General features: G+C 59.9%; 204 protein-coding genes, 4 tRNA genes and 5 pseudogenes (1 of these 213 running past the window's edge). 81 read left to right on the top strand and 132 right to left on the bottom strand.

What is annotated here, in order from left to right; all coding sequences use genetic code 11:
* Positions 1–167: 167 nt before the first annotated feature.
* The 14 genes from FPT15_RS20345 to FPT15_RS20280 all read right to left on the bottom strand — a co-directional run bounded on the left by FPT15_RS20345 (position 168) and on the right by FPT15_RS20280 (position 9758).
* The gene (locus FPT15_RS20345; RefSeq protein ID WP_145164102.1) at positions 168–581 is read right to left on the bottom strand and encodes an ester cyclase; all 414 of its coding nucleotides are present in this window, start codon (positions 579–581) and stop codon (positions 168–170) included.
* Between the two features lie 150 nt (positions 582–731).
* A complete protein-coding gene (locus tag FPT15_RS20340; protein WP_145164099.1) occupies positions 732–1778 on the bottom strand; it encodes an EscU/YscU/HrcU family type III secretion system export apparatus switch protein in 1047 nt (348 codons plus the stop codon).
* Between the two features lie 3 nt (positions 1779–1781).
* A complete protein-coding gene (sctT, locus tag FPT15_RS20335; protein WP_106578746.1) occupies positions 1782–2594 on the bottom strand; it encodes a type III secretion system export apparatus subunit SctT in 813 nt (270 codons plus the stop codon).
* Positions 2595–2600: 6 nt separating this feature from the next.
* Positions 2601–2870: a type III secretion system export apparatus subunit SctS gene (sctS, locus tag FPT15_RS20330; protein ID WP_003208314.1), complete on the bottom strand. Its 270-nt coding sequence runs from the start codon at positions 2868–2870 to the stop codon at positions 2601–2603.
* A gap of 10 nt (positions 2871–2880) precedes the next feature.
* Positions 2881–3534, bottom strand: a complete 654-nt coding sequence (sctR, locus tag FPT15_RS20325; protein WP_017137580.1) for a type III secretion system export apparatus subunit SctR — start codon at positions 3532–3534, stop codon at positions 2881–2883.
* Positions 3531–4532, bottom strand: coding sequence for a type III secretion system cytoplasmic ring protein SctQ (gene sctQ / locus FPT15_RS20320; protein WP_145164097.1), 1002 nt, complete (start codon positions 4530–4532; stop codon positions 3531–3533). Before sctQ ends, sctR begins: the two co-directional genes overlap by 4 nt.
* Positions 4529–4975, bottom strand: coding sequence for a hypothetical protein (locus FPT15_RS20315; protein ID WP_145164095.1), 447 nt, complete (start codon positions 4973–4975; stop codon positions 4529–4531). The genes sctQ and FPT15_RS20315 overlap by 4 nt, the downstream gene beginning before the upstream one ends.
* A gap of 232 nt (positions 4976–5207) precedes the next feature.
* On the bottom strand, positions 5208–6530 hold the full coding sequence (locus tag FPT15_RS20310) for a FliI/YscN family ATPase (protein WP_145164093.1): 1323 nt from the start codon (positions 6528–6530) through the stop codon (positions 5208–5210).
* Complete coding sequence (locus FPT15_RS20305; RefSeq protein ID WP_145164091.1) at positions 6527–7111, bottom strand: FliH/SctL family protein; 585 nt, start codon at positions 7109–7111, stop codon at positions 6527–6529. Before FPT15_RS20305 ends, FPT15_RS20310 begins: the two co-directional genes overlap by 4 nt.
* A complete protein-coding gene (locus tag FPT15_RS20300; protein WP_145164088.1) occupies positions 7104–7721 on the bottom strand; it encodes a type III secretion protein in 618 nt (205 codons plus the stop codon). The genes FPT15_RS20305 and FPT15_RS20300 overlap by 8 nt, the downstream gene beginning before the upstream one ends.
* Positions 7718–8500, bottom strand: coding sequence for a type III secretion system inner membrane ring lipoprotein SctJ (gene sctJ, locus FPT15_RS20295; RefSeq protein ID WP_106578752.1), 783 nt, complete (start codon positions 8498–8500; stop codon positions 7718–7720). Before sctJ ends, FPT15_RS20300 begins: the two co-directional genes overlap by 4 nt.
* A 4-nt stretch (positions 8501–8504) precedes the next feature.
* On the bottom strand, positions 8505–8939 hold the full coding sequence (locus tag FPT15_RS20290; protein WP_145164086.1) for a hypothetical protein: 435 nt from the start codon (positions 8937–8939) through the stop codon (positions 8505–8507).
* Between the two features lie 9 nt (positions 8940–8948).
* Positions 8949–9182 carry a hypothetical protein gene (locus tag FPT15_RS20285; protein WP_119739909.1) on the bottom strand — a complete coding sequence of 78 codons (234 nt, stop codon included), beginning with the start codon at positions 9180–9182 and terminating at the stop codon, positions 8949–8951.
* A gap of 12 nt (positions 9183–9194) precedes the next feature.
* Positions 9195–9758 (bottom strand): type III secretion protein, encoded by a 564-nt coding sequence (locus FPT15_RS20280; RefSeq protein ID WP_145164084.1) that lies wholly within the window; start codon positions 9756–9758, stop codon positions 9195–9197.
* Positions 9759–9806: 48 nt separating this feature from the next.
* Between FPT15_RS20280 and FPT15_RS20275 the strand changes: the two genes are divergently transcribed.
* Complete coding sequence (locus FPT15_RS20275) at positions 9807–10571, top strand: tetratricopeptide repeat protein (protein WP_145164082.1); 765 nt, start codon at positions 9807–9809, stop codon at positions 10569–10571.
* 230 nt (positions 10572–10801) lie between these two features.
* Here the strand turns inward: FPT15_RS20275 and FPT15_RS20270 are convergent, their stop codons facing one another.
* The 9 genes from FPT15_RS20270 to FPT15_RS30145 form a co-directional block, all read right to left on the bottom strand.
* Positions 10802–11182 carry a hypothetical protein gene (locus FPT15_RS20270; protein ID WP_106578757.1) on the bottom strand — a complete coding sequence of 127 codons (381 nt, stop codon included), beginning with the start codon at positions 11180–11182 and terminating at the stop codon, positions 10802–10804.
* Between the two features lie 14 nt (positions 11183–11196).
* Entirely contained in the window at positions 11197–12477 is a 1281-nt protein-coding gene (locus FPT15_RS20265; RefSeq protein WP_145164080.1) for a type II and III secretion system protein family protein, read from the bottom strand.
* The gene (gene sctV / locus FPT15_RS20260; protein WP_145164078.1) at positions 12474–14612 is read right to left on the bottom strand and encodes a type III secretion system export apparatus subunit SctV; all 2139 of its coding nucleotides are present in this window, start codon (positions 14610–14612) and stop codon (positions 12474–12476) included. Before sctV ends, FPT15_RS20265 begins: the two co-directional genes overlap by 4 nt.
* Positions 14609–14944 (bottom strand): lipopolysaccharide assembly protein LapB, encoded by a 336-nt coding sequence (locus FPT15_RS20255; protein WP_145164076.1) that lies wholly within the window; start codon positions 14942–14944, stop codon positions 14609–14611. The genes sctV and FPT15_RS20255 overlap by 4 nt, the downstream gene beginning before the upstream one ends.
* Positions 14944–15300 (bottom strand): hypothetical protein, encoded by a 357-nt coding sequence (locus tag FPT15_RS20250; protein ID WP_145164074.1) that lies wholly within the window; start codon positions 15298–15300, stop codon positions 14944–14946. Before FPT15_RS20250 ends, FPT15_RS20255 begins: the two co-directional genes overlap by 1 nt.
* 199 nt (positions 15301–15499) lie before the next feature.
* The gene (locus FPT15_RS20245; RefSeq protein WP_145164072.1) at positions 15500–16384 is read right to left on the bottom strand and encodes an FHA domain-containing protein; all 885 of its coding nucleotides are present in this window, start codon (positions 16382–16384) and stop codon (positions 15500–15502) included.
* Positions 16385–16487: 103 nt separating this feature from the next.
* Entirely contained in the window at positions 16488–16649 is a 162-nt protein-coding gene (locus FPT15_RS29850; protein WP_016969018.1) for a hypothetical protein, read from the bottom strand.
* 1451 nt (positions 16650–18100) lie between these two features.
* On the bottom strand, positions 18101–18976 hold the full coding sequence (locus tag FPT15_RS20235) for a Dyp-type peroxidase (protein ID WP_145164068.1): 876 nt from the start codon (positions 18974–18976) through the stop codon (positions 18101–18103).
* Between the two features lie 68 nt (positions 18977–19044).
* Entirely contained in the window at positions 19045–19170 is a 126-nt protein-coding gene (locus FPT15_RS30145; RefSeq protein WP_256676500.1) for a hypothetical protein, read from the bottom strand.
* A gap of 17 nt (positions 19171–19187) precedes the next feature.
* Between FPT15_RS30145 and FPT15_RS29845 the strand changes: the two genes are divergently transcribed.
* The 3 genes from FPT15_RS29845 (at position 19188) to FPT15_RS20225 (ending at position 22279) form a co-directional block, all read left to right on the top strand.
* The gene (locus tag FPT15_RS29845; protein WP_178119721.1) at positions 19188–19364 is read left to right on the top strand and encodes a hypothetical protein; all 177 of its coding nucleotides are present in this window, start codon (positions 19188–19190) and stop codon (positions 19362–19364) included.
* A 78-nt stretch (positions 19365–19442) separates the two neighbouring features.
* Positions 19443–21059 (top strand): NADP-dependent glyceraldehyde-3-phosphate dehydrogenase, encoded by a 1617-nt coding sequence (locus FPT15_RS20230; RefSeq protein WP_145164065.1) that lies wholly within the window; start codon positions 19443–19445, stop codon positions 21057–21059.
* 158 nt (positions 21060–21217) lie between these two features.
* On the top strand, positions 21218–22279 hold the full coding sequence (locus FPT15_RS20225) for an FUSC family protein (protein WP_145164124.1): 1062 nt from the start codon (positions 21218–21220) through the stop codon (positions 22277–22279).
* Positions 22280–22349: 70 nt separating this feature from the next.
* On the opposite strand, the gene FPT15_RS20220 is transcribed toward FPT15_RS20225, so the two are convergent.
* The 3 genes from FPT15_RS20220 to FPT15_RS20210 form a co-directional block, all read right to left on the bottom strand.
* Complete coding sequence (locus tag FPT15_RS20220; protein WP_145164063.1) at positions 22350–24614, bottom strand: hypothetical protein; 2265 nt, start codon at positions 24612–24614, stop codon at positions 22350–22352.
* Positions 24615–24863: 249 nt separating this feature from the next.
* Positions 24864–27224: a YncE family protein gene (locus tag FPT15_RS20215; RefSeq protein ID WP_145164061.1), complete on the bottom strand. Its 2361-nt coding sequence runs from the start codon at positions 27222–27224 to the stop codon at positions 24864–24866.
* 295 nt (positions 27225–27519) lie between these two features.
* A complete protein-coding gene (locus tag FPT15_RS20210; protein ID WP_145164059.1) occupies positions 27520–28272 on the bottom strand; it encodes a TetR/AcrR family transcriptional regulator in 753 nt (250 codons plus the stop codon).
* A 357-nt stretch (positions 28273–28629) separates the two neighbouring features.
* Here FPT15_RS20210 and FPT15_RS20205 point away from each other — a divergent pair, with 357 nt between their 5' ends.
* From FPT15_RS20205 to FPT15_RS20190, 4 genes are read left to right on the top strand one after another with little or no spacing between them, the layout of a single operon-like run.
* Entirely contained in the window at positions 28630–29337 is a 708-nt protein-coding gene (locus tag FPT15_RS20205; RefSeq protein WP_145164057.1) for an ABC transporter ATP-binding protein, read from the top strand.
* Positions 29334–30533, top strand: coding sequence for an ABC transporter permease (locus FPT15_RS20200; RefSeq protein WP_145164055.1), 1200 nt, complete (start codon positions 29334–29336; stop codon positions 30531–30533). Before FPT15_RS20205 ends, FPT15_RS20200 begins: the two co-directional genes overlap by 4 nt.
* Positions 30526–32031, top strand: coding sequence for a TolC family protein (locus FPT15_RS20195; RefSeq protein WP_145164053.1), 1506 nt, complete (start codon positions 30526–30528; stop codon positions 32029–32031). The genes FPT15_RS20200 and FPT15_RS20195 overlap by 8 nt, the downstream gene beginning before the upstream one ends.
* A complete protein-coding gene (locus FPT15_RS20190; protein ID WP_145164051.1) occupies positions 32021–33277 on the top strand; it encodes an efflux RND transporter periplasmic adaptor subunit in 1257 nt (418 codons plus the stop codon). Before FPT15_RS20195 ends, FPT15_RS20190 begins: the two co-directional genes overlap by 11 nt.
* A gap of 159 nt (positions 33278–33436) precedes the next feature.
* Here the strand turns inward: FPT15_RS20190 and FPT15_RS20185 are convergent, their stop codons facing one another.
* The 11 genes from FPT15_RS20185 to FPT15_RS20135 all read right to left on the bottom strand — a co-directional run bounded on the left by FPT15_RS20185 (position 33437) and on the right by FPT15_RS20135 (position 44397).
* The gene (locus tag FPT15_RS20185; RefSeq protein WP_145164049.1) at positions 33437–34831 is read right to left on the bottom strand and encodes an FAD/NAD(P)-binding protein; all 1395 of its coding nucleotides are present in this window, start codon (positions 34829–34831) and stop codon (positions 33437–33439) included.
* Between the two features lie 11 nt (positions 34832–34842).
* Complete coding sequence (locus tag FPT15_RS20180; RefSeq protein WP_145164047.1) at positions 34843–35610, bottom strand: ABC transporter ATP-binding protein; 768 nt, start codon at positions 35608–35610, stop codon at positions 34843–34845.
* 3 nt (positions 35611–35613) lie between these two features.
* Positions 35614–36954, bottom strand: a complete 1341-nt coding sequence (locus tag FPT15_RS20175; protein WP_145164045.1) for an ABC transporter substrate-binding protein — start codon at positions 36952–36954, stop codon at positions 35614–35616.
* A gap of 21 nt (positions 36955–36975) precedes the next feature.
* Positions 36976–38025 (bottom strand): branched-chain amino acid ABC transporter permease, encoded by a 1050-nt coding sequence (locus FPT15_RS20170; RefSeq protein WP_145164043.1) that lies wholly within the window; start codon positions 38023–38025, stop codon positions 36976–36978.
* Between the two features lie 4 nt (positions 38026–38029).
* Positions 38030–38911: a branched-chain amino acid ABC transporter permease gene (locus FPT15_RS20165; protein ID WP_145164041.1), complete on the bottom strand. Its 882-nt coding sequence runs from the start codon at positions 38909–38911 to the stop codon at positions 38030–38032.
* Complete coding sequence (locus tag FPT15_RS20160; protein WP_145164039.1) at positions 38911–39681, bottom strand: ABC transporter ATP-binding protein; 771 nt, start codon at positions 39679–39681, stop codon at positions 38911–38913. Before FPT15_RS20160 ends, FPT15_RS20165 begins: the two co-directional genes overlap by 1 nt.
* Positions 39678–40580, bottom strand: a complete 903-nt coding sequence (locus FPT15_RS20155; RefSeq protein WP_145164038.1) for an AMP-binding protein — start codon at positions 40578–40580, stop codon at positions 39678–39680. The genes FPT15_RS20160 and FPT15_RS20155 overlap by 4 nt, the downstream gene beginning before the upstream one ends.
* A 183-nt stretch (positions 40581–40763) precedes the next feature.
* Positions 40764–42143 carry an LLM class flavin-dependent oxidoreductase gene (locus tag FPT15_RS20150; RefSeq protein ID WP_145164036.1) on the bottom strand — a complete coding sequence of 460 codons (1380 nt, stop codon included), beginning with the start codon at positions 42141–42143 and terminating at the stop codon, positions 40764–40766.
* Complete coding sequence (locus FPT15_RS20145) at positions 42143–42469, bottom strand: acyl-CoA dehydrogenase (protein ID WP_145164034.1); 327 nt, start codon at positions 42467–42469, stop codon at positions 42143–42145. The genes FPT15_RS20150 and FPT15_RS20145 overlap by 1 nt, the downstream gene beginning before the upstream one ends.
* 12 nt (positions 42470–42481) lie before the next feature.
* Entirely contained in the window at positions 42482–43678 is a 1197-nt protein-coding gene (locus tag FPT15_RS20140; protein ID WP_145164032.1) for an SfnB family sulfur acquisition oxidoreductase, read from the bottom strand.
* A 155-nt stretch (positions 43679–43833) separates the two neighbouring features.
* Positions 43834–44397, bottom strand: a complete 564-nt coding sequence (locus FPT15_RS20135) for a helix-turn-helix domain-containing protein (RefSeq protein ID WP_106578787.1) — start codon at positions 44395–44397, stop codon at positions 43834–43836.
* A gap of 92 nt (positions 44398–44489) precedes the next feature.
* Between FPT15_RS20135 and FPT15_RS20130 the strand changes: the two genes are divergently transcribed.
* From FPT15_RS20130 to FPT15_RS20100, 7 genes are all read left to right on the top strand, one after another.
* A complete protein-coding gene (locus FPT15_RS20130; RefSeq protein ID WP_145164030.1) occupies positions 44490–45419 on the top strand; it encodes a DMT family transporter in 930 nt (309 codons plus the stop codon).
* A gap of 211 nt (positions 45420–45630) precedes the next feature.
* Positions 45631–48555, top strand: a complete 2925-nt coding sequence (locus tag FPT15_RS20125; protein WP_145164028.1) for a monovalent cation/H+ antiporter subunit A — start codon at positions 45631–45633, stop codon at positions 48553–48555.
* Positions 48555–48899, top strand: a complete 345-nt coding sequence (locus tag FPT15_RS20120; protein WP_007986256.1) for a Na+/H+ antiporter subunit C — start codon at positions 48555–48557, stop codon at positions 48897–48899. Before FPT15_RS20125 ends, FPT15_RS20120 begins: the two co-directional genes overlap by 1 nt.
* Positions 48896–50578: a monovalent cation/H+ antiporter subunit D gene (locus FPT15_RS20115; protein WP_145164026.1), complete on the top strand. Its 1683-nt coding sequence runs from the start codon at positions 48896–48898 to the stop codon at positions 50576–50578. The genes FPT15_RS20120 and FPT15_RS20115 overlap by 4 nt, the downstream gene beginning before the upstream one ends.
* Complete coding sequence (locus FPT15_RS20110; RefSeq protein WP_145164024.1) at positions 50575–51063, top strand: Na+/H+ antiporter subunit E; 489 nt, start codon at positions 50575–50577, stop codon at positions 51061–51063. The genes FPT15_RS20115 and FPT15_RS20110 overlap by 4 nt, the downstream gene beginning before the upstream one ends.
* A complete protein-coding gene (locus FPT15_RS20105; RefSeq protein ID WP_106578792.1) occupies positions 51060–51338 on the top strand; it encodes a K+/H+ antiporter subunit F in 279 nt (92 codons plus the stop codon). The genes FPT15_RS20110 and FPT15_RS20105 overlap by 4 nt, the downstream gene beginning before the upstream one ends.
* Positions 51335–51673: a Na+/H+ antiporter subunit G gene (locus tag FPT15_RS20100; RefSeq protein WP_145164022.1), complete on the top strand. Its 339-nt coding sequence runs from the start codon at positions 51335–51337 to the stop codon at positions 51671–51673. The genes FPT15_RS20105 and FPT15_RS20100 overlap by 4 nt, the downstream gene beginning before the upstream one ends.
* 124 nt (positions 51674–51797) lie before the next feature.
* Here FPT15_RS20100 and FPT15_RS20095 read toward each other — a convergent pair whose 3' ends face one another.
* The 4 genes from FPT15_RS20095 to FPT15_RS20075 form a co-directional block, all read right to left on the bottom strand.
* Positions 51798–52256: an HIT family protein gene (locus tag FPT15_RS20095; protein ID WP_145164020.1), complete on the bottom strand. Its 459-nt coding sequence runs from the start codon at positions 52254–52256 to the stop codon at positions 51798–51800.
* A gap of 317 nt (positions 52257–52573) precedes the next feature.
* Positions 52574–53665, bottom strand: a complete 1092-nt coding sequence (locus FPT15_RS20090) for a hypothetical protein (protein WP_256676499.1) — start codon at positions 53663–53665, stop codon at positions 52574–52576.
* A gap of 452 nt (positions 53666–54117) precedes the next feature.
* Positions 54118–55506, bottom strand: a complete 1389-nt coding sequence (gene cysS, locus FPT15_RS20080; protein ID WP_145164016.1) for a cysteine--tRNA ligase — start codon at positions 55504–55506, stop codon at positions 54118–54120.
* Between the two features lie 15 nt (positions 55507–55521).
* Positions 55522–57222 carry a glutamine--tRNA ligase/YqeY domain fusion protein gene (locus FPT15_RS20075; RefSeq protein ID WP_145164014.1) on the bottom strand — a complete coding sequence of 567 codons (1701 nt, stop codon included), beginning with the start codon at positions 57220–57222 and terminating at the stop codon, positions 55522–55524.
* A gap of 251 nt (positions 57223–57473) precedes the next feature.
* Here FPT15_RS20075 and FPT15_RS20070 point away from each other — a divergent pair, with 251 nt between their 5' ends.
* Both FPT15_RS20070 and lpxH read left to right on the top strand, forming a co-directional pair.
* A complete protein-coding gene (locus tag FPT15_RS20070) occupies positions 57474–57977 on the top strand; it encodes a peptidylprolyl isomerase (protein ID WP_106578797.1) in 504 nt (167 codons plus the stop codon).
* Positions 57974–58723 carry a UDP-2,3-diacylglucosamine diphosphatase gene (gene lpxH, locus FPT15_RS20065; protein WP_145164012.1) on the top strand — a complete coding sequence of 250 codons (750 nt, stop codon included), beginning with the start codon at positions 57974–57976 and terminating at the stop codon, positions 58721–58723. Before FPT15_RS20070 ends, lpxH begins: the two co-directional genes overlap by 4 nt.
* Before the next feature lie 133 nt (positions 58724–58856).
* On the opposite strand, the gene FPT15_RS20060 is transcribed toward lpxH, so the two are convergent.
* The 7 genes from FPT15_RS20060 to FPT15_RS20030 form a co-directional block, all read right to left on the bottom strand.
* Positions 58857–60386, bottom strand: a complete 1530-nt coding sequence (locus FPT15_RS20060; protein ID WP_145164010.1) for a DHA2 family efflux MFS transporter permease subunit — start codon at positions 60384–60386, stop codon at positions 58857–58859.
* A complete protein-coding gene (locus tag FPT15_RS20055; RefSeq protein ID WP_145164008.1) occupies positions 60386–61609 on the bottom strand; it encodes an efflux RND transporter periplasmic adaptor subunit in 1224 nt (407 codons plus the stop codon). Before FPT15_RS20055 ends, FPT15_RS20060 begins: the two co-directional genes overlap by 1 nt.
* Positions 61610–61624: 15 nt before the next feature.
* Positions 61625–63076: an efflux transporter outer membrane subunit gene (locus FPT15_RS20050; RefSeq protein ID WP_145164006.1), complete on the bottom strand. Its 1452-nt coding sequence runs from the start codon at positions 63074–63076 to the stop codon at positions 61625–61627.
* A complete protein-coding gene (locus FPT15_RS20045) occupies positions 63073–63546 on the bottom strand; it encodes a MarR family winged helix-turn-helix transcriptional regulator (protein ID WP_145164004.1) in 474 nt (157 codons plus the stop codon). The genes FPT15_RS20050 and FPT15_RS20045 overlap by 4 nt, the downstream gene beginning before the upstream one ends.
* A gap of 236 nt (positions 63547–63782) precedes the next feature.
* Complete coding sequence (locus tag FPT15_RS20040) at positions 63783–67469, bottom strand: translocation/assembly module TamB domain-containing protein (protein WP_145164002.1); 3687 nt, start codon at positions 67467–67469, stop codon at positions 63783–63785.
* Positions 67469–69196 carry an autotransporter assembly complex family protein gene (locus FPT15_RS20035; protein ID WP_145164000.1) on the bottom strand — a complete coding sequence of 576 codons (1728 nt, stop codon included), beginning with the start codon at positions 69194–69196 and terminating at the stop codon, positions 67469–67471. The genes FPT15_RS20040 and FPT15_RS20035 overlap by 1 nt, the downstream gene beginning before the upstream one ends.
* A 64-nt stretch (positions 69197–69260) precedes the next feature.
* Entirely contained in the window at positions 69261–69911 is a 651-nt protein-coding gene (locus tag FPT15_RS20030; protein WP_145163998.1) for an N-acetyltransferase, read from the bottom strand.
* Between the two features lie 168 nt (positions 69912–70079).
* Between FPT15_RS20030 and xthA the strand changes: the two genes are divergently transcribed.
* Both xthA and FPT15_RS20020 read left to right on the top strand, forming a co-directional pair.
* Entirely contained in the window at positions 70080–70892 is an 813-nt protein-coding gene (gene xthA / locus FPT15_RS20025; protein ID WP_145163996.1) for an exodeoxyribonuclease III, read from the top strand.
* Positions 70893–71091: 199 nt separating this feature from the next.
* On the top strand, positions 71092–72417 hold the full coding sequence (locus FPT15_RS20020; protein ID WP_145163994.1) for a substrate-binding domain-containing protein: 1326 nt from the start codon (positions 71092–71094) through the stop codon (positions 72415–72417).
* Between the two features lie 52 nt (positions 72418–72469).
* On the opposite strand, the gene FPT15_RS20015 is transcribed toward FPT15_RS20020, so the two are convergent.
* Positions 72470–73699 carry an acyl-CoA dehydrogenase gene (locus FPT15_RS20015; RefSeq protein ID WP_145163992.1) on the bottom strand — a complete coding sequence of 410 codons (1230 nt, stop codon included), beginning with the start codon at positions 73697–73699 and terminating at the stop codon, positions 72470–72472.
* A gap of 166 nt (positions 73700–73865) precedes the next feature.
* Here FPT15_RS20015 and FPT15_RS20010 point away from each other — a divergent pair, with 166 nt between their 5' ends.
* The 3 genes from FPT15_RS20010 (at position 73866) to FPT15_RS20000 (ending at position 76281) form a co-directional block, all read left to right on the top strand.
* Positions 73866–74801: a LysR family transcriptional regulator gene (locus FPT15_RS20010; protein ID WP_145163990.1), complete on the top strand. Its 936-nt coding sequence runs from the start codon at positions 73866–73868 to the stop codon at positions 74799–74801.
* A 171-nt stretch (positions 74802–74972) separates the two neighbouring features.
* On the top strand, positions 74973–75365 hold the full coding sequence (locus FPT15_RS20005; RefSeq protein ID WP_106578810.1) for a MerR family DNA-binding transcriptional regulator: 393 nt from the start codon (positions 74973–74975) through the stop codon (positions 75363–75365).
* 16 nt (positions 75366–75381) lie between these two features.
* Entirely contained in the window at positions 75382–76281 is a 900-nt protein-coding gene (locus tag FPT15_RS20000) for a hydroxymethylglutaryl-CoA lyase (protein WP_145163988.1), read from the top strand.
* A 663-nt stretch (positions 76282–76944) separates the two neighbouring features.
* Here FPT15_RS20000 and FPT15_RS19995 read toward each other — a convergent pair.
* Entirely contained in the window at positions 76945–78582 is a 1638-nt protein-coding gene (locus FPT15_RS19995; protein ID WP_145163986.1) for an AMP-binding protein, read from the bottom strand.
* A gap of 163 nt (positions 78583–78745) precedes the next feature.
* Between FPT15_RS19995 and FPT15_RS19990 the strand changes: the two genes are divergently transcribed.
* Genes FPT15_RS19990 through FPT15_RS19975 form a run of 4 tightly spaced genes read left to right on the top strand, consistent with a single transcriptional unit; the run spans position 78746 to position 84271 of the window.
* Complete coding sequence (locus FPT15_RS19990; protein WP_145163984.1) at positions 78746–79909, top strand: isovaleryl-CoA dehydrogenase; 1164 nt, start codon at positions 78746–78748, stop codon at positions 79907–79909.
* A gap of 10 nt (positions 79910–79919) precedes the next feature.
* The gene (locus tag FPT15_RS19985) at positions 79920–81527 is read left to right on the top strand and encodes a carboxyl transferase domain-containing protein (RefSeq protein WP_145163982.1); all 1608 of its coding nucleotides are present in this window, start codon (positions 79920–79922) and stop codon (positions 81525–81527) included.
* Positions 81528–81542: 15 nt separating this feature from the next.
* Positions 81543–82349 (top strand): gamma-carboxygeranoyl-CoA hydratase, encoded by an 807-nt coding sequence (locus tag FPT15_RS19980; RefSeq protein ID WP_145163980.1) that lies wholly within the window; start codon positions 81543–81545, stop codon positions 82347–82349.
* Entirely contained in the window at positions 82346–84271 is a 1926-nt protein-coding gene (locus tag FPT15_RS19975) for an acetyl/propionyl/methylcrotonyl-CoA carboxylase subunit alpha (protein WP_145163977.1), read from the top strand. Before FPT15_RS19980 ends, FPT15_RS19975 begins: the two co-directional genes overlap by 4 nt.
* Here the strand turns inward: FPT15_RS19975 and FPT15_RS19970 are convergent.
* Positions 84268–84903, bottom strand: coding sequence for a LexA family transcriptional regulator (locus FPT15_RS19970; protein ID WP_145163976.1), 636 nt, complete (start codon positions 84901–84903; stop codon positions 84268–84270). The two genes, FPT15_RS19975 and FPT15_RS19970, sit on opposite strands and share 4 nt — an antisense overlap.
* Positions 84904–85033: 130 nt before the next feature.
* On the opposite strand from FPT15_RS19970, the gene FPT15_RS19965 reads away from it, so the two are divergent.
* The gene (locus FPT15_RS19965; protein ID WP_145163974.1) at positions 85034–85384 is read left to right on the top strand and encodes a DUF6124 family protein; all 351 of its coding nucleotides are present in this window, start codon (positions 85034–85036) and stop codon (positions 85382–85384) included.
* 466 nt (positions 85385–85850) lie between these two features.
* A complete protein-coding gene (locus tag FPT15_RS19960) occupies positions 85851–87002 on the top strand; it encodes a carboxypeptidase family protein (RefSeq protein WP_145163972.1) in 1152 nt (383 codons plus the stop codon).
* 18 nt (positions 87003–87020) lie between these two features.
* Here the strand turns inward: FPT15_RS19960 and FPT15_RS19955 are convergent, their stop codons facing one another.
* Both FPT15_RS19955 and FPT15_RS19950 read right to left on the bottom strand, forming a co-directional pair.
* Positions 87021–87560, bottom strand: coding sequence for a cytochrome b (locus FPT15_RS19955; protein ID WP_106578819.1), 540 nt, complete (start codon positions 87558–87560; stop codon positions 87021–87023).
* Complete coding sequence (locus FPT15_RS19950; RefSeq protein WP_145163970.1) at positions 87557–88639, bottom strand: catalase family peroxidase; 1083 nt, start codon at positions 88637–88639, stop codon at positions 87557–87559. The genes FPT15_RS19955 and FPT15_RS19950 overlap by 4 nt, the downstream gene beginning before the upstream one ends.
* Before the next feature lie 168 nt (positions 88640–88807).
* Between FPT15_RS19950 and FPT15_RS19945 the strand changes: the two genes are divergently transcribed.
* Together FPT15_RS19945 and FPT15_RS19940 are read left to right on the top strand one after the other, a co-directional pair.
* Positions 88808–89314, top strand: coding sequence for a sigma-70 family RNA polymerase sigma factor (locus tag FPT15_RS19945; protein WP_106578821.1), 507 nt, complete (start codon positions 88808–88810; stop codon positions 89312–89314).
* Positions 89311–90048, top strand: coding sequence for an anti-sigma factor (locus tag FPT15_RS19940; RefSeq protein WP_145163968.1), 738 nt, complete (start codon positions 89311–89313; stop codon positions 90046–90048). Before FPT15_RS19945 ends, FPT15_RS19940 begins: the two co-directional genes overlap by 4 nt.
* Here FPT15_RS19940 and FPT15_RS19935 read toward each other — a convergent pair.
* The 7 genes from FPT15_RS19935 to FPT15_RS19905 are packed head-to-tail and all read right to left on the bottom strand — an operon-like array spanning position 90045 to position 96393.
* Positions 90045–91034, bottom strand: coding sequence for a spore coat U domain-containing protein (locus FPT15_RS19935; protein WP_178119729.1), 990 nt, complete (start codon positions 91032–91034; stop codon positions 90045–90047). The genes FPT15_RS19940 and FPT15_RS19935 overlap by 4 nt on opposite strands.
* 16 nt (positions 91035–91050) lie before the next feature.
* Entirely contained in the window at positions 91051–93444 is a 2394-nt protein-coding gene (locus FPT15_RS19930; RefSeq protein ID WP_145163966.1) for a fimbria/pilus outer membrane usher protein, read from the bottom strand.
* A gap of 41 nt (positions 93445–93485) precedes the next feature.
* The gene (locus FPT15_RS19925) at positions 93486–94271 is read right to left on the bottom strand and encodes a molecular chaperone (RefSeq protein ID WP_145163964.1); all 786 of its coding nucleotides are present in this window, start codon (positions 94269–94271) and stop codon (positions 93486–93488) included.
* A 27-nt stretch (positions 94272–94298) separates the two neighbouring features.
* Complete coding sequence (locus tag FPT15_RS19920) at positions 94299–94799, bottom strand: spore coat U domain-containing protein (RefSeq protein WP_370003162.1); 501 nt, start codon at positions 94797–94799, stop codon at positions 94299–94301.
* A 5-nt stretch (positions 94800–94804) separates the two neighbouring features.
* A complete protein-coding gene (locus tag FPT15_RS19915; RefSeq protein ID WP_145163963.1) occupies positions 94805–95338 on the bottom strand; it encodes a spore coat U domain-containing protein in 534 nt (177 codons plus the stop codon).
* Between the two features lie 18 nt (positions 95339–95356).
* A complete protein-coding gene (locus FPT15_RS19910; protein ID WP_145163960.1) occupies positions 95357–95899 on the bottom strand; it encodes a spore coat U domain-containing protein in 543 nt (180 codons plus the stop codon).
* On the bottom strand, positions 95893–96393 hold the full coding sequence (locus FPT15_RS19905; RefSeq protein WP_164487989.1) for a spore coat U domain-containing protein: 501 nt from the start codon (positions 96391–96393) through the stop codon (positions 95893–95895). The genes FPT15_RS19910 and FPT15_RS19905 overlap by 7 nt, the downstream gene beginning before the upstream one ends.
* A 215-nt stretch (positions 96394–96608) precedes the next feature.
* Here FPT15_RS19905 and zapE point away from each other — a divergent pair, with 215 nt between their 5' ends.
* Both zapE and FPT15_RS19895 read left to right on the top strand, forming a co-directional pair.
* On the top strand, positions 96609–97703 hold the full coding sequence (zapE, locus tag FPT15_RS19900) for a cell division protein ZapE (RefSeq protein WP_145163958.1): 1095 nt from the start codon (positions 96609–96611) through the stop codon (positions 97701–97703).
* A gap of 40 nt (positions 97704–97743) precedes the next feature.
* Entirely contained in the window at positions 97744–99048 is a 1305-nt protein-coding gene (locus FPT15_RS19895; protein ID WP_145163956.1) for a protein kinase, read from the top strand.
* Positions 99049–99171: 123 nt separating this feature from the next.
* Here the strand turns inward: FPT15_RS19895 and FPT15_RS19890 are convergent, their stop codons facing one another.
* Together FPT15_RS19890 and FPT15_RS19885 are read right to left on the bottom strand one after the other, a co-directional pair.
* Positions 99172–99879, bottom strand: a complete 708-nt coding sequence (locus FPT15_RS19890; RefSeq protein ID WP_090402660.1) for a YebC/PmpR family DNA-binding transcriptional regulator — start codon at positions 99877–99879, stop codon at positions 99172–99174.
* Positions 99880–99978: 99 nt separating this feature from the next.
* On the bottom strand, positions 99979–100836 hold the full coding sequence (locus FPT15_RS19885) for a LysR substrate-binding domain-containing protein (protein ID WP_145163954.1): 858 nt from the start codon (positions 100834–100836) through the stop codon (positions 99979–99981).
* 112 nt (positions 100837–100948) lie between these two features.
* Here FPT15_RS19885 and FPT15_RS19880 point away from each other — a divergent pair, with 112 nt between their 5' ends.
* The 3 genes from FPT15_RS19880 (at position 100949) to FPT15_RS19870 (ending at position 103588) form a co-directional block, all read left to right on the top strand.
* Complete coding sequence (locus FPT15_RS19880) at positions 100949–102058, top strand: 2-aminoethylphosphonate--pyruvate transaminase (protein WP_145163952.1); 1110 nt, start codon at positions 100949–100951, stop codon at positions 102056–102058.
* A 28-nt stretch (positions 102059–102086) separates the two neighbouring features.
* Positions 102087–102914 carry a phosphonoacetaldehyde hydrolase gene (gene phnX / locus FPT15_RS19875; protein WP_145163950.1) on the top strand — a complete coding sequence of 276 codons (828 nt, stop codon included), beginning with the start codon at positions 102087–102089 and terminating at the stop codon, positions 102912–102914.
* 113 nt (positions 102915–103027) lie between these two features.
* Positions 103028–103588 carry a cytochrome b gene (locus FPT15_RS19870; protein ID WP_145163949.1) on the top strand — a complete coding sequence of 187 codons (561 nt, stop codon included), beginning with the start codon at positions 103028–103030 and terminating at the stop codon, positions 103586–103588.
* Positions 103589–103592: 4 nt separating this feature from the next.
* Here FPT15_RS19870 and FPT15_RS19865 read toward each other — a convergent pair whose 3' ends face one another.
* Both FPT15_RS19865 and FPT15_RS19860 read right to left on the bottom strand, forming a co-directional pair.
* Positions 103593–104480 carry a 1-aminocyclopropane-1-carboxylate deaminase/D-cysteine desulfhydrase gene (locus FPT15_RS19865; protein WP_145163947.1) on the bottom strand — a complete coding sequence of 296 codons (888 nt, stop codon included), beginning with the start codon at positions 104478–104480 and terminating at the stop codon, positions 103593–103595.
* 57 nt (positions 104481–104537) lie between these two features.
* Complete coding sequence (locus FPT15_RS19860) at positions 104538–106577, bottom strand: NADPH-dependent 2,4-dienoyl-CoA reductase (protein ID WP_145163945.1); 2040 nt, start codon at positions 106575–106577, stop codon at positions 104538–104540.
* A 212-nt stretch (positions 106578–106789) separates the two neighbouring features.
* On the opposite strand from FPT15_RS19860, the gene FPT15_RS19855 reads away from it, so the two are divergent.
* The 3 genes and pseudogenes from FPT15_RS19855 to FPT15_RS19845 all read left to right on the top strand — a co-directional run bounded on the left by FPT15_RS19855 (position 106790) and on the right by FPT15_RS19845 (position 110286).
* A complete protein-coding gene (locus FPT15_RS19855; protein WP_145163943.1) occupies positions 106790–107920 on the top strand; it encodes a carbon-nitrogen hydrolase family protein in 1131 nt (376 codons plus the stop codon).
* A 4-nt stretch (positions 107921–107924) separates the two neighbouring features.
* Complete coding sequence (locus tag FPT15_RS19850; protein WP_145163941.1) at positions 107925–108959, top strand: AraC family transcriptional regulator; 1035 nt, start codon at positions 107925–107927, stop codon at positions 108957–108959.
* Positions 108960–109285: 326 nt separating this feature from the next.
* Positions 109286–110286 (top strand): annotated as a pseudogene (locus FPT15_RS19845) (pyruvate dehydrogenase).
* A gap of 65 nt (positions 110287–110351) precedes the next feature.
* Here the strand turns inward: FPT15_RS19845 and FPT15_RS19840 are convergent.
* Positions 110352–110822, bottom strand: coding sequence for a MarR family winged helix-turn-helix transcriptional regulator (locus FPT15_RS19840; RefSeq protein WP_145163939.1), 471 nt, complete (start codon positions 110820–110822; stop codon positions 110352–110354).
* 145 nt (positions 110823–110967) lie between these two features.
* On the opposite strand from FPT15_RS19840, the gene aceE reads away from it, so the two are divergent.
* Positions 110968–113628 carry a pyruvate dehydrogenase (acetyl-transferring), homodimeric type gene (aceE, locus tag FPT15_RS19835; protein ID WP_145163937.1) on the top strand — a complete coding sequence of 887 codons (2661 nt, stop codon included), beginning with the start codon at positions 110968–110970 and terminating at the stop codon, positions 113626–113628.
* A gap of 1 nt (position 113629) precedes the next feature.
* On the opposite strand, the gene FPT15_RS19830 is transcribed toward aceE, so the two are convergent.
* Together FPT15_RS19830 and FPT15_RS19825 are read right to left on the bottom strand one after the other, a co-directional pair.
* Positions 113630–114436, bottom strand: coding sequence for a DUF2242 domain-containing protein (locus tag FPT15_RS19830; protein ID WP_145163935.1), 807 nt, complete (start codon positions 114434–114436; stop codon positions 113630–113632).
* A gap of 89 nt (positions 114437–114525) precedes the next feature.
* Positions 114526–115425: a LysR family transcriptional regulator gene (locus tag FPT15_RS19825; protein ID WP_145163933.1), complete on the bottom strand. Its 900-nt coding sequence runs from the start codon at positions 115423–115425 to the stop codon at positions 114526–114528.
* A 118-nt stretch (positions 115426–115543) separates the two neighbouring features.
* Here FPT15_RS19825 and FPT15_RS19820 point away from each other — a divergent pair, with 118 nt between their 5' ends.
* On the top strand, positions 115544–116722 hold the full coding sequence (locus FPT15_RS19820) for an MFS transporter (protein WP_145163931.1): 1179 nt from the start codon (positions 115544–115546) through the stop codon (positions 116720–116722).
* A 48-nt stretch (positions 116723–116770) separates the two neighbouring features.
* Here FPT15_RS19820 and FPT15_RS19815 read toward each other — a convergent pair whose 3' ends face one another.
* The 10 genes from FPT15_RS19815 to FPT15_RS19770 form a co-directional block, all read right to left on the bottom strand.
* Positions 116771–118645 (bottom strand): SurA N-terminal domain-containing protein, encoded by a 1875-nt coding sequence (locus tag FPT15_RS19815; protein ID WP_145163929.1) that lies wholly within the window; start codon positions 118643–118645, stop codon positions 116771–116773.
* 232 nt (positions 118646–118877) lie between these two features.
* Positions 118878–119150: an HU family DNA-binding protein gene (locus FPT15_RS19810; protein WP_003174819.1), complete on the bottom strand. Its 273-nt coding sequence runs from the start codon at positions 119148–119150 to the stop codon at positions 118878–118880.
* Positions 119151–119298: 148 nt separating this feature from the next.
* Entirely contained in the window at positions 119299–121695 is a 2397-nt protein-coding gene (gene lon, locus FPT15_RS19805; protein ID WP_119739770.1) for an endopeptidase La, read from the bottom strand.
* 189 nt (positions 121696–121884) lie between these two features.
* Positions 121885–123168 carry an ATP-dependent Clp protease ATP-binding subunit ClpX gene (gene clpX, locus FPT15_RS19800; protein ID WP_017136464.1) on the bottom strand — a complete coding sequence of 428 codons (1284 nt, stop codon included), beginning with the start codon at positions 123166–123168 and terminating at the stop codon, positions 121885–121887.
* A gap of 112 nt (positions 123169–123280) precedes the next feature.
* Positions 123281–123916: an ATP-dependent Clp endopeptidase proteolytic subunit ClpP gene (gene clpP, locus FPT15_RS19795; protein WP_083357884.1), complete on the bottom strand. Its 636-nt coding sequence runs from the start codon at positions 123914–123916 to the stop codon at positions 123281–123283.
* A gap of 91 nt (positions 123917–124007) precedes the next feature.
* Complete coding sequence (gene tig, locus FPT15_RS19790) at positions 124008–125318, bottom strand: trigger factor (protein ID WP_106578847.1); 1311 nt, start codon at positions 125316–125318, stop codon at positions 124008–124010.
* Between the two features lie 568 nt (positions 125319–125886).
* A tRNA-OTHER gene (locus FPT15_RS29840) sits at positions 125887–126008 on the bottom strand.
* A 77-nt stretch (positions 126009–126085) separates the two neighbouring features.
* Positions 126086–126170, bottom strand: a tRNA-Leu gene (locus tag FPT15_RS19780).
* A 56-nt stretch (positions 126171–126226) separates the two neighbouring features.
* A tRNA-His gene (locus tag FPT15_RS19775) sits at positions 126227–126302 on the bottom strand.
* Positions 126303–126334: 32 nt separating this feature from the next.
* Positions 126335–126411: transfer RNA gene (locus tag FPT15_RS19770), tRNA-Arg, on the bottom strand.
* A 275-nt stretch (positions 126412–126686) separates the two neighbouring features.
* On the opposite strand from FPT15_RS19770, the gene folD reads away from it, so the two are divergent.
* Positions 126687–127541: a bifunctional methylenetetrahydrofolate dehydrogenase/methenyltetrahydrofolate cyclohydrolase FolD gene (folD, locus tag FPT15_RS19765; RefSeq protein WP_106578848.1), complete on the top strand. Its 855-nt coding sequence runs from the start codon at positions 126687–126689 to the stop codon at positions 127539–127541.
* A 1040-nt stretch (positions 127542–128581) separates the two neighbouring features.
* Here folD and FPT15_RS30140 read toward each other — a convergent pair.
* Positions 128582–129088, bottom strand: a complete 507-nt coding sequence (locus FPT15_RS30140) for a hypothetical protein (protein ID WP_256676498.1) — start codon at positions 129086–129088, stop codon at positions 128582–128584.
* A gap of 485 nt (positions 129089–129573) precedes the next feature.
* A pseudogene (locus tag FPT15_RS19755) lies at positions 129574–130421 on the bottom strand (IS5 family transposase); the annotation flags it as partial.
* 478 nt (positions 130422–130899) lie between these two features.
* Between FPT15_RS19755 and FPT15_RS29915 the strand changes: the two are divergent.
* Both FPT15_RS29915 and FPT15_RS19750 read left to right on the top strand, forming a co-directional pair.
* The gene (locus FPT15_RS29915; RefSeq protein ID WP_218570666.1) at positions 130900–131061 is read left to right on the top strand and encodes an L-serine ammonia-lyase, iron-sulfur-dependent, subunit alpha; all 162 of its coding nucleotides are present in this window, start codon (positions 130900–130902) and stop codon (positions 131059–131061) included.
* A gap of 88 nt (positions 131062–131149) precedes the next feature.
* Positions 131150–131359 carry a hypothetical protein gene (locus FPT15_RS19750; protein WP_145163928.1) on the top strand — a complete coding sequence of 70 codons (210 nt, stop codon included), beginning with the start codon at positions 131150–131152 and terminating at the stop codon, positions 131357–131359.
* Between the two features lie 25 nt (positions 131360–131384).
* On the opposite strand, the gene umuC is transcribed toward FPT15_RS19750, so the two are convergent.
* The 3 genes from umuC to FPT15_RS19735 form a co-directional block, all read right to left on the bottom strand.
* Positions 131385–132662, bottom strand: coding sequence for a translesion error-prone DNA polymerase V subunit UmuC (gene umuC / locus FPT15_RS19745; protein ID WP_145163926.1), 1278 nt, complete (start codon positions 132660–132662; stop codon positions 131385–131387).
* A complete protein-coding gene (locus FPT15_RS19740; protein ID WP_145163924.1) occupies positions 132655–133080 on the bottom strand; it encodes a LexA family transcriptional regulator in 426 nt (141 codons plus the stop codon). The genes umuC and FPT15_RS19740 overlap by 8 nt, the downstream gene beginning before the upstream one ends.
* Positions 133081–133176: 96 nt before the next feature.
* The gene (locus FPT15_RS19735) at positions 133177–133386 is read right to left on the bottom strand and encodes a hypothetical protein (protein ID WP_145163922.1); all 210 of its coding nucleotides are present in this window, start codon (positions 133384–133386) and stop codon (positions 133177–133179) included.
* Positions 133387–133469: 83 nt separating this feature from the next.
* On the opposite strand from FPT15_RS19735, the pseudogene FPT15_RS19730 reads away from it, so the two are divergent.
* Positions 133470–133775 (top strand): annotated as a pseudogene (locus tag FPT15_RS19730) (SOS response-associated peptidase family protein); the annotation flags it as partial.
* A gap of 484 nt (positions 133776–134259) precedes the next feature.
* Here the strand turns inward: FPT15_RS19730 and FPT15_RS19725 are convergent.
* The 3 genes from FPT15_RS19725 to FPT15_RS19715 form a co-directional block, all read right to left on the bottom strand.
* Entirely contained in the window at positions 134260–134505 is a 246-nt protein-coding gene (locus tag FPT15_RS19725) for a hypothetical protein (RefSeq protein WP_145163920.1), read from the bottom strand.
* 244 nt (positions 134506–134749) lie between these two features.
* Complete coding sequence (locus FPT15_RS19720) at positions 134750–135034, bottom strand: hypothetical protein (RefSeq protein ID WP_145163918.1); 285 nt, start codon at positions 135032–135034, stop codon at positions 134750–134752.
* Positions 135035–135209: 175 nt separating this feature from the next.
* Entirely contained in the window at positions 135210–135749 is a 540-nt protein-coding gene (locus tag FPT15_RS19715) for a hypothetical protein (protein WP_145163916.1), read from the bottom strand.
* Positions 135750–136495: 746 nt separating this feature from the next.
* On the opposite strand from FPT15_RS19715, the gene FPT15_RS19710 reads away from it, so the two are divergent.
* On the top strand, positions 136496–138121 hold the full coding sequence (locus FPT15_RS19710) for a methyl-accepting chemotaxis protein (protein ID WP_145163914.1): 1626 nt from the start codon (positions 136496–136498) through the stop codon (positions 138119–138121).
* A 33-nt stretch (positions 138122–138154) separates the two neighbouring features.
* Here the strand turns inward: FPT15_RS19710 and FPT15_RS19705 are convergent, their stop codons facing one another.
* The 23 genes and pseudogenes from FPT15_RS19705 to FPT15_RS19600 form a co-directional block, all read right to left on the bottom strand.
* Complete coding sequence (locus FPT15_RS19705) at positions 138155–138670, bottom strand: lysis system i-spanin subunit Rz (protein ID WP_145163912.1); 516 nt, start codon at positions 138668–138670, stop codon at positions 138155–138157.
* On the bottom strand, positions 138667–139200 hold the full coding sequence (locus tag FPT15_RS19700; RefSeq protein ID WP_145163910.1) for a glycoside hydrolase family 19 protein: 534 nt from the start codon (positions 139198–139200) through the stop codon (positions 138667–138669). Before FPT15_RS19700 ends, FPT15_RS19705 begins: the two co-directional genes overlap by 4 nt.
* Before the next feature lie 56 nt (positions 139201–139256).
* The gene (locus tag FPT15_RS19695) at positions 139257–139814 is read right to left on the bottom strand and encodes a tail fiber assembly protein (protein WP_145163908.1); all 558 of its coding nucleotides are present in this window, start codon (positions 139812–139814) and stop codon (positions 139257–139259) included.
* Positions 139815–140564 carry a hypothetical protein gene (locus FPT15_RS29835; protein ID WP_178119728.1) on the bottom strand — a complete coding sequence of 250 codons (750 nt, stop codon included), beginning with the start codon at positions 140562–140564 and terminating at the stop codon, positions 139815–139817. It abuts the gene before it with no gap.
* A gap of 56 nt (positions 140565–140620) precedes the next feature.
* A complete protein-coding gene (locus FPT15_RS19685) occupies positions 140621–141301 on the bottom strand; it encodes a hypothetical protein (protein WP_145163906.1) in 681 nt (226 codons plus the stop codon).
* Positions 141302–141638: 337 nt separating this feature from the next.
* Positions 141639–145505, bottom strand: coding sequence for a phage tail protein (locus tag FPT15_RS19680; protein WP_145163904.1), 3867 nt, complete (start codon positions 145503–145505; stop codon positions 141639–141641).
* A 59-nt stretch (positions 145506–145564) separates the two neighbouring features.
* Positions 145565–146176: a tail assembly protein gene (locus tag FPT15_RS19675; RefSeq protein ID WP_145164116.1), complete on the bottom strand. Its 612-nt coding sequence runs from the start codon at positions 146174–146176 to the stop codon at positions 145565–145567.
* Between the two features lie 228 nt (positions 146177–146404).
* Positions 146405–146839, bottom strand: a pseudogene (locus FPT15_RS30415) (methyl-accepting chemotaxis protein); the annotation flags it as partial.
* A gap of 102 nt (positions 146840–146941) precedes the next feature.
* Positions 146942–147628 (bottom strand): annotated as a pseudogene (locus tag FPT15_RS30410) (PAS domain-containing protein); the annotation flags it as partial.
* A gap of 250 nt (positions 147629–147878) precedes the next feature.
* Positions 147879–148646, bottom strand: coding sequence for a C40 family peptidase (locus FPT15_RS19665; RefSeq protein WP_145163900.1), 768 nt, complete (start codon positions 148644–148646; stop codon positions 147879–147881).
* 2 nt (positions 148647–148648) lie between these two features.
* On the bottom strand, positions 148649–149401 hold the full coding sequence (locus FPT15_RS19660) for a phage minor tail protein L (RefSeq protein WP_145163898.1): 753 nt from the start codon (positions 149399–149401) through the stop codon (positions 148649–148651).
* Between the two features lie 11 nt (positions 149402–149412).
* On the bottom strand, positions 149413–149751 hold the full coding sequence (locus FPT15_RS19655) for a phage tail protein (protein WP_145163896.1): 339 nt from the start codon (positions 149749–149751) through the stop codon (positions 149413–149415).
* Positions 149751–152810: a phage tail tape measure protein gene (locus tag FPT15_RS19650; RefSeq protein ID WP_145163894.1), complete on the bottom strand. Its 3060-nt coding sequence runs from the start codon at positions 152808–152810 to the stop codon at positions 149751–149753. The genes FPT15_RS19655 and FPT15_RS19650 overlap by 1 nt, the downstream gene beginning before the upstream one ends.
* A gap of 27 nt (positions 152811–152837) precedes the next feature.
* Positions 152838–153143, bottom strand: coding sequence for a DUF1799 domain-containing protein (locus FPT15_RS19645; RefSeq protein WP_256676497.1), 306 nt, complete (start codon positions 153141–153143; stop codon positions 152838–152840).
* 17 nt (positions 153144–153160) lie between these two features.
* The gene (locus FPT15_RS19640; protein WP_145163892.1) at positions 153161–153541 is read right to left on the bottom strand and encodes a phage tail assembly chaperone; all 381 of its coding nucleotides are present in this window, start codon (positions 153539–153541) and stop codon (positions 153161–153163) included.
* A 9-nt stretch (positions 153542–153550) separates the two neighbouring features.
* On the bottom strand, positions 153551–154210 hold the full coding sequence (locus FPT15_RS19635) for a phage tail protein (RefSeq protein ID WP_145163890.1): 660 nt from the start codon (positions 154208–154210) through the stop codon (positions 153551–153553).
* A 39-nt stretch (positions 154211–154249) separates the two neighbouring features.
* Positions 154250–154678 (bottom strand): phage tail terminator-like protein, encoded by a 429-nt coding sequence (locus FPT15_RS19630; RefSeq protein WP_145163889.1) that lies wholly within the window; start codon positions 154676–154678, stop codon positions 154250–154252.
* Positions 154675–155331: a hypothetical protein gene (locus tag FPT15_RS19625; protein ID WP_145163887.1), complete on the bottom strand. Its 657-nt coding sequence runs from the start codon at positions 155329–155331 to the stop codon at positions 154675–154677. The genes FPT15_RS19630 and FPT15_RS19625 overlap by 4 nt, the downstream gene beginning before the upstream one ends.
* Positions 155328–155699: a hypothetical protein gene (locus tag FPT15_RS19620; RefSeq protein ID WP_145163885.1), complete on the bottom strand. Its 372-nt coding sequence runs from the start codon at positions 155697–155699 to the stop codon at positions 155328–155330. The genes FPT15_RS19625 and FPT15_RS19620 overlap by 4 nt, the downstream gene beginning before the upstream one ends.
* Positions 155700–155716: 17 nt before the next feature.
* Complete coding sequence (locus tag FPT15_RS19615; RefSeq protein WP_145163883.1) at positions 155717–156220, bottom strand: DnaT-like ssDNA-binding protein; 504 nt, start codon at positions 156218–156220, stop codon at positions 155717–155719.
* A gap of 59 nt (positions 156221–156279) precedes the next feature.
* Positions 156280–156864, bottom strand: coding sequence for a hypothetical protein (locus tag FPT15_RS19610; RefSeq protein WP_178119727.1), 585 nt, complete (start codon positions 156862–156864; stop codon positions 156280–156282).
* A gap of 47 nt (positions 156865–156911) precedes the next feature.
* Positions 156912–157877 carry a major capsid protein gene (locus FPT15_RS19605; protein WP_145163879.1) on the bottom strand — a complete coding sequence of 322 codons (966 nt, stop codon included), beginning with the start codon at positions 157875–157877 and terminating at the stop codon, positions 156912–156914.
* Between the two features lie 13 nt (positions 157878–157890).
* Positions 157891–158619, bottom strand: a complete 729-nt coding sequence (locus tag FPT15_RS19600) for a hypothetical protein (RefSeq protein ID WP_145163877.1) — start codon at positions 158617–158619, stop codon at positions 157891–157893.
* Positions 158620–158697: 78 nt separating this feature from the next.
* Here FPT15_RS19600 and FPT15_RS19595 point away from each other — a divergent pair, with 78 nt between their 5' ends.
* Entirely contained in the window at positions 158698–159165 is a 468-nt protein-coding gene (locus FPT15_RS19595; protein ID WP_256670891.1) for a hypothetical protein, read from the top strand.
* On the opposite strand, the gene FPT15_RS19590 is transcribed toward FPT15_RS19595, so the two are convergent.
* The 5 genes from FPT15_RS19590 to FPT15_RS19570 are packed head-to-tail and all read right to left on the bottom strand — an operon-like array spanning position 159130 to position 164017.
* Positions 159130–160224 (bottom strand): minor capsid protein, encoded by a 1095-nt coding sequence (locus FPT15_RS19590; RefSeq protein ID WP_145163875.1) that lies wholly within the window; start codon positions 160222–160224, stop codon positions 159130–159132. The genes FPT15_RS19595 and FPT15_RS19590 overlap by 36 nt on opposite strands.
* On the bottom strand, positions 160199–161617 hold the full coding sequence (locus FPT15_RS19585; RefSeq protein WP_145163873.1) for a DUF4055 domain-containing protein: 1419 nt from the start codon (positions 161615–161617) through the stop codon (positions 160199–160201). The genes FPT15_RS19590 and FPT15_RS19585 overlap by 26 nt, the downstream gene beginning before the upstream one ends.
* Complete coding sequence (locus FPT15_RS19580; protein WP_145163871.1) at positions 161614–162915, bottom strand: terminase large subunit domain-containing protein; 1302 nt, start codon at positions 162913–162915, stop codon at positions 161614–161616. The genes FPT15_RS19585 and FPT15_RS19580 overlap by 4 nt, the downstream gene beginning before the upstream one ends.
* Positions 162902–163363, bottom strand: a complete 462-nt coding sequence (locus tag FPT15_RS19575) for a DUF2280 domain-containing protein (protein WP_145163868.1) — start codon at positions 163361–163363, stop codon at positions 162902–162904. The genes FPT15_RS19580 and FPT15_RS19575 overlap by 14 nt, the downstream gene beginning before the upstream one ends.
* 30 nt (positions 163364–163393) lie before the next feature.
* A complete protein-coding gene (locus tag FPT15_RS19570; protein ID WP_145164111.1) occupies positions 163394–164017 on the bottom strand; it encodes a putative metallopeptidase in 624 nt (207 codons plus the stop codon).
* Between the two features lie 710 nt (positions 164018–164727).
* Here FPT15_RS19570 and FPT15_RS19565 point away from each other — a divergent pair.
* Complete coding sequence (locus FPT15_RS19565) at positions 164728–164976, top strand: hypothetical protein (protein ID WP_145163866.1); 249 nt, start codon at positions 164728–164730, stop codon at positions 164974–164976.
* 125 nt (positions 164977–165101) lie between these two features.
* Here FPT15_RS19565 and FPT15_RS19560 read toward each other — a convergent pair whose 3' ends face one another.
* Together FPT15_RS19560 and FPT15_RS19555 are read right to left on the bottom strand one after the other, a co-directional pair.
* On the bottom strand, positions 165102–165419 hold the full coding sequence (locus FPT15_RS19560) for a hypothetical protein (protein WP_145163864.1): 318 nt from the start codon (positions 165417–165419) through the stop codon (positions 165102–165104).
* Entirely contained in the window at positions 165419–165790 is a 372-nt protein-coding gene (locus tag FPT15_RS19555) for a chemotaxis protein (RefSeq protein WP_025856073.1), read from the bottom strand. Before FPT15_RS19555 ends, FPT15_RS19560 begins: the two co-directional genes overlap by 1 nt.
* 159 nt (positions 165791–165949) lie before the next feature.
* Between FPT15_RS19555 and FPT15_RS30405 the strand changes: the two genes are divergently transcribed.
* The 3 genes from FPT15_RS30405 to FPT15_RS19540 all read left to right on the top strand — a co-directional run bounded on the left by FPT15_RS30405 (position 165950) and on the right by FPT15_RS19540 (position 169518).
* Positions 165950–166165 (top strand): carbon storage regulator, encoded by a 216-nt coding sequence (locus FPT15_RS30405; RefSeq protein WP_145163863.1) that lies wholly within the window; start codon positions 165950–165952, stop codon positions 166163–166165.
* Positions 166166–167329: 1164 nt separating this feature from the next.
* On the top strand, positions 167330–169108 hold the full coding sequence (locus FPT15_RS19545) for a GGDEF and EAL domain-containing protein (protein WP_145163861.1): 1779 nt from the start codon (positions 167330–167332) through the stop codon (positions 169106–169108).
* Between the two features lie 173 nt (positions 169109–169281).
* Positions 169282–169518 carry a hypothetical protein gene (locus FPT15_RS19540; protein ID WP_145163859.1) on the top strand — a complete coding sequence of 79 codons (237 nt, stop codon included), beginning with the start codon at positions 169282–169284 and terminating at the stop codon, positions 169516–169518.
* A 67-nt stretch (positions 169519–169585) separates the two neighbouring features.
* Here the strand turns inward: FPT15_RS19540 and FPT15_RS19535 are convergent, their stop codons facing one another.
* From FPT15_RS19535 to FPT15_RS19500, 9 genes are all read right to left on the bottom strand, one after another.
* Complete coding sequence (locus FPT15_RS19535; protein WP_145163857.1) at positions 169586–170131, bottom strand: hypothetical protein; 546 nt, start codon at positions 170129–170131, stop codon at positions 169586–169588.
* Complete coding sequence (locus tag FPT15_RS19530) at positions 170128–170772, bottom strand: recombination protein NinG (RefSeq protein WP_145163855.1); 645 nt, start codon at positions 170770–170772, stop codon at positions 170128–170130. Before FPT15_RS19530 ends, FPT15_RS19535 begins: the two co-directional genes overlap by 4 nt.
* The gene (locus FPT15_RS19525; protein WP_145163853.1) at positions 170769–171284 is read right to left on the bottom strand and encodes a hypothetical protein; all 516 of its coding nucleotides are present in this window, start codon (positions 171282–171284) and stop codon (positions 170769–170771) included. Before FPT15_RS19525 ends, FPT15_RS19530 begins: the two co-directional genes overlap by 4 nt.
* Positions 171281–171448: a hypothetical protein gene (locus FPT15_RS29830; RefSeq protein ID WP_178119725.1), complete on the bottom strand. Its 168-nt coding sequence runs from the start codon at positions 171446–171448 to the stop codon at positions 171281–171283. Before FPT15_RS29830 ends, FPT15_RS19525 begins: the two co-directional genes overlap by 4 nt.
* Entirely contained in the window at positions 171445–171888 is a 444-nt protein-coding gene (locus FPT15_RS19520) for a hypothetical protein (protein ID WP_145163851.1), read from the bottom strand. The genes FPT15_RS29830 and FPT15_RS19520 overlap by 4 nt, the downstream gene beginning before the upstream one ends.
* Positions 171885–172673: a hypothetical protein gene (locus tag FPT15_RS19515; RefSeq protein ID WP_145163849.1), complete on the bottom strand. Its 789-nt coding sequence runs from the start codon at positions 172671–172673 to the stop codon at positions 171885–171887. Before FPT15_RS19515 ends, FPT15_RS19520 begins: the two co-directional genes overlap by 4 nt.
* A complete protein-coding gene (locus FPT15_RS19510) occupies positions 172660–173589 on the bottom strand; it encodes a helix-turn-helix domain-containing protein (RefSeq protein ID WP_145163847.1) in 930 nt (309 codons plus the stop codon). Before FPT15_RS19510 ends, FPT15_RS19515 begins: the two co-directional genes overlap by 14 nt.
* The gene (locus FPT15_RS19505; RefSeq protein ID WP_256676496.1) at positions 173586–174377 is read right to left on the bottom strand and encodes a Rha family transcriptional regulator; all 792 of its coding nucleotides are present in this window, start codon (positions 174375–174377) and stop codon (positions 173586–173588) included. The genes FPT15_RS19510 and FPT15_RS19505 overlap by 4 nt, the downstream gene beginning before the upstream one ends.
* A gap of 211 nt (positions 174378–174588) precedes the next feature.
* On the bottom strand, positions 174589–174768 hold the full coding sequence (locus FPT15_RS19500) for a Cro/CI family transcriptional regulator (protein WP_145163843.1): 180 nt from the start codon (positions 174766–174768) through the stop codon (positions 174589–174591).
* A gap of 109 nt (positions 174769–174877) precedes the next feature.
* Between FPT15_RS19500 and FPT15_RS19495 the strand changes: the two genes are divergently transcribed.
* Both FPT15_RS19495 and FPT15_RS30125 read left to right on the top strand, forming a co-directional pair.
* A complete protein-coding gene (locus FPT15_RS19495; RefSeq protein WP_145163841.1) occupies positions 174878–175534 on the top strand; it encodes a LexA family transcriptional regulator in 657 nt (218 codons plus the stop codon).
* Positions 175535–175958: 424 nt separating this feature from the next.
* The gene (locus tag FPT15_RS30125; RefSeq protein WP_145164109.1) at positions 175959–176180 is read left to right on the top strand and encodes a hypothetical protein; all 222 of its coding nucleotides are present in this window, start codon (positions 175959–175961) and stop codon (positions 176178–176180) included.
* 87 nt (positions 176181–176267) lie between these two features.
* Here FPT15_RS30125 and rhuM read toward each other — a convergent pair whose 3' ends face one another.
* The gene (gene rhuM, locus FPT15_RS19480; RefSeq protein WP_145163837.1) at positions 176268–177305 is read right to left on the bottom strand and encodes a RhuM family protein; all 1038 of its coding nucleotides are present in this window, start codon (positions 177303–177305) and stop codon (positions 176268–176270) included.
* A gap of 324 nt (positions 177306–177629) precedes the next feature.
* On the opposite strand from rhuM, the gene FPT15_RS19475 reads away from it, so the two are divergent.
* The 3 genes from FPT15_RS19475 to FPT15_RS19465 all read left to right on the top strand — a co-directional run bounded on the left by FPT15_RS19475 (position 177630) and on the right by FPT15_RS19465 (position 180130).
* Positions 177630–178040, top strand: coding sequence for a VOC family protein (locus tag FPT15_RS19475; RefSeq protein WP_145163834.1), 411 nt, complete (start codon positions 177630–177632; stop codon positions 178038–178040).
* 782 nt (positions 178041–178822) lie between these two features.
* On the top strand, positions 178823–179074 hold the full coding sequence (locus tag FPT15_RS19470; protein ID WP_145163832.1) for a DUF1654 domain-containing protein: 252 nt from the start codon (positions 178823–178825) through the stop codon (positions 179072–179074).
* A 672-nt stretch (positions 179075–179746) separates the two neighbouring features.
* Entirely contained in the window at positions 179747–180130 is a 384-nt protein-coding gene (locus FPT15_RS19465; RefSeq protein ID WP_145163830.1) for a response regulator transcription factor, read from the top strand.
* Positions 180131–180137: 7 nt separating this feature from the next.
* On the opposite strand, the gene FPT15_RS19460 is transcribed toward FPT15_RS19465, so the two are convergent.
* Positions 180138–180551 (bottom strand): hypothetical protein, encoded by a 414-nt coding sequence (locus FPT15_RS19460; RefSeq protein WP_145163828.1) that lies wholly within the window; start codon positions 180549–180551, stop codon positions 180138–180140.
* Between the two features lie 207 nt (positions 180552–180758).
* Between FPT15_RS19460 and FPT15_RS19455 the strand changes: the two genes are divergently transcribed.
* From FPT15_RS19455 to FPT15_RS19410, 10 genes are all read left to right on the top strand, one after another.
* Complete coding sequence (locus FPT15_RS19455; RefSeq protein ID WP_145163826.1) at positions 180759–181196, top strand: hypothetical protein; 438 nt, start codon at positions 180759–180761, stop codon at positions 181194–181196.
* Positions 181193–181384 carry a hypothetical protein gene (locus FPT15_RS19450; RefSeq protein WP_145163824.1) on the top strand — a complete coding sequence of 64 codons (192 nt, stop codon included), beginning with the start codon at positions 181193–181195 and terminating at the stop codon, positions 181382–181384. The genes FPT15_RS19455 and FPT15_RS19450 overlap by 4 nt, the downstream gene beginning before the upstream one ends.
* Positions 181381–181575 carry a hypothetical protein gene (locus FPT15_RS19445; protein WP_145163822.1) on the top strand — a complete coding sequence of 65 codons (195 nt, stop codon included), beginning with the start codon at positions 181381–181383 and terminating at the stop codon, positions 181573–181575. Before FPT15_RS19450 ends, FPT15_RS19445 begins: the two co-directional genes overlap by 4 nt.
* 153 nt (positions 181576–181728) lie before the next feature.
* A complete protein-coding gene (locus FPT15_RS19440) occupies positions 181729–182466 on the top strand; it encodes a hypothetical protein (RefSeq protein ID WP_145163820.1) in 738 nt (245 codons plus the stop codon).
* On the top strand, positions 182463–183026 hold the full coding sequence (locus FPT15_RS19435; RefSeq protein WP_145163819.1) for a siphovirus Gp157 family protein: 564 nt from the start codon (positions 182463–182465) through the stop codon (positions 183024–183026). Before FPT15_RS19440 ends, FPT15_RS19435 begins: the two co-directional genes overlap by 4 nt.
* 7 nt (positions 183027–183033) lie before the next feature.
* The gene (locus tag FPT15_RS19430) at positions 183034–183279 is read left to right on the top strand and encodes a hypothetical protein (RefSeq protein WP_145163817.1); all 246 of its coding nucleotides are present in this window, start codon (positions 183034–183036) and stop codon (positions 183277–183279) included.
* Positions 183276–183746, top strand: a complete 471-nt coding sequence (locus FPT15_RS19425) for a hypothetical protein (RefSeq protein ID WP_145163815.1) — start codon at positions 183276–183278, stop codon at positions 183744–183746. Before FPT15_RS19430 ends, FPT15_RS19425 begins: the two co-directional genes overlap by 4 nt.
* Positions 183734–184225 (top strand): hypothetical protein, encoded by a 492-nt coding sequence (locus FPT15_RS19420; RefSeq protein WP_145163813.1) that lies wholly within the window; start codon positions 183734–183736, stop codon positions 184223–184225. The genes FPT15_RS19425 and FPT15_RS19420 overlap by 13 nt, the downstream gene beginning before the upstream one ends.
* A gap of 60 nt (positions 184226–184285) precedes the next feature.
* Complete coding sequence (gene yejK, locus FPT15_RS19415; RefSeq protein WP_145163811.1) at positions 184286–185293, top strand: nucleoid-associated protein YejK; 1008 nt, start codon at positions 184286–184288, stop codon at positions 185291–185293.
* A gap of 465 nt (positions 185294–185758) precedes the next feature.
* Positions 185759–186388, top strand: coding sequence for a hypothetical protein (locus FPT15_RS19410; RefSeq protein WP_145163809.1), 630 nt, complete (start codon positions 185759–185761; stop codon positions 186386–186388).
* Between the two features lie 80 nt (positions 186389–186468).
* On the opposite strand, the gene FPT15_RS19405 is transcribed toward FPT15_RS19410, so the two are convergent.
* Entirely contained in the window at positions 186469–187275 is an 807-nt protein-coding gene (locus FPT15_RS19405) for a hypothetical protein (RefSeq protein WP_145163807.1), read from the bottom strand.
* A 61-nt stretch (positions 187276–187336) separates the two neighbouring features.
* Between FPT15_RS19405 and FPT15_RS19400 the strand changes: the two genes are divergently transcribed.
* Positions 187337–189394 (top strand): DNA cytosine methyltransferase, encoded by a 2058-nt coding sequence (locus tag FPT15_RS19400; RefSeq protein ID WP_145163805.1) that lies wholly within the window; start codon positions 187337–187339, stop codon positions 189392–189394.
* A gap of 56 nt (positions 189395–189450) precedes the next feature.
* Here FPT15_RS19400 and FPT15_RS19395 read toward each other — a convergent pair whose 3' ends face one another.
* Complete coding sequence (locus tag FPT15_RS19395) at positions 189451–189648, bottom strand: hypothetical protein (protein WP_145163803.1); 198 nt, start codon at positions 189646–189648, stop codon at positions 189451–189453.
* Between the two features lie 591 nt (positions 189649–190239).
* On the opposite strand from FPT15_RS19395, the gene FPT15_RS19385 reads away from it, so the two are divergent.
* From FPT15_RS19385 to pbpG, 7 genes are all read left to right on the top strand, one after another.
* Positions 190240–190974 carry a morphogenetic protein gene (locus FPT15_RS19385; protein ID WP_145163798.1) on the top strand — a complete coding sequence of 245 codons (735 nt, stop codon included), beginning with the start codon at positions 190240–190242 and terminating at the stop codon, positions 190972–190974.
* A gap of 49 nt (positions 190975–191023) precedes the next feature.
* Positions 191024–191335, top strand: coding sequence for a hypothetical protein (locus FPT15_RS19380; protein ID WP_145163796.1), 312 nt, complete (start codon positions 191024–191026; stop codon positions 191333–191335).
* A gap of 57 nt (positions 191336–191392) precedes the next feature.
* On the top strand, positions 191393–192247 hold the full coding sequence (locus tag FPT15_RS19375) for a DNA adenine methylase (protein WP_145163794.1): 855 nt from the start codon (positions 191393–191395) through the stop codon (positions 192245–192247).
* 330 nt (positions 192248–192577) lie between these two features.
* Positions 192578–192799, top strand: coding sequence for a hypothetical protein (locus FPT15_RS19370; protein ID WP_145163792.1), 222 nt, complete (start codon positions 192578–192580; stop codon positions 192797–192799).
* Positions 192800–192801: 2 nt separating this feature from the next.
* The gene (locus FPT15_RS30120) at positions 192802–193146 is read left to right on the top strand and encodes a hypothetical protein (protein WP_256676495.1); all 345 of its coding nucleotides are present in this window, start codon (positions 192802–192804) and stop codon (positions 193144–193146) included.
* Positions 193047–194183, top strand: a complete 1137-nt coding sequence (locus tag FPT15_RS19365) for a tyrosine-type recombinase/integrase (protein ID WP_256676501.1) — start codon at positions 193047–193049, stop codon at positions 194181–194183. Before FPT15_RS30120 ends, FPT15_RS19365 begins: the two co-directional genes overlap by 100 nt.
* A gap of 133 nt (positions 194184–194316) precedes the next feature.
* Positions 194317–195240: a D-alanyl-D-alanine endopeptidase gene (gene pbpG, locus FPT15_RS19360; protein WP_145163788.1), complete on the top strand. Its 924-nt coding sequence runs from the start codon at positions 194317–194319 to the stop codon at positions 195238–195240.
* Between the two features lie 121 nt (positions 195241–195361).
* Here the strand turns inward: pbpG and FPT15_RS19355 are convergent, their stop codons facing one another.
* The gene (locus FPT15_RS19355) at positions 195362–196024 is read right to left on the bottom strand and encodes a peptidase C39 family protein (RefSeq protein ID WP_145163786.1); all 663 of its coding nucleotides are present in this window, start codon (positions 196022–196024) and stop codon (positions 195362–195364) included.
* A gap of 211 nt (positions 196025–196235) precedes the next feature.
* On the opposite strand from FPT15_RS19355, the gene FPT15_RS29825 reads away from it, so the two are divergent.
* Positions 196236–196397, top strand: a complete 162-nt coding sequence (locus FPT15_RS29825) for a hypothetical protein (RefSeq protein WP_178119724.1) — start codon at positions 196236–196238, stop codon at positions 196395–196397.
* On the opposite strand, the gene FPT15_RS19350 is transcribed toward FPT15_RS29825, so the two are convergent.
* Positions 196394–196804: a hypothetical protein gene (locus FPT15_RS19350; RefSeq protein WP_106578850.1), complete on the bottom strand. Its 411-nt coding sequence runs from the start codon at positions 196802–196804 to the stop codon at positions 196394–196396. The genes FPT15_RS29825 and FPT15_RS19350 overlap by 4 nt on opposite strands.
* Positions 196805–197030: 226 nt before the next feature.
* On the opposite strand from FPT15_RS19350, the gene FPT15_RS19345 reads away from it, so the two are divergent.
* From FPT15_RS19345 to FPT15_RS19330, 4 genes are all read left to right on the top strand, one after another.
* Positions 197031–200252, top strand: a complete 3222-nt coding sequence (locus tag FPT15_RS19345) for an efflux RND transporter permease subunit (protein WP_145163784.1) — start codon at positions 197031–197033, stop codon at positions 200250–200252.
* The gene (locus FPT15_RS19340) at positions 200242–201408 is read left to right on the top strand and encodes an efflux RND transporter periplasmic adaptor subunit (protein WP_145163782.1); all 1167 of its coding nucleotides are present in this window, start codon (positions 200242–200244) and stop codon (positions 201406–201408) included. The genes FPT15_RS19345 and FPT15_RS19340 overlap by 11 nt, the downstream gene beginning before the upstream one ends.
* Positions 201392–202822 carry an efflux transporter outer membrane subunit gene (locus tag FPT15_RS19335; RefSeq protein ID WP_145163779.1) on the top strand — a complete coding sequence of 477 codons (1431 nt, stop codon included), beginning with the start codon at positions 201392–201394 and terminating at the stop codon, positions 202820–202822. Before FPT15_RS19340 ends, FPT15_RS19335 begins: the two co-directional genes overlap by 17 nt.
* A gap of 342 nt (positions 202823–203164) precedes the next feature.
* Positions 203165–203623: a transposase gene (locus FPT15_RS19330; RefSeq protein ID WP_145163777.1), complete on the top strand. Its 459-nt coding sequence runs from the start codon at positions 203165–203167 to the stop codon at positions 203621–203623.
* A 123-nt stretch (positions 203624–203746) separates the two neighbouring features.
* Here the strand turns inward: FPT15_RS19330 and FPT15_RS19325 are convergent, their stop codons facing one another.
* Both FPT15_RS19325 and FPT15_RS19320 read right to left on the bottom strand, forming a co-directional pair.
* Positions 203747–205030 carry a Zn-dependent hydrolase gene (locus tag FPT15_RS19325; RefSeq protein WP_145163775.1) on the bottom strand — a complete coding sequence of 428 codons (1284 nt, stop codon included), beginning with the start codon at positions 205028–205030 and terminating at the stop codon, positions 203747–203749.
* Between the two features lie 180 nt (positions 205031–205210).
* Positions 205211–206698 carry an NCS1 family nucleobase:cation symporter-1 gene (locus tag FPT15_RS19320; RefSeq protein WP_145163773.1) on the bottom strand — a complete coding sequence of 496 codons (1488 nt, stop codon included), beginning with the start codon at positions 206696–206698 and terminating at the stop codon, positions 205211–205213.
* A gap of 589 nt (positions 206699–207287) precedes the next feature.
* Here FPT15_RS19320 and hydA point away from each other — a divergent pair.
* From hydA to preA, 3 genes are all read left to right on the top strand, one after another.
* On the top strand, positions 207288–208727 hold the full coding sequence (gene hydA, locus FPT15_RS19315) for a dihydropyrimidinase (RefSeq protein WP_145163771.1): 1440 nt from the start codon (positions 207288–207290) through the stop codon (positions 208725–208727).
* 146 nt (positions 208728–208873) lie between these two features.
* Positions 208874–210241 carry an NAD(P)-dependent oxidoreductase gene (locus FPT15_RS19310; protein ID WP_145163769.1) on the top strand — a complete coding sequence of 456 codons (1368 nt, stop codon included), beginning with the start codon at positions 208874–208876 and terminating at the stop codon, positions 210239–210241.
* Positions 210241–210687: the start of an NAD-dependent dihydropyrimidine dehydrogenase subunit PreA gene (gene preA / locus FPT15_RS19305; protein WP_145163767.1), read on the top strand. The gene runs 828 nt beyond the window's last position; only the first 447 of its 1275 coding nucleotides appear in the window; its start codon is at positions 210241–210243; its stop codon lies off the right edge, out of view. Before FPT15_RS19310 ends, preA begins: the two co-directional genes overlap by 1 nt.

Genomic DNA, 210687 nt, shown 5'->3' with positions numbered 1-210687 from the left:
GTTTCTACCAGTGCTTTGCTTTTGATTTTGATCTGACAGGCCCCGTCAACCACGACAACATCTGGCGCGCGGGCGACGGGTATGGCGGTGAGTATCACGATGTAGACAAGCCCTGAGGCATGTCGGATGAGGCCCCCATCGGATGGGGGCCCATTCGCGGGGTGCATTCAGTTGGTGTCGAAACCCAACTGGCGGTACAGCGTTTTCATGTCGTAGTAATCGGTGCATTCGACAATCTTGTTGGCCTCGATCCTGATCACGCAGGTGCCGTCGACATTGATCTTGCGGTGAGTCGCCTGATAGCCGAACAGCTCGCCCTCATGGGTGCCCGTCATATGCCACTGGATCGTCCCGCCGCGCTCGCCGAGGCTGATCAAGTCGCGAATAACCTCAAAATCGGGCAATGCCTTTCTGATCAGGTCGAAAAAATCGCCCAGCGCCGGGCGCCCTCGCATGATTTGCCCCGCGGCCTTGTCTTCATAGACGGTCGCCTCGGAAAAAATCGCGAGAAACCGCTCTTTGTCGGCGGTAGACCAGCTGTCGGCCCACTCCTGGATCAATGCACGGTGTTGATCTGTCATGGTGAATCTCCTGGGAAAGTTGGAACAGTGCAGCGCCACCCAATTGGTTGACGCCTGCGTCCATCGCCCGTGACAGATACACCTTCAGCTCCTGCTGAGCAGATACTCCCTCCGTACCAAAGCGCCAGACAAGCGTAGTCCGCGCGACGATTAAATCAACCGCGCCGCGACCAGCCAATCCGCTACCGCCTGGAACGAAGCATCCGGCACCGGATCACCGGGCACGGTCTTGCGCGCGATGTCAGCCGCCAGGTTCTTGTCCGGCGCGTGCGGAATACCCAGGTCGTAAGCCTCCTGCAACATCAGCAACGCCTCCTCCGGTGAGGCCCGGCACACGATCACCGGCACTGGCGTCTCACCGCGCACATAACGCACGCCAATCACCCAGCCATCGGTGGTGCCGATCATCATCGACGCCCTGCCCAGCCCCAGCTTGGTCGCCAACGCCTGCATTTCATTGCGCTGGCGCCGCCGCTCGCTCTTGATCAGCGGGTCGCCGTCGATGTCCTTGCGTTCGCGCTTGGTTTCGCTGCGGGTCATTTTCATGTCGCGACCGAACAGCCAGCGCTGCATGATCACGTCCACCGCACCGACCAGGATGAACGCGCACAACACGGTGAACACCAGCGGCTTGAGCACCAGGAAAAACGTCGATTCCATGCACTCCGCGCCACAGCGTGACGACTCCATCAGCGCCTGCAACGCATGCTTGCCGATCACATAAAACGCGATCGCCAGCACATGCACCTTGATCAGCCCCTTGATGAACTCCACCAGGTTGCGTAGGGCAAAAATTTTCTTCAAACCCTCGGCCGGGTTGATGCGTTTGAACTCGGGCTTGATCGGGTCCACCGAGAACACAAAGCCGCGCATGGTGATGATATTGGTCAGGATCACCACGCCGGTGGTCACCGCCATCACCGGCAAGGTAATACCGATGACCAGTTGCTCGGCATGGTCAAGCACCCGCGGCCACACCGTGGCGAAGGGCTCGATGTAGATTTGCGCGGTGAGGTCGATCAGCGCCGTGACCTGGGCCTTGGCACGCGGCGCCAGGATCGAGATGCACAGCGTGCAAAACAGGATGACCATGCCCGACACCAGGTCCTGGCTCTTGGCGACCTGGCCTTTCTGGCGTGCGTCCTTGAGCTTCTTGTCCGTGGCCGGCTGGGATTTTTCTTCGCTGGTATCGGCCATCGGCTACTCCATGCCCGCCAGGGTTTTGAGCAATTCGACAGTGCCGCGAAATTCCGCCAATTGGTCAAGCATCAACGGAATCAGAAAGCCGATGTAGATCACCATCAGGATCGAGAAAAACAGGTTTTTCACTGGCAGCGACAAGTCGAACATATGCAGGTTCGGCGCCATCCGCGACAGGTAGGCAAGCATCAGGTCGGTGATCAGCAACGAGATCAGCAAGGGCGAAACCATCAGCACGCCGACGCGCATGATCTGGTCGAGAATCGACAGCACCGCCAGCAACGCGGAGCTGGCAAACACCGGCGTGAATGAAGTCACCGGCCATAACTGGTAGCTGTGGTAATAGCCGTCGACCATCAGGATAAAGCCGCCGGACATGAAGAACAGCGTGATCAACATCACCGTGAGCAAGGTCGCCATCACGCTGGATTCACCGGATGACAACGGGTCCACCAGCTGCGCCATGGTCGAGCCGCGTTGCAGGTCGATCAACTCCCCCGCCACTTCCGCGGCCCAGAACGGAATGCCGAACAACAGGCCGATGAGGATGCCGATCAGGAACTCCTTGATCAGCAGCCCGGCGATGAACACGCTGCCGTGCTCGGGCATTCGGGTCAGCGCGTCGAATACCGGAAAGAACATCGGGATCGAAATGGCCACCGCCACACAGCCGCGAATCATGCCGGTCAGGCCCAGGCGGTTGAACGCCGGGGTGATCACCACCACCCCCATGGCGCGGCAGGCGGCAAGCGAGGCGGCGCTGATCACCGGGTAGGCGACCTCCAGAAACTGCGCGGTAAGGCTGGCATCCATGGGCGGTCAGCGCGTCCACAGCGGGAAGTTATCCAGCACCTGGCTGCCCAGCTCCGCGACTTGGCCTGCGAGTACCGGGCCGAGAAACACGATGGTCAACAGCACCGCCACCAGCTTTACCACCTGCGGCAAGGTCTGGTCCTGGATCTGTGTCAGCGCCTGGAACAGCCCCACGCTCAAGCCCACGATAATCGCCACGCCCAGCGCCGGTGCCGAGAGCATCAGCACGGTCATCAGTGCCTGTTTCATCAATGACAGGAAAACGTCCTGGCCCATGGGTCGTGCCTCAGCCGTAACTCAGAATCAAACCGTGCATCAAGCGCGACCAGCCACTCAGTGACACGAATAAAAAGATCTTCAGCGGGATCGAAATCAGGTTCGGCGAGACCATCGACATGCCCATCGCCATCAGCACGTTGGACACCAGCAAGTCCACCACCAGGAACGGGATGTAGAGCAGAAAGCCGATCTCGAAGGCGCGGGTCAGTTCCGAGCTGACAAATGCCGGAATCAGCACCACCAGGTCATCGTCGCGCAGGTCGGCGCGGGCTTCCGGTGACCAGATGGTCTCGGTGGCCTGCACAAAAAAACCGCGCTCGGACTCATTCGCAAAACGCTTCAAATGCGCCTGCAGCGGCGGGCGCAGCGCATCGCCCAGGTCTTTGAGTTGCTCGACATGCTCGATATTGAGGTCGCGCCCCTCGACCTGGCGGTACATGTCGCCAATCAACGGCGTGGTCACGTACACCGACAGAATCAGCGCGATGCCGTACAGCACCAGGTTAGGCGGCGTCTGCTGCACCCCAAGGGCGTTGCGGATCAGGAACAGCACCACCGAAATCTTCATGAACCCGGTGAGCGTGACCACTGCCAACGGGATCAGCCCGATCGTCGCAACAACCAGGATGATCTCGATCAGGTTCGGCTGATAACCGGTCATGGGGTGGCAAAACTCAGCAGGCGCACGCCCAGGCCGTCACCGATTTTTACCAGTTGGCCCTGGCCGACGCGACGCCCGTTGACCATCAGGTCAACGCTATCCACGCCCGGCGTGTTGAGCTGCAACAGGCTGCCCGCACCCAGTTCCCGCAATTGCGCCAGGGTCAGTTCCAGGCTACCGACCTGGCACACCAGTTTGAGCGGCAAGTCATCCAGGGCCGCAGCGGCATCAACATCAGTCATTGTGTTCTCCATGTGCAAAGGGGGTGCTTGTAGTTCTTCCTGCAACCGCAATTCGTCACCCTGGTATTGGCAGCGGGCCTGCAAGCGCCCGTCCAGGTCGAGCAACAAGCCCGAGCCCTGCTCCAGCATCAGCACATCGCCGGGCCGCAGGCTGCGCAATTCGCCCAGGGTCAGCCACTGCCGCCCGGCCACCACCGCCAGGGTCTGGCGCAGGGCGGGCAGCGGGTCGGGTTCGATCTGGCCGTATTGCGCCAGCAGCTGCGCCACCAGCACGGCAGCGCCTTCGCTCAGGTCCAGTTGCGCGCTCATGGCCGGCTGGTTGCCAAAGGTCAATTCGAGCGCCAGGTGCACGGCATACGCGCACTGATCGTCAGTGGCCTCGACTAACTGCACCGGGTGGCCGAGCACCGGTTCCAGGGTCTCGATCAGGTCGAGCACCGCCAGTTCCAGCAGCAACGAGCGTGGCAACGATGGCAGCAACTGCGCATCGAACTGCAACGCCAGCGGCACCAGTACTTGCTCCAGCGCGGCCGACGACAGACGCAGGCGCACCGGGGCGCGACCCAGCAGCAAAAACACATCGCGCGAATTGCCCAGGCCTTGCACTTGGGCGGCCCAGCTCACGCGCAACGCTTGCCCGGCGCAACGGCCCTGCCAGGCGCGACGGCGACGGTGCAGCTGGTTATGCAGCGCCAACAGCGCCGGGTCGTACTGCGTCAGCCAGGGTGCCAATGGGCCGGCAAGGGCGGTGATCATGTGCCGGTGCCTTCTTCGCGCAACTCACCGACACGGCGTTCATCACTTTCACGCCCTTGCAGCAGGCTTTGCCAGGCTTCGGACTGGCGTTGACGGCTCAGGCGTTCCTGGCGAAACAGGTCACGCTCGCGCTCCTGGCTTTGCAGGGTGGTGGACACGTGGCGTACGTCGTTCTCGAGCAACTGCTGGTCATCCGACAGGCCGCGCAAACGCTCCTGAGCCGCCTGCCAGCTGGCCACCGACAGGCCCTCAGTCAAGGCTGCATAAACCTGACGGGCTTCCTCCGCAATCGCTTCACGGTGCAGGCGCAGTTGCTCCTTGGCGTCGGTCAACACGTCGTGGGTCTGCGCGCAGCGTTGCTGTTGGGCGGCCAGTTGGTTGGCGGCGCGTTGTTCACGCAGCACCCGCAGGGTTTGCAGGGTGCGCAATTGGTCGGTTTTCATTGGGCTGTCTCCATGTTCATGCCAATACAAATCTGCGTGGCGAGCAGGCTTGCCCTGCGTTGGGCTGCGTAGCGGCCCCTTGCAAACTCACCGCGTTCTTCCCGAAAAAACTCAGTGCCTGGTTTTGGGGCTGCTTCGCAGCCCAACGCAGGGCAAGCCTGCTCGCCACAGCAAGCCCGCTCGCCACAACAAACCTGCTTTTCACAAACATTTGCGCCACTCTTTAACAGGCTCATGTCAACACCTGGCGCATGCGGATCAGGGTCTGGTCCAGGCTGCTCGGCTCGCCGGCGTTCTGGCGCAGGAACGCTTCGATGGCCGCATGGCGGTTGATGGCTTCGTCGGCCAGCGGGTCGCTGCCGGCGGAGTACTCGCCGACGCGGATGAGCATTTCGATTTCGCCGTAGCGCGCCATCAGCTCACGTATGCGCATGGCCAGGCGTTTGTGTTCTTCACCGGCGACCTGCTCCATCAACCGGCTGCGGCTGCGTAACACGTCCACCGCCGGGAAGTAATTGCGCTGGGCCAGTTCGGCGCTGAGGGCGATATGCCCGTCGAGGATCGAACGGGCTTCTTCGGCCACCGGGTCACTGGCCGCATCCCCTTCCGTCAACACGGTGTACAGCGCGGTGATGCTGCCGGTGGGGCCGGGGCCGGCGCGTTCGAGCAGGCGCGGCAAGGCCGAGAAAAACGACGGCGGATAACCGCGACGGGTGGGCGGTTCGCCCACGGCCAGGCCGATTTCGCGCTGGGCGCGGGCAAAGCGCGTCAGGCTGTCCATCAGCAGCAATACATTGCGGCCCTGGTCGCGGTGGTACTCGGCCAGCGTGGTGGCGACAAACGCCGCACGCACGCGCTCGGCCGCCGGACGATCCGAAGTCGCAACCACTGCCACGGTGCGCGCGCGGGCCTGGGCGTCGAGTTGCACGTCGAGCAGTTCGCGCACTTCCCTGCCCCGCTCGCCGATCAGGCCGATCACAATCACATCGGCTTCGCTGTTGCGGATGATGCTGGCGAGCAACGACGACTTGCCCACGCCCGGCTCACCAAAAATGCCCATGCGTTGGCCCTGGGCCAGGGTCAGCAAGCCGTCGATGGAGCGAATACCCAGCGCCATCGAACGCACGATCAGTTGCCGCGAAAACGGCGCGGGCGGCTCGGCATGCAGGGGGTAACGCTGCAAGGCCAGGGTCGGCGGGATGCCATCGCCGTCGAGAAAATCGCCCATGGGGCTGATCACCCGGCCCAATTGCGCATCGCCCACGGCAACGCCCAGGGTTTCGCCGGTCGCCGTGATTTGCGTGCGGGTCGACAGGCCTTCCATGGAGCCGATCGGCGACAGAATCGCCTCGTCGCCATCAAAGCCGATCACCTCGGCGCTCAAGCTGCGGCCACTGCCGGGGTCGCGCAGTTGACACAGTTCACCGATGCTCGCACCGGCCACACTGGCGCGCAGCAATACACCGCGAATGCTCAATACCGTGCCGTGCATCGGCCGTGGGCGGGCCTGCGCCAACCGTTCAGTCAGGCGTGGCAGCAGCTGTTGCAGGTTCATGCCACACCTTCTTCGGCAAAGGGCAGCAGGCTGCGGCGCAGGGTTTGCAACTGCGCTTCCAGGCCCAGTTCGACGGACCCAGCTGGGCTGTTGAGGCGCGCCTGACCGGCGCTCAGCTGCTCATCGACGTCCACGGCAATCGCCAGGCCTTCGTGCTTGAGGCGTTGGCGCAAGGCCTCGACGTCGGTCGGCGGCACCCACAGGGTCAGTGCCTGGTCCTGGCGAAATGCACTCAGGGCCTGGCGGGTGCAACGCACGACGCGGTCAGCGTTGTCCAGCTCACCCAACACCTCGTGCACGATGCCCAAAGCCAGGTCGGCCAGCGACGCTTCCAGGCTGCTCAAGTAGTGCTGCACCTGGGATTGGGTCTGCACCAGCAACTGCGCGACTTGTTCGGCGCCTGCCTGGCGCGCGCTTTCAAAGCCCTCGGCGCGGGCGGCGTGCAGCCACTGGTCGCTGTCGGCCTTGATCTGTTCGGCCTGTTCCTTGGCGGCTTGCAGAAAGGCAAACCCATCGGTCCACAGCGCTGCTTCTTCAGCACGCAGGATGCGCGCAGTGGGCCGGCTCGGTAATTCACTCATGGGCGTTGTCCTCGGCCGCAAGGCTCGCAGCAGCGGCCTGAACGATTTCCAGGTCGCGGGGCAAGCGTGCGCTGTGGCCCTGGGGGAAGGCGAAACGCAGGCGCAGCCAGCCCTGCAAGTCGGCGTGCTGGGCCTGCAGCCAGGCGGCAACACAGCCTTGGCCGTCGCGGTCGATGGCCTCAATCAGCTCCGATGGCTCGCGCAGCAGGTCTGCGGCGCCGCCAAGTTGGCGCTGCGCCAACGCCTGGCTGAATACCTCGGCACCGAGGCCCTCGCGCAATTCGTTGACCACCTCACGGCGGATCTCGCGGCTCAGGGTCGAGGCATGCCAGATGGCACCGCACAACCGTGGCAGGCGTGAAAACTGCGCGGGTGACAACAGCAACACCGCCAGGTCGGCGGCGGACGGCGTCACCAGGTGCGCAATTGGCGCCAACTGATAATGGTTGACCAGCAACTGCTCCAGACGCTGACGAAAACGCGCCTGGCCTTGCAGGGCCTGCAGCACTTCATCGGGCAACTCATCGGCGAAACAGGCGCCCAGGCTCGGCCCGCGCACAAACTGCAGAGGCTCGGCGATCAGCCCCTGCCAGCGTTCAACCAGGCTCATTCACCCTCCTTGAGCACATACATCGCCTGGGACTGACGCCGCGCCCAGTGTTGGCGAGCCAATACCCCAAGCGCGCCGAGGGCAATCAGCAGCAAGCCGCCAAACATCACGCGTGCCTGCGCCAGGTTGTCTTCCAGCAACCACAGCCCCATGAAGCGCGCCAACCGCGGTTGCGCCGGGTTCTGGCTGATGGCGACGGCGGCCTTGATCGCCGTCACCGAGACGCCGTCGTAGCTCAGGCCGGAAATGCCGTTGGCGACCAAGGTCTTGATCTGCGGGATCAGCGTATTGATGTCGGTGCCCGGGTCGTAACGCACCAGCACCGAGGCCGACGACGGTGAAATCACGCGTTTGAGCAGGTCGTTGTCGGGCAACACCACGTGCACGCGGGCGGCGACGATGCCGTCGATCTGCGACACCGAGTGCGACAGTTCTTCGCTCAGCGCATAGATCATCTGCGCGCGTTCCTGCACCGGCGACGACACCAGGCCATTGCCCTTGAACACCTCGCCCATGTTGGAAAAGCTCTGTTGCGGCAGGCCGGCGTTGTCGAGCAGCGTCATGGCCTCGGCAAAGCGCTCCTCGTCCACCACCACTTTGAGCTGGCCGTTGTCCTGGGTCTTGCGCTCCGCCGGGATGCCACCGCGCAGCAGCACCGCGACCATGGCGTTGGCATCGCGCTCGCTGAGGTTGGTATAGAGATCGGTGTTGCACGCCTGCAAGAGGCTGGCGAGCAGGCCGATCAGCAGCAGGCGCAGCGCGCGGTTTGGGCTTGGCATGGCGTTATTGACCCTTGAGCAACGTGTTGGCGGACCCGGAAATCTGCGTCGCACCGCGCACCACCATCTGGGTTTCGATGGAGTAATCGAACATCTTGCCCAGGGAGTGCACGATCTGGTCGACCTGTTGCTCGCCGACTTTTTTGCCCGGCTCGCCCTGCGGCGAAGCACTTGCCGTGCGGATGTCCACCGAGGCCGGCGGCGGCGCCGACGGGTTATTGGTGAGCACGTCGGCGCGTTCGGAAAACGCGCGCGTACGGTCGATGAAACTGTTCATGCGCTCCATCAGGCCCGAGCCGATCTGGTGCGGGCTGGCGCCTTCGGGCATGCCTTTGGCGGTATTGGCCATGTGCTCGAACAGGTTCTGCGAGGCCCCGGCGGGCCCCGCACCGGCGGACGGCGGCAAGGCCGTGGCGCCGGCGGCGAGACTGATAGTCATAGGGGCTCCCTACTCTTCGTCGTCATCGGACATGGCGTCGTTCAGCAGTTCCTGCATCTTCGGCATGATGATGAACTGACCGCCGATGGTGACGGCCTGGGTGATCAACGCATCGTTGAATTCGGCGTCGCTGGTCTCCGATGGTTTGTCGGCGGCCTTGGCGTTATCCACCGCGGCGTTGAACTTGGCTTCAGGGCTGGCGCCACCGGGGGCGAGGTTGCTGTCTACGGCCGTTACGGACATGGTGCTGCTCCTTTACTGGGTTGGGGTTTCGGTACTGACTTGCGCGCCACGGAACACCCGCACCCCGCGCTCGCGCGCCACCGGGGCGGCCACGACCGTGGGTTGCAGGTGGTCGACATGCTGTTGCACCAGCGCCAGGTATGGCGGCGGGCCGGAAACAAACACTTCATCGCCCTCGGGGCCGTTGCGCATGGAGAGTTGCTGGCCGAACACGTCGAGGGTGTTCAGGTAGGCCTGCAACTGGTCCAGGTTCAGGGCGCTGGACTTGAACAGCTTGGTGCTGATTTCATCGCTGGCATTGAGGTACAACAGGTTGCCGTCGAAGTACCAGGTCAGGCCGTTGGTGCTGCACAAGGTCTGCAGGAACTCACCGGCGGTGGCTGCGCGAATGGTGCTGCGCGCCTTGCCGCGCACCTTGTCGGAGAGCACCAGCGGCACGTCGAGGTTGTGGCCGAATTCTTCCAACGCGCTGCGAACGTCCTGATCGACCAGCACGTAGGCGTAGGGCTGCGAGAACCACGCGGGCTCCTCGGCCGCGTTGGCAAAACCCGCACCGAACAGGCATAGGAGCGCCATCAAAAATATGCTTACATGGCCTGCGCCTTCGCCCGACGAGTTGTGACGATGACCCACAAATTTCTGCTCGCCAGCACCTTGCTGCTGGCTGCCTGCTCCAGCAAACCTGCGACCGATACCGACAAATCCCTGCAACTGGCCAACGACCTGAGCAAGCGCGGCGACTACAGCAGCGCGGCTGCGTTGTACGAGCGCGCCACCCAGCAACCGGGTGCCGGCATTGAGCTGTGGCTCAAGCTCGGCCAGGCCCGGCTCGACGCCAAGGACGCGCTGGGCGCCGAACGCGCCTTCCAGCAGGCGCTGGGGTTTGATGCCCACAACGCCGACGCCCTGCTCGGCCTTGGCACTGCGCAGTTGCAATTGGGCAAGATCCAACGCGCCGTCACGGCGTTGGAGCAGGCTGCCGAGATCAATCACTTGCCGGTGGCCTACACCCGCCTCGGCATTGCCCACGTGCTGAATGGCCAGGCCAGTGCCGCACAAACCGCCTTCGCCAAAAGCCTGAGCCTGCAGCCCGACGACCTCGACAGCCGTTGCAACCTGGCGCTGGCTTATGCGCTGGGCGGGCAGCCGCAACAGGCTCTGGATACCATTGCGCCCGTCACCCAATCGCCGCGCGCATTGCCACGGCATCAGCGCAACGAGCTGTTGGTGATGGTGTTGGCCGGGTATGAGCAGCGGGTGGCCAGCCTTCCCCTTGATGACATCCCTGCCGCAGAACGTGCGCGATTGGTGGTGGAGGCCAAGCGGATCAAGGCGATCAGTGATCCGGTGGCGCAGGCCAAGGAATTGGGGTTGGTGGACCCGCGTTGAGCCCGTGGTGATTAAGGGTGTTGTGGTGAACGGGCTTCCTGTGGCAAGTGGGCTTGTTGTGGCGAGCGGGCTTGCCCCGCGTTGGGCTGCGAAGCGGCCCCTTGCAGTCTCGCCGCGTTCTTTCAGATAGCACTCAGGGCCTGGTTTTGGGGCTGCTTCGCAGCCCAACGCGGGGCAAGCCCGCTCGCCACAGGACTTCGTCAGAACACAGGAAACGTGGCCCTCAACAGTCATTGTTGGCCTCCGGTCGCGCCGGCTTTGGCTTCTTGTTGGTCCTTGCGGCGTTGCAGCTGCTCGCGGTCGAAGCCTTCGATGTAGACCTGCGCGGCGCGGCCAACAGGGGCGGCCATCGCCGGGCCGGTGGTGCGGCCTTGGGTCAGATCCTGTCTGCGCTCGACCATCTGCATCAAATTCAAATTATTCGCGCAGCCCAGCGGCAGCGTCGGTTTGAAGTCTTCGTCCAGCCCGATTGCGTCCTTGGCCGCCGGTTGCTGGCACTGGCTTGGCAAGCCATCCGCGCGAAACTCCGGCGCGTAGTACACCGGCGCCAAGTGGGTCTGGCAGCCCATCAGCGCCAGGGGCAAGAGCATCAACACACGCAAAGCAGTCATCGCAGGCCCCCTCATCAATTCATGTAAAAACCGAACGCGCCGCCGCTGCGCGGGCCGCTGGCTGCGGCGGTCGCCGGTTGTGCGTCCAGCGGCGTGGCGAGCGTGCGACTGCGCACCGGCTCGACCAGGTACGGGGTAATCAGGATCACCAGCTCGGTTTCATTGCGCTGGAAACGCTTGGAGCGAAACAGGTTGCCCAGGATCGGCAAGTCGCCAAGCAGCGGCAGCTTTTCAATGTCCTGGCTGCTCTCACGCTGGAACAGCCCGGCAATCGCGAAGGTCTGCCCGCTGCCGACTTCCACCCGCGTGTCCGCACGGCGCACGCTGAAGGACGGCACATGGAAATTGCCGAAATCGACCGTACCGCCGCTGACCACGCTGCTGACTTCCGGGCGCACTTGCAGGGCGATGCGCCCGTTGGGCAACAGCGTCGGGTTGAACAGCAGCGACACGCCGAACGACTTGTATTCGATGCCCACCAGGTCACGGTTGACCGGCACCGGGATCGCCACTTCGCCACCGGCGAGGAAGCTGGCGGTCTGGCCGGTCATGGCGGTGATATTCGGCTCGGCCAATATCTGCAAAATGCCGTTGGCCTGCAGCGCGTCGAGCATGCCGTCGATGTTCACATTGCCCGAGCCGGTGCCTGCCGTTGCCAGGCCACCGGCCGTTGCCGCTGCCAGGCCGCCGCCGGTGATCAGCCCGAAGGAGAAGGTGCCGTTGCTGAACATCGCGTTCCAGTTCACGCCGTAGTGCAGCAATTCGGAGCGCGAGACTTCGGCAAACCGTACGCGCAGGTTCACCTGGGCCGCGCCTGCGTATTCGGTGGTGTTGATTGCGCTCTGGAAGCCTTGGTCCTGCGGGTTGAGCAGCGCGTTAAGGTCCGTCGCTTCGGCCACCGAACCGACGGTGCCTTTGGCAATCAGGCGGTTGCCGGCGCCGCTGATCTGCGCGCCATTGCCGGGGTGCAAGGCCTGCATCGGCGTGGTCACCGCGGCCGTACCGCTGCTGACCGACAAGGTCAGGCTGGCCAGTTGTTTGCCGTCATTGCCTAGGGCAATCAGGCTGGTAGTGCCTGGCGCCTTGCCGAAAATATAAATCGTGCCCGGCGACACCACCTGCAGGTCGGCCACGTTCGGCTCGGCGACCAGTACCGAATCCACCGGCGCCACAAAATGCAGAATGCGCCCTTCACCGGACGCCAGGTTGATCGAACCTGAGGCCCCGTTGGCAATGTCCTGAGCCTGACTTGCAGTGGTGACCAGAGCCAGCAACAACATACAAAAACGCATCATGAGGCAGACGCCAGGGAGGTGACGGAAGCCGCGGCAGGCGCGCGGCGGTTGGAAATATCGGTGAGGCTGATGGTGACCAGCGCTTGCAGGTTGTACTCGGTGGCCAGCTCGCGGAACGACAGCACCGCCAGCTCCAGTTCACCGCGCAGCACCAGACGGCGCAGGCTGCGCCGCAGCTCCGGGTGCACCAGCAATACCGCGCTGTTGACCTCGCGGGTGTTTTCACAGGCCTGGCGCAGTTGCGCGAGCAAGGCGCGGCTGACGTCTTCGGGGATCAATTCGCGCTGCGGCTCCTGGCGACGCAGGGACGCGCGCAACTGGTCTTCCAGGCCCGGCGCCAGCACCAGTGCACCGATTACCCGGTTGCGGTCGGCGTACTGATGGCTGATCTGGCGCGCCAATGCCGCGCGCAAATGTTCGGCCAGCCGCCCGGCATCGGTCTCGCGGGCGCCCCACTCCACCATGGCTTCGAGCAAGGCGCGCTGATTGCGGATCGACACGCCTTCGCCGACCAACAGGCGCAAGGTCTCGGCAACGCGCTGCAAGGGGACCAGGCGCAAGGCTTCCTTGACCAGTTCGCCGTACGTGGCTTCGTTGCGTTCGAGCAGCAGGCGGGTTTCCTGGATGCCGAGGAAGTCGGCGGCATAGCGGCGCAGGCTGCGTTCCAGCACGCCGCACAAGACTTCGGCGGGCAGCAGGAAACCGATGCCCGCGTTGCGCAGGGTCTCTTCATGCTGGCGCTCGACCCAGTGGGCATTACGGCCGTTGAGCGGCGAGTCGGCTTGCACGGTGGCGATGTCCAGCAGTTGCACGTGCACCGGGTCGTCCTGCACAAGCAAGCCATTGATCGGCAGTTCGCCTTCGCTCACCGGCACGCCTTCCAGCGACACGCGGAAACTGCCCGGCGTGGCCTTGGCCTCCATGTAGATGCCCGGCACCGGCACATCCACGCCCAGGTCAGTACGGATGTCGTGACACAGCGCTTCGACACGCTGGCGCAGCAACTGGCGCGGCGCGCTCTGGGACACGCCGCTGCCCAGGGTGAGCAGCACGCGAGTATCGGGCAGCAGGTTGTCATCCAGTTCGGCCTGCGCCTCGACCACCGGCTCCGGGGTTTCGGCCAAGGCTTCCAGCTCGCCCTGGGGCTGACGGGTGTGCCGGCGGTACATTACGAACGCTGCGCCGCCAAAGGCTGCGGACAAGCCGAGGAATACCCAGGTCGGAAAACCGGGCAACAGGCTCACACCGATCATGATCAATGCCGTCAGGCCCAGTGCCCGGTAGCTGGCGCCCAGCTGCTTGATGATCTCGCTGCCCAGGTCGCCGGCTTCACCGTCGCTGTTGACCCGCGTGACCACCGTGCCCGCCGCCACCGAAATCAGCAGCGCCGGGATCTGTGCGATCAGGCCGTCACCCACGGTCAGCAGCGAGTAGGTGTGCACCGCCACACTAAACGGCATGTCGCGTTCGATCATGCCGATCAGCATGCCGCCGAGCAGGTTGACCGCCAGAATCACCAGGCCGGCGATGGCGTCGCCTTTGACGAATTTCATCGCGCCGTCCATCGCGCCGAACATCTGGCTTTCGCGCTCCAGGCGCGAACGCCGACGACGCGCTTCGGCCTGGTCGATGTCGCCATTGCGCAGGTCGTTGTCGATGCTCATCTGCTTGCCGGGCATCGCGTCCAGGGTGAAGCGCGCGGCCACTTCCGCTACGCGTTCGGCGCCTTTGGTGATCACCACAAACTGCGCCACGGTGATGATCAAAAACACCACCATGCCGACCACGACCTGGCCGGCGATCACGAAGTCACCGAAGGCCTTGACGATATGGCCGGCATCGCCGTGCAGGAGGATCAAGCGGGTGGTGGTGATCGACAACGACAAGCGAAACAGGGTGCTGAGCAGAATCAGCGGCGGCAGCGCGGAGAATTCCACGGAATGGCCGATGTAGAACGCAACGATCAGGATCAGGATGCTCAGGGCAATGTTGAGGCCGATCAGCATGTCCACCAGATAGGTGGGCAGCGGGATGATCATCATCACAATCGCCATCAGCATGAATGCGACGATGATCACGTCGGTGCGCTGCGCCGCCATGCGCGCCAGGTTGTTCAGGCGGTTGAGGGCACTCATGCGCCGGCCCTGCGCGCAGCCAGGTAGCGTTTGAAGCACTGGCGCGCTTCGTCCTTGCGCTCGCCGTACCACAGCGCGCGGGCGCGCAGCAGCAACAGGCTGGCGGACTCGCCTTCCAGCGCCACCAGACGATCGAGGGCACCCAGGGCACGGCCGGCGTCGCCGCTGTCGGTGAACGCGAGCACCAGCGAGCGCAGCAACACGCCGTCTTCTGGCGCGACGCTGACGGCGATCAGCAGCATCACCAGCGCGCGCTGGGACTGGCCGTTGCGTCGGTACAGCTCGCCAATGCCTTTGAGCAATTGCACGGCGTCGTCGTTATCGCGGGCCATCAGGCATGTACCTCCGAGCGTTGCTGTTCGAGGGTGCGGCGCATCTCGATCTCTTCGCTGATCAGGTCATGGGCCAGTTCCTTGATGTCCGTCTCGGCATCGAGGGACGGCAGGATGTGTTCCATCACGTGTTCCAGCAGCTCCAGGGAGCGGGCGCTGCCGAACAGCAAGGAGTCAACGCCCGCGGCGCTGGTGAGTTCTTCGAGGTCACTGCGCAGCGAGCGGCGGGTTTGGGTCTTGCGGGTGTTGAGCACCGCCTCGAACGCAGTGGCCTGGCGTGAATTGACCGGGCGAACGGCTTCGACGGGGGCGCTGCGTGCGTCGCTGGGGATGAGCGGGCGGGGTTCGACTTTCATGCGGGGGCCTGCGAACAGCGCTCATGGCTGAATAGGTACTCCGACCCAAGATCTCTAGCGCCTGACAAATAGCTTTCGCGGGCAAGCCCGCTCCCACATTTGAATTGCGTGGCGGTGGGTAGACTTGGGTTGGCGGGGGGGACGCCATCGCGGGCAAGCCAGCTCCCACGGATGGGTTGGGTGCGTTCCATGGGGCGACTCATAAGGTGAAGGTGAAGCGCTCTTCGCCACGGGCGAGGATCACTTGGTTGTTCTCGATGCGCTCCAGCACCCAGTTGTCCGCCAGGGCCGCGCCGGGGTACAGGCGTTTGCCGCTGTCGTTGATCACGTAGGGGTTGGTGCCGAACCACACGGCCTGGAAGCGCACACGCGGGCGTGCGGCGTCGGCGCGTACGCTGACGCGAGGGTTGAGGACGATCTGTTGGCCGTAACGCTCATCGAAGGCTTGTTGCAGGGCCAGCCATTGAGGTTTTTGCGAATGTTCGAAGCTGCCGACGGCACTGAGCTGGCCGTTGGCGTCAGTGACCTTTATTGCATCCAGGTGGGCAGCCTGGAGTTGCTGCTCCAGCCAGGTTTTGGCGTGTTCACGCGATGGTTTTTTCAGCGCAGGCACCTGCGCCGCGACCGCGGCCTGGGTGAGCGGCGTGTCGTTGCGCACCGCCAGCGCCCCCGCACATAAAAACAGCAGGACGATCGCGACAATCCAGGGCGTAAATGTGCGTGTGGCGTCCGAAGGTTTTTCCACCCCCTCAGGCGAGGCCAGGCTGACACCTGCCGTGCCGATACGCAGCTGCAACGGCAGTCGCGCGCGATGGCCGCTGCCGTGGGGAATACGGACATTTTTGCCAAGCACCACATCGCCGCCCAACGCTTCGACTGCCACCTGGCCGCCCTCGAACCGCAGGCGCAGGTGCAGGCCGGCGATGCCGGGATCGCTGAGTACCAGGTCGGCCGCGAGGTCCGCGCCGAGGGTGTAGACAGGCTGGTCGAGCACCAGGGAACTGCCCTGATGCAAACCGCTGGTCACAGTCAGGGTCGGTGCGCCAATACCAGCGACCGGACCCAAGGAAATCAAGGCTGTCATGTTCGGGTTTGCCCCCTTGAGCATGTGCAACGGGGTCAACAATCAGAAGGTGAAAACACTCAGCAGGTAAACGGGCAGCGCCGGCGCCGCCCGTTTTGGCGAATCAGTTCTGCGGACGCTGTTTGGTGGCGTCGAGTTCCGCTTTTTTCGCGGTACTGATTTCAGTGATCTTGGCCGACTTCTCGATAGCCATGTTGAAGGTCGCTTCCATCTTCGCGATAGCGTCGTCGGCGCCGCCGGCTTTTACTGGTGGGACATCAGCCATGTTCATCTCCTTGCATCGATAGGGAAGTTATTCAGTTGCGCAACAGCAAGCTGAAAGTATGCAAACCGGTGAATGCCCAAAACGTCAGACAGTGAGCCTTCGAACCGTCGTTGGTTTGCATGGGCCCCATACTACTCACGATCAAAACGCCTTCGCTGTGAAAGCTTGTGAAACGTTTCGCTTACAGGGTGTGAAAGGTTTGGCTCAACCTGGCAGTGAGAAAAACTCATGCAGCTGAGGCCGTTGAACTTTTTTAAAAAAATCCATACACGCAAAAGCCCCAGTGTTTACGGGCCTCTGACGGCATCAATTGAAAAGTTTGCGAACTTTCAACCGCTGGTTGAGTGTTCGATTAGGGACGTTCTCACCGCTATTTTCGCGACCACTTCACATTTTTCGCTAATAGCCTTTTGCCCAACTTTGCGGATACTTCCATTTGTAACAAAAGCGACTTGATCATCGCGTTTGATAGCTCGGCGCGAGTGGCCTTAATGCCCGCGAGCAACTAATTGCCTGCGCCGAATTAGTACAGTTGCACTAATAGCCGAAATCGTTAGTGCGCAGGCCCTGATATATGAAAGAACTTCCAGGTGAACATTTATGCCAGCGATCCCAAGTAGTCGTGACCCTGTTGAAACCCGGGCACAGACGGCTCGCAGAAAAAATTCGAAACCGCGTTGGGTATGCACAACAGCTGACCGACAGGTGTCGCACCAGCTTTAGTGTGGCAAGCTGGCTTGTTGTGGCGAGCGGGCTTGCCCCGCGCTGGGGCGCGAAGCGGCCCCTCCTACAAACACCGCATTCTTTCAGGCAAACCGCGTAGCCGGTTTTGGGGCCGCTGCGCAGCCCAACGCGGGGCAAGCCCGCTCGCCACAACGGGCCTGCGCCAACAGTTTTATCTCGGCCCAGGAACAACTGACCGACAGGTGTGACAACCAGCGTTATCGTGGCAAGCGGCGTTGCTGTGGCGAGCGGGCTTGCCCCGCGTTGGGGCGCGAAGCGGCCCCTCCTACAAACACCGCATTCTTTCAGGCAAACCGCGTAACCGGTTTTGGGGCCGCTGCGCAGCCCAACGCGGGGCAAGCCCGCTCGCCACAACGGGCCCGCGCCAACAGTTTTATCTCGGCCCAGGAACAACTGACCGACAGGTGTGACAACCAGCGTTATCGTGGCAAGCGGCGTTGCTGTGGCGAGCGGGCTTGCCCCGCGTTGGGGCGCGAAGCGGCCCCTCCTACAAACACCGCATTCTTTCAGGCAAACCGCGTAACGGGGGCGCGAAGCGGCCCCTCCTACAAACACCGCATTCTTTCAGGCAAACCGCGTAGCCGGTTTTGGGGCCGCTGCGCAGCCCAACGCGGGGCAAGCCCGCTCGCCACTGCAAGCCCGCTCGCCACAACGGGCCCGCTCGCCGCAACAGGCCTGCTTGCCACGACGAGCCCGCGCCTACAGTTTTAGGTTTGCGGCGTACAGCTAATCGCACTCAGGTCCAGGTGCCCGTCCTTCAGCGGTGGGCACCAGTAGTACCCGCCCGTCAACGGCTTACTGATGCGATACAGCCCATCCACTATCCCGTCTTCCAGCCCGCTCATGCGCCGCAGCTGCGCTTCAAACGCATCAAAGGAATGCCCAAACGCAAGGAACATCAACCCCGCCTGACCGTTCTCGGCCCAAGGCATCGAGCGGCGCACCACGAAGGCTTCCGGGGTGAAACTTTCCTGCGCGGTGCGTTTGGTGTGCGCGGACTCGGGGGCGTCGTCCAGCTCTTCGTTATCGCCATGGCGGCGGCCGATGATGTGGTCGCGCTCCTGCGCAGGCAACGCGGCAAAACCGTCGAGGTCGTGCTGCCACTGCTGGATCGCGGCAAAGCTGGCGCCGCTGTCGGTCATCGCGGCTTCGACCGCGGCGTCGTCGTGGGGGTTTTCAGTGCCGTCTTCATAGTCGGTCAAATCGAAGCCGGTCTTGTAGCGGAAACCTTCGGTCATCTGCACCAGGCGAAAGGCCGGCGCCAGGGCCTTTTCAACACTGCGGCTGCGCAACAGCAGCTCACCGCGATCCACGCCATGCAGCCACACCCACAGCGCCTGCTGAGTGGAGGGGTTATGCGCGCCCGGGCCGCTGACGACAGGGAACGCGCGCAAGCCGTCAATGGTTGCGCCCAGTGCAGTCACCAGCGGCTCACCCAAACCCACCACCGCGGCCGAATCCGTCAACTGCACCAGCGCGTCCAATGCGGTGGGTACGGCTGCCAGGCAATCCACGGCAAAAAACAGATGGCGTGCCTGCAAGGGCACCGGTGCGGCAAGAATGCCCGGCTGGTACTGACTCATGTGAACTCCTTCAAGAAAGCCGCGTAGTTTAACCGCCGCACGCCTGCTTTTGCTCAGGCTTTTCCAGATCAAGCGGGGTCCAGACCCAATTGCGCCTTCAACTGCGTCCAGCCCTTGGGCGTGACCCGTACCGCGCGGGAATCTTTCGAGCGGCGCAACCAACCGGCTTCGCACAACGCGCTGAGCAACTGCACGCCCAACGCCCGGCCAGATGGTTGTAGCAGCACCGGCCAAAGCGCAGCGCCTGAGCCTCGCGACTTTGGGGTTTGAGCGCTATCGCCGACACAGGCGCAATCGCGCTGAGGCCGGATTCGCCGCCGGCACCCTCAACACCGCGCGACAAATCGGCGCAGCGCTGGGCGTGGCGCCGGCAGGGACGCTGCTGTAATGCGTCTGGCGCTTGCCACACAGCCCTTGGATGGGTGACTCTCTAGTCATGTTTTGCAACTATTCCAGGGGTAGCGACATGACCACCAGTAACCTGCTCGCCCAGCTGTTTCCGACCTGCGCCGCCGATATTCCCGAGCAATTTCGCCTGGCGGCGCCCATTGAACAGCGTGATTACTTGGTCGACGGCCAGTTGCAGGTGTGGAACGGCCCTTTGGCCCAGGTACTGAGCCCGGTGCAATTGGGCGATGAGCGCGTGCATATCGGCAGCACGCCACTGCTGGACGCCGACACCGCACTGACCGCCCTCGACGCCGCCGTGCGCGCCTACGACCGAGGCCAGGGCGAATGGCCGACGATGCGCGTGGCCGAGCGCATCCAGCATGTGGAAGCCTTTTTGCGGCGCATGCGCGAACAGCGTGACGCGGTGGTCAAGCTGCTGATGTGGGAGATCGGCAAGAACCTCAAAGACTCGCAGAAAGAATTCGACCGCACCTGCGACTACATCACCGACACCATCAATGCCCTCAAGGAACTCGACCGCCGCAGCAGCCGCTTCGAGCTGGAACAGGACACGCTTGGGCAAATCCGCCGCGTACCGCTGGGCGTGGCGCTGTGCATGGGGCCTTACAACTACCCGCTGAACGAGACCTTCACCACGCTGATCCCGGCGCTGATCATGGGCAACACCGTGGTGTTCAAGCCGGCCAAGCTTGGCGTGCTGTTGATTCGCCCGCTGCTGGAGGCGTTCCGTGACAGCTTTCCGGCCGGGGTGATCAACGTGATCTACGGCAGTGGCCGTGAAACCGTCAGTGCGCTGATGGCCAGCGGCAAGATCGATATCTTCGCGTTCATCGGCACCAACAAGGCCGCCAGCGACTTGAAAAAGCTGCACCCCAAACCACACCGCCTGCGCGCGGCCTTGGGCCTGGATGCGAAAAACCCTGGCATCGTGCTGCCCGAGGTGGACCTGGACAATGCAGTCAACGAAGCCGTTACCGGCTCGCTGTCGTTCAACGGTCAGCGCTGCACTGCGCTGAAAATCCTGTTTGTGCACGCAGATGTCGTCGAGCGCTTTATCGAAAAATTCAACACCAAGCTGGCGACATTGAAGCCAGGCATGCCGTGGGAAGACGGCGTCTCGCTGACGCCGCTGCCGGAAGTCGGCAAGGTCGATTACCTCAACGCGCTGGTGGCCGATGCGGCGCAGCATGGCGCCAAGGTGGTGAATGCCAATGGCGCAACCAGCCGCGGTTCGTTCTTCTACCCGGCGGTGCTGTACCCGGTGAGCCCGCAGATGCGCGTGTACCACGAAGAGCAGTTCGGGCCAGTGGTGCCCATCGTGCCTTACCGTGACCTGGGCACGGTGATCGACTACGTGCTGGACTCGGACTTCGGTCAACAACTGAGTATCTTCGGCACCAACGCCGTGGAGGTCGGGCGCCTGGTAGATGTGTTTGCCAACCAGGTGGGCCGTATCAACATCAACGCCCAGTGCCAGCGTGGCCCGGACACGTTCCCGTTCAACGGCCGCAAGAACTCGGCCGAGGGCACGCTGTCGGTACATGACGCGTTGCGCGTGTTCTCGATCCGCACGCTGGTGGCGACCAAGTTCCAGGAGAGCAACAAGGCACTGGTCAGCGATATCCTGCGCAACCGTGACTCAAGCTTCTTGACCACCGACTACATTTTCTAACGATGGCGCAGTTCACAATGTGGGAGCGGGCTTGCTCGCGAAAGCGCTGGATCAGTCAACGATGTTTCGACTGACACTGCGCACTCGCAAGCCAGCCCGCTCCCACCCTTTAGACCGCGTTCGCACTGACTACTGAGGCCACGTTTATACCGATGAACCTGCATTTGCCCGCGTTCGCCCGGCGCCTGCTGCGCCCCTTGCTCGACCCCTACCGCCGCTATCGCCATGCCAAGCTGATCCACGCCGTGCGCGTGTCCATCGGTTTGCTGGCCACCATTTTGCTCACCACCGGCATCAACCTGCCGCACGGCGAGTGGGCCTCGGTGACCATGCTGATCGTGATCGGCGGTTTGCAGCACCACGGCAATATCGGCAAAAAGGCTGTGGAGCGTGCTTACGGCACCTTGATCGGCGCCAGCGTCGGCTTGTTGCTGGTGGTGCAACAGGCCTATTTCGGCCAGCCGCTGCTGACTTATCTGTTGATGTCGGTGGTGTGCGGGTTCTTTTCCTATCACGCCATCGGCAAGGGCGGTTACATCGCGCTGTTGTCGGCGATCACGGTGTTTATCGTGGCGGGGCACGGGGATAATCCGATATCCGACGGCTTGTGGCGCACCGTCGACATTCTGATCGGCATCGTGTTGGCGCTGGCGTTCTCCTTCGCCCTGCCGCTGTACGCGGTGTACTCGTGGCGCTACAACCTGGCCAGCGCGTTGCGTGACTGCGCGCAAATCTATAGCCGAATCATCAGCGGCCAGTCGGTCACCGATGATGAACACTTGAAGCTGCTCAACCGCTTGAATGCGGCAATGCTGCAGTTGCGCTCGTTGATGCCGTCGGTGTCCAAGGAAGTGCGCATCTCCATGACCGAACTGGATGCGATCCAACGGCATCTGCGCATGTGCATCAGCACCCTGGAGATTCTCGGCAATACCCGGCCCGACCCGCGCGACGAACAGGCGATAGCGCGGATGCAGGTGATGTTGAAGGCGGAGCACCGGCAGATTCGGGTGCAGTTAGTGGGCATGGCGCGGGCATTGAAGCTGGGGTTTACCGAGCGGCTGGAACGGCCTGCCACGCACACAACGGATGACGAGGCGCTGGAAGCGCCGGTACAGAATGCGCTGGACGGGTATCGGTTATTGACGTTGCAACTGGCGGCGAATGTGGATGCCATGCGCCAGCGGTTGGCCAAGACGGCGAGTCACTGGAAGATTTGACGAGAATGCAAAAGGGACAGCGTACGGTTAGGTAACGCTGTCCCGGCGCACGCTCAAGCATGACGGATGATCAGGTCAGACGGGTGATGCGCACCGAATTGACGATAAAGTCATTGCCACCCTCCGCACCACTGCCGCCGCCTTTGGCCTGGTAGTTATAAAGCACAACTTCCGCACCGCCCATACTGCCGACAAACTCGGCGTCCAGCACATACCATTGCTGCCGAGGTATGGAGACTGGGCCTTTGAGGGTTTGCCCAGCCACAAATATAGCCAGAAGCGGATCGTTATAACCCGACTGATTATAAATAGTTGCATCAACCCGATAACGATGAGCGCTATTGAAATTACGCACCGCATTGAACAAGACACCCGCATTCGATGCCGGCCAGAGTGCGGTGACGACTTGAAAGCCCGTACCTGACATGTAACCACCCGCCGCACCTGCACCGGTACTCCAGGGTCCATAGCTTCCACCCGGAAAGTTGGATACAGCGTCCGTCCACGAATCGTTAATTATGTAGCTCGCTGTTGGAAACACTACAGCTCGCCATTTGTCCGTGCCGCCATCGTAGGCCACTCGAGTCTCAATCTGAAACCTGGAGTTCCTCGGCAGCGCCGTCAAAACATTACGCAGCACTGCCTGATTCACCAGGCCATTTATCGCATCGTGAGTCGTGACCACATAATCCGTCAGCACCTCCTGCGATCGCCCCTCTCCTATCAACGTCATCCATACACGCTGGCCTGCTTTACTTAACGGCCATTGACTCAACGACAACTGAGCATTGCCCGCGAAGTTGTTCAAGTCGATGACCGTTCCATTGGCTTGATGATTAATTGTGGGTGTCGGCAACAGGGCTGGCGCAATTGCACCGACTGTGACGGTTTGAACGGTTGACTGAGCTGTTCTTCCAGCCCGTTGAATCGAATACTGCAACTGCACCCGGCTATTGACACTGTTATGCAGCACTTGAGCCGCCGTCAGATCGAATACTACGGTGCCACTCGCATGACCACTCAGGGTTGTTTGATATTGACTGCCATCCTGATAAATCCAACTCAGTGTGATGCTGTCCGTGGCGAGCATGCCAGGGTATTTAACTGTCACGCCGGTGTTGTATTGAATGGCCAACGGGTCAACTGTCGTCGCTTGCGCAGTGTTTGAAGCGCCGTTGAGTGTTGGGTAGGGCAACACATCGGGAGTCGGTGTGCCTACCACCCTGACCACGGTGGTGCCCGACCGTCCCAGTGGCGAGCCCGTGCCGGTTTGCCACTCGAACCTTAGGCTGACCGTGGCATCCGTCAGCGAGCTGAGCACGTCGTTGCCGATAGGAATGGTCTCCCCTCGCAGATTTCTGTCGGTGACCGCCGGCAAACGAAGCGTACGGGTTGACTCGCCATACTCGGTCACCTGGGTGATCACCACTGTGAGCACAACGCGGTTGCTCGGGCTCGGTGTCGGCGTCTTGCGCGGCAACGCGACCAGCGCCGCAAACCGTGCCGCGCTGAACTGGTCCAGATCGACGACGGAGGCTTCGACATCGTTGACCGTGAAGATCGGCGGATCAAGCAGGCTGGGGTCCAGTTCGCTGTTGAGGATGTAGGGTCGGGAATAGGCGTACTTCTCGCCGGAGGTGTTGTTCACCACATCGCGCACCATAAATTGCACACCCACCGGGCCGTACGGGTTGCCCGCCTGGATAACCGAAGGGCTGATGAAAACCCGGATCGGCCCCAGCCCGGCAGCCTCGTCGGGGCTGACCACATGGTCAATGGTCATGGCGCCGTAGGCGACGGTGATGGTGTCGTTCTTGCGGATGTTTTCGTACTTGGTAATCAGGCACCACAACCCGCCGGTAATGTTGCTGGGATTAAGGATCGAACCCGCCGGGAACCCCTCAACCGACAGGATCAAGCCTCTGTGGAATTGTTCGGATGCCCAGAACGTGAGGCCACCGGGACGCTTGGTCTTCACCAGGTAAGTTTCAGGCATGGAGCGCAGTAATTGCCCGCTGGCAGCGCGCTTGACCTGGCCGAACACCGGGAATTCGCCTTCCGGAATTTTGGTCTTGGGGATGGACAGGTTGTAGCGATCAGTCACTTTGGTGACGATGGCCGAGGCCACCGCAATGCTCGAGTCCCGCCAGTAGATCGCGTAAAGGTCGTTGACGGTGGCCGCGTACCAGTTCTCGAAGGTAAAGAGCGCATTTGGGTCGGTTTCGCGCTGACCCAGCCCCCACTTCGCGGTTTCCGGGTACAGGGCCTCAGCCAGTGAAACAGACGGATAGACCGAATACGGCGGCGGTGAGAGTTCTTCAGTGGGGGTGGTCATGGCCATCACCTTGCTGGGTTGGGGCGCGCGCAAATGGCGCGACGGGCAAGGTCGATAAAGCGCTTGGGACAGTCATCGAATCTACTGTCAGAACTGACAGTAGCGACAAATGGTAGAGACCGTTTTACGGCGTCAGGGAGCCGCCAGGCCGGCAAGTCGTTGCAAGCGTTAACGAAAAAGGGACAGCCTGCGTTGACGCAGTGCTGTCCCATGCACGTCCTGTGCGTGTTAGGTGAGGCACCAAAGACTTTAAACCGGGACGAAACTCACACTGTCCGAGCCATTATTGACGACCAGTGCTACGCCGGCGGCGGGCGAGAAGGCTATGTTTGCAGCGTTGCTGAACCCGGTGAGGCGTTTAGTAACCTGGTTTGTGTTGGTGTTGATGATGTACACCGAATCGCGATTGGACCCAATGCCGCCAGGGCCCACGCCGCCCACCCAGAGTTCCGGAGCATTCGGGTTTCGCGTGATGCCCCACGCCCAATTGATACCCGTGATTTTCTGGATGATGACGTTACTCATAAGGTCCACAACCAGGACGCCATCAACGTCACTGACATAGGCGTAGCGCGCCGGCGTGCCCGCACTGAAGGCAATTTGCACGGGCCGATTGGTACCGCTGATTCTCGCCACGAGCGCATTGCGGGTACCGGCGCTGATGATATCCAACACCGAGGCTGAAGCGACGAGCACCTGTGTTTGTTCCGGGTTGACCGCCACGCCGAACGGGTTCACCCCAACGGAGACCCGACCCAGAACGGCGCCCGAGGCGGCATCATGGACCGACACGAAGGAATTTCGGGTGCAGGCGACAAACAATCGCGAGCCATCCGCCGTAATGGCGAGCCCCGAAAGGTCGTTGCCGCCCGCGATCTGAACCGTCGAAAGAATCCTGTACGTGGAGGTATCAATGACGGTGTAACTTGACCCATCAAAATTGCCCACATACAGACGCCGGTTGTCTGGACTGAGCACCGACAGAAACGCCGAGTTCACATTGAAGAGGGTGTAAATGACTTTACGCGCCTTGATATCAATCACTGAAACCGAATGGCTAAACTGACAGGTTACAAAAGCCCGCAGCCCATCGCTGGTGATACTGATCCCGTGGGGGGCCATCCCGATGTCAACCGTCTCGGTCAACCCGCCGCCCTGGGCTTGAAACGTCAGCTCCTGAATAGCCGAAGATTGTGTCTTGGTCCCCGTCGTCACCTCATAAGACAGCTTGATGAGCTGGCCTGGGCTTTGCGCGAGGATTTGGGTGCTGATGGAAAACAGCACCAGGCCGCTGCTGACCCCGGCCTGCACAGGAATACTGGCGACAGTGCCATCGGCAAAGGTCCATTTGAGCCTGATGATCTGCGCCTCAGTCATGCCCTGATACGCCACGGCCACGACGGCGCCACTCGGATAGTTGCTGGCGAAGACAATCTGGGGACCTGTTTTGTTATCGAAGGCCGGCGCCAGCAGCCGCAACGCTGGCGTACCGACCACTTGAACCACACTGGTGCCCGAGCGATTGAGCACCACACCCCCAGCGGTTTGCCACTCAAAGCTCAGGCTGATCTTGGCCTCCATCAACGAGCTGAATACGCCGTTGCCGATGGGAATGCTCTCGCCCCGCAGGTTTCTGTCGGTCACCGCCGGCAAGCGAATTGTTCGGGTTGACTCGCCGTACTCGGTAACCTGGGTGATCACCAATATGAGCACCACGCGGTTGCTCGGGCTCGGCGTCGGCGTCTTGCGCGGCAAGGTGACCAGCGCCGCGAAATGTGCCGCGCTGGACAGATCCAGATCAACGACGGAGGCTTCGACGTCGTTGACCGTGAAAATCGGCGGGTCCAGCAGGTTGGGGTCCAGTTCACTGTTGAGGATGTAGGGCCGGGAATAGGCGTACTTCTCGCCGGAGGTGTTGTTCACCACATCGCGCACCATAAACTGCACGCCTACCGCGCCGTACAGGTTGCCTGCCTGGATAACCGACGGGCTGATAAAAACCCGGATCGGCCCCGGCCCGGCAGCCTCGTCGGGGCTGACAACATGGTCGATGGTCGTGGCGCCGTAGGCGACGGTGATGGTGTCGTTCTTGCGGATGTTTTCGTACTTGGTAATCAGGCACCACAACCCGCCGGTAATGTTGCCGGGATTAAGGATCGAACCCGCCGGGAACCCCTCAACCGACAGGATCAAGCCTCTGTGGAATTGCTCCGCAGCCCAGAACGTGAGGCCTCCGGGACGCTTGGTTTTGACCAGGTAGGTTTCAGGAAGGGAGCGCACCAATTGACCGCTGGCAGCGCGCGTGACCTGGCCGAACACCGGGAATTCACCTTCCGGAATCTTGGTCTTGGGGATGGCCAGGTTGTAGCGATCAGCCACCTTGGTGACGACAGCCGAGGCCACCGCAATACTCGAATCGCGCCAGTAGATCGCGTAAAGATCGTTGACGGTGGCCGCGTACCAGTTCTCGAAGGTAAAGAGCGCGTAGGGGTCGGTTTCGCGCTGGCCCAGACCCCAGGTCGCGGTTTCCGGGTAAAGCGCCTCAGCCAATCGGACAGCAGGGTAGACCGAATAAGGGGGTGGAGACAGTTCTTCAGTGGGAGTGGTCATGGCCATACCTTGCTGGTTTAGCGCGCTGAAACGGCGCGACGGGCAAGGTCGATGAAGCGCTTGGGGCACTCATCGAATCTACTGTCAGAACTGACAGTGGCGACGAATGGTAGGCTTGCAGGAAAAATCCGACAGGCAACAACAGGATCGACAATCTGTTGTTACCCACCCATTTTCTTACATTTTTTTCACGATTTATTCACATCCGCAGACGTAGGGTGAAGCCTCATCCGTTACAAACGTTGCACATCAAGCCCGCCGCCCCAGCGGGCTTTTTTTTGCCCTGAATAAAAGCTTATCGCGCGGCCTTGGTCGCGGGTGCAACCGCTTGTTCACGAATGGCGCGCTGGGTATCCAGCACCTTGGCCAACGCGGTTTCAGCCTCAGCGCTTTGCTGCGGCACACGAATCGCGGCCGACACCAGCGTGATCAATTTGGCCATCACCTCGGCGTCCGTGGCCGGGCGGCCCAGGCTCATGGAGTTCATCAGCAGGCGCAGTTCCGTCCCCGCCATCACCCCGGAAATCGCCTTGAGGGCAAATTGCAGGCGCACGCCAAGCTCATTGCGGGGCAGGTCCGGCAAGGCCAGCGCAAACGCCTCAAAAAAACGCTGAAAAACCGGCTGGTAATGAACCTTGAGGTATTCCTGGATAAACGGCGAGGTGTCGCTGTAAACCCGACCCAGGAAGCGAATGAATGAGCGCCCTTCCCCGCTGGCCGGGTCACTGCGCTCCAGGCCCATGGCCGGGGCGAACAGCACGCCAAGCAAGGTATCGCAATCGAGGGGCCCATCGGATTCGGCTTCACAGCGCGCGAGCAGTTCCAGGCGCTGCTCGTTGAGCGGCTCCAGGCGCTGCATCAGCAGGGTTTTCATCAGGGAATCCTTGTCCCCGAAGTGATAGTTCACGGCGGCCAGGTTCACCTGGGCGCGCTCGGTAATCTGCCGGAGCAGAACGGCGTCGTAGCCGTACTTGATGAAGAGAGCCTCTGTCGCATCCAGCAGTCGAGTCTTGGTAACGTTTGGAGCGCTGAGTTTCTTCGCGACCATAGGAGTTCCACGGGGGAAATATTGTTTTAAAAAATAATTTGATTTTTTATACCGGGGCGGCCCTTCGAAAGCAAGTACTGACACTGCGCTATCCATCTAAAAGCCTGTATAACCGGGACTTCTGCGACTCGCCGAAGGGATCGCGAGTCACCTGAACGCTTGCGCGATAAAATCGTTTCAAAGGGTAAAACCGCTCTACATCCATGGCTGGCGAAGCGCATGGAACGCGGTTACTATTCAAACAATATTTTAAAAACAAGAAATAAAACCAGTCCGTGACGCGTACCAGGCAGCTCCCGAACTTGTTACAAGGATTTACCGGGCGCAAGCGGCACCGTCGAGACTGCAGGCGTAGTCATGATGACAGAGACCCCCGCGCACCCAGGCTTGATCTCCCTGCAAGGCATCGGCAAACGCTATCAGCTTGCCGGCCAGGAACTGACCATCCTCAATGATGTGTGCCTGTCCATCGCCAGCGGCGACAGTTGCGGCATTCTCGGCGCCTCTGGCTCCGGCAAAAGTACCCTGCTCAATATCCTCGGCCTGCTGGATTTGCCCAACTGCGGCCAATACCACTTCGCCGGCCACGATATTTTCAGCGCCAGCCCCGACGAGCTGGCGGCGATCCGCAATCAGCAGATCGGTTTCGTGTTCCAGAGCTTCAACCTGCTGCCGCGCCTCAGCGCCCTGGACAACGTCGCCCTGCCCTTGAGTTACCGCGGCGTGTCGCGCCACGAGTCGGTGGAACAGGCGTTGCGCATGCTGGAACAGGTCGGCCTGGCCGAGCGCGCCCACCATCGCCCCGCCGACCTCTCCGGCGGCCAGCGTCAACGCGTGGCAATTGCGCGTGCGCTGGTCGGCAAACCCTCGGTGATTCTTGCCGACGAACCCACCGGCAACCTCGACAGCACCACGGCGCAGGAAATCATGGATCTGCTTCTGGGCCTCAACCGCGAGCAGCAAGTGACGCTGATCATCGTCACCCATGACCCGCATATCGCCGAGCGTCTGGAGCGCAAGATCCTGGTGCGCAATGGCGTGGTGCATGAGGCCGGGCGCCTATGAGCTTGCGGGTCGAGCAGAGCCTGAGCCAACTGCTGCACGAAGCGTTCGTGAGCCTGCGCACCCTGGGCAAGCGCTCGGTCCTGGCGCTGCTGGGCATCGTCATCGGCAGTTCATCGGTGGTGGCCTTGATCAATATCGGCCATAACGCGGCGGTGGATGCCGCGATGATTTTCAAGGACATGGGCACCGACACCCTGGTCGCCCAGTTTCCGCCCAAAGGCAACAGCAGCGCCCCGATGCGCGCCAGCCTCGACCTTGAGGCCGTGCGCGACACCGTGCCGGGCATTGCCCATATCGGTGCCCTCAGTGTGTTCGGTGGCCCCATCGTGTTCCACGGCCGCACGGCTAACGCCAACCTGGTCGGCACCACAGCCGATATCAAGGACGCCATGCGCCTGGTGGTGCGCGACGGGCGATTTCTTTCGCCTTTCGACGCCAGTGAGACCTACGCCGTGATCGGCGACCAGCTCGCTCAGGCCCTGGGTATGCCGGGTGATCCGCTGAAACCGGGCGACCGCATACGCATCAACGACTACCTGTTTCTGGTAGTGGGCATCCTGCACAACCAGGCCCGCGCCATGCTCATGCCAGTGCAGGCCAACGAATCGCTGTTCATCCCCGCCGAAGGCATGCGCCGCATCTACCCGACGCCGCAGATCGGCAACGTGATTATCCGCGCCACGCCAGGCCAGGACATGGAGCGCATCGCCCGCGACGCCTCCAGCGCCTTGAAACGCCAACTCACCGACCACGATGTCGACATCCAGGTGCCCCAGCAAATGATCGATGGCATGACCCGTCAGAGCCGCACGTTCGCCTATTTGTTGCTGGCGCTGGGTGCGATCTCGCTGGTAGGCGGCGGCGTCGGTGTGATGAACGTGATGCTGATGAATGTCTCGGAGCGCCGCCGTGAGATCGGCATCCGCATGGCCCTGGGTGCGCGTCAGCGTGACATCCGCAACCTGTTCCTGCTCGAAGCCGTGACCCTGACGGCCGTCGGCGCACTTTGCGGCGCGGTGCTGGGCATGAGCGCCGCCTGGCTCTACGCCTGGCTGTCGGGCTGGGCGTTTGCCCTGGCCGCCGCCGCCCTGCCCCTTGGGGTGGGCAGTACGTTGCTGGTGGGCTTGTTCTTTGGCATCTACCCGGCGGTGTCCGCCTCGCGGCTGCAGCCGGTGGAGGCCTTGCGTGATGAATAAATGGCCGCTGTTACTGCTGATCGCAAGCCTGCCGGCCATGGCTGGCGACGTGGTGATCAACCCGTCCGCCCCCAGCAGCACCCGCAGCGGTTACGAGCGCGGTGTGTCGTTGAATGCCCAGGTCACCACCCTGACCCTGGGTGATGCGGTGTACCTGGGCTTGCGCAACAACCCGGCGATCCGCAGCGCGTACCTGCAACGGGTGGCGCAGAAGTTCGACCTGCGCGTGGCCGAAGATGTGTTCAACCCCAAGCTCACGCTCAACAGTTATTACCGCCAAAGTCGCGGCACCGCCGATAACTCACGCAATGCCAACCTCGCCCCGAACGCCACCTTGCTCGGCGAATACGGCACGCGGCTGAGCATGGCCTGGACCCAGCAACTGAACAACGCCGATCGCGCCGGCCGCTACCGCAGTGACGGCCTCGACCTGGCGCTCATCCAGCCGCTGGCGCGCGGCGCCGGCTGGGACGCCACCACCGCGCCGTTGCGCCTGTCGCGCCTGTCGGAACAGGCCAATCGGCTCAATCTCAAGGCTACCGTGGCGCAGACCATCAGCCAGATCATCGCCACCTACCGCGAACTGCTGCGCGCCCAGGAGCAGTTGAGCATCGTCCAGGATGCGCTCAAACGCTCCAACACGCTGCTGGAGGTGAACAAGGCATTGATCAGCGCAGGCCGCATGGCCGAGTTCGAAATCGTGCAGACCGAAGCCGACATCGCCACCCAACAACTCGGCGTCGAAGAAGCGCAGAACCAGCTCGATACCAGCCGCCTGGCCCTGCTGCGCCTGTTGGCGCTGGACCTGTCGACGCCCATCCGCGCCAGCGAGGCGCTGGAGGCCAGGCCAATGACCATCGACAAGCGCCAGGCCTTCAACCTGGCCCAGACCCAGCAGCCGGAATACCTCGCCGCCTTGCTGGGCAGCCAGCAGGCCGACCTCAACCTGGTGATCGCCAAGGATTCCGGGCGCTGGCAGGTCGACCTGGTGGCCGGGGCCAACCAGATCCGCGATGCCTACAGCAACAACGACAACGGCAATGGCATCGGCAACGGCAACGGCAACGGCAACAACCGCACGTGGAACAGCTACGCTGGCGTGCAGGTGCAAATCCCCATCGGTGACATCAGCACGCGACAGGCCGAGGTGCGCGCGCGGGTCAACGTAGAGGACCAGGAGATCCGTATCACCGATGCGCGTCAGGAGCTGGAACGCAACGTCAATGACGTGGTGCGCGACCTCGGCACCCGCTGGCGTCAATATGAAATCTCCCAGCGCGCTGTCGAACTGTCGCGGCGCAAGATCGAAATCGAACGGGAAAAACTCAGTGCCGGGCGCTCCACCAACTTTCAGGTGTTGAGTTTCGAGACCGACCTGCGCAACGCCGAGAACGCGCAGCTCAATGCACTGATCGCTTATTTGAACGCCCAGACCCAGCTCGACCTGACGCTGGGCATGACGCTGGAAAGTTGGGAAATCGCCCTCAATGACTACTGATAAAAAACGCCTGCTGGGCGCTGTATTGGTCGTGCTGCTGACCGGCGCAGGCATTGCCGTGCTCAGCCATCGCAGTGACGCCGGGCAAGCCCAGACGGCCGAGCAATGGCTGGCGGTAAAACCCGACGCACTCGTGCACCAGATCGGCCTGGTGGGCAAGATCGAACCCGAGTCCACCGTCACCCTGACGGCGCCGTTCGACGGCAACGTGCTGGACAACCTGGTGGAGCAAGGCCAGCGTGTCGACGCCGGCCAGGTGCTGCTGCGCATGGACCCGGCGACCCTCGAAGTGCAGCTGCGCGACGCGTTGTCCGCCCAGCTCAAGGCCCGGCGCACCGTGCAAGAGATGCAAGACTGGGACAGCAGCCCCGCCGTCAGCCGTGCGCGCCGCAGCCTGCGCACCGCCGAAATGACCGCCGGCAACACCCAGCGCAAACTCACCGAAAGCGAAAACCTGTTCAAGCGCGGCATCATTCCGCGCAACGAACTGGACGACCTCAAACAACAGACTCAACAGCAGCAACTGGACCTCGCCTCGGCCCGCAGTGAACTGCAGCAGGCGCAGAGCCAGGGCCAGGGCGAATACAAGCAGATCGCCGACATGGAACTGACCAATGCCACGGTCAAGTACGACGCCCTGCACAAACTGCTCGATGGCAAGGAGGTCAAGGCGCCGTTCTCCGGCATCGTGGTGCCCGCCCCCGGCAGCAATACGTCGACGCCAGGCGGTGGCAACAATAACGCGCCGGTGCAGGCCGGCAGCAAAGTCAGCCAGGGCCAGGTGCTGTTCGGCCTGGCGAACATCGAGCGGCTGAAAATCGTCGCCAAGGTGTCAGAGCTGGACATCAACCAGCTGCACCAGGGCCAGGCGGTGGAAGTGATGGGCGATGGCTTCGACGGTGAGCGGCTGACCGGCTCCGTGAGTGTGGTCAGTGGCTTGGCGATTGCCAGCGACAGCCAGGGCAGCGCGCAGTTTCCGGTGACGTTGTCGATTCCCAAACTGACACCGCAGCAATTGCAACGCGTGCGGCTGGGCATGAGTGCGCGGCTGACCATCGTCACCTACAACAACGCGCAGGCGATTGTGGTTCCCAGCCAGGCGATCAACCGCGCTGACATGACCGTGGAGTACCGCGCGACGATGGATCAACCGGTGGAACGGGTGAAGGTCACCACCGGGCAGTCGACCGCGCAGGGGGTGGAAGTGTTTGGCCTCAAGCCTGGTTTCGTGAAGATTGGAAGTTGAAACGCCGATCAACTGTGGGAGCGGGCTTGTCGGATCGCCGCACCGCTGCGATGGCATCAACTGCTTATGCCTGATGTACCGAGTTGCCTGCATCGCAGGCAAGCCAGCTCCCACAGAAAAGCAGAGCACAGAAGTCTGCCGGCTGAACTCGCTCCCACATTAGATATTTGTCAGCTTCAACGCCAACGCCTTGGCCTGAATCGCCACGTCGGTCACCGCTGTGCTTTCCCACCACATCCCGCGCAACGGCGGGCCCATGGCGAACAGGCGGCGGCTGACATTGCCCTCGGCATCCAGCACAGCGCCCGCCCCATCCGCCGCAATCCCCAACGCCAATGGCCCGGGCTGGATCAACCCACGCTTGAGCAACTGCTGGGGCAACGGCCGGGCCACGCGGCGCCAGTCGTACTCAATGCCACTGGAATTGATCAACGCCGCCCCCGAAACCTGCGTCACCTCCTGCTCGCCGCGACGACACACGCGGACAGTCACGCCGCCGTCCGAGGCCACCAGGCCCTTGAACGATGCTGCCTGAATGCGCAACCGCCCTTCGTCCTGCAACCGTGCCACCAATTGCGCGCTCAACGGCGGCGAACGGTGATGATGACTTTCCCACCACGGCCGTACATGGCGCACGAACTGGCGTTTTTCGACGTCGCTGGCCTGGCTCCACAAACGGGCAACATGCGCGCGCACGGTGTCCAGCGGCGCCTGCCAATCGATGCCTTGCTGCAGCGCACGGCGGCATTGGCGGCGCACCTCGCGCAGCAATTGCCTGGGGCTGCGCAGACGATGGTCCTCGGCGAGAAAATCCACCCAGCCCGGCGGCTGGCGCCGCACATGCGGCAGCAGCCCGTGGCGCGAAAAAATCTCGATCGGGCCACGATGGCCGGCCTGCTCCAGCGAGACCACGGCGTCCACCATGGTCAACCCGGAGCCGATGATCAGTACCGTCGATTGCGGGTCGATCAGGGTCATCGCCTGCACATCCCACGGGTCCACGGCTGCCGCGTTCAAGCCGCTGGAGTCGGTCTGCGGCGTACGCGCTGCGGGAAACATGCCGGTGGCCAATACCGCGAAGGCGCCGCACAGTTGCTGGCCGTTATCAAGTGTCAGCACGGTGGCGCTCTCATCCACGTGCAGGTCGATGACCTCGCCACGCACATGCTCCACCGTCGAAGCCGACAACGCCTTGGCTTCGGCCAGCCGCTGCTGCGCGTACAGCCCAAAGATCCCGCGCGGCGGGAACAGCTCACTGATCGGCACCGCTTGCTGGTGCGCCTGCGGCCACCCACCGGCGCCGATGTAGTCGGTGAGCCATTGGGTCAGGTCGTCGGCGTTATCCGGGTCGACGCTCATGCGCGCGGCGTTGCCGTTCAAGGTGTGGCCCAGCTCGACCGCGCTGTAGGCCTCGCCACGGCCCAGTTCGGCGCGGGGCTCAATCACCAGGATGCGACGCTGCCCAGGCAGGCGCAGCAATTGCACGGCCAACATCGTGCCGCTCAGGCCGCCGCCGATGATCAAGACATCAGCGTTGCGGGTGGATTCAGTCATGCACATCGCCCTTACTGTTTACCCAGATAAATATCGTGCAAATCGCCGCGCGCCCGCAGTTCAGCGGCGCTGCCACCCAAGACCACCCGCCCAGTATCCAGCACGTAACCCTGGGACGCATAGGTGAGCGCGACGTTGATGTTCTGCTCGGCGATCAAAAAGCTCACCTGCTGCTCACGGTTGAGCTGGGCGATGATCGCGAAAATTTCCTGCACGATCATCGGCGCCAGGCCCATCGACGACTCATCGAGCAGCACCAGGGTGGGCCGCGTCATCAACGCGCGGCCGATGGCGACCATCTGCTGTTCGCCGCCGGAGGTCAGCCCGGCACGCGTGTGGCGCTTGGTCTTGAGGCGTGGAAACCAGGCGTAGATGCGTTCCAGGTCATGCTCCATGGCCTTGCGGCTCAGGCGCCGCACAAAGCCGCCACTGCGCAGATTGTCTTCGACCGTCAGCTGGCCGAACACATGCCGGCCCTCCAACACATGGACCATGCCCTCACGCACGCGCTGGCTGGGGTCGATGCCGGCAAGGTCGCGGCCGGCGTATTCGATCACGCCCCGGCTGACCTCGGCCCGTTCGGCACGCACCAGCCCCGAGATCGCCTTGAGGGTGGTGCTTTTGCCCGCGCCATTGGCGCCGAGCAAGGCAACGATGGCGCCCTTGGGCACGCTCAAGGACACCCCGGCCACCGCCAGGATTGCGCCGTCATAGATCACTTCGATGTCATCGACCGTCAACAGCGCTTGGCTGGCGGACTCGGCAGCGGGTTGGCTCATGAGTTATTCATCCCCGGTGCAGGTGCGCGGCGTCAGGCCTTTTTCCTTGGCGAACGCGGCGGATTTTTCGTCGATCAATGGGCGCAGCAACGCGCGGTCGGCGGCGATCCAGTCGCTGATCAGCGTCCAGTTGGCGCCGTCCCATTGCTGCACCCGCGCCGAACCGCCGCCTTCATGGTCGCGGCACGACAATTTGAGGTTCTGCATCAGGCCCAGGTAGCCCATGTCCTTCAAGCGCGCGTCGTCGATGTTCAAGTGTTCCAGGCCCCAACGGCCTTCTTCGCCGTTGAGCGGGCGCTTGCCGAATTTGGCCTGGCCGGTGCGGATCGCTTCCACGGCCACGGCGGCGTTCACCAGGCCGGAGTTGTAGTAGACGCTGCCGAAGTTTTTCAGGTCCTTGAGGTCACTGTGGCCCTTGTCGAGGACGTACTGCTTGAGGCGTTTGTGGATCTCGAAGTCGGCACCGGCCGGGTATGGCGTCAGCGCCAGATAGCCTTTGGCGGACGCGCCGGCAGGCAGCACGTCTTCGCTGGAGCTGGCCCAGATATCGCCGATGATATGGTCGACCGGGAAGCCAAAACGTGCGGCGGTTTTCACCGCTACCGGCGTGGAGACGCCCCAGGTGCGCAGGAACACCCAGTCCGGGTTCGCCTGACGGACCTGGCGCCATTGCGCCGACTGTTCATTGCCCGGATCAGCCACCGGAATCTGGATATTTTCAAAGCCGTATTTCTCTGCCAGCAACTTCAGCGGGCCAAGGGTTTCGCGCCCGTAGGCCGAGTCGTGGTAGACCGTGGCGATCTTCTTGCCCTTGAGTTTGTCGAAACCGCCTTCGCGCTGGGCGATGTAGTTCACCAGGGTTGAGGCCTCGCTGTAAAAGGTCAGCATCACCGGGAAGTTGTACGGGAACACCGTGCCGTCGGTGGCTTCGGTACGGCCGTAACCGAGGGTGATCAGCGGGATCTTGTCCACCTCGGCACGCTCACTCAGCGCGTACGCCGCCGGGGCGCCATTGGGTTGATAGACCGCGACCGGCGCGCCATCCAGGCCATTCTTGAAGCGCTCGTAGCACTCGATGCCCTTCTCCGCCGTCCACTCGGTTTCGCATTCCTGCCACACCAGTTTCACGCCGTTGATGCCGCCTTCGACCTCATTGATATAACGCAGGTAGTCGATCATCCCGGCCCACACCTGCACGCCGCTGGAGGCGTACGCGCCCACACGGTAGGTGGCCAGGGGAATGAATTGCTGGTCGGGCGAGGCCATCGCCTGGGGCACAGTGCCCGCCAAGGCGGCCAGCGCAAAGGCGGCGCCGACCAGGGAACGTTTCAAGGTTGCACGCATATTGGATTCTCTTGGGGAATGTTAGAAGCGCAGCGGCCATTGCCGCAGACGGTCACGCAGGTTCTGCAACAGACGAATCAACCCCTCGGGTTCCTTGATCAGGAACACGATGATCAACACGCCAAAGATGATTTTCTGCAGGTTCTGCAATTGCCCCGCATCCACCGAGCCGCCGAACAAGGCCTGCCCGGCATGGCTGAGCAAAATCGGCAGCAGGCTGATAAACGCCGCGCCGACGAAGTTGCCGGCAATGCTGCCCATGCCGCCGATAATGATGATGAACAGGATCTGGAACGAGCGGTTGATATCAAAGCTGCTGGCGCTGGCCGTGCCCAAGTAAGCGAAGGCCCACAGCGCACCGGCAATGCCTAAGTAGAACGAACTGACGGCGAACGCCAGGCGCTTGTAGCGCACCACCGGGATACCGACCACGGCGGCGGCGGTGTCCATGTCGCGGATCGCCATCCAGTTGCGGCCGACCTGGCTGCGCACCAGGTTGACGGCGGTCCAGGTCAGCAGCAACACCGTGACCAGCGTCAGCAGGTAACGCCCCAGCGGCGTGTTGAGGTCATGGCCGAACAGCGCCAGTTGCGGCGCAGAAATGGTGCCGGAGGAGCCGTAGTTGTAGAACCAGGGGAATTTGACGAACAGCCACTCCAGAAAAAACTGCGCGGCCAACGTGGTGACCATCAGGTAAAAACCCTTGATCCGCGAACTGGGCAGGCCGAACAACAGCCCCACCAACGCGCTGATCACCCCACCGCCGAGCAGCGCCACCGGCAAACCGAGCGCCGGCAGACGCAGCAAAAACCCGTAGGTGGCGAACGCGCCGACAGCCATGAAACCGGCCGCGCCCACCGAGGTTTGCCCGGTGTAGCCGGTCTGCAGGTTCAAGCCCAGCCCGGCCAGCGACAGCACCAGAAACGGGACGAGGATTGCATTGAGCCAATAGTCATTGCCCCACAGCGGCACGACAACAAAGGCCAGCGCCAACAGGCCGATCAGGCCCCAGGGCACGCGCCGCTGGATCAACACCAACGGTGCGGTTTGTTGAACAACAGGAATCGACATGGGTTCAGACTCGCTCGATGGCGCGCTCGCCGAACAGGCCGGCGGGACGGATATACAGGAAGGCCAGGGCCAGTACGTAGGCGAACCACGGCGTGATGCCGCCGCCGATCAGCGGGCCGATATACACCTCGGCGAGGTTTTCCGCCGCGCCGACAATCAGCCCGCCGACAATCGCCCCGCCAATCGAGGTGAAGCCGCCGATGATCAGCACCGGCAAGGCCTTGAGCACCACCAGCGACAGCGAAAACTGCACCCCTTGGCGCGCGCCCCACAGCAGCCCCGCCACCAGCCCGACCACACCGGCCACGGCCCAGACGATCTGCCAGATACGGTTGAGGTTGATGCCGATGGACAGCGCCGCCGTGGTGTCATCCGCCACCGCGCGCAACGACACACCGATGCGTGTCTTGTTGAACAGCAACGCCAACACCGTGACCAGCACCACCGCCGCCGCGGCGGCAATCAGATCAAACTGGCTGAGCATCAGTGGCCCGACAAACAGCGGCACGTCGTCAATGCCCAAATCCAGCGCGCGCACCTGCGAGCCCATCAAGCCCTGGGCCAGGCCTTCGATAATGAACGACAGGCCCAACGTGGCCATGAACAGAGTGATCTGCGAACGGTTCACCAACGGGCGCAACACCAGCCGCTCAATCAGCAAGGCGCCGACGATCATCACGATCACCGTCAGCAGCAGCGCCAGGGCGAACGGCACGCCTTGGTCATGCAGGCTGACAAAGGTCAGCGCGGCGAACAGCAGCATCGAGCCCTGGGCGAAATTAAACACGCCGCTGGCCTTGTAGATCAGCACGAAGCCGATGGCGACCAGCGAGTACAGGGTGCCGGCGAGCAAGCCGCCGAGCAGGGTTTCGAAAAAGAACGTCATCAGTGTGCGACTCTCAGGTAGGCGCTGATCACTTCGGGGTTGGCCTGAACCTCGGCGGGCGTGCCGTCGCCGACCTTGCGCCCGTAGTCGAGCACCACCACATGGTCGGACAGGCCCATGACCACGCCCATGTCGTGCTCGATCAACACCACGGTGGTGCCCAGGTCGCGGTTCACGTCGGCGACGAAGCGCGCCATTTCGTGTTTTTCTTCGGCGTTCATCCCGGCCATGGGTTCGTCGAGCAGCAGCAGGCTGGGACCTGCGATCAACGCGCGGCCCAACTCCACGCGTTTTTGCAGGCCGTAGGACAGGTTGCCCACCAGCACGTCGCGGTGGGCTTGCAGCTCCAGGAATTCGAGGATGCCCTGGGCACGCAGGCGGAAGGCCTCGGCCTCACGCCGGGCGCGCGACAAGCCCAGGGCCTGTTCGATAAAGGTGCTGCGCATATGCCGCGACAGGCCGGTGAGGATGTTGTCGAGCACGCTCATTTTTTTGAACAGCGCGTTGTTCTGGAAGGTGCGGCCGATGCCCCGCCGCGCCGCGCCCAATGGGTCGATGCGGTGAAAGTGTTGTTGCTCGAAGACGATCTCGCCGGCGTCAAAGCGGTACACACCGTTAAGCACGTTGAGCAACGAACTCTTGCCGGCGCCATTTGGCCCGATCAGCGCGCAAATCTCGCCGCGCTGCACGTCAAACGACAAGGCATTGATCGCCTTGACGCCCTTGAATGACAACGAGATGTCGCGCACCTGGAGAATGGCCTGGCTCATGCGATGTCCCGTTTGAATTCGGCCAGCCATGTCGGCTCGGCCTTGGATTTAAGCGGTTGCCAGATGTAGGACAGACGCTGAAAGCCCAGCAGCCTGCGCACGCGGTTTTTCAGCAAGCGGCGCAGGCCACTTTGCGGGTGGGCGATGGCCCAGTCGCACAGGCGTCGGCGCCAGGTACCGTGGGGCGCGAGGCGGCTTTCGATGTCGTCGGCCAGGTGGTGCAAACGCTCAGGTGATAACAGCAGGCCGGTCGGAGCGACTTCACTGCGATCGCGTCGGGCCGAGGCGAGGTTTTCCGGAAACGCCAGGCCATGGCCGCTGTTGAGCCACTGCTCCAGCACCACAGCCAACCCGCCCTGCCAGTGAGTGCCCTCCTCGCTCCACAACGCGGTTTCGCCAGAGGGTTGCCACCAGCGCTGCAAGTGCTGCGCCGGGTCCAGCGGGCCGAGCAACTGGGCGAAATCCAGTCGATTGGCAGACGCCCAGTGCCGCACTTGCCGGCGGTCCTGCACATACGAATGGGTCGGGCGAATACGCCACAGCTGTTGGTAAAGGACTTCGGGCTCGAGGTCATCGGCCAGGGTCACCACCTGCCCGCCGACCGATTGCGCAGCCAACGCCAACAACAGCAGGTTCGGCTCGAACGCGCCGCTGAGGGCCAGCCGCGACTGCTCGCCAAAGCCATGCTGGCGCAACCCATCGGCCAGGCGCTCGACGTCGCGCAAGGCGTCAATCCACCGCCAGGCATACCACTGGCCCTGGCGCTTGTGGCGCAGGGCCGTCTGCAACGGCGTGATTTGCGCCCAGTGGCGCAGGTGTTCCAAAGGCTCGGACAGGTTGCCGAGCAGTTCGGCGGGCCATTCCAGGCCCAGCGGACGTTTGAGTTCGTGCACGCTCATAGGGGTGATGCTCCTATTAAAGTGATGTGCGTGCGGTGGTCCGCTGGCTGAGTTATTTGGATCAATACAGTTCTACTGTGGGAGCTGGCTTGCCTGCGATAACGGTGTGTCAGTCGGCACATTTCCAGCTGACCCGACGCTATCGCAGGCAAGCCAGCTCCCACATGGATTGGGTTTGTTCAGTTATAGAGCGCTGGCCTTGAGATCTCTGTAACCGGCACCCGGATGATTCGGCGCCAGCCGTGCGCCATCGCCGAACAACTTCTCGCGCAAGGTGCCCTGGGCGTATTCGGTCTTGTACACGCCGCGCTTTTGCAGCTCCGGCACCAACAGGTCCACGGCGTCGATAAAGGTTTCGTGGGTCAGCGCATAGGCCAGATTGAAACCGTCCACGTCAGTCTCCTCGACCCATTCCTGCAGCAGGTCGGCCACGGTTTCAGGGCCACCGACAAACAACGGGCCAAAGCCGCCAATGCCAACCCAGTCGGCCAGTTCGTTGGGCGTCCAGACTTTGTTCGGGTCCGCCGTGGAGAAGGCCTCCACCGCCGACTGAATGGCGTTGGTGTGCACGTGCTTGAGCGGTTCATCGGGTTTGAACTGGCTGAAGTCGATACCGGTCCAGCCAGAGATCAGTGCCATCGCGCCTTCGTAGCTGACGTAGGATTTGTACTCGTCAAACTTGGCCTTGGCCCTGGCGTCGGTCTCGCCGACGATCACCGTCTGCAAGTTGAAAATCAGGATTTTCTTCGGGTCGCGCCCGGCTTCTGCGGCACGGCGGCGGATATCGGCCACGGTCTTTTTCAGCAACACCTTGGACGGCGCCGCGACAAACACGCACTCGGCCTGCTCGGCAGCGAACTGCTTGCCACGGCTGGACGCACCGGCCTGGTACAGCACCGGCGTGCGCTGCGGCGACGGCTCGCACAGATGAATACCGGGCACCTGGAAGTGTTTGCCAACGTGGCGGATTTCGTGAATTTTGCTCGGGTCGCTGAAAATTCGGCGCTCGCGATCACGCAATACCGCGCCCTCTTCCCAGCTGCCTTCCCAAAGCTTGTAGCAAACCTCCAGGTATTCCTCGGCGTAGTCATAGCGTGCGTCGTGTTCGGTCTGGGCTTTCTGGCCGAGGTTCTTGGCGCCGCTTTCCAGGTACGAGGTGACGATGTTCCAACCGACGCGCCCCTTGGTCAGGTGATCGAGGGTGGAAAGCCTGCGGGCAAACGGGTACGGGTGCTCGAACGACAACGAGGCGGTCAGGCCGAAACCCAGGTGTTCGGTGACCAGTGCCATCGGCGCGATCAACGACAACGGGTCATTGACGGGCACCTGCGCCGCCTGGCGAATCGCCGCGTCACCGTTGCCGTTGTACACGTCGTAAATACCCAGCACGTCGGCGATAAACAACCCGTCGAATTTGCCGCGTTCGAGGATTTTGGCCAGGTCGGTCCAGTACTCCAGGTCTTTGTACTGCCACGAACGGTCACGCGGGTGCGCCCACAGCCCGGGCGATTGGTGGCCGACGCAGTTCATGTCGAAGGCATTCAAGCGGATTTCACGGGACATCAAAGCGCTCCGTTGAGGTGGTAGTTGCCGACAATCTGGTATTTGCTGCGCAACGGATCATCAAGGCTGGGCGGCAGCGCGGTGCGCTGGCCGGTGAGTTCGAACTCGGCATTGCTGGCGAAAATCAGCGCTTCGGCGGCGGCGATCTGCGCTTCGGTGAGAGCCACCGGGCTTGGGTCGGTGGCGGCGCGCTCAAGCAAGGCGGCGGCCACATCGACGCGGATCTGCCAATCGCCGAAGCGGCTGATCACGTAGGGGTCATCGCTTCGCTCAACCGTGCGGCGGGTGCTTTCCAGCAGTTGGCGCGCGTGATTCAGTGCGGTCATGGGTCAGGTTCCTCAGTTCCAGGCGTGGCGGGCGGGCTTCACGCCGTTGAGCACGAAGTTGCCGATCAGGTGGTATTTCCAGCGGGCCGGGTCGTGCAGGGTGTGGGTGCGCGCATTGCGCCAGAAGCGGTCGAGGTTGTGCTTGGCGGTCACCGAACGAGTGCCGGCGAGTTCGAAGAGTTTGCTGCTGGCGAGCAAGGCGGTTTCGGCCGACAGCACTTTGGCCTGGGCGACGACCAGCGAGGCGTGGGCCACGGTGTCTTCGTTCGGCTCGGCCAGGGCCAGGTCGACCGCCTTGCCGGCTTTGGCAAGAATGGCTTCGGTGCCGTGCACGCGCCATTGCAGGTCGCCAATCGCGGCGATGGTGAATGGGTCTTGCCAGCCGTGTTCCTGTTGGCTGTCGATCCAGGGGCGCGCCTGGCGGGCGTGGATTTTGGCGTGTTCAAGCGCGCCAAGGGCGATGCCGGTGTCGACGGCGGCCTGGATGATCTGCGAGATCGGGCCGTTGGCGGTGGGTTGGTCGAAGGCCAGGTGAGCCGGGATCACTGCGGTGCGCGGCACGCTCACGCCGTCGAGTGTCACCGCGCCGCTGGCGGTGGTGCGTTGGCCAAAGCCGTCCCAGCTATCAACCACCGTGAGCCCCGGCGCATCGCGCTCAACGAACGCGATATAGGCCTGGCCGTTTTCATTGTTGCCGACGGTGGGCACGATATGCGCGAACAGCGCGCCGGTGCAGTAGAACTTCTCGCCGTTGATTTGCGCGGTGTCGTGCTCAAAACGGATCTGGGTATCAAACGTGCCGGCGTTTTTGCTCTTGGCTTCGGAGAAGGCATTGCCGAACCGATAACCGGCCAGGACCTTGCCGAAGTAGTGGCGCTTTTGTTCCTCTGTGGCGGTTTGCAGCAGGATGTCCACCACGCCCAAATGGTTTTGCGGGATTTGCCCCAGCGATGGGTCGGCGGCGGAAATCAACTTGATCACCTCGGCCACCGTCACATAGGACACCTCGGCGCCGCCATAGGCTTTAGGAATGGTGATGCCCCACAAACCGCTGGCAGAAAACTCGTCAAGTTCGGCCACCGGCAAGCGCCGCTCACGGTCGCGTGCACTGGCGTCGACGGCAAAGCGTGCGGCCAGGCGCGTGGCGACCTCGATGGCCTCGGCGTCCGAGCGAATGATATGGGCAGGTTGTTGAGGGTGGGCTGACATGGGCCGACTCCAGGCTCCGGTGAGATGACCTGGGTGATTGCAGGAGTCGTGCCTGAATCTAATCGCCAATAAAATCAGGGTGTTGCGGCTAAAATCTTCAAACGCCTGCGTGTGCAGGCGAGCAAAGTGTCCATCCACTGTTGCCTGGCAGACAGTTAGATCACCACGTTGCGCACAAAGCGCACCGCCACCTCACCATCATTGCGATAGCCGTGGGCCTGGCGGCTGGCGAACATGAAGAACTCACCGGTGGCCACGTGTTTTTCTTCGTCATCGAGGATCAGGGTCAGGCGGCCTTCGAACACAAACAGCTGCACGCTCCAACCTTCCGGGTCGGGTTCCGGGCTGTAACGGTCGCCCGGTTCCAGGCGCATCTCCCACAATTCCACTTCGCGCCGGGCAGTGGCCTTGGCCAGCAACACGGCTTTACTGCCGGGAATGTCGCCGGCCCACGCCAGCTCGTTGATGCGGCTGTGGTCGCCGGCATCCGGCGCCTGGATCAGGTCGCTGAAGGCCACATCCAGGGCTTCGGCGACGCGGTCCAGGGTGGACAGGCTGACATTCTTCTCGCCCGCCTCGATGGCCACCAGCATGCGCCGGCTGACGCCGGACTTTTCCGATAGCGCGGTCTGGCTCATGTCGGCAGCATGCCGCAAACGACGGACGTTCTGGCTGACGTGTTGCAGGACCGACGCCCGATGTGGATTTTCTTTGTGCACTATATTGCTCAATACGTAGGTGTGCGCAGTATACTGCCCAGCGTGCGGCGCATTGTGCGGTCCGTGCCTTTCCCTTGCAAGACCGAGCCGCCATGACTGCCCCGAGCCCTTCCTCACGCTTCAACCGTTTCAGCAAAGCCGAATGCATTCTCGTGGTGATCACCATGATCTGGGGCGGCACCTTTTTGCTGGTGCAACATGCGATGACGGTCAGCGGACCGATGTTTTTCGTGGGTCTGCGGTTTGCCGCAGCGGCCATCGTGGTTGGGTTCTTTTCGTTGCGCACCCTGCGCGGTCTGACCTTGTTTGAGCTGAAAGCCGGCGCCTTCATCGGCACCTCGATCATGTTCGGCTACGGCATGCAGACCATCGGGCTGCAGACTATTCCGAGCAGTCAGTCGGCGTTCATCACCGCGCTGTATGTGCCATTCGTGCCGCTGCTGCAATGGCTGGTGCTGGGGCGCCGCCCAGGGCTGATGCCGGCCATCGGCATCATGCTGGCGTTTACCGGCTTGATGCTGCTCACCGGCCCGGCCGGCGCGTCGCTGAACTTCAGCCCCGGCGAAATCGCCACGCTGATCTGTGCAGTGGCGGTGGCCGCCGAAATCATTCTGATCAGCGCGTTTGCCGGGCAGGTGGATGTACGCCGGGTGACCGTGGTGCAACTGGCCACGGCGTCGTTATTGTCGTTTCTGATGGTGGTGCCGATGGGGGAACCCTTGCCAGGTTTCTCGTGGTTGCTGGTATTCAGCGCGGTAGGCCTGGGCTTGACCAGCGCGGTGATCCAGGTCGCGATGAACTGGGCGCAGCAGAGTGTCTCGCCGACACGCGCCACTTTGATCTACGCCGGTGAACCGGTGTGGGCTGGCGTGATCGGGCGGATGGCCGGTGAGCGCTTCCCGCCGATCGCGATGGTGGGGGCGGCGTTGATTGTGGCGGCAGTGATTGTGAGTGAGCTGAAGACTAAAGGGCAGAAGGCCATCGAACTGCAGGATGAAAGGGAACAGGAACAGCAGGGGTAAGGTCTGACGGCTTGTGGTGGCTGCCAGATCGCCATCGCGGGCAAGCCCGGCTCCCACAGGGGGCGGTGGTGCCAGGTGGACAGGGGCCCGCTGAAACAATGCGAAACAGGGGTTTTCAGCCTACCTTGTAGGATCCTGCCACATCTTGCCGTTTGGTGATCGACAAAGCGGCACGTATGATGCATCCCAAACTCCCGCAGATTAGAAGCCTATGTCCCTGATAGTTCTACTGCTTCTGCCTTTTATTGGCAGCTGTCTGGCGGCCTTGCTGCCGCACAATGCACGTAACACCGAATCCCTGTTGGCTGGCCTCGTGGCCTTGGTCGGCACCATTCAAGTCGCCCTGCTCTACCCTCAGATCGCCCACGGTGGCGTGATCCGCGAAGAATTCATGTGGTTGCCCAGCCTTGGGTTGAACTTCGTGCTGCGCATGGATGGGTTCGCCTGGCTATTCTCGATGCTGGTGCTGGGCATCGGCTCGCTGGTGTCGCTGTATGCGCGCTACTACATGTCGCCGGACGACCCGGTGCCGCGTTTCTTCGCGTTTTTCCTGGCCTTCATGGGCGCCATGCTCGGGCTGGTGATTTCCGGCAACCTGATCCAGATCGTGTTCTTCTGGGAACTGACCAGCCTGTTCTCGTTCCTGTTGATCGGCTATTGGCACCACCGCGCCGATGCCCGGCGCGGCGCCTATATGGCGCTGATGGTCACCGGCGCGGGCGGCCTGTGCCTGTTGGCCGGCGTAATGCTGCTGGGGCATATCGTGGGCAGCTATGACCTGGACCAGGTGCTGGCAGCGGGCGATCAGATTCGCGCGCACTCGCTGTACCCGGTCATGCTCGCCCTGGTGCTGATCGGCGCCCTGAGCAAAAGCGCACAGTTCCCCTTCCACTTCTGGCTGCCCCACGCGATGGCGGCACCGACGCCGGTTTCGGCGTACCTGCACTCGGCGACGATGGTGAAAGCCGGCGTGTTCCTGCTGGCCCGCCTGTGGCCGTCGCTGTCCGGCAGCGAAGAATGGTTCTGGATCGTCGGCGGTGCCGGCGCCATCACCCTCCTCCTCGGCGCTTACTGCGCCATGTTTCAAAACGATCTCAAGGGCCTGCTGGCCTACTCCACCATCAGCCACCTCGGGCTGATCACCCTGCTGCTGGGCCTCAACAGCCCGCTGGCCGCCGTCGCTGCGGTGTTCCATATCCTCAACCACGCCACCTTCAAGGCCTCCCTGTTCATGGCGGCGGGCATCATCGACCACGAAAGCGGCACCCGTGATATTCGCAAGCTCAGCGGTCTGGTGCGCCTGATCCCGTTTACCGCGACCCTGGCGATGGTGGCCAGTGCGTCGATGGCCGGGGTGCCGTTGCTCAATGGCTTCCTGTCCAAAGAGATGTTCTTCGCTGAAACGGTATTTATCTCGGCGACCGCCTGGGTGGAAATTGCCCTGCCGATGATTGCAACCATCGCCGGCACTTTCAGCGTCGCCTATGCGCTGCGCTTTACCGTCGATGTGTTCTTCGGCCCGCCCGCCACCGATTTGCCGCACACGCCCCACGAACCGCCGCGCTGGATGCGCGCGCCGGTGGAACTGCTGGTGTTCACCTGCCTGCTGGTGGGCATCTTCCCGGCCCAGGTGGTCGGCTCGATTCTCGCCGCTGCCGCCCTGCCGGTGGTCGGTGGTGTGCTGCCCGAGTACAGCCTGGCGATCTGGCACGGCTGGAACGCGCCGATGATCATGAGCCTGGTGGCGATGTCCGGCGGCGTGGTGCTCTACCTGCTGCTGCGCAAACAGCTCAAGCGAGGCCGCTTCAAGTACCCGCCGGTCATCAGCTACTTCAACGGCAAGCGTATGTTCGAGCGCAGCCTGGTGGTGATGATGCGCGGCGTGCGCCGGATCGAAAAACGCATCAGCACCAAACGCCTGCAGACCCAGCTGTTCCTGCTGGTGACGGCAGCGGTGATTGCAGGTTTGATCCCGATGCTCAACAGCGGCCTCAGCTGGGGCGACCGGCCGAAGATCCCGGGCTCCATTGTGTTTGTGACCCTGTGGCTGCTGGCGATTGCCTGCGCCCTCGGCGCCGCGTGGCAAGCCAAGTATCACCGGCTGGCAGCCCTGACCATGGTCAGCGTGTGCGGCTTGATGACCTGCATCACCTTCGTGTGGTTCTCGGCGCCGGACCTGGCGTTGACGCAGCTGGTCGTCGAAGTGGTGACCACCGTGCTGATTCTGCTGGGCCTGCGCTGGCTGCCACGGCGGATCGAAGAAGTGTCGCCATTGCCCAGCTCGTTGCGCAAGGCGCGCATTCGCCGCCTGCGTGACTTCCTGCTGTCCACCGTGGTCGGCGGCGGCATGGCGCTGCTGTCCTACGCGATGCTGACCCGCCAGACGCCCAACGATATCTCCTCGTTCTACCTCAGCCGCGCCCTGCCCGAAGGCGGCGGCAGCAACGTCGTGAACGTGATGCTCGTCGACTTCCGTGGCTTCGACACCCTCGGCGAAATCACCGTGCTCGGCGCCGTGGCGCTGACGGTGTATGCCCTGCTGCGGCGCTTCCGTCCGTCCAAAGAAAGCATGCAACTGCCCGCGCAACAGCGCCAGTTGGCGCCGGACGTGGCCACCGACCTGGTCAACCCGCGCCAGGCCAGCGACACCGCGCTGGGCTTCATGATGGTGCCGGCGGTGCTGGTGCGCCTGCTGCTGCCAATTGCGCTGGTGGTGTCGTTCTACCTGTTCATGCGCGGTCATAACCAGCCGGGCGGCGGCTTTGTCGCAGGCCTGGTGATGTCGGTAGCGTTCATCCTGCAATACATGGTTGCCGGTACGCAGTGGGTTGAGGCGCAGATGAGCCTGCGGCCAATGCGCTGGATGGGTTTTGGCCTGCTTTCGGCCACCCTGACCGGGCTCGGCGCGCTGTTTGCCGGTTACCCGTTCCTCACCACCCACACCTGGCATTTCAGCGTGCCGGTGCTCGGCGATATCCATATCGCCAGCGCCCTGTTCTTCGACGTCGGCGTGTACGCCATGGTCGTCGGTTCCACGCTGCTGATGCTCACCGCCCTCGGCCACCAGTCCGTGCGGGCCCACAAACCGAGCAACCAGGCCAAAAAAGTGGTTGCCGCAACGCAAGGAGCCGCCTGATGGAAGAAGTCATCGCAATTGCCATTGGGGTCCTGGCGGCCTCCGGCGTCTGGCTGATCCTGCGGCCACGGACGTTCCAGGTGGTGATGGGCCTGTGCCTGCTGTCGTACGGGGTCAACCTGTTCATTTTCAGCATGGGCAGCCTGTTTATCGGCAAGGAGCCGATCATCAAGGACGGCGTGCCGCAAGACCTGCTGCACTACACCGATCCCCTGCCCCAGGCGCTGGTACTGACGGCGATCGTGATCAGCTTCGCCATGACCGCGCTGTTTCTGGTGGTGCTGCTGGCCTCCCGCGGTCTGACCGGCACTGACCATGTAGACGGTCGGGAGCCCAAGGAATGACGTGGATCAATCAACTGATCGTCGCGCCGATCCTGCTGCCGTTGCTGACCGCCGCGCTGATGCTGATGCTCGGCGAAAAACGCCGTCCGCTGAAGGCAAAAATCAACCTGTTTTCCAGCATCATCGGCCTGGGCATCGCCGTCCTGCTGCTGTACTGGACACAACAAGGCGGCCCCGGCTCCATCGGTGTGTACCTGCCGGGCAACTGGCAGGTACCGTTCGGCATCGTGCTGGTGGTGGACCAACTGTCGGCGATGATGCTGGTGCTCACCGGGATTATCGGCGTGAGCGCGCTGCTGTTCGCCATGGCCCGTTGGGACCGCGCCGGTACCAGCTTCCACGCGCTGTTCCAGATCCAGATGATGGGCCTGTACGGCGCCTTCCTGACGGCGGACCTGTTCAACCTGTTCGTTTTCTTCGAAGTGCTGCTGGCGGCGTCCTATGGTTTGATGCTGCACGGCTCGGGCCGTGCGCGGGTGTCGTCGGGGCTGCATTACATCGCGATCAACCTGCTGGCCTCGTCGCTGTTCCTGATTGGCGCGGCGATGATCTACGGCGTCACCGGCACGCTGAATTTTGCTGACCTGGCGCTGAAAATCCCGCTGGTGCCAGAGGCCGATCGCGGCCTGTTGCACGCAGGCGCGGCAATTCTGGCAACAGCGTTCCTGGCCAAAGCCGGCATGTGGCCACTGAACTTCTGGCTGGCGCCCGCCTACTCCTCGGCCAGCGCGCCGGTGGCGGCGATGTTTGCGATCATGACCAAAGTAGGCGTGTACACCGTGCTGCGCCTGTGGACCTTGCTGTTTTCGGGGCAAGCCGGTGCTTCGGCGCTGTTTGGCGGCGACTGGCTGGTGTACGGCGGCATGGCGACGATCATTTGCGCAGCATTGGCGATGGTCGCGGCGCAGCGGCTGGAACGCATGGCCAGCTTGAGCATTCTGGTGTCGGCCGGGATTCTGCTGTCGGCCGTGGGCTTTGCTCAGCCAAGCCTGACGGCCGGGGCGCTGTTCTATCTGGTCAGCTCGACGCTGGCATTGAGCGCGCTGTTCCTGCTGGCCGAACTGATCGAGCGTTCGCGCTCGGCCAATGACCTGCCGCTGGACGAGGAAATCGATGCGTTGCCCAAGGCCATGGAGTCGTTGCATCCACGGCCCGGCGTGAACCTCGACGATGAACAAAAAGCCGTGGTCGGCCAGGTGATTCCGTGGACCATGGCCTTTCTCGGTTTGAGCTTTGTTGCCTGCGCGTTGCTGATTATCGGCATGCCGCCGCTGTCTGGCTTTATCGGCAAGCTCAGCCTGTTGAGCGCGCTGGTCAACCCGCTGGGGCTGGGGAATGCGGTGGATGAACCCATACGCCCCGCCGCCTGGGGCTTGGTGACATTGCTGATCCTGTCAGGCCTGGCGTCGCTGATCGCCTTCGCCCGCCTGGGCATCCAGCGCTTCTGGACGCCGGAAGAGCGCCCCTCTCCGCTGCTGCGCCGCTACGAGTGCCTGCCGATCTTCTTCCTGCTCGGCCTGAGCATCCTGCTGACTTTCAAGGCCGAGCCGTTGATGCGCTACACCCAGGCCACCGCCGAAAGCCTGAACAACCCGGAACACTACGTGATGGCCGTCTTGGCGACGCGCCCGGTGCCGAGCCCTGAAGCCAAGACCGCCGCCCTGGAGGTGCAGCCATGAAGCGTCTGTTCCCTGCCCCCTGGTTATCGCTGGCGTTGTGGCTGTTGTGGCTGGTGCTGAACCTGTCCGTCAGCCCCGGCAACCTGCTGCTCGGCGCGCTGCTGGGCTTTCTTGCCCCGCTGCTGATGGCGCCGCTGCGCCCGCTGCCGATCCGCATCCGCCGCCCCGGGGTGATCCTGCGCCTGTTTCTGGTGGTGGGCCGCGACGTGATCATCTCTAATCTGCAAGTGGCCTGGGGTGTGCTGATCTGCGGCTCGCGTGCGCCGCGTTCGCGCTTTATCAAAATCCCGCTGGACCTGCGCGACGCCAACGGCCTGGCCGTACTGTCGATGATCACCAGCGTCACACCCGGCACGGTCTGGTCGGAACTGGCGCTGGACCGCAGCATTCTGCTGTTGCACGTGTTCGACCTTGAGGATGAAGCGCCCTTTATCGAGCACTTCAAAACCACCTACGAGCGGCCCCTGATGGAGATCTTCGAATGAGCGCCCTGCTCTCCAACGCGATCCTGATCAGCCTGTTCCTGTTCTCGCTGGCCATGGTGCTGACACTGGCGCGCCTGTTCAAAGGCCCGTCGGCACAGGACCGGGTTCTGGCACTGGACTATCTGTACATCCTGGCGATGCTGATGATGCTGGTACTCGGCATCCGCTACGCCAGTGACACCTACTTTGAAGCGGCGCTGCTGATTGCGCTGTTTGGCTTTGTCGGGTCGTTCGCTTTGGCGAAATTCCTGCTGCGTGGCGAGGTGATTGAATGATGCCGTTATGGGTTGAAGCCAGCGTGGCGGTATTGCTGGTGCTGAGCAGCGTATTCGCACTGATCGGCGCGATCGGTCTGCTGCGTATGAAGGACTTTTTCCAGCGCATGCACCCGCCGGCGCTGGCCTCTACATTGGGTGCGTGGTGTGTGGCGTTGGCGTCGATCATCTACTTTTCGGTGCTCAAGTCCGCGCCGGTGCTGCACGGCTGGTTGATTCCGATTCTGCTGTCGATCACGGTGCCGGTGACCACGCTGCTGCTGGCTCGCACTGCACTGTTCCGCAAGCGCATGGCCGGGGACGATGTGCCCGCCGAGGTCAGCAGCCGCCGCTGATCGACCAGGCGCACACAGTAAAACATGTGGGAGCGGGCTTGCTCGCGAATGCGGTACATCAGTCACACATGTATTGACTGACACTGCGCATTCGCGAGCAAGCCCGCTCCCACATTGATTTGCGCTAGGCGAAAGATCGGATTCTGGCCGCCAGCTCTGCCAACTCAGCATCATCCGCCCGTACATGATCGTGGGACGAGATATAGCCCTCATACGCCTCGAAGAACTTGTCCACCTTCGAACTCAACGGCTTGAACGCACTGTCCGAGCCCGTGCCATGCATGGGAAACAGCTTCGCATGCAGGTGATCCACCCCATACCCTTCCAGCATCATCCCGGTGCGCGCCACATCCGGAAACGCCCGGTCAATCTGCAATGCGGTTTTTTTGGTGGCGACAACAAGGTCGGCCAGCACCTTATCCGACTGCGCAAACGCATAACTGCCGTAATGTTGCTTGGGGATCACCACGCTGAAACCCGGCGTGTTGGGGAAGATCGACAGGAACGCCATATGGTGTTCGTCCTCCCACAGAATGTGGGCTGGAGAGGTCTTTCGGACAATGCTGCAAAAAATACAATCCATTCAAATCACCGCCAGTTTCATCATGGGTTTGGTCGTGGCGATCATCTAAAGCCATGAATGGACGAGCGTCAAAACAAAAGACAATTTTCCGAAAGCTCTTACGAAATTGAGATCAGAAACGCCACGGTGATGGGCCGCCCTGATCGATGAGCTGATCATCACCCGTATCCCGGTGCTGTTGGGACAAGGGATTCCCTTGTTCAGCCAGATTGGTAGTGAGCGTGAACTGCGCCATGTCGGCACGTATGCGTCGCAGAATGGGTTTGGCAAGGTGCTCTGGGACGGTAAAGGGGCCAATCAACAGCCCCAATCACACGTCAAACCAAGGTCACCGCGTTGGCGTAGATGTCAGTCGGTGGACTCCCGCCTTGCCTACCCCACACTTCCTCTCGCCCATTGATCACTGCAAGCGAATGGCCCACCATTTGACCGTTAACCGGAACGCCATGAGTCACAAGACCCAGTTGCCCACGCGCCAAGTTTTCAACAGTGGTTTTTTGGATGTGGGCACTCAGGCCCAGGCGCACGAACCCATTGTAATTGTGACCAAAGGGCTCACCGTCATTGATGCTGTATAACGCGCTCTCGAAACCTCGCGCGGCATAACCGTCGTTATTCTCCATTTGCGCCCGTTTAGCACTCACGGCATACAGAAAATTAGCATCTGCCACCATCGCCGGATTATCGCCACTGAACTCAGATCTATAGGTTGCCTGCGCCAGCTCATCTTTGGACAGGTGGTACCAGCGGTCATCCCGCATCTGTATGTTCCAGCCATCACCCGCTGCGATTACCTGCTTGTAAATATCGGTCGGCTTCTGGCCAAACTTCATCATTGCGACCTTTATGGCTGCCACCGTCGTGCAATTGCTTTTATTTGGCCCCTGCTTGAAACCACTCCAGATATTGCCGGTTTCATTACCCACGCCAGGTCTTCTGCCAGGGTTACTCCTGTCGGTGTAGAGGTCATCAAGACTCATCCTCTGAGTGGGAGTGTTATGACTTACCTGCCGCGGATGACGAAGCCCAGGTCCGTTATGTGCAAGGGGGTGGCCAGTGTCATGCGACCGGCTGGACAGAGACTCTCGCCCCGCATCCGGGAACAGGTGCTGTATAGACTGAAAAACTGCCGCTTGGGAGGCTATGTAGACGTCCAAGGTTTGAATCAGCTTGTGGAGATCGTTCTTGAACGTACCGCTGTCCACCGTTTCCAAAAGCGCCTTCAAATTGAAAGATAACCGTTGAGCCATTTGTGCCTTGGAACCTGTCGCATCAAATAACTCATTGAGCTGCTGTTTGACCGCAACCACTTCGGCCGCAGGCGCAACGGAAACCGCCCTGGGTCGCAACCCATTTGGCGCATACCCGGCGCCCACACCTCCCGTCCCTGCCGCCCCTGAATTCCACATCTGCAACGCTCCCGATTAAGTGAAAAGCCCGCAGGGCTCTCACCCGCTCAGTGGTAAGTCGGATGCGGACAGTTCCATACCCTATGTAGGCTCGCTGCCCTGTCCATCGCAGAACTTTCAACGACAATTCGAGGAAGCGCTGGCGTGCCCTTCGATAGCATTGCCTGGGTAACGCTGATGCACCGAGGCGTCTGCATCGCAGGCAAGCCAGCTCCCACAGAAAAGCAAAACCCAGGCGGCATTGCAGCCGACCAAATCGTGGAAGCTTAAATCGGTCGAATTGTGGGAGCGGGCTTGCTCGCGAAGGCGGTGGGTCAGTCGCCAGATTCATTGGCTGAGGCACCGCATTCGCGAGCAAGCCCGCTCCCACACTGGATCGAGTGAGCCATTGAAACGATGTGCAAAAAAAACGCCCCGAACCAGTCGGGGCGTTTTTCATTCAGCGTTACCGATCAAGCTTGATCAGCCAACCGCCACGTCGTCCCGCCCTTGCCGTCTTCCAACACCACACCCATCGCGGTCAGTTGGTCACGGATACGGTCGGACTCGGCCCAGTCTTTGTTAGCCCGCGCAGCCAGACGCGCCTGAATCAGCGCATCAACTTGCGCCGCGTCCACACGCCCTTCAGCGCCGGCTTGCAGGAAGTCATCGGCTTCCATCTGCAGCACACCCAGCACGCTGGCCAGCTCCTTCAAGCGTGCAGCCAGCCCGGCCGCTGCATCCAGATCGGTCTCGCGCAAGCGGTTGATCTCACGCACCATCTCGAACAGCACCGCACAGGCTTCCGGCGTGCCGAAGTCGTCGTTCATCACTTCGGTAAACCGTGCCACGAACGCTTCGCCGCCGGCAGGCGCCACGGCTGGCAGGCCTTTCAACGCGTGGTAGAAACGCTCCAGGGCGCCCTTGGCGTCCTTGAGGTTGTCTTCCGAGTAGTTGATGGCGCTGCGGTAGTGGCTGGACACCAGCAGGTAACGCACCACTTCCGGGTGGTACTTTTCCAGCACGTCGCGAATGGTGAAGAAGTTGTTCAAGGACTTGGACATCTTCTCGCCATTGATGCGGATCATGCCGCAGTGCATCCAGGCGTTGGCGTACGTCTTGCCGGTGGCGGCTTCGCTTTGGGCGATTTCGTTTTCGTGGTGCGGGAACTCAAGATCGCTGCCGCCGCCATGAATGTCGAAAGTCTCGCCCAGGCAGCAGGTGGACATCACCGAGCACTCGATGTGCCAGCCCGGACGCCCGGCGCCCCATGGCGACTCCCAGCTCGGCTCGCCGGGCTTGGTGCCTTTCCACAGCACGAAGTCGAGCGGGTCTTGCTTGGCTTCGTCGACTTCGATGCGCGCGCCGATGCGCAGGTCTTCGATTTTCTTGCGCGACAGCTTGCCGTAGCCCATGAACTTGGCAACGCGGTAGTACACGTCGCCATTGCCCGGGGCGTAGGCATAACCCTTGTCGATCAGGGTCTGGATCATCGCATGCATGCCCGGGATGTGATCCGTGGCGCGCGGCTCCATGTCCGGCTTGAGGATGTTGAGGCGCGCCTCGTCCTCGTGCATGGCAGCAATCATGCGTTCGGTCAGCGCGTCAAACGACTCGCCGTTTTCGTTGGCACGGTTGATGATCTTGTCGTCGATGTCGGTGATGTTGCGCACATAGGTCAAGTCATAGCCGCTGAAACGCAACCAGCGGGTCACCAGGTCGAAGGCAACCATGCTGCGGCCGTGGCCGATGTGGCAGTAGTCGTACACGGTCATGCCGCACACGTACATGCGCACCTTGTTGCCATCCAGCGGCTTGAAGACTTCTTTGGTCTTGCTGAGTGTGTTGTAGATCGTTAACACGACAACTCCCTTAAATCACTGGCCCCACGAATCACGCAAGGTCACGGTACGGTTGAATACCGGCTGACCAGGTTTCGAGTCCTTGATATCTGCGCAGAAGTAACCTTCGCGCTCGAACTGGAAACGGTCTTCCGGCTGTGCGTCGCCAAGCGATGGCTCGGCACGACAACCGGTGAGCACTTGCAGGGAATCAGGGTTGATGTTGTCCAGGAAGCTCGCGCTGTCTTCAGCCTTTTCAGGGTTCGGCGAACGGAACAGACGATCGTACAAACGCACTTCGCACTCGATGCTGGCAGCCGCCGGCACCCAGTGGACCACGCCTTTGACCTTGCGGCCCTCAGGGTTCTTGCCCAGGGTTTCGGGGTCGTAGGAGCAACGCAGTTCGACGATGTTGCCATCGGCGTCCTTGATCGCTTCATCGGCGCGGATCACGTAGCTGCCGCGCAGACGCACTTCGCCATTCGGCTCCAGGCGCTTGTAGCCCTTTGGCGGCTCTTCCATGAAGTCATCACGGTCGATGTAGATCTCACGCGCGAACGGCAGCTTGCGCACGCCGAGTTCTTCTTTTTGCGGATGACGCGGCAGTTCGAGGTTCTCGACCTTGTCTTCCGGGTAATTGGTGATCACCACTTTCAACGGACGCAGCACGCACATGGCGCGCGGTGCGTTGGCGTCGAGGTCCTGACGGATGCTGAATTCGAGCATGCCGTAGTCGACCACGCCGTCGGAGCGGTTGGTGCCGACCATCTCGCAGAAATTACGGATCGACGCCGGGGTGTAACCGCGACGACGGAAGCCCGACAGCGTCGACATGCGTGGGTCGTCCCAGCCATGCACGTGCTTTTCATCAACCAGCTGCTTGAGCTTGCGCTTGCTGGTGATGGTGTAGTTCAGGTTCAGGCGGCTGAATTCGTACTGACGCGGGTGCGCCGGCACCGGCAGGCTGTCGAGGAACCACTCGTACAGCGGGCGATGGCTTTCGAACTCCAGGGTGCAGATCGAGTGGGTGATGCCTTCGATGGCGTCCGACTGACCGTGGGTGAAGTCATAGTTCGGGTAGATGCACCACTTGTCACCGGTCTGGTGGTGGTGGGCATGGCGGATGCGGTACATGATCGGGTCGCGCAGGTTCATGTTCGGCGAGGCCATGTCGATCTTGGCACGCAGCACGCGGGCGCCGTCCGGGAACTCACCGGCGCGCATGCGGTTGAACCAGTCCAGGTTCTCTTCGACCGAACGGTCGCGGAACGGGCTGTTCTTGCCCGGCTCGGTCAGGCTGCCACGGTATTCCTTGGCTTGCTCCGGGGTCAGGTCGTCGACGTAAGCCTTGCCGGCCTTGATGAGCTCGACGGCCCAGTCGAACAACTGGTCGAAATACTTGGAGGCGTAGCGCACTTCACCGGACCACTCGAAACCCAGCCACTTGATGTCGCTTTCGATGGCGTCGATGTATTCCTGGTCTTCCTTGGCCGGGTTGGTGTCGTCGAAACGCAGGTGCGTGACGCCACCGAACTCCTGGGCCAGGCCGAAGTTCACACAGATCGACTTGGCGTGGCCGATGTGCAGGTAACCGTTGGGCTCAGGCGGGAAACGGGTGACGATCTGCGTGTGCTTGCCCGAATCCAGGTCCGCCTGGATGATCGGGCGCAGGAAATTGACCGGGACGGCAGGTCCGGCCTTGGAATTCGAGGTAGGGTCGACAGTGGGCTTGCTCATAGGATCCTTGAACAGACGAAGTGCTTGGCCAGAAGTAGGGGCCGATAAAACAAAGGGCTTATGATAGCCGAAGCTGTCAAGCCGCTGACAGAGCGTGGTCGAAAACTGCTGCATTTAATGCATCGGCGGTAAAAAACCACCTCGAAATTCCTGCAGGTCACGCTAAACTGCGCGCCTTGGCCTCTGTTTAGCCAATCAGGTAAGGCGCTCAGGCGTCCAAACCCACGAATTCCCTGAAAAGAGTAGTGAACATGACTCAAGTCAAACTGACCACCAACCACGGTGACATCGTCATCGAGCTGAACGCCGAGAAAGCGCCGATCACCGTCGCCAACTTCATCGAATACGTTAAAGCCGGCCACTACGAAAACACCGTTTTCCACCGTGTCATCGGCAACTTCATGGTCCAGGGCGGCGGTTTCGAGCCTGGCATGAAAGAAAAGAAAGACAAGCGCCCAAGCATCCAGAACGAAGCGGACAACGGCCTTTCCAACGACAAGTACACCGTCGCCATGGCCCGTACCATGGAGCCGCATTCGGCCTCCGCGCAGTTCTTCATCAACGTCGCCGACAACGCCTTCCTGAACCACAGCGGCAAGAACGTGCAGGGTTGGGGCTACGCGGTATTCGGTAAAGTGACCGAAGGCCAGGACGTCGTCGACAAGATCAAAGCCGTGCAGACCACCGGTAAAGCCGGTCACCAGGACGTTCCGGTAGAAGACGTTATCGTCGAGAAAGCCGAGATCGTTGGGTGATATTGCTGATTTCAGATTTGCATCTGGAAGAGGACCGCCCGGACATCACCCGGGCGTTTCTGGATTTGCTCCACGGGCGCGCCCGTGGCGCCCAGGCGTTGTACATTCTGGGCGACTTCTTTGAAGCCTGGATTGGCGACGATGGCATGACACCGTTCCAGCGTTCGATTTGCGCGGCCCTGCGTGAGCTGAGCGACAGCGGCACCCCGATTTTCATCATGCACGGCAACCGTGACTTCCTGATCGGCAAGGCGTTCTGCAAAGCTGCAGGCGCCACCTTGCTCAAGGACCCGAGTGTCGTGCAGTTCTACGGCGAGCCTGTGCTGTTGATGCACGGCGACAGTCTTTGCACCCGCGACGTTGGCTACATGAAGCTGCGGCGCATCCTGCGTAACCCGATTGTGCTGTTTATCCTGCGGCACCTGCCATTGCGCACCCGCCACAAGCTGGCGCGCAAGCTGCGCAGTGAAAGCCGCGCGCAGACACGCATGAAAGCCAACGACATTGTCGATGTGACGCCCGAGGAAGTGCCGCGGGTGATGCAGCAATTTGGCGTGCGCACCCTGGTCCACGGCCACACGCACCGCCCAGCGATCCACAAGTTGCAGATTGGTGATCAGGCGGCCAAGCGCATTGTGCTGGGGGATTGGGACAAGCAGGGCTGGGCGTTGCAGGTAGACGAGCAAGGGTTTGCGTTGGCGGCGTTTGACTTCGTCAATCCACAGCTGGCGCTGCCTGGCGCCTGATTCTCAGACACAACACCCCTCAAATGTGGGAGCTGGCTTGCCTGCGATAGCATCACCTCGATGTATCTGATGTACCGAGGTGCCTGCATCGCAGGCAAGCCAGCTCCCACATTGACCGAGTTCGGTCTTTCGATCAGTGCCCCGAAGCCTCCGGCCCGGCCTTCGCCGCAAACGGCGGTTTCGCCAGCCACACAATCACGATCAAGCCCATGAACATCCACCCCAGCAGCGTGAAGTAATCCACGGTGGACATCATGTACGCCTGGCTGGTGAGGATCTGGTCCAGCTGCGCATAGGCCTTGTGCCCTGCCCCGCCGAGTGCCTGCAAGGCATCACGGGTTGCCGAGTCGTAGGTGGTCATGTTCTCGCTCATGTACGCATGGTGCTGGTCGGCGCGGCGAATCCAGATCCAGGTGGTCAGCGAGGCCGCAAAACTGCCGCCCAGGGTCCGCAGGAAGGTCGCCAGGCCCGCGCCGTCGGCGATTTGCGCCGGCGGCAGGTCGGACATCAGGATGCTCAAGGTCGGCATGAAGAACAGCGCCACGCCAATGCCCATGAACAGCTGCACCAGGGCGATGTGGGTGAAGTCCACCTCATTGGTGAAACCGGCACGCATGAAGCAGCTCAGGCCAATTGCCAAAAATGCCAGGCCCGCCAGCAAGCGCAGGTCGAACTTGTGCGCGTACTTGCCCACAAACGGCGACATCAGCACCGGCAGAATGCCGATCGGCGCCACCGCCAGGCCCGCCCAAGTGGCGGTGTAGCCCATCTGGGTTTGCAGCCATTGCGGCAGGATCAGGTTGATGCCGAAGAACCCCGCATAACCGAGCACCAGCACAATGGTGCCGATGCGGAAGTTGCGGTAGGCAAACAACCGCAGGTTGACCACCGGGTGCTTGTCGGTCATTTCCCAGATGACGAACACCGCCAGGGCTATCGCCGAAATCACGGCACCAACGATGATGAAGTTGGATTCGAACCAGTCCAGGTCATTGCCCTTGTCGAGGATGATCTGCAGCGCGCCAACACCGACGATCAGGCTCAGCAGCCCGACGTAATCCATCGGCTGGTAACTGGTGACCACCGGACGTTTCTTCAACTGCGAACGCACCACCAGCACCGCGAAGATGCCGATGGGCACGTTGATAAAGAAGATCCACGGCCAGCTGTAGCTGTCGGTAATCCAGCCGCCGAGGATCGGGCCGGCAATCGGCGCCACCACCGTGACCATCGCCAGCAGCGCCAGGGCCATGCCGCGCCTCGCCGGCGGGTAGACCGCGATCAGCAACGTTTGAGTCATCGGGTACAGCGGCCCGGCCACCAGGCCCTGCAGCACCCGAAAGCCGATCAGCTCAGGCATCGAGGTGGAAATACCGCAGAGGAACGAGGCCAGCACAAACAGGATGGTCGCCCACAAAAACAGCTTCACCTCGCCAAAGCGCCGGCTCAACCAGCCGGTCAGCGGCAAGGCAATCGCGTTGCTCACCGCAAACGAGGTGATCACCCAGGTGCCCTGCTCCGAACTCACGCCGAGGTTGCCGGAAATGGTCGGCAAGGCCACGTTGGCGATCGTGGTGTCGAGCACCTGCATAAAGGTCGCCAGCGACAGGCCAATAGTGGCCATCAACAGGCTGGGTGGCGTGAACGAGGCGTTATTGCTCATCAGCGTTGCACAGCCTTGGGCGCGGCGAGGCTGTTGTCATGGATCAGCTGAGTGATCATGGCATCGGCTTCGGCCAATTGGCGGTCATACACGTTGGTGGTGAACGAGGCCTTTTGCGGCGCCTGTTGCGCCAGTACCGGGCCGCTCTTGTCGTGCAGGTCCACGTTGACCACGGTGCTCAAGCCCACACGCAGCGGGTGCTTGGCCAGCTCGTCGGCGTTGATATGAATACGCACGGGCACCCGTTGCACGATCTTGATCCAGTTACCGGTGGCGTTCTGCGCCGGCAGCAAGGCAAACGCGCTGCCGGTACCGGCGCCCAGGCTGTCCACGGTGCCGCTGTACTTCACGTCACTGCCGTAGATATCCGACTCGATGTCCACCGGCTGGCCGATACGCATATCGCGCAGCTGGGTTTCCTTGAAGTTGGCGTCGATCCACAACTGGTTCAGCGGGATCACCGCCATCAACGCGGTACCCGGCTGCACGCGCTGACCCAATTGCACCGTGCGCTTGGCCACATAGCCGGTTACCGGTGCAATCAAGGTGCTGCGGGCGTTGGTCAAGTACGCCTGGCGCAGTTGCGCGGCGGCGGCCTGCACGTCCGGGTGGGACGAAATCACCGTGTCGTCCACCAGCGCGCTGGAGGTCTTGAACTGTTGCTGCACGTTGGCCAGGGCGCTTTGCGCCGAGGTCAGGTCGTCACGGGCGTGGGACAGTTCTTCCTGGGAGATCGCGCCGCCGGCGGCAAGGTTCTTACGACGGTTGTAATTGTCCTGGGCCTTCTGCACGTTGGCTTGCTGCGCCAGCACCTGGGCTTTCATGCCATCAACGTTGCTGTACAAGCCCCGCACCTGGCGCACGGTGCGCGCGAGGTTGGCCTGGGCACTTTGCAGGCCGACAGCGGCGTCATTGGGGTCGAAGTTGATCAGCACCTGGCCTTCGTGGACCAGGTCGCCGTCGTCGGCGCCGATGCTGACCACAGTGCCGGTGACCAGCGGGGTGATTTCCACCACGTTGCCGTTCACATAGGCATCGTCGGTGCTTTCGTTGAAGCGCCCGTAAAGCTCATACCAGGCCCACACGCCGATCACGCCAAGAATCACGATCAGCGCCAGGCCGATCAGCATGATTTTGCGTTTGCGTGGGTTGCTGTCTTTCTGCTGCTCTTTCTGCTGCTCTTTGGGTTGCTCTGTTGCGTTGTTGCTTTCGGCAGTGGCCATGACAAATACCTCAAATTATTCCGTGCGTGTAGCTGGGGTGGTTGCGGCCACGTTATCGGCGTTGTACCCGCCACCCAGGGCTTGCATCAATTGAATCGACAGATCGATCTGCGCAGCATTCAAGGCCGCCAACTGACGCTGGGCCTGCAGCAATTGCTGCTCGATGCTGAGTACATCCAGGTAATTCCCGATCCCCGAGCTGTAGCGCTGAACCCCGGTGTCGTAAGACTGCTGGGCAATGTCCGCGGCGTGTTGCTGGGCCTGGATCTGCCGACCGGTATCGCGCAATTGCGAAAGGGTGTTGCCAATATCGCCCAAGGCTTGCACCAGGGTTTTGTTGTACTGGGCCACCGCCAGGTCGTAATCGGCGTCGCGGGCATCGAGGTCGGCGCGCAGGCGGCCGCCGTCGAAGATCGGCAACGAGACGGTCGGCGCAATGCTGAAGAAACGGCTGGCCGAGCCAAACATCGCGTCGCCCAACAACGACTCGGCCCCGGCGCTCGCGCTCAGGTTGAGGTTGGGGTAGAAACGGGTCTTGCTCGCGGCGACATTCTTGCTTGCTGCCTCGACGCGCCAACGTGCGGCGATCAAGTCCGGGCGACGGCCCAGCAACTCGGCCGGCAGCACAGAAGGCACGGCAACGGCGCTGGGTTTGAGCACGTTCGGGCGGGTCAGCTCGCTGCCACGGTCGGGGCCTTTACCGAGCAATACGGCCAGGGCGATCTTGGCGCTTTGCAGCTGTTTTTCTGCATCGATCAATTGCGACTCAGAGCTGGCTTCCAGGCTTTCGGTCTGCTGGTACTGGTACTGGCTGTCGATGCCGGAACTCAGGCGGCGCTTGCTCAGGTCGAGCATCTGACGGGTGCGCTTGAGGTCGTCGGCGGCCAGGTCTCGCACGATGTGCGCCTGGCCCAGGTCGCTGTAGGCCTTGGCCACGTTAGCGGCCAGGGTCAGGCGCGCGGCTTGCTGATCGACTTCGGCGGCACGCGCCTGGCCCAACGCGGCTTCCCAGGCGGCGCGCTGGCCACCCCACAGGTCAAAGTTGTAGTTGAAGCTGGCGCCGATGTTACGCACGGTGGCGTAGGCATCGCCCTGCCCCAGCGGGTCCTGATCCTTGGCCAGGCGCGAACGGCTCACGCCGGCGCTGGCATCCAGGGTCGGCATGCGGGCGGCATCGGCGGCGTAGGCAGCGGCTTGCGCCTGGTGGGCACGGGCGCTGGCGACTTGCATGTCAGGGCTGTTTTGCAGGGCTTCATGGATCAAGCCGTCCAGCTGCGGGTCGCCAAGGCTCTTCCACCAATCGGCCGTCGGCCATGCGGCGCTCGACAAGGTCACGCCACTGAGGGACTTGCCGGTTTGCAACGTGTTGGCGTCGAGGCGTTGGCCCTGAGTGTCGAGGCCGCTGAAGTTGGCACAACCGGCCATGCTCATCGCCACCAGCACCAGGCTAAGTGCGCGTGTGTTCATTGATTACCTACCCGCTGGATGACGATGGCGTCACCGGCAGCTATCAGAATTTTCGTGAGGATTTTTTCCAGGGTTTGCAACTCGCCGGGCTGCAGGGCGCCGGCCAGCTCATTCATCGCCTGCGCGCCGATGTGCGGCAGCATGTCTGCCAGGCGCTGGCCGTCTTCGGTCAGTACCAGCTGCACCTGGCGCCGGTCCTGCTCGGAACGCTTGCGCGCCAGCAGGCCCTTTTGCTCCAGGCGGTCGAGCATGCGGGTCATGGAACCGCTGTCCAGCGACAGGTTGCGACACAGCTCGGCGGGCGTGTCGACCTCGTACTGGGCAATGATGATCAACACCTTGAACTGCGCGGCGGTGACGCCATGCGGCTCCATATGCGTGTCGATAATGCGGTCCTTGAGCAGCGCGGCGCGGCCCAGCAACAGGCCGAGGTGGCAGTTGCGAAAGCTGTCAGGGGTGAAGTGGGTCATCGAAAGTCACCTTATTACTGCCTAGGCAGTGAATGTATGACAAGATGTTACTGCTTAGGCAGCGAATGTCAAATGGAATTATTAGCTTGCTTGCTAATTGACCGACAGGTGGGCTGCACCACAAACGAACGTGGGAGCTGGCTTACCGGCGATGACGGTCTGTCAGTCAATGAATCATCGACTGATGGACCGCCATCGCCGGCAAGCCAGCTCCCACAGTATTTGTGCGTGAGGGTTTAGAAATCGCGCTTGTAGAAGATGTCCAGTGAACTGGCCACGCCACTGGCCACTTCCAGGTACACCTTTTTGCTCAGCAGGTAGCGCAGGGCAATCGTACTGGCCGGCTCGAACACCCCAACCCCATACCGCAGGCTGAGTTTTTCGGTGATCTTGCCGCTGGCCACCACGGCGGTGTTATTGCCGGTGCCCTGGGTGTCGAGGTCGAAGTCCTGGATACCCAGCTTGTTGGCGATGTCCGAGGTCACCCCGGCGCTGCCCATCAACCCCAGCCCCAAAGCGGCTTCGGCCAGCATGTTGTTGTCTTCGCCGGTGTTGTTGCGCGAACGCCCCAGCACCAGATACGAGAGTGCATCCTCCTGAGGCATGGTCGGCTCGGAGAAGATCTGCGTGGTCGGCTGTTCGGCACTGCCGCTCAAGCGAATACCGGCCGTCACCGTTCTGGACGGTTCGGTAACGACGCGCACGGCTTCGACATCCAGGAACGGTTGGTCCAATGGCCCTGCAAACAACAGCCGCGCGCGGCGCACGTCCAGCCGCTGCCCGTAGGCACGGTAGCGGCCATCGTTGAGCCACAGCTCGCCACGGGTGTCCATGTTGTCGCCGATGTGCACATGGCCCTGCACTTTGGCGGTGAGCCCGAAGCCCGCGAAGTTGAGCTGGTCTTCGCCCACCACCACGTCGATGTCCATGGCCATCGCCATCGGCGCCTTGCCCTCCTCGGTCTGGCTGCCGACGATCACGGTGTCATCGGAGACCTTGACGGTGGACGGCGGCAATTCACGCACGGTGATGTCGCCACGCGGGATGTGCACCTTGCCGGCAATCGCCAGCTTGTCGTTTTTCAGGCTGATTTTCAGGTCCGGCGCCACTTCCAGCTTGGCGTAAGGCTCAACCGTGACCGGCAACTGCGCGCCTTGCAGGCTGAGGTCCACCACCAGCGCCTGGCCCCAGTCGATCTGCCCCTTGAGGCTGCCCTGCCCGGCCTTGCCACTGTGCCACGCACCATTCAACTGCACGCTTTCGCCGGCAATCAGGGCCTGCACGTTCAAGCCTTCAAGGCTGATCGGCAACTCCGGCCCGGAGACTTCACCGCCCACCAGATTCACGTTGCCGTTGACCTGCGGTGCCAGCAAACCACCGGAGATACGCCCGTTGCCGTTGAGCTTGCCGGTGAGTTTGTCCACCATCGGCACAAACGGTCGGGCCACGGCGAGGTCCAGGCCGTTGAGGCTGAAATTACCGGTGATCGGCTTGTTCTTCGGCAGCGGGTTGATCTGCGCCTGCACCAGCAACTCGCCGAGCTTGCCGCCACGGAAGGTCAGCTGAGTGTCGATGCGTTTAGGGTTGAGGGTGGTTTCCAGCTTCAGGGTGTCGTAGGGGAAATCCACCCACTGAGCCTTGTCCTTGACGCGCAGGGTGCCACCGCTGGCATCCACCGCGATCACGCCTTTAGGCCCGCTGGCGGGCAGGTCGAGCTGCACGTCGGCGTTGAGCTTGCCTTGCCAGGCGAAATCCTTGGGCAGAAAGGCAGCCAGGCTGTCGATAGGGAATTGCTTGAGGTGGTAACGCAACTTCGGCTCAGGCATCAGGCGCTGATCTTCACCGCACAGGCTGGAAGGGCCGGACACCCAGCAATGCGCCGCAAAGGTCAGCTTGCCGTCCGCCAGGCGTTCGATCCTGGCCGGGGCTTGCAGCTTCCAGTCCTGGCCACCGGCTTGAACGTCACCGCTGGCCAGGCGCCCGCGCCAGTTACCTTTGTCGAGGTTGCCATCGAGCGCCAGGCCCAGCTTGACCAGCGGCCCGGCCAGGTCCAGCTGGACTTTCTGGCTTTTGATATCCCCTTGAGCGCTGGCGGTCAGGGTGCCGACCTGGGTGTCGCCGGCCTGAATGCCACTGCCCTTGAGGTCGATCTTCGCGCGCTGGGCGTTGTCGAGTGTGGCGTTGAGGGTGAGGTTTTGCAGTTGATTGTCGGCGAACGCCAGTTGCTGGCCTTTAAGGTCGAGTTTGCCTTGCGGCGCCTTCAACGTACCGGCCACATCGACGCGCCCGTTGATCTGCCCACGCAGTTGCGGCCACAACTGGGCCAGGCGCGTCAGTTTGATGTCGATCTGCCCGGCCACACGTTGCTGCAGGCTGCCGCTGCCATTGATGCGGTTATCACCCAGGCGGATGTCCAGGTTGGCCAGGGTCCATTGCTCGCCTGCGCCGTCTGCCTTGGCCGCCAGCACGGCAGTCTGACCGCGCAAGCGGCCCTTGAGGTCGAGGTCGGCGTTGAGCTTGAGTTGTTCCTGTTTGAACTCGCCCTTGCTGCGCAGCGGCCCAGCCAACGTGCCGGGTAACTCCGCGACCCAGTACGCCGGGTTCAGCGCCGACAGGTCCAGCGCGGTGTCCCAGGCAATGCCGTCGGCAAACTGCAGGCTCAGGTGGCCTTCAGCCTTGCCTTGGCCGGCCGTCAATTTCAGTTCGGGCAGGAAGAGTTGCTTGAGGTCGCCACTGAACGGCGTGACCACATTGAATTTGCCGGCCGGGCCGTCGAGGTCGGCCTTGAGGTTGCCGAGGTAATTGCCGTCTTTGTAGGAAATCTCGCCGTTGAGCGTATGCAGCGCGAACTGCGGCTCATCAATCAATGGATAGAGGCGGTGCCAGGGAAAATCCAGCCAATCGATCTTGGCGTCGGCGCTGAAGCCTTGTTGCCAGTCCAGATTGGCGCTGAGCTTGAGGCTTTGCTGGTCGCCGGCATTCAAATCCAGGCCGGCGATCTGCGCGCCCTTGGCGTCAACCTTGCCCTGCAGCAGCAGGTCCACCGGGCCTTTTTCCGCTGGCAGCACGGCCTTGCCCAGCAGTTGATAACCGCTGCTCAGGTCACCCTTGGCGGTGAGGTCCAGTTGATTGAGTTGCAGGGTGTCGGGCAAGTCGGCGCTGGGTTTGAAGCCATCGGCGCTGATGTGCAATTGCGCGGGCAAGTTCTCCACCAGTGGTTGCAGCTCACCGCTGAGTTTGGCGGGCAGGTAGCCACTGCTGTCGGCGTCGAGCTTGAGGGTCTTGAGCAAGTCTCCGTCGAGCTTGAGCGCAACCTTCCACGGCGCGCCGCCGGGCGCGTACGGCAGGCTCAGGTTGCCCGTGGCGCTCAGCGGCCAGTTGCCGGTGGGTTGCAGCAGACCGGCCAGGTCCAGCACCAGGTCGTCGCGTTGCAGGTGCACCGAGTCGATCTGCAGGCCCGCGGCGGTCCAGTGCGCCGCGAGCTGCAAGCCCTTGAGCTCTTCGCTGCCATTGAACAGCAGGCTACCGACGCGAACGTCGCCCAACTGGATCGCCACCGGCAGTTTCAACTCCGGCAGCTGGATCGGCCCGCTGCTGCTGTCATCGGTACTGGGTGGGAATTGCAGGCTGACCTGTTCCACGTCCAGCTGGTTGATGCACAGGGTCATGCGCAGCAGGCAGGCCGGTGACCAGTCGAACTTCGCCGCATTCAGCTCGACCCGGCTGGTGTCTTGCTGCCACAACAGGTGGTCGACACGCCACTGGCCACCCAAATGCCCCTGGAAATTCTCGACCGTCAATCCGGGCACCTGGCTCAAGGCCCAGCGGCTGCCCGCTTGGCTGCCGAGTACCGCCCACAGTGCCAGTAACACCACGGCGAAGACTGCCACGATGGCCAGCCCCGCTATTTTCAAACCACGCATCACAGCTCAGGCCCCATGGAAAAGTGCAAACGAATGCCGCCCGGATCTTCCAGGGCATGGGCCAGGTCGAGGCGGATCGGGCCCACCGGCGACACCCAACGCACGCCCACGCCCACACCGGTTTTCAGGCTCGGCATGTCCAGGCTGTTGAAAGAGTTGCCTTGGTCGACAAAGGTCGCGATCCGCCATTTTTCGGCGATGGAATATTGATATTCGGCACTCAGCGCCACCATGTAGCGGCCGCCGATGCGGTCACCGCGATCGTTTTCGGGTGACAACGTCTGGTACTCGTAGCCACGCACGCTCTGGTCACCACCGGCAAAAAAGCGCAGCGATGGCGGCACCGATTTGTAGCCATTGGTGGCACTGCCGCCAAACTGCGCACGGCCGAGGAAACGGTGGTTGTCCCACAAGGTGGTCAAGCCCTTGATCGTGGCGGTGCCGTAAAGCAGGTTGGTGTCGGAACCCAGGCCTTCCTTGGCGACCTTGGCGTCAAACATCAGGCGATAGCCATTGTGCGGGTCGATGCGGTTGTCGCTGCGCAGGTAGGAATAATTGATCCCCGGCATCACCAGGTTACTCAGGCCCGAGTCATTGCCCAGGCGGTATTCTTCGCGCTGGTATTTGAGCGAGATGACCCGCGTCCAGCCGCTGGGCAATTTGCTGTGCCATTCAGGGCCAAGGGTGAGCAATTTACTCAGGGTGTCGGTATTGGCGATTTCTTCATTCTGGTAGCCGCCGGCAAACCGCAGTTTGTCGGTGAGCGGTGGGTCCAGCGGGATGTCGTACCACAGGCCGACGTTCTGGCGCGGCGCCGACAGCTCGGCTTCCCAGCCATAGCTGTGACCTTGTGGGTTGACCCAGTGACGCGTCCAGTTGGCTTTGCCGCGCGGGCCGACGTCGGTCGAGTACCCCAGGCCCAGGCCCATGGTGCGCGGCTTGCGGGTGTCCAGTTGGACCGCCACCGGGATCACATCGTTGGCCGAGGCTGCGGGGCTTCCGTCTACGCGCACGGCTTCGAAAAAGCCACTCGCCTGCAGGTTCTGGTTGAGTTCGGCGATCAGCTCGGAGTCGTAAGGGTCGCCGCTTTTGAACGGCACCATGCGTTGCAGCAGGTCTTCATCAAACGGCGTGTCGCCAGCGAAGCTGACCTTGCCCATGCTATAGCGCGGGCCGCTGTCGTAAATGAGTTCGATATCGGCGACGCCGGCTTTGGGGTCAACCGAGAGTTTCTGGCTGGTAAAGCGCCCGCTGAAAAAGCCGTAGCGCGAGGCCTGGTTCTGGATCAGACGCTTGGCGTCTTCGTAGTGGCCGTGGTTGAGCACGGCGCCGGATGTGAGGTCGCTGCTGTCGGGCACGCGAAAAGCCTTGAGGCTCGCGGCCTGGCCGTCAACCCGAATGGTCACGTTGCGCAAATGCACCGGCTCGCCGGGGTCGATGGTGAGGATCAGGCGTGGATTCTTGCCGCCTTTTACATCACTGACGATTTGCGGCTGATAGTAGCCCAGCGCCTGGGCCGCCTTGCGGGCCTGCTCTTCGGCGCCGCGGCTGAACCGCAGCAGGGCTTCTTCATCACGATCGCCTACCCCGCCGATATAGCCTTCGATGTTGGCTTTCAACGCGTCGTTTGTAGGCTTGATCCGCACGTCCAATTCGCTTTGCGCCAAGGCGCCGCAGCTTGTGAACAGCAGAATCAAGCCGCTGGTAAATCTTCCTGGAAACTTCATAGGCGCGGATGCTACACGAGCTGGGGAGAGACTTTGAACCCGGAATTATCTGAATAATTCTGCATTAAGCCGTTGCAACATGTAACGACTGCGGATTGGGGTGGAAAAACACGTGCTCCAGGATAGGCCCTATCGCCACTTCGCCGATTTCCTCATAGCCCTGGCGCTTATAAAAATCCAGGTAGCGTGAGTTGCCGGTATCGAGCACTACACCTGAGGAATGCGGGTCGTCGGCGCACCAGTTGTGCACGGCCTCAAGCAATTGCTCGCCATAGTGTTTGCCCTGAAATTGCGGGTGGATGCCCAACAACGGCAGTACGTGCACCGACTCGGTCGGCAGGCACGCCAGCACTGCGTGATGGTATTCCAGGTAACGGCGAGTGCCGCGCACACCGGTGCTCAACCACATGCGCAATTGCCACGCCCAGCTTTCGGTAATGCCCAGGCGCCGTTGCGGTGGCGCAATCAGGGCGATGCCGATCAGCCGGTCGTTGACGAACAGGCCGATGGCGGGCAGTTTCTGAAAGAAATGCTGCTTGACCAGCTCACGCACCGTGGCGCGTACCCGCTGTTCATAGCCTGGGCGTTCAGCTTCGAAGATGTAGGCGAACGTCGGCTCATGCCGATAAGCCTGGTAGAGCATGGAGCGCGCTTCGCGCGAATAGCCGCTGTTGAGCAGGCGGATCTCGGCAAGGGCCGTCGAAGTGTCAGGCATACAGTCAATCTCCCTGGGCGCCATTCAGAAGATGGCGTTCTTATGGGTACGAACCTACGCAGCACCAGTCGTTCCCAGACATTAGCAGGGCATCTGCTCGACCGCCACGCTGGCCCCCGTCGGACTTGTCGGCTAGCATCGCCCTTTTGCCAGACTGGACTGCCGACCATGAAAATCGTCTCCTTCAATATCAACGGGCTGCGCGCCCGCCCTCATCAGCTGGCGGCGCTGATTGAAAAGCATCAACCCGACGTGATCGGCCTGCAGGAAACCAAGGTTCATGATGACCAGTTCCCGCTGGCCGAAGTGCAGGCCTTGGGCTACCACGTTTATTACCACGGCCAAAAAGGCCATTACGGCGTGGCCCTGCTCTCGCGCAAAGAAGCGCTGAGCGTGCACAAAGGTTTTGCCAGCGATGAAGAAGACGCCCAGCGCCGCTTCATCTGGGGCGCCTTCGCCGATGAAAACGGCAACCCCGTGACCATCATGAACGGCTACTTCCCCCAGGGCGAAAGCCGCGACCACCCGACCAAGTTTCCGGCCAAAAAACGCTTCTACGAAGATTTGCAGCACCTGCTGGAAAGCCAGTTCAGCAATGACCAAGCCTTGGTGGTGATGGGCGACATCAACATCTCCCCGCAAGACTGCGACATCGGTATCGGCGCCGACAACGCCAAACGCTGGCTGAAAACCGGCAAATGCAGCTTCTTGCCGGAAGAACGCGAGTGGATGGCCCGCCTGAAAAACTGGGGCCTGGTGGACAGCTTCCGCCACCTCAACCCGGACGTGGCCGACCGCTTCAGTTGGTTTGATTACCGCAGCCGTGGGTTCGAAGATGAGCCCAAGCGCGGCCTGCGCATTGACGTGATCATGGCGTCCAACGGCCTGGTGCCGCGGGTCAAGGATGCCGGCGTGGACTACGAGCTTCGGGCGCTGGAAAAGCCGTCCGACCACGCGCCGATCTGGCTGGAACTGAGCTGACGCGACTCAATGTGGGAGCTGGCTTGTGTGGGAGCTGGCTTGCCTGCGATGCAGGCACTTCGGTCTTCCAGCTAAACCGAGTTGATGCTATCGCAGGCAAGCCAGCTCCCACCTTTGGGTTGGTTGTGTGCCCGTCACACCGTTGAAACCTTACTGACTTAATCTCCCGGCACTCCCTTTGGCTTAAGAAGGTGCCGGCATGATGCTGCGCGTTCTGCTCCTGTTGACCCTGCCCCTCTACGCAGTTGCCGCTGCCCTGCCCGTTCCCGACCAAGGCCCCGCGTTGCGCATCCAGGGTTCCAACACCATCGGCGCCGCGCTCGGGCCCGCGCTGGTCATGGGCATGATGCAATACCAGGGGTTGCAGGCGGTGCACAGTGAACCGGGCGACGGCGCCAATGAACAGCGCGTGATCGGCAAGACCCGCCAAGGCAGGACGGTCACCATCGAGGTGGCGGCCCACGGTTCCAGTACCGGGTTCGCGGCGTTGAAAAACCTCAGCGCCGACCTCGCCGCGTCGTCGCGCCCGATCAAGGACAGCGAACTGGTGGACCTTGAACCCTTGGGCGACCTGAAAAGCCCCGAGGCTGAGCAAGTGATCGCCATTGATGGCCTGGCGATTATCCTCAACCCGCAAAACCCGTTGAATACCCTGAACACCGAGCAACTGGCGCAGATTTTCAACGGCGAAGTCGACACGTGGGAGGCACTGGGCGGCATCGGCGGGCCGATTCATTTGTATGCCCGGGATGATCAGTCCGGCACCTACGACACCTTTAAGGAACTGGTGCTACGCCTGCGCGGTAAACCCCTGGCACCTGCCAAGCGTTTTGAGTCCAGTGAGCAACTGTCCGACGCCGTAAGCCGGGACCCTCAGGGCATCGGCTTTATCGGCCTGCCGTATGTGCGCCAGGCCAAGGCCGTGGCAATCGTCGATGGCGACTCACAACCGATGTTGCCGTTGAACAGCCTGATTGCCACCGAGGACTACCCGCTGTCACGCCGACTGTTCTTTTACCTGCCGCCCTCGAGCCGCAACCCGTGGGCCAAGGCGCTCGTGGACTTTACCCAGAGCAGCAAAGGCCAGGCGATTGTTGCAGCCAACGGTTTTATCGCGCAGCAGGTGCAGGCGATCAGCGTGGAGCCGCGCCCGTCGATGCCTGCGGACTATCAAGCCATCGCGCGTGAGGCCCAGCGACTGAGCGTGAACTTTCGCTTCGAAGAGGGCAGCGCCAGCCTCGACAACAAGGCGCGCCAGGATTTGCAGCGGGTGGTGGCGTACCTGAAAAGCCACGACAAACTCCACAAGCAGGTGACGCTCGTAGGGTTTGGCGACGCCAAGAATGACCCACAGCGCGCCGCGCTACTGTCGAAGTTGCGGGCAATGGCGGTGCGCCGCGAACTGGTGAAGAACGGTGTGGTGCTGCGCGATATTCTCGGTTTCGGCGCGCAGATGCCGGTGGCGGCGAACACGGCGGACGAGGGGCGGATCAAAAACCGGCGAGTGGAGGTTTGGGTGCACTGACGCCTGGCGAGCAAGCCCGCTGTGGCGAGCGGACTTGCCCCGCTGGCTACATTTACTGCCCGCTGCGCATCAGCTCTTTGGGCACGTACTTGCCGATCTCGAACTTGCCGATCGCCGCACGGTGCACTTCATCCGGGCCGTCGGCCAGGCGCAAGGTGCGTTGCATGGCGTACATGTAGGCCAGCGGGAAGTCGTTGGAAACCCCGGCACCGCCGTGAATCTGGATGGCGCGGTCGATCACTTTCAACGCCACGTTCGGCGCCACCACCTTGATCTGCGCGATTTCGCTTTTCGCAACTTTGTTGCCCACGGTGTCCATCATGTACGCCGCTTTCAAGGTCAGCAGGCGGGCCATGTCGATTTCCATCCGTGAGTCGGCGATCTTGTCGATATTGCCGCCCAGACGGGCCAATGGTTTACCGAACGCGGTGCGGCTGACGGAGCGTTTGCACATCAGTTCCAGCGCGCGCTCGGCCATGCCGATGGAGCGCATGCAGTGGTGGATACGGCCTGGGCCAAGGCGGCCCTGGGCAATTTCGAAGCCGCGACCTTCGCCGAGCAGTACGTTTTCGTACGGCACGCGCACGTTGTCGAACAGCACTTCGGCGTGACCGTGCGGGGCGTCGTCGTAACCGAAGACCGGTAATGGGCGCACGATTTTCACCCCCGGAGCATCCACCGGCACCAGGATCATCGAGTGCTGCTGATGACGCGGTGCATCCGGGTTGCTCAGGCCCATGAAGATCAAGATCTTGCAGCGCGGATCGCAGGCGCCGGAGGTCCACCATTTTTTGCCGTTGATCACCCACTCGTCGCCCTGGCGCTCGGCACGGGCGGCCATGTTGGTGGCGTCTGAGGACGCCACGTCCGGTTCGGTCATGGCAAAGGCCGAGCGAATCTCGCCGCGCAGCAACGGCTCGAGCCAGCGTTGTTTTTGCTCTGCGTTGGCGTAGCGCACCAGCACTTCCATGTTGCCGGTGTCGGGGGCTGAGCAGTTGAACGGCTCCGGGCCCAGCAGCGAGCGGCCCATGATCTCGGCCAGTGGTGCGTATTCGAGGTTGGTCAGGCCGGCGCCCAGTTCGGATTCGGGCAAGAACAGGTTCCACAGGCCCTCGGCTTTTGCCTTGGCTTTCAACTCTTCCATGATGGCGGTGGGCTGCCAGCGGTCGCCTTCGCTGACCTGGCGTTCGAACACCGGCTCGGCCGGGTAAACGTAAGCGTCCATGAATGCGGTGACGCGTTCACGCAGTTCCTGAACCTTGGGCGAATAGGCGAAATCCATGAGCAGCTCCCTTCTCTGAGAGGTTGTTTAGGTCATGCAATCGATGCTAGAACAGCGCTGATAATTTACCTAGCCTATTCTCGGCGTGTATTAACATTCATCACCGATATATGATCGGCGCCTGAGCACCTGACAAATCGCCACCTAACAATAAGAGCGCAACGAAATGAATCTGAGCAAGGTCGACCTCAACCTCTTTATTGTCTTCGATGCGATCTACACCGAAGCCAACTTGACCCGTGCCGGGCAGATCGTCGGCATCACCCAGCCGGCGGTGTCCAACGCGCTGGCGCGCTTGCGCGAAACCTTCAATGACCCGTTGTTCGTGCGCACGGCCCAAGGCATGGTACCCACGCCGATGGCGCAGAACATCATCGGCCCGGTGCGCAATGCGTTGTCGTTGCTGCGGGTGTCGGTGCAGGAAAGCCGGATTTTCAACCCGCAGCAGGCGGCCAAAACCTACCGCATCAGCATGACCGACCTCACCGAAGCGGTGATTCTGCCGCTGTTGTTCCAGCGCCTGCGCCGCCTGGCGCCGACGGTGGTGATCGAGAGTTTCCTGTCCAAACGCCGCGAAACCACCAAGGAACTCGCCGCGGGGCGCCTGGATTTTGCCGTGGATGCGCCGCTCAACACCGACCCGCAAGTGCGCCACGTCAAGCTGATGGAAGACCGCTACGTGTGCGCCATGCGCAAGGGCCATCCGATGGCGGGCAAGGACAAATTCACGCTGGATGACTACCTGTCGCTGACGCATATCCATATCTCCAGCCGACGTAACGGCCTGGGCCATGTGGACCTGGCCCTGGGCAAGATGGGCATCCAGCGCAAGATCGCCCTGCGCTCCCAGCATTACCTGATGGCCTCGCAAGTGTTGCAGCAGACCGACATGGTGATGACCGTGCCCGAGCGCTTTGCCCGGCGCCATGAATTGCACTGGTTTAACCTGCCGGTCAATGACGTGCCGCCTGTAGAAACCCACTTGTACTGGCACGAAAGCACCGACCAGGACCCGGCCAACCGCTGGATGCGCGAGCAAATGATCGAGTTGTGCCAACAGGTGACGGCGCATGAGAAAAAGCTCGATGGCAAGCAAGGCTGACCTGTGGCAAGCAGACCTTTTGTGGTGAGCAGGCCCTGTGTGACAAGCCGTCCCAGTGGGGCAAGCAGGCCCTGCTCGCCACAACACGCCCGCTCATAAGGTTGGAAAGGCAGCTTGACGTTCACGTCAACCTGACATTAGCTTAGCGTCAAGACCTTCTTGAGCGCCCCCATGAGCACGACTTACAGCATCTCCGACCTCGCCCGCGAGCTCGACATCACTACCCGCGCCATTCGCTTCTATGAAGAACAAGGCCTGCTGGCCCCGGAACGCCGGGGCCAGGAGCGCATCTACTCGGCGCGCGACAAGGTCAGCCTCAAACTGATCCTGCGCGGCAAGCGCATCGGTTTCTCCCTGGCCGAGTGCCGCGAGCTGATCGAACTCTACGACCCCAGCAGCGGCAACCACATCCAACTCAACAGCATGCTCGCCAAAATCGCCGAACGCCGTGAGCAGCTTGAGCAACAACTGCTGGATATCGAACAGATGAAGCTGGAACTGGACACCGCCGAAGAGCGCTGCACCCAGGCCCTGGCGCAGACCATGAGCCAGGTTGGCCAATAACGATAAGGTAGCCATCATGCCCCTCCCCTCACACGTACGCCTGGTGGAAGTCGGCCCGCGCGACGGCCTGCAGAACGAAGCCCAGCCCATCAGCGTGGCCGACAAGGTCCAACTGGTGGATGCCCTGACCGGCGCGGGCTTGAGCTATATCGAAGTGGGCAGCTTTGTCTCGCCCAAGTGGGTGCCGCAGATGGCCGGGTCGGCGCAAGTGTTTGCGCAAATACAACGCAAACCCGGCGTGACCTACGGCGCACTCGCACCGAACCTGCGCGGTTTTGAAGATGCCGTGGCCGCGGGCGTAAAGGAAGTTGCCGTGTTTGCGGCCGCGTCCGAGGCGTTTTCCCAGCGCAACATCAATTGCTCCATCAGCGAAAGCCTGGAGCGCTTTGCGCCCATCATGGCGGCGGCCAAGCAGCACGGCGTCAGCGTGCGCGGGTATGTGTCGTGTGTGTTGGGTTGCCCTTACGAAGGTGACATCGCGCCGGAACAGGTCGCGGCGGTCGCGCGCGAGTTGTACGCCATGGGCTGCTATGAGGTTTCCCTGGGCGACACCATCGGCACTGGCACGGCGGGCGCTACGCGGCGGCTGTTTGAGGTGGTCGGCGCGCAGGTGCCACGGGACAAGTTGGCCGGGCATTTTCATGACACCTACGGGCAGGCGATTGCGAATATCTACGCCAGTGTGCTGGAAGGGATCACGGTGTTCGACAGCTCCATCGCGGGCCTCGGCGGCTGCCCCTACGCCAAGGGCGCCAGCGGTAACGTGGCGACTGAAGACGTGGTGTACCTGCTCAACGGTCTGGGTATCGACACGGGCATCGACCTGCAGGCGCTAATTCTCGCGGGCCAGCAAATCAGCAGCGTGCTCGGCCGGCCCACCGGGTCGCGGGTTGCCAGGGCGCGTAACGCCAGTTGAGTAGAGCGGCTGTGACAATGTGTTACCGCACCGCTACATATCGAGTAACACGGGAACATATTTTGTCGCATTCGCTGTAGGCGATTTCTTATAAAAAATTCAACCTGCTGATTTTAAAGGCTTTTTAAAAGTTGGCACGGCTTCTGCTATCTCTATTGCATAACAAGAATAAAAAGCGCCAAACCTAATAAAAATAAGACGAAACGACTCTGACATAACAAAAACAACACGGCAGAGACGCAGCTAACAGATTTTTTTGGAGAAGATGTGCTTCGCAGGGTACGGCATGCCGAAACCCGCAACCGGTTAGAGAAAAATAAAACTACCTCAGGTAGCTGCCACTGGTTGGATCGGTAACGAAGAAGCAGATCAGCGCTCAAAAAAATACGTTTGCTCTTGACCCCGAATGGGGGTCGCCCAAAACAGCGGTAAAGGGTAACGGTTGCCAAAAACAACAACAGGCCGCCCCTCAATAATAAAAAAGAGCACGCAACGACAAATTAAAGGGGACCTTCGGGTCCCCTTTGTGCTTTCCGGGATTCGACAAACGCTCGTCTGGCATCGATCAAAAAGCGTGTTCGCGAAGGCGGTGTGTCAGTGACAGATGAGCTGACTGACCCTGCGCATTCGCGAGCAAGCCCGCTCCCACATGGGTTTGGGTTGTTAGTTGGACTGGGTTTTCAGCTCCTCGATCGAGATTTCGCGCATGCGAAATTTCTGGATCTTGCCCGTCACCGTCATCGGAAACTCTTCCACGAATTTGAAATGCTTGGGCGTCTTGAAGTGCGCGATGCGGCCCTTGCACCAGGTTTGCAGCTCCAGCTCGTTGGCCATATGGCCCGGATGGAACTTGACCCAGGCGACGATCTCTTCACCGTAGCGCTCATCCGGAATGCCAATAACTTGCACATCTGCCACCGCCGGGTGGGTGAAGAAAAACTCTTCGAGCTCGCGCGGGTACACGTTTTCGCCACCGCGAATGATCATGTCCTTGTTGCGCCCGGCGATACACACGTAACCGTGTTCATCCATGGTCGCCAGGTCGCCGGTGTGCATCCAGCCCGCGTCATCGATGGCGTCACGGGTGCCGTCGGGGTTGTTCCAGTAGCCGAGCATGACGCTGTAGCCGCGCGTGCACAGCTCGCCGATTTCACCGCGCGCGACGGTATTGCCGGCGGTGTCGATGATCTTGTTTTCCAGCTGCGGCTGGGTGCGGCCCACGGTGGTGACGCGGCGCTCCAGGTCATCGTTGGCACCGGTTTGCAGTGACACCGGGCTGGTTTCGGTCATGCCATAGGCAATCTGCACTTCCCCCATGTGCAGCTCGCTGATGACGCGGCGCATCACCTCGATAGGGCATGTGGCCCCGGCCATGATCCCGGTGCGCAAGCTGGCCAGCTCGAATTCGCCGCGGCGAGGGTGATCGAGGATGGCGATGAACATGGTCGGCACGCCGTAGAGGCCGGTGGCGCGCTCTTCGGCGACGGCGCTGAGGGTCAGCAGCGGATCAAAGCCGTCATTCGGGTAGATCATCGTGGTGCCGTGGGTGATGCAGCCAAGGTTGCCCATGACCATGCCAAAGCAGTGATACAACGGCACCGGGATCACCAGCCGGTCCTGCGCCGTGAGGCCCAGGCTTTCGCCAACCATGTAACCGTTATTGAGAATGTTGTGATGACTGAGGGTGGCGCCCTTGGGAAACCCGGTGGTGCCGGAGGTGTACTGAATGTTCACGGCCTGGTCGAAGTGCAGGCTGGCCTGGCGCCTGTGCAGCTGTTCGGGCGGGACGCCAGCCCCCAGGGCCGCCAGCTGCGACCAGGGCAAAAACCCCTGCGGTGGGTTGGGGTCGAGGCTGATCATGGCGCCCAGGTTAGGGCTCAGTGCTTGCAGCATGGCGTGGTAATCAGAGGTTTTGAATGACCCGGCGCACACCAGCCATTGGCAACCGGACTGCTTGAGCACGTAATCCAGCTCACTGCTGCGGTAGGCCGGGTTGATGTTGACCAGGATCACGCCAAGCTTGGCACTGGCAATCTGGGTGATGCACCACTCTGCACAATTGGGCGCCCAGATGCCCAGGCGGTCGCCGGCTTGCATGCCCAGGGCCAGGAACGCACGGGCGTGCAAATCAACCGTGTGAGCCAGTTGCCGCCAGGTGTAGCGGCGTTGCTGATGGCGCACCACCAACGCTTCACCCTCGGGATAGCGCGAGACCGTGTTATCGAAGGCCTGGCCAATGGTCATGGCCAGCAAGGTCTTGTCCTGAGAGCCACGGCTGTAGCTCTGATTTGGTTGATCCATAACGACCCCTTTTGTCTTTTTTGTAAGGCGGACGGCGGCTGCTTGACGTAAACGTAAACTACGATTGACAGCCTCGCAACGCAAGCTTACGTTAACGTAAAGGTGAGCGCCCTCCCCGGCGCTCAACCACACAACAACAAAGCTCTCATTAAGGTGCCTGTCCATGAGTTACCCGTCCCTGAACTTCGCCCTCGGCGAAACCATCGACATGCTGCGCGACCAGGTGCAGTCCTTCGTGGCCAAGGAAATCGCGCCCCGCGCGGCTCAAATCGACAGTGACAACCTGTTCCCCGCCGATATGTGGCGCAAGTTCGGTGACATGGGCCTGCTCGGCATCACGGTGCCGGAAGAGTACGGCGGCGCCGGCCTGGGCTACCTCGCCCACGTGGTGGCCATTGAAGAAATCAGCCGAGGTTCGGCGTCAGTCGGCTTGTCCTATGGCGCTCACTCAAACCTGTGCGTCAACCAGGTCAACCGTAACGGCAGCCACGAACAGAAGCTCAAATACCTGCCGAAGTTGATCAGCGGCGAGCATATCGGCGCCCTCGCCATGAGCGAGCCGAATGCCGGCTCCGACGTGGTCTCGATGAAACTGCGCGCCGAAAAACGCGGCGACCACTATGTGCTCAACGGCAGCAAGACCTGGATCACCAACGGCCCCGATGCCAACACCTTCGTGATCTACGCCAAGACCGACGTGGAAAAAGGCCCTCACGGCATCACCGCATTTATCGTCGAGCGCGACTGGAAAGGCTTCAGCCGCAGCAACAAGTTCGACAAGCTCGGCATGCGCGGCTCAAACACCTGCGAGCTGTTTTTCGATGACGTGCAAGTGCCCGAAGAAAACATCCTCGGCGCACTCAATGGCGGCGTGAAAGTGCTGATGAGCGGCCTGGACTACGAACGCGTGGTGCTGGCGGGCGGCCCGATCGGCATCATGCAAGCGTGCATGGACCTGATCGTGCCGTACATCCACGACCGCAAGCAGTTTGGCCAGAGCATCGGCGAATTCCAGCTGATCCAAGGCAAGGTCGCCGACATGTACACCCAACTCAATGCCAGCCGCGCCTACCTCTACGCGGTGGCGCAGGCATGCGAGCGCGGTGAGACCACGCGCAAGGACGCCGCCGGGGTAATCCTGTTCAGCTCCGAGCGCGCCACACACATGGCCCTGGACGCCATTCAGATTCTGGGCGGTAACGGTTACATCAACGAATTCCCCGCCGGGCGCCTGCTGCGTGACGCCAAGCTGTACGAAATCGGCGCCGGCACCAGTGAGATTCGCCGGATGCTGATCGGCCGCGAACTCTTCAACGAAACCCGCTGAAGGAGCGCCCATGGCCACCTTGCACACCCAACTCAACCCGCGCTCGGCAGAATTTGCCGACAACAGCGCAGCCATGCGCCTACAAGTTGACGCCCTGCACACCCTGCTCGCCCACGTGCAGCAAGGCGGTGGCGCCAAGGCTCAGGAGCGGCACACGTCGCGCGGCAAACTGCTGCCCCGTGAGCGGATCAATCGTTTGCTCGACCCGGGTTCGCCGTTCCTTGAACTGAGCCAACTGGCGGCCCATCAGGTGTACGGCGAAGACGTGCCGGCGGCCGGGGTGATTGCCGGGATCGGCCGCGTGGAAGGCGTCGAATGCATGATTGTCGCCAACGACGCCACGGTAAAAGGCGGCTCCTACTACCCGCTCACGGTAAAAAAACACCTGCGCGCGCAGACCATCGCCGAGCAGAACCGCCTGCCGTGCATCTACCTGGTGGACTCCGGTGGCGCCAACCTGCCGCGTCAGGATGAAGTCTTCCCGGATCGCGAGCACTTCGGGCGGATCTTCTTCAACCAAGCGAATATGAGCGCCCAGGGCATCCCGCAGATTGCGGTGGTGATGGGCTCGTGCACGGCGGGCGGTGCCTACGTGCCGGCCATGGCCGACGAAGCGATCATGGTGCGTCAGCAGGCGACCATCTTCCTCGCCGGCCCGCCGCTGGTGAAAGCGGCGACCGGCGAAGTGGTCAGCGCCGAAGACCTGGGCGGCGCCGACGTGCACTGCAAGATCTCCGGTGTGGCCGACCACTATGCCGACAGCGATGAACACGCGCTCGCCCTGGCGCGGCGCAGCGTGGCCAACCTCAACTGGCGCAAACAGGGGCAGTTGCAGCAACGCCAGCCGGTGGCGCCGCTGTACAGCAGCGAAGAGCTTTACGGCGTGATCCCGGCCGATGCCAAGCAGCCGTTCGATGTGCGCGAAGTGATCGCGCGGCTGGTCGACGGCTCGGTGTTCGATGAGTTCAAGGCACTGTTTGGCACCACGCTGGTGTGTGGTTTTGCGCACTTGCACGGCTACCCGATGGCGATTTTGGCCAATAACGGGATTCTGTTCGCCGAAGCCGCGCAAAAAGGCGCGCACTTTATCGAACTGGCCTGTCAGCGCGGGATTCCGCTGCTGTTTTTGCAGAACATTACTGGCTTCATGGTCGGCCAGAAGTACGAAGCCGGCGGCATCGCCAAGCACGGCGCCAAGCTGGTGACCGCGGTGGCCTGCGCCAAGGTGCCGAAATTCACGGTGATCATCGGCGGCAGCTTTGGTGCCGGTAACTACGGCATGTGCGGCCGGGCTTACGACCCGCGCTTTTTGTGGATGTGGCCCAATGCACGCATCGGCGTGATGGGTGCCGAACAGGCGGCCGGCGTGCTGGTGCAGGTCAAGCGTGAACAAGCCGAACGCGCTGGCGCAAGCTTCAGCGCCGAAGAGGAAGCCGCGATCAAGCAGCCGATCCTCGACCAGTATGAAACCCAGGGCCACCCCTATTACTCCAGCGCGCGCTTGTGGGATGACGGCGTCATCGACCCGCAGCAAACCCGCGACGTGCTGGCCCTGGCCTTGTCCGCTTCGCTGAACGCCCCCATCGAGCCGAGCCGCTTCGGCGTGTTCCGCATGTAAATGGAGCTGTACCCCATGAGCGATTTCAACACCCTCGAACTGATCACCGACCGCCGTGGTTTTGCCACGCTGTGGCTCAGCCGCGAAGCCAAGAACAACGCGTTCAACGCCCAAATGATCCGCGAACTGATCATCGCGCTCGACCAGGTGCAGGGCGATTCGTCGTTGCGCTTTCTAGTGCTGCGCGGGCGCGGCAAGCACTTCAGTGCCGGTGCCGACCTGGCGTGGATGCAGCAATCGGCCGAGCTGGACTACCACACCAACCTGGACGACGCCCGCGAGCTGGCGGAGTTGATGTACAACCTGGCCAAGCTGAAGATCCCGACCCTGGCTGTTGTGCAGGGCGCGGCCTATGGCGGCGCGCTGGGTTTGATCAGTTGCTGCGACATGGCCATCGGCGCCGATGACGCGCAGTTCTGCCTGTCGGAGGCGCGCATCGGCCTGGCTCCGGCGGTGATCAGTCCGTTCGTGGTGCAGGCCATCGGCGAACGTGCGGCGCGGCGTTATGCTCTGACCGCCGAGCGTTTTGGCGGCCAGCGGGCACGCAACATTGGCCTGCTGGCAGAAAGTTACCCCGCCGGTGAGCTGGATCAGCACGTCGAACACTGGATCGCCAACCTGCTGCTCAACAGCCCTGCGGCGATGCGCGCCAGCAAGGACTTGTTGCGCGAAGTGGGCAACGGCGCCCTCACCCCGGCGTTGCGCCGCTATTGCGAAAACGCCATCGCACGGATTCGCGTCAGCGCCGAGGGCCAGGAAGGCTTGCGCGCCTTCCTGCAAAAACGTCCGCCCAGCTGGCAAGCACAGGAGCCGCGTTCATGAGCCCACTGACGACTGTGCTGGTGGCCAACCGCGGCGAAATTGCCTGCCGAGTGATGCGCACCGCCAAGGCCATGGGCCTGACCACCGTGGCGGTACACAGCGCCATCGACCGTGATGCGCGCCACAGCCGCGAGGCAGACATCCGTGTCAACCTCGGTGGCAGCAAGGCCACCGACAGCTACTTGCAAATCGACAAGCTGATTGCCGCCGCCCAAGCCAGCGGCGCCCAGGCGATCCATCCCGGGTATGGGTTTCTATCGGAAAACGCCGGTTTTGCTCGCGCGATTGAAGCCGCCGGATTGATCTTCCTCGGCCCGCCCGCCTCGGCCATTGATGCAATGGGCAGCAAATCGGCCGCCAAAGCGCTGATGGAAAAAGCCGGCGTGCCGCTGGTGCCGGGTTACCACGGCGAAGCTCAGGACCTGGACACCTTCCGCGCGGCCTGCGAGCGCATCGGCTACCCGGTGCTGCTCAAGGCCACCGCGGGCGGTGGCGGCAAGGGCATGAAAGTGGTCGAGGAGGTCAGCCAACTGGCCGAGGCCCTCGCTTCCGCCCAGCGTGAGGCACTGTCGTCGTTTGGCAACGGGCAGATGCTGGTGGAGAAATACCTGATCAAGCCGCGTCATGTGGAAATCCAGGTCTTTGCCGACCAGCACGGCCACTGTTTGTACCTCAATGAGCGCGACTGCTCGATTCAGCGTCGCCATCAAAAGGTCGTGGAAGAAGCGCCGGCGCCGGGCCTGAGCGTTGCACAGCGCAAAGCCATGGGCGAAGCCGCCGTGCGCGCGGCCCAGGCCATCGGTTATGTGGGCGCGGGCACGGTGGAGTTTTTGCTCGACGCGCGTGGCGAGTTTTTCTTCATGGAAATGAACACACGGCTGCAGGTGGAACATCCGGTGACCGAGGCGATCACCGGCCTCGACCTGGTGGCCTGGCAGATCCGTGTCGCCCAGGGCGAGCCACTGCCGATCACCCAGGACCAGGTGCCCTTGATTGGGCACGCGATTGAAGTGCGCTTGTATGCCGAAGACCCGGCCAATGATTTTCTGCCGGCCACCGGGCACCTCGCGCTGTACCGCGAATCCGCACCCGGCCCGGGCCGTCGCGTGGACAGCGGGGTAGAACAAGGCGACAGCGTTTCGCCGTTCTACGACCCGATGCTGGGCAAGCTGATTGCCTGGGGCGAAGACCGTGAACAGGCGCGCCTGCGCTTGTTGAGTATGCTCGATGAGTTCGCGGTGGGCGGGCTCAAGACCAACCTGGGCTTTTTGCGGCGCATCATCGGCCATCCGGCGTTTGCGGCGGCTGAATTGGATACCGGGTTTATTCCGCGCTATCAGGCTGAGTTGTTGCCGGTGCCGGGCGAGTTCAGCGACGAGTTCTGGCAGGCGGCAGGCTCGGCGCTTATGCAGAGTCTGCCGGCAGGTGATGGGCCGTGGGCGGACACGCGGGGGTTTCGCGCGGGGCTGCCTGCCGAGGTTTCGCTGCATTTGAGCAGCGGCGCGCAGGATCGTCGGGTAACGTTGGGTGGAGGCGCTGCGCAGTTACGCGGCGAGCAGTTGTGGCTCGAGCACAACGGCGTGCGCCGTGCCCATCTGGCGGTGCGCGGCGAAGGCTGCGTGTACCTGCGCTGGGAGGGCGAGATGCATGCAGTGAGCCTGTTCGACCCGATTGCAGCGGTCGAGGCCAGCCAATCTCATCAGGGTGGGCTCACGGCGCCGATGAACGGCAGCATCGTGCGGGTGTTGGTGGACGTCGGCCAGGCCGTCGAAGCCGGTACACAATTGGTGGTACTGGAGGCGATGAAGATGGAGCACAGCATTCGCGCGCCGCACGCAGGCGTGGTCAAGGCACTGTTTTGCCAGGAAGGTGAAATGGTTGCCGAAGGCAGTGCCCTGGTGGCGCTTGAAACAGCGGACTAAAACTTCGCCGTGGCCTGCACGACGACGCCGAGGATTCGGCAGTCGTCGGTGAACAGCTGCTTGGGGTAGGTGGGATTGAGCGGCACCAGGTAACGCTGGCCGCTTTCTTCCATTAACTGGCGAAAGGTCGCCCGGGGGCTGTCGGCCCATTGGGCGACCACCAGTTTGCCGGGTTCGGCGTCAATGGCCGGGTCCACCAGAATCAACATGCCAGCGCCAATGCTCAAACCACTGGGGGCAGTCATCGCGTCTCCCGTCACGGGCAGCCAGTAGGCTTCGCCCCGGGCGTGGTAATCGGTCAGTTCAAAACGTGCGGCGCCGTAGGCCGGGCGCTCTTCACGTATTTCGCAGACGCCCTTCCAGTCGCTGACCGGGTAGCGAAAATACGGGTTGTAGTGTTTTTCCAGGAGCGGGGCCTGATCGGCTTTCTGCCGAATTTCCAGCGCAACCTCCAGATACTCCAACCCTAACTCGGCGAGTACCCGGTTCATGTCCGCCAGGCTTGGCACGCGGCGCTTGTTGAGCCAATGGCCCACGCCGCCCTGGGACATGCCCAGGCGTTCAGCCAGTTCATCCTGCGTGACCTTGCGGTCTTTCATGTTGGCTTTGACCAACGCTATCCAGTTATCCATGGGGCGTGACAATACGTTGTGCAGATGCCACGACAATAAACAGTTTGTAGTAATCCATCAAATGACATAAATACGATTCGTATTACTATCAGGCGCAGGTTTTCGACATTCACTCAGAGTAGCCACCCTCATGACGACCCGCCCGTATCATCTGCCCGGCACCGCTGAAACCGAACAACTGTCGGGGCTGCGCACCAGCGGCGCGGCCCAGCGCGCATTGGATCATTACTTGAAAGAGGATGTGTCGGCACCGCTCCCGGACGAGAGCTTCTTCGACATCAAGCCCAACGTCAGCCACGAGGATGCCCTGGTGCATGCTTCGGAGCTGTTACGCAGCGCGGCAGCGGCGGCCTACGAACTGGCGAGCAGCCGGCAGGGCAACCAGCGGGACCTGGCGTTTTCAGTGGTGTATTTGATTGATATGGCGAAGGTGATGGTGGAGCGGACGTTGCAGTCGCCAGCGGCTCAGGCAAACGCATAACAGACACGAAGCAAAAATATTTCTATCCCACGGATAAAAACATTTGACTTGCAAATGATAATGATTATTATTGGGCTCAGCTGATCGCGAGATCAGTCGATAGACCAAGGGACCTTAGGTCGGACTCTTGGAATATCTCCTCATCAGGCTAATCACGGTTTTTGACCCGGCTCTTTGGCCGGGTCTTTTTTTTGCCAGTTTCCCTGGCATGGCTTCAGGCTAATGAAGACTGTGTGTTGCTTGATGGCGCGCATGGTAGCAAAAGACCATCTTCAAAAGAAAGCCGAACGAGCGCTCCAGGCCCGATCTTTCCGAAATAGCGCTTGAGAATCAATCTCATAGATTCTAAGCTGCTGCTGCGTCAGGGATGATGCCCCCTTCCCCCGTGCAAAAATATTGCATCAAGATTTTGCCTGACTCCTGTGTAAGATATCCGCCACAACACTCATATTCAGGCAATCAGACTATGACCGTGGCCTTGACCTCCATCAAGATCAGCACCGACTTCGACAGTGGCAACATCCAGGTTCTGGATGCGAGTGATGCCTATCAGTTATTGCTGGCGATCAAACCCGACACCCGCAGCGCACACTTCCAGTGGTTCCACTTCAAGGCCGAAGGCATGCACGTGGGCCACACCCACACCTTCCGCCTAAGTAATGCGAGTCAGTCCTCTTACAAAAACGCCTGGAGCGGCTACAACGCCGTGGCGTCCTACGACCATATCAACTGGTTTCGCGTTCCCACGCGCTTTGATGGCGAAACATTGCACATCAGCCTGGAAACCCGCGAAAAACAGGCCTGGATCGCCTACTTCGAACCCTACAGCCGCGAGCGTCACGACGCCTTGATCGAGCAGGCCTTGAACCGCGCCGGTACCCAGTTACTCGCCACCGGCAAAAGTGCCGAAGGCCGTGATATCCAACTGCTGCGCCGCGGCAAGGGTGGCGAGGGCCAGCGCAAGGTCTGGATCATCGCCCAGCAACACCCCGGCGAGCACATGGCCGAATGGTTCATGGAAGGCGTCATCGAACGCCTGCAACAGGACGGTGACGCCGAGCTGAAAAAACTGTTGTCCGTCGCTGACCTGTACCTGATCCCCAACATGAACCCCGACGGCGCCTTTCACGGCCACTTGCGGACCAATGCCATGGGCCAGGACCTCAATCGTGCCTGGCAGAGCGCCAGCCAGGAAATCAGCCCTGAAGTGCTGTTCGCCCAGCAGCAGATGGAAAAATACGGCGTCGACCTGTTTCTCGATATCCACGGCGACGAAGAAATCCCCTACGTGTTCACCGCCGGCTGCGAAGGCAACCCCGGCTACACGCCTCGCCTCGAAGCGCTGGAAAAACACTTTCGCAGCCACTTGAGCGCATTGACTCGCGACTTCCAGACCACCCACGGTTACACCCGCGACCTGCCGGGCGAGGCCAACATGACGCTGGCCTGCAATGCCGTCGGAGAGAAATTCGACTGTCTGTCGCTGACCCTGGAGATGCCCTTCAAGGACAACGACGATGCGCCCAACCCGAAAACCGGTTGGTCAGGTGAGCGCTCCAAACAGCTGGGCAAGGACGTATTGAGCACGGTTGCCGATATCGTCACGGCACTGCGCTAAGCCGCCCCGCCTCCGGCATCAGTCCTTGGTGCCGGTCATGCTTTGCAGCACGCCGTCACGGCGAATCAAGCCGTGAAACAGCGCCGCCGCCAAGTGCAACAGCACCGTCAGAAACAGCAGATACGCCAGATACCCATGGGCCTTGCGCAACACCGCAAACAACGGCGCATTCGCCCCCACTAGCGCCGGCAACTGCACTGAACTGCTGAGCATCACCGGGTCACCGGCCGCCGAAATCATCGCCCAGCCCAGCAGCGGCAACACCAGCATCAACGCGTACAACAGCACATGAGAGGCCTTGGCTGCCAACCTTTGCCACAGCGGCAAATCATCCGGCAGCGGCGGTTGCCGAGTGGAAAAACGCACCACCAGCCGCACGATCACCAGCGCCAGAATCGCAATCCCCAGCGGCTTATGCAGGTGAATCAGCCACTCATGGCGCTCCGACACCGACGCCGCCATGCCCGCACCGATAAACAACATAGCGATGACCATCAGCGCCATCAGCCAATGCAGCACACGCGCCAGCGGCGCGAAATAGCGTGGTTGAACATTCATGGCTTCGACTCCTGAGGGGCGCTGTGCAGCGGGCTGACTTCACCGGCACGACGCACGTACGAGCTGGCGTAGGCTGCCGAACGCGCCGCCAGCAGCGGGTCGTCGGAGGCCTGGATACCACTGGGCAAAATCAGCGGATCAAAGTTGATATCGCGGCAATCGCCGTCCGCTTGCGGCTGGCTGCTCTGCAGTACCAGGGTGCCGGCGTTGAGCACCTTGTGTTCGCCGGTCCAGGTTTTGCTCGCATCGTCCAGCGGGTCGCCGGGGTTGGCCAGGGTCATGTTCAACTGCCAGCGCAGCGGGCCGGATGCCAGACGCTGCACCAGGTCTTTTTCAAGAAAGTCACTGCCTGAAGGCGCGGTATCGCCCGCTGCATCCTGGCTCTGCGGCACGACGCCCCAACGCACTGCCTGGCGCTTGCCGTCAGCGCTGACCAGATAAAACGCATTGATGCCGTTGTAGGTTTCTGTCGCATAGCTGGCCGACGGCTTGGCCGTCTTGACCCACGCCAGGAACGGCGCGGTCTCCGGGTGCGCGGCAAAAAACGCCGGCATGCCCGCCGGGTTCGGCTTGCCGGTGGCCGGGTCTGGCGCGCCCGCCTTGAGCATCTGGTAAAAGGCTTCAGGCGTGCCCACCGGGAACACCGGCATGCTGTTCATCCCCGTGCGCCATTGCTGGCCGTTGACTTGGCTGAACTGCAAGGCAAAGCTGCGGATCGGCACACTGCTGTCCGGCGCGTAAGGGTTGCCGCTGGGCAAGGCAAATCGACCAATCACTGGCGTTTTCGCTTCGCTGAACACTTGGGCACTCGAATACGCCCGCGCCTCGGGGCTGCTCTCGAAGTAACCCGCCACGCACACGCCCTTGGCATGGTTGCGGCGAAAGCCAGGGTGCAGGCCGTTATTGGTTTCCAGAGCATTAACCAGGGTTTTGGGGCGCAGGCGCTGTGGGTCGAGGGTGCCGTTGACGTAGGCAAACGCCCCGGCAACAACGGCAACCACGGCACCGATACCGGCGAGCCGTGCGATCAGGCTCGCGGTACTCAACGCAGGACGGGGCGGTGATGAGTGATCTACCATGAAGTGACTCCAGGGCCAGAGGCCTAAGCGGTGAAACATAAGGTCGGAGCATTAAGACGAACGCCGATCCGCTCTATTCCCACGCCCTGTGTTTATTTTTCAGGCTTGGGAATAACCTTCAACGTCAGACGTCTCTCTAGTCCCAGCGTAGCGACCAGCCAGATTCCCATGCACGAACTCGACGAACAGTTACGTGAACTGATCCCCAGGATGCGGCGCTTTGCCGTGTCCCTGACCCGTAACACCAGCAGCGCCGACGACCTGGTGCAGTCGACCCTGGAACGCGCAATCACCCGTTGGGCCGATAAACGCATCGAAGGCGACCTGCGCGCGTGGCTGTTCTCGATTCTTTACCGGCAATTCCTCGACGCCCACCGCCGCAGCCGGCGTTACGCGCGCATGCTCGACTTCTTTACCGGCCGTGACGACGCGCAACCTTCGGTGGAGCGCACGGTGATGGCCCAATCGGCCTTGCAGGCTTTCGACCAACTCAACACCGAACAGCGCGCCCTGCTGCTCTGGGTGTCGGTCGAAGGGTTAAGCTACAAGGAGGTTGCCGTCATCCTCGAGGTGCCCGTCGGCACCGTCATGTCGCGCTTGTCCCGGGCGCGCCAGGCCCTGCGCCAACTCAGCGATGGTGAAATTGCCAGCCCTTCCCTGCGGATACTCAAATGATCAGCCTGCCCCCCAGCGAACGCGATTTGCATGCCTACGTCGATCACCAACTGCTGGAGAGCGATCGCCGCGTGCTTGAAACCTACTTGGCGGCCCACCCCGACGTCGCCGCCCAAGTGCATGCCTGGCAACAGGATGCGCAAGCACTGCGCGCGTCATTGAACGGCGCGTTGCAACAACCGGCCAACCCCGAGCTGGACCCGGCGCTGATTCGCCAACGCATCAAACACCAATCGCGCCGCCACTTCGCCACGGCTGCCGTGCTGTTGATCGCCGTCAGCCTGGGCGGTGTTGGCGGCTGGCACGCCCGCGAAGCGACCCAGCCTGCCCTGTTGCCGATGGCCGACGCGATGCAGGCGTTCCGCCTGTTTGCCCAGGACGGCATCATGCCCGCCGACTACAACGCCCAGGACGGCGGCTCGATGCAGGCCTGGCTGGATCGCTACTTCAACCAGGCGCACCGCCTGCCGGACTTGAGCCAGGCAGGTTTCAGGCCTGTCAGCGGGCGCTTGCTCACCACTGAGCAGGGCGCTGCGGCCATGGTGCTGTACGAAGACCCGCAAGGCCGGCGCATCAGCTTCTACATCCGCCCGCCCGGCCCGGAAAACGGCTTCCTGCCCCGCGGCAGCCGCAGCGCCGATGGCTTGCAGGCCGAGTACTGGTCCGGCAGCGGCTACAACTACGCGATGGTCAGCCCGGTGGATCAGCCAACCACGCAGATGATGAAGTTCTAAAAGCCCACGTCCAGCACCACGTTGTCCAGATAGATGCCGCTCGGCGGCGTGGTCTGGTCGGTATAGACCTTGGCGTTGTAGTTGAACACCTGGCTGCCCGTGCCCAGGCCGTTGCCAGGGTTGACCTCGGCCGTTGAACTGGCCCGACGTGCCGTGCCAACGCTGCCCCAGCGGGTCGTGCTGGCACTCTTGAAGATGTCGTAAGCAAGGAAGTTACCGGCGGACACCATTTGCCGGCGGCCACCCACACTCACCGGGTTCTGCCCGTCACTAAGGCCCACGGTGTAGGCGCTGCCCTTGGTGCAGGCCACGCTGGCCTGCCCGTTGACGGTGGAAAATGCACTGACCACCGGCGCGCTGCCAAAGGCGATGGCGGGCGTAGTGATCTGGCAGTCATTGACCACGGTCATGCTCACATTCAGCGTGGTGGTGCCGTTGTTGATCTCGCGGCCCGCGCAAATCCCACCAATGCCAATGCCCGAACAGTAGTTCCAGTTCCAGGCGATATTCAGGGTTTCGCTGTACACACCTGCAGCCACGTTACTGCCGATGGTGGTGGCGAAATACAGCGGCACAACTTTGGTGCCCGGCCCGAACACCAGGCCAAGGGAGGCGGCAATGCCGCCACTGCCGCCAAAATCGAACGCGGTGCCGCGCGTCATTGGGAACGCGGTGGTGTTGTTGGCGTAGATCGTATAGCTGATGACATCCCCGGTCGGCCCGACCAGGCCGCCTTGCGCGGAGCCGGTGACGGACGCATAGAAATGGTCACTCGAGGTCAAGACTGACAGCAGCGCTGACGTGCAGCTCAAGCCAGCGTTGGTGGTCGAACTTGGCTGGGAGGTGGTGCGCACGGTCATTGAACTCACCGTGGTGCCGAAACTGGCCGGCACGGTGGCGCCCACCGTGCACACCGCCTGCACCTGTACCGACACTCCCAGGCTTGCCAACAGCAGTAACCGCAACAGCCAATCCTTGACCCGCACACGCGCACTCCTTATGTCATTGGCACACCAGTGGCCCGATCAGCGGTACCTGCTCCTGCGTGGTATCCAGTTCGAACGTCGCCTGGCAGGCCTGGCCATCGCCGACGGTGACCTGCAAGGTGTTGTGCGCCGTCAGGTTTTCCAGGTAGACCAGGCCGTCCCACCCCACCACCGCCAGCGCGCCGCTTTGCTCGTGCCGCACCTGGCTGCCCAGGGGCAATTCCTGATGCTGGGCGTCGACCAGGGTGATGCTCGCCGCGAGCACCTGGCGCACCGGAAACTCCAGCAAGTAACCACTGCCCCGGCGCACGGCCACGCGTTGTTCGACGTTGGGCACTTGCATGTTGGCCGGCAGGTTCAGCGGGTCGATCTCGTATTTGGCCCGGTAGTAGGCGCTGGTCCACGGCACCAGCAAGTGCCCGTTGCGGTCGGTCTCACCCACCACTTGGTTCTCGTAGCGCACCGGTACGCCGCCGACGCCATCGGTGCTCACCACCACAAACGCATCGTCGACACGGTTGGCGGCGAACACGTGGTGGTCCATCCACACCAGCGAGCCACTGGCATCCGCCCAACGGGTTTGCGCGTCGCGGTTGCCATACACGCCGGCCTGCAATTGCACCGACTGCAGGCGCCAGGTCAGGTCAGCCTGTCGATAAGCCGGCCCGTCACCGCTGGCGTAACCCAGGTTAAAGCCCACGCCGCCCTCGGCCGGCACTGCTCGGCTGTAGTTGACGCGCTGCTGGCTTTCTCCGGTTTTGCTGCGTTCGCTGCCCACGCTGAGGCTGCCGTAGATGTCGAAGGGCACCACCACTTGGGCCTGCACTGCCCAGTTGCTGTCACCGACTTCGTGGTTGGCCGACAGGTAAAAACTGCTGTTGCGCCACAGCGCTTTGCTCCAGGTCATGTTCACCAGGCGGGTACGAGAATCATCCGCCGCCTGCACATCGAAATAGCCCACGCCCAGACTGCCGAAGTCGTTGAGGTTCAGGCTCAAGGTCGCTTGCTGGCTGCGCTTGCTGAGGCTGGCATAGGGCGTGTCGACCAGGCTCAGGTCGGCGTATTCATCGCGGCGCTCTACCCGTTGATAAGACACGCTGTAACGCTGATTGCTGTATTGGTAGCCCAGGCTCAGTTGCTGGCCTGTGCGCCCGTCGAACTGGCTTTGGCTGACGGCGGTATTGAGCACGCCGAAGTTGCCCATGCGCAGGTTGCCGCCGACACCGCCCAGGGCCAGGTCACCCGCGGCTTCGGCGTGGCTTTCCAGGGTAAACGCATCCGACAGCCCGTACCGAAAGGTACCGCTCGCCACGCCGGCGCCGTAGCCAAAATCGCGCACGGTGTAGTCGCGGCGCAGGTTCCCCGCCGCCACCGAAAAGTCCGACAAGCCCTTTTGCAACAGCGTACTCGTGACGTAGAACGGCACCGTGGTCGAGACCTGCCGGCCCAGGGCGTCGGTGGTCACCACCACCGCCTCACCCGCGCCGTTGATGAACGGCACGTTGGTCAGGGTGTACGGCCCAGGCTGCAGGTCGGCGCTGCTGGTTTTGTAGCCGTTGATAAACAGGTCCACCGACGACGGCACGGCGGCCTCACCGGCAAACTGTGGCAGCGGGTAGGTGACCAAATCCGGACGCACGCCAAAATCGCGCGACACCTGTACCCCGCCAAGACGCACCGAGGTGCTCCACGGCAAGGCGCCACTGATCACGTCGCCGGCCTCATAGGTCAGCAGGCGCTCGTCGTCGGAAAACCGCCACGTGGTGTCATAACGCCGATAGCCGTTGTACAGGCTGCTGCCGGCTGTCTCCCGGCCAAGGGTGGTGCGGTACTGGCCGGTGTTGGACAAGGTGCCCCAGGTGTCGAACAACCTGACTTCGTTGAAGATGCCGAGGTAGGTGCCGGCGTCATCGGTGTCGTTGAGGTAGGCATCATAGTTAAGCAGCGCGCCAAAGCTGGTCAGCGCCTGGGTGCGCGGGTAATTGTCGCGACTGCCGATAAATTGTTCCGGCAACCAGGCCGGCGGCACGCTGAGCATCAGGCGCTGGCCCTGGCTGTCGTAATCGGTGTGCATGCCTGGCAGGTTTTCCAGCGCAACCTCGGCGGGCACCCCACCCGGCAGCTTCATACCGATGTCCTGCAACACCGACGCCGGCAAAAACAACTGCCCGGCACGCTGATTGACGGCGACCACGCGCCCGGTATCCCTCTGGTTGACCACCAGTTCCAGAAACAGCTGCGCATCGGCAACAGCCTCCATACTGCTGGGAGGGGGCGGCAATGGCGCGGCCACGCTCGGCGCCGCAAACACCAGGCCAGACAGGCCACTCACCACCCACACCGATCGCCATAAACCTCTCGCCCGTTCATGGCTCACCAAGGCTTTGCGTCCATCAATGGACATCTCCATCCGTTAACACCAAGGGCTGCTCCATGCCCTACCGCACTGATTTATCGCCCGGGTGCAAGGTTCTCCAATTGCGTCGCACCATTGACTCGCACCTGCAGCGGCTGGTCAGCCGGCAGCCCCTCCGGCACCGGCCAGCGCATGGTTGCGCCCGGCAGCACATAGCCCATCAGGCCTTCCACCAGCGGCCGCGGCTGGCCGCCCTGTTTGAACGTGGCGTCGGTCAAGCGCGCGTGCACGGCGCCCTGGTTGCGCATTTCGACGTAGTTGCGCCCGCCCACCGTGACCTTTTTCCAGCTCAGGTCCGGCTTGCCGGCGCTTTTGGGATCGCGCTCGCGTGTACCGTCGACCTTGCTCCAAAGGCCCGGGCCATAGGCGAACAGCGGCACCGAATAGCGCATCTGGAAGCGCATCGCGGCGGCCGTCTTGCCATCAGCCGGGGCCGCAGGCGGCGTGGCCGGGGGGATTTCATCGATGATGATCCGGTAGGCCATTTCCCGGCCCGGGGGCACCTCTTTGGTCCGGGTCAGGCGCACCAGCTGTTTCTGCCCCGGCTCGATCTTCGCCACCGGCGGGCTGCCGATCACGTCGCGCTGGTTCTGGTACTGCTCATCAAAACCACTTTGGGTCCAGGCAAACACGCGGATTTGCAGGTTGGCGGTCTCCGTGCCGCGATTTTCCAGCCACAGGGCGCTGGCCTGTTGGTCGGCCTCCAGCACCGGGTCAATCGGCCAGATCAGCACGGAGCTTGCCGCCCGCGCCTGCCCTGCCGTCAACGCCAACAACGCGCTCAAACCTGCTACCCAAAAGTGCCGGGAAGCTGCATCCATAAGTCTTACTCCTCATTGCCAATCGCCTTACCACGACAGCTGCACCTGCAACGTGTCGCTGTACGTCCCCCCAGGCGTATTACCCGGTAACTGCACTCGCCCATAAATCGGCAAGGTGATGCTGGCTGCGTTGCTGTAGGCCACGCTCACGCTTTGGCTGATGCCCAGGCTCTGGCTGAACGCCGCGTCCCGAAACAGTTGATAAGCCACTTGGGCAGTGCCGCTATTGAGCTGCATCCGCCGACCGCTGTTGTTGTGCAAACCGCCATCGACACTCATGCTCAGCGCAACCCCCGGCGTACATTGCAGGGTCACGCCCGCCGTGAGTGCGACAGACGCGGTGCTGGTCGCCAGGGCTGAATAAGTGCCGAAGGCCAGGCTGCCGTAGTTCGTGCCGCCACCCACCACCAGGCATCCAGGGGTGATGGTCGCGCTGACCTGGAACGACTGACTGGTCACCGCCAGCAGCGACACCGGCATGCCCCAGCCGATGCACACCACACACGCCGCCCACCCTGCCCGGCTCATGGCGCTTAGAACGTCATCGTCACGTTGACCGTGTCGGTGTAAGTCCCGGCCGGCAGCCCGGCCTTGCCGTTGGCCTTACCGTAAATATTCACCGCCTGCGCCACACCCGTGCTGGGCGCCAGGTTGATCACCCCACCGATGGCGAGCAAATTGGAGTGACCACTGTCGGTGAACAGGTCATACGGCACGTAATTGGCCACACCGTCGTACAGCGCGCGGCCACCGCCCACGGACTTGCCGTCGTTGGCGCCGGCAGACACGGTCAGCGTCGGTGAAGTGCCCGCCGAACACAGAATCGACAACGCGCCACCGCCGCCGCCCAGCACCTGGCCGTCGGCTTCAGTGAACAGGCTGTTGGCCGTACCGAAGTTCAAGTTACCGAAGCTCATCCCGCCAGTGGCCGCCGCGCCATTGACCTGGCAGCTGCTGGTCAGCACCATCGTTGCGGTGACGGTGCCGGCGACCGTGGCCGCCTGCGCACCCGACACCCACACCAGCGCCATCAATGGAAAAACTGCTTTCGATACAAGTGCATGCATGATGTTCATCCTCATGATTTACCAATCCAGAGTCACCGTCAGGGTGTCTGTGTAGATGCCGGCCGGTAGGGCCCTGGTATTCGCCACCACCGAGCCAAATACCGGGATCGGTACTTGCGTGCCCTTGGTCACGACGAAATTGCGTTGTTGGCCAACGCTGTAAGTGCTGTGGCCCAGCGGATCAGCCGACAGCCGATACGGAATGGTCTGACGCCCGTTGCTCAAGCGTCGCGTGGTGCCATCGCCGTGCGCGCCGCCGTCGATAGTCACGGTGAAACTGCTGACCACCGACGGGTTGCAGGACACCGACAGCGGCGCCTTGTCGCCATCGGAAACGGCTGCGCCCAGTGGGTTGCTCCAAGTCGGCCCCTGGCTGCCAAAGTCGAGCATTGCCGTGCCGCCCATAGGGCTCACGGGCGCGCTTGCGGCGCCCTTGCTCACCTCACAACTGGCGGTTATCACCAGCCGCGCATGAATCTGCCCGGCCACGGCCGCCTGGGCGTCCTCCGCCAGCAGCAACAGGCCGCCCATGGCCACGAGGGCCCAGCCCCGGCTTACCATGTGACCGTGACCTTGAGCAGGTCGGTGTAGCGGCCGACGGCGGGGATGTCCTTGAGCGGTTCGATGCGGCCATATAAGGGCAAGTCGACGCTGCCCGAGTCCGGCACGCGGCCACTGAGCGGTTCATTCACGGGCAAGGCAATACGTCGCGCAGCGTCGGCGTAAAGGCGATAGGGAATAGGTTTGCTCGAGGGGGTCGCGGCGCTGAGGTAGCGCACTTCGCCGACGCCGCCATGCAGGCCGCCGTCAACGCGCATTTGATAGGGTGTGTCCGGGTTGCATTCCAGGCGCGGCTGGCGCTGGCTGATCAAGGCCGCACTCAACGGGCCGGCCGGGTCATCCAGACGCGGGCCGCTGCCAAAGTCCAACACGCCCAGCTGCTCGATACCCGCATCGCGGGTGATGCCCACCAGCTGGCAGCCCCGTTGCACGTCGATGCGCACTTCTACCTGAAGTTGCGCAGCGTAAACCGTGTTACAGAGTATGGCGCCCATCACTGCCAATACTGCTCGTCCCTTCACAGCCCCAATTCCTTATACAGGGGTGACAACTGTGTATGAGGTTAGCCATTTAAGGAGAAACCGCCAGTTTGCCCAGGATTGCCCCCATGCCATGCTTTTTCGAGATAGCTGGCGGCGCGCTTCTCTAATGGTCAAATTGCCTCGGGCGCCCTAAAGTGAGCGACCACCGCACGACAGAGTGACTTGCATTGGCTGTGCTTCCCCTGATTCAGCGTTTGCTGGGCAAAAAAACCGCCGTCCTGGCCCCCTCGTCTATCCCGGCGTTCTTTGAGAACAAAGCCAGGCAACAGGGCTATACCCTGAGTGCAGGCCAAACCCGGGCGATTGCCGCCCTCGCCCGCGAGACTCAGCACCTGCTCGCCAACCTTGCAACGCGCAGCCTGTACCTGCACGGCCCGGTGGGGCGCGGCAAGAGCTGGCTGCTCGATGGGTTCTTCCAGGCGCTGCCGATTGCCGACAAGCAGCGCGTGCACTTCCATGCGTTTTTTGCCCGCCTGCATCGGGGCATGTTTGCGCACCGTGAGCACGACGACGCCCTGGGCGTGACCCTCGATGAGCTGCTGGCGGGATGCCGGGTGCTGTGTTTCGACGAATTCCATGTTCACGATATCGGCGATGCCATGCTTATCAGCCGGTTGTTCAAAGCCTTGTTCGAACGCGGCGTGCTGGTGCTGGTGACCTCAAACTATGCACCCGAGGGGCTGCTGCCCAACCCGCTGTACCACGAACGCTTCAAACCGGTGATCGACCTGATTGCCGCGCGGATGGACGTGCTGGAGGTCAGCTCACCCCAGGATTTTCGCAGCTTGCCCCAAGCGCATGCCGAGCAGCACTTCAGCGCCGGCCAGTATGTTTGGCCGGGCACGCCCGCCCAGCGTGAAATGCTCGGGCTGCCCGCCACCGATTGCCCCGCGCAACGCCTGACCGTCGGCAATCGTCAGCTGATATGTCGCCACCATCAGGCGCCAACCATCGCGTTCACCTTCAACGACCTGTGCGAACAACTCACGGCCGTGATGGATTACTTGCTGCTCTGCGAGGACTTCGACCACTGGATTGTCGACGGGCTGCCCCAGTTGGCAGACTGCCCGATTGCCGTGCAACAGCGGTTTATCAACCTGGTGGACGTGCTGTACGACCAGGACAAACGCCTGACGCTGATCGGCCAACACCCCTTGGCGCATGCCCTTGAAGGGCAGGCCATCGACCTCGCTCGCACCGCGAGCCGCCTGAACCAATTGCAAACCGTCTGCCCGCAACCGGCGCCTCACCCGGTATCATGAGCGCCTTTTTACGCCCTCTTGCCGAGTGACTGCGCCGTTCATGAATACCCTCGCCCAACTCAAGGCCGGCCAACTGGCCGGCATCACGCGCCTGGACCTGTCCTGCGGGCTGACCGAATTCCCGCGGGAAATTTTCGAACTGGCCGACTCCCTGGAAATCCTCAACCTCACGGGCAACGCCCTGAGCAGCCTGCCCGACGACCTGCATCGCTTGTTGCACCTGCGCGTGCTGTTCTGCTCGGACAACGCCTTCACCGAGCTGCCGACGTGCCTGGGCCAGTGCGCACAGCTGAGCATGATCGGCTTCAAGGCCAACCGGATCAGCCACGTGCCCGCCGCCGCCCTGCCGCCGCAGTTGCGCTGGCTGATCCTCACCGATAACTGCATCAGCCAATTGCCCAGCGAATTGGGCGAGCGGCCGTTGCTGCAGAAACTGATGCTGGCCGGCAACCAACTGGCGCACCTGCCGCAAAGCCTGGCCAACTGCCACAACCTGGAATTGATCCGCATCGCCGCCAACCGCCTGACGCAACTGCCGCAGTGGCTGCTGACGCTGCCGAGCCTGACCTGGCTGGCCTATGCCGGTAACCCGGTGGAAATGGCCGTGGCTGTGGCGGGCGATGACGCGACTCCGAACATCCCATGGTCGGAACTGGAACCGGGCGAAGTACTGGGCGAAGGCGCCTCGGGGATCATTCGCAAGGCGGCGTGGCGACCGCGGGGGTTGTCTGTCGCAGTCAAACTGTACAAAGGCACGATCACCAGCGACGGCTCTCCGCTGCACGAAATGCAGGCCTGCATCGCCGCAGGGCTGCACCCCAACCTGATCAAGGTGGAAGGCCGCGTGGTGGGCCATCCCGATGACCAGGCCGCGCTGGTGATGGACCTGATCGACCCGAGCTATCGCAACCTTGCCGCGCTGCCGAGCCTGGCGTCCTGCACGCGCGATATCTACGCGCCCGACACGCGCTTCAGCCCCGAAGTGGCCTTGCGCATGGCGCGCGGCATAGCGTCGGTGGCGGCCCATTTGCACAGCCACGGCATTACCCATGGCGACCTGTATGGCCACAACATTCTGTGGAATGCCGAAGGTGATTGCTTGCTCGGAGATTTTGGCGCGGCGTCGTTCCATGCCACGGCGGACACCTTGGAAACCCAGGCGTTGCAGCGTATTGAAGTGCGCGCGTTTGGGGTATTGCTGGGGGAGTTGCTGGAGCGGGTTGACACGCCGTTCAACGACCAGGCGTTGGTCGCGCTGCAGAACAGCTGCTGCCAGCCTGATGTGTTGGCACGGCCGAGCTTTGAAGAGATCGAGACCTTGCTGCAATCTCTGCCACACCACTGATCAAATGTGGGAGCGGGCTTGCTCGCGAATGCAGTGTGTCAGTCACCCAATCAGTAACTGACACTACGCATTCGCGAGCAAGCCCGCTCCCACATTTTTTACCGCGTTCTATTCAGCGATAAATCAGCCAGCCAGGCCGACGAACATATCCTGCACGTCGTCATGGTTGTCCAGGCCTTCCAGGAAGGCTTCGACTTCGGCCATCTGCTCATCGGTCAAACCACTCACCGGGTTCTTCGAGATGTAGCCCAGCTTGGCCGACAACACCGTGAAACCCTGCTCTGGCAGGGCCTTCTGCACGGCATCCAGGTCGGTGGTTTCGGTGATGAACAGTGTGGTGCCCTCTTCTTCGCCGTCTTCAAAGTCCTGGGCGCCGGCTTCGATAGCCGCCATTTCCGGATCAGCGTCCGGCGTGTCCGGCGACGCTTCGATCAGGCCGACGTGGTTGAAGTCCCAGGCCACAGAGCCCGAAGCACCCAACTGACCTTTGCGGAACGCCACGCGGATTTCCGCCACGGTGCGGTTGATGTTATCGGTCACGCACTCGACGATCAGCGGCACCTGGTGCGGGGCGAACCCTTCGTAGGTCACGCGGTGGTACTGCACGGTTTCACCCAGCAGGCCGGCGCCTTTCTTGATCGCGCGCTCCAGGGTTTCCTTGGGCATCGATGCCTTTTTGGCTTGCTCAACCACCAGACGCAGGTGGGCGTTGGTCGCGGTGTCGGCTCCGTTGCGGGCGGCGATGGTGATTTCTTTCACCAGCTTGCCGAAGATCTTGCCCTTGGCATTGGATGCCGCTTCTTTATGTTTGACTTTCCACTGTGCGCCCATGACTCACTCTCTTCTGTCCATCGCGCCGAGACGTCTACTGGCCGGCGCTTTGGGGGCAGAGTTTATAGGGCAAAAAAAATTCGTTCCAGCAAAAAACCGTCAACACGCTAACTCGAAAAACGCCTGGATCAGGCGCAGTGAGCGGCGTCGCTGCATGCAACCGAGCATGTGCCGGTTGACCAGCCCGTCGCCCTGCAAGGGAATGGCATGCACGCGCGGATCGCGGCTGACCTCCATTGACGACACCACCCCCACGCCCAGTTCAGCGGCGACGGCTTCGGTCACCGCCTCACGGCTGTCCAGTTCGAGCAAGACTTTGGGCTGCACAGCGGCGCTGGCGCACGCGCTGTCGAAGGTGCGCCGGGTAATCGAGCCGGGCTCGCGAAGCACCATGATCACCTCGTGCAATTGCTCAAGGCGAATGCCCGCCGGGTCGGCCAGCCACGGATGCCCTGCCGGCACCAAGGCGCAGATGCGCGATTCGTTCAGGGCTTGCAGGTGCAGGCCATTGCGCGGTTCCACCTCGGTAAGCACCGCCACATCCGCATGCTCGGACAACAGCGCCGCCAGGGTTTCCTGAGCATTGCCCAAGCGCAGGTTCACGGTGATGCCCGGGTAGCGCGCACGTAACCTGGCGATCATCGGCATCACCAGATGCGGGCCGTCGGCCGCCACCTCCAGGCGCCCGGTGAGCAACTGACGGTTGGCTTCCAGCAGGGTCTGGGCCTCGTCCACCAGGCCGAAGATCGCGCGGGTGATCGCCGCCAGGCGCGTGCCCTCCTCGGTCAACTCCACCCGCCGCGCCGTACGCCGTAACAACGGGATCTGGTAGTGCTCCTCCAGAGCCTTGATGTGCCCGGTCACCGCCGGCTGGCTGATGAACAGCCGCGCCGCCGCCCGGGTGAAACTGCCCTCGCGGGCTACGGCATCGAATGCACGCAGTTGGAACAAGTTCATAACTATCGGCCTCACTGATAGCTCGCATAACAACAAACAATTTGATTGATAACAAGCCAAACTGCAATTTAGGCGCCGTAGATTCAACCCCCGAGACTTGCGAGGACTTGAGATGACCACCGCCGCGCCCATTCTGCTCACACCCGGCCCGCTGACCACGTCCGTGCGTACGCGTCAGGCCATGCTGGTGGATTGGGGTTCATGGGACCAGCGATTCAACCAACTCACCGCCAGCGTGTGCGAGCAGTTGCTGGCGATTCTCAACGCTGCCGACAGCCATCACTGCGTGCCCCTGCAAGGCAGCGGCACCTTTGCCGTCGAAGCCGCCATCGGCACTCTGGTGCCGCGCAATGGCAAGGTGCTGGTGTTGATCAACGGCGCCTACGGCAAGCGCCTGGCCAGGATCTGCGAAGTGCTCGGCCGCGATTTCAGCACCTTTGAAACCGCCGAGGATGAACCGACCACTGCGGCCGATGTGGACCGTCTGCTGCTCGCCGACCCGGCCATTACCCACGTGGCGCTGATCCACTGCGAGACCAGCACCGGCATTCTCAACCCGCTGCCGCAGATCGCCGAGGTGGTGAAAAGCCACGGCAAGCGCTTGATCATCGACGCCATGAGTTCCTTCGGTGCGCTGCCAATTGACGCTCGCGAAGTGCCGTTCGACGCGCTGATCGCCGCCTCGGGCAAATGCCTGGAAGGCGTGCCGGGCATGGGTTTCGTGTTTGCCGACAAACAGTCGCTGGCCGCCGCCCAAGGCAATTGCCACTCCCTGGCGATGGACCTGTTCGACCAGCACCGCTACATGGCCAAGACCGGGCAATGGCGCTTCACCCCGCCGACGCACGTGGTCGCCGCCCTGCACGAAGCGCTGCGGCAATACCACGAAGAGGGCGGCCTGCCTGCCCGTCACCAACGCTACGCACGCAACTGTCAGGCGCTGCTGGATGGCATGGCCGAAGTGGGCCTGCGCAGCTTCCTGCCGGCAGCGATCCAGGCGCCGATCATCGTCACCTTTCATGCGCCAAAGGACCCGCGCTACCAGTTCAAGGACTTCTACGAACTGGTCAAGGCCAAGGGTTTCATCCTTTATCCCGGCAAATTGACTCAAGTGGAAACCTTCCGCGTGGGCTGCATCGGCCACGTCGATGCGGCCGGCATGCGCGCCGCGGTCAAGGCGATCGCGCAGGTGCTGCAAGAAATGGAAGTGCTGGACGTCTGATTGCCCCCTTACACACAGGATTTGAACCATGAACTATCAAAACCCCAACACCCTCCAGGCCGTTATCCTCGACTGGGCCGGCACCGTGGTCGATTTCGGCTCGTTCGCCCCCACGCAAATCTTTGTCGAAGCCTTCGCCGAATTCGACGTGCAAGTCTCCATCGAAGAGGCCCGTGGCCCGATGGGCATGGGCAAGTGGGACCACATCCGCACCCTTTGCGACCAGCCGCAGGTGGCCGAGCGTTACCGCAAGGCGTTCGGTCGTACGCCGACGGATGATGACGTGACCGCCATCTACCAGCGCTTCATGCCGTTGCAGATCGAGAAAATCGCCGAACACTCGGCGCTGATTCCCGGCGCCCTCGACACCATTGCGCGGCTGCGTGTGCAAGGCATCAAGATCGGTTCCTGCTCCGGCTACCCCAAGCAAGTGATGGACAAGGTCGTCGCCCTGGCCGCCACCAATGGCTACTTCGCCGATCACGTGGTCGCCACCGACGAAGTCCCCAACGGCCGCCCATGGCCGGCCCAGGCACTGGCCAACGTGATCGCGCTGGGCATCGATGATGTGGCGGCTTGCGTAAAGGTCGATGACACCGTGCCGGGCATCCTCGAAGGCCGTCGCGCGGGCATGTGGACCGTCGCTCTTACCTGCTCGGGCAATGCGCTGGGCCTGACCTACGAGCAATTTCGTAACCTGGACGCCGCCACCCTGAACAGCGAGCGCAAACGCATCGAGAAACTCTTCGAAGGCGCGCGCCCGCACTACCTGATCGACACTATCAACGACCTGCCTGCAGTGATCACCGATATCAATCAGCGCCTGGCACGCGGTGAAATGCCGCAAAGCCACTGATTGAGGTCAAAACAACGGCATTTACGCCAGGCAAAGCGCTCAAAACCGGCATACAGTTAAAGGACTCCGTCACCAAGAACGGAGGTTTGCCCTGATGAGTGAGGAACACAGCGATGCCGTGGAAAAACTCCGATACACGCTACAGCACCATGTCGATTGCGCTGCACTGGTTGATGGTGGTGCTACTGGCGGTGGTTTACGCCTGCATAGAGTTACGCGGCCAATTTCCCAAAGGCAGTGGCGCGCGTACGTTGATCGTCGAAATGCACTTCATGTTTGGCCTCACCGTGTTCGTGCTGGTGTGGCTGCGCTTGTTCGCGCGCAGCCTGGGCGTTGCGCCGAAAATCGTGCCGCCCCCCCCGCAATGGCAAAGCCTGTTGGCCACGCTGATGCACGTTGCGCTGTATGCGTTGATGATCGGCATGCCGATCGCCGGCTGGCTGATTGTCAGTGCCGAGGGGCATTCGGTGATGTTCTATGGCATTGAGCTGCCGCCGTTGATCGCTGAAAACAAGGCTCTGGCCAAAGAGATTGAGCACTGGCATGTGCTGTTCGGCAAGGTCGGCTACTGGCTGATCGGGCTGCATGCATTGGCCGGGATCATTCACCACTACATCCTGCGCGACAACACGGCGCTGCGGATGATGCCCGGTCGAGTCAAAACCGGCGGCTAAGCCTCTACGCAAACCCACGGCGACCTTGCAGGCCGCCGGTATGCACGAAGATCAGACGAGTGCCGGGAGGAAAACGCCCGGCCTCGATCTGCTGCTTGAGCGCCAGCAAGGCCTTGGCGGTGTAAAGCGGCTCCAGCGGCACACCACTGGCCTGTTCCGTGGCGTGCATGAATTCAAGCAATAACGGATCGACCTTGGCGAAACCGCCTCGGCTTGCGTCCACTAATTCATACCCTTGCTGCACGATAGCCTGCACGTTTTGAGCGACGCCGTGGTCGTCCGGCACCGCCATTGCGCCATAGACCGTGCGCGCGCCCGCCTCGGCCAACGTCAACCCGGCCAGCGTCGTACCGGTACCCGCCGCCAACCACCACGCGTCGTAGTCGGCCCAGCCCAGGGTGTTCAATTGCGCGCGCACTTGATCGACCAATACCGCGCAGCCCAAGGCACCGGCGATTCCACCGCCGCCTTCCGGCACGGGGTAAAGTTGCGGGTATTGTGCGTGCCACGGCAACCAGAAATCCGCCGCATGCCGCGCGCGATAGCCGCGGTAACCGAGCCAATGCAGCTGCATGCCGAAGGCTTTCAGGTCGAGCACAGTGGGTGTGTCTTGCGGATGGCCGCGCAACAGGCCTACGGTCGGGAGACCGAAGCGTTTGCCGGCCGCCGCCAGCGCGTGCAGGTGGTTGGAGTGCGCGCCGCCGAGGCTGATGACTCCGCGGGCTCCGGCCGACTGGGCATCGGCCAGGTGCTGGGTGAGCTTGAACCACTTGTTGCCGCTGATCAGCGGGTCGATGCGATCCAGACGCAGCACGGCCAGCTCGACGCCGTTCAGCCAATCCAGCTGCAACAGTTCAAGGGGCGCGTGGGGAAGCCAGTCGAAAGGGCCCATCGGGAGGCATCTGAATAGAAAAAGGGGCGGTAGTCTAACACCGCCCCTTTTTTCGTCTTACAGCTCGGCAGCGAGGCGCGAGCCCTGGTTGATGGCGCGCTTGGCATCCAGCTCGGCCGCCACGTCGGCGCCGCCGATCAGGTGCACGTTCTGGCCAGCGGCGACCAGGCCGTCCTGCAATTCGCGCAGCGGGTCTTGCCCGGCGCAGATGACGATGTTGTCCACCGCCAGCAACTGCGGCTCGCCGTCGGCGCCGATGCGGATATGCAGACCCTGGTCATCGATGCTCAGGTATTCGACGCTGTTGAGCATCTGCACACGCTTGTTCTTCAGGCCTGTGCGATGGATCCAGCCGGTGGTCTTGCCCAGGCCGTCGCCGACCTTGGAGGTTTTGCGTTGCAGCAGGAACACTTCACGCGCCGGCGCATGCGGCGCAGGCTTGATGCCGGCCACGCCGCCACGGGCTTGCAGTTGCGTGTCGATGCCCCACTCCTTCCAGAACGCTTCGCGGTCCAGGCTGGTGGACACGCCGGCGTGCACCAGAAATTCAGAGACGTCAAAGCCGATACCGCCAGCGCCGATCACCGCCACGCGCTTGCCCACCGGCTTGCGCTCAAGAATCACGTCCAGGTAACTCAGCACCTTGGCGTTGTCGATACCCGGGATGGCCGGGGTGCGCGGCGCAATGCCGGTGGCGAGGATAATCTCGTCATACCCGCCCGCCGCCAGTTGCGCGACATCCACACGGGTGTTGAGGCACACCTCGACATGGGTGGTCTGCAATTTGCGCTTGAAGTAGCGCAGGGTTTCAAAGAACTCCTCTTTGCCCGGCACGCGCTTGGCGATATTGAACTGGCCGCCGATTTCGCTGGCGGAATCGAACAACGTCACTTGATGGCCGCGCTCCGCCGCCACGGTAGCCGCTGCCAGGCCTGCAGGACCGGCGCCGACCACGGCGATTTTCTTGATCTGCTTGACCGGCAGGTAGTTGAGCTCGGTTTCGTAGCAGGCGCGCGGGTTGACCAGACAGGTGGTCAGCTTGCCGCCAAAGGTGTGGTCCAGGCAGGCCTGGTTGCAGCCGATGCAGGTGTTGATTTCATCGGCACGGCCGGCAGCCGCCTTGTTGACGAACTCCGGGTCAGCCAGAAATGGCCGCGCCATCGAGACCATGTCGGCATCGCCTTCGGCGAGGATCTGCTCGGCAATGTCCGGCGTATTGATGCGGTTGGTGGTGATCAGCGGAATCTGCACCGCACCGCGCAGCTTGGCGGTGACTTTGCTGAACGCGCCACGCGGCACTTTGGTGGCGATGGTCGGGATACGCGCTTCGTGCCAGCCGATACCGGTGTTGATAAGGGTCGCACCCGCCTGCTCGATGGCCTTGGCCAGCTGCACGATTTCTTCCCAGCTGCTGCCGCCTTCGACCAGGTCGAGCATCGACAGGCGGAAGATAATAATGAAGTTCGGGCCCACGGCTTCACGCACGCGGCGAACGATGTCCACCGCCAGGCGCATGCGGTTTTCGTAGCTGCCACCCCAACGGTCGGTGCGGTGGTTGGTGTGGGCGGCCAGGAACTGGTTAATGAAGTAGCCTTCGGACCCCATGATTTCCACACCGTCGTATTCGGCGACCTGAGCCAGCAGCGAGCAGGTGACGAAATCCTGGATCTGCTTTTCGATGCCTTCTTCGTCCAGTTCCTTGGGCTTGAACGGGTTGATCGGCGCCTGGATCGCGCTCGGTGCGACTTGCTTGGGGCTGTAGGCATACCGCCCGGCGTGGAGGATCTGCATGCAGATCTTGCCGCCCGCTTCGTGCACGGCCTGGGTCACGATTTTGTGCTTCTGGGCTTCCTCGTCAGTGGTCAGCTTGGCCGCACCGGCATACACGCCGCCCTCGTCGTTCGGGCCAATCCCGCCGGTGACCATCAAGCCGACACCGCCACGGGCACGCTCGGCAAAGTAGGCGGCCATGCGCTCGAAACCACCTGGCTTTTCTTCAAGGCCTGTGTGCATCGAGCCCATCAGGGTGCGATTGCGCAAGGTGGTAAAACCCAGGTCCAACGGGGCCAGCAGGTGCGGGTAGGCAGCAGCGGTCATGGTACAGCTCCACAACGGATCATCACGGGACGTGGCAGGCTCGAATGGCCTGCCATCGGTTTATGTCCCACAGACTAAGAGGCGATGGACTGCCGCTCAATGACTGAAACTGACAAGTTATTGATCCAAATGCACAGCGCCCCTTGGCAAGCAGGTGCCTGAGCCCTACCCTAGTCGGCGAACCCTGCACACGGTCTGTTGTCTGTTGCCCCATGCGTAAACTTCTAGCGTTCACCCTCGTCATGGCCCTGGTTGCCGCCGTCGCCGCGTATCTGGTCTGGACCCAGGAGCGCCCTGTGGCGCATTACCTGTCGGACCTGCGCATTTCCCTGGCCGTCAATGAAGGCGAGCCTGCCGATCGTGGCAACTTGCTGGGCATTCAGCCGGAGTTGTTCCCCGCCGATTACCAGAGCCTGGAACGCCTGCACCTGAAGCTCGCGGCGTACCTGCAAAAGGCCCGTGATCAGGGGCTGATCAATCAAAAGACCATCGTGGTCCTGCCCGAACATATCGGCACCTGGCTGATGCTCAGCGGCGAAAAAAACGAGTTGTACCAGGCGGTCCATTTAAAAGACGCGATGAACTGGCTGTCGGCCAGCAACCCTCTGCAGTTTGCGCGCGCATGGATCAGCGCCACCGGCGATAACCGCATGGATGACGCCTACCTGCGTATGAAAGCCTCCGCCATGGCGCGCGACTATCAAGTGTTGTTCGGCGGCCTGGCCAAAGAGTTTGGTGTCACGCTGGTGGCCGGTTCCATCACCCTGCCCAACCCGAGTGTCGAACAAGGCCAACTGCATGTCGGCCATGGTCCGCTGTACAACGCCAGCCTGGTGTTCGGTGCCGACGGTTTGCCAGTGGGCCAGCCACAGCGCCAGTTCTACCCCATCTACGATGAGCGCGGTTTTATCCAACCGGGCGATGAAAATATCGTCAACGTGGTCGACACCCCGGCCGGGCGCCTGGGCATCCTGATCGGCAGCGACAGCTGGTACCCGGACAACTACCGCAAACTCAACGAGCAAGGCGCGCAGTTGGTCGCCGTGCCGGCATTTGTGACTGGCCGCGACACATGGGATCGCCCATGGCGCGGGTTCAAAAGCGTGTCGACGCCACCCGAAATCAGCCTCAAGCCCGAGGAACTCAGCGAAGGCGAAGCCTGGCACCGTTTGACCCTGATCAGCCAACAGCCGATCAGCCAGGCAAGCGCCGGCATGAGCGTGTTCTTGCGTGGACAGTTCTGGGACTTGGGCACTGCCGGGCACAGTTTTCTCAGCAGCAACGGGCGAGTCAACGCCGACAGCGGCGCCCGTGGCGCACGCCTGCTGAATATCTGGTTGTAGCGCCTTGAAGCCGGTGCGCCTCGGGGATCTGTCGGTGGGCTTCGTGCACACCCTGGCGGACGCCATTCAAAGCCACGGCCTGGACCCGCAACCGCTGCTGCTGCAATACGGCCTGGACGCCGCGCGCCTCGCCGAAGCCGGTGCGCGTCTGTCGATCCCGCGTTACATGCGCCTGGGCCATGCGGCCATCCAACTGACCGGCGACCCGGGCCTGGGCTTGCGCATGGGCCAGCTCAGCCGCCTGAGTCAGGCGGGCCTGGCAGGCGTCACCGCCGCGCAAGCGCCCAACGTGCGTGAAGCCGCGCGCACATTGACCCGGTTCGAGGCGCTGTACGGCTCCAACTATCGCGGGCAGTCGAGTTTTCACGAAGATGCCGAAGGGGCGTGGCTGCGGTTCTATTCCATCAGCCCCTACAACGCCTACAACCGCTTTGTGGTGGATTCGATCATCGCCGGCTGGCTGCAGCAATTGTCCAGCCTGGCCCAACAACCGGTGCAGGCGCAGCGCATCGACATCGAATTTGAAGCGCCCCCGTATTGTGACCAGTACGCCATGCTGGGAGACGGCCCGGTGCATTTTGGCGCCGACGCCAATCAACTGCGCCTGAGCCAGCAAACCCTGGCGATGCGCAACCCGCAGCATTGCCCGAGTACCTGGCAGCTGTTGTTGAAGTTGTGTGAAGCAGAGCTGGAGCAGTTGACGCGCACCCGCAGCCTGCGCGAGCGCATTACCCGTTTGCTGGGGCCGATGCTCAATGGCGGCCGGGAACCCGACCTGGAAGAAGTGGCGGCACGCTTGAAGCTGCCCACCTGGACCCTGCGCCGCAAACTGGCTGAAGAAGGCACACAGTTTCGCGCGATTCTCAACGACACCCGTCGCGATCTGGCCATGACCTACATTCGTGACACGGAACTGGCGTTCGGCGAAATCGCCTACTTGCTCGGTTTTGCTTCCGCCCAAGCCTTTCAACGGGCGTTCAGGCGGTGGAACAACCAGACTCCAGGGGAATTTCGCCGCAGTCAGCGGCATTCCGCCTGAAGTCGGTATTACAGCTCGGTGGCGTCATCGACCGGATCCAGCGGATCCAATTCAAACGCGTGGTACTCCAGCAGTTCTTCTTGGTAATCGTCCATGATGGACTCCTTGTGGGTTTAAAGCGGCTGCCAATAAATGACCCGCACAGCCAGCCTAAAGTGCCGTGATGACGAAAAAATGTCTGCGCCATGACGTTCCTGCACATCCTGATTAAACGTAGCAGCGCTGGGTTGATTTAGCGCTCGACATTTGACGTGCGATTGCAATCATTGCAAATGCAACCAGATTTCCATTAGGGTACGAACCTCTGTTGCCTGGAGCTTCAACCCATGCCCGCCTCTACCGCTAACGCCGCGCAGCTGTGTATTGACGCACTGAACGCCGCCGAACCATCGCGCAGTTCGCCGCTGTACACGGTGATGACCATGGCCGATACCCTGGAACTCAGCAGGCACGCCTGGGTGATTCGCGGCCAGTCACGCAGCCGGCGTGTGGGTAGCTGGCCCAGCTGGTTCGCGCGTAATACCGGCGAAAAACCACTGCTGTACCTGCACAGCGCGGCGTCGTCGGCGCAGCTGTGTGCGTTGTCGGGTGAGACCGCGCAGCGCGGCATCCTGTGCAACGACATCGAGAACCAGCCTTCGCCCTGGCCCAAGGGCGCGCAACCCTCCCTGCCGCTGTGGCTGGCAAACCACCCGCGTTGCACACCGTATGATCCGGCCTCGGGTGAGGAAGCCCGCGCGATTGTGCTGGCGGGTTTACGCGCGCTGTATGTGGACGGCAAGCCGGGCTTTTATTACCTGACGCTGCATGATCAAGAGACCGCCGTGACGTTGGATGCGCAAGACCGTGAAGATGCGCTCAAGGGCATGTACCCGATCCAACGTCGCCAAGGGGATGTGCATTGCTCGGTGCAGGTCGGGTGCTGGTGGAAGTCGCTCATGCTGCACAGTTGCTTGAACAGGACTGGAGCATCACGGCGCAGCTGTGGAGCTGCCCCAGCTACACGCGACTGGCCCGCGAGGCTGCGGCCGCTGCGCGCTGGAATCGGCTGCACCCCATGGCGCCCCGGCAGAGCTGCCATTTGCGTGATTGCCTGGCCGGGGATACCACGCCGGTCATCGCCGTCACCGGTTATCCGCAGCCGATTGTCGATCAGTTGGCGCCGTATGTTGACGCGCGTTTTGTGGCCTTGGGCGCAGGCTCGGTGCAGGCCGCTGCGCCGAGTCGTTTCTGGATCGTGGTGTGTGCGTTGAGGGCGTTGGCGGATGAAGGGCGTATTGACGCACAACAGGTGGAAATAGCGATGAAACGCTATCCACTTAAATGAATGGGAAACGCGATAAAAAATGTGAGGGCGGGCAAGCCCGCTCCACATTGGATCTGCACCGCGTCTCAGATCTTGCGTCGGTTACGGGTTTGCACACCCGCCTCCACCGCCAACCCCGCCGCACGCTCCAGGGTGTCGGCAAACAACTGGCGCTGCTCCGGCTCGATTTGCGACAGGAACAACTCGTCGACGGTGCTTTCGTAGATCGCCCACATTTTTTTGCGCAACACCCGACCCGCGTCGGTGATCGAGGCAAACGCCGCTCGGCCGTCGCCGTCTGAACGCGAACGCACCACCAGGCCGTCCTTTTCCAGACGGTCCACCAGGCGCGTCAGGTTGTAGCGCTCGATTGCCAGCACATCGGCCAGTTCGTGCATACGGCGAGTGCCCTCGGGGCCGCTTTCCAGGCCCCACAGCGCGTCATACCAGGCGTACGGCGGCAGGCCCGCCTCAGCCAGCCGACGCTCGATTTCACGGATGACCGTCCTGTGGGCCCTGACAAAACGGAACCATACATCAGGCTCATTCGAAGACATGCAACACCATCCGGGGAATTTCAAGAAGGTTGCAATAGTAGCTCATCCCGCGCTAGATTCAGGCATATCGTTGCAATTGCAACTACATTGGCGCCACTCCCATAAGGAGCTCGCTGCTTCAAATCCGCCTCCCCTGGAGCTTCACATGACCCCCAATAACGCTGTAAGGCTGGACGACGATCCACAGGAAACCCGTGAGTGGCTGGAGTCCATCGAATCGGTGCTGTCCACCGAAGGCCGCCCGCGCGCCCATTACCTGATAGATCAGTTGCTGGATTTCGACGTAGCGCGCCATGGTGACTTCTACGGGCGGGTGACCACCCCCTACGTCAACACCATTCCCGTCGACCGCCAGTTGCCCTACCCCGGCAACCTGGCCATCGAGCGTCGCACCAACGCGTTTATCCGCTGGAACGCCATGGCCATGGTCTTGCGCGCCGGCAAACATTCCGGTGTGGGTGGGCATATCGCGACTTATGCGTCAGCTGCTGTGCTGTACGACGTAGGCTTTGACCACTTCTTCCGTGGGCGTACCGACACGTTCGATGGCGATTTGGTGTACATCCAGGGCCACTCCTCTCCTGGCATCTATGGCCGCGCGTATCTGGAGGGGCGCATCAGCGAAGCGCAGTTGGATAACTTCCGCCGCGAGGCCGGTGGCGAAGGTTTATCGTCCTACCCCCACCCGCGCTTGATGCCGGACTTCTGGCAATTCCCCACCGTGTCCATGGGGCTCGGGCCGATCACTGCGGCCTACCAGGCGCGATTCATGCGTTACCTGGAATTTCGCAACCTCAAGCAACACCAGGGCCGCAAGGTCTGGGCCTTCCTCGGTGATGGCGAAATGGACCAGCCGGAATCCCTCGCCGCCATCTCCCTCGCCGGCCGCGAGAAACTCGACAACCTGATCTTCGTGGTCAACTGCAACCTGCAACGCCTGGATGGCCCGGTGCGCGGCAATGCCAAAGTGATTCAGGAATTTGAAAGCCTGTACCGCGCCGCCGGTTGGAATGTGATCAAGGTAATCTGGGGCGGTGGCTGGGACGCGCTGCTGGAAAAGGACCAGAGCGGTCTGCTGCGCCAACGCATGATGGAATGCGTGGACGGCGATTATCAGAATTACAAATCGCAGAACGGCGCCTATGTGCGCGAGCATTTCTTCGGTAAATACCCCGAGTTGCTGGCATTGGTTGCAGACATGTCCGACGACGAAATCTGGAAACTCTCACGCGGTGGCCACGACCCGGACAAGGTCTACAACGCCTATGCAGCCGCCGTGCGCCACCAGGGCCAACCGACGGTGATCCTGGCCAAAACCGTCAAGGGCTTCGGCATGGGTGAAGCCGGCGAAGGCCAGAACATCAACCACCAGCTGAAGAAAATGGGCGCCGAGGCGGTAAAAGCTTTCCGCGACCGCTTCGGGTTGGACGTGGCGGATGACCAGCTCGACGACATCCCCTACCTCAAGCCCGCTGCCGACAGCGAAGAAGCCCGCTACTTCGCCGCACGTCGCCAGGCCTTGGGCGGCTATGTGCCCGCGCGCCACAGTGCCATCGAGTCATTGCAAATCCCCGAACTGAGCGCATTTGCGACCCAACTCAAAGACACGGGCGAGCGCGCCATTTCCACCACCATGGCCTTTGTGCGCATCCTTGGCACGCTGCTCAAGGACCCGCACCTGGGCAAGCTGATCGTGCCAATCGTGCCGGATGAATCGCGCACCTTCGGCATGGAAAGCCTGTTCCGTCAGATCGGCATCCATTCAGCGGTGGGTCAGCTTTACACCCCACAGGATGCCGGGCAACTGAGCTACTACAAGGAGAGCAAGGACGGACAGATTATGCAGGAAGGCCTGAACGAATCCGGCGCCATTTCCTCGTGGATCGCAGCCAGTACGTCCTACAGCAACCACGGCCTGATGACCGTGCCGTTCTACATTTTCTATTCGATGTTCGGCTTCCAGCGCGTCGGCGACCTGGCCTGGGCGGCGGGCGATGCGCGGGCGCGTGGGTTTCTGATGGGGGCCACGGCGGGGCGCACCACGTTGATGGGCGAAGGCCTGCAGCATGACGACGGCCACAGCCATATCCTGTCGTCGGTGATCCCGTGCTGCGTGTCGTATGACCCGACGTTTGCCTACGAGCTGGCGGTGATCATTCGCGAAGGTATGCGGCGCATGTACGTCGAGCAAGAGGACATTTATTACTACATCACCCTGCTCAACGAGAACTACCCACACCCGGCCATGCCCGATGGCGTGGAGCACGGGATTCTCAAGGGCATGTATCCACTGAGCAGCCACCCGCAAGTGCAGGTGCAATTGATGGGCAGCGGCTCGATTTTGCGCGAAGTCATCGCCGCGGCCGACTTGCTCGAAACGGACTTCGCCGTGCACAGCAACGTGTGGAGCGTCACCAGCCTGACCGAGCTGCGCCGTGACGGGCACGCGGCGCAGCGCTGGAACCTGCTGCACCCGGAAAGCGAGCCACGTGCGAGTTACGTTGAGGAATGCCTCGCCGGGCAAGCCGGGCCGGTGGTAGTGGCCACGGACTACATGAAATTATTCGCCGATCAGGTTCGCCCCTTCGTCCACGGCCGTCGCTTTGTAGCGCTGGGCACCGATGGGTTCGGGCAATCGGACACCCGCGAAACCTTGCGTGAGTTTTTCGAAGTGGACCGGCACTTTATCGTGCTGGCGGCCTTGAAGGCACTGGCCGATGATGGCGTGATCGGCCGGGACACCATCACTCAGGCCATCAGCCGCTACGGGATCAACGTCGACAAGGCGGATCCCGTAGCAGTCTGAGTTACTGCGCGGGCGTGGGCAGCGGCGGAATCGCCTCTGTCGGCGCCGGCAGGTTCGGATTGGTCGGCGCCGGCGCCGGCTCGCTTGCCGGGGTTGGGGCTGGCTCTTCCTTGGGTGCAATCGGTGCCGTCTCGGCGGGCGGCGTCACCGTTTGCGAAGCAGCTGGCGCTGCCGGTTCTTCCTTCGGTGCCTCGACCTTCTCGGCTACCGGCGCCGCCTTGGGTTCCGGCACACCGAGGTCAGCCTTGGGCTTCTCGGGAATATGCTCGGCCTTCTTCACTTCCTGCGGCAGGAATACATCCACCAGCGCGAAATAACGGTCGTAGAACTTGGGCGCCGAGACCGTCTCGCTTGCCACCTTGACCATCGAGTCATCGGTGGAGCCGATCGGCATCGACACCGAGCCCAACACACCCACACCGAGGCTTGCGGAGTTGTTGACCTTCTTCAGCGCATAGCGATCCTGCAAGGCGTTGGCAAACATCGTCGAGTGGTTATTGCCCTTGCCGTCATCGGCACACACCACGTTGAAGCTGATCTGCAGGTGCGTCTCGCCGGTCTGCTGAAAGCTCTTGTTACCCACGACCAGCTTCGGATCGCTGCTGGTGATGATGTAGCCCTGGCTCAGCAGGGCACGCCGCGCCGCTTCGCAGGCCGCCACATCGCTGACCGGGTAATCACGGGAGAATGTACCGGAGTCGTCGAAATTCTCATGTTCATAAATAGCGGTCTTGGGTGACGAGCAGCCCGCGGCGCCCGCCAGCACCAGCGCCAACCCGAGGCTACGCAAGTGAAATGATGTCGACATCGAAAATCCTGAGGAAAACAGTCCGGGCGGTATTGTGCAACAGAACGGGGTCCTGGCGCGCGCATTCCTGTCGGTAAAACGTCACAGGCCTACAGGACGGTGCCTGCAGGAAAAAGCCCGGCGCCCATATGGTCGATAAACACGCGCAGTTTGGCTGAAGCATGGCGACTTGCTGGCCATAACATCCAGAAGCTGCCGCGGTGCTCGAGAAAGTCATCCAGCACCCGCTGCAAATGCCCTTGCTGCACCGCGTCCCTGACCATGTAATCCGGCAGGCAAGCGATGCCCAAGCCTTCGTGCACCACATGGTTGAGCGATTCAATGGTCGTGCTGACCAACGGTGTGCGCAAAACAGGTTCTGCAGCGCCTGGCACAGGACGCAATGGCCATGGCTCCAATTTGCCGGTGGCGCAGAATTTGTGGCGCAGGCAAGCGTGGCCGCTCAAGTCCCGGGGCTGCTGCGGGGTGCCATGTTGCTCGAAATAGGCTGGCGTCCCCACCAGCACCAGACGGTAGTGCCCCAGATGACGCGCCATCAAGCGCGAATCTTCCGGCCGGCCTGTACGAATCACCGCGTCGAAGCCTTCCTCGATCACATCCACCATGCGGTCGGAAAAATCCACATCCAGTTCGATGTCCGGGTACGCACGCATGAAATCGCTGAGCACCGGCATCAACAGCCCACGCACCTGCGGCACGCTGATCCGCAACTTGCCGCGCGGCGTGAGGGTGGCCTCGGTCAGCTCCTGCTCCGCGGCCTCGACTTCGGCGAGAATCCGTCGCGAACGCTCGAGAAACAACGCCCCCTCGCTGGTCAAGGTGATGCTGCGCGTACTGCGGTGAAACAGGCGCACACCCAGGCGCTCCTCGGTGCGTGCGATGCTTTTGCCCACCGCCGAGGAAGACACGCCAAGCACGCGGCCAGCGGCGGTGAAGCTGCGGGTTTCCGCGACATGCACGAATACCGAGAGACTGCTCAGGCTGTCCATGGGCTTACCTACCAATTGCGGACGTAGGTGTCCAATAAGTTCGGAACCTTAGCCTGTTTTTCCGCAGCTCACAGCCCCCTACCCTGCTTCCTGGCCTTTTTTTCATGGATAGCGTGCGATGAGCAACAGCCCTGCAATAACCGATTCGGCCACCGCCAACCAACGTCAGGCCCTGCCACTGGGTGGCTTGCTGGCGTTGGCTTCGGCCGGGTTTATCACCATTCTCACCGAGGCAATGCCCGCCGGGCTCCTGCCGCAGATGAGCGACGGCCTGGGCGTCTCGCCGGCACTGGTGGGCCAGTTGGTCACCCTGTATGCCCTCGGCTCATTGCTCGCAGCCATTCCTCTCACGCTGCTGACCCGAGGCTGGCGTCGACGGCCATTGCTGCTGATTGCGATCGGAGGCTTTGCCTTGGTCAACAGCGTGACAGCGTTTTCCAGCCATTACGGGGTGACCCTGGTGGCACGCTTCTTCGCCGGGGTTTTCGCCGGGCTGCTCTGGGCGCTGCTGGCGGGATATGCCAGCCGCATGGTTGCGCCACACCTGCAAGGGCGGGCGATTGCCGTGGCGATGCTTGGCGCGCCCTTGGCCTTGTCTCTGGGTGTGCCGGCGGGCACGTTCCTGGGCACCACTGTTGGTTGGCGCTTGAGTTTCGCAATCATGACCGGGCTGACGCTGTTGCTGCTGATTTGGGCGCGCTGGCAGCTGCCGGATTTTGCAGGCGAACCTGCGGGAAAACGTCTGGGGCTGCGCCAGGTCCTGAATTTGCCAGGCATTCGTCCGGTGCTGTGGGTGACCTTTACCTACGTGCTGGCCCACAACATTCTCTATACCTACGTGGCGCCCCTGCTGGGGCCCGCCGGAATCGCCGCCGAGATTGATCGTGTGCTGCTGGTATTTGGCCTTGCCGCGCTGCTGAGCATCTGGCTGGCGGGCGTACTGATTGATCGATGGTTGCGGGTGTTGCTCGTGGCCAGCTGTACGCTGTTTGGCTTGATCGCCCTGGCGCTGGCGTTCTGGATCGAGTCGCCAGTGGTTGTCTACGGCGCCGTGGCGTTATGGGGCCTGGCGTTCGGCGGCCTGCCAGCGTTGCTGCAAACCGCACTGGCCAAGGCGGCCGGTGCATCGGCGGATGCAGCGCAGTCGATGCTGGTCACTGTATGGAACCTTGGGATTGCCGGCGGTGGGTTGGTCGGTGGCGTATTACTTCAAGGCTGGGGCGTCGGCGCCTTCGCGTGGGCGGTTGTGCTGCTGATGCTATTGGCTGTGATCGCCAGTCTGAAGAGCAGCCAATAAAAAGCCCCCGGTCTTTTCAGAGCGGGGGCTTTTTACTTCAAACCAACATCAGAATTTCTTGATGTCAGCCTTGGTTTCCAACTGCTTGCGGTAAGCGGCAAAGTCTTGCTGGCCAATACGGGAAGCGAGGAAGCGGCGGTATTGCGCCTTTTCTTCGTCCGTAGGCGCAGCGGCTTCGTTGACGCCGTTCAAGCGCACGATCACCAGGCTACCGTCCGCCAGGGTCACGGTAGTGAAGGTCGGCTTGTCCTTGCTTGCAGGCTTGGGCATGCGGAACAGGGCTTGCAGCACGGCCGGGTCGATCGCTTCCTGGCTACGGGTAGCCGCTTCAGTGACTTTCCAGGCCTGGCCGTCGATCGGCTGGTTCAGCGCAGTTTTGCCATCACGCAGGCTGGCGATCAACTCGTCAGCATGAGCCTTGGCAGCCGCGCTGGCGCGCTCCTTGGTCATCTGCGCACGGATAGCGGCAGAGACGCTTTCCAGTGGCAATTGCGTAGGCTTCAGATGCTCTTTGGCCCGCAGCACAATGATGGTTTCCGGGTCCAGCTCAATGGCGGTGCTGTTGGCACCTTCATCCAGCACTTCCGGGCTGAATGCAGCAGTGACCACCGCACGGTTGGCGGCAACACCTTCGCCACCTTCACGGCCAAACGGCGCCGAGGTGTGCACGGTGAGCTTCAGGTCAGACGCCGGCTGAGCCAGGTCGGAGGCTTCGAATGCCGCATCTTCCAATTGCTTGGTAGCCTCGACAAAACGTTGCTCAACCTGCTGAGTTTTGAGCTCGCGCGTCAGCTTGTCTTTCAGGCTGGCGAACGACGGCACTTGCGGTGCTTCAACGCCCAACAGCTTGATCAGGTGCCAACCGAAGGTGGTGCGTACCGGCGCTGACACCTGGTCCTTGTTCAGGGCGTACAGGGCAGTTTCGAAGTCCGGATCGTAGACGCCAGGGCCCGCGAAGCCGAGGTCACCGCCATTGGCGGCCGAACCTGGGTCCTGGGAGAACTCCTTGGCCAGGGCGTCAAACTTCTCACCCTTGGCCAGGCGTGCCTGGATTTCTTCGATCTTGGCCTTGGCTTGCGCGTCGGTTGTCTTGTCGTTGACTTCAATCAGGATGTGCGCGGCACGACGCTGTTCAGCGAGGTTGGCGGTTTCTTTCTGATAGGCAGCCTGCAGCTCATCGTCCTTGACAGTGACCTGGTCGAAGAACGAAGACTTCTTCAATTCCAGATAGTCGATAACCACCTGATCCGGGGTCATGAACTCTTTGGCGTGCTGGTCGTAGTAAGCCTTGACCTCATCGTCGGTGAGCTTCACCGCCGTAGGGTCGGCCTTGATGTTGACGGTGGCGAAGTCGCGGGTCTGTTTTTCCAGACGGGCGAATGCCAGCACTTCGGCGTCGGTGACAAAGCCGCTGCCGGCGAGACCTGCGCGAACCTGGCCGATCAGCATTTCCTGGGTCAGCATCTGACGGAATTGCAGACGGCTGTAGCCCAGTTGACGGATCACCTGGTCAAAGCGTTCGGCGTTGAACTGGCCGTCCACCTGGAATTCCGGCGTCTGCAGGATCACTTGGTCAAGCGCCGCTTCAGAGAAGCCGAACTTGGAATCGGCAGCACCTTGCAGCAGCAGTTTGCGATCGATCAGACCCTTGAGAGCCGCATCGCGCAGCAGTTTTTCGTCCAGCAGGGAAGCATCGAAATCCTTGCCCAGCTGTTGCATCAGCTGGCGACGTTGCATGTCGACGGCCTGGCTCAATTCGGTTTGGGTGATCTCTTCACCGTTGACCTTGGCCACGTCCTGCTTGTTGTTGGTCGAAGCCTGGAAAATGGCCTCGATACCGGTGAACGCCATCAATGCGACGATGATCCCGATAATGGTCTTGGCAATCCAGCCTTGTGAATTGTCCCTGATATTTTGCAGCATGCGTCCCCCAGAAACGGTTGATCTTCAAAAATTAGGCAACCGTGGAGCGTGGGTAGAGTCCGGATAGAAGAAAGGCGCATCCGAGGATGCGCCTTCTCGTAACTGGCGGAGCGGACGGGGGTTTGAACCAACACCCCAGGCCCTGGCGACCCGATGGATACTTGGGTCAGCTGCCGCTCCGCTGCCAGGCCAGACCTGCGTCTGACCCGGGTAGGTAAGGCTTGAGCGAAGCTTAGTTAACGGCTTCTTTCAGGGCTTTACCGGCTTTGAAACCTGGTTTCTTGGCAGCAGCGATTTGCAGTGCTTTGCCAGTCTGTGGGTTACGGCCAGTGCGAGCTGGGCGGTCGGTCACAGAGAAAGTACCGAAGCCTACCAGTACTACAGAGTCGCCGGCCTTCAGAGCGCCAGTGACGGATTCGATTACTGCGTCCAGCGCACGGCCAGCAGCAGCTTTCGGGATATCAGCGGATGCGGCGATAGCATCAATCAGTTCCGACTTGTTCACTCTAAGTCCCCTTATATATCTATTGAGTATGATTCTAAGTTTTTTGGTGAAAGCAAAAACCAGTGCTGAATGGCCTACAGACACTTAAGAGCCGCTTTATAACAAGGGCTCTAAAAAGCTGTCAAGGAAGCCACCCGGCTTAATCGCATTAATGCGTGCTAATTCTTTCCTTGGAATCAGACTCGCGTTTTTCATCCTTCGAGACTATCTCCGGAGCCACATCCGGCAAGGGCTCCGGCGCGTATTGCAGCGCAATTTGCAGGACCTCGTCAATCCATTTAACCGGTTTAATCTGAAGATCCTGCTTGATATTGTCCGGAATTTCCTTCAAGTCGCGAACATTCTCTTCAGGAATGATCACCGTCTTGATACCACCGCGGTGTGCAGCGAGCAATTTCTCTTTCAGACCACCAATGGCCAATACCTGACCACGCAGGGTAATTTCCCCTGTCATTGCCACATCGGCTCGCACAGGTATGCCGGTCAATGCCGATACCAGTGCCGTGCACATGCCTACGCCAGCGCTAGGACCGTCTTTGGGCGTCGCCCCTTCCGGCATGTGGATGTGGGTGTCGTGCTTCTCGTGGAAGTCCAGGGGAATCCCCAGGCTCTTGGCGCGGCTGCGCACCACGGTCTGCGCAGCAGTGATGGATTCGACCATCACATCACCCAGCGAACCGGTCTTGATCAACTGGCCTTTGCCCGGAATCACAGCGGCTTCGATGGTCAGCAATTCGCCACCCACCTGAGTCCACGCCAGACCGGTCACCTGCCCTACCTGGTCTTGCTGCTCGGCCAGGCCGTAACGGAATTTCTTCACGCCCAGGAAGTGTTCAAGGGAGTCGGCGACAACCTTCACAGAGAAGCGTTTTTCCAGTGCGTGTTCTTTGACCGCCTTGCGGCAAATCTTCGCAATCTGACGCTCAAGGCCGCGTACACCCGCCTCGCGCGTGTAATAACGCACGATGTCGCGAATCGCTTCGACCTCAAACTCGATCTCGCCCTTTTTCAAGCCGTTGGCTGAAATCTGTTTAGGCGCGAGGTATTTGACGGCGATGTTGATCTTCTCGTCTTCGGTGTAACCCGGCAGACGAATCACCTCCATCCGGTCCAGCAGCGCTGGCGGAATATTCATGGAGTTAGAGGTGCACAGGAACATTACATCGGACAGGTCGTAGTCGACTTCCAGGTAATGGTCGTTGAAATTGTGGTTCTGCTCGGGGTCGAGCACTTCGAGCAATGCAGAGGCTGGATCACCGCGCATGTCGCTGCCCATTTTGTCGATTTCATCGAGCAGGAACAGCGGGTTGCGCACGCCCACCTTTGTCATCTTTTGAATCAATCTTCCTGGCATCGAACCGATGTAAGTACGGCGATGGCCACGAATTTCCGCTTCATCACGCACACCACCGAGGGCCATGCGCACGAATTTGCGGTTGGTGGCGTTGGCGATGGACTCAGCCAGGGACGTTTTACCGACCCCCGGAGGCCCCACCAGGCACAACACCGGACCACGAATTTTCTTCACTCGCTTTTGCACGGCGAGGTATTCGAGGATGCGTTCTTTAACCTCTTCGAGGCCGTAGTGGTCGGCGTCGAGGATGTCTTCAGCGCGCGCCAGATCCAGACGCACTTTGGTCTGAGCCTTCCACGGCACCTGTACCAGCCAGTCGATGTAGGAACGCACCACAGTGGCTTCGGCGGACATTGGCGACATTTGCTTGAGCTTGTTCAGCTCAGCAGTAGCCTTGGTCAGCGCGTCTTTTGGCAGGCCGGCAGCATCGATGCGCTTTTTCAGCTCTTCGATTTCGTTGTGGCCGTCCTCGCTGTCACCGAGTTCTTTCTGAATGGCCTTCATCTGCTCATTCAGGTAGTACTCGCGCTGGCTGCGCTCCATTTGTTTTTTCACGCGACCGCGGATGCGTTTTTCAACCTGCAGCAGGTCGATCTCGCCATCCAGCAGCGCCAGGACGTGTTCAACACGAGCCGGCAAGTCGATAATTTCGAGGATGTCTTGCTTCTGCTCGATTTTCAGCGCCATGTGCGCGGCCATGGTATCGACCAGGCGGCTTGGCTCATCAATGCTGTTGAGCGAGGACAGGACTTCAGCCGGGACTTTTTTGCCCAACTGCACATACTGCTCGAACTGCGAGAGCAGGCTGCGCACAAACACTTCAGATTCGCGCTCAGGGGCTTCGACTTCGTCGATCAGCGCCACTTCGGCGCGCAGGTGGCCGTCCACCTCCATGAAACGCTCGACCGCACCACGTTGCTCACCTTCCACCAGCACCTTGACGGTGCCATCGGGCAGCTTGAGCAATTGCAGGACGGTAGCAACGGTACCGACGCGATACAGGGCATCTTCGCCTGGATCATCATCAGCAGGATTTTTCTGGGCCAACAGCAGGATCTGCTTGTCGCCCGTCATCGCGGCCTCGAGGGCTTCGATAGACTTCTCGCGCCCCACGAACAGCGGGATAACCATGTGCGGATAGACGACGACATCACGCAACGGCAGGAGAGGCAATTCGATGGTTGTCTTCATGATTTCGCCTCTATGACAGTTGAAAAGTAAGCTTGAAAACAAGATGGGGGCTGCATGCAAAAAAAACAAGCTCAATGCCAGCAGTTAAACGCATGAATAAACGCGAATTAAAAAAACTGCTGCAAAAAACAGCCCCAAAAAAGAAGGGGCCCCGAAAGGCCCCTTGCTTGTACTGCAACTGCAAAACGCTTAAGCGTCTGGCGCAGCCTTGGCAGCCGGCTCACTGTTTTCGTAGATATACAGCGGCTTGGATTTGCCTTCGATAACGCTTTCGTCGATCACCACTTTACTCACCTCGGACTGCGAGGGGATTTCGTACATGGTGTCGAGCAAAACGCCTTCGAGAATCGAGCGCAAACCACGTGCACCGGTCTTGCGCTCCAGTGCCCGCTTGGCCACTGATTTGAGTGCGTCGGTACGGAACTCGAGGTCTACACCTTCCATCTCGAACAGCTTGGCGTATTGCTTGGTCAGGGCGTTTTTCGGCTCGGTGAGGATCTGAATCAAAGCAGCCTCATCCAGCTCGTCCAATGTGGCCAGGACCGGCAGACGACCAACGAATTCCGGGATCAGACCGAACTTGACCAGATCGTCAGGCTCGACTTCACGCAGGGACTCGCCCACCTTCTTGCCTTCTTCCTTGCTGCGCACTTCCGCACCGAAACCGATGCCGCCACGCGTGGAACGTTGCTGAATAACCTTTTCCAGACCGGAAAACGCACCGCCACAGATGAACAGGATGTTGCGCGTATCAACCTGAAGGAATTCCTGCTGCGGGTGCTTGCGACCACCTTGAGGCGGAACGGAAGCAACCGTGCCTTCGATCAGCTTCAACAGGGCCTGCTGCACGCCTTCACCGGAAACATCGCGGGTGATCGACGGGTTGTCAGACTTGCGCGAAATCTTGTCGATTTCGTCGATGTAGACAATACCCATCTGGGCCTTCTCCACGTCGTAGTCGCACTTCTGCAGCAGTTTCTGAATGATGTTCTCGACGTCCTCACCCACGTAGCCAGCCTCGGTGAGGGTGGTGGCGTCGGCGATGGTGAACGGAACGTTCAACAGGCGAGCGAGGGTTTCTGCAAGCAAGGTTTTACCCGAGCCTGTAGGGCCGATCAGCAAGATGTTGCTCTTGCCGAGTTCGACTTCGTCACCTTTCTTGTCACGCTGGTTCAAGCGCTTGTAGTGGTTGTACACCGCTACGGCCAGAACCTTCTTTGCACGCTCTTGACCAATCACATACTGATCAAGGATGCCGCTGATTTCTTTAGGCGAAGGCAATTTATGCGCGCTGCTTTCGGCCTGAGCTTCCTGCACCTCCTCGCGGATGATGTCATTGCACAGGTCGACGCACTCGTCGCAGATAAACACCGAGGGGCCGGCAATCAATTTGCGTACTTCATGCTGGCTTTTGCCGCAGAAGGAGCAATAGAGCAGCTTGCCGTTGTCCTCGCCGTTGCGGGTGTCAGTCATTCGTTCGATCCAAATCCGATAGGCTTGCAACACAAGATGAAGGCTTATGCGGGCTTTTTCAAGCCCGCCGGTGGTCGGACATGCCGACCAGCCCTATTTTGAGGTGCTTATATTAAGCGGGGCGCTTTTCGATCACTGCGTCGATCAACCCATAGGCGCGTGCAGCTTCCGCGCTCATGAAGTTGTCGCGATTGGTGTCACGCTCGATTTCTTCCAGGGTGTGCCCGCTGTGCTTGGCCATCAACGTGTTGAGGCGCTCACGAATAAACAGGATTTCCTTGGCGTGAATTTCGATGTCCGACGCCTGGCCCTGGAAGCCGCCCAGCGGCTGGTGAATCATCACGCGCGAGTTAGGCAGGCAGTAGCGCTTGCCCTCGGCACCCGCGGTGAGCAGGAACGCGCCCATGCTGCAGGCCTGACCGATGCAGGTCGTCGATACGTTTGGCTTGATGAACTGCATGGTGTCGTAGATCGACATACCCGCCGTCACCGAACCGCCCGGGGAGTTGATGTAAAGATGGATGTCCTTGTCCGGGTTTTCCGCTTCAAGGAACAGCAGTTGCGCGCAGATCAGATTGGCCATGTAGTCCTCTACAGGGCCGACCAGAAAGATCACTCGTTCCTTGAGCAGGCGCGAGTAGATGTCATAGGCGCGTTCGCCACGAGCAGATTGCTCGACAACCATCGGGACCAGGCCGCCAGCGGCCTGGATATCAGAGTTCTGCTGAATATAGGAATTACGGAACATGCTCTGCAGTTACTCCCAAATAGTCATGTCTTGAAAACGCATAAGCCAGCGCGAGGCTGGCTTATGGTTGTATTTCGAACGAGTTGGACAATCAGTCGGCTTGTGCTGCTTCCGCCGGTTTGACTGCTTCTTCGTAAGAGACCGCTTTGTCGGTCACCTTAGCCTTCTGCAGAACAGTATCCACAACTTGTTCTTCCAGCACAACCGAACGTACTTCGTTCAGCTGCTGGTCGTTCTTGTAGTACCAAGCCACGACCTGCTCTGGCTCCTGGTAGGCGGAAGCCATTTCCTGGATCATTTCGCGAACGCGATCTTCGTCAGGCTTGAGGTCGAATTGCTTGACCACTTCAGCCACGACCAGACCCAGCACAACGCGGCGCTTGGCTTGCTCTTCGAACAGCTCGGCCGGCAGTTGGTCAGGCTTGATGTTGCCACCGAACTGCTGAACCGCTTGAACGCGCAGGCGATCCACTTCGTTGGACAGCAGGGCCTTAGGCACTTCGATCGGGTTGGCAGCCAGCAGACCGTCCATGACCTGGTTCTTGACCTTGGACTTGATGGCCTGACGCAGCTCACGCTCCATGTTCTTGCGAACTTCGGTGCGGAAGCCGTCGATACCGGTTTCCTTGATACCGAATTGAGCGAAGAACTCTTCGTTCAGCTCTGGCAGCTTAGGCTCGGAAACACTGTTGACGGTCACGGTGAACTCGGCGGCTTTGCCGGCCAGGTCCAGGTTCTGGTAGTCAGCAGGGAACGTCAGGTTCAGAACGCGCTCTTCGCCAGCTTTGGCGCCAACCAGGCCGTCTTCGAAGCCAGGGATCATGCGGTTGGAACCCAGCACCAGCTGAGTGCCCTTGGCGGAGCCGCCAGCGAATACTTCGCCGTCAACCTTGCCAACGAAATCGATGTTCAACTGGTCTTCGTTCTGAGCAGCGCGATCGACCGCTTCGAAACGGGTGTTCTGCTTGCGCAGGATTTCCAGCATGTTGTCCAGGTCGGCATCGGCCACTTCAGCGCTCAGGCGCTCTACGGCGATGTCTTCGAAACCAGCAACGGTGAACTCCGGGAACACTTCGAATACGGCAACGTATTCCAGGTCTTTGCCGGCTTCCAGGGATTTAGGTTCGATCGAAGGCGAGCCAGCCGGGTTCAGCTTGTGCTCGACAACAGCTTCGTAGAACGAAGCCTGGATCACGTCACCTACAGCTTCCTGACGCGCATCGGCGCCAAAACGACGCTTGATTTCGCTCATTGGCACTTTGCCTGGACGGAAACCAGCGATCTTGGCCTTTTGGGCAGTCTGCTGCAGACGCTTGTTGACCGCAGTCTCAATACGCTCTGCCGGCACAGTGATGCTCAGGCGGCGCTCGATAGCAGTAGTATTTTCAACAGAAACTTGCATGGATATTCCTCGTTGCACAGACGTTAGCCGGCCGTTTCCGACCCCAGAATCAAGGGCATGCATTCTAGTGGGTCAAACTCAAGAAGTCACCCTACTGAAAACGGGTAGAAAAACAGCAGGCCATTTATAGGTTCAAGTGCACGCATGCACTTTATCCCGTTAGCAAATACAGCTCATCACGCCAGGGCTCTGCATCAGCCTTCTATATATAGAAGAGCGTAGATGCGCCCCCTTGGCGACCGACCTTGCGTGCAAGGCCGAAGGGCGCGGCAGCAGCATCGAGACACACAAATACGACGAAACGCCCCACCCTGGAAACTCAAGACACTTAAACAAAAACGGCACAGCCCTTTTCAGGTACTGCGCCGTTATTCGCTATTAAATAGCTGCACTGACCCTGATATAGCCGGGAATCAGTTCTACACGCTCAAAACCGGCAACGATTCTAACGCCAAGGCATTGAGAATGCTTGCTTTTTCTTGGCGTCAAGACACCGCACACGGCAGATCGGAAATTTTCGGCGCAAAAAAAAAGCGCCAGATCATTGATCTGGCGCTTTTTCTGAATATGGGGTGGACGAAGGGGATCGAACCCTCGACAACGGGAGTCACAATCCCGTTGGACGAAGGGGATCGAACCCTCGACAACGGGAGTCACAATCCCGTGCTCTACCAACTGAGCTACGCCCACCATATTGCATTAACAAAGAACCCAAACATCTTCTTTGCCGAACCTCGCATCCCCTGACGGGGGTGCAAAGCTTTAATTGGTGCGGATGAAGAGACTCGAACTCTTACGCCTCGCGGCGCTGGAACCTAAATCCAGTGTGTCTACCAATTCCACCACATCCGCGCTTGAAGCTCTTAAAGCAAAGGCGCCAGATGATTAATCTGGCGCCTTTTAAAATATGGGGTGGACGAAGGGGATCGAACCCTCGACAACGGGAGTCACAATCCCGTGCTCTACCAACTGAGCTACGCCCACCATATAGCGCTACTTGTGCCAAAGCTGCCTAATGGCGCACCCGGCAGGACTCGAACCTGCGACCATCCGCTTAGAAGGCGGATGCTCTATCCAGCTGAGCTACGGGCGCCTGATTAATCTGTACTCTTGGAGGATTACAAACTAAGTGCTTCCAGCCTTGCACGACAACAATTGTGCTCGACCTTCTTAACCAGTGCTAGGCTGTGCCCGACAAGTGCGACGAATAGTATAGACGCCTCGGAAACCCGTCAAATCTTTTTTGAAAAAAATTCATTTTATTTAAGGGGTTAGGGCAATTTGCAGACCAAGCGCCTTTGCCCTCACGTCTTGGCATGCGAGAATGCGCGCACTTTTCTTCCCCCTCTCGATGGTTAATCACGCGTAATGACTGCACAACTTATCGACGGCAAATCAATCGCCGCCAGCCTGCGCCAGCAGATCGCCAAACGAGTCACCGAGCGTAGCCAGCAAGGCCTGCGCACGCCTGGCCTCGCGGTGATCCTGGTCGGCAGCGATCCTGCCTCTCAGGTTTATGTCTCGCACAAGCGTAAAGACTGTGAAGAGGTCGGCTTTATTTCCAAGGCCTACGACCTGCCGGAAGACACCACCCAGCAGGCCCTGACCGACCTGATCGACAGCCTCAATGACGACCCGGGTATCGACGGCATCCTGCTGCAGCTGCCACTGCCCGAGCACCTGGATGCTTCCAAACTGCTGGAGCGCATCCGTCCCGACAAAGACGTCGACGGTTTCCACCCGTATAACGTCGGCCGCCTGGCCCAGCGTATCCCGCTGCTGCGCCCGTGCACCCCGAAAGGCATCATGACCCTGCTGGAAAGCACCGGTGTAGATCTGTACGGCCTCGATGCCGTCGTCGTCGGCGCGTCCAACATTGTCGGTCGCCCGATGGCCATGGAGTTGCTGCTGGCTGGCTGCACCGTGACCGTCACTCACCGTTTCACCAAAGACCTCGCTGGCCATGTCGGCCGCGCCGACTTGGTAGTGGTGGCTGCCGGCAAACCCGGCCTGGTCAAAGGTGAGTGGATCAAAGAAGGCGCCATCGTCATCGACGTGGGCATCAACCGCCAGGAAGACGGCAAGCTCGTCGGCGATGTGGTGTACGAAACCGCCCTGCCCCGCGCCGGCTGGATTACACCAGTGCCAGGCGGCGTTGGCCCGATGACTCGAGCATGCCTGCTGGAAAACACCTTGTACGCGGCAGAAACACTGCACGACTGATAAGTGACTGCCATGAAAAGCCCCGCCTGACAGCGGGGCTTTTTTATTGGGCGCAATTAACCGACGACGATGCGTCGTACCTGCCGGTGGCTGCGCTACCCGCCTGGCCTGCCTCGTTTACAACACTGAAAATGGGCCATTTGCCTATAAGCACCCTGCCTGACTATTGTGGGCAACTTCATCCGGCGCACGCGGGTAAAACCGTCGGCCTAAGCCGCCTTGAAAAAAACCTGGCTCGATGACCAGGTTTTTCTAAAAATCGGTACAACCCTGACCAATCATCGGCTTACAGCCTTTCTTTAAAGGCTCTCTATCGCTTTCTGATCCATACTCCTAATATTAATTTCGTGTATTCGTAAGTTTTCCAAAGTGGCCAAACCCAGCAAATTCAGGGGTTTGGCCACTTTGGGATACCCACCATTCGATAGCGGAACGCAGTCAGTGGTACAAGAATTGGTACGAGATCCATCCCCACCCCGGCGTCCTGCCGACCGAACACGACCCTCCCAAATAACACCGGTTGCTAAGCTGTTCACTCCACCAGAGAAACGCAAATGCCAAACTCAAACCTACTCCCTTCACTGTTGGAAGATGTGGTTCCAGCCACTGTTACGGTGGGCAGCGCCCATAAAAAGCCTGCAGCTCTACCTCGGTGAGCTGCAAAAGATGATCTGCGAGCAGTATCTACCTGCGTTCGAGGAGGTCGGCTCTAAGCCGTGAAAATCTACGTCTTACGCAACCACATCGAATGTGTGTTGGCCAAACGCTTACCAAAGGTTAGCGTGATGGCTGAACCAAACCGCAGAAACGCAAAAGCCCCGCTAATGCAGGGCTTTCGTTTGAATCTTAACGGTAGACCGGGGAGTCGAACCCTGGAGATGCTATCAACGTCCGACGGCTTTCAAGACCGCTATGCAACTGCCCGCAGGCCGTGGCCTTTTAATGTTCATTGATTCGCGTGAGGCGAGTATTGCACCAGAGATGGACGTCTTTTTCAGTATTTCCCTCACTGGCAAAAGACTCACCCTCACGCGGAATCATTACTTGGCTTGGCGAAGCACGAGCTCCGAGAGACGGGTCTTAACCCGGAAGCAGAACTCGCGAATTTGAAATTGATAAGCGGGCATGACCATGTGGTTTAAATCGGGACCTAATGAGTCTTTGATTTCCATGTACTTGGCCGTCTTGGCAGCAATGGCCTGGTATTCCGCCTCGTATTTGTTGTAAGACACTTTGTTGTAGACCTTTAAGACATCCAGCTCTTTACGGCATTGCTCAGCGCGATTTTGGTTCAGGTCTGTTTCTGATTCTGCCTGCGCGGATTCCGGAGCGGCAGGGACATGTGAATCAGCACGGGCGTTCGCAGGCGCAGCCTCATAGCGGACTGTCCAGTTTTCTGGAGTGGTGTGTGCGACTTCAGGGGGGGCTTTCTGGACGACGGCAGGAGGTGGAGCCACGTCAGGTTTTTCTGGCGTTTTCGTAGCGCATCCCGAGAGGGCCAGTCCTACCACTACAACGATGCCACACATTTTATCCATCGGTTCCACCAATAGTCCATTACGGTTGGCTGAGTCGTTAGGTTCTGGGTAAAAGTAATAACTCACTCAATGATCGAGTGAAATTTTCTACCAGCCTCAAGGCGCTCAGCCCCTCTTCCTTGAGTACGCAGATAAACGATAATAGTAAAAAAACAAAAACATGACGAGTAAAAGCTCGCCAGAAAGGCTACAAATTTAATCGGTTAAATTAGTGTGGGGCCACGCTGCGCATGCGCCTGGTGGTGGCCCGTGTAAATCGCAGCGCCGATGGGGATGGCTGCCATTGTGGGCCAAGGGCAAGCGCCCCGAACCAATTGACGCCATTATAGGGACGGTCACCAAATGGATTTACCGAAGGATTGGTGAGGACGCCAAGCCCTTCGAATAGTCAAGGTTTCGGCCCCCATGAGAAACCGTCTTACGCCATCAACCCCCAGAAACGCAAAAGCCCCGCTTTCGCGAGGCTTTTGTGTAAATCTTGGCGGGAAACTAGGTTTGTACGAAAAGTACTGCCGCATACAGCGTAGGCTGCAGGCCAGCGAGACCATCGCCGAAAAGCTCGTCGCCAGCTTGTCGTAGCGAGTCCCTATTCTGCGATTCTCTTTCAGCCAGCCAAACATCCGCTCAATGATGTTGCGCTGCCGATACTTTGGACGATCAAAGAGTCGGGGCAAGCCAGGTCGGGGTTTGCGTGGCATGGCGCGTAGCGGGATCACCGGCTGCATTCGGTAACGGTCGCAGTAATGACGCAGATGTTCTGCGTCATAGCCTTTGTCAGCCAGTAACCAGCGACTACGTTTGCGTGGTCGCCCCGGCTTGCCGGGAATTCGCACCTGATCCAGCAGCGGCTGGGCGTGGGCGATATCACTGGCTTGCCCCGGCGAAAGGATGAAGCGTAAGGGAACGCCATTAGCGTCGCAGACCATATGGATCTTTGTAGTAAGGCCGCCTCGACTGCGTCCAATGGCGTGGTCTAGCGGTTCTTCAGGCCCCCCTTTTTCCCGGCGCCTGAAGAGGCTCGGGTTGCACGTACCGCCGTGGAATCGATCATCCAGGTATCCAGATCAATCAATCCTTCCCGGTTCAGTCGAATATGCAAACGTTCCAGTATTAAGTCAAACGTGCCGTCGTCGCGCCAGTCACGAAAACGCTGATACACCGTCGACCACGGCCCGAAGCGTTCCGGCAGGTCACGCCAGGCAGCGCCTGAGCACAGTATCCAAAGGATTCCGTGGAGTACCAGACGATCATCACTGCGTGGTCGTCCCATTTTCTGCTCGGGAGAAACCAGATCCTTGATCAATTCCCATGATGCGTCGGAGAGTTCGTAACGTTTTGCCATGCGGGCCTCAAGCCAATCATGGCGGCAATTCTACCCGTACCGACTTTTCGTACAAAACCTAGGGATTCGAACCCTGGGAACGCTATTAACGTTCGCCAGTTTTCAAGACCGCTACGCATATAAAGACGGGCTGACGCCTTGAGGGCCTGCAGAGTTCCTTTTCTCGAAGCAATTGATAAGGCTTGAAGGCGCATTCCACCTGGGGTACTTTTTTAGTTTAGGAACTGCTTTTCTAAGCAAATTGCCCCATAAAAAACCCAGCTAGCACTCCAGACCACCCAGGTCAACAAAAACTTGACAGGCCGTTTTTTTTATGAGATGATTTTATAGATTAGTGTTTTTAGCTAGTGTGTTTCTGAGTTCGAATCTCAGTGCCTTGCTGTTCCCCCTACTGTTTCTTAGTTTTTTGCGTTTCATCAGCGTTTTAGTGCAAAAAAAATCAGAACAGAGCTTTAAATCAACAAAAAAGGGGGTACTTATGAATAATAAATCTCAACGTCGTACAAAAAGCAATGTCATCACTTATGTTGCATGTTTTTTTGAGACAGTATGGGCAGCAATGGTATCGGTAATGGCGGCCAGCACGAGCGGTGTACAGGGTATCCTGTCACTAGCTAAGAACATTATTTCTCTTCGCTGATTCCTGCGCACCTTTAATTAGATGCTTCGGCCTCACTTCTCAAATACCTTCTGACTGGTACTCTTATTCCTTCTTAGGAGAACCAGACATGCCCAACTCAGACCTGCTCCCCTCTCTTCTGTCCAAGCTCTACGAAAACCAGCTGGCCCTTGAGGCTTCCATCATGGAGATATCGAACTGGATCGAGCAGCGTGGCTCCGCCGAGGTAGCCGAGAACGTGCGCGGAGCTCTGGACACCATTGATGACAACGAGAAGTTCATCAAGCTGACCCTGGCGGTCCTTATGTCGCCCGAGTGAAGTTGATCTGACGCTGAGCGCTTCACTACTTGCAAGCAACCGACCACAGCTGATCGAGCTTCGTAGTGTAGCTCTGGCTCATCATGTCCCGGCGCATCCCCCAGTCGGGGTTTGTCGGTACACTGGCCGATCGCAGCGTCCCCCTTCCCCACCTGTCATTGATCTGGTCCAGCACGGTCATCACTCTGGTGGCCTCGACTGGCTGAGACACCGCGAATAGATCGTCCGTGTATTCACCTGGCTGGCAAAGGTTGAGCAACATCACCTCGGCTTTGCTGTACTTGAAGTCTGGTCGAAAAATCCGGTCAAGGGCGTCAACTGCAGCCTTTGTCAGCAGACGCACATCGTCAGTTGGATACGGCATATCCACCACTACACCATTGGCATACTTGGCTTCTTCGGGGTTGAACATGCCTGTGCGGATGCAGACACGGACCTTTTTGCACAGCGAGTTTTGAGCTCGCAGCTTTTCAGAGGCGCGCATCATGTAGGTGGCCACCGCCTCCTTGATCGGCGGCAAGTCGGTAAGGCGCTTTCCGAACATCCGGCTACAACAGATTTCCTTCTTGGGTGGGTCGGGCTCGTCCAGTTCCAGACATGAGGTGCCGGCCAGTTCGCGGGCGGTCTTCTCGATGACCACGCTGAATTTTTTGCGAAGCGTCCAGGGGTCGGCCTTGGCCAGATCCATCGCTGTCTTGATGCCCATCGTGTCCAGGTGAAGCTTCATCTTCCGGCCGACACCCCACACCTCTGAGACGTCGGTGTTGCGCAATACCCAGTCACGCTTTACCGGGTCAGTGATATTCACTACACCGCCGGTCTGGGCCTGCAGGCGCTTCGCTGTGTGGTTGGCCAGCTTGGCCAGGGTCTTTGTGTGGGCGATTCCGACGCCCACCGGGATTCCGGTACACTGAAAGACCCGTGCGCGGATCTGGCGTCCGAGGACATCCAGGCTGGCAATACCGCTCAGGTCGGCGAAGGCCTCATCAATGCTGTAGATCTCGACGGCGGGCACCATGCTCTCGATCAGCATCATGACCCGCTCACTCATGTCCCCGTACAGGGCGTAATTTGATGAAAACGAGACAATGCCGTGCTGCTTGAGCTTGTGCTTGATCTGGAAATACGGCTCGCCCATCTTGATGAAAGGCTTCGCGTCGTAGCTTCGGGCGATGACACAGCCGTCGTTGTTGCTTAGCACCACAATTGGCACCTTTGCCAAGTCAGGGCGGAACACACGCTCGCAGCTTGCATAAAAACTGTTGCAGTCAATCAGCGCAAAGACAGGTGTCTGTTCAGACATGGCTGCGTACGGTGCTTGTGATCACGCCCCAAATCGACAGCTCGTCGCCCTCCAGAATGTACCGCGCCGGGTATTTCGGGTTCTCCGACAGAAGGATCACCTCTCTTCCGCGCTTACACAGACGTTTGCAGATGGGGTCATTATTCAGCAGCGCCACCACTACATGCCCGTGTGCCGGCTCAATAGACCGGTCCACAACCGCCAGGTCACCCTCAAAAATTCCCGCGCCCTGCATGCTCTCGCCAGTGATGGCGATCAGATAGACGTGCGGCGCCCTGATATTTAAGACCTCATCCAATGAGATGTGCTGCTCAATATGGTCGGCCGCCGGCGATGGAAAGCCAGCTGGTACCCGAAAAGAGCAAAAGGGCAGCTTCGTGCCGCCCTCGGCGATAGGACCTAAAATTGCGAAGCTCATGATGCAGCCTTTTACATACACTGTACGAATGTACAGTTAATAACGCAGATAGCTTGCGGTCAATTTGGCGTAAGAGATATCTGACAAGCGGCCCCGTCAGACAAACTCATCTGCGTAAGCGGCGACAGCCTCTTCTGTGAGTTCCCGCCACTCACCGCTGTCGATTACGCCGCGCTCTTTCATATCGTCAGCCAGCGACAGGCGCCTCTCGTAACGATCTTCAGCTGTCGCCGATATGAAGTCGGTTTCATTGCGCAAGGCGAACCACGCCTGCATCGCGTTGATTTGCTCGCTATGGATCGTCATGACGAATACTCGAGGCCAGTGTCTACAGTGTAGAGATTGGCCAGCGCCCAACTGTTCAGCAGGTCCGACAAGCGGAGAGCATCATGTGCGGAAGACTTACCCAGTACCGGGGAATTCACGACTTCGTGGCAGCGTTGAGCATGCCTAACGCTCTGGCTAACTCTGTCGGTGAATTGCCAGTGGAGCGTTACAACGTAGCCCCCACAACCCAAGTCGCCCTGCTCCACCTACAGGGTGATCTGCTGCACGCCGACATGGTGCGCTGGGGTCGGCGGCCACACTGGGCCAAGGACAGGGCCGCACCGATCAATGCGCGCGTCGAGAAAGTAGCCCATGGACGGTTCTTTCGTGCGATCTGTCCGCACCGGGCAATCGCACCCATCGATAGCGGCTGCGCTTGTCGCGATGGCGACTGTACAGACGCTACCACCACGCCCCCGGCGCTTTCCGTCTGATCAGGGACAGCGCTGGCGGCCCAGTTCGACCACGCCACAGGCACCCTGAATGGATCGCCGAACGGATGGGAAAAGCAACCGGCAACATGATCCTCTAGCACCATGGGGAATGGATTAACGAGGATGGGCCGGACGCGGTGGGCGTGCTACAGCTGGCACTAAAGCTTCCGCCGACGCCAGTTTTACACTTGACGCCTTAAAGCCCTATGACTGGCGCAACGGACCACTGCAGTGCGGCTTGATCAGGTGCGCAATGGTTCTCGTACAGAGCGTATCGGTACAAGCCGCGCCGAGGTATCGCCCAGACGAATCGAAAGCGTCCGCTTACTATCTTTGCCGGCAATGCTGCCAACCACAACCTCACGCATCTCGTGTTCACTGACCAGAGCTTTAGCGTGTCGGGTTGAAGCCTCCTCGATCAAGCGTTCAGTTCCCGGTGCCGCGCGGCAGCTGCGTCCTCGACCGCAATAAACAGCGCCTCGATGGTCGCCGGGGTCAGCGCATGGGCTGCATCTACCCCTTCGACAAAACCTTTAGCGCGCGCCAGGGCCAGCTTCAGGGCGTGCAAATCCTCAGCACGCGCCTGGTGTGACAGGTGGTTTTGCATCTTGGTGCGAAGCCCTGCCGGTAGGCTTATCGCGTCCAACTGCTGGCTGACGTTCATCTCGCAACTCCCTGCACTTCGGCTAATATTGTGGCCAATTCGCACAACGGGTACTGAGCTTGAATCAGCTCGCAGCCTGCGCAGTGTCACACCGGGTCATGAGCATTACTCGGCCATTGCGTGGCCAGGCATAAACGGCAGCGTACCGCTTCTTCCCTCATGATCCATCGCTCATTCAACAGGCCTAAAGCGAAATCAGCACACAAGTCGGGCGACAGTGGGCTAGAAGCAGGACACTGAACCTTTATGTATTCATCCATGCGGATTCGAACCCTTTAATAAGACGGTAATGGAATTCCCGCCCGTGCTCTGGGGATAAGACCTCGCCGGCGATCAAACCGTCTAAAAAACCGATTAACTGGTTATACAGACTGGGCGGCGCCCACTCAGTCAAGGACTGGATGCGGAACGCCTCTACGTGGTGACGCACTCTAAATAAGATGTACTCGGGGTCTGCCAGGGTCATGAGGTCGTTGAAAAATTGCTGGGCGTTATCGATGGCCAGTGGATGAGTGAGCGGCGCGTACATAATTATTGTTGCCTTTGTAGATGGACTGCACGTCGAAGCAGTTATGGCGGAACTGGTAACGCAGTCTAGGGCTGCCTAGCTGCCTGCACCGAGAAAAAAAGTCCCCGTCAAGTCAAGACGTGCAGCCCCTTTTTATAAGTGGATTATTGGTAACGCCTAACTGGGAGAATGCCATTCATGGAGAATCCTCCGACACAGCCCTCAGAATCTTTGCTAAATCCCGCAACGGATATTGCATGTTGCCAATTTCACAGCCATCGGAATGGACCATCGGAATTTGAGCATTGCTGGGCAATTGTGTGGCAAGGCAGTAGCTGCAGCGCACGGCTTCGTCACTCATAAGCCATTTATCATTCCACAGTCCGAGTGCAAAATCGGCCGTCGTTGTGTCGGCCACTGCCGGCGGAAGATCTCGATTTAGGGTCATACTCCACCTCGCCATGCGCTGGACAGCGTTGCCATTCGTATTCGGGCAACCAAATTCTTCGGGGAAGACTTTGTTATCGTTCAGCCACGCAAAGACCTGGCCACATGCTCGGACGATCTCTGGATCAAGTCCCCATACATCGGCAACGGCGGAGCGAACATGTCTTCCGGCGTTCCACAAGGTGAACAGAAAACTGGCTACCGTACGGCCCTGCCTGGTGTCCTTTTGAGCGGTTAATAGCAGGCGCTCAAGTGCTTGTTGAGTTTCGGGATCGAAAGTAAGTGACACGGCGTAATTCCTTTTTACGTGATCGATGGACTTACGAAGAGCTACTGCGGAGGTAGCGGGTACCCTGCCTGAGGCCGACTTTCCATTCAGCTATCAAAGCTCTACCTTTAACATAGATGATTGCAGCGACTAACGCGATAGGCCTCAGCGATGCATAGAGCCCACGCAGCTTCGGCTTGTCCGCCAGAAGGTAGCAAAGGTTAAGTCGCTGATGGCCACACCATAAGCACCGACATGTAATGCCGCAGCGTGACTGGTGATAGTATCGGTGGCGTGGATTGTGTGGGCCAAAGCCGACGCTGAGGGGCGCCAACCGATGCTGCTGGCGATTGACGCATGCACTGATGGGCCCTGAAAGAATATGCACATTCGTTGACAGGTGAAGTGAATAATCTGCACAACTACCAATCCATGCAATAGAACTTGGATACCAGAGACTAAGGTTGACTAGTATTAGTGGGTCAAGGCATCGTAAGCACTCACCAATTTTCTGAAATAGCCCCCTGTACTACACTAGAAGGTTCCACCGCACCGTCACTTGAGGCCCTCGCAGATTTCCCCATTCACTTTTCGCAACCCATCTGCCCTAAGAAAAATTGGCGTTTTGAGAGCTCCATACACTCCAAGCACGCTCAGCTGCAGACATAATGGGTCCTTCGATAGAAATTTTTGATTGATCCGTCAGAGGCTAAGGCCGATAGATAAATAACTGGCAGCGTCGCTGGTTTTTTCCCTATGGAGTCACCATGAATCTACGTTCCATTAATATCGCTCCCAGATCCGCTCTCTGCTTCGGCCTTATCACTATGCTTGTAATTGCACTTGGAGCCTTTTCGTACATACAGCTCGGAAAATTGAGAGGAACAGAGCAGGACATTGAAAATAATTGGCTCGCAAGTATACAGACTGCTGACGATATACAGATTGCACTTTTGGGCGCCCGTTTAGAGAGCATTCGCTTACTAGCCACTTCGAGCCTAGAAGAAAAAGCGGCAGCTTCACAGCACCTTCAGGACGCGCAGAATATACTTAATAAGCAAACCGAATATTATCGAAACAATTTAATATCCGATGAAGACGAACGAGCGAAATTTAATGAAGCCGCTACGACGATGGAGAAATATATAGACGGGCTCAAAACCATACTCGATTTAGATGGCACGAAGCATGAGAAAGCAGTTCAATTCGCAAATACTGAACAGCGTGATCGCGCCAACGACTACCAGACTAAGCTTACAGCATTGAGAGATCACAACGTCAAAGGAGCAGCTACAGCAGGCACTACAGCGACGGCTGTGTACTCACACAGCATTACAATCGTCGACTCGGTGATTGGTGCATCATTAGTTCTTACCATATTTCTTGCAATTGCACTTACCCGAAGTATAGTTCGCCCTATGAACTTCTCTGTAAAGATGGCAGAAGAGATCGCAGCAGGCGACCTTAGGCTTGCTCTTGAGGTAACCGGAAATGATGAGTCCGCAAGGTTAATGCGAGCGCTCAATACAATGCAAGGAACCTTGCGTGATACCATAAGCGAGATATCTGAGGCTGCCACGCAGCTTAGCACTGCCGCAGTTGAGATGAGCTCGATAACAGAAGGCGCAAGCTTTACCCTTCAGCAGCAAAATAGTGAAATCGAACAGGCTGCAACTGCGGTGACCGAGATGAGTGCCGCGGTTGATGAGGTTGCTCGCAACGCTATTTCCACATCAGAATCAGCTCGTGAATCCAACAAAGCTGCAGCGGCAGGAAACAATAAAGTTGGTGAAACACTCAAAGCAATGCGCAGCTTAACGGACAGGATTGAGATCACGTCCGAACAAGTACAACTGCTAGCTGGACAAACGCAAGAAATAAGTACCGTTTTAAGTGTAATTCGAGCAATCGCGGAGCAAACCAATCTCCTAGCGCTAAACGCTGCTATTGAAGCTGCTAGAGCGGGTGAACAAGGAAGAGGATTCGCAGTGGTTGCGGATGAAGTTAGAGCTCTTGCTCATCGAACCCAAACTGCAACTCAGGAAATCGAACAAATGATTTCAAGCATTCAGGCAGGTAGTGCGCAAGCTGTAGAATCGATGATTAGTAGCACCCATGAGGCGCATAGCACTAGGCAAACGGCGGAAGAGGCTGGCCAGTCGCTCAAAGCTATCACATCAGCTGTTCAGCTGATCGATGATCGGAATCAGCAGATCGCGACTGCATCGGAAGAGCAGGCTCATGTAGCAAGAGAGGTAGATAGAGCCCTCATAAGCATTCGAGAACTCAGCGTTCAAAGTAGCGAAGGAACCCATCAGACTCTTCTAGCAAGTAACGAGCTTTCGAGACTTGCAATATCACTTAATCAGATGGTTGGTCGTTTCAGAATTTAAATACCAAACCTACCGTCAGCCCTGCCATTTAATTTAATCGGCTATCGCCCTGAGATATGCCTGACACGCGCGCAGCGCGATCAGTCCGTTGTCCCCATCGTCGGTGATGGCGATAATTCGTTGCGCATGCGCTGGGTCAAGTTGGGCTCGACGGGCTGCATGAACCACGCTGACGGAGCCGGCGGCGGTAGGCACTTTAGAGCCACTGGCTGGATCGTCGGCAAGGAGGACTGACAGCCGCACATCAGCAGTGGCAAGGCGATCGCGCAAAAGAGCCTGGTTGCGTTTAGCATCGGATAGTTCTCGAGTGTGTTGTTGGTCCTGGGCCGCGAGATCCTGCTCGATGGCCAGGCGCTTTTTCTTTTCTGCGAGGGCCTGCGCGCTGGCGGCTCTAGCTGTCGCAGCCAAATCCTCCTGGTGCAGCCTGGCCTGTTCGGCAAGCCGCTTGCCGATCCGCCAATCCTGCACCTGCCAGGCGGCGCCGGCAGCAACAGTCATCAGCACCAGGATCAGCAGCACCAGCCCGGCCAGCTTCTGCACCGGCGTCATGCCAGCACCTTCAGCGCCGTGTCGTAAAGCGCCTGACGCTCGGCTTGGCCTGTGAGCCCGCCATTGATGCGCCTGGTGATTTTCGCGAAGTCTTTCTGGTCTGCCAGAGTGTTCAGCCCACGTACAGACCAGAACCAGGCCGCCGACATCGCCGCGTGCTGGGGCAGTTCCAGCAGCTCCGGCTTGTTGATCAGATCCAGACCTAGGGCTTCACCGCATGCGGCATAGTTGGCTCGCCCGGTGATCTGGATCAGTCCGCGCCCATGGTACTTCGAGCCGTCACCCTTGACGGTGTTGCCCAGGTCGGCCCGTCCTTCATACGTGAGCTGCTGCGCCGTGGGCCCCCAGATCTCGCGCACGTAGCGCAGTTGGCCGGACTCATGCCCGACCTGGGCAATGAATGCGGCGACGCGCGCGGTGCCGACGATGCCGTAGCGGTTCATGGCCGTATTCAGCGCAGGAACAAAAACGCCGGCTTGGCGGCCGGCGTTCGGTAGGATCTTCAGCAAGTGCTGTTCGGTGATCGGCATGTTTTTCTCCAGGCGAAAAAAACCGCTCAAGGCGGCGGTAGCATTCAGGCAGATAGTCAGGCGGGCACGTCTGGCCACTCAATGGCATCTGGATAGCCGGCCTGCTCTGGCACACGATTCAGCGCGAGGCGGTATTTCTTCCAGGCTTTCAGCGCAGCGAGTTCACTCTCGCTGGCTTCTTCGACATCCACTGCATCCTGCAACGGAGCAATTGCGTAGTCCGCGACGGAGCGCAGGCGGGTAATCTCAGCTTGTACGAGTTCTAGAGGGTCAATAGCCGGTGTCGGCGCAGGTGGTAGGATTTCCTGAGGGGGCAGCGAATCCACCGCGATGTGCAAGGTAATGCTGTGCACCAGGTCTGCCGGCTCACCGTCTTTGGCCACGCTCACCGCTAATATGCCATCGGTGTAGCCGATAGCTACCGAGCAAGCCGCGTCGACCTGGTTCACCACGTAGCCCCAACCTTCCGGCGGTGGCGCCATGCCGAGTGTGCCGTGCACCAGGTACTGGCCAGGGTCGGAGTGTTCAGTGGTAATAGTGTCGACACCAAGCGAAGTGATATCGATGATGGCACCGGTGGCGCCGAGAATATTTAATGCTGCGCGAGTCGTCATTTAAAGAGCCTTCAGTGTGCCGTCAGCGGCGCGGGTAGTGTTGCCGGTGTGGTAAACGAAGTTGAAGCTCTCCGTGCCGTAATCGCCACTCCGGAACCCCAGCGTCTTTCCTGGAGAGGTGCCCATCCAAAGCTGCGAGCCAAGGTTTCCTGTGCCTGGAAAGGCCATGTTTAGCAGCGTGCCGTAAGTCACAGGTCTAAACTGCGTGCCGTCAGCAATTACACCAACACCGCTTTCCCAAACGTTCATGGACTTGTAGATAGAACTGTTCCCAATGGCCTCCCGAGACCCAAGGCCAAGCATGGGGACTGAAAGCACCTGACCAGCTCCGATACCGAAACCGGCTGTGGCCGCAGCTCCCAAACCTAGGTTCGCACGCGCCGCAGCTGGTACCGAGGCTCCTGTCCCACCCTTCGCAACCGGCACGATGTTCTCTGTCGAAACGGAGCCCAATCCCGCCAAGGTAGCGCCCCACTGCTGCACCATCTGATTAACCGCATCAGCCAGCGCTTTGGGGTAACCGTTTACCGGCACAATGCCGTATACAGCGCCACTGGCGGTTGCTCCGCGATAAGCGGGCGAGATCGATAAGGAGGTGTCACTCGCTGGGTTGATCACTTGATAAATGCCGTTATCCGGACCAACGAACATGTCGCCGGATCGGCAGTTGGAAAACTTCGTACCTACGCCTGTCACGGTGGCGTTGCCATTCGTGACGGTTACGGTTCCTTCTGAAAACCAAGAAGTCATTATTATCTCCAGACAAAGAAAGACCCGCACTTGGCGGGCTCTATATCAATTAAGAACTACGCTTGGCTGCGTGCAAAGACAGCGGGCAGGTACAGGGTGTTCATAGCTGTTGCGCCGATGGTGATCGCCCATAGTCGGTTACCAGGGAAGTCCCACCAGCAATAGAGGCTGACATCTCGTGTTTGTGCGCCGGCCATATCCATCGCGAAATTGTTAATCAGCATGTAGTCAGGCGAAGAAAAATCAAACGGAACACTGAAGTAAACCATGGGCACTCCCTGAGAGTCGGTGCCCGACATTACGTAGGACCAGGACTGATAGGACTTCGTGAACACGGCGACAGGGCTACCAGTATCAAAAATCAAACTTTCATTTGCGTCAAACAACTGGGCTCCATATCCAGAACTGGGGCTCACCTGAAATGCAGCCACAAAGTAGCTACCATTTGGCTGTGCAGTGGCGTTGTTGTAGGCCCGCACGTAGAAACCCGTCCAGTTACCAGCTGACCCCGTAATCAGTACCCTGCAAAGGCCGGCGATCGCAGAAACACGATCCGGCTTTACGAAAACCAACGGCGGCTCCTGAGTGGTGACTACTTTTTCGAAATAAGTCATCGACCCCATTCCTGATTCTTGAGTTGGAATAAAGCGGCCTTTAGACAGAACGACAATACGAGCAAACTCCGAATCAACCGTCACTGCATCCGAATTATTGATGAGCTCAAATCCATAGGACATTACCCAAACCTCGCCACGATAAGTCGCTGAGTTCCAAATGCGTACAGCCCATTAACAGCTGTTCGGTGCCCCCGCCAAACTCGCACTGAACCATTCAGCATCTCTGGCTCAAATTGAACCTGGTGCAATTGGTTGCCCGCGTTGTACGCAGCGATCGGCACAATTACTGCGAAGCTGTTTTCCGGCGTGCAGCCAGGAACACTGAATGATTGGGTCGAAGCTCCCCCGCCGCTGGCGAAAGTAACAAGGGTGGATAGCACCACCCTCATCGTGAATGAAGCGGTGCCGAGCAGTTGAACGTCGTTTAGGTCCCACGTCCCCAGGCCATATTCCTCCATCAAGAAATCCTCCCGAACTTCCCGCGCCTTTTCTCGCGTCCGTCGTACACAGCCAGGCCAGTACTGTCGAGCAGGATCGAGCCATCAACACCTTCACCACGAAGTGTGAATGTGCCCGCCGGGATATTGATTTCCAATAGCGGCCGCTCCTTCGAGTCAACAGTCGGCGAACGAAGCACCATGCCGAGGATGATTTCCTGAATGATCGCCTTGCTTATGATCGCGGTGTTGAACACGGCTTGGCCGTTCTCAATGACGAACATCGGTACAACTTTGCCATCAATCTCGTTCACGACCGCCATACGCTGGGCCATGATCAGGAACTCCGACTGCTCGCCATTCGCGCCGAAGGCAAAGCCTGTGGCGACCTTCCGCCCGTCCACGATTGTTTGAGCCTTCATGGTGACTTGAGCCGATACCCGACCATCCAGTCCCACTAGGGTTTGGCTGACCTGCTGCACGGAAGCATTCGTCTGACCGATGCTTGATTGCAGCGTTTCTGATGTCTTGGCATGGGCTTCGTTGGCGGAGGCTTGCACCTTCTTCTCAGCCACAAAACTGGCCGTGGCATCCCATGCCTTGACAGCGCTGGCCAACTCACCAGCCCCGTCGTCACCGCGCACGGAAGCGCGCAGCGCTTCATTGCTCGACGCTTGTGAAGTGATCATTCCGTCCAGGCTGGTGACTTTTGTGTCGAGGCTGGTGAGCGCCTGGGCAGTGCCGTTCGCCTTTTGATCGACCGCAGACAGATCGCTGTTCAGTTTGGTGATCTGCGCTGCGGAGGTCTCGCGGTTGCTGGCTACCACCTGCTCCAGAACGGTCAGCGACGACTTGTTATTGCCAACCTGCGCGCCCAGGGTGAGCAGTTGCTGAGCTATCGCATCGTTTTCGCTGGCCCGGGTTTTACGCTCTACAGCAAGATCAGCCGTAGACGTCCAGCCCTTGATTGCGTCGGCCAGATCACCGGCGCCGTCATCACCACGAGCAGCAGATCGCAAAGCCTCCACCGAGGTGGCGGTGGCCACGATCTTTCCGTCGATCTCTTCGATCTTGTTGCTGACCAGGGCAACCTGTTGGGTGAGCGCGTTGGTCGTTTCCAGGATCGTGCCGATGTCCTTCCAGTAGGTCGCATTCGGAGGCGTTACGCCTGCCGGCACCTCCTGGATGGCTTGGTAGATGTGGCCGTCCTGCTGAACGAATGAGCCGGCCAGGTACGGCTTGGCCGGATCGAATGGCGTCGCACCGGTAATCTGGCCAAGCAACCCCTCAAGCTCCGCCTTGGCCTCTTTCAGGCGCGCATTCACCGACTCTGGCCCATCGCTCGAAATCAACTCGATCTCTTCGCGCAGACTCTGGTAGAGCGCCCCCTTGCCGATCTTGTCCGCGTAGTACGCTTCGTAATCGCTCTGCTTTGAGCTGGCCTGGCCATTGACGGCACCGGCCACAGGAAAGAACGGGCCCACGTTGCCGGTGCGGTCCACCAGGCGCGCCCAGAAGAACAGGCTCGCCCCGGCCAATAGGCTGTGCATCTCGTGCGATGCTTGCGGGTAGCTGAAGTCGCTCAGCTTGGCCGCAGTCGACAGGTCAGCCGACTGGCTGTACCAAACCTCCGTGCGCTGGGTGTCTTCGGCACCTGGTGGAAAGCCCCACTGGATGCCGATGCCATAGACCAGGCTGGTGGTGGTCAGGAACGACACCGCCGGCGGCAAGCCGGTTTTACCTTGCAGATTGGTCAAGATGGAGCTTTTCCAGATCGACGAAATCTCGAAGGCGCTCACCGAGCGCACGCGCGCCAAGTAGGCGCCCGAGTAGATGCCGGTGACGTCGACGCTTGTCGAGCCGGTGCGCTGCACCTTGATCCAGTTGCCGCGGTCCTTACGCCACTCCACGTCGTACGCGACGGCGCCGGTGACGGCTGGCCACGAGATGTTCATGGTGCTGATCGCAATGCCCTGATTCACGGCGTAGCTTGATGTCAGGGTGACGCTGGCCGGCGCCGGAACAACGGTGATCGGGATAACGCTGATCGGCCGTTCTTCCAGGCGCGCGCCGGTGTCGATGTGCGCAAACTTGCTCGGGTCGTACTGCACGGCCGAGATCTCGAACACGCCAGGCTCTGGCCGGGCTACGCTCACGACCCGATACAGCGGGATCGCCAAGTCGTCGGCATCCAGCGCCCACACCAGTTCAGCTTCGGGCGTCACGGAATAAGCCACGGTCACCGTGACTTTCCGGCCACTCACCAGTTGCACAGTCCGCCCCTCACACTTGCCATCAGGCAGGTTGAGGATCAGCCGGTCGCCGGGCTTGGCCTGGGTGTCGCGGTCCAGGGTGATGACCTTGCCATTCACAGCCGAGATGCGCCCGCCCACCGGCCGACCGGCCAGCAGTTCGTCAGCGATCGGAATTACGTAGCCGGGCAGCGGGATACGACCGTCGAGGCCGACCTTGAAGGTGACCGCCCGATCCTTGGAGTTTGTGAGCAGCGCCCACTTACCACGGCGCTGGGCCTCGGATTCGCGGGTGCAGCCAATCGCGCTGATTTCCAACGGATTGTCGCCGTAGCGCCGCTGCAGCTTCTGGTCGGTGACGGCCGTGACGTCGGTGTCATAGTTGTTCAGCGGGTTGTCGTAACTGACCAGCGCGCGGGTATAGCGGGTGCGCTCCGACGCGCTGGAATAGGTGAACTTGCCATCGAGCACGCTTGCGCGGGTGTAAGCGAAGTCGAAGTCCGTGGCTCGCGGCATATCCGACAGGGTGAATACCTGGCCCTGAGCCCAGTAGGTCATCCCTCGGTAGATCGCCGAGATATCGCGCAGTAGCGACCAGGCATCAGCCTTGCTCTGCAGGTTTAAATTGCAGATGAATCGCGGCTCCTGGCCACCCTTCCCGTCCGGCACCAGATGGTCGCAATACTGCGAGATGCGGTACAGCTCCCACTTGTCGACCATCCACGGCTTGATGCGGCGGCCCAGGCCGAAACGGTCGTTCGTTGTGATGCCGTAGGTGTGCCAGACAGGGTTGTCCGTCCAGGCCTCCTTGAACGTCCCATCCCAGACACCTGTGTAGCTACGCGATCGGGGATCATAGTTATTCGGCACCTGCCATTTTCGGCCATCACACTCGAGCGTTACCGCTGGAATATTGCGGAACTGCTCGGCCGAAAACTCGATGAAAAGTAGGGCCGTATTTGGGTAACGAATCTTTGCGTCGATCACCTCGGTGAAACCGGCGATCTGCATCGTATCGGAGATTTTGTTGTTGTTCTGGTTGGACGTCAGCCGGGTGATCTTCAGCAACCATCCAGCCGTTGCGCGCGGCAGATCGATTCGCCGGCTGCGCTCGTACAGGCTGGTGGTCTTTCCGGAAACCCCCTCGCTCAGCACTTCCTGGTAGGCGCCGCCGTCAGTGGCCAACTCGATCTTGTAGCCGATCGCGTAACCATTGATGTTGCTGCCAGCATCCACAGATTGAAGCGCCGGCCATGCAAAGCGCACGCGCACAGCCGAGAGCTGTGTGTTGCTGATGGAACGGACCCATGGAGTACCGCTACGCAACTCGGTGCCAATAGTGGTTTCGTTCGCGACAGATGGAATGCCCTGGATGTAGGTTTGGTCTACCGCTCCTGCTCGCCACTCCCACTTCACATTCGGGAAATTGATGTTTCCCTGAGGGTCTTGCAGGGGGGTGTTGTCGAGATAGATGTCGCGCGCCGTCGGTATGCCTTCGAACTCACCCTCGCCCACCGCGATCAGCATTTTCGCGATAGCAACAGAGCGCAGACTGTCCGGCGCTTCGGTTGGTATTTTCGGTTTCTCGGAACCACCCTTGGCGCCGTAGATGTCGAGCTTCTTTGCTGCGCCCATGCTTTCCTCCAGGCAATAAAAAACCGCCTCAAGGGGCGGCGCTGTTCAGCAGGTGCGGGCTACATTTGGTCTTCCGCGTAGATTTCGGCACTGATGATCGCGCCGCCCCAGCGTCGGCGGCCGGCACACAGTGCTGCCGGGTTGCCGGATGCCGTGGTGTTCTTCGCGCTACCGAAGGCGTAGCCGGGAGTATTCTCCGGCGCCGCACTGGTCTTGAGGCCGCCGGCCTGGGGGCTGAGCATTTGGATAACGCCGCCCAGCACCATCGAACCGCCCATCATGATCAAGGCTGAGCCAAACGGTGCCCCCGCGCCAAAGGTTCCGCCGGTGATGACCAGCCCGACAACGATCAGTACTGCGCCGACAATGGTTTGCAGCGCTCCGCCGCGCTTACTGCCGGTTATCACCGGGGCAATGCGAATATCACCCTCCCCCGAGAACTCAAGTTCCTTCTCAGCTAGGTTTGTCTTGCCGCGAAATACGGCGAACTCGATCCCACGGGACTTCGCGTTGGACAAGAATCGCTCGAACCCTGGAATTTGCACGCACAGGGCCTTAACTGCTTCTGCCGGCGTCCTTACGGCCATCCGAAAGGACTTACCAAACTGACGAAGCTGTCCGTAGAGCAGGATCGTGGTCATAGGCTGATAATTAACGGCAAGTGCCGCCATTTGCTTTTCTCCAGGCAATAAAAAGGCCCGCAGAAACGAGCCTTGATCAATTTGATGCGCTGCAATACGCGCTAGTTTAAGTACCGCCAGTCTCTTACTGGCGATCCAGTAACTCACCAACAAATAGTGCGTTGTCTCAGAAGCTACGCCTCTGGGCCGATTTAAAGTTACTCTCCAACGAATGAACCTAGCCCTCAAAATGGCAGCCTTACCGGACCACCTCGTTCGCTAAGCAACCTGGGTCGCAAACCTGCCCACCGCGTCGACCACTCGCTTCGCACCATCCTGAATTTCGACAATGACCTGACCTGCCTGGGTGGCGAGCTCAAGGCCCTGTTCAGCTTGTGATTTGCTATTCGCCATTTCAGTGACGGTCTCATCTACCAGCTTCTGATTCTGTAAAACTACCGATGCGATTTCTTCTGTCGCCGTGCTGGTTCGCCCAGCCAATTGTCGAACCTCGTCGGCCACAACGGCAAAGCCTCGACCCTGCTCACCTGCGCGAGCGGCTTCAATCGCAGCGTTTAAAGCCAGAAGATTGGTTTGCTGAGCGATGCTGCTAATCGTCTGAATAATCGAGCTGATCAACAATGACTGTTTGCCCAGCGCTTCTACTCCCCCAGAGGCTGCCTGCATGTCAGCGGCGATTTTACGCATTGTGTGCATAGTGTCGTTTACGACAACAGCTCCTCGCTGTGCGCTGATATCAGTTTGCTGGGATATCTCAAACGCTGTTTGGGCTGCCCCGCTGACTTCTTGCTCACGGGCCACCTGATCCGTCACCACAGTCGCGAACTTTACTACTTTACAAAGTTTACCTTCGGTGTCGTAAACAGGGTTGTAGGTTGCTTCCAGCCACACCGTTTGGCCGCGGCTGTCTAAGCGCTCGAATCGGCCGGCAATAAACTCACCTCTATTCAACGCTGACCAGAAATCCTTGTATTCCTGGGATGAAACTTGCTCTGGTTTACAGAAAACTCGGTGATGGCTCCCTTTTGCTTGTTTTAGGCTGTAGCCCATAGCTTGTAAAAACTGATCATTTGCCATCAGTACATTTCCAGAGAGATCGAACTCGATCACCGCTGTAGAACGTAGTAGCGCCTCAATAAATGACGCATTTTCCGAAGCTTTTTCTACTCGAGAAGTAATGTTAGTAGCGTAGCAAGTAACATGACTCAACTGGCCACTCTCATCTTTGATTGGCTGCCAATGTGCATGAATCCAGACTAATGAGCCATCAGCATGAAGGTACCTATAATCGTCGGTGATCGATCTGCCTGCGGCAACCGCGGATCGGAAGTTATGAAAGCACTCTAGTTTGGATACGTACTGCGGCACAATCTCTGCCATTGCGCGACCTAAAAGACTATCCGGAGCATAGCCCAGTGCTTTTCCAAAATTGTCGTTACATGCCGTAATTCTAAACGTTGAGTCGATACTCAAAGTTAACATTTCACGGTTAAGGCCATCGCGCAGCTGGCGCAGCTCCAACAGCTCATTATTTTGAAATTGAAGCTGTTTCTTAAGGTTAGCGTTGAACATAGGAAATCGCCTCTGTGATCACACCAGTCCTATCGGCATCTTCTGGCGAAAATTGAGGACATCCGAGGGGAAAACGGTTTTGCTGTGCACAGTATAGTTGAGCGACGATGCTGCAACATCCAGAGGCTGCAGAATTCAGCGACTCTGGCGCTAAATAAAATTATTTCAATTGGCTCATGGCGTCTTTGTGCCGGAGAATCAAGCTGGTTCGGTCATACCAAGATCCGCCAAAGACAATGATCTCAGATGGCCTTCCGTAAAGATGGTGTAGTAGGAATGGACCGATGCCGAACGTACCCGACTCTTCATCGGGCAGTGCCGGGTCTGTGCCCAGGTAAATCCCAGCGTGGTTCGGGTGAACAGTCCGCCCGACATGCATGACGATTAGGTCGCCGCGCTGTGGCCGGTCGACTCGCACAAAGCCGGCTGCCGCGTAATGCTGCTCGTACAGGCTTACGTTCTCTGCACTCTCCCACCAGCCATCGACGCGCTGGAAGGCTTCAAACTTCAGCCCCCATTCCCGCTGATACCAATCGGCGCAAACCTGCCAACAGTCCCAAGCGCCGTGCACGAACGGGCGCTTGAGCAGCGGCGTGCTACCCGCCGGCGTAATCGTGCGCAAGTCACCCTCGGGCCAAGACAGGATGTGCCATGGCAAAGCCGTGGCCTCACACATGGCCAAGTCATGCGGTGAGGGCCTGCTGGTGGCGTCCGGGTGCGAGTGGACGATGCCGATCACCTCGCCCAAGTCTTCCGCCGCGGCGTAGTCCTCGGGGTCAAGCCGGAACTCTTCGTTCGGCTCCTTGGCTATGTTCCGGCACGGGAAGTACTTCTGCGCGCGGCCCACGGCCAACAGCAGGCCGCAGCACTCTCGCGGATACTCCGTCGCCGCATGCGCCTGGATGGCCGCAATGATGTGCTTGCGCATGGTCAGCTCCGGGCAATGAGAGACACGGCGGGGAATCCGCCAAAGGACAGTTCGTTGTTCTCGCCGAATCGCAACTTGCAGGACGACAGGCAGCCCTTGCACTGATCCTTGGCCGGATCATCCGTGGGGTTGTCTTCGTCGTCGAACATGGCCGCGCCGGTGTAGCCGCAGTCCGGCCCTCGGTAACCATTGGTCATGGCCCAGTGGCAGAACGTCGTCATCTGGCGCCCGGGAAGTCCATGGTTGTCGATCTCACCAGGAGACGACAGCTCCCAGACCACCGCCTCGCCGTCCTCGCTGGTCTTCTGGTCGATGTACCAGATCTCCAGCGCCTCCTGGGTCGAGTCTGCAGTCGGATTGCCCTCCGGGTAGTTCGCTGCATCCAGATACTGCGCCAACGTCTCGCGGACAGTGAGCTTGAACTTCAGCAGGTCCTCGAACGCCAGGCACAGCGCTGTGACACGCCCATTGATGTTGCCGGCGGCAAATGTCGGGCGAGTGGCTGTTCCGTCGCTGCTGGAACCGATACCTTCAATTTGCACCGGCCAGGCCGCGTACTCGGCACCCTGCCACCAAATCGACTTAGCCGGCAGATCGGCTTCTGATCCCTCGTATGCCAATAGTTCGTCCGGCGTGTGCGGGATAGCATGACCGTGGAAGCGCAGGTAATCGGCGCCGTATTCGGTACCGTCAATTTCGAACAGGCGAATCTCGCCGCCGGGCTCCAGTTTCTGGATGTCCGTGATCAGTGCCATGGGTGGTTATCTCAGGGGTGAAAGGTTTGCTGGAAGGTAGCGGTGATGGCGTAGACCTGGCCGCCGCGGTGCACTGGCTTGTAGCCGTTGCACTTGTAGAGGCCAAGCTCGCCGAGGGGCGGCGTCCAGAGAAAGCCTTTTGCCCCCTTATGCCTGTCGAGGAACTTCCTGATCTCCAGGATTCGCGTGCCCATACCGGTAAACGTCACCGGCCAGGATTCCGACTGATTGTTCAGTCCATCCTCGACCGACTGCTCATAGCCATCGCCGAACTTTTTGGTCCGGACGCGCTGGGTAATCTCCCCTTCCGCGCCCTTCTCCGTTGCCCATGTAAATCGTTCGATTGCCATCAGCGCCCCTTGATTGCTTTGTTGATAACGCCGCCCTGGCCCATGTCCTTGTTGCGCATCTGCTGGTACTTCTGCTCCACAAAAGCCGCTAGCTCCTTGCCGAACAGGTCGTAGCCAGGCGCGTCGGCGGAGGATGATGCGTTGCCGTCTCCGTCGATATGCACCGCGACGTTGATCTGCGTTGCACCCGCCCCGCCACCGCCCATGGCCATAACACCCAGCTTGCCGCTGGATGTGCGAGTCAGTGGCATGATCGCCTCTGCTCCAGCCTCCCCCATAACGCCGGTTTTGCCGTTGGCCATGCCAAAAGCTGTGGGTTTACTGACGACCGAGTTGGTGAAAGCGCCGCTGTCGGCGAACATCTGCACTCCGCCCGACCAGGCGCCGCCCAATGCTTGCGGGAAGTAGGACCCGGAATAGCCGCCAGCCGAGGCGCCAAGGTTTGAAGACGCGGCACCAGCTGATCCAGCAGCCAGCCCATTGCCAACGGCGGCACTGCCGCCCAAGTAACTCGCCGCGGAACCCACCAGGCTGCTCAGTAATGCCGAGCTGGCCTGACGCGTTGCTATGCGCGCCATGTCAGCCAGGATCGATTTTGCAAAGTCCGAGAACGATGCTTTACCAGTCATGGCGAAGTTGACTACCGCGTCTTCCATCGAACTGAAGGCGTTGCCGAACAGGCTTTTCGTCTGCCCGGCGATGTTCCGCGCCGAATCCAAATAGTTGTCCCAAGCCGCTGTCGCGCCCTTCGTCCAGTCGCCCTGAGCGTTCTCCACATCCGCGTAGTTCTGCCGAATCTGGTCAGTGGCAGCTTTATTCGCTTCGGCGAGTGCTTGCGACTTACGCTTGAACTCTTCCTCCGACATGTTGCGTGATGGGTCGGACTTCTGGTTGGCAAGCTCCAGCGAATGCTGAGCAAATCGGTCCTGTTGCTTGTTCAGTTCGCCGCTGAGTGCGTTCTGGCGGCCACCCTGGCCTACGCCAATCACGGCGCGCTGCCCGGCAAGCTCCAGGGCTCGTTGTTGCTGCCCCAATGCCTGCACGTAGGTGCTGATCGCGCGCTCTTGCTTCGCCAGGCGCCCGGTTTCGTTGGTCGCCAGCACTTCAAGCTGGCTATCAGCGTCCTTCTGTGCCTTGACCATTCCCGCTCGCGCGTCAGCGATCTTCTGGTCGAGCTGGATGCTCTGCGCGGCCGACGTGGTCTTCTTGCCTTTGGCGACCTCCAGTGCAGCAATCTCGGCCTCATATGCCGCCTTAGTTTGGTCAAGCTGATTGCCGATCAGCGCCTGGCGCCGCAGCAGATAGTCTTCCTCGGACAGCAAGCCAGCCTTTTGAGCCGCCTCCAGTTCCTTCTGGTAATTTTTGTAGGTGTCGGTGATCGCCGCCAGGTCGTTCTTGGCGTTGTTGAAACTGGTTAAGTCGACCTGGGAACCGGCGGCCTTCTGGTCTTTGAACTTGTCGTTGATATTGGCGATGTTTTTGTCGACCGTTGCCTGAGCCAGGCGAGGATCGTTCGGCGCTACCTTGCGGATATCGTCGAGTTGTTTCTTGTAGTCCTTGATGGCGTCGGCGCGTTTCTGCTCATTCGTCCATGACGATTTAGTCAAAGCATCGATTTTAGCCATCGACGACACGGCTTCGCCTTGGGCCTTGGCCTGGTCACCCTCCCACTTGGCGATATCGGCTTGGGCCGCCTTCTCATCTTCCAGCATGTTTAGGCGGTCTTGCCGAAACTCAATCAGCGCGTCTTTGGACTTTTTGTTTTGGAACAAACCGTCCATGTTTTGCACTTCAAGCAGGTCCGCCTTCGCGCTTTCAATATCCGCGTTGATGTCGCGACGACCAATATTCTTGATCCCGTCGGCGGCGCGCGCCACGGCGTTGTACGCCTTCTCCCAAAGACTGAGGTTTGCCAGAATCTTTGGAGTGCGCTCATTGATCGCATCAGCGTAGGCATCGGTCGCGAGCTTCACGGCGCCGGCGTGATCGCCTTGCTTCTCCAGGGCCACGATTTGCGAGTAAACCGAGGCAGTCAGGTAGTGGTACTGCTCGTTTAGCGCGGCGGACGCCTTGACGGGGTCGTCTGCCAGCTTGGAGAACTCCCCGACTGTCTCACTCACAGCTTTGCCAGTCGCTTCCTGCATCGACACGGCGGCCTGAGTGATCTCGGTAAAGCTCGCGCCTGCGATCTTCCCGTTGTCAGCCAGCAGAGCCAGGACAGAGGCTGCCTGACCCGTAGAGCCGACAGTAGCGCTGACCTGGCGCGCCATATCGCCGAGCTGTCCGGCACTGACGCCTGCGTAGTTGCCGGTGAGGATCAGCGACTTGTTGTAATTGTCGGTTTCGGCTCTGCCCTGAACAAATCCATAAGCGAGTGCGCCGACCGCTGCGACAGCCAGCCCAATAGGCGCAGCCATGGCTGCGATCCGAATTGCCGATGAGCCAGCATTGGTGCCCAGTTCCAGAACGTTGTGCGCTGCAACGCGGATGTTGCCTTCAGCCAGAGCGTTTCCCAGCTGAACCACGTTCTGCCTAGCGGCCTTGGTGTTCAGTCCGAGGCCGGCAAACGCCGAACTCGTTTTGTCGATCTCGGCATACTTGCCATCGATCTTCTTTAGGGCCTGGTTGTATTGCTCTTGGTTGATACGGCCCGCATCCAGGTGCTTGCCCAGTTGCTCGACCTGGGTATCCAGCTTTGCCAATGCGGCGCGGGCCGGGTCGATGGCACCAAGCAGGCTGTTCAGGGCCTTCTGTTCGTCCATCGCAGACTTGGCCAAGGCGATTTGCTGCTTATCGAGCTGCGCCGAGATCTTCGCCGCCTCGGCCTCGCCGTAGGCGCCGGTCTTGGTCAACTTGGTGAGCGCGTCACGCTGCTTTGCCAGGTCCTGCGTAGTCTTGGCGCTGGTGGAAAGCGACTTCTCCAGCGCCTGCATTTCGTTCATCAGCGAAACGGCGGACTGCTCGGCCCGGCCGCCGGCCTTCGCCATTTCATCCAGGCTGGTTTTCGCCTGGATTGCATCGGCCGAGTCGATCTTGACGCCGAGTTCTGCAATGTTCATCGACTCACCTTGAATAAGTGCCCGTGCTCACGGGCTGTTTTCCCTTTCCTCTGCCATGACGCGCAGGGCTTCGCCTTCCAGCACCTGAAGGTCAGGGAAGATTTCAGCGAGTTTCTTTTTCTTGATACCGAGGAATCCGGCCACGTCGCGGATGCAGTTGTAGTCGAGACCGATCGCGCCGCCGGAGCCCGCGCGCCACTGAGTCGACATCCGGTTGAACAGGAAGAACGCCGGCCAGTTGCAGGGCCAGACCTCGACATCCTCATCGTCAAGGTCGGCAGCCGTCAGCCCGAGAACACCCAACTGCTCAGCAGATGGGCCGCTGTCGTACATTGCTTTGGCTGCCGCCCTCAGTTTCCCAGGCGCGCCTGGCTAAAAGCGCTCTGGTAGGCGTTGATTACCGCCTCGGCGGTGCCATAACAGGACTTCACAAGAGCATGGATGCTCTTGTCGTCGAACTTGTCATCGAAGCCCCAACCAACGACGAGATCCTTGATTTGCTGCACCTGAAGCTCGGTCTCGGCAGAGACAACATCAGACAATGTGGTCCCTTCAACGAAACTGGCGCGCATCTCCTTGCCCTTCGCGCTCCAATCATCAAACAGGGCGGCAAGTCCCGGCCGATCCCGATACTTGAAGGTGAACTCAATTTTTTCGGGCTCCTCCCCGACAATTGGAATCTGCACGAATGCCTTGAATGTAGGGTTCTGGGCGATCCTGATCTTTGCCATGGGAAGTCCTTATGCGCCAGCCAGATAACGAAGCGAACGAGCGGAAAGCCCGATGCTGATCGTGCGCGTCATGACGTTGTTGCGCTCCATGGTCGGGTCAGGGGTGATGCTCACATAGCCCGGATAGAGGATCTGATCACCGTTACGCAGCTTCATGCGGACGACCGCCAGCTCCTTGGTGTCGTCATAACCTTCGACGGTTTCCACATACTGAGCTGTCGGCTGGTCCTCTACTACGATGGTGATCGTGGTGGGGTTGCGGTTGGTCGGGAACTGTTTGTCGTCATCGTCTTCCAGATAGCCGACAGTTTGGTACTGCTGCTCACCGCCGGACGATGTGAAGGACGTGACCTTCGAGATCTGCGTCCAGCCGGACACAGGAATCACTGAGCCGGCACCTGCGCCGACGGTGTACTTGTCTGTGTTGGTGGTGTTGAGGCCAGCCAAGGAAAAAGCATCGGCAGTAATCCCGGATGCTTTTACAGCGCGATCATTGATGAGCGCCCAGCCAGAGTTGACCAGCAAGATGTCGCCCATTTCAATGCTGTGTCCAACAGATGCAGCGACTGGCGGTTTGGCATTGGTCAAGGCGGTGAATGGGACAGCAGATCCCAAAACTCTGGCGATCTCCAGCACAGCGCCGTTCGGCAGCGGGAAGCGTGCGGCCATGGTGTATTTCCTCTTGAGTGCCCGCCTGACGGCGGTAGGTTATGCCCCAGCGGGCGGTTGGTCTGCGACACCCAGATAGGTGAAGCTGGCCGGGACCGTGTAGGTCGCCGACTCGGTAATAGTTGGTCCTTGATCTACTGGCTCGGTGATCAAGCCCTCGAAACCGTTGCGGGCCAGTGGCGTGTCGACGCGAAACAGCCGGGTCAGTTCGTCAATAAGCGCTTCGGCGGTGGCCATGGCCTGCGCCGAGGGGCAGACGATGCTGACCTGATAAACACCGGCGTACTCGTAGGCCTCCCCGCCGAGATAGCGGCAGATTGTGCTGGCCGGCAGTTGGAAAGCTCGCAGGTACGTTTCAGAAGCGCTTGGCGTAAAAGGCTGGTTTGGGTAGGCCACTCGTATCGGGCGCGCAGCCGCCCATGCGGCCAGCTTCGTTTCGATTGCCTGACGGGCGCGTGCGTGACTCATACCTGGTTGTTCCTGATGGCCTCCAGCACGATCTGCTGAAAGCGAGCCACGGTTACCCGGACCATGCCGCCGGGGGCCTGGGTGGAATGGCCGAACTCCAGCGGAATCGCGTAGGGCAAGTTGTTTACGATGAAAGCCGTTTCGCCGGCCTTAAACTCAATGGCGCCCGCCACAAGCCGCGCATTCGCCTCAGCTCCTGTCGGGTCCGGGTGAATGCGGAAGCTGTTGTCGACAGAGCCAATAGAGAAATTCCAGTTCGCCCGAAATCGGCCGCCGACATAGTCCTGACCGGCGACCAGGCCATTCACGTTGAAGTTCTGGTGGCGCTCGGCCTTCGTTAGAGGCTTGGCATATTTCACGCCGCGCTTGAGGTTGCCTGCCTTCGTGAAGTTCGACTCGTTCAGGTTGATGAGCGTGTTGCGGATGGCGACTTTGAAGTCGTAGTCATCGGCAGCGCGGGCATTGGATTCCCGGTGAGCGACGTTGGCGGCCCATATCTCAGGGTTGCCCACCGGCGACATGCGGATGATGCTGCTGCCAATCTCGATGATGATTTCACGCAGGCTCGCGTCGATTGCTTCACTGGCCTGGGCGGCGAACTCGGCCAAGCTCAGGGCGAAGCTGCCTGACTGGCCAGCGCCTGCCCGGCTCACGAGCGCACCTGCAGCTCATACAGGATTGGCGTCCCGGCTGGGTTGACCTCTTTCAGCGGAGGAATAATTGACCAGGTACGCCCCTGGACGACCACTTTGTCGAGTAGGCCTGGCACCCAGGCCAAACCCTGCGCAGCGATCTTGAGCTTCTTGTCGCCTTGCCGGATGAGGCTGTTGTTCTGGAATTCTAGGCCAGTGAAGTCGAGCAGGATGCCTTGGGCGATTTGGTCAACAGTTGCGCCAGGCGCTTCGCCGCCGATGTCCGGGTCGTACTCGCCCGGCTCCGTCTTGCTGATGGTCACGGGCTGGCCGAACTCTGTGATCATATCCAGAGCCATCACGGCCATTTCGTCGTAGAAGGTGGCCATGGTGGTCTCCGTTACAGCTATGCGCGGATCGCGAACAACCCGCGCTTTTGTAAGTAGTCGGCAAACTGCGTAGCGCTCGGTCGATCAGGCGCCGCCGGCAACAGTCGGCCACTGGTGTTGGAAATCGTCGCGTATTCGCGGGTGACCGCACCTTCAACACGCTCCAGCGTCACCGCTCCTTTCCGCTTCTCCACCGGGTCAATATCGTCCTGATGGATCTCGGCGGCCAGCGCCATTTGGCCGTACTGAATACGCGCCGGCAGGTAGTTGTTCGGCTTGATCTCGTGATCCAGCAGCACTTCCCGGCGCGGCCAGGACAGTCCCTGCTCGCTATTCGTCTTGCTTCCCTTCCAGGTCATGCCATCCATCGCCAAGGCGGCCCGGCGCAGCAACGCTTCCTGCTCGGGAACGCCTGCGGGGATGACCGTGCCGAACTTCACGGCATACATGGCCAGGTCCTCGGCGCTCGCGTAGCTTTCGGCGTCAGGCTTGCCGGTACCGTCCTCGATGATGAGTGTCATACGTCAACTCGCTGGCATGTTTTGAAAAATGGCCGCCGGAACACCGACAGCCAGCAGTATTACTCCTTGGGCAGCTCAGCGACGAGCTTTTCCAGGGATTCTTTGGAGACGTTTGCCCGATACTGGACCTTGGCCTCATCGAGCTTTGCTTTCAGCGCCGCGATTTCACCGGCCTCGTCAGCCGGCGGCGTGAGGGCAGACTTCTTCAGCGCTTCAACCTCTCCGCGAAGTGCGTCGACATTCAAGGCCAGGCCGTCACGCTCAGTCGTCAGCTCACCAACCGAGGCATGGATGGTGCTCAGCACTTCAAACAAGCGCAGCGCCAGCTCGCCGGATTCGGGGCGGTTAATCTCGCCAGCCTCCAGGCCGTCAACAAGTATCTGAATCGATCCATGCTCAGCACGCAAAGACAAGATCACCTTTTCCAGTTCGGACTGGCTGCCCGCACCAACAATCTGCACCCGTTTGGCTTCCCTCACTGACACGTCGATGCCGGCCGCTTGATACGCTTCTACCACGCCAGGCCAATCGCCAATCACCAGCACACTGGTCACACCGGCCTCGGGCTTATCGAAGTGTTCCGGATTGCGGTAACGCTTCTCCGGGTCGAAGCCGCTCAGCTGGTTGCTGTAAGTCAGTTCCATGTGTTTCTCCAAGGCGGCCATTGCTGACCGCGCGTTGAGTTTGAGGCTTAACCGCCAGTAACAGGAGGCGTTGCGGTCAGCGTGATCATCACGCCGGCGGTGACTTTGTTGCTGCCCGCATGCTTAATCCAGTTGGCAGCTGAACCGACTGCAGCCAGGGTTGGGTTGGAACCGCCAGTGGTGGCTTTCCAGCTGTAACCCAGCACATCGATATTCACGGTGCCTTCCGCGCGGTAGCCGATGCTCAGGTTTTCTTCGTCGTTCACTTCGTAGGAACGGAAGCCCGGCGCCTGCGACTCGGTGATGGTTACGGCGTTTGGCAGCAGGCCGAAGATCACATCCGCCGGCGCGGTGTCGGTCACCAGTACAGGCTTGCCCAAAGTGCCCGGCAGGCCGCCGTAGATCACAACGCCAGCTTCTTCGTAGATCTTGTTGGTGATGGCTTCGTCGACGATGTCGAAGTAGGCGCTGGAGTGCATGACCCACAGAGCAATACGGCCGAACTTGTCGCCGAACTTTCGCATACCGCGAGTCAGCGTCTTCTTGCCGTCGGTTTCGATGTTGGCCGAAACCACCATGTCAGCGTTGGAGCCGATGGCGGCACGGAGGCCAGCAGTTGCGTACTGGATGAAGCCTTCCAAGGTCGCATCAGCAACGTCGGCGCCGACGATCTGGGAGAACTCCTCGACCGGACGACCGCGGCGCTTGAATGCCTCTTCGGTGGTCTGATACGGGCCGTACTTCCAGGGAGCTTTGACGCCGACAGCTTCGCCGGCGCTGATCTTCTTGGCAGTTACCTTGCCGTCGGAGTTGACGTCGCGATGCTCCAGAGAGCCGCTCAGCTTGTAGAGCGCGCGCTTGCGGAAGTCGCCTTCGATCAGCTCGTTGTCCAGCACCATCGCGCCGTTGGACGATGCGTTGAACACATCCAGGTTGTCCTGGACACGCTCCAGGTATGCGGTTTGCGCCTCATCGTTGTAGATGATCAGGTCGCTGTTAACGGTTGTAGCCATGGGGTCAATCTCCTTACTTGGGCAATGCGAGATATGCGGTTTGGCCGTGCTTGCGCTGGAAGTCGCGCTTCTGCTCGGAGGTCATTTCGGAGCGCTTGAATGCAGCCTTGCCGCCACCCCCGCCCGGGGCAAATGTCCCTGAAGCCCTTGGCCACAGATGAGGTGCGCTTTCGCGCAGAGATTCCGCCCATTCGAGCGGAGTCAAAGGGGTTTTGCCGTCTTTACCGAGGATGACCTGGCCGGATTCATCAACGGCGACTGCATCGCCATCTTCGTTAAGGGTGAACACGCCTTTGGCGCGCAGGATGATGTCGTCGGTTGCTTCTGGCAGAGCGCCGGCCTTCAGTGCCGCACCGCGTACCGAGTCACCCAGAACCTTGCCCTGGAACTTAGCAGCGAACGATTCAGCCTTCTCGGCGCGCTCGCTGATGGTCTTCAGCTGCTTGTCGTAGTCACCACGCAGACGCTCGGTCCGGCGGTTGAAGACTTCGTCCACCTTGCCCTCGGTCAGCAGCTTGGTTTCTTCGTCCTGCCCGGCACGGTTGAGCAGTCCTTTGACGGCTTCAATGTCGATGCCTTCAAACTGTGTTTCGAACTGGGTCAGCTTGCCGGAGGTTTCCTTCAGCTTGCCCAGCAGTTCCGAGTTCTTGGTTTTGAGACCAGACACAGATGCTTCAACGGCAGTCGCGATAGCGGCCTTGATTGCCGGGTTTTCCAGGTCGATTTCGTTTTCTTCTGCCACGTTGATGCACCCCTTGGGTTTGGATTAGCCTGCCTCGCAGGCAAATGAAATCGCGTCCCTATTTCAGGGGCGATAAAAATGGTGAAAGTTATGGCGCGGATGGACACAAGGCTGGAAAGCGAAGGAGCTGAATTTCTCGTGCTAGGGCAATTGCTGATTCACAAAATCGCCGCTTACAAGACTTATACCAACATGCCTGGATACGACATCGTGGCTACCGACGCTGCGCAAAACTCTTCCGTTCGAGTTCAGGTAAAAAGCCGTTGGAGAACAGGTGCGACTGGATTCCCCATCAAAAACTTCGATTGCGAGTTTGTGGTCGCGGTATTCCTCAATCGCGGATCTCCAGACGGAAAAAAGCAGCCTATCCCACCGCATTACTATGTTTTGCCAGTAGCAACGATCCAGGCCCTTCCTAGATCTGAGGGCTGGAGCAAGGTGGACCTGAAGCACTTGCCCGATCTTGAGCAGTACAGAGAGGCGTGGGGCTTGATATCAGACGCCTTAGGATCAATTCGGGCCGACGCCTGCCCTTTGGAACGCTAATGGTTCCAGTGTTTTCATCTGCGCGAGAGTCAATGGCGCAAAGTTGCGGTCAAGCTGCAGCTCTGCGAAGCGTTCAACGCTTAGACCACCCTCGCGAAACAGCTTGGCCCGCATAGGACCGATTGCCTCGTCCTGGAACGAGGCTGGCTGCTGCTGGAGCCAGTGGTAGTAATCGATGTCAGCACTGACCTGCTTTCCGCCGTCAGCACCTACCGAGGCACGCGTTGCGCCCTTGGCGAACATCGCGCTGAGCTTGGTCAACAGAATGAAGGTGGTGCGGCAGTTAGGGTGGAAAGGCGGTCTTGGGCCGGAATCCACCGGAAACTTGCGTTTGTCCATCGAGCGGCACAACTGGCTGGTCTTGCTATCCAGCGTGGCCACCATCTGGATCTCTTGCACGATATCCGTGTTGGCCTTTGCGACCTCCATCCGCGCCTGGGAGGCCACATGCTGAATCGCGGTATGCACGACCGTGCTGGCATTGCGGTTGGTGGTGGCCAGGATGCCGTCTTTGTACCCTGCCGCCTTGGTGCCGCGAATGTTGCGAATGATCTGGAAGTTCGTCTGCCCTTCGAAGAAGCCCTGCCGGATCGTGCCGGTGACGCGCTCACGCTCTGCACTGGTCCAGCCCTTGATGAAGGCCTTAAGCAGCTTCCCGCCGCCGGTGCCACGTACACTGAGCGGGTTCGTCAGCACTGCGGTGCGAATTGCAGCGGCCGTCGGCGCGACCACATCCAGCGAAACGCCAACCGGCGCCGACCTGGCAAGGCTGGTCGCCTCAAATTCGGCCTCGTAGTTGGCGATGTCCACCAGGTCGAGGTTCAGTTGCGCGCTGTAGCGGTCGAAGATGCCCAGCAGCAGGCTATCCACCTCTTTCAGCAGCGCTTCCAGGCGCTTGACGTTGTACTCAGTCAGGTCCGACTGGATCAGCCGATCCCGTATACATCGGTCAATCTCCTTTAGGAAGGGTGCAAACTTGCCCACCTCCCCCGCCTTGAGCTTTTCGAGGAAGACCGCGTGCCGGATCGTGGCGTCAAGGATTGCTTGGTTTGCCGCCATTTGGTTTGTCCTCATCGTCCAGGCCTAGACCGTCGCCCTGCTCCTGCAATTCGCCGTCGATCTGCAGGTCTGTACGCTCTGGCGCAATCAGGCCAAGTTTGCGCAGGTAGGCCCGCAAGTCGGCCTTAGCGAAACCGCGTTGCTGCCAGAGCGAAACCAACGCAGCGATCATCTGCGGATCAGCCGTCAGCTCTACGAACTCTTGATTGACCTGGTAGGCAACCTTTTTGTCGGCAATCCCCATGTAAGCGCAGCACCACATGATGGCTCGCGTGTATGCCTCGCTGACGTTTGCCACACAGCCAGCGAGCACCGATGTGGATGCCGACTGATCGCCGCGCGACTCGGTAGCTGTCTTGGTGGCAAGTGAAGCCACCACCATCCGTGCGCCGAGTTCGATCATCATCTGGTTCTTATCGGCCATTGCCTCCTTGACCAGCGTGTTCGGCGCCGGTTGTGCGTAGCCGAATGCACCACCCGCCGGCAGCATCATCGGCGCCCTGGAGCCTACATAGACGCCGTTCTTCTCCATCCAGTCGCGCCACTGCTCATCAAGGCCGCTGATCCACGGCTGAGCCTGACCACACCAGAAGACGCTGTCTTCGTAATCGGCACTGTTCCGGTAATGGCCCAGGTTGATCATGGCGATGTCGTACAGCGGCGACTCGTCGATGCTTGGGTCGTTGTTCTGCGCGCCGACGAAGGTGAATGGGATCTCCTTGAGGCGACCGGTTACGCCTTCGGGCTTGAACTCGTCGATGACCGCAAGCGGCCCGCCACCTTTCGGACCGGACCGGCGCCAGACGCGGCAAACAAAGCCGTCATCCTCAAGCGCCAGCTCCCGGTACTGCTCAGCCGTCTTGTAGCCGAAGCCGTCAGGAATCTCCGGCGACTCGCGCAGGACCACCAGCGTCAGCACGCTGTGACCGTTCACCATGCCTGTGCGCCAGTTGATGATGTCTTCAGCGCAGTAGGACAGGATCACCGAGTGCCCGCCGATGCCGTCGTCCTGATGATAGTCGACGTACAGACCGTGGCGACCAGCTTCAAGCACCTTTTCAAGCGTGCCCTGGGAGTGTTGATAAATGCTCACTCCGGAGCCGTTGGCGTTGTCCTGCAGGTATTCCAGTTTCTTCGGCACCGTGAGTGTCGGGTCTTTATGGAAGGCCAGACCCAGCAGCCCGTTACGGGTGTGCCCGGTTGCGTTCTTGAACACCGCCCGCTCGCGGTAAGCCCGATTCCGGTCTTCGTTCTCCGGCGACTTGTCGTGCGCGTTTATGTACGGCAGCCGATCGACTACCCGGTGCTGGCCCGCGCAGACGTCGCGAACGGTCGCCCAGCGGTCCAGGACTGCCGTGTATTCCGCCCGTTTGAAGGAGACGTCGTTGCTCATCGGGCGTATCCCATTTTGATAGCGGTGACCGGTTTGATGATCGGGTACTCGCGGTGGATGAAGTAGCCGCCGGCGTCGTTCGCGTGATCGATGCCGGCGGTTTTGTCTGGCTCCCCGTTCGCGCCCCACACCTGCTGCTCCAGGCCATCGGCATAAGTTGGACAGGTGAACGGGTTGACCAGGTAGCGGCGCTCGCCCTGCGCATTGCAGAAGACGGCGTTCATTGCGTTGATTCGGTCCTTCACGGGCGGGTTTGCCGCTGGAGCGATGACCGCGAACCCGGCCTGCTTGAGCATGGCAAGGTCGGTGATGCTGGCGTTCAGGGACTTGCGTGAATCACCCGAGGCATCCGGGTAAATCCTGATCTCGCACGTCTTCTTGAAGTCGTTGCCGTCGTGCTGCCAGTAGCGCTCTTTGATCCGGCGGATCATGTCGGGCGTGTCGTAACCGTCGATAAGCTCATCCACGGCCCTGGGCAACCCCTGGTCGCGCTTGACGTGGGTGATCGCCGCCATCTTCCCGACGTTGAAGTCCATACCGATGAACAGCGGCTCGCCGGGCTGCACGGTGTCGAAGCACCCGTTGAGCTTGCGGTCGTAAGCCGTGTAAATCGTTCCCGACGTAAGGTTGACGAACTGGCCCTTGAGGTACGCCATGATCAACTGGGGCGGATATGACTCCATCAGAGAGGCGATGTAGTCATCCGGCAGGTTCAGCTCGTTGTCGAACGTGCTGGCCTGCACCAGGCCGTACATCTCTTTCAGTGACGGCTTGTCGCGCAACTGCTTCACGAATTGCAGGAAGACAAACTTAAAGCCTTCCGGCGTCGTGGTGACGTCCACGCCGTTCTTCAGCCCCGGAAGGTTGTAGCGCATACGGGCAATGATCTTGCGCCAGGCCTGCTGAGCCTTGATGGCAGTCAGTACGTCCAGCTCATCCACCAGGGCGTGACCAATCTTGAAACCGACAATCGTCTGCGGTTTCTCCATCGACCGGCAAATCACAGTGCCGCGGTACTGCCGACCGCTGTAGATGTGAACCTCGTGGTTCGCCTGGTTGATCTTGGTCTTGAGCCCCCAGTCGTAGGCCACCTCATCCATGGTCGGATAGAAGATGTCCCGGATCTGCGGGTAAGTCGGTGCGAAGTAGCCAGCGTTGACGCCGGGCCACTCCATGAAGTGCTTACTCAGTGCCGAACAGCCCACCCAGGTCTTGCCTGAGCCGAACCCGGCAACGAACGCACGGAATTTGTGAGGCAGCGTGAGGAACTGAGCCTGCGGAACGTTAAGGCTCGGCATTCGGCTTCCTCGCATCCACCACGTCGACCTGGATGCGGGTCGGGATCACCGGTTCATCACCGGCCTCTTCCTTCCGTGCCCGGTTGACGTAGATGTCGCCGCACTCTTTGGCAGCCGGCTCCAGTAGCTGGGCAGTGAGCGCCATGTTCTTCATGCCTTCGGCTTTCTCAGCCATGCGGCTCAGGGCGCGCAGTCGGAAGGCTCGATTGGCGATCGGGATGTCTTCAGTCTCTTCGCGGAACCGCTTGCGGCTCTCTCGGAACATCGTTGCCCACTTCTCGCCCAGCGCCTTACCGGCTGCCTTTGTTGGGTCGTGTGATTCGCACTGCTGACGAGTGACAACAACGTTGAATTCTTTTAAGACCGCCTCAACCACCTGAGAAGGTGTATCAAAGCACGCGAGAGCCTGAACAATAAAGGCTTTCACCTCACTTCGAAGAGCTGCCATTGGCGATCATCCGTCTTAACCTGTCTAAAATCAGGCCGACTTGAGCAGACAGGTTCCGCAGGCCCTCGATATGTTCAATTTCCCCACCTCAGCAGGACTGTTTGCAGCGTCCACCAACGCTTGAACGTCAGGGCTTGCACCATAACGGCGGACGACACCGACGAACTCTTCAACGTCGTGGCCCTGCAGCTTGATCTTCGGTGCGCCGTCTTGGGTGAATGCTGGTTGAGCGTACTTGTCGGTCGCATGAGCCAGGTGATACAGCTCGTGTTCGATCAGGGCGCAGAACTCAAGGTCGCTGCACTGGGCGCAGTAGTCGGCCGCCAGGGTGATGATGAAGGCCGGCACATCGCCGAACCAATCACGCATCTGTTGCTCCATCCGGGCTTTCTGCCAACCGCCGGCGCGGAACGCTACCTGTTCGGCCTGGCCAAGAACTGTGAGTCCCTGTTTCTCGAAGCTCGACGACGCCCACATGACACGGATACCTGCATCCAGCAAATGGGCATGGTCTTGGTTGTAAAGGCTGCCGGTGTCGGCAAGTATCTCGGCTTGTAGCCAGTCCCATACCTCCGGCGCTGGTGTTAGGCGAATTAGGAAGTCTGGCAGATCGGCCAGATGAAGCGCTGAGGGAGGGGGTCTCGGCCAACTCAAAATCACACCTTTCCAAACTTGAAATAAGTAGCTAATACCTGCAAATATGTGACTCGCATAGCTAAGGAGCAGCAAATGGTGATGTCATGCCATGACCCCCGAAGACTCGTTAAGCATATTGAAAATGCATACCCTGATGCCAGTCGGTCTGCGGTCAATGCGGTCGGAGCCCTACAGTTTGTATTTCCTGATGGCATGGTAATCAACATCTATCCAAAGGGAACCATTCACTTCCAAGGGAAATCCAGCGCCATTCGGGCGAGAGTGGAAGCTCAAATCTCATTTATTAACAGACGATAGCGAGCAGTATCGGTGCTGATTCACCGCTGGCTACCTCAAAGTCACAATCGATCAGGCCGTTTTAGTGGGCAATGGTATTCATTGAGATACCATCTCATAGGCCTGCATGGTGACCATGGAGCAATCCAATGATCAAGCCTTTAGGAACGCTGGTAGACAACGCTGCCGTGGCATCGGCAATAGCCTTGTCGATAGCGCTTACCGCAGTATTGATATCCGGGATCACTGGCGTACTGTGAAGCAGTCGGACGAGGTTGCTCAGTTGCAAAGCCTCGCGCCACGTTTGGGCGCATTCGAAAAATATGGCGCGTTGGGTACGGCGTACCGTTAGCCGCTCGTCACACCAATTAAACTTTCTGAGCGCCAGTGCCGACCTATATTTAGGTGCAAATAAAAAATTTGGAGCGCTAGTGAATAAAGAAGAAATTGAACGAGAGCTTGCCCATGCCGCAAATAATTACAGGCAGCTGGCAAGTACCCTCGCAATGATCAAAGGCACTCCACTTGCTCAAGATCCATCTTTCATAGACCAAATTGAGCACCTCAAAGGTGCAATGATTGCTCTTCAAGCGCAAGTTCGCCGGCTGAGCGTCCTCGATGGAGCAATGCATAGTCCTGCTCGAAGAGGGAAGCACGCGCTGCACCTCGTCAAGCGATAAACGTATAGAGCGATGTTGCACTCACTTACTCTTGCTTATGACGATCTGAGCGTTCATCTAGCCTGCTCAGGAGTCCAGCAACCTAATCTACTTAACTAAGTAGGCAGCGCACCCGCAGTACGCCATCACTGGGGTGCTCGGTTTAGGACTTCATCCGCTTTGTCGGCAGCTTTGGCAGCAGTCGTCGCAGCCTTCGTGGCTTGGTCGGCGGCGGTACCGGTTCGGCGGCTCAGCTCTTCTAGGCGCTTGTCGCGCTCAGTCATGGCGGTGTCGTAGGCTTTTCGCATGTCGGTCACTTGGCTGCTCTGCTTATCAGCGAGCGACCAGTATGCGGCTTGGTAACCCAGTACTGCCCCACCACCCACCAGCACTACAGCAATGGTCCAAACTTCGGCCCGGCGCCACCAGCGGCGTGCGATAAATTCCAATGCGCATCTGTCCATTAGGCGATTCCTCCCAGCTTGGTGCGAAGGCGGGTGATCTCATCGCTCTGCTGCGTCACGCGGTCAGTGAGTTGAGCTACCTGGCTGGTGAGCGCTTCGATCTTACCTTCCATGCGCCCAACGGCAGCTGCCAGGTCATTCCGCTCCTTCGCGAATTGATCGGCGCGGGCCTCGGCTTCTTTGCGAGCGGCGCGCTCCTGGTTCAGCAACTCGTTTAGTCGCTTCAGTGTGCCGATATCGGCGCTGTCCATTGCTCGGTCAGTTGCATCCTTAGAAAGGAACCGGCGCAACCATAGCAGGCCGCCCAGTACCACGGTGGCACTACCGCCCAGCCAGGTAGCTGTGCCTGGGCCTAGGTCAGTAGGGTCCATCTTCACTCCAAACCGCATTTATTCCCATTCTGGGATTCAATAATTGCATGTTCCGCATCATTCAGAAGCGGAGACAAAAAGATATTTCCACACAAAAAATCAGATAATTCCTACATCAATTTTACTTCGGATAGGGAATATTGACGTCGAAATGAGTAATTGAGCAGAGAGGATCGCCTTTTGTTAGTCATTACTAGAACTCCCAATAAGCGCTTGCGTATAGGCGACGAAATCCAAATCAACGTGGCTAAGGTCGTTGAAGATACGGTGTATTTAGCCCTCAGCGCACCCGAACGCATATCAATCAAAGCGGTGAGTGGTATTCACGACGATGAAATACCCAAGCGTCCGAACGGCGCAGTAGAACTTGCTTGAAACGGGGTTAGCAGGCTGCACTCCCTGCTCAGAGCGAGGGGTGGCGGGGCAGAAAACGAAAAAGCCCGCATAATGGCGGGCCAGTTATTACAGCTAGTATCGAAATCCCACTAAAGAAACAGCTCTAAAAAGGGAAAATTATGAGCATTGGATACGTACTAATTGGTATCAAACTTGTCAACCATAGTTCTGGCGCTAATTGGATATCGAATGAAAAGTCAATGACCGTCCGTCAGTTGCGGAAGTACGTTTTTAGCAAATTTAGCAAAGTTGACGACTGATCAACCTGCAAGGCGCTACTCGACCTCGGTCAAGCGGCGCTCCAAAAAAACTTATCCTCTTATCCTTCTCCAGACTCACCAAGTATTTGCAGTTTCATCGCAGAAATTTCTGTTACGAGAACAGTAATGCGAGAAGACTGCGCATCATTCATAACCACCCGCGCAATTTGCTCGATCTGAGTCTGAGCCCTGACCGCGGGTACCTAGCCGCTCACTGGGCTGAATTGAGGGTACAGATCTTTTCTGTGCCTCTTATCGGGAAAAATCCAGCGAATGCTGGGTGCCCGAATAGGGACGTCACAATCAATGAAATTAAAGTGAGGTCGATATTAAATCGACGCCCAACTCAGTGTGCAGATCATGCGGAAGGCCTAGCGCCAAATATTCCAAAAACTTTGGTTGTCGAATATGAGGGACGGCGAGAGGTTCGAAGCAGCACTCCTCTCCATTGGCATTGGCCGGAGAGATCTAGATACGTGCGCACTTTGCTCGGGATCGGGTCGATGAGGACACCTTATCTGCCCCGTTTGCGCAGCGTTCGGAAAAGAAAGCCAGCCATGGATGCGAAAAATGAAGCGGCGCGGTCATTTTTTTCACACAAACTCAAAACGCGTAAGATCGACAGTATGGGCGAATAATCTCTCACTTTCTCACTCGACGCAACTCCATTTTGTGATAAAAGGAGATTTTTTATAGCTACAGTTGCTAAGCATCAAGTATTTCAGGGGAATTGTTAGCGGCTTTAGGCGACCCTAAACATATGAGCTCGCTTTCGGCACCAATCCTACCGAATAAAGCTATGACCATCATAGATAAATGCAGTCGAATTGGTGATGAGCATCTGATATGTTCACACACATATGTGTTCCAAGCGGAGGTGATCATGGATGCTGCCGATTCGACCCCAGATTATGAAGAGGTGCGCTTGAAGCGCGTGGCAGAATTTTGCTCATGCGACCAAGAGAGTGATGAGGTTTTCGAAAAGTTAATCGCTATCACTTCAGAATATTTCAACGCACCGATCGCACTGATATCCATTGTAGATGAGCATAAGCAATGGTTTAGAGCTCGGATTGGAATCCCAGAACACTCAACATCTCGCGGTATTTCGTTCTGCGCGCACTCGCTTTTTGACAAAAACCCTTTAGAGGTTTTAGACGCTAGAATGGACGAACGCTTCAAAGATAACCCTATGGTAAATGGACCACCTTATATTAGGTATTACGCTGGCGCGCCTCTTCTTACAGATGACGGCTTCTCTCTCGGTAGTCTCTGCATTATCGATACATCTCGTAGAGAACCAATGAGCAAACGAGACATGGGAATGCTCGTTTATTTCGCTCAACTCGTAATTATGCGAATGACGGGCTTACGCTCACGCACCTACATTGACCAGCCAACTGGCCTATTTAATCGACTCCGATTGGAAGAAGATATAAGACTCGTCAGCACCACTGACGAAGAACATTATCTTTATGCTGTGGACGTTATCTCACCTAAATTTCTAAACGACGTTGTAAAAGCTCTCGGGTACAGTTTCTCACAGGAACTAATGCTCAACGTCAAGACTCGCCTTCAAGCGATATTACCAAAAGGTTGCGTCTTATATAAAATCAGCCCTACACGATTTGGCTTTCTTCTACATGCGATAGACCCTATAGAGACTCTGTGTATGAAGATACTATCAGATTTTGAACGGCCGGTTGATTGCAAAGGGATTCCCATACAGATGCAGACAGGCATTGGCGTGTTACCTCTTATCGACTCAGGGGAGAAAGACTGGCTTCGCTTAGTGGTTGGAGCTGCTGACGACGCTAGAGTTCGCAATCTGGGATGGTCACTGTATCAACCGAAGTTAGATGCAGCACAGAAACGGGCGTTTGTGCTACTAAGCTCATTATCTGAGGCCGTCCGGTCAGCCAGCCAATTAAATTTGGTTTTCCATCCGAAAGTAAACCTGTCGGATTTTTCCTGCGAAAGTGTTGAGGCGTTAATCCGCTGGACCCACCCGACACTCGGCCCTATAGGTCCAGCTGAATTTATTCCTTTGGCTGAAAAGACTGCATTAATGCGACCTCTGACTTTCTGGGTACTTGATGCAGTTGCCACTCAAGCAAAAGAGTGGAAGGAACAAGGGATTAAATTGAGAGTGGCCATGAACGTAACTGTTGGCGACCTTGAAAATTCGAATTTCGTAGATCGAATCGAAGACCTTATAGGCGAGAGCGACCTTGATCCAGACGATTTAGAGCTGGAATTCACTGAAAGCATGCTTATGTCCGAACCCGTAACGGTAATAGCGCAACTGGAGCGCGCACGAAAATTGGGCATAGAGGTCTCTGTGGACGACTTTGGCACTGGTTACAGCAACTGGTCATATCTACGACAGCTTCCAGTTAACACGGTGAAACTTGACCAATCACTAATTAGCAACCTCAATGCAAATGAAAAAGACAAGCGACTCGTTAAGACATTGATCGAGCTCGCTAAAGGACTGGGATATCGGGTAGTAGCAGAGGGAGTTGAAACCGAAAAGATTCTGTCCCTCATTAGCCAATGGGGCTGCACCGAGGCCCAAGGGTACTTGATTACTAAGCCTCTGAGCGCAGGTCTATTGACCGAGTGGTTGCAACAGGGAGGTTTTAGACCTGAATCTCGATAAGGCGAGAGCACCCAATTTTGTGCTATGCCGAGGCGCCTTTGATCTCTCAGCCTCCGCGCTGAGTCCCGCCTCTATACGCGCTTAGAAAACGTCGACTCCAGCATTGAGAACCTTCAATTCTCCGTCTAGTTTTACTAGACCCAATCAGGGACGACTGAAATCGGAGATAGGATATGCGTGGATATAAGGGAGTATTCGTTGTGGCGTGTCTAGCTGCGGGAATCATGTCACAAGCGGGCATCGCTAGCGCCGAGGGGGATATTGCCACAGACGTGCGCACGGATGTACGTAATGCAGACAAAGACGCTGACCGCGCCGAGCATGATGTTGATAAGGAAGCGAAGCATCTAGAAAACGAGCGGCACAAGGGCGATCGCCACGTAGATAAAGAGATGAAGAAAGAGCTCTAAAAAACATGACCATGGCGGCGGGCAGCCCTAACATCGACTCCCCGCCATCTCAATAGTGCGCCCCATCCTATGCAGCAACAGTTTCAATTAATCCTTCCGCATCGAGCAGGTCTTGAGCAGCGGTCAGCGCAGCATTCACCTGGTCGTCTAACGCTTTACGGATAGACGAACGCCAGCGGTAGCGTGTCGATTCCGGCTTACCATCATTGTCCCAATTAGTAATGTTGTACCAGGCAGCGGGTAGCACCGCGGCGGAGCGCTTGCCCTCGGCACCGGACACCTGCGGGATGGCCCAGGTAAGTACAGCGCACTCACGGAACCGTTTCGGCGCCGGCGTCTTCACCGAGTTCAGCAGTTCCAAAATGGCGCCATGCTTTCGTTCCTGGTGCGTCGAGTACTTAGCCACAAGTGCCCGCCAGTGCGCCGGGCTCAACGCCTTGTGTAGCCGCCCGAACACCCAGCAGTCCTGAAGAAACGCAGCCTCCTTGCCGACGATCTCCCCCTTCTGCTTAGCGCACTGCACCTTCGGTTCAAAGTCGCAGCCGCCGGCGGAAGTGATGGTCTCAGCCGCGAGGGCTCGAACTACTGCTGAAACGACGTTGCGATAGGTCATGCGGCTTCCCCTTTTTTCAGCTCTCTGGTCATTGCCCGGTATTTGGCCTTGATGGCCTTGATCTCATCCACGGTGTACTTGCGCGCCTCATGAGGCCCTTCGATCCATGCGACCTTCTCGGCACCAATGCGCAGCACAAGGCGGATGCGGTACTCCACGGCGTTGCCGGAAAGGTTTCGGTTGCACTTCACGCACTGACGGTGGATGTTCGACGGCTCGAAGCGCAGCTCTGGGCAGGCGCCGACGGATCTATAGTGCCCAGCGTCCCAGCGGCTGCCAGTCATGAGATCGTTGTCAATGGGCGTCGAGTCGCAGCTGATGCATGGCAGGTGCGCGTCACGCAGGCGCACGTACTCGTTCACCGCGGCCTGGGCTTCGCGCAGGTGGTCCGCCCTACTCTTCATCTTCTCCTTGCGGACCTTGATGTCCTTGCGCTCAACGTCGGCCAGCGCCTTTCGTGCCCGGACCTGATTGACCGGCGCATGAGCCAGCGCACAAGCAATTTCACCACAAACCGCCTGGAAGTCTCGAACCGGGGTGAACTTGACCCGGCATACGGCGCAGCACTTCTGGCGGCGCGCCCGGGTCTGGATCCCGCCGGACTTGAGCGGCGTGGTGCGCTTCAGTTCGGTACGCTTCATGCCGCCTCCTTGAATGCTTCAAACTCTGCCATTTCGGTCAGGCGCTCTTCCGTGAGCGTTGGCCAGTCATGCAGCATCAGGTACGCGCAGCACTGGCGCCAGAAGTCTTGGAATGTCTCCTCCCCCATTGAGTCGTACGAGAGACTGCGAGGTGTCTTGCGCGTGAGCTGGCCCAGGCCAGGGATGTCGAACAACTCCTCGTCGCAGTACACGCCCGACTCCAGTTGCAAGGCCTTAATGGCGGCGTGGGACTGCTTGCCAGAGAACCGGTCGATGTTCTGGCTCAGCACCCGGCCCAGGCCGTGGACCAAACCATTGAACCGTGGGTTGCGTGGCTGCTTGAGGTCGGCACGAATCTTCGTGTTTATCCGAAAATCGCGCTCGCGGAGTATCGACCGGTCAGCGTCGGAGGACGGCACGAACGCTGCCACCTCCTTGCCAGTAGCCGGATCGACCAGGCGGCGCAGCACCAGGTACACAGGCATTGGGCGTGGCTTGGCTGGCTTGGTCATGGCCGCTCCTCCCTACCACTACCGCGGAAGCAAAGAGCCAGACCAAAACCAAATACGCCAAGTACCACCACCACACCCAAAGGCCCAGAAAAGAACGCTATTACCAGGCCAACCGCCAGTGCTGGCACGGCGGCGAAGAACAGCCCTGCAAGGAAGTAGCTCATGACGGCTCTCCCTTGCCCATGACGGCGCGTCGACCTTCGTGGAACGCCATTACCTCCTGCATTCCGTTATCCACTGCGACGATCTCGCGGTCGAAGTAGGCCTGGCTGTCGGTCTCACCCTCTGGAGGTAGCTCGCCCGGGCCGGCCAGCGAGTTGTAGATCCACGCCATTGCGGCGGCCGGGCCCTTGCCATGCTCTTCCTCGATGAGGGCCGAGCGCATGGCGAGGAGGTAGCGACCAAACAGCAGATCCAACTCCTTGATACGCATGCGGGCCAACTCGTTCTCTGCCAGCAGCTCCAGCGCCACCTCCTCCACGGTCTTCTCACCCAGGAACTCATCCAGCGCCTCGGTGTTGCGCTTCCAGTCGGCGCAGTCGGCCCGGAATGACGCGGCTTCGGCCCAGAGCAGTTTATGAAGTTGTTGCTTGTCGATGGTCATGCTCGTGACTCTAATTCCTGGGCCTGCTTGATCAGCAGCGCGCGGCGATCCGCCAACTCGTTGGCAGCTGCAATCCGTATTTCGTCCATCTGCTGTGCGCTGGCTTTGCGCATTTCCAGCATCGAGCTCTTAACGATCTCGAGCTTTGCGCGAAGGGCGGGCTCCGGCCGGGTGACGTTGCCAGTGAGCAATCCGGCAATGGCCCGGCCATCTTCGGTGATCGGCTCAACGCTCAGGTCTGCCAGGTACTTCTGGGCGCGTTCGCGCGGGATGCGCTTCAGCTCCATCGCCTTGGTCACAGCCTGCACACGCCGGTTGGCGTCGAAGCCCACGGATACGTGCCAGTTGACCGGCTTCGCATCTTCGCGAGCCTGGCTCACGAACCTCTGGTAGGCGTCAATGAACGCCATGCGCGCGCCGATTTTGTCGCCGCCATCCAAGATGGGTTTCGCGGCTGCCAGGGCCAGCTGGATCTCATCGGTCAGCACCACGGTTTCAAATTCGTCGTTGGTGGTCATGGCGATGGCCCAGGCCTCGTCCTTGCCCGGGCGCCCGTCGGAGGACTGGACGCGCTGCAGGATGTCGGCCATCGCCAGCTTGCCCTTCACCTCGAAGCGGCAAGCCTTCAGTGCGCCTTTCACGACAGGCACCGGATACGCACAGAGGTCTTCAGCCATCATCGCGGCAGTGCCCGGGTTCATTTCCTGGCCCATGGCCTCGGCGGTGGCGCAGATGGCGGCGGCCAGCCCGGCAACCTGCTGGTCATTCATTTCAAAGGTATTCATTGCGGTCACCTGCTTGGCGTTTGGCCATTACCATCTGGGCGGCCTGCTCCGCTGCGGAGTGGTTCGCCTCTGTCCGTTCCATCTGGCGGGCGGTTGTCCCGTTGATACGCTGCCCGGTCACCCACTGGGTGTGATAGCTCTCGGCGTTGGCCAGCAGCTCGTTGAGGCTGTGGCACTTGCGCAGGACGGCCGCATCGCTAGTTTTCAGGAAGTGGGCGGCAACGTGGTGGGCGACATCGGCGCCGAGGCGGTCGACCAGTTGGCCGAGCTGGCCGCCGACCTTGGCGTTCCACACTGGCCAGGCGCTGTAGCGCTTGCGGTACGCCATGGCGTAATTCGCCCAGACCTTGAAGGTTTTGCAGGTCTGGTCTTTGGGGCCAGGCATGTCGGCGGGGATCTCGACCCGTGGGGTATCGGTGCGATCAACGACCAGCACCAAGCCGCGGGAATGAGCCGGAACAACCTCGGCGGGAGCCGGGGGTGCAATTGGTTCATTGACCGGTTCCATGACTGGTTCAAGAGAGTTACTGATTCTGGGTGCAGCTGCTGCACTACCCCCTGGTGCAGGAGATTCACTAGGAGGTGAACCTGCTGCACTACCCGGGTGAATCTGCTGCACTACCCCTGGTGCAGGAGGTGCACCACCCCCTTCGAGGGTCAGGAAGTAAACGTTCGACGAATTCCCTTTTGGGCCTCCCTTCCGGATCTCCTTGCGCAACAGTCCCGCCTCACACAGAGCGGTGATGTGGTTCATGACAGAGCGCTTGCTGATCTCGCACTGATCGGCGATGTGCTGGTAGGACGGCCAGCACTCACCAACGTCGCTGGCGTTGTCGGCCAACTTGATCAGCACCAGCTTGCGCAGTGGATTACCGACGCGAAGTTTCATCGCGGCGACCATAAGGCCCATGCTCACGCAGCACCTCGCATTGCTTTTTCGTGCGTGAACAAGCCGTCCCAGGTCTTCTTCATGGGCAGCTCGCTAGCCAGGTACAGATCGTACAGGCGTGTGGCGCCCTTCTTCAGCAGAACCGGTGTATAGGAGATGAAAGGGTCTTTACCGTGCGGGGTGACTTCGACCTGGTGCTCGGTCATGTACTTGTCGCGTGCATAGGAGCCAACACGGTGACGTAGGCCGGACTTGCTCTCGTTGTAGAGCCAGCTGCGCGCTTCCAGGTACTTGCCCACCTGCATGACGTTGACCCCATTGAGGCCCTTGCAGAACTGGGTGTGGGTCATGCCCTCTTTGAACAAGTTCTCCAAGGAGTGGATCTTCGTCGCCTGCTGCTCGACCTGGGCGGTGAGCATCAAGCGAGCCTTTTCAGACTCCATGGCGATCTGCAGAATTTCGATGGTGGAGAGCTGCTGTGGTTGCGCGACCTGCCCTTCCAGTTCCTGCCATCGGTCAACGAGGGCGGCGGTGAACTCTGGACTGAGTTGCGCGACAACAACGAAGCTGTCGCGCTTGCAGATCAGGTACTCGGCAGCTGGGCGGCCGAGGCCGTCGAGGTATTCCACCATTGGTGGAGAACTAATAACCTTCCGTTCGACCAGTCGCTCGATGGTGCGTTTCACGCTGTCGTGGCGAGATTCGACCAGTTCGGCGATCTCGCGGGAGGTCATAGTTTTGCGCGCCACGTTTTCAGATTGCGGAAAACGTGGCGCGAGATTGGTAGTGCTATTGATATGTGGCTGGTTTTGCATATAATCGGACTCACAAAGTGTTATCGAATTAGCCGACCTCGACCGTCGGCTTTTTTGTGCCTGTAATTCAGCGCCGAAGCACCAACTCCCCACTCTGGTCCCCGCTTCCCCTCTCTTAAAAGCCACTGGATAAAACTCCAGCGACTTCAGGTTTCTTACTTCGCAGACTGTCTGGGCCGATACTGGGTACATGGGCAGCAGGGTTCGCCTGTCAGGCGGCTTGGTTTTTCTTTGTCGCCTTGAACTTTCCCTTGGAAAGAACCTGGATCTGGTACTGCCGGGATTCGGGAATCGTTTCCCCCCACATGGTCACGGCGCTTGGACGGATGCCCAAAGCAAGTGCCAGCTTCGTCTTGCTGCCGAAGAATTCGGCGACTTCATGCGTATTCATTGCGCATCCTCGTTCGAGACTGTCGCAATTTAAGCATGCTTAAGTTATGGCATCAACGGTGTTTTATACCTACTGCATGCTTAAATTCAGTTAACTTAATATTGAGTTCATGGAAAGACACGAACGCATCGCCCGCGCCATACAGGTCAGCGGTAAAAAGAAAGGGGAAATTGCATCGCTTTGCGGCGTTGCTAATTCGGCCGTCACTCAATGGATTACCGGTGAGAGCAAAAGCCTCAGGCCGGAGAACCTTTACGCCCTGGCGAAAGCGACCGGCTTCCGAGCTGAGTGGCTGGCCATTGGCGAGGGTGATGAGCGGGAGGCTTCTGAATCGAACATTTCCCCAGCTGCCCAGCCAACAAAATCATTCCGGTACCCGGTTGTGAGCTGGGTTGCCGCCGGCGCCTGGGCGGAAGCAGTGGAGCCCTACCCGGCTGGAATCTCGGACACCTACGAGTTTTCGGAGTACGACGCCAAAGGCCCAGCTTTCTGGCTGACAGTCAAAGGGGACTCAATGACGGCACCGGCCGGCCAGAGCATTACCGAAGGCACGCTGATTCTGGTGGACACCGAAGCGGAAGTCGCACCAGGTAAGCTGGTCGTGGCCAAGCTGCCGGACAGCAATGAGGCCACGTTCAAGAAGCTGGTCAGTGATGGCGGCCGGTTGTTCCTGAAACCGCTGAACCCGAGCTACCCGATCGAAGCTGTGGATGAGAACTGCCGGATCGTGGGCGTGGTTGTGCAGGCGCTGCAGAAGTTTTACTGATCCGCAAGTGTGCCCGGGGGATATGCCCGAGCGGCAAGCTAAATCGAAATATCGCGAGCTGATTAGCGCTCGTATACACAAGGGAATGTGGTAATGAATGCCTTTCGGATCGCGACTCTAATAGTCGCCTCGCTTTTCATCTCCGGCTGCTACAGCACGCCAAAAGAAAAAACTGAGTACGAAAAACAGATCGACGCAGTACCGATGCCTGTAACGGAAGCTGAACGGGTTGAGCAGTGTCGTAACTTCAAGCAAAGCGCAGATTACCAGCGGACTTTGGATATTTTGCAGTACTCACAGCGATCCAAGCTCGGCGCCTCGTATTTTCAATTTACAGAGTCTCTAGCGCTTTCGCGTCGCCTTAGAGCCATGAAGTGCCCTGGGTATGGGTGGTTTTCCTGATGCTGTTGCCTTGGGTGAGCCAATGACTGCCTGGCGAGAGCAGAGCTTTTGGAGCAAGGCTTGGACCTATGCTCTGCTCGCACTCGTTGCAGTACTCACTATCTATACTGGTGCGAACTGGTCAGACGGGGGATCATCGAATCGCAAGCGGGTATTCAGTCCTAATTTCATTGCTTTGTGCGTTTTCGTGGCTGTGGTTGAGCTTATAGCGCTGAACCACTTCTATGGCGTGCGGATGAGGTGAAGGCGGGAAGGATTGTGCGGGGGAAAGGCTGAGCAAGTGGTGCATCTCTGATTTGTGAGGGCGCCAGCTTGACGCCCGGTATGTAAACTATGCGTCAATCAGCAGTTCGTCATATTCGCCGGCCGCTAAAGCGTCTTCGTCATACTCGTAACCAAGCGACTCGATTTTTAGGCGTTTTTTATACAACCCAAGCTCCTGTCGAGCGTGGCTCACAGCCTCTTCCTTAATGTAATCTTCGTACCCGCTGAACACGGGGTAGTCGTTGAATATGAGTAGAGCATCTAGCTTTCCATGCAGCGAGGCCATAGTCATTGGGCGCTTAGTGAGAGCGGTGCTTTCGGCGTATAGCATGAACTGCTCAGAGAGCAAATGGAGCCGATAAAGCTCTTCGTTATTCAGGTAGTTTTTGCCGGTCTTTGCTTCTTCCAGCGTTGGCGATGTGCCTTTTATGGCTTGCATGCCCATATTCTGAGACTTATGGTTTGCGCGATCGAGGATCAGCTTTGAGCTCGTCATGCCAGTGACTGCGTGATGAAACTTGTCCTGCAGCAGGGCATAGAAGCTTCTGACCTCCTTCGAGAGTGGGTCGTAATCTGATGCGCAAATCCTGAAACATTCTCGGACCTTCGCATAAACCTGCTTTTCTTCAGATCGAAGCGCTCGAACCGCGGCGGCCAGCTTGTTTAGCTTCTCGGGAGACTCGCGGAGAGCCTTCTCGTTGATTACGTAGCCTTGTTCGATGTATGCCTTGAGGGTCTGAGTCGCCCACTGCCGAAACTTTACGGCCCTCTTGGCATTCACCCGATAGCCGACCGAGAGGATCATATCGAGGCTGTAGTGTGCTACATCGGGGCGGATAACTTCGCGACCACCTTCAATTTGAACTGAGGCAAATTTTGCCTTAGTTGCCGTTTTCTCTAGCTCATCATCGGAGTAGATATTTCGAATGTGCTTTCGAGCATTTGATACGTCCACACCAAACAAGTCGGCTATGTTTTGACTGGTAGCCCAAATTGATTGGTCATCAGATTCGAAACGGAGGCTTACCTCAGTATTCTCATCACTAAAAAACACTGTGTTCTCTGAGGTTTCAGTCCCACCATTACCTCCCAGTTCCATTGACATAATACGCTCCGAATGTGGGTTGCTCGATTCAGCAAGGAGCTATTTTGCCATCAATTGATTGAGCACATATAGCGCAGCGCCGGGCTTCTTGTCTCAGCCCTTCGTCGTGCCACCACTGAGCTGGCGATCCGCGTGATTGCACACTGGCTGCGCTGATGGATCGGCGCCCCTGGCATTACAGAAAGCCCGCCATCGAGCGGGCTTTTCTTTGTCTGCGATTTGGAGGGCCAACACTCGCCCTCCCCGTCTTACCCGACAACGGCTATACACGCCCACCTTCAAAATGACACGATAACGTCTCGCCTTTGTAAGTAGGAATACAGGATGTTCAGTCACGTAACCGTTGGGACAAACGATCTTGATAAGGCCTCGATCTTCTATGACGCCGTGCTGATCCCCCTGGGGCTCTGCCGCAGGCCTGTGACGCCTGATGGCGGACCACCTTCGGCATGCTGGATTAAGCCAGATAGCGTTCTCCCTCGCTTTTACGTGTACAGCCCTTATGACCGCAATGAAGCCGGAGCAGGGAATGGCAGCATGGTGGCTTTCACCGCACCCTCTCCAAATGCGGTAGACAGCGCCTATGCAGCTGGGCTTCTTGCGGGCGGATCTGATGAAGGTGAACCTGGCCAACGTCCCCACTACGGTGACGGTTACTACGGTGCGTACCTGCGTGATCCAGATGGCAACAAGGTGCATATCGCTCATCGTGGAGATTTGTACTTGGCGGGGTAGAAGCCGCTCACAGTATTCACGTGACGCCCGCCATCGAGCGGGCTTTTTGCTGTCTGAAATTTGATCGCGTGAAACGTTGCCGCAGGAGGATTTCTTGTATCTCTAATTCACTACCCGCTACAAGATGCTCGCTCCCCAGCCGCGCTCAGTATGATTAGATCAAACCACACGAAGAGGCGATCTTTATGATCGCCTCTCCTCATCGCGACGCATTCAAGTCCAGGTCCGTTATCGCGGTCCGCTACCGGGACCACCGCCAGGGCCCCCGCCAGGCCCGCCACCTTGACCGTGGCCACCGTGACCACCATCGCCACCACCTCCTGGCGGCATAAAAATCCAGCATCCCGACAGAGAAGACAGCAGAGCAACAACTGCTGCAACCTTGACCAATCGATTTAAAGTCATAACTACGCTCTCTATTCAGGAACAGTTGATTCGCGTGATTTATGACAGCTGAAGAATGGGTTACGTCATATTTTTCGTGTAGCGACTTGGTAAGCTTTGTGTTGCAAACGACAAGGACCAAAAGCAGCAGCCAGCACAGCGCAGGCTTTCTGCTTTTGCGACATCCTTTTCACCTGGCATTTACAGGGGCGGGGCCAAACTCCCCCTACTCCTCCGAAGAATTCCCTTTAGGCCCGCCCATAAGCGGGCTTTTTTTTGCCTGTCAAAAATGCCCCCTTAAAAATATGCATTTATGCATGAAACTTCGTGCCGCCCTCTTGCCAATACATGACAGTATCAATACTGTATATGTATACAGTGCTAACAAGGAGCGAAGCATGATCCAGGCCCCCTACTCCATACCGAAACCGCGAAATTCCTACGAGCTTGTGGGCCACCGCCTACAACGCATAATCGCCTCCCCTCGAGTACAGCGGATTCAGTTGGTCGAGGTATCCAGGCGCGACGACGAAAGCCCTGAAGCCTGGTGCCAAGTCATCCAAGACATCGGCGAAACCGCCGGAATAAGAATCGAGCATTTGGGTGACGGCGCCGTTCGAATCGGCTGGCGCGAGTACTGCGACGCATAAAGGAGCCCGCCAAAGAGCGGGTTTTTTAACGACTTGAATTTCAGCATTCTGAATTATTAATTTCAGCATGCTTGACACTTCAATTTCAGCTTGCTTAAATTCAACTCAAGCCAGCAACGCACACCGCCGGCGAGCAGCGAGAGCTGCGCCGCTCTTTAACAGTCAGCGCAATACAGAAATACCAACAGACCGCATTGCCTCTACCGGCGACCGGCGATCAGACGGGTCAGATAGCCCGCCCACGACAGGAACACCCTGTACGGCTGATCGAGAGCGAAACGCTCGAACCGTGCGAATGACCCGGCAAGCAATGCGCCCCGCGAATCCCAGCGGTAGAAGGGAGACTCAATTGAACAGAATTAGCGGTCCCGATAGCCTCGGCTGGGAACGCCGGACCTCATGCACGCTGCCCCACTCAGCCAGGGCATTCAGAGCTGTAGCGTGCATGTTGTAAGGACCTGTGATCCATGGCGAACAGATGCTGTTTGACGCTGTGAGTAGGAAGCTCGAAGCCCACACCGAAGACGACCGGCCTGCCCTGCAATCAGCAGCGGGCAACGGGCCACACCGCTAACGCAACAACCCCGGCCTGACGCCAGTAGCGAGGTCGGGGGTTTCACCGATAGTCCTTGGCAGCAGGGACTAACGGGAAACCAACCGAGGGTCACCACGATGGAAGCAACAATCATCAACGGTTCATGGAAGGGTCACCTCGGACGTGGCCTTGCGCCGCGAGAGCTTCAGTTTCTGCTTTGGATTGCCCAGGGATTTACTTCGAAAGAGATCGCCCGGGAAGCAGGCATTGAAGCTGGCACCGTCAAAAAGCGCCTGACCAATGCGATGTTCAAGCTGGGCGTGACGAAGCGTACTGCTTTGGTGGCTGAGGCCATGAAGCGCCAGATCATCACGCCGTTGTGCTTTGTTCTGGCGGCGCTGATCGCGATGCACTCGATGATCAGTGACGACTCGCTGCGTCGTGATCGCCGGGCGCCGGAACGGCGAATGGCTCAGATGCGGATGGTACGTCGGACTGAGTGCGCTGAATTGACTGTATGAGCAGGTGCTACCGATTTTGCCGAGAACTGATTAGCTGCTGGCATCTATCAGCCATCTGAGGGAGGGACTCAGCCACATCAGACAGCACGCGGTACATCTCATGCTCGTCGGGAAACGGGTATACCTCGAGGTTGAGAGCGATCTGAATCTTGCGTAGATCTGTGCCTTCAACGAGCCAGCGCTCAGATGTGCGAGTCATCGCTGATCCGTTGTCATCCGTCTGCCAAGCAAGAAAATCAAATAGCCTAGCGACCTGCAGAAACGATATCGAGTCAGGGATATCGGCAAAAAGCCGATCAGCCAAATTCTCCTCCCCAAACTCAACCACTACTGCACGGACAGCGCTGAACGCTTCAGTGTATTCGGGCTCGCTGCTCTCTGCTGCGATCACGTTTAACGCCCTTTCAACAACCTGATGCATAGCAATTCCTTGCTCCGATAAGGAGTGTCGATGCTACCAGCCTTCAGTACGACTCGCTAAACGGCCAGCGCCGCGGCAGCCGTGAAAGACCGGCCCCCTTCCCCACCTCTATTACGTCAGCACTCCTCCCCCGCGCCCATCGGCAACCAGCGGTAGGCATGAGTGTTGACGAATACAGGTGAACAACCCGCCACCTTGGAGGCGACCATGAACGCAGCATTGAATATTTGCCAGGAGCGTTACGACGCTCAGTTGCCTCCAGAGGTCAGCGATAGCGACGAGGTGACGGACTGGCTTGAGCATTCGGCGGAGCGCCTAGTGTGCGGCGTCGACATCAAGTGGAAGCGCCGCTACGGCCAGCCCCAAGTGGTGACGTTCGATCGGTTCTGCACGGTCCTGCAGGGCCACCTGAACCAGCGCCAAATCGACGGTCTGGACCAGCGTGATTCGTTTGCCCGGCTGCTGCTGTCGGCGATGCTCGGCAGCCAGAGCGATGCCCGGTCTCACGCCGCAGACCTGCTGGGCCAGCAACGGCCGATTGAAGCGGTCGAGAAGATCGCTGTAGCGCTGCTGAGGCCGTATGCCGAAGACGCAGTAGCTGCGGAAAGGGAAGAGCGCGAAGACGACGTGGATGCCGATGTATGAGCCCGCACATCTTGATCGACGAAGCGCTGGAGGCGCTTGAACACCCAAGCTGCGAGCCCGGCTCCCAAGCCGTCGTGGCACGGATGATCACCAACATGCTTACCGGCGACGCGATCACCGTCGAAGAATTCAACCACTACTGCCAGCGCCTGCTGAAGATCACCAGGCAGCGCAAGGAGGCCGCATGACCACCGCACCGGTTAAATCGCTGATTGATGAGCAGCTTGAAGACGTTGAGTCAAAGCTGATCATGCTGGGCTTCGGCCTCCCCTTCAATGAAGTGATCGGCCAGCCGCGTGAGCGTGCTGTGGCCACCTTGCCGAAGCGCCTGGCGGCGACCATGAAGGGCGGTCGAATTGCGGTGAGGGTTCGGCCGTGACCACCCGCCAGCGCACCCGGCGTCTGCTCATCTGGCGCGGCTCCTTCTCTGCCCTCGCAGTCTTCACCCTCCTGATGTTGCTCAGCGCTCTCGCTGATCGGATCACCTCCTAAACACTTACAGCGCCCCTCTCCGGCGGCGCGGAGACCAATCATGTCCGAACAGAACATGCATATCTGGAACAAGGTCGATAAGACCGACACCAGGTTCACCAAGAAAGCCAAGGTCAACGGCCAGGACATCACCAGCTTGAGCGGTACCGCGATGGCCATGAAGGCCACCGAGCTGTTTGGTCCGGTCGGCATCGGCTGGGGCTGGAGGATTGTCGAAGAGCGCTTCGATGAGGGTCATGAAATCTTCATCGGAGAAGGCGACAAGCGCGCATGCATAGGTCGCGAGATTGGTCACACAGTCAAAATCGCGCTCTGGTTCATGCAGGACAGCCAGCGTGGCGAGATCGAGCAATACGGCTGCACTCGGTACCAGTACAAAACTACCTACGGCATGATCACTGACGGCGAAGCGCCAAAAAAATCGCTCACCGACGCCATCAAGAAATCGCTTTCGATGCTTGGGTTCAGCGCCGATGTGTTCCTCGGGCTGTTCGATGACGACGCGTACGTCACTCAACTCAAAGAAGAGGAAGCGATCGCAAATGCCGACGACAAGGACGCTGAAATTCTTCGGCAGAAGCAGGAGCGCGTGGACTGGCTCGCCTCAGCAGTTGAGACCATCGGGAAGGCCCTCACTACGTACGAACTGAAAACCTTGAACGTGAAATACATCCGCGAAGCTACTCGCCGCAATGAACCAGCCTTCATCGCCCGCATCACTCGCGCATTCGAAGAACGCAAAGCCAGCCTTGAGAAAGGCAAGGAGGCAGCAGCATGACTCAACTGTACGCACTCACCGGCAAACTCGCCGAACTCCAAGCCATGGCCGACACCGATGATGAAGGCCTTAAAGAGGCTTTGCAGCACGCGATGGACGAAGTCCAGGGCGACTTCAACGACAAGGCCGACAACATCGTTATGTTGCGCCGCAATATCGAAAGCGACGTGACGGCCATCGAAAACGAAATCGAGCGCCTGGCCGAACTCAAGCGGATCAAGTCCAACAGTGTGTCGCAGATCAGCGACTATCTGCGGCGCAACATGGAAGCCGCCAACATCAAGTCGATCAAGCGTCCGCTCTTCACCATCACACTGGCCATGGGCAGCGAACGGGTGATCGTGGATAACGAAGATGCAGTGCCGGACGAACTGACCACTGTGAAGTCGAGCATTGCTCCGGACAAAAAAGCCATTGCCGCCAAGCTCAAGGAGATCCGCGAACATAACGAAGCGGTGCGCAAGCGCATGGCAGCCGGTGAAGACGCTGAACACGAACTTCTACCCGAACCTACCTGGGCTCACTTGGAGCGCGGCGACAGTTCGATCCGAATCAAGTGAGGTCGCCATGTACGTCAGCAACCACCTCAACCTGTTTGAGCAGCACCGCAAGGACGCCTACTCAATATCGGAGCGCACGGCGGAGTTCTTGGCCGCTGGCGGGACAGTCGCGCAGTTGCCAAGCCCGCCACGCAAACCACTGCCACCGCCCCGCTCCACCAAGATCGATCCCGAAACCATCCTCAAGCGCCGCAAGCCGTCTATCACAGCGGCAGAACGTAAGGCGCTGCGCAAACTCGCGGTGGCACTATGAGCAAGCGCAAACCGCATAACCTGCATGCACGCATAGCCCGATCGTGCCGCTCGCTGCTGGCATCCAATCACGTCGCAGTGGTCAACATCGACCCCAGCGGCCGCCAGGGCATGATCAATTACAAGTCACTGAAGAACATCGCGCCGGGGAAGATTGGCCAGGCCGTCTGCGGTATCCCCCACCGATGGACGATCTACCTCAGCGCCCTCTGCATCGACGCCCGCGGCGACCGGTACAGCAAGTCGGTGGAGGTGGCGCCCGATGGCGTCTACCTCTCCGACCACCTGGAAGACGTGATCGAGCATTGCTACAAGCAACTGCGCGACGAGGCCAACCAATGCCAGATGGTGGCTTCAGGCTGGATCGCTATCCCCGACACACTGTCGCTGGACGAGGAGCACGCCGCGCGGATTTTCGAAGCGGTCGGCGCCTGGAACCAGGTGAAGGTCGAGCCATGCGCCGCGTAGCCCCCACAGATCAGAAAGAAAGGACGGCCAGGCTCGCGGAGAAGCGCCAGGAACTGGGCGAACAGGAAATGCGGCAAACAGTTCAGTGCGGCGCACGGGCCATGCTCAGCGAACTGATGAGCTGGCACGGGCTTGAGGAAATCAGCGAAGCCTTGCAGTTGCTGGTTTTAAATGCAAATCCCAAAGGCCTCCCGCCGGCGCCGCCGAAAGTGTCCGGCCCGTCGGAGATCATCCGGCACTACTTCAGGCAGGGCATGCGCGACAGGCTGGACCGCCTCACCGCTGAGCTGGGGGAGACAAAGCACTCACGCACGATTCAACGGCTCATAGCGCATGCCCACTCGCTTGGCCCCATAAAGTCTGCTCCGTTGCTGGAAATTAAGCGCCACAAAATCGACATATCCGAGAACGTGGCGCGCAAATTACGCCAGGCAGGCTTCGCTGTATCGCTCCAAATGAACGCCGACGACGACGATTAATGCCCTTTCACTTTGCTGCATCCGGTTCCCGGAGGGCGGCGCCTACCCGAGGTTCATCAAATGCCCGTACGCCACAGTGCAATTCACAAAATCGACAAGAAGCCCGACGGCAACCCGGCGGTGCTGCATCTGGCCTCAACTGAGCAGGTTGAAAGCCAGGCCCGCGACGATCTGATGCAGCAGTTCAACGAAAACTACAACGCCACCGCCGGCAAGGGATGGGGCTTCTTCCACCAAGAGTCAGGCGCTTTCCCGTTCAGCGGCTGGCTCGGCAAGTACCTGGCCGGCGTCACTGACTTCCTGGCGTTCAGCGCCACGGCCGTCGAGCACCTAACCAAGCTTATGGAAGAGTCGAACCTCACCACCGGCGGGCACGCTATCTTCTGCCACTACCAGCAAGGCATGACCGATTACCTATTCATCGCCCTGGTGCAGGAAACCGAGGCGGTGACGATGACCGAAGAGCTCGCACTGATGACGGTGAAGCGCCTGGACCTGGACCACATCCGCCTGGCCGCACGCATCAACATCAGCGAATGGCAGACCAACCGCCAGTCGAAGCAGTACATCTCGTACCTGAAGGGAAAACAGGGCCGGAAGCTAAACGATTACTTCCGCGACTTCATCGGCTGCCAGGAAGGGATCGACGCCCCGAGCGAAACCCGCACGCTGCTGAAGGCGTTCAGCGACTTTGTTGAAAGCGAAGATCTGCCAGAAGAGTCGGCGCGCGAGAAGACCAACACCCTGGTCAGCTACTCCATGGCCCAGGCCAAGCTGGGCGAACCGATCACCCTCGACGAGCTGTCTAGTCTGATCGATGAAGACCGACCGAAGAACTTCTACGACTTCATCAAGGAGAAGGACTACGGGCTTTCCGAGACCCTGCCGCCGGACAAGAAGACGCTCAACAAATTCCGGCGATTCACTGGCCGGGCCGAGGGTATGTCGATCAGCTTCGAGGCCCACCTGCTGGGCGACAAGATCGAGTTTGACCAGGCTGGGGGGACACTGACGCTGCGGAATCTGCCGACGCAGCTCACGGATCAACTGAAGCGTGCAGGGGCCTGATTATCCGCGCCACGAAATCGTGATTGGTGAAAACGTGGCGCGGAAATTAGATATTGCGCAGCAGCGAGAGGAACTTAAAGAGATTAAGCGCCGGGAGGTAGCTGAGTCGTGAAACGAACCGACGGCTCCCTCGCCGGAGGCGCCTCATCGAAGCCAACCAATGCCACTGTGGAATAGTACGCTGGCTCGTCTGCAACATTCAGTGATTGAGTGCCGACATGGAGGAGCTTGCCGCCGTGAGCCTGAATTAGGTGATTGATATCCCAGGCCAAGGATGTACCAAAGCTCTGACTGCAAAACGCGCAGCTCGACATCTCGTCAGTGCTCAGCTTAATGGTGTGTTTGACAGAAGTTATTTCCATTTTCAACTCCTTATGCCCGTCATGGGCCGACTATCAATACCCCAACCAAAACCAAATTGCCACCACCGGAAGCCGGAGGGTGGCGCCTAACTGGAGGTGATCCATGGATCAGTTTTATCTACAGGACAGCCGGAGCCATGCTTATGTCGGCGACGGCCTGTCGTTCTGGGGCGTGGGCGGCTCTAGATATGTGACGGACCTGGCTAAAGCCCAGGTATTCACCAGGGACGGCGCCTGCGATCACCGCGGCACGGACATACCGTGGCCCAAGGCCTACGTGGATGCAAGGGCGCGATTAGGTGTTGACTGCCAATATGTGACGCTGGGCGAGGCGCTGGACCAGCATCCTGACGCAGCAGAATTTTACATCCAAAAGCCGCAGTGCTGGAACGGCAACAATCTGATTTGGCTCTGTGATGACGGCATGTTCACTAGCGACCTGTCAAAAGCCGTGGTGGTGCCAAGAGTGCACACCATTACTTGGATCGGAAAGCTGGGGCAAACCGGCGGCATTGTGTGGCCTAAACCATACATCGACAAGTTCGCCCGCCGTTTGGTTGAGCGCGACGACGTGAACATCAAGGAGGCCTTGCGAGGAACCGGCATCAAGCTGGGGAAGCCGCAAAAGCCTCGAATGATGATGTTCAACTGCGAAGGTTGTGGCAGGTTCATAAGTGACGCCCAGCGCTATCGGGAAGACTGCCGGAACTGCGGTACAAGTAATACACCATGACTTAGCGGATTTTAGCTAATTCCCACTACCCAACAGAGCCAATTATGGCACCAGTTTAGGACCATGAAAGCTGCAAGGAATCAGGGGTTCGATCCGTCAATTTCTGGAGCATAAGCAACATGAACTTTTCCCCAGCCTATGAGATAGCGTTGCTTACAGCTCCAACATTTAATGTATCCATCTTTAATTACTGAATCTAAAGAAATTCTGCTGCTACAGTCCTTACATGCAAAATCGTTGCCCGGATATTTCCTCACGGTTTTGAACAGCTCATCATCTAACGGACTCACTATAAAAACCGCCCCACACAAATCATTATAACAAGACACCTCAGCGCGATCATTTATTTGCGAATCGCTCACATATATCGTGGTGCTACAACAATCACAATCAATCTCACTAATTCGATTAAAACCTAGAACCATATCAGAATCATTGACTCTCTTGAGTTCGGCAGCGATAGAAACCAAGTCGTCAGGCTTCAGTTTTGAAGGAGCACTCTCCTCCTCCAAGCTTGTTTCATGGAGAAACTTTCCAAGCTTATTATAGTTTTTATTAAGCCACTTTACCGAAAGCATACGATACTCACCCAAATCAAGCCATTCTCCACTTGGCTTGCCATCAACTGAATGTAAGCATATTTCTAGCCTTGCAGGTTTGTCCGCTCTCGGTTCAAATCCAAGCAACAACTTCATAGCCCTCGGTGCCTGCCAAGTTTTATAGACTTCTGGGGGCAAGCTATCCCCTAACTTAGCTAACTTACGGTAGACGATTCGCTCTATAGCCAATCGCAACTCAAGACATGCATGTTGTAACGCGCTATATCCGCCCTGCGCGATGAATGAGTCAGCACGAACTAAGTTTTCATTTATTTGATAAATATCCATATCTAAACCCTATACCACACCATTGATAAATCGTCGGTAAATATACCTGAGAGGTCCCTCTATGTCCGCACATCACAAGAAACACGCCTTCGATTTCAAAACCCAGTATGGACTAGGCTTCAACCCTCAGGACGACGAGATCGTTGTCGACTTCTTCTGTGGTGGTGGCGGCGCCGGTACCGGTTTGGAAATGGGCCTGGGCCGCACGGTGAACGTGGCGAAGAACCACAGCCCGCAAGCAATCAGCATGCACACCATGAACCACCCGGGCGCCCAGCACTTCACCACCGACGTGTTCGAGGGTGACCCGGACACCGAATGTGGCGGCAAGGCCGTCGGCTGGTTCCACATGTCGCCCGACTGCACGCACCACTCCCAGGCAGCCGGCGGCCAGCCGCGCAAGCGCGAGATCCGCAACCTTTCATGGATCGGCCTCAAGTGGGCAGGCATGAAGCGGCCCCGGGTGATCAGCCTGGAGAACGTGAAACAGATCCTGCAGTGGGGCCGGCTGATCGCCAAGCGCGACAAGGTCACCGGCCGGGGGGTGAAACTCGGCGGCGACGTTGCCTCACCTGGTGAGGTGGTGCCGGTGGGCCAGCAGTTCCTGATTCCAGACCCGAAGCAGCGCGGCCGCACCTGGCGCCGCTTCGTCGCGCTGCTGGAAGCCATGGGCTATGTGGTTGAGTGGAAGGTGATCAAGGCGTGCGACTTTGGCGCGCCGACCAGCCGGGAGCGGCTGTTCATGATCGCCCGGTGCGACGGCCAGCCAATCGTGTGGCCCGAGCCGACCCACGCCAAGAACCCCGCCAAGGGCCAGCAGAAGTGGAAAACGGCAGCTGACTGCATCGACTTCACCGACCTGGGCAAAAGCATCTTCGGCCGCAAGAAGGACCTGGCCCCGGCGACCCTGCGCCGCGTAGCCAAAGGCATGAAGAAGTTCGTCATCGATAGCGCGGCGCCGTTCATTGTGCCGATCGCCAACTGGTCAGGGGAAACGGTGCAGTCTGCCGACGAGCCGCTGCGCACCGTCACCTCCTACCCGAAGGGCGGCGCCTTCTCGGTGGTCAGCCCCACGCTGATTCAGTCAGGTTACGGCGAACGCCCAGGGCAAGAGCCACGAGTGCCAGGCCTCGACCACCCACTGGGCACGGTGGTCGCTGGCGGCGTTAAGCACGCACTGACCAGCTCAATTCTGGTAGGCGCCGGCGGGCCGGTGTACGCCGGTCACCCCGTATCGGCCGACCACCCAATGGGGACGCTCATGACCCGCAGTCATCGCGCGGTTGCATCAGCCTGCATCGTCCAGGCCGGGCACGGCGAAGGTTCTGGCGCAAACAAACGCCGATCCCACGGGGTAAATGACATCTGCGGGCCGGTGGGCACCGTCACTGCAAGCGGCGGCGGGCAGTCCGTCAGCACGGCGGTGATGATCCAGGCGAACGGCGGATTCAACACCATGCACGCCAAGGGCATGCACGAACCCATGACCACGGTGACCAATACCGGCAGCCAGCAGCAACTGGCAGTCGCGAACCTGGTGCACTTGCGCGGCAACTGCGATGCACGGGACGTAAATGATCCGCTGCACACCATCAGCGCCGGCGGCCAGCACCACGGGTTGGTCAGCGCATTCATGGAGCGAGCATTCGGCGGCAGCATTGGCCAGGGCCTGGAAGAGCCGGCGCCGACCATCACCGCTGGCGGCGGTGGCAAGAGCTCGCTGGTTTCGCTCACGTTATCGCCTGAGCACGAAGCCGGTGCCCTGCGGGTCGCTGCGTTCCTGATCAGCTACTACGGAACGGAGAACATCAGCGCTTGCAATGCGCCCGCGCCCACAATCACCACCAAAGACCGCCTGGCCATGGTCACGGTGATGGTCAAGGGCATGCCCTACGTAATCGTCGATATCTGCCTGCGGATGCTGAAGCCGGCCGAGCTGTACAAGGCCCAAGGCTTCCCCGCCGACTACATCATCAGCTACGGTGCCGACGGCAAGCCGTTCACCAAAACCCAGCAGGTGCACATGTGCGGCAACAGCGTCAGCCCGCCGCCGATGGCCGCGCTGGCACGGGCCAACGATCCATGGCGCGCAGTCGGGCGACAATGCGAAGCAGCATAGGAGTACATCCGTACTCCTCCCGCGAAGCGCGCATATTACAAGACAGCACCTGCTGACTAATGGTGACTTTCCGAAGCTGCCGGGGCAGTCCTTAGAAAATCTTTCCAAGCCTCATAGGCGTGATGATGCTTCTGAGCAGACTCAAGCCACTCAGGCCCGGTCATCTGCCCGGCCGACACCAACATCATCATTTTGCTAGTGGCAGCATCGAGTTCTACGAGCAGCTCGTGGTATTTGAATCGAACGTCTTCCATACCGCTTTCCTCAGAGGCTCATCCAAGTGGGCCTCATAACGGATCTGATTAATTTTGGATCCAAAAGAGTGACAAGTCAGTCGCTCCAAAGATCCACATCAGCTGATAAGCGGTTGAATTCGAAGCTAGAACGACCTTTGACGTCGCTCTTTTGGGGGAGAAGCAAGGTTGGGTATGGATAGCGAAACTCTCTCGCGAGCAAAATCCGAGCCCCAGACCAGAGCCTGAGACATCGTCTGCCCAGGGCGATCAAGAAAACTATCTTCAAAAATCATCATTCCAGTCTGTCCGTAAATACCAACGAACAACTGGGTCTGATTGGTCTTTGACAGTCGGACTTGGATGTTCAGCAAGATGCCAGATGGAAGACGCTCATCGTGATTGCGGCAATGCAATTCAGGATCAGCCCAATTCCAGTAGATCTGACCGCGGGTACGCATGGTCCGGCCCCATTAGATGTGTGTCGCTCAAGATTACACCAATGCCGGCGGATAGGTACGTGTGGCGCCGAAGGTTCCGCATATCCGACCAAAGGTCATTAATTAACCCCTCCCCTTCACAGTCAGCCGCTATAGCGGCAAGGAACCCGGCATGCCTGAAATAAAGGAACGGCCAATACTCTTTTCGGCGCCGATGGTGCGCGCCATCCTGGAAGGCCGGAAGACGGTCACGCGGCGGGTAATGAAGTCGCAGCCCGACGCCGACGCCACCATCACTGTCGATTTGTACAACGTAGCTGTAACGAATCGTCACGGCTATCAAGAGGCAGGGCCAGAGATCTGTGGCGCCTGGTGGCGCGATGGCGAGTCTGGGTGCAAGTGTCCGTACGGAAAGCCCGGCGACCGACTGTGGGTGCGCGAGACCTTCGCCTTGCTCGGCAACGAGGACGGCTGCTGTATCGACTGGCAAGACAACTTGGTCAAAGGCGACGAACAGGGTGCGGCACGGATCTACCGGGCAAGCTGTCCGCCGGGCGACTACGGGCTGAATCAGATCCCAGCGAAAGCGGAATGGAAGCCAGATACTGAAGCCATGGAGTATGACGGCGCATGGCGCCCGAGTATTCACATGCCGCGCTGGGCCAGCCGCATCCTGCTGGAGATCACCGACGTGCGCGTCGAGCGGCTGCAGGACATCACCACCGAGCAAGCTGCGGCCGAGGGAGTTCACCGAGGCCCGCTTCGTGAGTGGTGCGCGAGCGACGAAGGTGGCGCCTGCCACAAGTACCCGGTTCCAGCATTTCGCGACTTGTGGCAATCCGTCGGTGGAAACTGGGACGCCAACCCGTGGGTCTGGGTGGTCGAGTTCAAGCGGATGACGCCATGATCGCCACACTCTGGTTCGCCTACGTCTTCATCTACAAGGGGCCGAGACCATGAGAGTTGTTCGCCGTTTCGTGGATGATCCTGCCGCCCAGTATGGGTTCCGTTCGGTACCGGCGACCTATGAGGATGCCGAGAAGATCACAGGCTTTCGCCTCGACCGCCGAGTCAACTACTCGATCAACCAGGAAGGCGAGGTCGAGCAGGAAAGCTGGTGCACTTTGGATTGCTCGGGGTGTGGCTGGGGTTGCGAGGGTGGTTGCAGCTGCGGCCCGTCCACGGGTTGCAGCGAATGCGGCTATACCGGAAAGCGCCGGCACTGCTTTGGATTCCCGCCCTCCCCGCCAGAACGCAAGACCCCCTAACCCCAATCCCCCTACATGCCTGCCGGTGAGCGGCGGGCGCACGCCTGGAAAATAATTATGACCATCACCGCCCCGGTCATCCGGTACCACGGCGCCAAGTTCCGGCTTGCGCCGTGGGTATTGCTACACTTCCCACCGCACACATGCTACGTAGAGTCATTCGGCGGCGCCGCAGGCGTGCTGATGCAAAAGCCTCGGTCATATGCCGAGGTCTACAACGACCTCGATGGCGATATCGTTAATCTGTTCAGGGTTTTGCAAGATCAGGAGTCGCGATCGGGACTTATCGAGCGCCTGGTATTCACGCCCTACTCCCGCGAAGAGTTCGAACTTTCCTGGGAGCCGAGCGCCGAGCCGATCGAGCGTGCAAGGCGGACCATCATCAGGGCGCAAATGGGGTTCGGCTCCGCCGGTGCGACTAAGGGCGTGACCGGCTTCCGCATCGACACCAAACGCAAATACGGCACAGCCCAGTCACTCTGGGCCTCCTATCCGGAGCAACTTGCCGAGGTTGGCCAGAGGCTCAGCGGCGTGCTAATCGAAAACCGCCCCGCGATAGAGGTGATCAAGGCGCACGACGGCCCGCAGACATTGCATTACGTCGACCCTCCCTACGTGCATGACACCAGGTACAAAGGCGCGTCGAGCGGACGGTATTACAAACACGAGATGGATGATGCCGCACACCGCGAGCTACTCGGGGTTTTGCTCGAGCTAGAAGGAATGGTCGTGCTGTCGGGATACCCGAGTGACCTGTACGCGGAGCTTCTACCCGGCTGGGCCAGCTACAGCACATCCGCCCGCATCAGCGCCGGGCGCGGCACAGCCAACCGAACCGAATGCATCTGGTTGAACCCTGCCTGTGTCGATCGTGTAAGCCAGATCGGCCTGGACCTCTGCGAAAGAGCATAACCCTAACCCACCTTCTGCCGCCCAGCGCGGCCTTACCGTCTAACCCCTAACGAACGCACAAACTAGCAGAGAGCAACCAAGCCCGGTCATGGCAGGCACTGTGAAAACCGAACCGCACGCCAGGCTAGCGACGCCTCCCAAAAACCATGGCCCCACAAAAACATTCGAAAAATTCATCACCGCACTCCATAGCGAGCTACGAAGCTTACTAAATGCTCGGATCATTAGTATGAAATTTACCTTGCTATCGGCTCCCGCACAGATCCGGTGAACACCATCGGCTTAGTCATGACTACTTAACGCTGCCGCCGAGCGCGGCAAGGACACCCCATGTACGCAATAAAACTCACCCTGCTGATGCTGGGCGTTCTGCTCTACGTGTCAGCCACGGCCTGCTGGTTCTTTTGGATCGGCCCCTGCCTGCTCATGGATGGCGAGACGGCAGACATCCTCGCTGCCTTTGCAGGCACGTGCATCTGGCTGCTGATCACTTTCGGCATGGTCATCCACATCATAAAGACAGCTCGGCCCACGGCGGCCGGCGGGAGGTAGCTATGCCTGAGCCACAAGAAAGACCAGAAGCGTTTCAGCTCGACAAAGTGCCCGAGGCGCGTATGGCCGAAATCATTGGCACTACCAAGCGCGCCCTGGAAGGCAAGCGGGATCGCGGCGTCATCCCTGAGGGTGTGTGGAACAAGATAGATGGTCGGATTTTTTATAGCTTAAGGAGATATGAAGCATGGCTAGAAAGCCAATGGGCCTGCCCACAGGAGTTGAATTCGCTGGCCAGTCCGTTCGCATTCGGTTCACCTGGCGCGGCGAGCGACGCTGCGAGACTCTCGCACACCCACAAACACCAAAAGGGATTAAAGCGGCAGCCGATCTACGCGATCAAGTAATAAGCCTGGCAAAGCATGGGGTTCTGGATGATCAGCGCTACGCTGAACTTTTCCCGAACTCTAGTTACATGCCAATTTCACTGACAATGACGTTCGGCGAGTACGCTCAGGCTTGGATCAACAGCCTAGAGATCGTGCCCGGCACGCGCAGAAACTATCGTGCAACGATCAACACCTACTGGATGCCGTGGCTCGGTCAGCTCCCGATCACGGCAATCACCACCATGGTGCTGCGCAGGATCATCAGCGAAACCGTATGGGAAACCCAATCGATTAAACGTGAATCCATAGCCCGGGTCACCTCGCTGCTCAAGGCCGCGGTGCAAGATGAGTTAATCGACCGCAACCCGGCGACACCGATCAAGCTGCCGAAGAAGGCAAAAAAGCAGGTGGACCCGTTTTCTGGTGTTGAGGCGACTGCAATCATTGACTGGATGTATGCGAACTTCAGTAAGCCTGGCGCGCGGATATTCGCGGCCTACTTTGAGTTCGCTTTTTTCAGCGGGATGAGGACAGGAGAGATAGCGGCTTTGCGCTGGGGCGAGGTCGACATGGATACGCGCACCGCGCACGTATGCCGCATCGTTGTGGACGGGGAAGTAGAAGAGCGTACTAAGACGAAGTACGCTAGAACGGTAATGCTCAACAGTCGTGCTCTGAATGCCTTGCGGCAGGCCAGGCAAATCGCCGACGACCGCTTGCTACAGCGGAGGAGGATCAAAACAGAGTCGCCGTATGTTTTCCCGCCTTCGGGCAGTTCGGATTTTATCGGTCGACCCTCCCAGACCGGAGAGCAGTTCGCCAAGGCACTGGCTGCTCTGGAAATACGGCCTCGGCCCCAGTACAACTGCCGCCATACCTATGCCACTATGTGTTTGATGGCTGGAATGAACTCTGCCTTCATCGCGGGACAGCTTGGGCACAGCATCCAAGTGCTGTTGACGACCTATGCAAAGTGGCTTTCGTCAACCACGGACTGGTCAGAAGTCGGAAAGCTTGAGCAGGCAATGATTGGTACAAAATCGGTACAACCCTAACCAATCATCGGCTTACCGCCTTTATTTAAAGGCTCTCTATCGCTTTCTGATCCATACTCCTAAAATGTAACGGCATTTGTCATATAACCCGTTCCTGAACGGTATTTCCTTACTTTTTAGCGAGTTCACCCGCGTGAAAATTCGTCTCTCTATTGTCAGCCTATTTTTTGCATTTACAGGCACCTTCGCGCACGCAGCCGAAACCACCTTGGCCCCGCGCGACACCTCCAAACTGCAGATCGCTTCCGGCAGCGCCATGCTGGTTGACCTGCAGACCAACAAAGTCATCTATTCCAGCAACCCCGATGTCGTCGTGCCCATCGCCTCCGTCAGCAAACTGATGACCGGCCTGATCGTGCTTGAAGCCAAGCAGAACATGGACGAATACATCGACATCAACATCAAAGACACGCCAGAAATGAAAGGCGTGTTCTCGCGCGTGAAAATCGGCAGCGAAATGCCGCGCAAGGAAATGCTGCTGATTGCCCTGATGTCTTCGGAAAACCGCGCTGCCGCCAGCCTGGCCCATCACTACCCAGGCGGCTACCCAGCCTTTATTGCCGCAATGAACGCCAAGGCCAAGGCCCTGGGCATGACCAGCACGCACTATGTCGAACCCACCGGGCTGTCGATTCACAACGTGTCCACTGCGCGCGACTTGAGCAAGCTGCTGGCCTATGCGCGCAAGTTTCCGATGCTGAGTCAGTTGAGCACCACCAAGGAAAAGACCGTGTCGTTTCGCAAACCCAACTACACCCTGGGTTTCTCCAACACTGACCACCTGATCAACCGCGCCAATTGGGACATCAAGTTGACCAAGACCGGTTTCACCAATCAGGCTGGCCACTGCCTGGTGCTGGTCACCAGCATGAGTAACCGCCCAGTGTCGCTGGTGATTCTGGATGCCTTTGGCAAGTTCACGCACTTTGCCGATGCCGGGCGCATTCGTAACTGGGTCGAGACTGGCAAGAGCGGTTCGGTGCCGGACGTAGCGCTGCGCTACAAGGCCGACAAGAACCTGAAGAACCGCCCTAACGCCGCAGAAGTGCGTCGCTAAGCACCACAGTTCCGATGTGGGAGCGGGCTTGCTCGCGAAGGCGGTGGGTCAGTTATGAATGTATCGACTGACACTCGGCTTTCGCGAGCAAGCCCGCTCCCACGTGGGGTTCAGCGTATTTTTACTTCCTTTGCGCCAACACCTTGAGCGCCTGCGCCGCCGCCTGCTCCTGGCCGGCTTGGGCGGTCGCGTTCGCCGCCGCCCGCCAGCGCTGCTCATCCACATTCGCCGGCAGTTGGCTCGGACGCTGAGTCAGGATGGCCCAGTTGCCTGCGCTCTTCCACGCTGACTCAAAGTCGCTGAAGCTCATCACCAAACGCCGGTCCATGCCCGAGCGCAACAGCACCGTGCTCTTCTGTTGGTTGAACCCCACCACCACGACATAGCGTGTGCCGGACCAAAAGCTCGGGTTGATCCGCGCCATCACCGGGTAACCCGCCGCCACCTGCGCCAGCACGGCCGTCAGCTGGTTGTCCAGCGGATACACCATCAGCCCGTATTCACGCGCCAGCACCTGCATGTTGCGCTCCAGGTCCGCCTCGCCGCCTGGCAAGTGCAGGGGCTTATCCAGCAAGCCGGGTGTCATGACAATGCCTTGTTGCGACAGCATGCTGGCTAAAGCCGAGGGGCCACTCAGGTAAGCCTCGCTGCGAAAGGTCGGCACGCCGTTGAGTTCGACACGCTCCGGCAGGCCCGCCAACCTCGACGGGTGCCCGGAACAGGCCGCGAGCCCCAGGGCGCAGGCCAGCAGCAAGGATGTTTTAACGTTCGACCGTAACCGCAATTTTTTACTCTCTTGATCAACTGCCGGTAAGGGCCCTGATCATAGGATGCTCCGCACGGCGGGTATAGCCCGAGGCGTCAGTAAAATGCGCTGGATAGAGCAAACAAGTTGGATGGACTCGACCATTGGTCAATAGCAGGCAACCGTCAGGTAGCTAGACTGTCCATTGAGAAGACTGTGTGTGCCCCCTGCGGGGCGAAAGGAGGCCCGAATGAGCCTTGCAACAACGATTTTCCTGTTGATCTGCGGTTGGCTGGCGGTAGCCAGCGCCATGTTGTGGGGGGTCATGCGCGTGACTCGCCGGCATCATCACCCCCACGTCAAACCTGCTGCACCGGCCAAACACCCGAAGGCCGCGGTGCATCACGCCTAGCCGGGCATGCAATTAAAGTCTTGAGTCGCTGCCACTTCCTTGCCGTGCCCGTCCTTGAGGACGGCACGCACGGTGGTGCCCAGGCTCGATTCAGTCAGGGTGTAGTGCTCACCCGCCTGGAAATGCTTGTACTCGACCCGGCCCTGGCAATCCTGCTGATTGTCATCGCCTGCCTCCTCCTCGAATAAGGTCACATCCAGGCGATGGTCACCCGGTGTCACCTCAAAAAAGCGCCCGTCGTCCACACGCTTGCCGTCGACACGCTCGGCCATCAGGTCATTCGGCGCCTCTTCTTTCAAACCAATCCAGGCTTCGCTCGGGTCAGCCTTGGGAATCGGGCCGGCGCAGGCCGACAACAACAAAACAGCACCAAGGGCTGGGATCAACAACAATGGTTTAAGTGACATGGCAGGGCTCCAAAGGACATCAGAAAAAAACGTTGGACGGCGTCAAAATGTGTCGCGTCCGATGGGAGACAAGCTTGGAGAGCTGCCCTTTGTAGAACAAATGAATACATATGAAACGATCTTCAGCCGTTAACTAAATGTTCCTTCACCTGGCTGAAAGGTGCGTGTTAGGTGGGTCGGGCAAGACTGCCGGGGTTTGCAATTCTGCTCCCTCGGAGGTTCACGCATGCTCGGGCTGGTAAAGACCGCACTGCAAAAGCCGTACACGTTTATCGTGTTGGCCATATTCATCTGTATCGTCGGGCCGATGGCGGCCCTGAAAACCCCTACGGATGTTTTCCCCGATATCGGCATCCCCGTCGTCGCGGTGGTCTGGCAATACAACGGCCTGTCGCCGGACGCCATGGCCGGTCGGGTGATCTACACCTACGAACGCTCCCTGAGCACCACCGTCAACGACATCGAACACATCGAATCGCAATCGCTGCCCGGCATGGGCATCGTCAAGATCTTCTTCCAGCCTGGGGTGGACATCCGCACCGCCAACGCGCAAGTGACCGCGGTGTCACAAACCGTGCTCAAGCAGATGCCACCGGGCATCACGCCACCGCTGATCCTCAACTACAGCGCCTCCACGGTGCCGATCCTGCAAATGGCGTTCTCCAGCCCCAGCCTTTCGGAAGCCAAGATCCGTGACCTGGTGCAGAACAACATTCGCCTGCCGCTGAGCGCCCTGCCCGGCCTGGCCATGCCCACGCCAATGGGCGGCAAGCAGCGCCAGATCACCCTCGACCTCGACCCGCAAGCCCTGGCGGCCAAAGGCCTGTCGGCGCAGGACGTGGGCAACGCCCTGGCGCTGCAGAACCAGATCATCCCGGTGGGTACCGCCAAGCTCGGCCCCAACGAATACACGATCCTGCTCAACAACAGCCCCAAGGCGATTGATGAACTCAACGACCTGCCGATCAAGACGGTCGATGGCGCACTGATCACCATCGGCCAAGTGGCCCACGTGCGTGACGGTTCGCCGCCGCAGACCAACATCGTGCGCGTCGACGGCCACCGCGCGGTGCTGATGCCGGCGTTGAAAAACGGCAGCATCTCGACCTTGTCGATCATCGACGGCATCCGCCAGATGTTGCCGCGCATCAACGAAACCCTGCCGCCGTCGCTGAAGACCTCGCTGTTGGGCGACGCCTCGGTGTTCGTCAAGCAATCGGTGGGCAGCGTGGCCCAGGAAGGCATCATCGCCGCGCTGCTGACCAGTGCGATGATCCTGCTGTTCCTCGGCAGCTGGCGTTCAACGCTGATCATCGCCGCATCGATTCCCTTGGCCGTGCTGTCGGCGATCGCGCTGCTGGCGGTCACCGGGCAAACCCTCAACGTCATGACCCTGGGCGGGCTGGCGTTGGCGGTGGGGATTCTGGTGGACGACGCCACGGTTACCATCGAAAACATCAACTGGCACCTGGAACAAGGCAAGGCGGTGAAGACCGCGATCCTCGACGGCGCCGCACAAATCGTCGGCCCGGCGTTCGTCTCGCTGCTGTGTATCTGCATCGTGTTCGTGCCGATGTTCCTGCTGCAAGGCATCGCCGGCTATCTGTTCCGGCCGATGGCGCTGGCGGTGATTTTCGCCATGGCCAGCTCGTTCATCCTTTCGCGCACCCTGGTGCCGACCCTGGCGATGTTCCTGCTCAAGCCGCACACACCGGAACAAGGCGCAGGGCATCACCCCGAAGATGCATTCATCAACCACCACGAAGGCGATCAGCACAAAAAACCGCGCAACGCCGTGCTGCAATCGGTGCTTAATTTTCAGCAAGGCTTCGAGCGCCACTTCTCGAATATTCGCGACACTTACCACGGCTTGCTGATTCTCGCGCTGGGCAACCGCAAGCGCTTTATCGTCGGCTTCCTGGCCTGCGTGCTTGCCTCGTTTCTGCTGCTGCCCAGCCTGGGCCAGGACTTCTTCCCGGCCACCGACGCCGGCGCCCTCGCCCTTCACGTGCGTTTGCCGCTGGGCACGCGGATTGAAGAAAGCGCGGCGGCGTTCGACCGGATTGAAGCGCGGATTCGCGAAGTGATACCCGCCGAAGAACTCGACACCATCGTCGACAACATCGGCATTCCGCTCAGCGGCATCGACATGGCCTACAGCAGCAGCGGCACCATCGGCCCGCAGGATGGCGACATCCAGGTCACGCTGAAAAAGGACCACGCGCCCACCGCCGACTACGTGAAAAAACTGCGTGAAGCCTTGCCGGAAAGCTTCCCCGGCAGCCACTTCGCGTTCCTGCCGGCGGACATCAGCAGCCAAATCCTCAACTTCGGCGCACCGGCCCCGCTGGACGTGAAAATCTCCGGGCGCAGCGATGAAGAAAACCGCATCTACGCGGTGGAACTCGAACGTCGGCTGTCGCACATTCCGGGCATCGCCGACCTGCGCATCCAGCAGTCCACCGGCTACCCATCGCTGCAAGTTAACGTTGATCGCATGCGCGCCAATGGCCTGGGCATCACCGAGCGTGACGTGACCAACAGCATGGTCGCCTCCCTCGCCGGCAGCTCGCAAACCGCGCCGACCTTCTGGCTCAACCCGGCCAACGGCGTGTCGTACTCCATCGTGGCGGCAACGCCGCAATACCGCCTCGACAGCCTGCCGTCCCTGGAAGCCTTGCCGGTCACCGGGGCCGATGGCCAGTCACAAATTCTCGGCGGCGTAGCCACCATCGAACGCGTGCAAAGCCCGGCAGTGGTGACCCACTACAACATCGAACCCACCCTGGACCTGTATGCCAACGTGCAAGGCCGCGACCTCGGCGGCGTGGCGCGCGATGTGCAAAAAGTGCTGGATGACACCGCCTCCATGCGCCCCAAAGGCGCGGTGATCAGCCTGCATGGGCAGATCGATGCGCTGCACGAAGCCTTCAGTGGTTTGAGCTTCGGCCTGCTCGGCGCCGTGGTGCTGATCTACTTGCTGATCGTGGTCAACTTCCAGTCGTGGGCCGACCCGTTCGTGATCATCACCGCCTTGCCGGCCGCGCTGGCGGGCATCGTGTGGATGCTGTTCCTCAGCGGCACTTCGCTGTCGGTGCCGGCGTTGACCGGGGCCATCCTGTGCATGGGCGTGGCCACCGCCAACTCGATCCTGGTGGTGAGCTTCTGCCGTGAACGCCTGGCCGAACATGGCGATGCGTTGAAGGCCGCGATGGAGGCCGGTTACACGCGCTTCCGGCCGGTGTGCATGACGGCTCTGGCGATGATCATCGGCATGTTGCCGCTGGCGTTGTCCGAAGAGCAGAACTCGCCCCTTGGCCGGGCAGTGATCGGCGGCTTGATCTTCGCCACCGTCGCCACCCTGTTTTTTGTACCCGTGGTCTTCAGCCTGGTCCACGGTCGTCACCCTACTCGCGCTGCTGCTGGAGAAACTTCACATGTCGTCTGATCACAAACCCTCGCGCAAGCGTCTGATGCTCATGGGTGTCGGCGGCCTGACACTGGCCGCCCTGTTGGTCGCCAACGGCCTGCACGCCCGCACGATGCACGAACAATCGGTGAGTGCCTGGACCGAAACCGCCGCCATCCCGCAAGTGATGGTGTTCCAGCCCAAACAAAACGTGGCCGGCGACACCTTGCGCCTGCCCGCGCACCTGGAGGCCTGGAGCAAGGCACCGATCCACGCGCGCGTCAGCGGCTACTTGAAGGACTGGAAAGCCGACATCGGCACCCAGGTCAAAGCCGGGCAAGTGCTCGCCGAAATCGACAGTCCCGACCTCGACCAGCAAATGGCGCAGACCCACGCGCGGCTGGTGCAGGAGCAAGCCAACGCACGCCTGGCCGAAACCACCGCCACGCGCTGGCAGAACCTGTTGGCCAGCCATTCGGTGTCGCGTCAGGAGGCCGATGAAAAAACCTCCAACGCTGCCGCCGCCAAAGCCAATGCCGAGGCGGCCGCCGCCGACTACGCACGCCTGTCGGCACTGGAAAGCTACAAGACCATCCGCGCGCCATTCGCCGGCACCATCACCGCGCGCAATACCGATATTGGCCAGTTGATCAAGGCTGATACCGACAGCGACCCGGAGCTGTTCAACATTGCCGATACCCATCAACTCAGACTTTACGTGCCGGTGCCGCAGAACTATGCAGCCGTGATTCATCCAGGGTTAGAAGCCGAGCTGACGGTGCCCGAGCATCCCGGCGAGCACTTCAAGGCGCGCCTGATCGGCGACTCCACGGCCATCGACCGCCGCTCTGGCACCCTGCTTGCGCAGTTCGTCGCCGACAACCCCAACGGCGAATTGCTGCCCGGTGATTACGCCGAAGCCACCCTGCCCATTCCGGCGGATACCCACGGCGTGAGTATCCCGGCCAGTGCACTGATCTTCCGCGCCCAAGGTACCCAGGTTGCGGTGCTGGACGCGCAAAATCACGTGCACCTGCAAGGCATCCACATCGGCCTCGACCTGGGCGAACGCCTGGTGATCGACCAAGGTTTGAAACCCGCCGACCGCGTGGTCGACAACCCGCCCGATGCCCTGCGCGAAGGCGACCCCGTGCAACTGGCCGACGCCGGAGGTGCGCATGCGCCCAAGGCTTAAACCCCTGGCGGCGTTGATGCTGCTGCTGTTGCAGGGCTGCTCGATGGCGCCCACCTACAAGGTGCCGTCGGTGGACCTGCCGGCCGGCTATCGCGAACAGACCAGCGATGGGCCGTGGCACAGCGCGCAACCGTCCGACCAACTGGCGCCCGAGTGGTGGAAGCTCTACAACGACCCGCGCCTGACCGACCTGCAACAGCAACTGCTCAAGGCCAACCCGGATCTGGCGGCGGCATTGGCGCATTTCGATGCGTCCCAGGCGTATGCCAGCCAGTTGCACGCAGGGTTGTTCCCGCAAATTACCGCCAGTGCGCAGCCGCTGCGTCAGCGGCAATCGGACACACGACCACTGCGCGGGGATACGCAACCGTCGGTGTACAACAGCAATACGGCGGGCTTCTCGCTGAGCTACGACCTGGACCTGTGGGGCAAGATTCGCAACCAGGTCGCAGCAGGCGATGCCCAGGCGCAAGCATCCGGCGATGATTTGGCGGTGGCGCGCCTGAGCCTGCAGCACCAGTTGGCGACGCTGTATGTGCAGCTCAACGGGCTGGATGCGCAGAGCCGGATTCTGAACAGCTCGCTGGACGATTTCAGCCAGGCGTTGCAACTCACGCGCAGCCGTTACGAAGGCCAGATTGCCTCGGAGCTGGACCTCACCCGTGCGCAAAACCAACTGGCCGAAGCCAAGGCGCAACTGGACGAAGTGCGCGGGCAACGCAACCTGACCGAACACGCGATTGGCGAATTGGTGGGCGTGGCGGCCAGTAACTTCAGCTTGCCGCCCAGCCAGCAATTGATTGCGCTGCCAGGGATTCCATCGCAGTTGCCCAGCCACCTGTTGCAACGGCGCCCAGACATCGCGGCGGCGGAACGCCGAGTGTTTGCTGCCAATGCCAACATCGGCGTGGCGAAGGCCGCGTGGTACCCGGACTTCAGCTTGACCGGGTTGATTGGCGGGCAAACTCAGGGGGTTGGCAACCTGCTGTCCGCCGGTAACCGCTACTGGGCGCTGGGGCCGTTGGTGAACTTGCCGATCTTTGATGGCGGACGCTTGAGTGCCAATGAGCGTCAGGCCAAAGCCGAGTTTGAAGAGGCGTCGGCGCAATACCGCAGCCATGTGCTCAAAGCCATGCGCGAGGTGGAAGACAACCTGGCGCAGCTAAGGGATTTGCAGCAGGAAGCGCAGGACGAACAAGCGGCGGCGGATGCGGCAGAGCATACGCAGTCACTGGCGATGAACAGCTATCAGGCGGGAGCCGTGAGTTACCTGGATGTGGTGACCGCGCAGACAGCGGCGTTGCAGGCGCAAAGGACCTTGCAGGCGGTGCAGACGCGGCAGTTGCAGGCGAGTGTGGGGCTGGTGACGGCGCTCGGCGGTGGATGGCAACCGGGCGCCTCAGATCGCTCGTAGGTTCAGCTCGGTTCCAGATGTGAGAGGGGGCTTGCCCTCGATGGTGGTGTGCCATAAGGCTTATTTGTATCTGATACACCGCTATCGGGGGCAAGCCCCCTCCCACAGGGGTTCTGCGCCAGACACACAATGTGTGAACACCTCAGATCCAATGTGGGAGGGGGCTTGCCCCTCCCACAGGGGCCTGCGCCAGACACACAATGTATGAATACCTCAGATCCAATGTGGGAGGGGGCTTGCCCCCGATGGCGGCCTTCCAGACACATCCTGCCAAAAGCCTGTCGATCACTCTTGGATTACCCGATCTAGCCTCTCAACACCCACCCAGAGAGAGGCCAAGGAATGCCTGACTTACCCGCTTCACACCGCCTGCGCATTGGACGCTTCAGCGAACCCAACCGCATCTACCTCATCACCACCAACACTCACGAACGTCTTCCCATCTTTAGCAACTTCCACCTGGGTCGCCTGGTGGTCTGGCAATTTCGGCTGGCCCAATACCAAGGGCTCGCCAACTCCCTGGCGTGGGTGATCATGCCGGACCATTTCCACTGGATTATCGAACTGCAAAAAGGCTCGCTGGCAGACTTGATGCGGCATGTGAAATCCAAGAGCACGCGGTCGGTCAATGGCGCAAATGGCCTCAAGGGAAGGCTCTGGCAGGAAAGTTTCCATGACCGCGCGCTGCGCAAGGAGGATGACGTGGTGAAGATGGCCAGGTATGTGGTGGCCAATCCACTGCGGGCCGGGTTGGTGAAGCGGATTGGCGACTACCCGTTATGGGACGCAATTTGGGTCTAGCATCCAGCAAACCCGTTCAAATGTGGGAGGGGCTTGCCCCCGATCGCGGTGTATCAGAGCCAGCTCAGCTAAATGACCCACTGCCATCGGGGGCAAGCCCCTCCCACATTTTTCAACCGCCTGTCAGGCAGCGAGTTTGCCACTGGCGATCGCCGCCGAAGCGGCCACCATCGCCCTCAACAACACCGCACACCCCGCCGCCAAGTCATCCGGTGCGGCGTTCTCGATTTCGTTATGGCTGATGCCGCCTTCGCACGGCACAAAGATCATCCCGGCCGGGCCGAGTTCGGCGACGAAGATCGCGTCGTGCCCTGCCCCGCTGACAATGTCCATGTTCGACAGCCCCAGCCCATTCGCCGCATCCCGCACAGCGTCCACGCAGCCTTTATCGAAATACAGCGGCGGGAAATCGGCGGTGGGTTCCAGCTCAAACGTCAGCCCATGCTTGGCACAGGTTTCGTCAATCACCTTGCGCACCTGGGCAATCATCGAATCCAGGCGTGCCGGTTCCAGGTGACGGAAGTCCAGGGTCATGCGCACCTCACCCGGAATCACGTTGCGCGAGCCGGGATACGCCTGCAGGCAACCGACAGTGCCACACGCATGCGGCTGATGCCCCAGCGCCGCCGCATTCACCGCCGCCACCACGGCTGCCGCGCCCACTAACGCATCTTTGCGCAAGTGCATCGGCGTCGGCCCCGCATGCGCCTCAACACCGCGCAGTTTCAGGTCGAACCACTTTTGCCCCAGAGCCCCCAACACCACGCCGATGGTTTTCTTTTCATCCTCAAGAATCGGCCCTTGTTCAATATGCGCCTCGAAGTAAGCCCCGACCTTATGCCCACTGACCGGCCGCGTGCCCGCATAGCCAATTGCATTAAGCGCATCACCCACGCTCACGCCCTCCACATCCACCTTGGCCAAGGTCTCGGCCAGGGAAAATTTCTCGGCAAACACGCCCGAACCCATCATGCACGGCGGAAAGCGTGAGCCTTCTTCGTTGGTCCACACCACCACTTCCAGCGGTGCTTCGGTTTCGATCTTGAGGTCATTGAGGGTGCGCAGCACTTCCACGCCCGCCAACACGCCGAAGCAACCGTCGAACTTGCCACCCGTGGGCTGGGTGTCGATATGGCTGCCCGTCATCACTGGCGGCAAGTCGGGATTGCGACCCGGGCGACGGGCGAAGATGTTGCCGATGCCGTCGATGGTCACGGTGCAACCGGCTTCCTCGCACCACTGCACAAACAGGTCACGGGCTTTGCGATCGAGGTCGGTGAGGGCCAGTCGGCACACGCCGCCTTTGGGTGTAGCGCCGAATTTGGCCAGGTCCATCAGCGACTGCCACAAGCGATCGCGGTTGATGTGCTGATGGGTGGATTGCAGAACGTCGATGGCAGCGTTCATAGGGGTCTCCTCAGGCTACATTTCTTATGAATTGACGCGATTCCAACGGTTGGAAATGGGGTCTGAAAATGTAGGAGCGGGCTTGCTCGCGAAGGGGCCGTGTCAGTCGCTGCAAATGTCGGCTGGAAGACCGCATTCGCGGGCAAGCCCGCTCCCACATTTGGATTGCATTTCAACCTTTTACAGGGGTGTTTTTACTGCGAGCGGCAAGGCTCTGCGCTTGGCATTCAACCCGTAATACAGAACGCCGCCCAACGCCGATCCGGTAAACCAGCCATAGCTGTAGAACCAGCTGAACGCATCACTGCCCAGCGACAGCAGGGTCAGCACCACCGGCACGCCGAAGGCGATAAAACCGCTCCAGTTCCACGCCGGGTACACGTCGTCACGGTACAGACCGGCCAGGTCGAGCTGCTGTTTGCGGGTGATGAAGTAGTCCACCACCATGATCCCGGCGATCGGCCCCAGCAGGCTTGAATAGCCCAGCAACCAGTTCGAATACACGGTTTCCAGGCTCACGTCCGAGACGATCAGCCCGAGTTTTTTCAGCAGTTCGTGGCCCATCAACGCAAGCCCCACCAGGCCAGTGAGGATCACCGCAGTGGTGCGGTTGATCAGCTTGGGCGCAATGTTCTGGAAGTCGTTGGTCGGTGAGACGATGTTCGCCGCGGTGTTGGTGGACAAGGTGGCGATGATGATCAGCAGCATCGCGATGGCCACCCATACCGGGCTCTGGATATGCCCGATCAAGGTTACCGGGTCGGAGACGCTGACACCCACCAGTTTCACCGACGCGGCGGTCATGATCACGCCAAGGGCCGCGAACAGGAACATGGTCAGCGGCAGGCCAAAAATCTGCCCGAGAATCTGGTCCTTCTGACTTTTGGCGTAGCGGCTGAAGTCGGGAATATTCAGCGACAGCGTCGCCCAGAAACCCACCATCGCCGTGAGCCCCGCCATGAAGTAACCGGTGAGGCTCGCGCCCTCGGGGCGCTTGGGTGGAATCGCCATCAGCTCGCTGAGTGACACATTCGGCATCGCCCACACCAGCAGGCCGATCCCCACGGCCACCAGCAGCGGCGCAGACAGGGTTTCGAGGCGTTTGATCGACTCGGCGCCGCGCAGCACCACCCACAGGTTCAGGCACCAGAAAATCATGAAGCCGATGACCTCACCCGTACCGCCAAGGGATTTCCAGCCCTCGAAAATCGAGCCCAGAAACAGGTGAATCGCCAGCCCGCCGAACATCGTCTGGATACCAAACCAGCCGCACGCCACCAGCGCGCGAATCAGGCACGGCACGTTGGAGCCGAGGATGCCAAACGACGAACGCAACAAGACGGGAAACGGAATGCCGTACTTGGTGCCGGGAAACGCGTTAAGGGTCAGCGGGATCAGCACCACGATATTGGCCAGCAAAATCGCCATCAGCGCCTCGCCCACCGACAAGCCAAAGTAGGCGGTGAGCACCCCGCCGAGCGTATAGGTGGGCACGCAGATCGACATGCCGACCCACAGCGCGGTGATGTGCCACTTGTTCCAGGTGCGTTCGTGCACCTTGGTCGGTGCCATGTCGTGGTTGTAGCGGGGGCTGTCGAGGACGTCGGCGCCGGCGTCGAGTTCGTACAGGCCGTTGCGTTCAATGACTTGCGATCTGTTCTGTTGCATGGCCGCTCCACGGTTTTTTCGAATTATTGTTGCTCACCCAACGCTAGGCGCAGGGTGGCCGGAGTACCTCGTAAACAACATGACATCACGGGGCCGGCCAGCCGCCACTGCACTCAATAACCGTGCCGACCTGCCACCTTGAACCCGCACCGCTTATATAACGTGCTGATGTTAATCAGCTTTCCGATTGCGCCTTCGGAACGTGCCGCATCACTCAGGCTAAATAATGCGAAGTTGCCGAACTGTCAGGACTCAATCTGGTGCAACACAATTATTTTTATTTCCTACTGCCGTCAAGGGGCATGTCTCAAGCGTCTGATTTGCAATAAGAAATGTTGCTCACATTGAGAACCTGTCAAGTGCGTCAAAATGGTGAACGGCCGCCACATTTTGGTGAATTTATATTTTTATCTTTATAAATCAATTATTTAAACGCGATATAAGCTTATAAAAAATCTTCTTGCTCATTCGAAAAACTCGGGCTAGTTTCTATTCCTGTCACCGATGACAGGATTTAATTGATCATCGGCAAGCAGCATTACAACACTTAGAACTGGCACAAGCCGGTCAAGCCTGTGAGGAACTCGACATGTCGCTGTTGATCCGTGGCGCCACCGTTATTACCCATGATGAAAGTTACCGCGCCGATGTGTTTTGCGCAGGCGGCCTAATTCGCGCTATTGGCACGGATCTGGATACTCCCGCCGGCACTGAAATACTCGATGGCAGTGGCCAATACTTGATGCCCGGCGGCATCGATCCGCATACGCACATGCAATTGCCCTTCATGGGCACTGTGGCCAGTGAAGACTTTTTCAGTGGCACCGCGGCAGGTCTGGCGGGCGGTACCACCTCGATCATCGACTTTGTGATTCCCAACCCGCAGCAATCCTTGATGGAAGCTTTCCACCAGTGGCGCGGCTGGGCGCAAAAGTCTGCCTCCGACTACGGCTTTCACGTGGCGATCACTTGGTGGAGCGAGCAGGTGCGCGAGGAAATGGCCGAGCTGGTCAGCCACCATGGCATCAACAGCTTCAAGCATTTCATGGCCTACAAGAACGCGATCATGGCGGCTGATGACACCCTGGTCGCCAGCTTTGAGCGCTGCCTGGAACTCGGCGCAGTGCCGACGGTGCACGCAGAAAACGGTGAGCTGGTGTATCACCTGCAACGCAAGCTGATGGCCCAGGGCATCACCGGGCCGGAAGCGCACCCGCTGTCGCGCCCGTCCCAGGTCGAAGGCGAGGCCGCCAGCCGGGCGATTCGTATCGCCGAAACCATCGGCACGCCGCTGTACCTGGTGCACGTATCGACCAAGGAGGCGCTGGATGAAATCACCTACGCCCGTGGCAAGGGCCAGGCGGTGTACGGCGAAGTGCTCGCCGGCCACCTGCTGCTCGACGACAGCGTTTACCAACACCCTGACTGGCAAACCGCCGCCGGCTACGTGATGAGCCCGCCCTTCCGCCCGCGCGGGCATCAAGAGGCGCTGTGGCACGGCCTGCAATCGGGCAACCTGCACACCACCGCCACCGACCATTGCTGCTTCTGCGCCGAGCAAAAAGCCGCCGGCCGTGACGATTTCAGCAAAATCCCCAACGGCACTGCCGGTATCGAAGACCGCATGGCGTTGCTGTGGCACGAAGCCGTCAACACCGGGCGCCTGTCGATGCAAGAGTTTGTCGCGCTGACCTCCACCAACACCGCGAAGATCTTCAATCTTTACCCACGCAAAGGTGCGATTCGCGTGGGTGCCGATGCAGACTTGGTGCTGTGGGACCCCGAGGGCACACGGACGATTTCGGCCAAGACCCACCATCAGAAAGTCGACTTCAACATCTTCGAAGGCAAGACCGTACGCGGCGTGCCGAGCCACACCATCAGCCAGGGCAAGCTGGTCTGGACCGACGGCGACCTGCGCGCCGAACGCGGTGCCGGGCGGTATGTAGAACGCCCGGCGTATCCGTCGGTGTTTGAGCAGTTGAGCAAGCGGGCGGAGCATTCCAGGCCTGTAGCTGTGAAACGCTGATACCGCCAATCGCGGGCAAGCCCGCTCCCACATTTGATCGGGTTCACACAATCCAACTGTGGGAGCTGGCTTGCCTGCGATGAGGCCAGTCCAAGCGACAAAAAAATCAATGCCCGCCAGAGGCAAAAAACCGTGAGGCCAAAACCGTGATCCAGACCCTGACCCACCTCCCCCATCCCCATGAAGATGGGCCGACACTCGCCAGCCATTTCACCGACCTGGCGCCGCCCCTCAATGCCCGCCAGGCTGCACTTGAAGCGTCGCGCTGCCTGTATTGCTACGACGCGCCGTGCGTAAATGCATGCCCCAGCGAGATCGACATCCCGTCGTTCATCCGCAATATCCACACTGAAAACGTTCAGGGCGCTGCGCAGAAGATTCTCTCGGCCAACATCCTCGGCGGCAGTTGCGCACGGGTTTGCCCCACCGAAATTCTGTGCCAGCAAGCCTGCGTGCGTAACAACGCCGAAGAATGCGCGCCGGTGCTGATCGGCCTGTTGCAACGCTACGCCATCGACAACGCGCACTTCAGCGAACACCCCTTCCAGCGCGCCGCACCGACCGGCAAGCGCATCGCCGTGGTCGGTGCCGGGCCTGCGGGGTTGGCCTGTGCCCATCGCGCCGCCCTGCACGGCCATGATGTAGTGATTTTTGAAGCGCGGGAAAAGGCCGGTGGCCTGAATGAATACGGGATCGCCAAGTACAAACTGGTGGATGACTTTGCCCAGAAGGAGCTGGATTTCCTGCTCGAGATTGGCGGCATCGAAATCCGCCACGGCCAGCGCCTGGGTGACAACCTGACCTTGAGCGAACTGCACCAGCAATTCGACTCCGTGTTTCTTGGCCTCGGCCTCGCCGCCAGCAAACAGCTCGGCCTGCCACACGAGGACGCTCCGGGCCTGCTTGCCGCCACCGACTACATCCGCGAACTGCGCCAGGCCGACGACCTTACCCAACTGCCGCTGGCCGACCGCTGCATCGTGCTTGGCGCGGGCAACACCGCCATCGACATGGCCGTGCAAATGGCCCGCCTCGGCGCCCGCGATGTGAACCTGGTGTACCGCCGTGGCTTGGCGGACATGGGCGCCACCCACCATGAGCAGGACATCGCCAAGGCCAATCAGGTGCGCCTGCTGACCTGGGCCCAACCCGAAGAAGTGTTGCTGGATGATCAAGGCCACGTGCGCGGCATGCGCTTCGCTCGCACACGCATGGACAACGGCCGCCTGCACCCTACCGGCGAGACCTTCGAGCTGGCTGCCGATGCGATTTTCAAAGCCATCGGTCAGGGCTTCGACAACGAGGCATTGCACGACCCGCTGGCCCAGCAACTGCACCGCGTGGGCGAACGCATCTTTGTTGACGAACACCTGCGCACCAGTATTCCCGGGGTGTATGCCGGCGGCGATTGCGTCAGCCTTGGCCAGGACCTCACCGTGCAGGCGGTACAACACGGCAAGCTGGCGGCTGAAGCCATGCACGCCCAACTCATGCTGAATGTGGAGGCTGCGTAATGGCCGATCTTTCGATTGTGTTCGCCGGTATCAAAGCTCCCAACCCGTTCTGGCTGGCCTCCGCACCGCCCACCGACAAGGCCTACAACGTGGTCCGCGCCTTTGAAGCCGGCTGGGGCGGCGTGGTCTGGAAAACCCTCGGTGAAGACCCGGCGGCGGTCAACGTGTCGTCACGCTATTCCGCGCACTACGGCGCCAACCGTGAAGTATTGGGCATCAACAATATCGAGTTGATCACCGACCGCTCGCTGGAGATCAACCTGCGCGAAATCACCCAGGTGAAAAAGGACTGGCCAGACCGCGCGCTGATTGTGTCGCTGATGGTGCCCTGTGTTGAAGAATCCTGGAAAAACATCCTGCCGCTGGTGGAAGCCACCGGCTGCGACGGCATCGAGCTGAACTTCGGTTGCCCCCACGGCATGCCCGAGCGAGGCATGGGCGCAGCG

The sequence above is a fragment of the Pseudomonas sp. RGB genome (genome assembly GCF_007713445.1).
GTDB lineage: Bacteria > Pseudomonadota > Gammaproteobacteria > Pseudomonadales > Pseudomonadaceae > Aquipseudomonas.
The sequence above is the reverse complement of the archived record's forward strand: the minus strand, read 5'-3'. Positions and strand labels throughout refer to the sequence as shown.

What these genes read in the sequence shown, in the direction of transcription:
- FPT15_RS20345 (WP_145164102.1), bottom strand. Translation starts at nt 581, where the DNA reads ATGACAGATCAACACCGTGCATTGATCCAGGAGTGGGCCGACAGCTGG.
- FPT15_RS20340 (WP_145164099.1), bottom strand. Translation starts at nt 1,778, where the DNA reads ATGGCCGATACCAGCGAAGAAAAATCCCAGCCGGCCACGGACAAGAAG.
- sctT (WP_106578746.1), bottom strand. Translation starts at nt 2,594, where the DNA reads ATGGATGCCAGCCTTACCGCGCAGTTTCTGGAGGTCGCCTACCCGGTG.
- sctS (WP_003208314.1), bottom strand. Translation starts at nt 2,870, where the DNA reads ATGGGCCAGGACGTTTTCCTGTCATTGATGAAACAGGCACTGATGACC.
- sctR (WP_017137580.1), bottom strand. Translation starts at nt 3,534, where the DNA reads ATGACCGGTTATCAGCCGAACCTGATCGAGATCATCCTGGTTGTTGCG.
- sctQ (WP_145164097.1), bottom strand. Translation starts at nt 4,532, where the DNA reads ATGATCACCGCCCTTGCCGGCCCATTGGCACCCTGGCTGACGCAGTAC.
- FPT15_RS20315 (WP_145164095.1), bottom strand. Translation starts at nt 4,975, where the DNA reads ATGAAAACCGACCAATTGCGCACCCTGCAAACCCTGCGGGTGCTGCGT.
- FPT15_RS20310 (WP_145164093.1), bottom strand. Translation starts at nt 6,530, where the DNA reads ATGAACCTGCAACAGCTGCTGCCACGCCTGACTGAACGGTTGGCGCAG.
- FPT15_RS20305 (WP_145164091.1), bottom strand. Translation starts at nt 7,111, where the DNA reads ATGAGTGAATTACCGAGCCGGCCCACTGCGCGCATCCTGCGTGCTGAA.
- FPT15_RS20300 (WP_145164088.1), bottom strand. Translation starts at nt 7,721, where the DNA reads ATGAGCCTGGTTGAACGCTGGCAGGGGCTGATCGCCGAGCCTCTGCAG.
- sctJ (WP_106578752.1), bottom strand. Translation starts at nt 8,500, where the DNA reads ATGCCAAGCCCAAACCGCGCGCTGCGCCTGCTGCTGATCGGCCTGCTC.
- FPT15_RS20290 (WP_145164086.1), bottom strand. Translation starts at nt 8,939, where the DNA reads ATGACTATCAGTCTCGCCGCCGGCGCCACGGCCTTGCCGCCGTCCGCC.
- FPT15_RS20285 (WP_119739909.1), bottom strand. Translation starts at nt 9,182, where the DNA reads ATGTCCGTAACGGCCGTAGACAGCAACCTCGCCCCCGGTGGCGCCAGC.
- FPT15_RS20280 (WP_145164084.1), bottom strand. Translation starts at nt 9,758, where the DNA reads ATGGCGCTCCTATGCCTGTTCGGTGCGGGTTTTGCCAACGCGGCCGAG.
- FPT15_RS20275 (WP_145164082.1), top strand. Translation starts at nt 9,807, where the DNA reads ATGACCCACAAATTTCTGCTCGCCAGCACCTTGCTGCTGGCTGCCTGC.
- FPT15_RS20270 (WP_106578757.1), bottom strand. Translation starts at nt 11,182, where the DNA reads ATGACTGCTTTGCGTGTGTTGATGCTCTTGCCCCTGGCGCTGATGGGC.
- FPT15_RS20265 (WP_145164080.1), bottom strand. Translation starts at nt 12,477, where the DNA reads ATGATGCGTTTTTGTATGTTGTTGCTGGCTCTGGTCACCACTGCAAGT.
- sctV (WP_145164078.1), bottom strand. Translation starts at nt 14,612, where the DNA reads ATGAGTGCCCTCAACCGCCTGAACAACCTGGCGCGCATGGCGGCGCAG.
- FPT15_RS20255 (WP_145164076.1), bottom strand. Translation starts at nt 14,944, where the DNA reads ATGGCCCGCGATAACGACGACGCCGTGCAATTGCTCAAAGGCATTGGC.
- FPT15_RS20250 (WP_145164074.1), bottom strand. Translation starts at nt 15,300, where the DNA reads ATGAAAGTCGAACCCCGCCCGCTCATCCCCAGCGACGCACGCAGCGCC.
- FPT15_RS20245 (WP_145164072.1), bottom strand. Translation starts at nt 16,384, where the DNA reads ATGACAGCCTTGATTTCCTTGGGTCCGGTCGCTGGTATTGGCGCACCG.
- FPT15_RS29850 (WP_016969018.1), bottom strand. Translation starts at nt 16,649, where the DNA reads ATGGCTGATGTCCCACCAGTAAAAGCCGGCGGCGCCGACGACGCTATC.
- FPT15_RS20235 (WP_145164068.1), bottom strand. Translation starts at nt 18,976, where the DNA reads ATGAGTCAGTACCAGCCGGGCATTCTTGCCGCACCGGTGCCCTTGCAG.
- FPT15_RS29845 (WP_178119721.1), top strand. Translation starts at nt 19,188, where the DNA reads ATGGTTGTAGCAGCACCGGCCAAAGCGCAGCGCCTGAGCCTCGCGACT.
- FPT15_RS20230 (WP_145164065.1), top strand. Translation starts at nt 19,443, where the DNA reads ATGACCACCAGTAACCTGCTCGCCCAGCTGTTTCCGACCTGCGCCGCC.
- FPT15_RS20220 (WP_145164063.1), bottom strand. Translation starts at nt 24,614, where the DNA reads ATGACCACCCCCACTGAAGAACTCTCACCGCCGCCGTATTCGGTCTAT.
- FPT15_RS20215 (WP_145164061.1), bottom strand. Translation starts at nt 27,224, where the DNA reads ATGACCACTCCCACTGAAGAACTGTCTCCACCCCCTTATTCGGTCTAC.
- FPT15_RS20210 (WP_145164059.1), bottom strand. Translation starts at nt 28,272, where the DNA reads ATGGTCGCGAAGAAACTCAGCGCTCCAAACGTTACCAAGACTCGACTG.
- FPT15_RS20205 (WP_145164057.1), top strand. Translation starts at nt 28,630, where the DNA reads ATGATGACAGAGACCCCCGCGCACCCAGGCTTGATCTCCCTGCAAGGC.
- FPT15_RS20200 (WP_145164055.1), top strand. Translation starts at nt 29,334, where the DNA reads ATGAGCTTGCGGGTCGAGCAGAGCCTGAGCCAACTGCTGCACGAAGCG.
- FPT15_RS20195 (WP_145164053.1), top strand. Translation starts at nt 30,526, where the DNA reads ATGAATAAATGGCCGCTGTTACTGCTGATCGCAAGCCTGCCGGCCATG.
- FPT15_RS20190 (WP_145164051.1), top strand. Translation starts at nt 32,021, where the DNA reads ATGACTACTGATAAAAAACGCCTGCTGGGCGCTGTATTGGTCGTGCTG.
- FPT15_RS20185 (WP_145164049.1), bottom strand. Translation starts at nt 34,831, where the DNA reads ATGACTGAATCCACCCGCAACGCTGATGTCTTGATCATCGGCGGCGGC.
- FPT15_RS20180 (WP_145164047.1), bottom strand. Translation starts at nt 35,610, where the DNA reads ATGAGCCAACCCGCTGCCGAGTCCGCCAGCCAAGCGCTGTTGACGGTC.
- FPT15_RS20175 (WP_145164045.1), bottom strand. Translation starts at nt 36,954, where the DNA reads ATGCGTGCAACCTTGAAACGTTCCCTGGTCGGCGCCGCCTTTGCGCTG.
- FPT15_RS20170 (WP_145164043.1), bottom strand. Translation starts at nt 38,025, where the DNA reads ATGTCGATTCCTGTTGTTCAACAAACCGCACCGTTGGTGTTGATCCAG.
- FPT15_RS20165 (WP_145164041.1), bottom strand. Translation starts at nt 38,911, where the DNA reads ATGACGTTCTTTTTCGAAACCCTGCTCGGCGGCTTGCTCGCCGGCACC.
- FPT15_RS20160 (WP_145164039.1), bottom strand. Translation starts at nt 39,681, where the DNA reads ATGAGCCAGGCCATTCTCCAGGTGCGCGACATCTCGTTGTCATTCAAG.
- FPT15_RS20155 (WP_145164038.1), bottom strand. Translation starts at nt 40,580, where the DNA reads ATGAGCGTGCACGAACTCAAACGTCCGCTGGGCCTGGAATGGCCCGCC.
- FPT15_RS20150 (WP_145164036.1), bottom strand. Translation starts at nt 42,143, where the DNA reads ATGTCCCGTGAAATCCGCTTGAATGCCTTCGACATGAACTGCGTCGGC.
- FPT15_RS20145 (WP_145164034.1), bottom strand. Translation starts at nt 42,469, where the DNA reads ATGACCGCACTGAATCACGCGCGCCAACTGCTGGAAAGCACCCGCCGC.
- FPT15_RS20140 (WP_145164032.1), bottom strand. Translation starts at nt 43,678, where the DNA reads ATGTCAGCCCACCCTCAACAACCTGCCCATATCATTCGCTCGGACGCC.
- FPT15_RS20130 (WP_145164030.1), top strand. Translation starts at nt 44,490, where the DNA reads ATGACTGCCCCGAGCCCTTCCTCACGCTTCAACCGTTTCAGCAAAGCC.
- FPT15_RS20125 (WP_145164028.1), top strand. Translation starts at nt 45,631, where the DNA reads ATGTCCCTGATAGTTCTACTGCTTCTGCCTTTTATTGGCAGCTGTCTG.
- FPT15_RS20120 (WP_007986256.1), top strand. Translation starts at nt 48,555, where the DNA reads ATGGAAGAAGTCATCGCAATTGCCATTGGGGTCCTGGCGGCCTCCGGC.
- FPT15_RS20115 (WP_145164026.1), top strand. Translation starts at nt 48,896, where the DNA reads ATGACGTGGATCAATCAACTGATCGTCGCGCCGATCCTGCTGCCGTTG.
- FPT15_RS20110 (WP_145164024.1), top strand. Translation starts at nt 50,575, where the DNA reads ATGAAGCGTCTGTTCCCTGCCCCCTGGTTATCGCTGGCGTTGTGGCTG.
- FPT15_RS20105 (WP_106578792.1), top strand. Translation starts at nt 51,060, where the DNA reads ATGAGCGCCCTGCTCTCCAACGCGATCCTGATCAGCCTGTTCCTGTTC.
- FPT15_RS20100 (WP_145164022.1), top strand. Translation starts at nt 51,335, where the DNA reads ATGATGCCGTTATGGGTTGAAGCCAGCGTGGCGGTATTGCTGGTGCTG.
- FPT15_RS20095 (WP_145164020.1), bottom strand. Translation starts at nt 52,256, where the DNA reads ATGGATTGTATTTTTTGCAGCATTGTCCGAAAGACCTCTCCAGCCCAC.
- FPT15_RS20090 (WP_256676499.1), bottom strand. Translation starts at nt 53,665, where the DNA reads ATGTGGAATTCAGGGGCGGCAGGGACGGGAGGTGTGGGCGCCGGGTAT.
- FPT15_RS20075 (WP_145164014.1), bottom strand. Translation starts at nt 57,222, where the DNA reads ATGAGCAAGCCCACTGTCGACCCTACCTCGAATTCCAAGGCCGGACCT.
- FPT15_RS20070 (WP_106578797.1), top strand. Translation starts at nt 57,474, where the DNA reads ATGACTCAAGTCAAACTGACCACCAACCACGGTGACATCGTCATCGAG.
- FPT15_RS20060 (WP_145164010.1), bottom strand. Translation starts at nt 60,386, where the DNA reads ATGAGCAATAACGCCTCGTTCACGCCACCCAGCCTGTTGATGGCCACT.
- FPT15_RS20055 (WP_145164008.1), bottom strand. Translation starts at nt 61,609, where the DNA reads ATGGCCACTGCCGAAAGCAACAACGCAACAGAGCAACCCAAAGAGCAG.
- FPT15_RS20050 (WP_145164006.1), bottom strand. Translation starts at nt 63,076, where the DNA reads ATGAACACACGCGCACTTAGCCTGGTGCTGGTGGCGATGAGCATGGCC.
- FPT15_RS20045 (WP_145164004.1), bottom strand. Translation starts at nt 63,546, where the DNA reads ATGACCCACTTCACCCCTGACAGCTTTCGCAACTGCCACCTCGGCCTG.
- FPT15_RS20040 (WP_145164002.1), bottom strand. Translation starts at nt 67,469, where the DNA reads ATGCGTGGTTTGAAAATAGCGGGGCTGGCCATCGTGGCAGTCTTCGCC.
- FPT15_RS20035 (WP_145164000.1), bottom strand. Translation starts at nt 69,196, where the DNA reads ATGAAGTTTCCAGGAAGATTTACCAGCGGCTTGATTCTGCTGTTCACA.
- FPT15_RS20030 (WP_145163998.1), bottom strand. Translation starts at nt 69,911, where the DNA reads ATGCCTGACACTTCGACGGCCCTTGCCGAGATCCGCCTGCTCAACAGC.
- xthA (WP_145163996.1), top strand. Translation starts at nt 70,080, where the DNA reads ATGAAAATCGTCTCCTTCAATATCAACGGGCTGCGCGCCCGCCCTCAT.
- FPT15_RS20020 (WP_145163994.1), top strand. Translation starts at nt 71,092, where the DNA reads ATGATGCTGCGCGTTCTGCTCCTGTTGACCCTGCCCCTCTACGCAGTT.
- FPT15_RS20015 (WP_145163992.1), bottom strand. Translation starts at nt 73,699, where the DNA reads ATGGATTTCGCCTATTCGCCCAAGGTTCAGGAACTGCGTGAACGCGTC.
- FPT15_RS20010 (WP_145163990.1), top strand. Translation starts at nt 73,866, where the DNA reads ATGAATCTGAGCAAGGTCGACCTCAACCTCTTTATTGTCTTCGATGCG.
- FPT15_RS20005 (WP_106578810.1), top strand. Translation starts at nt 74,973, where the DNA reads ATGAGCACGACTTACAGCATCTCCGACCTCGCCCGCGAGCTCGACATC.
- FPT15_RS20000 (WP_145163988.1), top strand. Translation starts at nt 75,382, where the DNA reads ATGCCCCTCCCCTCACACGTACGCCTGGTGGAAGTCGGCCCGCGCGAC.
- FPT15_RS19995 (WP_145163986.1), bottom strand. Translation starts at nt 78,582, where the DNA reads ATGGATCAACCAAATCAGAGCTACAGCCGTGGCTCTCAGGACAAGACC.
- FPT15_RS19990 (WP_145163984.1), top strand. Translation starts at nt 78,746, where the DNA reads ATGAGTTACCCGTCCCTGAACTTCGCCCTCGGCGAAACCATCGACATG.
- FPT15_RS19985 (WP_145163982.1), top strand. Translation starts at nt 79,920, where the DNA reads ATGGCCACCTTGCACACCCAACTCAACCCGCGCTCGGCAGAATTTGCC.
- FPT15_RS19980 (WP_145163980.1), top strand. Translation starts at nt 81,543, where the DNA reads ATGAGCGATTTCAACACCCTCGAACTGATCACCGACCGCCGTGGTTTT.
- FPT15_RS19975 (WP_145163977.1), top strand. Translation starts at nt 82,346, where the DNA reads ATGAGCCCACTGACGACTGTGCTGGTGGCCAACCGCGGCGAAATTGCC.
- FPT15_RS19970 (WP_145163976.1), bottom strand. Translation starts at nt 84,903, where the DNA reads ATGGATAACTGGATAGCGTTGGTCAAAGCCAACATGAAAGACCGCAAG.
- FPT15_RS19965 (WP_145163974.1), top strand. Translation starts at nt 85,034, where the DNA reads ATGACGACCCGCCCGTATCATCTGCCCGGCACCGCTGAAACCGAACAA.
- FPT15_RS19960 (WP_145163972.1), top strand. Translation starts at nt 85,851, where the DNA reads ATGACCGTGGCCTTGACCTCCATCAAGATCAGCACCGACTTCGACAGT.
- FPT15_RS19955 (WP_106578819.1), bottom strand. Translation starts at nt 87,560, where the DNA reads ATGAATGTTCAACCACGCTATTTCGCGCCGCTGGCGCGTGTGCTGCAT.
- FPT15_RS19950 (WP_145163970.1), bottom strand. Translation starts at nt 88,639, where the DNA reads ATGGTAGATCACTCATCACCGCCCCGTCCTGCGTTGAGTACCGCGAGC.
- FPT15_RS19945 (WP_106578821.1), top strand. Translation starts at nt 88,808, where the DNA reads ATGCACGAACTCGACGAACAGTTACGTGAACTGATCCCCAGGATGCGG.
- FPT15_RS19940 (WP_145163968.1), top strand. Translation starts at nt 89,311, where the DNA reads ATGATCAGCCTGCCCCCCAGCGAACGCGATTTGCATGCCTACGTCGAT.
- FPT15_RS19930 (WP_145163966.1), bottom strand. Translation starts at nt 93,444, where the DNA reads ATGGAGATGTCCATTGATGGACGCAAAGCCTTGGTGAGCCATGAACGG.
- FPT15_RS19925 (WP_145163964.1), bottom strand. Translation starts at nt 94,271, where the DNA reads ATGGATGCAGCTTCCCGGCACTTTTGGGTAGCAGGTTTGAGCGCGTTG.
- FPT15_RS19920 (WP_370003162.1), bottom strand. Translation starts at nt 94,799, where the DNA reads ATGAGCCGGGCAGGGTGGGCGGCGTGTGTGGTGTGCATCGGCTGGGGC.
- FPT15_RS19915 (WP_145163963.1), bottom strand. Translation starts at nt 95,338, where the DNA reads ATGCATGCACTTGTATCGAAAGCAGTTTTTCCATTGATGGCGCTGGTG.
- FPT15_RS19910 (WP_145163960.1), bottom strand. Translation starts at nt 95,899, where the DNA reads ATGGTAAGCCGGGGCTGGGCCCTCGTGGCCATGGGCGGCCTGTTGCTG.
- FPT15_RS19905 (WP_164487989.1), bottom strand. Translation starts at nt 96,393, where the DNA reads ATGGGCGCCATACTCTGTAACACGGTTTACGCTGCGCAACTTCAGGTA.
- FPT15_RS19895 (WP_145163956.1), top strand. Translation starts at nt 97,744, where the DNA reads ATGAATACCCTCGCCCAACTCAAGGCCGGCCAACTGGCCGGCATCACG.
- FPT15_RS19890 (WP_090402660.1), bottom strand. Translation starts at nt 99,879, where the DNA reads ATGGGCGCACAGTGGAAAGTCAAACATAAAGAAGCGGCATCCAATGCC.
- FPT15_RS19885 (WP_145163954.1), bottom strand. Translation starts at nt 100,836, where the DNA reads ATGAACTTGTTCCAACTGCGTGCATTCGATGCCGTAGCCCGCGAGGGC.
- FPT15_RS19880 (WP_145163952.1), top strand. Translation starts at nt 100,949, where the DNA reads ATGACCACCGCCGCGCCCATTCTGCTCACACCCGGCCCGCTGACCACG.
- phnX (WP_145163950.1), top strand. Translation starts at nt 102,087, where the DNA reads ATGAACTATCAAAACCCCAACACCCTCCAGGCCGTTATCCTCGACTGG.
- FPT15_RS19870 (WP_145163949.1), top strand. Translation starts at nt 103,028, where the DNA reads ATGCCGTGGAAAAACTCCGATACACGCTACAGCACCATGTCGATTGCG.
- FPT15_RS19865 (WP_145163947.1), bottom strand. Translation starts at nt 104,480, where the DNA reads ATGGGCCCTTTCGACTGGCTTCCCCACGCGCCCCTTGAACTGTTGCAG.
- FPT15_RS19860 (WP_145163945.1), bottom strand. Translation starts at nt 106,577, where the DNA reads ATGACCGCTGCTGCCTACCCGCACCTGCTGGCCCCGTTGGACCTGGGT.
- FPT15_RS19855 (WP_145163943.1), top strand. Translation starts at nt 106,790, where the DNA reads ATGCGTAAACTTCTAGCGTTCACCCTCGTCATGGCCCTGGTTGCCGCC.
- FPT15_RS19840 (WP_145163939.1), bottom strand. Translation starts at nt 110,822, where the DNA reads ATGTCTTCGAATGAGCCTGATGTATGGTTCCGTTTTGTCAGGGCCCAC.
- aceE (WP_145163937.1), top strand. Translation starts at nt 110,968, where the DNA reads ATGACCCCCAATAACGCTGTAAGGCTGGACGACGATCCACAGGAAACC.
- FPT15_RS19830 (WP_145163935.1), bottom strand. Translation starts at nt 114,436, where the DNA reads ATGTCGACATCATTTCACTTGCGTAGCCTCGGGTTGGCGCTGGTGCTG.
- FPT15_RS19825 (WP_145163933.1), bottom strand. Translation starts at nt 115,425, where the DNA reads ATGGACAGCCTGAGCAGTCTCTCGGTATTCGTGCATGTCGCGGAAACC.
- FPT15_RS19820 (WP_145163931.1), top strand. Translation starts at nt 115,544, where the DNA reads ATGAGCAACAGCCCTGCAATAACCGATTCGGCCACCGCCAACCAACGT.
- FPT15_RS19815 (WP_145163929.1), bottom strand. Translation starts at nt 118,645, where the DNA reads ATGCTGCAAAATATCAGGGACAATTCACAAGGCTGGATTGCCAAGACC.
- lon (WP_119739770.1), bottom strand. Translation starts at nt 121,695, where the DNA reads ATGAAGACAACCATCGAATTGCCTCTCCTGCCGTTGCGTGATGTCGTC.
- clpX (WP_017136464.1), bottom strand. Translation starts at nt 123,168, where the DNA reads ATGACTGACACCCGCAACGGCGAGGACAACGGCAAGCTGCTCTATTGC.
- clpP (WP_083357884.1), bottom strand. Translation starts at nt 123,916, where the DNA reads ATGTTCCGTAATTCCTATATTCAGCAGAACTCTGATATCCAGGCCGCT.
- tig (WP_106578847.1), bottom strand. Translation starts at nt 125,318, where the DNA reads ATGCAAGTTTCTGTTGAAAATACTACTGCTATCGAGCGCCGCCTGAGC.
- folD (WP_106578848.1), top strand. Translation starts at nt 126,687, where the DNA reads ATGACTGCACAACTTATCGACGGCAAATCAATCGCCGCCAGCCTGCGC.
- FPT15_RS29915 (WP_218570666.1), top strand. Translation starts at nt 130,900, where the DNA reads ATGAATAATAAATCTCAACGTCGTACAAAAAGCAATGTCATCACTTAT.
- FPT15_RS19750 (WP_145163928.1), top strand. Translation starts at nt 131,150, where the DNA reads ATGCCCAACTCAGACCTGCTCCCCTCTCTTCTGTCCAAGCTCTACGAA.
- umuC (WP_145163926.1), bottom strand. Translation starts at nt 132,662, where the DNA reads ATGTCTGAACAGACACCTGTCTTTGCGCTGATTGACTGCAACAGTTTT.
- FPT15_RS19740 (WP_145163924.1), bottom strand. Translation starts at nt 133,080, where the DNA reads ATGAGCTTCGCAATTTTAGGTCCTATCGCCGAGGGCGGCACGAAGCTG.
- FPT15_RS19735 (WP_145163922.1), bottom strand. Translation starts at nt 133,386, where the DNA reads ATGACGATCCATAGCGAGCAAATCAACGCGATGCAGGCGTGGTTCGCC.
- FPT15_RS19725 (WP_145163920.1), bottom strand. Translation starts at nt 134,505, where the DNA reads ATGAACGTCAGCCAGCAGTTGGACGCGATAAGCCTACCGGCAGGGCTT.
- FPT15_RS19720 (WP_145163918.1), bottom strand. Translation starts at nt 135,034, where the DNA reads ATGTACGCGCCGCTCACTCATCCACTGGCCATCGATAACGCCCAGCAA.
- FPT15_RS19710 (WP_145163914.1), top strand. Translation starts at nt 136,496, where the DNA reads ATGAATCTACGTTCCATTAATATCGCTCCCAGATCCGCTCTCTGCTTC.
- FPT15_RS19705 (WP_145163912.1), bottom strand. Translation starts at nt 138,670, where the DNA reads ATGACGCCGGTGCAGAAGCTGGCCGGGCTGGTGCTGCTGATCCTGGTG.
- FPT15_RS19700 (WP_145163910.1), bottom strand. Translation starts at nt 139,200, where the DNA reads ATGCCGATCACCGAACAGCACTTGCTGAAGATCCTACCGAACGCCGGC.
- FPT15_RS19695 (WP_145163908.1), bottom strand. Translation starts at nt 139,814, where the DNA reads ATGACGACTCGCGCAGCATTAAATATTCTCGGCGCCACCGGTGCCATC.
- FPT15_RS29835 (WP_178119728.1), bottom strand. Translation starts at nt 140,564, where the DNA reads ATGACTTCTTGGTTTTCAGAAGGAACCGTAACCGTCACGAATGGCAAC.
- FPT15_RS19685 (WP_145163906.1), bottom strand. Translation starts at nt 141,301, where the DNA reads ATGTCCTATGGATTTGAGCTCATCAATAATTCGGATGCAGTGACGGTT.
- FPT15_RS19680 (WP_145163904.1), bottom strand. Translation starts at nt 145,505, where the DNA reads ATGGGCGCAGCAAAGAAGCTCGACATCTACGGCGCCAAGGGTGGTTCC.
- FPT15_RS19675 (WP_145164116.1), bottom strand. Translation starts at nt 146,176, where the DNA reads ATGGCGGCACTTGCCGTTAATTATCAGCCTATGACCACGATCCTGCTC.
- FPT15_RS19665 (WP_145163900.1), bottom strand. Translation starts at nt 148,646, where the DNA reads ATGCGCAAGCACATCATTGCGGCCATCCAGGCGCATGCGGCGACGGAG.
- FPT15_RS19660 (WP_145163898.1), bottom strand. Translation starts at nt 149,401, where the DNA reads ATGGCACTGATCACGGACATCCAGAAACTGGAGCCCGGCGGCGAGATT.
- FPT15_RS19655 (WP_145163896.1), bottom strand. Translation starts at nt 149,751, where the DNA reads ATGGCAATCGAACGATTTACATGGGCAACGGAGAAGGGCGCGGAAGGG.
- FPT15_RS19650 (WP_145163894.1), bottom strand. Translation starts at nt 152,810, where the DNA reads ATGAACATTGCAGAACTCGGCGTCAAGATCGACTCGGCCGATGCAATC.
- FPT15_RS19645 (WP_256676497.1), bottom strand. Translation starts at nt 153,143, where the DNA reads ATGTACGACAGCGGCCCATCTGCTGAGCAGTTGGGTGTTCTCGGGCTG.
- FPT15_RS19640 (WP_145163892.1), bottom strand. Translation starts at nt 153,541, where the DNA reads ATGGCAAAGATCAGGATCGCCCAGAACCCTACATTCAAGGCATTCGTG.
- FPT15_RS19635 (WP_145163890.1), bottom strand. Translation starts at nt 154,210, where the DNA reads ATGGCCGCACGCTTCCCGCTGCCGAACGGCGCTGTGCTGGAGATCGCC.
- FPT15_RS19630 (WP_145163889.1), bottom strand. Translation starts at nt 154,678, where the DNA reads ATGAGTCACGCACGCGCCCGTCAGGCAATCGAAACGAAGCTGGCCGCA.
- FPT15_RS19620 (WP_145163885.1), bottom strand. Translation starts at nt 155,699, where the DNA reads ATGGCCACCTTCTACGACGAAATGGCCGTGATGGCTCTGGATATGATC.
- FPT15_RS19615 (WP_145163883.1), bottom strand. Translation starts at nt 156,220, where the DNA reads ATGACACTCATCATCGAGGACGGTACCGGCAAGCCTGACGCCGAAAGC.
- FPT15_RS19610 (WP_178119727.1), bottom strand. Translation starts at nt 156,864, where the DNA reads ATGGAACTGACTTACAGCAACCAGCTGAGCGGCTTCGACCCGGAGAAG.
- FPT15_RS19605 (WP_145163879.1), bottom strand. Translation starts at nt 157,877, where the DNA reads ATGGCTACAACCGTTAACAGCGACCTGATCATCTACAACGATGAGGCG.
- FPT15_RS19595 (WP_256670891.1), top strand. Translation starts at nt 158,698, where the DNA reads ATGGTGAAAGTTATGGCGCGGATGGACACAAGGCTGGAAAGCGAAGGA.
- FPT15_RS19590 (WP_145163875.1), bottom strand. Translation starts at nt 160,224, where the DNA reads ATGGCGGCAAACCAAGCAATCCTTGACGCCACGATCCGGCACGCGGTC.
- FPT15_RS19585 (WP_145163873.1), bottom strand. Translation starts at nt 161,617, where the DNA reads ATGAGCAACGACGTCTCCTTCAAACGGGCGGAATACACGGCAGTCCTG.
- FPT15_RS19580 (WP_145163871.1), bottom strand. Translation starts at nt 162,915, where the DNA reads ATGCCGAGCCTTAACGTTCCGCAGGCTCAGTTCCTCACGCTGCCTCAC.
- FPT15_RS19575 (WP_145163868.1), bottom strand. Translation starts at nt 163,363, where the DNA reads ATGGCAGCTCTTCGAAGTGAGGTGAAAGCCTTTATTGTTCAGGCTCTC.
- FPT15_RS19560 (WP_145163864.1), bottom strand. Translation starts at nt 165,419, where the DNA reads ATGGACAGATGCGCATTGGAATTTATCGCACGCCGCTGGTGGCGCCGG.
- FPT15_RS19555 (WP_025856073.1), bottom strand. Translation starts at nt 165,790, where the DNA reads ATGGACCCTACTGACCTAGGCCCAGGCACAGCTACCTGGCTGGGCGGT.
- FPT15_RS19545 (WP_145163861.1), top strand. Translation starts at nt 167,330, where the DNA reads ATGGATGCTGCCGATTCGACCCCAGATTATGAAGAGGTGCGCTTGAAG.
- FPT15_RS19540 (WP_145163859.1), top strand. Translation starts at nt 169,282, where the DNA reads ATGCGTGGATATAAGGGAGTATTCGTTGTGGCGTGTCTAGCTGCGGGA.
- FPT15_RS19535 (WP_145163857.1), bottom strand. Translation starts at nt 170,131, where the DNA reads ATGACCTATCGCAACGTCGTTTCAGCAGTAGTTCGAGCCCTCGCGGCT.
- FPT15_RS19530 (WP_145163855.1), bottom strand. Translation starts at nt 170,772, where the DNA reads ATGAAGCGTACCGAACTGAAGCGCACCACGCCGCTCAAGTCCGGCGGG.
- FPT15_RS19525 (WP_145163853.1), bottom strand. Translation starts at nt 171,284, where the DNA reads ATGACCAAGCCAGCCAAGCCACGCCCAATGCCTGTGTACCTGGTGCTG.
- FPT15_RS29830 (WP_178119725.1), bottom strand. Translation starts at nt 171,448, where the DNA reads ATGAGCTACTTCCTTGCAGGGCTGTTCTTCGCCGCCGTGCCAGCACTG.
- FPT15_RS19520 (WP_145163851.1), bottom strand. Translation starts at nt 171,888, where the DNA reads ATGACCATCGACAAGCAACAACTTCATAAACTGCTCTGGGCCGAAGCC.
- FPT15_RS19515 (WP_145163849.1), bottom strand. Translation starts at nt 172,673, where the DNA reads ATGAATACCTTTGAAATGAATGACCAGCAGGTTGCCGGGCTGGCCGCC.
- FPT15_RS19505 (WP_256676496.1), bottom strand. Translation starts at nt 174,377, where the DNA reads ATGCAAAACCAGCCACATATCAATAGCACTACCAATCTCGCGCCACGT.
- FPT15_RS19500 (WP_145163843.1), bottom strand. Translation starts at nt 174,768, where the DNA reads ATGAATACGCATGAAGTCGCCGAATTCTTCGGCAGCAAGACGAAGCTG.
- FPT15_RS19495 (WP_145163841.1), top strand. Translation starts at nt 174,878, where the DNA reads ATGGAAAGACACGAACGCATCGCCCGCGCCATACAGGTCAGCGGTAAA.
- FPT15_RS30125 (WP_145164109.1), top strand. Translation starts at nt 175,959, where the DNA reads ATGACTGCCTGGCGAGAGCAGAGCTTTTGGAGCAAGGCTTGGACCTAT.
- rhuM (WP_145163837.1), bottom strand. Translation starts at nt 177,305, where the DNA reads ATGTCAATGGAACTGGGAGGTAATGGTGGGACTGAAACCTCAGAGAAC.
- FPT15_RS19475 (WP_145163834.1), top strand. Translation starts at nt 177,630, where the DNA reads ATGTTCAGTCACGTAACCGTTGGGACAAACGATCTTGATAAGGCCTCG.
- FPT15_RS19470 (WP_145163832.1), top strand. Translation starts at nt 178,823, where the DNA reads ATGATCCAGGCCCCCTACTCCATACCGAAACCGCGAAATTCCTACGAG.
- FPT15_RS19465 (WP_145163830.1), top strand. Translation starts at nt 179,747, where the DNA reads ATGGAAGCAACAATCATCAACGGTTCATGGAAGGGTCACCTCGGACGT.
- FPT15_RS19460 (WP_145163828.1), bottom strand. Translation starts at nt 180,551, where the DNA reads ATGCATCAGGTTGTTGAAAGGGCGTTAAACGTGATCGCAGCAGAGAGC.
- FPT15_RS19455 (WP_145163826.1), top strand. Translation starts at nt 180,759, where the DNA reads ATGAACGCAGCATTGAATATTTGCCAGGAGCGTTACGACGCTCAGTTG.
- FPT15_RS19450 (WP_145163824.1), top strand. Translation starts at nt 181,193, where the DNA reads ATGAGCCCGCACATCTTGATCGACGAAGCGCTGGAGGCGCTTGAACAC.
- FPT15_RS19445 (WP_145163822.1), top strand. Translation starts at nt 181,381, where the DNA reads ATGACCACCGCACCGGTTAAATCGCTGATTGATGAGCAGCTTGAAGAC.
- FPT15_RS19440 (WP_145163820.1), top strand. Translation starts at nt 181,729, where the DNA reads ATGTCCGAACAGAACATGCATATCTGGAACAAGGTCGATAAGACCGAC.
- FPT15_RS19435 (WP_145163819.1), top strand. Translation starts at nt 182,463, where the DNA reads ATGACTCAACTGTACGCACTCACCGGCAAACTCGCCGAACTCCAAGCC.
- FPT15_RS19430 (WP_145163817.1), top strand. Translation starts at nt 183,034, where the DNA reads ATGTACGTCAGCAACCACCTCAACCTGTTTGAGCAGCACCGCAAGGAC.
- FPT15_RS19425 (WP_145163815.1), top strand. Translation starts at nt 183,276, where the DNA reads ATGAGCAAGCGCAAACCGCATAACCTGCATGCACGCATAGCCCGATCG.
- FPT15_RS19420 (WP_145163813.1), top strand. Translation starts at nt 183,734, where the DNA reads ATGCGCCGCGTAGCCCCCACAGATCAGAAAGAAAGGACGGCCAGGCTC.
- yejK (WP_145163811.1), top strand. Translation starts at nt 184,286, where the DNA reads ATGCCCGTACGCCACAGTGCAATTCACAAAATCGACAAGAAGCCCGAC.
- FPT15_RS19410 (WP_145163809.1), top strand. Translation starts at nt 185,759, where the DNA reads ATGGATCAGTTTTATCTACAGGACAGCCGGAGCCATGCTTATGTCGGC.
- FPT15_RS19405 (WP_145163807.1), bottom strand. Translation starts at nt 187,275, where the DNA reads ATGGATATTTATCAAATAAATGAAAACTTAGTTCGTGCTGACTCATTC.
- FPT15_RS19400 (WP_145163805.1), top strand. Translation starts at nt 187,337, where the DNA reads ATGTCCGCACATCACAAGAAACACGCCTTCGATTTCAAAACCCAGTAT.
- FPT15_RS19395 (WP_145163803.1), bottom strand. Translation starts at nt 189,648, where the DNA reads ATGGAAGACGTTCGATTCAAATACCACGAGCTGCTCGTAGAACTCGAT.
- FPT15_RS19385 (WP_145163798.1), top strand. Translation starts at nt 190,240, where the DNA reads ATGCCTGAAATAAAGGAACGGCCAATACTCTTTTCGGCGCCGATGGTG.
- FPT15_RS19380 (WP_145163796.1), top strand. Translation starts at nt 191,024, where the DNA reads ATGAGAGTTGTTCGCCGTTTCGTGGATGATCCTGCCGCCCAGTATGGG.
- FPT15_RS19375 (WP_145163794.1), top strand. Translation starts at nt 191,393, where the DNA reads ATGACCATCACCGCCCCGGTCATCCGGTACCACGGCGCCAAGTTCCGG.
- FPT15_RS19370 (WP_145163792.1), top strand. Translation starts at nt 192,578, where the DNA reads ATGTACGCAATAAAACTCACCCTGCTGATGCTGGGCGTTCTGCTCTAC.
- FPT15_RS30120 (WP_256676495.1), top strand. Translation starts at nt 192,802, where the DNA reads ATGCCTGAGCCACAAGAAAGACCAGAAGCGTTTCAGCTCGACAAAGTG.
- FPT15_RS29825 (WP_178119724.1), top strand. Translation starts at nt 196,236, where the DNA reads ATGAGCCTTGCAACAACGATTTTCCTGTTGATCTGCGGTTGGCTGGCG.
- FPT15_RS19350 (WP_106578850.1), bottom strand. Translation starts at nt 196,804, where the DNA reads ATGTCACTTAAACCATTGTTGTTGATCCCAGCCCTTGGTGCTGTTTTG.
- FPT15_RS19345 (WP_145163784.1), top strand. Translation starts at nt 197,031, where the DNA reads ATGCTCGGGCTGGTAAAGACCGCACTGCAAAAGCCGTACACGTTTATC.
- FPT15_RS19340 (WP_145163782.1), top strand. Translation starts at nt 200,242, where the DNA reads ATGTCGTCTGATCACAAACCCTCGCGCAAGCGTCTGATGCTCATGGGT.
- FPT15_RS19335 (WP_145163779.1), top strand. Translation starts at nt 201,392, where the DNA reads ATGCGCCCAAGGCTTAAACCCCTGGCGGCGTTGATGCTGCTGCTGTTG.
- FPT15_RS19330 (WP_145163777.1), top strand. Translation starts at nt 203,165, where the DNA reads ATGCCTGACTTACCCGCTTCACACCGCCTGCGCATTGGACGCTTCAGC.
- FPT15_RS19325 (WP_145163775.1), bottom strand. Translation starts at nt 205,030, where the DNA reads ATGAACGCTGCCATCGACGTTCTGCAATCCACCCATCAGCACATCAAC.
- FPT15_RS19320 (WP_145163773.1), bottom strand. Translation starts at nt 206,698, where the DNA reads ATGCAACAGAACAGATCGCAAGTCATTGAACGCAACGGCCTGTACGAA.
- hydA (WP_145163771.1), top strand. Translation starts at nt 207,288, where the DNA reads ATGTCGCTGTTGATCCGTGGCGCCACCGTTATTACCCATGATGAAAGT.